Source organism: Carnobacterium maltaromaticum DSM 20342 (genome assembly GCF_000744945.1).
Lineage (GTDB): Bacteria > Bacillota > Bacilli > Lactobacillales > Carnobacteriaceae > Carnobacterium > Carnobacterium maltaromaticum.
The window spans coordinates 576,715-807,400 of the sequence record NZ_JQMX01000001.1 but is presented as its reverse complement, the minus strand read 5'-3'; the positions used below and the strand labels follow the sequence as shown (position 1 = coordinate 807,400).

At 34.3% G+C, this 230,686-nt stretch carries 227 protein-coding genes, 1 other RNA gene, 3 pseudogenes, 1 riboswitch and 4 other annotated features (2 of these 236 running past the window's edge); of the genes and pseudogenes, 137 read left to right on the top strand and 94 right to left on the bottom strand.

Features of this window, described 5'->3' with window-relative positions:
- The 13 genes from plsX to rplS form a co-directional block, all read left to right on the top strand.
- On the top strand, positions 1–522 hold the 3' portion of the coding sequence (gene plsX / locus BR77_RS03830; protein WP_015076206.1) for a phosphate acyltransferase PlsX. The gene continues 519 nt to the left of window position 1, outside the view; only the last 522 of its 1,041 coding nucleotides appear in the window; its start codon lies off the left edge, out of view; its stop codon occupies positions 520–522.
- A 128-nt stretch (positions 523–650) separates the two neighbouring features.
- Entirely contained in the window at positions 651–893 is a 243-nt protein-coding gene (gene acpP, locus BR77_RS03825) for an acyl carrier protein (protein ID WP_010049602.1), read from the top strand.
- 267 nt (positions 894–1,160) lie between these two features.
- Positions 1,161–1,856 carry a ribonuclease III gene (rnc, locus tag BR77_RS03820; RefSeq protein ID WP_010049604.1) on the top strand — a complete coding sequence of 232 codons (696 nt, stop codon included), beginning with the start codon at positions 1,161–1,163 and terminating at the stop codon, positions 1,854–1,856.
- A gap of 24 nt (positions 1,857–1,880) precedes the next feature.
- The gene (smc, locus tag BR77_RS03815) at positions 1,881–5,453 is read left to right on the top strand and encodes a chromosome segregation protein SMC (RefSeq protein ID WP_035063979.1); all 3,573 of its coding nucleotides are present in this window, start codon (positions 1,881–1,883) and stop codon (positions 5,451–5,453) included.
- A gap of 205 nt (positions 5,454–5,658) precedes the next feature.
- Positions 5,659–6,498 (top strand): sugar-phosphatase, encoded by an 840-nt coding sequence (gene yidA / locus BR77_RS03810; RefSeq protein WP_015076209.1) that lies wholly within the window; start codon positions 5,659–5,661, stop codon positions 6,496–6,498.
- Positions 6,499–6,543: 45 nt separating this feature from the next.
- Complete coding sequence (ftsY, locus tag BR77_RS03805) at positions 6,544–7,539, top strand: signal recognition particle-docking protein FtsY (RefSeq protein WP_010049612.1); 996 nt, start codon at positions 6,544–6,546, stop codon at positions 7,537–7,539.
- A gap of 161 nt (positions 7,540–7,700) precedes the next feature.
- Positions 7,701–8,045 (top strand): putative DNA-binding protein, encoded by a 345-nt coding sequence (locus tag BR77_RS03800; protein ID WP_015076210.1) that lies wholly within the window; start codon positions 7,701–7,703, stop codon positions 8,043–8,045.
- A 16-nt stretch (positions 8,046–8,061) separates the two neighbouring features.
- The gene (gene ffh, locus BR77_RS03795; protein WP_010049615.1) at positions 8,062–9,486 is read left to right on the top strand and encodes a signal recognition particle protein; all 1,425 of its coding nucleotides are present in this window, start codon (positions 8,062–8,064) and stop codon (positions 9,484–9,486) included.
- 191 nt (positions 9,487–9,677) lie between these two features.
- Entirely contained in the window at positions 9,678–9,950 is a 273-nt protein-coding gene (gene rpsP / locus BR77_RS03790; RefSeq protein ID WP_010049618.1) for a 30S ribosomal protein S16, read from the top strand.
- Between the two features lie 14 nt (positions 9,951–9,964).
- Positions 9,965–10,207 (top strand): KH domain-containing protein, encoded by a 243-nt coding sequence (locus tag BR77_RS03785; protein ID WP_010049626.1) that lies wholly within the window; start codon positions 9,965–9,967, stop codon positions 10,205–10,207.
- 159 nt (positions 10,208–10,366) lie between these two features.
- The gene (gene rimM, locus BR77_RS03780) at positions 10,367–10,882 is read left to right on the top strand and encodes a ribosome maturation factor RimM (RefSeq protein ID WP_010049628.1); all 516 of its coding nucleotides are present in this window, start codon (positions 10,367–10,369) and stop codon (positions 10,880–10,882) included.
- Positions 10,882–11,631: a tRNA (guanosine(37)-N1)-methyltransferase TrmD gene (trmD, locus tag BR77_RS03775; RefSeq protein WP_015076212.1), complete on the top strand. Its 750-nt coding sequence runs from the start codon at positions 10,882–10,884 to the stop codon at positions 11,629–11,631. The genes rimM and trmD overlap by 1 nt, the downstream gene beginning before the upstream one ends.
- Positions 11,632–11,776: 145 nt before the next feature.
- Positions 11,777–12,124: a 50S ribosomal protein L19 gene (gene rplS, locus BR77_RS03770; RefSeq protein ID WP_010049632.1), complete on the top strand. Its 348-nt coding sequence runs from the start codon at positions 11,777–11,779 to the stop codon at positions 12,122–12,124.
- 110 nt (positions 12,125–12,234) lie between these two features.
- On the opposite strand, the gene BR77_RS03765 is transcribed toward rplS, so the two are convergent.
- On the bottom strand, positions 12,235–12,675 hold the full coding sequence (locus BR77_RS03765; protein ID WP_257613354.1) for a tyrosine-type recombinase/integrase: 441 nt from the start codon (positions 12,673–12,675) through the stop codon (positions 12,235–12,237).
- 37 nt (positions 12,676–12,712) lie between these two features.
- Here BR77_RS03765 and BR77_RS03760 point away from each other — a divergent pair, with 37 nt between their 5' ends.
- From BR77_RS03760 to BR77_RS03750, 3 genes are all read left to right on the top strand, one after another.
- Positions 12,713–13,177 (top strand): hypothetical protein, encoded by a 465-nt coding sequence (locus BR77_RS03760; RefSeq protein ID WP_016356419.1) that lies wholly within the window; start codon positions 12,713–12,715, stop codon positions 13,175–13,177.
- Between the two features lie 539 nt (positions 13,178–13,716).
- Positions 13,717–14,655, top strand: a complete 939-nt coding sequence (locus BR77_RS03755) for a lysozyme (RefSeq protein WP_015076214.1) — start codon at positions 13,717–13,719, stop codon at positions 14,653–14,655.
- Between the two features lie 285 nt (positions 14,656–14,940).
- Positions 14,941–15,645, top strand: a complete 705-nt coding sequence (locus tag BR77_RS03750) for a lysozyme (protein WP_015076215.1) — start codon at positions 14,941–14,943, stop codon at positions 15,643–15,645.
- 43 nt (positions 15,646–15,688) lie between these two features.
- On the opposite strand, the gene BR77_RS03745 is transcribed toward BR77_RS03750, so the two are convergent.
- The 4 genes from BR77_RS03745 to BR77_RS03730 form a co-directional block, all read right to left on the bottom strand.
- Positions 15,689–15,886, bottom strand: coding sequence for a CsbD family protein (locus BR77_RS03745; protein ID WP_010049639.1), 198 nt, complete (start codon positions 15,884–15,886; stop codon positions 15,689–15,691).
- A gap of 252 nt (positions 15,887–16,138) precedes the next feature.
- Entirely contained in the window at positions 16,139–16,453 is a 315-nt protein-coding gene (locus BR77_RS03740; protein ID WP_010049640.1) for a single stranded DNA-binding domain-containing protein, read from the bottom strand.
- A gap of 135 nt (positions 16,454–16,588) precedes the next feature.
- Positions 16,589–16,891 (bottom strand): hypothetical protein, encoded by a 303-nt coding sequence (locus BR77_RS03735; RefSeq protein WP_035063973.1) that lies wholly within the window; start codon positions 16,889–16,891, stop codon positions 16,589–16,591.
- Positions 16,888–17,253, bottom strand: a complete 366-nt coding sequence (locus BR77_RS03730) for a hypothetical protein (protein WP_010049645.1) — start codon at positions 17,251–17,253, stop codon at positions 16,888–16,890. Before BR77_RS03730 ends, BR77_RS03735 begins: the two co-directional genes overlap by 4 nt.
- Before the next feature lie 514 nt (positions 17,254–17,767).
- On the opposite strand from BR77_RS03730, the gene BR77_RS03725 reads away from it, so the two are divergent.
- The 11 genes and pseudogenes from BR77_RS03725 to BR77_RS03675 all read left to right on the top strand — a co-directional run bounded on the left by BR77_RS03725 (position 17,768) and on the right by BR77_RS03675 (position 26,106).
- Positions 17,768–18,160, top strand: coding sequence for a MerR family transcriptional regulator (locus BR77_RS03725; RefSeq protein ID WP_010049648.1), 393 nt, complete (start codon positions 17,768–17,770; stop codon positions 18,158–18,160).
- 154 nt (positions 18,161–18,314) lie between these two features.
- Positions 18,315–19,100 (top strand): carboxymuconolactone decarboxylase family protein, encoded by a 786-nt coding sequence (locus tag BR77_RS03720; RefSeq protein WP_016356421.1) that lies wholly within the window; start codon positions 18,315–18,317, stop codon positions 19,098–19,100.
- On the top strand, positions 19,097–20,077 hold the full coding sequence (locus tag BR77_RS03715; protein WP_035063969.1) for an aldo/keto reductase: 981 nt from the start codon (positions 19,097–19,099) through the stop codon (positions 20,075–20,077). Before BR77_RS03720 ends, BR77_RS03715 begins: the two co-directional genes overlap by 4 nt.
- 47 nt (positions 20,078–20,124) lie before the next feature.
- Positions 20,125–20,493 carry a MerR family transcriptional regulator gene (locus BR77_RS03710; RefSeq protein ID WP_015076218.1) on the top strand — a complete coding sequence of 123 codons (369 nt, stop codon included), beginning with the start codon at positions 20,125–20,127 and terminating at the stop codon, positions 20,491–20,493.
- A gap of 12 nt (positions 20,494–20,505) precedes the next feature.
- Positions 20,506–21,558 carry an NAD(P)-dependent alcohol dehydrogenase gene (locus BR77_RS03705; RefSeq protein WP_015076219.1) on the top strand — a complete coding sequence of 351 codons (1,053 nt, stop codon included), beginning with the start codon at positions 20,506–20,508 and terminating at the stop codon, positions 21,556–21,558.
- Positions 21,559–21,643: 85 nt separating this feature from the next.
- Positions 21,644–22,528, top strand: a complete 885-nt coding sequence (locus BR77_RS03700; RefSeq protein ID WP_015076220.1) for a LysR family transcriptional regulator — start codon at positions 21,644–21,646, stop codon at positions 22,526–22,528.
- Positions 22,529–22,641: 113 nt separating this feature from the next.
- A pseudogene (locus BR77_RS03695) lies at positions 22,642–23,054 on the top strand (cupin domain-containing protein).
- A gap of 64 nt (positions 23,055–23,118) precedes the next feature.
- Positions 23,119–24,276, top strand: a complete 1,158-nt coding sequence (locus tag BR77_RS03690; RefSeq protein ID WP_015076222.1) for an MFS transporter — start codon at positions 23,119–23,121, stop codon at positions 24,274–24,276.
- Positions 24,277–24,693: 417 nt separating this feature from the next.
- On the top strand, positions 24,694–25,038 hold the full coding sequence (locus tag BR77_RS03685) for a hypothetical protein (RefSeq protein WP_010049662.1): 345 nt from the start codon (positions 24,694–24,696) through the stop codon (positions 25,036–25,038).
- Between the two features lie 198 nt (positions 25,039–25,236).
- Positions 25,237–25,659, top strand: a complete 423-nt coding sequence (locus tag BR77_RS03680; protein ID WP_016356422.1) for a hypothetical protein — start codon at positions 25,237–25,239, stop codon at positions 25,657–25,659.
- A gap of 33 nt (positions 25,660–25,692) precedes the next feature.
- A complete protein-coding gene (locus BR77_RS03675) occupies positions 25,693–26,106 on the top strand; it encodes an OsmC family protein (RefSeq protein ID WP_010049666.1) in 414 nt (137 codons plus the stop codon).
- A 49-nt stretch (positions 26,107–26,155) separates the two neighbouring features.
- Here the strand turns inward: BR77_RS03675 and BR77_RS03670 are convergent, their stop codons facing one another.
- Complete coding sequence (locus BR77_RS03670; RefSeq protein WP_010049669.1) at positions 26,156–26,647, bottom strand: YajQ family cyclic di-GMP-binding protein; 492 nt, start codon at positions 26,645–26,647, stop codon at positions 26,156–26,158.
- A gap of 261 nt (positions 26,648–26,908) precedes the next feature.
- On the opposite strand from BR77_RS03670, the gene BR77_RS03665 reads away from it, so the two are divergent.
- On the top strand, positions 26,909–27,826 hold the full coding sequence (locus tag BR77_RS03665; protein ID WP_010049671.1) for a YitT family protein: 918 nt from the start codon (positions 26,909–26,911) through the stop codon (positions 27,824–27,826).
- A 37-nt stretch (positions 27,827–27,863) separates the two neighbouring features.
- On the opposite strand, the gene BR77_RS03660 is transcribed toward BR77_RS03665, so the two are convergent.
- A complete protein-coding gene (locus BR77_RS03660; RefSeq protein ID WP_015076227.1) occupies positions 27,864–28,676 on the bottom strand; it encodes a Cof-type HAD-IIB family hydrolase in 813 nt (270 codons plus the stop codon).
- A 125-nt stretch (positions 28,677–28,801) separates the two neighbouring features.
- Here BR77_RS03660 and BR77_RS03655 point away from each other — a divergent pair, with 125 nt between their 5' ends.
- From BR77_RS03655 to clpB, 5 genes are all read left to right on the top strand, one after another.
- Positions 28,802–29,554 (top strand): prolyl oligopeptidase family serine peptidase, encoded by a 753-nt coding sequence (locus BR77_RS03655; RefSeq protein ID WP_035063963.1) that lies wholly within the window; start codon positions 28,802–28,804, stop codon positions 29,552–29,554.
- Between the two features lie 79 nt (positions 29,555–29,633).
- Positions 29,634–29,975 carry a metal-sulfur cluster assembly factor gene (locus BR77_RS03650; protein ID WP_010049757.1) on the top strand — a complete coding sequence of 114 codons (342 nt, stop codon included), beginning with the start codon at positions 29,634–29,636 and terminating at the stop codon, positions 29,973–29,975.
- A gap of 186 nt (positions 29,976–30,161) precedes the next feature.
- Positions 30,162–31,319 (top strand): AI-2E family transporter, encoded by a 1,158-nt coding sequence (locus tag BR77_RS03645; protein WP_015076229.1) that lies wholly within the window; start codon positions 30,162–30,164, stop codon positions 31,317–31,319.
- Between the two features lie 224 nt (positions 31,320–31,543).
- On the top strand, positions 31,544–32,005 hold the full coding sequence (locus BR77_RS03640; RefSeq protein WP_015076230.1) for a universal stress protein: 462 nt from the start codon (positions 31,544–31,546) through the stop codon (positions 32,003–32,005).
- 591 nt (positions 32,006–32,596) lie between these two features.
- Positions 32,597–35,215 carry an ATP-dependent chaperone ClpB gene (gene clpB / locus BR77_RS03630; RefSeq protein WP_015076233.1) on the top strand — a complete coding sequence of 873 codons (2,619 nt, stop codon included), beginning with the start codon at positions 32,597–32,599 and terminating at the stop codon, positions 35,213–35,215.
- Positions 35,216–35,436: 221 nt separating this feature from the next.
- Here clpB and BR77_RS03625 read toward each other — a convergent pair whose 3' ends face one another.
- On the bottom strand, positions 35,437–35,637 hold the full coding sequence (locus tag BR77_RS03625) for a YjzD family protein (RefSeq protein WP_010050092.1): 201 nt from the start codon (positions 35,635–35,637) through the stop codon (positions 35,437–35,439).
- 236 nt (positions 35,638–35,873) lie between these two features.
- On the opposite strand from BR77_RS03625, the gene dnaE reads away from it, so the two are divergent.
- The 19 genes from dnaE (at position 35,874) to BR77_RS03530 (ending at position 56,153) form a co-directional block, all read left to right on the top strand.
- On the top strand, positions 35,874–39,218 hold the full coding sequence (gene dnaE / locus BR77_RS03620) for a DNA polymerase III subunit alpha (protein WP_035063957.1): 3,345 nt from the start codon (positions 35,874–35,876) through the stop codon (positions 39,216–39,218).
- Positions 39,219–39,450: 232 nt separating this feature from the next.
- Positions 39,451–40,413: a 6-phosphofructokinase gene (gene pfkA / locus BR77_RS03615; RefSeq protein ID WP_010050095.1), complete on the top strand. Its 963-nt coding sequence runs from the start codon at positions 39,451–39,453 to the stop codon at positions 40,411–40,413.
- Between the two features lie 61 nt (positions 40,414–40,474).
- Positions 40,475–42,232: a pyruvate kinase gene (pyk, locus tag BR77_RS03610; RefSeq protein WP_015076237.1), complete on the top strand. Its 1,758-nt coding sequence runs from the start codon at positions 40,475–40,477 to the stop codon at positions 42,230–42,232.
- A 179-nt stretch (positions 42,233–42,411) separates the two neighbouring features.
- On the top strand, positions 42,412–42,801 hold the full coding sequence (locus tag BR77_RS03605; protein WP_015076238.1) for a response regulator: 390 nt from the start codon (positions 42,412–42,414) through the stop codon (positions 42,799–42,801).
- A gap of 45 nt (positions 42,802–42,846) precedes the next feature.
- Complete coding sequence (locus BR77_RS03600) at positions 42,847–43,107, top strand: winged helix-turn-helix domain-containing protein (protein ID WP_015076239.1); 261 nt, start codon at positions 42,847–42,849, stop codon at positions 43,105–43,107.
- Positions 43,108–43,203: 96 nt separating this feature from the next.
- Entirely contained in the window at positions 43,204–43,659 is a 456-nt protein-coding gene (locus BR77_RS03595) for a DUF441 domain-containing protein (protein ID WP_029450926.1), read from the top strand.
- A gap of 109 nt (positions 43,660–43,768) precedes the next feature.
- Positions 43,769–44,650: a CvfB family protein gene (locus BR77_RS03590; protein WP_015076241.1), complete on the top strand. Its 882-nt coding sequence runs from the start codon at positions 43,769–43,771 to the stop codon at positions 44,648–44,650.
- A 126-nt stretch (positions 44,651–44,776) separates the two neighbouring features.
- Positions 44,777–45,244, top strand: a complete 468-nt coding sequence (fur, locus tag BR77_RS03585; protein ID WP_010050103.1) for a ferric iron uptake transcriptional regulator — start codon at positions 44,777–44,779, stop codon at positions 45,242–45,244.
- An 87-nt stretch (positions 45,245–45,331) separates the two neighbouring features.
- A complete protein-coding gene (xerD, locus tag BR77_RS03580; protein ID WP_015076243.1) occupies positions 45,332–46,222 on the top strand; it encodes a site-specific tyrosine recombinase XerD in 891 nt (296 codons plus the stop codon).
- Positions 46,223–46,313: 91 nt separating this feature from the next.
- Positions 46,314–47,483 (top strand): phosphopentomutase, encoded by a 1,170-nt coding sequence (gene deoB, locus BR77_RS03575; RefSeq protein WP_015076244.1) that lies wholly within the window; start codon positions 46,314–46,316, stop codon positions 47,481–47,483.
- Positions 47,484–47,508: 25 nt separating this feature from the next.
- Positions 47,509–48,330, top strand: coding sequence for a purine-nucleoside phosphorylase (locus BR77_RS03570; protein WP_015076245.1), 822 nt, complete (start codon positions 47,509–47,511; stop codon positions 48,328–48,330).
- A 262-nt stretch (positions 48,331–48,592) separates the two neighbouring features.
- Positions 48,593–49,912, top strand: coding sequence for a diaminopimelate decarboxylase (gene lysA / locus BR77_RS03565; protein WP_015076246.1), 1,320 nt, complete (start codon positions 48,593–48,595; stop codon positions 49,910–49,912).
- Between the two features lie 22 nt (positions 49,913–49,934).
- Complete coding sequence (locus BR77_RS03560; RefSeq protein ID WP_010050114.1) at positions 49,935–50,321, top strand: GNAT family N-acetyltransferase; 387 nt, start codon at positions 49,935–49,937, stop codon at positions 50,319–50,321.
- A gap of 20 nt (positions 50,322–50,341) precedes the next feature.
- The gene (locus tag BR77_RS03555) at positions 50,342–51,121 is read left to right on the top strand and encodes a segregation/condensation protein A (RefSeq protein WP_010050115.1); all 780 of its coding nucleotides are present in this window, start codon (positions 50,342–50,344) and stop codon (positions 51,119–51,121) included.
- A 2-nt stretch (positions 51,122–51,123) separates the two neighbouring features.
- Entirely contained in the window at positions 51,124–51,708 is a 585-nt protein-coding gene (gene scpB / locus BR77_RS03550) for an SMC-Scp complex subunit ScpB (RefSeq protein ID WP_016356425.1), read from the top strand.
- A gap of 26 nt (positions 51,709–51,734) precedes the next feature.
- Positions 51,735–52,478 carry a pseudouridine synthase gene (locus tag BR77_RS03545; RefSeq protein ID WP_010050117.1) on the top strand — a complete coding sequence of 248 codons (744 nt, stop codon included), beginning with the start codon at positions 51,735–51,737 and terminating at the stop codon, positions 52,476–52,478.
- Positions 52,479–52,562: 84 nt separating this feature from the next.
- Entirely contained in the window at positions 52,563–53,285 is a 723-nt protein-coding gene (locus BR77_RS03540; protein WP_015076248.1) for a response regulator transcription factor, read from the top strand.
- Positions 53,286–53,291: 6 nt separating this feature from the next.
- Positions 53,292–55,094 carry a HAMP domain-containing sensor histidine kinase gene (locus tag BR77_RS03535; RefSeq protein WP_010050119.1) on the top strand — a complete coding sequence of 601 codons (1,803 nt, stop codon included), beginning with the start codon at positions 53,292–53,294 and terminating at the stop codon, positions 55,092–55,094.
- Positions 55,095–55,276: 182 nt separating this feature from the next.
- Positions 55,277–55,402, top strand: a riboswitch (FMN riboswitch).
- A gap of 160 nt (positions 55,403–55,562) precedes the next feature.
- Positions 55,563–56,153 (top strand): ECF transporter S component, encoded by a 591-nt coding sequence (locus BR77_RS03530; protein ID WP_015076251.1) that lies wholly within the window; start codon positions 55,563–55,565, stop codon positions 56,151–56,153.
- A gap of 79 nt (positions 56,154–56,232) precedes the next feature.
- Here the strand turns inward: BR77_RS03530 and BR77_RS03525 are convergent, their stop codons facing one another.
- Entirely contained in the window at positions 56,233–56,490 is a 258-nt protein-coding gene (locus tag BR77_RS03525) for a ferredoxin (RefSeq protein WP_015076252.1), read from the bottom strand.
- A 46-nt stretch (positions 56,491–56,536) separates the two neighbouring features.
- Between BR77_RS03525 and BR77_RS03520 the strand changes: the two genes are divergently transcribed.
- The 16 genes from BR77_RS03520 (at position 56,537) to BR77_RS03445 (ending at position 71,419) form a co-directional block, all read left to right on the top strand.
- The gene (locus tag BR77_RS03520; RefSeq protein WP_015076253.1) at positions 56,537–57,607 is read left to right on the top strand and encodes a YpbB family protein; all 1,071 of its coding nucleotides are present in this window, start codon (positions 56,537–56,539) and stop codon (positions 57,605–57,607) included.
- Positions 57,597–59,060 (top strand): RecQ family ATP-dependent DNA helicase, encoded by a 1,464-nt coding sequence (locus tag BR77_RS03515; RefSeq protein ID WP_015076254.1) that lies wholly within the window; start codon positions 57,597–57,599, stop codon positions 59,058–59,060. The genes BR77_RS03520 and BR77_RS03515 overlap by 11 nt, the downstream gene beginning before the upstream one ends.
- A gap of 128 nt (positions 59,061–59,188) precedes the next feature.
- Positions 59,189–59,770: a LysM peptidoglycan-binding domain-containing protein gene (locus tag BR77_RS03510; RefSeq protein WP_010050132.1), complete on the top strand. Its 582-nt coding sequence runs from the start codon at positions 59,189–59,191 to the stop codon at positions 59,768–59,770.
- 84 nt (positions 59,771–59,854) lie between these two features.
- Positions 59,855–60,535: a (d)CMP kinase gene (gene cmk, locus BR77_RS03505; protein WP_015076255.1), complete on the top strand. Its 681-nt coding sequence runs from the start codon at positions 59,855–59,857 to the stop codon at positions 60,533–60,535.
- Positions 60,536–60,634: 99 nt separating this feature from the next.
- Positions 60,635–61,843, top strand: coding sequence for a 30S ribosomal protein S1 (gene rpsA / locus BR77_RS03500; RefSeq protein WP_015076256.1), 1,209 nt, complete (start codon positions 60,635–60,637; stop codon positions 61,841–61,843).
- A gap of 367 nt (positions 61,844–62,210) precedes the next feature.
- A complete protein-coding gene (der, locus tag BR77_RS03495) occupies positions 62,211–63,524 on the top strand; it encodes a ribosome biogenesis GTPase Der (protein WP_010050135.1) in 1,314 nt (437 codons plus the stop codon).
- Between the two features lie 261 nt (positions 63,525–63,785).
- Positions 63,786–64,061 (top strand): HU family DNA-binding protein, encoded by a 276-nt coding sequence (locus tag BR77_RS03490; RefSeq protein WP_010050136.1) that lies wholly within the window; start codon positions 63,786–63,788, stop codon positions 64,059–64,061.
- A gap of 135 nt (positions 64,062–64,196) precedes the next feature.
- Complete coding sequence (locus tag BR77_RS03485) at positions 64,197–65,261, top strand: dehydroquinate synthase/iron-containing alcohol dehydrogenase family protein (protein ID WP_015076257.1); 1,065 nt, start codon at positions 64,197–64,199, stop codon at positions 65,259–65,261.
- 26 nt (positions 65,262–65,287) lie between these two features.
- Positions 65,288–66,553: a tetratricopeptide repeat protein gene (locus tag BR77_RS03480; RefSeq protein ID WP_015076258.1), complete on the top strand. Its 1,266-nt coding sequence runs from the start codon at positions 65,288–65,290 to the stop codon at positions 66,551–66,553.
- A 78-nt stretch (positions 66,554–66,631) separates the two neighbouring features.
- Entirely contained in the window at positions 66,632–67,189 is a 558-nt protein-coding gene (locus BR77_RS03475) for a ReoY family proteolytic degradation factor (protein ID WP_016356426.1), read from the top strand.
- 358 nt (positions 67,190–67,547) lie between these two features.
- Positions 67,548–67,883 (top strand): nucleotide pyrophosphohydrolase, encoded by a 336-nt coding sequence (locus BR77_RS03470; protein WP_010050146.1) that lies wholly within the window; start codon positions 67,548–67,550, stop codon positions 67,881–67,883.
- Positions 67,876–68,667, top strand: coding sequence for a 4-hydroxy-tetrahydrodipicolinate reductase (dapB, locus tag BR77_RS03465; RefSeq protein ID WP_015076262.1), 792 nt, complete (start codon positions 67,876–67,878; stop codon positions 68,665–68,667). Before BR77_RS03470 ends, dapB begins: the two co-directional genes overlap by 8 nt.
- On the top strand, positions 68,667–69,860 hold the full coding sequence (locus BR77_RS03460; protein WP_015076263.1) for a CCA tRNA nucleotidyltransferase: 1,194 nt from the start codon (positions 68,667–68,669) through the stop codon (positions 69,858–69,860). The genes dapB and BR77_RS03460 overlap by 1 nt, the downstream gene beginning before the upstream one ends.
- A gap of 26 nt (positions 69,861–69,886) precedes the next feature.
- Positions 69,887–70,255: a thioesterase family protein gene (locus tag BR77_RS03455; protein ID WP_015076264.1), complete on the top strand. Its 369-nt coding sequence runs from the start codon at positions 69,887–69,889 to the stop codon at positions 70,253–70,255.
- Positions 70,256–70,407: 152 nt separating this feature from the next.
- A complete protein-coding gene (locus BR77_RS03450) occupies positions 70,408–70,683 on the top strand; it encodes an ArsR/SmtB family transcription factor (protein ID WP_010050153.1) in 276 nt (91 codons plus the stop codon).
- Between the two features lie 283 nt (positions 70,684–70,966).
- Complete coding sequence (locus BR77_RS03445) at positions 70,967–71,419, top strand: GNAT family N-acetyltransferase (RefSeq protein WP_015076265.1); 453 nt, start codon at positions 70,967–70,969, stop codon at positions 71,417–71,419.
- Positions 71,420–71,511: 92 nt separating this feature from the next.
- On the opposite strand, the gene BR77_RS03440 is transcribed toward BR77_RS03445, so the two are convergent.
- Both BR77_RS03440 and BR77_RS03435 read right to left on the bottom strand, forming a co-directional pair.
- Positions 71,512–72,282: an ABC transporter permease gene (locus BR77_RS03440; protein WP_010050155.1), complete on the bottom strand. Its 771-nt coding sequence runs from the start codon at positions 72,280–72,282 to the stop codon at positions 71,512–71,514.
- Positions 72,275–73,192 (bottom strand): ABC transporter ATP-binding protein, encoded by a 918-nt coding sequence (locus BR77_RS03435; protein WP_015076266.1) that lies wholly within the window; start codon positions 73,190–73,192, stop codon positions 72,275–72,277. Before BR77_RS03435 ends, BR77_RS03440 begins: the two co-directional genes overlap by 8 nt.
- A gap of 376 nt (positions 73,193–73,568) precedes the next feature.
- On the opposite strand from BR77_RS03435, the gene BR77_RS03430 reads away from it, so the two are divergent.
- From BR77_RS03430 to nth, 13 genes are all read left to right on the top strand, one after another.
- On the top strand, positions 73,569–74,168 hold the full coding sequence (locus BR77_RS03430) for a nitroreductase family protein (protein ID WP_015076267.1): 600 nt from the start codon (positions 73,569–73,571) through the stop codon (positions 74,166–74,168).
- 413 nt (positions 74,169–74,581) lie between these two features.
- Entirely contained in the window at positions 74,582–75,613 is a 1,032-nt protein-coding gene (argC, locus tag BR77_RS03425; RefSeq protein WP_015076268.1) for an N-acetyl-gamma-glutamyl-phosphate reductase, read from the top strand.
- Between the two features lie 28 nt (positions 75,614–75,641).
- Positions 75,642–76,838: a bifunctional glutamate N-acetyltransferase/amino-acid acetyltransferase ArgJ gene (argJ, locus tag BR77_RS03420; RefSeq protein WP_015076269.1), complete on the top strand. Its 1,197-nt coding sequence runs from the start codon at positions 75,642–75,644 to the stop codon at positions 76,836–76,838.
- 136 nt (positions 76,839–76,974) lie between these two features.
- The gene (gene argB, locus BR77_RS03415) at positions 76,975–77,727 is read left to right on the top strand and encodes an acetylglutamate kinase (protein WP_015076270.1); all 753 of its coding nucleotides are present in this window, start codon (positions 76,975–76,977) and stop codon (positions 77,725–77,727) included.
- A gap of 2 nt (positions 77,728–77,729) precedes the next feature.
- On the top strand, positions 77,730–78,860 hold the full coding sequence (locus tag BR77_RS03410) for an acetylornithine transaminase (protein WP_269446466.1): 1,131 nt from the start codon (positions 77,730–77,732) through the stop codon (positions 78,858–78,860).
- A gap of 51 nt (positions 78,861–78,911) precedes the next feature.
- On the top strand, positions 78,912–79,853 hold the full coding sequence (gene argF, locus BR77_RS03405; protein ID WP_015076272.1) for an ornithine carbamoyltransferase: 942 nt from the start codon (positions 78,912–78,914) through the stop codon (positions 79,851–79,853).
- Positions 79,854–80,010: 157 nt separating this feature from the next.
- Positions 80,011–80,484, top strand: a complete 474-nt coding sequence (locus BR77_RS03400; RefSeq protein WP_010051217.1) for a hypothetical protein — start codon at positions 80,011–80,013, stop codon at positions 80,482–80,484.
- A gap of 126 nt (positions 80,485–80,610) precedes the next feature.
- Positions 80,611–83,409, top strand: a complete 2,799-nt coding sequence (gene dinG / locus BR77_RS03395) for an ATP-dependent DNA helicase DinG (protein WP_015076273.1) — start codon at positions 80,611–80,613, stop codon at positions 83,407–83,409.
- A 109-nt stretch (positions 83,410–83,518) separates the two neighbouring features.
- Complete coding sequence (locus tag BR77_RS03390) at positions 83,519–83,995, top strand: cell wall elongation regulator TseB-like domain-containing protein (protein ID WP_010051220.1); 477 nt, start codon at positions 83,519–83,521, stop codon at positions 83,993–83,995.
- 26 nt (positions 83,996–84,021) lie between these two features.
- Positions 84,022–85,215 (top strand): pyridoxal phosphate-dependent aminotransferase, encoded by a 1,194-nt coding sequence (locus BR77_RS03385; protein WP_015076274.1) that lies wholly within the window; start codon positions 84,022–84,024, stop codon positions 85,213–85,215.
- A gap of 32 nt (positions 85,216–85,247) precedes the next feature.
- Entirely contained in the window at positions 85,248–86,546 is a 1,299-nt protein-coding gene (gene asnS, locus BR77_RS03380) for an asparagine--tRNA ligase (RefSeq protein ID WP_010051222.1), read from the top strand.
- Positions 86,547–86,655: 109 nt separating this feature from the next.
- Complete coding sequence (locus BR77_RS03375) at positions 86,656–87,369, top strand: DnaD domain-containing protein (protein ID WP_015076275.1); 714 nt, start codon at positions 86,656–86,658, stop codon at positions 87,367–87,369.
- 20 nt (positions 87,370–87,389) lie between these two features.
- Complete coding sequence (gene nth / locus BR77_RS03370) at positions 87,390–88,034, top strand: endonuclease III (RefSeq protein ID WP_015076276.1); 645 nt, start codon at positions 87,390–87,392, stop codon at positions 88,032–88,034.
- A gap of 66 nt (positions 88,035–88,100) precedes the next feature.
- Here nth and BR77_RS03365 read toward each other — a convergent pair whose 3' ends face one another.
- Together BR77_RS03365 and recU are read right to left on the bottom strand one after the other, a co-directional pair.
- Positions 88,101–90,737, bottom strand: a complete 2,637-nt coding sequence (locus BR77_RS03365; protein ID WP_016356427.1) for a PBP1A family penicillin-binding protein — start codon at positions 90,735–90,737, stop codon at positions 88,101–88,103.
- Positions 90,738–90,760: 23 nt separating this feature from the next.
- On the bottom strand, positions 90,761–91,381 hold the full coding sequence (recU, locus tag BR77_RS03360; protein WP_010051228.1) for a Holliday junction resolvase RecU: 621 nt from the start codon (positions 91,379–91,381) through the stop codon (positions 90,761–90,763).
- A gap of 70 nt (positions 91,382–91,451) precedes the next feature.
- Between recU and BR77_RS03355 the strand changes: the two genes are divergently transcribed.
- From BR77_RS03355 to BR77_RS03340, 5 genes are all read left to right on the top strand, one after another.
- Positions 91,452–91,988, top strand: coding sequence for an SLOG family protein (locus BR77_RS03355; RefSeq protein ID WP_015076278.1), 537 nt, complete (start codon positions 91,452–91,454; stop codon positions 91,986–91,988).
- 99 nt (positions 91,989–92,087) lie between these two features.
- Positions 92,088–92,417 carry a cell division regulator GpsB gene (gene gpsB, locus BR77_RS03350; RefSeq protein WP_010051232.1) on the top strand — a complete coding sequence of 110 codons (330 nt, stop codon included), beginning with the start codon at positions 92,088–92,090 and terminating at the stop codon, positions 92,415–92,417.
- A gap of 44 nt (positions 92,418–92,461) precedes the next feature.
- Positions 92,462–92,843: RNase P RNA component class B (rnpB, locus tag BR77_RS18585), an RNA gene on the top strand.
- Between the two features lie 208 nt (positions 92,844–93,051).
- Positions 93,052–94,206, top strand: a complete 1,155-nt coding sequence (locus BR77_RS03345; RefSeq protein ID WP_015076279.1) for a THUMP domain-containing class I SAM-dependent RNA methyltransferase — start codon at positions 93,052–93,054, stop codon at positions 94,204–94,206.
- Positions 94,207–94,208: 2 nt separating this feature from the next.
- The gene (locus BR77_RS03340; RefSeq protein WP_015076280.1) at positions 94,209–95,717 is read left to right on the top strand and encodes a gluzincin family metallopeptidase; all 1,509 of its coding nucleotides are present in this window, start codon (positions 94,209–94,211) and stop codon (positions 95,715–95,717) included.
- A gap of 70 nt (positions 95,718–95,787) precedes the next feature.
- Here BR77_RS03340 and BR77_RS03335 read toward each other — a convergent pair whose 3' ends face one another.
- Together BR77_RS03335 and BR77_RS03330 are read right to left on the bottom strand one after the other, a co-directional pair.
- On the bottom strand, positions 95,788–96,141 hold the full coding sequence (locus tag BR77_RS03335; RefSeq protein ID WP_015076281.1) for a hypothetical protein: 354 nt from the start codon (positions 96,139–96,141) through the stop codon (positions 95,788–95,790).
- Between the two features lie 95 nt (positions 96,142–96,236).
- Positions 96,237–96,665: a ribonuclease HI family protein gene (locus BR77_RS03330; RefSeq protein ID WP_010051240.1), complete on the bottom strand. Its 429-nt coding sequence runs from the start codon at positions 96,663–96,665 to the stop codon at positions 96,237–96,239.
- A gap of 253 nt (positions 96,666–96,918) precedes the next feature.
- Between BR77_RS03330 and BR77_RS03325 the strand changes: the two genes are divergently transcribed.
- Positions 96,919–97,413, top strand: a complete 495-nt coding sequence (locus tag BR77_RS03325; RefSeq protein ID WP_010052955.1) for an EbsA family protein — start codon at positions 96,919–96,921, stop codon at positions 97,411–97,413.
- A 149-nt stretch (positions 97,414–97,562) separates the two neighbouring features.
- Positions 97,563–98,132 carry a YdeI/OmpD-associated family protein gene (locus tag BR77_RS03320; protein ID WP_015076282.1) on the top strand — a complete coding sequence of 190 codons (570 nt, stop codon included), beginning with the start codon at positions 97,563–97,565 and terminating at the stop codon, positions 98,130–98,132.
- 91 nt (positions 98,133–98,223) lie between these two features.
- On the opposite strand, the gene BR77_RS03315 is transcribed toward BR77_RS03320, so the two are convergent.
- Entirely contained in the window at positions 98,224–98,433 is a 210-nt protein-coding gene (locus BR77_RS03315) for a cold-shock protein (RefSeq protein ID WP_015076283.1), read from the bottom strand.
- Between the two features lie 231 nt (positions 98,434–98,664).
- Here BR77_RS03315 and BR77_RS03310 point away from each other — a divergent pair, with 231 nt between their 5' ends.
- From BR77_RS03310 to BR77_RS03275, 8 genes are all read left to right on the top strand, one after another.
- Positions 98,665–100,338 (top strand): formate--tetrahydrofolate ligase, encoded by a 1,674-nt coding sequence (locus BR77_RS03310; RefSeq protein WP_015076284.1) that lies wholly within the window; start codon positions 98,665–98,667, stop codon positions 100,336–100,338.
- 174 nt (positions 100,339–100,512) lie between these two features.
- The gene (locus tag BR77_RS03305) at positions 100,513–101,265 is read left to right on the top strand and encodes a helix-turn-helix domain-containing protein (RefSeq protein ID WP_015076285.1); all 753 of its coding nucleotides are present in this window, start codon (positions 100,513–100,515) and stop codon (positions 101,263–101,265) included.
- Positions 101,262–101,867 carry a GNAT family N-acetyltransferase gene (locus BR77_RS03300; protein WP_015076286.1) on the top strand — a complete coding sequence of 202 codons (606 nt, stop codon included), beginning with the start codon at positions 101,262–101,264 and terminating at the stop codon, positions 101,865–101,867. The genes BR77_RS03305 and BR77_RS03300 overlap by 4 nt, the downstream gene beginning before the upstream one ends.
- On the top strand, positions 101,860–102,864 hold the full coding sequence (locus BR77_RS03295) for an alpha/beta hydrolase family protein (RefSeq protein ID WP_015076287.1): 1,005 nt from the start codon (positions 101,860–101,862) through the stop codon (positions 102,862–102,864). Before BR77_RS03300 ends, BR77_RS03295 begins: the two co-directional genes overlap by 8 nt.
- 48 nt (positions 102,865–102,912) lie before the next feature.
- Positions 102,913–103,551: a uracil-DNA glycosylase gene (locus BR77_RS03290; protein WP_035065956.1), complete on the top strand. Its 639-nt coding sequence runs from the start codon at positions 102,913–102,915 to the stop codon at positions 103,549–103,551.
- Between the two features lie 103 nt (positions 103,552–103,654).
- Entirely contained in the window at positions 103,655–105,556 is a 1,902-nt protein-coding gene (locus BR77_RS03285; protein WP_015076290.1) for an ABC-F family ATP-binding cassette domain-containing protein, read from the top strand.
- 14 nt (positions 105,557–105,570) lie between these two features.
- Complete coding sequence (locus BR77_RS03280; protein WP_015076291.1) at positions 105,571–106,518, top strand: thymidylate synthase; 948 nt, start codon at positions 105,571–105,573, stop codon at positions 106,516–106,518.
- Positions 106,519–106,544: 26 nt separating this feature from the next.
- Positions 106,545–107,033: a dihydrofolate reductase gene (locus BR77_RS03275; protein WP_015076292.1), complete on the top strand. Its 489-nt coding sequence runs from the start codon at positions 106,545–106,547 to the stop codon at positions 107,031–107,033.
- An 88-nt stretch (positions 107,034–107,121) separates the two neighbouring features.
- Here the strand turns inward: BR77_RS03275 and trhA are convergent, their stop codons facing one another.
- Complete coding sequence (gene trhA / locus BR77_RS03270; RefSeq protein WP_015076293.1) at positions 107,122–107,781, bottom strand: PAQR family membrane homeostasis protein TrhA; 660 nt, start codon at positions 107,779–107,781, stop codon at positions 107,122–107,124.
- 270 nt (positions 107,782–108,051) lie between these two features.
- Here trhA and BR77_RS03265 point away from each other — a divergent pair, with 270 nt between their 5' ends.
- The 19 genes from BR77_RS03265 (at position 108,052) to BR77_RS03170 (ending at position 126,699) form a co-directional block, all read left to right on the top strand.
- On the top strand, positions 108,052–108,894 hold the full coding sequence (locus BR77_RS03265) for a DegV family protein (RefSeq protein ID WP_010052936.1): 843 nt from the start codon (positions 108,052–108,054) through the stop codon (positions 108,892–108,894).
- Positions 108,895–108,975: 81 nt separating this feature from the next.
- Positions 108,976–109,863 (top strand): SGNH/GDSL hydrolase family protein, encoded by an 888-nt coding sequence (locus BR77_RS03260; RefSeq protein ID WP_015076294.1) that lies wholly within the window; start codon positions 108,976–108,978, stop codon positions 109,861–109,863.
- Between the two features lie 32 nt (positions 109,864–109,895).
- The gene (locus BR77_RS03255; protein WP_015076295.1) at positions 109,896–110,537 is read left to right on the top strand and encodes a YpmS family protein; all 642 of its coding nucleotides are present in this window, start codon (positions 109,896–109,898) and stop codon (positions 110,535–110,537) included.
- Positions 110,538–110,545: 8 nt separating this feature from the next.
- On the top strand, positions 110,546–111,067 hold the full coding sequence (msrA, locus tag BR77_RS03250; protein ID WP_010052932.1) for a peptide-methionine (S)-S-oxide reductase MsrA: 522 nt from the start codon (positions 110,546–110,548) through the stop codon (positions 111,065–111,067).
- The gene (locus tag BR77_RS03245; protein ID WP_015076296.1) at positions 111,067–111,288 is read left to right on the top strand and encodes a YozE family protein; all 222 of its coding nucleotides are present in this window, start codon (positions 111,067–111,069) and stop codon (positions 111,286–111,288) included. Before msrA ends, BR77_RS03245 begins: the two co-directional genes overlap by 1 nt.
- 36 nt (positions 111,289–111,324) lie before the next feature.
- Positions 111,325–112,035 (top strand): purine-nucleoside phosphorylase, encoded by a 711-nt coding sequence (gene deoD, locus BR77_RS03240; RefSeq protein ID WP_015076297.1) that lies wholly within the window; start codon positions 111,325–111,327, stop codon positions 112,033–112,035.
- Positions 112,036–112,050: 15 nt separating this feature from the next.
- Positions 112,051–113,535: a S41 family peptidase gene (locus tag BR77_RS03235; RefSeq protein WP_015076298.1), complete on the top strand. Its 1,485-nt coding sequence runs from the start codon at positions 112,051–112,053 to the stop codon at positions 113,533–113,535.
- Between the two features lie 219 nt (positions 113,536–113,754).
- Positions 113,755–114,300, top strand: coding sequence for a signal peptidase I (gene lepB, locus BR77_RS03230; RefSeq protein ID WP_010052926.1), 546 nt, complete (start codon positions 113,755–113,757; stop codon positions 114,298–114,300).
- A 58-nt stretch (positions 114,301–114,358) separates the two neighbouring features.
- Positions 114,359–115,024 carry a signal peptidase I gene (lepB, locus tag BR77_RS03225; RefSeq protein ID WP_010052923.1) on the top strand — a complete coding sequence of 222 codons (666 nt, stop codon included), beginning with the start codon at positions 114,359–114,361 and terminating at the stop codon, positions 115,022–115,024.
- A 69-nt stretch (positions 115,025–115,093) separates the two neighbouring features.
- On the top strand, positions 115,094–115,963 hold the full coding sequence (gene ylqF / locus BR77_RS03220; protein WP_010052921.1) for a ribosome biogenesis GTPase YlqF: 870 nt from the start codon (positions 115,094–115,096) through the stop codon (positions 115,961–115,963).
- Positions 115,963–116,748: a ribonuclease HII gene (locus BR77_RS03215; protein ID WP_015076299.1), complete on the top strand. Its 786-nt coding sequence runs from the start codon at positions 115,963–115,965 to the stop codon at positions 116,746–116,748. The genes ylqF and BR77_RS03215 overlap by 1 nt, the downstream gene beginning before the upstream one ends.
- A 125-nt stretch (positions 116,749–116,873) precedes the next feature.
- Positions 116,874–117,743: a DNA-processing protein DprA gene (gene dprA, locus BR77_RS03210; protein WP_035063938.1), complete on the top strand. Its 870-nt coding sequence runs from the start codon at positions 116,874–116,876 to the stop codon at positions 117,741–117,743.
- A 180-nt stretch (positions 117,744–117,923) separates the two neighbouring features.
- The gene (gene topA / locus BR77_RS03205) at positions 117,924–120,002 is read left to right on the top strand and encodes a type I DNA topoisomerase (RefSeq protein WP_010052918.1); all 2,079 of its coding nucleotides are present in this window, start codon (positions 117,924–117,926) and stop codon (positions 120,000–120,002) included.
- A 249-nt stretch (positions 120,003–120,251) separates the two neighbouring features.
- Positions 120,252–121,571, top strand: coding sequence for an FADH(2)-oxidizing methylenetetrahydrofolate--tRNA-(uracil(54)-C(5))-methyltransferase TrmFO (trmFO, locus tag BR77_RS03200; protein ID WP_015076302.1), 1,320 nt, complete (start codon positions 120,252–120,254; stop codon positions 121,569–121,571).
- A gap of 65 nt (positions 121,572–121,636) precedes the next feature.
- Positions 121,637–122,536, top strand: coding sequence for a tyrosine recombinase XerC (xerC, locus tag BR77_RS03195; protein WP_010052916.1), 900 nt, complete (start codon positions 121,637–121,639; stop codon positions 122,534–122,536).
- Between the two features lie 292 nt (positions 122,537–122,828).
- Entirely contained in the window at positions 122,829–123,368 is a 540-nt protein-coding gene (gene hslV, locus BR77_RS03185; protein ID WP_010052913.1) for an ATP-dependent protease subunit HslV, read from the top strand.
- A gap of 18 nt (positions 123,369–123,386) precedes the next feature.
- Entirely contained in the window at positions 123,387–124,805 is a 1,419-nt protein-coding gene (hslU, locus tag BR77_RS03180) for an ATP-dependent protease ATPase subunit HslU (RefSeq protein ID WP_015076303.1), read from the top strand.
- A 22-nt stretch (positions 124,806–124,827) separates the two neighbouring features.
- Complete coding sequence (codY, locus tag BR77_RS03175; RefSeq protein ID WP_010052909.1) at positions 124,828–125,637, top strand: GTP-sensing pleiotropic transcriptional regulator CodY; 810 nt, start codon at positions 124,828–124,830, stop codon at positions 125,635–125,637.
- A 183-nt stretch (positions 125,638–125,820) separates the two neighbouring features.
- A complete protein-coding gene (locus tag BR77_RS03170) occupies positions 125,821–126,699 on the top strand; it encodes an aldose 1-epimerase family protein (RefSeq protein ID WP_010052908.1) in 879 nt (292 codons plus the stop codon).
- 70 nt (positions 126,700–126,769) lie between these two features.
- Here the strand turns inward: BR77_RS03170 and plsY are convergent, their stop codons facing one another.
- Positions 126,770–127,423: a glycerol-3-phosphate 1-O-acyltransferase PlsY gene (gene plsY / locus BR77_RS03165; RefSeq protein ID WP_180948793.1), complete on the bottom strand. Its 654-nt coding sequence runs from the start codon at positions 127,421–127,423 to the stop codon at positions 126,770–126,772.
- A gap of 290 nt (positions 127,424–127,713) precedes the next feature.
- Between plsY and parE the strand changes: the two genes are divergently transcribed.
- The 10 genes from parE (at position 127,714) to lrgB (ending at position 141,661) form a co-directional block, all read left to right on the top strand.
- On the top strand, positions 127,714–129,729 hold the full coding sequence (gene parE / locus BR77_RS03160; protein ID WP_010052906.1) for a DNA topoisomerase IV subunit B: 2,016 nt from the start codon (positions 127,714–127,716) through the stop codon (positions 129,727–129,729).
- Positions 129,719–132,190 (top strand): DNA topoisomerase IV subunit A, encoded by a 2,472-nt coding sequence (gene parC, locus BR77_RS03155; RefSeq protein ID WP_015076305.1) that lies wholly within the window; start codon positions 129,719–129,721, stop codon positions 132,188–132,190. The genes parE and parC overlap by 11 nt, the downstream gene beginning before the upstream one ends.
- Positions 132,191–132,632: 442 nt before the next feature.
- Positions 132,633–134,879: a formate C-acetyltransferase gene (gene pflB, locus BR77_RS03150; protein ID WP_010052904.1), complete on the top strand. Its 2,247-nt coding sequence runs from the start codon at positions 132,633–132,635 to the stop codon at positions 134,877–134,879.
- 66 nt (positions 134,880–134,945) lie between these two features.
- Positions 134,946–135,704, top strand: coding sequence for a pyruvate formate-lyase-activating protein (gene pflA, locus BR77_RS03145; RefSeq protein ID WP_010052902.1), 759 nt, complete (start codon positions 134,946–134,948; stop codon positions 135,702–135,704).
- A gap of 105 nt (positions 135,705–135,809) precedes the next feature.
- Positions 135,810–136,757 carry a LysR family transcriptional regulator gene (locus tag BR77_RS03140; protein WP_010052900.1) on the top strand — a complete coding sequence of 316 codons (948 nt, stop codon included), beginning with the start codon at positions 135,810–135,812 and terminating at the stop codon, positions 136,755–136,757.
- Between the two features lie 27 nt (positions 136,758–136,784).
- Positions 136,785–137,711 carry a manganese-dependent inorganic pyrophosphatase gene (locus BR77_RS03135; RefSeq protein WP_015076310.1) on the top strand — a complete coding sequence of 309 codons (927 nt, stop codon included), beginning with the start codon at positions 136,785–136,787 and terminating at the stop codon, positions 137,709–137,711.
- A gap of 156 nt (positions 137,712–137,867) precedes the next feature.
- The gene (locus BR77_RS03130) at positions 137,868–139,619 is read left to right on the top strand and encodes a sensor histidine kinase (RefSeq protein ID WP_015076311.1); all 1,752 of its coding nucleotides are present in this window, start codon (positions 137,868–137,870) and stop codon (positions 139,617–139,619) included.
- Position 139,620: 1 nt separating this feature from the next.
- Positions 139,621–140,355 (top strand): LytR/AlgR family response regulator transcription factor, encoded by a 735-nt coding sequence (locus BR77_RS03125; protein WP_015076312.1) that lies wholly within the window; start codon positions 139,621–139,623, stop codon positions 140,353–140,355.
- Positions 140,356–140,532: 177 nt separating this feature from the next.
- Complete coding sequence (lrgA, locus tag BR77_RS03120; protein ID WP_015076313.1) at positions 140,533–140,976, top strand: antiholin-like murein hydrolase modulator LrgA; 444 nt, start codon at positions 140,533–140,535, stop codon at positions 140,974–140,976.
- 1 nt (position 140,977) lies between these two features.
- The gene (lrgB, locus tag BR77_RS03115; RefSeq protein ID WP_015076314.1) at positions 140,978–141,661 is read left to right on the top strand and encodes an antiholin-like protein LrgB; all 684 of its coding nucleotides are present in this window, start codon (positions 140,978–140,980) and stop codon (positions 141,659–141,661) included.
- A 124-nt stretch (positions 141,662–141,785) separates the two neighbouring features.
- On the opposite strand, the gene BR77_RS03110 is transcribed toward lrgB, so the two are convergent.
- The 24 genes and pseudogenes from BR77_RS03110 to BR77_RS03005 form a co-directional block, all read right to left on the bottom strand.
- Entirely contained in the window at positions 141,786–142,778 is a 993-nt protein-coding gene (locus tag BR77_RS03110) for a linear amide C-N hydrolase (RefSeq protein ID WP_035063932.1), read from the bottom strand.
- 877 nt (positions 142,779–143,655) lie between these two features.
- Positions 143,656–143,820 carry a tyrosine-type recombinase/integrase gene (locus BR77_RS18580; RefSeq protein WP_080639143.1) on the bottom strand — a complete coding sequence of 55 codons (165 nt, stop codon included), beginning with the start codon at positions 143,818–143,820 and terminating at the stop codon, positions 143,656–143,658.
- A complete protein-coding gene (locus tag BR77_RS03105; RefSeq protein ID WP_080732532.1) occupies positions 143,805–144,155 on the bottom strand; it encodes a tyrosine-type recombinase/integrase in 351 nt (116 codons plus the stop codon). Before BR77_RS03105 ends, BR77_RS18580 begins: the two co-directional genes overlap by 16 nt.
- Before the next feature lie 535 nt (positions 144,156–144,690).
- Positions 144,691–146,745, bottom strand: a complete 2,055-nt coding sequence (locus BR77_RS03100) for a hypothetical protein (RefSeq protein ID WP_035063926.1) — start codon at positions 146,743–146,745, stop codon at positions 144,691–144,693.
- Positions 146,717–147,808: a WxLIP family cell surface protein gene (locus BR77_RS03095; protein ID WP_035063923.1), complete on the bottom strand. Its 1,092-nt coding sequence runs from the start codon at positions 147,806–147,808 to the stop codon at positions 146,717–146,719. The genes BR77_RS03100 and BR77_RS03095 overlap by 29 nt, the downstream gene beginning before the upstream one ends.
- A gap of 63 nt (positions 147,809–147,871) precedes the next feature.
- The gene (locus BR77_RS03090; protein ID WP_015076320.1) at positions 147,872–148,573 is read right to left on the bottom strand and encodes a WxL domain-containing protein; all 702 of its coding nucleotides are present in this window, start codon (positions 148,571–148,573) and stop codon (positions 147,872–147,874) included.
- A 27-nt stretch (positions 148,574–148,600) separates the two neighbouring features.
- A complete protein-coding gene (locus tag BR77_RS03085; protein WP_015076321.1) occupies positions 148,601–149,239 on the bottom strand; it encodes a WxL domain-containing protein in 639 nt (212 codons plus the stop codon).
- 25 nt (positions 149,240–149,264) lie between these two features.
- Entirely contained in the window at positions 149,265–149,915 is a 651-nt protein-coding gene (locus BR77_RS03080; protein ID WP_035063920.1) for a WxL domain-containing protein, read from the bottom strand.
- Positions 149,833–150,264, bottom strand: a complete 432-nt coding sequence (locus BR77_RS03075; protein WP_015076323.1) for an LPXTG cell wall anchor domain-containing protein — start codon at positions 150,262–150,264, stop codon at positions 149,833–149,835. The genes BR77_RS03080 and BR77_RS03075 overlap by 83 nt, the downstream gene beginning before the upstream one ends.
- Before the next feature lie 529 nt (positions 150,265–150,793).
- On the bottom strand, positions 150,794–152,284 hold the full coding sequence (locus BR77_RS03070; RefSeq protein ID WP_016356432.1) for a helix-turn-helix domain-containing protein: 1,491 nt from the start codon (positions 152,282–152,284) through the stop codon (positions 150,794–150,796).
- A gap of 970 nt (positions 152,285–153,254) precedes the next feature.
- The gene (locus BR77_RS03065) at positions 153,255–154,253 is read right to left on the bottom strand and encodes a hypothetical protein (protein ID WP_233463416.1); all 999 of its coding nucleotides are present in this window, start codon (positions 154,251–154,253) and stop codon (positions 153,255–153,257) included.
- Positions 154,254–154,495: 242 nt separating this feature from the next.
- Positions 154,496–155,122: a V-type ATP synthase subunit D gene (locus BR77_RS03060; RefSeq protein WP_016356433.1), complete on the bottom strand. Its 627-nt coding sequence runs from the start codon at positions 155,120–155,122 to the stop codon at positions 154,496–154,498.
- Between the two features lie 7 nt (positions 155,123–155,129).
- Positions 155,130–156,506 carry a V-type ATP synthase subunit B gene (locus tag BR77_RS03055; protein ID WP_015076327.1) on the bottom strand — a complete coding sequence of 459 codons (1,377 nt, stop codon included), beginning with the start codon at positions 156,504–156,506 and terminating at the stop codon, positions 155,130–155,132.
- Positions 156,499–158,283 (bottom strand): V-type ATP synthase subunit A, encoded by a 1,785-nt coding sequence (locus BR77_RS03050; RefSeq protein ID WP_035063915.1) that lies wholly within the window; start codon positions 158,281–158,283, stop codon positions 156,499–156,501. The genes BR77_RS03055 and BR77_RS03050 overlap by 8 nt, the downstream gene beginning before the upstream one ends.
- A gap of 15 nt (positions 158,284–158,298) precedes the next feature.
- Entirely contained in the window at positions 158,299–158,610 is a 312-nt protein-coding gene (locus tag BR77_RS03045; protein WP_015076329.1) for a V-type ATP synthase subunit F, read from the bottom strand.
- A complete protein-coding gene (locus tag BR77_RS03040; protein ID WP_015076330.1) occupies positions 158,600–159,604 on the bottom strand; it encodes a V-type ATPase subunit in 1,005 nt (334 codons plus the stop codon). Before BR77_RS03040 ends, BR77_RS03045 begins: the two co-directional genes overlap by 11 nt.
- Positions 159,605–159,621: 17 nt before the next feature.
- On the bottom strand, positions 159,622–160,206 hold the full coding sequence (locus BR77_RS03035; RefSeq protein WP_015076331.1) for a V-type ATP synthase subunit E: 585 nt from the start codon (positions 160,204–160,206) through the stop codon (positions 159,622–159,624).
- A gap of 31 nt (positions 160,207–160,237) precedes the next feature.
- Positions 160,238–160,714 (bottom strand): V-type ATP synthase subunit K, encoded by a 477-nt coding sequence (locus tag BR77_RS03030; RefSeq protein WP_015076332.1) that lies wholly within the window; start codon positions 160,712–160,714, stop codon positions 160,238–160,240.
- Between the two features lie 57 nt (positions 160,715–160,771).
- Positions 160,772–162,742, bottom strand: a complete 1,971-nt coding sequence (locus BR77_RS03025) for a V-type ATP synthase subunit I (protein WP_016356434.1) — start codon at positions 162,740–162,742, stop codon at positions 160,772–160,774.
- Positions 162,729–163,055 carry a hypothetical protein gene (locus BR77_RS03020; RefSeq protein WP_016356435.1) on the bottom strand — a complete coding sequence of 109 codons (327 nt, stop codon included), beginning with the start codon at positions 163,053–163,055 and terminating at the stop codon, positions 162,729–162,731. The genes BR77_RS03025 and BR77_RS03020 overlap by 14 nt, the downstream gene beginning before the upstream one ends.
- 55 nt (positions 163,056–163,110) lie before the next feature.
- Positions 163,111–163,156: a sequence feature (sodium ion sensor (DUF1646 type); this cis-regulatory element may regulate processes involved in with the transportation of sodium ions), on the bottom strand.
- A 220-nt stretch (positions 163,157–163,376) separates the two neighbouring features.
- Positions 163,377–163,988 carry a TetR/AcrR family transcriptional regulator gene (locus BR77_RS03015; protein WP_257613353.1) on the bottom strand — a complete coding sequence of 204 codons (612 nt, stop codon included), beginning with the start codon at positions 163,986–163,988 and terminating at the stop codon, positions 163,377–163,379.
- Between the two features lie 118 nt (positions 163,989–164,106).
- Positions 164,107–164,152, bottom strand: a sequence feature (sodium ion sensor (DUF1646 type); this cis-regulatory element may regulate processes involved in with the transportation of sodium ions).
- Positions 164,153–164,478: 326 nt separating this feature from the next.
- A complete protein-coding gene (locus tag BR77_RS19755; RefSeq protein WP_307781482.1) occupies positions 164,479–164,796 on the bottom strand; it encodes an STAS domain-containing protein in 318 nt (105 codons plus the stop codon).
- Positions 164,785–165,912: pseudogene (locus BR77_RS03010) on the bottom strand (SulP family inorganic anion transporter); the annotation flags it as partial. The pseudogene BR77_RS03010 and the gene BR77_RS19755, both read right to left, overlap by 12 nt.
- A 23-nt stretch (positions 165,913–165,935) precedes the next feature.
- On the bottom strand, positions 165,936–166,346 hold the full coding sequence (locus BR77_RS03005; protein ID WP_016356436.1) for a universal stress protein: 411 nt from the start codon (positions 166,344–166,346) through the stop codon (positions 165,936–165,938).
- A gap of 223 nt (positions 166,347–166,569) precedes the next feature.
- Between BR77_RS03005 and BR77_RS03000 the strand changes: the two genes are divergently transcribed.
- Together BR77_RS03000 and BR77_RS19375 are read left to right on the top strand one after the other, a co-directional pair.
- A complete protein-coding gene (locus BR77_RS03000) occupies positions 166,570–166,866 on the top strand; it encodes a helix-turn-helix domain-containing protein (protein WP_015076339.1) in 297 nt (98 codons plus the stop codon).
- Positions 166,867–166,964: 98 nt separating this feature from the next.
- Positions 166,965–167,641: pseudogene (locus BR77_RS19375) on the top strand (IS3 family transposase); the annotation flags it as partial.
- Positions 167,642–167,785: 144 nt separating this feature from the next.
- On the opposite strand, the gene BR77_RS02990 reads toward BR77_RS19375, so the two are convergent.
- The 6 genes from BR77_RS02990 to BR77_RS02965 form a co-directional block, all read right to left on the bottom strand.
- Positions 167,786–169,462 (bottom strand): FAD-dependent oxidoreductase, encoded by a 1,677-nt coding sequence (locus tag BR77_RS02990; protein WP_015076341.1) that lies wholly within the window; start codon positions 169,460–169,462, stop codon positions 167,786–167,788.
- Complete coding sequence (gene arsB, locus BR77_RS02985; protein WP_231857803.1) at positions 169,459–170,541, bottom strand: ACR3 family arsenite efflux transporter; 1,083 nt, start codon at positions 170,539–170,541, stop codon at positions 169,459–169,461. The genes BR77_RS02990 and arsB overlap by 4 nt, the downstream gene beginning before the upstream one ends.
- Before the next feature lie 69 nt (positions 170,542–170,610).
- Entirely contained in the window at positions 170,611–170,976 is a 366-nt protein-coding gene (locus BR77_RS02980; protein WP_015076343.1) for an ArsR/SmtB family transcription factor, read from the bottom strand.
- Between the two features lie 589 nt (positions 170,977–171,565).
- A complete protein-coding gene (locus BR77_RS02975; protein ID WP_015076344.1) occupies positions 171,566–171,919 on the bottom strand; it encodes a hypothetical protein in 354 nt (117 codons plus the stop codon).
- A gap of 1 nt (position 171,920) precedes the next feature.
- Positions 171,921–172,436: a GNAT family N-acetyltransferase gene (locus BR77_RS02970; protein ID WP_010052820.1), complete on the bottom strand. Its 516-nt coding sequence runs from the start codon at positions 172,434–172,436 to the stop codon at positions 171,921–171,923.
- Positions 172,426–172,905, bottom strand: a complete 480-nt coding sequence (locus BR77_RS02965; RefSeq protein ID WP_015076345.1) for a MarR family winged helix-turn-helix transcriptional regulator — start codon at positions 172,903–172,905, stop codon at positions 172,426–172,428. Before BR77_RS02965 ends, BR77_RS02970 begins: the two co-directional genes overlap by 11 nt.
- A gap of 302 nt (positions 172,906–173,207) precedes the next feature.
- Here BR77_RS02965 and BR77_RS02960 point away from each other — a divergent pair, with 302 nt between their 5' ends.
- Together BR77_RS02960 and BR77_RS02955 are read left to right on the top strand one after the other, a co-directional pair.
- On the top strand, positions 173,208–174,512 hold the full coding sequence (locus BR77_RS02960; protein ID WP_035063903.1) for a Y-family DNA polymerase: 1,305 nt from the start codon (positions 173,208–173,210) through the stop codon (positions 174,510–174,512).
- Positions 174,502–174,882: a hypothetical protein gene (locus BR77_RS02955; RefSeq protein WP_015076348.1), complete on the top strand. Its 381-nt coding sequence runs from the start codon at positions 174,502–174,504 to the stop codon at positions 174,880–174,882. Before BR77_RS02960 ends, BR77_RS02955 begins: the two co-directional genes overlap by 11 nt.
- 57 nt (positions 174,883–174,939) lie before the next feature.
- Here the strand turns inward: BR77_RS02955 and BR77_RS02950 are convergent, their stop codons facing one another.
- From BR77_RS02950 to BR77_RS02940, 3 genes are all read right to left on the bottom strand, one after another.
- Positions 174,940–175,137, bottom strand: a complete 198-nt coding sequence (locus tag BR77_RS02950; protein ID WP_015076349.1) for a hypothetical protein — start codon at positions 175,135–175,137, stop codon at positions 174,940–174,942.
- Between the two features lie 133 nt (positions 175,138–175,270).
- Positions 175,271–175,981 (bottom strand): DNA alkylation repair protein, encoded by a 711-nt coding sequence (locus tag BR77_RS02945; RefSeq protein WP_035063900.1) that lies wholly within the window; start codon positions 175,979–175,981, stop codon positions 175,271–175,273.
- Positions 175,982–175,997: 16 nt separating this feature from the next.
- Positions 175,998–176,891: a helix-turn-helix domain-containing protein gene (locus BR77_RS02940; RefSeq protein WP_015076352.1), complete on the bottom strand. Its 894-nt coding sequence runs from the start codon at positions 176,889–176,891 to the stop codon at positions 175,998–176,000.
- 377 nt (positions 176,892–177,268) lie between these two features.
- On the opposite strand from BR77_RS02940, the gene BR77_RS02935 reads away from it, so the two are divergent.
- Positions 177,269–178,633, top strand: a complete 1,365-nt coding sequence (locus BR77_RS02935) for an Nramp family divalent metal transporter (RefSeq protein ID WP_015076353.1) — start codon at positions 177,269–177,271, stop codon at positions 178,631–178,633.
- Between the two features lie 42 nt (positions 178,634–178,675).
- Here the strand turns inward: BR77_RS02935 and BR77_RS02930 are convergent, their stop codons facing one another.
- The 4 genes from BR77_RS02930 to BR77_RS02915 form a co-directional block, all read right to left on the bottom strand.
- On the bottom strand, positions 178,676–179,527 hold the full coding sequence (locus BR77_RS02930; protein ID WP_015076354.1) for an aminoglycoside 6-adenylyltransferase: 852 nt from the start codon (positions 179,525–179,527) through the stop codon (positions 178,676–178,678).
- A 217-nt stretch (positions 179,528–179,744) separates the two neighbouring features.
- Complete coding sequence (locus BR77_RS02925; protein WP_010053859.1) at positions 179,745–180,326, bottom strand: ECF transporter S component; 582 nt, start codon at positions 180,324–180,326, stop codon at positions 179,745–179,747.
- Positions 180,327–180,436: 110 nt separating this feature from the next.
- Positions 180,437–181,027: an ECF transporter S component gene (locus BR77_RS02920; RefSeq protein ID WP_015076356.1), complete on the bottom strand. Its 591-nt coding sequence runs from the start codon at positions 181,025–181,027 to the stop codon at positions 180,437–180,439.
- A gap of 118 nt (positions 181,028–181,145) precedes the next feature.
- Positions 181,146–182,060 (bottom strand): S66 family peptidase, encoded by a 915-nt coding sequence (locus tag BR77_RS02915; RefSeq protein ID WP_015076357.1) that lies wholly within the window; start codon positions 182,058–182,060, stop codon positions 181,146–181,148.
- 282 nt (positions 182,061–182,342) lie between these two features.
- Between BR77_RS02915 and BR77_RS02910 the strand changes: the two genes are divergently transcribed.
- Positions 182,343–182,735, top strand: coding sequence for a RidA family protein (locus tag BR77_RS02910; RefSeq protein WP_010053856.1), 393 nt, complete (start codon positions 182,343–182,345; stop codon positions 182,733–182,735).
- Between the two features lie 67 nt (positions 182,736–182,802).
- Here the strand turns inward: BR77_RS02910 and BR77_RS02905 are convergent, their stop codons facing one another.
- From BR77_RS02905 to BR77_RS02810, 20 genes are all read right to left on the bottom strand, one after another.
- Positions 182,803–183,363 (bottom strand): cysteine hydrolase family protein, encoded by a 561-nt coding sequence (locus BR77_RS02905; protein ID WP_015076358.1) that lies wholly within the window; start codon positions 183,361–183,363, stop codon positions 182,803–182,805.
- A 40-nt stretch (positions 183,364–183,403) separates the two neighbouring features.
- Complete coding sequence (locus tag BR77_RS02900) at positions 183,404–184,087, bottom strand: TVP38/TMEM64 family protein (RefSeq protein WP_016356438.1); 684 nt, start codon at positions 184,085–184,087, stop codon at positions 183,404–183,406.
- A gap of 200 nt (positions 184,088–184,287) precedes the next feature.
- Positions 184,288–184,809, bottom strand: coding sequence for a type 1 glutamine amidotransferase domain-containing protein (locus BR77_RS02895; RefSeq protein ID WP_010053850.1), 522 nt, complete (start codon positions 184,807–184,809; stop codon positions 184,288–184,290).
- 82 nt (positions 184,810–184,891) lie between these two features.
- The gene (locus BR77_RS02890; protein ID WP_015076360.1) at positions 184,892–185,821 is read right to left on the bottom strand and encodes an LCP family protein; all 930 of its coding nucleotides are present in this window, start codon (positions 185,819–185,821) and stop codon (positions 184,892–184,894) included.
- 370 nt (positions 185,822–186,191) lie between these two features.
- Positions 186,192–186,626, bottom strand: coding sequence for a MarR family winged helix-turn-helix transcriptional regulator (locus tag BR77_RS02885; RefSeq protein ID WP_015076363.1), 435 nt, complete (start codon positions 186,624–186,626; stop codon positions 186,192–186,194).
- 125 nt (positions 186,627–186,751) lie between these two features.
- A complete protein-coding gene (locus tag BR77_RS02880; protein WP_015076364.1) occupies positions 186,752–187,570 on the bottom strand; it encodes an ABC transporter ATP-binding protein in 819 nt (272 codons plus the stop codon).
- Complete coding sequence (locus tag BR77_RS02875; protein ID WP_015076365.1) at positions 187,570–188,463, bottom strand: ABC transporter permease; 894 nt, start codon at positions 188,461–188,463, stop codon at positions 187,570–187,572. Before BR77_RS02875 ends, BR77_RS02880 begins: the two co-directional genes overlap by 1 nt.
- A 24-nt stretch (positions 188,464–188,487) precedes the next feature.
- Positions 188,488–189,474 carry a tryptophan ABC transporter substrate-binding protein gene (gene trpX, locus BR77_RS02870; RefSeq protein ID WP_015076366.1) on the bottom strand — a complete coding sequence of 329 codons (987 nt, stop codon included), beginning with the start codon at positions 189,472–189,474 and terminating at the stop codon, positions 188,488–188,490.
- 463 nt (positions 189,475–189,937) lie between these two features.
- A complete protein-coding gene (locus BR77_RS02865; protein WP_035063887.1) occupies positions 189,938–192,202 on the bottom strand; it encodes an ATP-binding protein in 2,265 nt (754 codons plus the stop codon).
- Positions 192,183–192,899 (bottom strand): ABC-three component system middle component 1, encoded by a 717-nt coding sequence (locus tag BR77_RS02860; protein WP_015076370.1) that lies wholly within the window; start codon positions 192,897–192,899, stop codon positions 192,183–192,185. Before BR77_RS02860 ends, BR77_RS02865 begins: the two co-directional genes overlap by 20 nt.
- An 8-nt stretch (positions 192,900–192,907) precedes the next feature.
- A complete protein-coding gene (locus tag BR77_RS02855; RefSeq protein ID WP_035063885.1) occupies positions 192,908–194,623 on the bottom strand; it encodes an ABC-three component system protein in 1,716 nt (571 codons plus the stop codon).
- 159 nt (positions 194,624–194,782) lie between these two features.
- Complete coding sequence (gene trpA / locus BR77_RS02850) at positions 194,783–195,550, bottom strand: tryptophan synthase subunit alpha (RefSeq protein ID WP_016356442.1); 768 nt, start codon at positions 195,548–195,550, stop codon at positions 194,783–194,785.
- Complete coding sequence (gene trpB / locus BR77_RS02845; protein WP_015076375.1) at positions 195,543–196,748, bottom strand: tryptophan synthase subunit beta; 1,206 nt, start codon at positions 196,746–196,748, stop codon at positions 195,543–195,545. The genes trpA and trpB overlap by 8 nt, the downstream gene beginning before the upstream one ends.
- Before the next feature lies 1 nt (position 196,749).
- Complete coding sequence (locus tag BR77_RS02840) at positions 196,750–197,346, bottom strand: phosphoribosylanthranilate isomerase (RefSeq protein ID WP_035063882.1); 597 nt, start codon at positions 197,344–197,346, stop codon at positions 196,750–196,752.
- Positions 197,343–198,107 carry an indole-3-glycerol phosphate synthase TrpC gene (gene trpC / locus BR77_RS02835; RefSeq protein ID WP_015076377.1) on the bottom strand — a complete coding sequence of 255 codons (765 nt, stop codon included), beginning with the start codon at positions 198,105–198,107 and terminating at the stop codon, positions 197,343–197,345. The genes BR77_RS02840 and trpC overlap by 4 nt, the downstream gene beginning before the upstream one ends.
- A complete protein-coding gene (gene trpD / locus BR77_RS02830) occupies positions 198,104–199,126 on the bottom strand; it encodes an anthranilate phosphoribosyltransferase (protein ID WP_015076378.1) in 1,023 nt (340 codons plus the stop codon). The genes trpC and trpD overlap by 4 nt, the downstream gene beginning before the upstream one ends.
- On the bottom strand, positions 199,119–199,709 hold the full coding sequence (locus BR77_RS02825) for an anthranilate synthase component II (protein WP_015076379.1): 591 nt from the start codon (positions 199,707–199,709) through the stop codon (positions 199,119–199,121). Before BR77_RS02825 ends, trpD begins: the two co-directional genes overlap by 8 nt.
- Positions 199,706–201,079 carry an anthranilate synthase component I gene (gene trpE, locus BR77_RS02820; RefSeq protein WP_035063879.1) on the bottom strand — a complete coding sequence of 458 codons (1,374 nt, stop codon included), beginning with the start codon at positions 201,077–201,079 and terminating at the stop codon, positions 199,706–199,708. The genes BR77_RS02825 and trpE overlap by 4 nt, the downstream gene beginning before the upstream one ends.
- A 67-nt stretch (positions 201,080–201,146) precedes the next feature.
- Positions 201,147–201,396, bottom strand: a binding site (T-box leader).
- Positions 201,397–201,448: 52 nt separating this feature from the next.
- Positions 201,449–201,702, bottom strand: a binding site (T-box leader).
- A gap of 56 nt (positions 201,703–201,758) precedes the next feature.
- Positions 201,759–202,490, bottom strand: coding sequence for a carbonic anhydrase (locus BR77_RS02815; RefSeq protein ID WP_257613189.1), 732 nt, complete (start codon positions 202,488–202,490; stop codon positions 201,759–201,761).
- Between the two features lie 70 nt (positions 202,491–202,560).
- The gene (locus BR77_RS02810) at positions 202,561–204,633 is read right to left on the bottom strand and encodes an amidase family protein (RefSeq protein WP_015076383.1); all 2,073 of its coding nucleotides are present in this window, start codon (positions 204,631–204,633) and stop codon (positions 202,561–202,563) included.
- A gap of 322 nt (positions 204,634–204,955) precedes the next feature.
- On the opposite strand from BR77_RS02810, the gene BR77_RS02805 reads away from it, so the two are divergent.
- Complete coding sequence (locus BR77_RS02805; RefSeq protein WP_016356444.1) at positions 204,956–206,665, top strand: NFACT RNA binding domain-containing protein; 1,710 nt, start codon at positions 204,956–204,958, stop codon at positions 206,663–206,665.
- A 127-nt stretch (positions 206,666–206,792) separates the two neighbouring features.
- Here BR77_RS02805 and BR77_RS02800 read toward each other — a convergent pair whose 3' ends face one another.
- The 6 genes from BR77_RS02800 to BR77_RS02775 form a co-directional block, all read right to left on the bottom strand.
- Complete coding sequence (locus tag BR77_RS02800; protein WP_015076386.1) at positions 206,793–207,149, bottom strand: hypothetical protein; 357 nt, start codon at positions 207,147–207,149, stop codon at positions 206,793–206,795.
- Positions 207,150–207,170: 21 nt separating this feature from the next.
- On the bottom strand, positions 207,171–207,629 hold the full coding sequence (locus BR77_RS02795) for a VOC family protein (RefSeq protein WP_015076387.1): 459 nt from the start codon (positions 207,627–207,629) through the stop codon (positions 207,171–207,173).
- Positions 207,630–207,763: 134 nt separating this feature from the next.
- Positions 207,764–208,474 (bottom strand): DNA alkylation repair protein, encoded by a 711-nt coding sequence (locus BR77_RS02790; protein ID WP_015076388.1) that lies wholly within the window; start codon positions 208,472–208,474, stop codon positions 207,764–207,766.
- An 81-nt stretch (positions 208,475–208,555) separates the two neighbouring features.
- Positions 208,556–209,452, bottom strand: a complete 897-nt coding sequence (locus BR77_RS02785) for a helix-turn-helix transcriptional regulator (RefSeq protein ID WP_015076389.1) — start codon at positions 209,450–209,452, stop codon at positions 208,556–208,558.
- Between the two features lie 50 nt (positions 209,453–209,502).
- Positions 209,503–210,474 (bottom strand): hypothetical protein, encoded by a 972-nt coding sequence (locus BR77_RS02780; protein WP_015076390.1) that lies wholly within the window; start codon positions 210,472–210,474, stop codon positions 209,503–209,505.
- 31 nt (positions 210,475–210,505) lie between these two features.
- Complete coding sequence (locus BR77_RS02775) at positions 210,506–212,323, bottom strand: HSP90 family protein (RefSeq protein WP_035063871.1); 1,818 nt, start codon at positions 212,321–212,323, stop codon at positions 210,506–210,508.
- A gap of 318 nt (positions 212,324–212,641) precedes the next feature.
- Here BR77_RS02775 and BR77_RS02770 point away from each other — a divergent pair, with 318 nt between their 5' ends.
- Both BR77_RS02770 and BR77_RS02765 read left to right on the top strand, forming a co-directional pair.
- A complete protein-coding gene (locus tag BR77_RS02770; RefSeq protein ID WP_035063868.1) occupies positions 212,642–213,604 on the top strand; it encodes a glycerophosphodiester phosphodiesterase family protein in 963 nt (320 codons plus the stop codon).
- Positions 213,605–213,714: 110 nt separating this feature from the next.
- Positions 213,715–214,539: a ZIP family metal transporter gene (locus tag BR77_RS02765; protein WP_010053806.1), complete on the top strand. Its 825-nt coding sequence runs from the start codon at positions 213,715–213,717 to the stop codon at positions 214,537–214,539.
- Positions 214,540–214,621: 82 nt separating this feature from the next.
- Here the strand turns inward: BR77_RS02765 and BR77_RS02760 are convergent, their stop codons facing one another.
- From BR77_RS02760 to BR77_RS02740, 5 genes are read right to left on the bottom strand one after another with little or no spacing between them, the layout of a single operon-like run.
- Positions 214,622–215,407, bottom strand: a complete 786-nt coding sequence (locus tag BR77_RS02760; RefSeq protein WP_035063865.1) for an ABC transporter ATP-binding protein — start codon at positions 215,405–215,407, stop codon at positions 214,622–214,624.
- A gap of 12 nt (positions 215,408–215,419) precedes the next feature.
- Entirely contained in the window at positions 215,420–216,415 is a 996-nt protein-coding gene (locus BR77_RS02755) for a FecCD family ABC transporter permease (RefSeq protein ID WP_016356445.1), read from the bottom strand.
- A complete protein-coding gene (locus BR77_RS02750; protein WP_015076398.1) occupies positions 216,412–217,431 on the bottom strand; it encodes a FecCD family ABC transporter permease in 1,020 nt (339 codons plus the stop codon). The genes BR77_RS02755 and BR77_RS02750 overlap by 4 nt, the downstream gene beginning before the upstream one ends.
- Positions 217,432–217,445: 14 nt before the next feature.
- Entirely contained in the window at positions 217,446–218,501 is a 1,056-nt protein-coding gene (locus tag BR77_RS02745) for an NAD(P)/FAD-dependent oxidoreductase (RefSeq protein WP_015076399.1), read from the bottom strand.
- A 16-nt stretch (positions 218,502–218,517) separates the two neighbouring features.
- Positions 218,518–219,453, bottom strand: a complete 936-nt coding sequence (locus BR77_RS02740) for an ABC transporter substrate-binding protein (protein WP_051926657.1) — start codon at positions 219,451–219,453, stop codon at positions 218,518–218,520.
- Positions 219,454–219,842: 389 nt separating this feature from the next.
- Between BR77_RS02740 and BR77_RS02735 the strand changes: the two genes are divergently transcribed.
- The 3 genes from BR77_RS02735 to BR77_RS02725 all read left to right on the top strand — a co-directional run bounded on the left by BR77_RS02735 (position 219,843) and on the right by BR77_RS02725 (position 221,014).
- Positions 219,843–220,286, top strand: a complete 444-nt coding sequence (locus BR77_RS02735) for a YaiI/YqxD family protein (RefSeq protein WP_015076402.1) — start codon at positions 219,843–219,845, stop codon at positions 220,284–220,286.
- Positions 220,287–220,466: 180 nt separating this feature from the next.
- A complete protein-coding gene (locus tag BR77_RS02730; RefSeq protein WP_010053797.1) occupies positions 220,467–220,679 on the top strand; it encodes a hypothetical protein in 213 nt (70 codons plus the stop codon).
- Between the two features lie 26 nt (positions 220,680–220,705).
- The gene (locus BR77_RS02725; RefSeq protein WP_015076403.1) at positions 220,706–221,014 is read left to right on the top strand and encodes a hypothetical protein; all 309 of its coding nucleotides are present in this window, start codon (positions 220,706–220,708) and stop codon (positions 221,012–221,014) included.
- 46 nt (positions 221,015–221,060) lie between these two features.
- Here BR77_RS02725 and BR77_RS02720 read toward each other — a convergent pair whose 3' ends face one another.
- The 8 genes from BR77_RS02720 to BR77_RS02685 all read right to left on the bottom strand — a co-directional run.
- The gene (locus BR77_RS02720) at positions 221,061–222,422 is read right to left on the bottom strand and encodes a citrate/2-methylcitrate synthase (protein WP_015076404.1); all 1,362 of its coding nucleotides are present in this window, start codon (positions 222,420–222,422) and stop codon (positions 221,061–221,063) included.
- Positions 222,423–222,563: 141 nt separating this feature from the next.
- Positions 222,564–223,193 carry an orotate phosphoribosyltransferase gene (gene pyrE / locus BR77_RS02715; RefSeq protein ID WP_015076405.1) on the bottom strand — a complete coding sequence of 210 codons (630 nt, stop codon included), beginning with the start codon at positions 223,191–223,193 and terminating at the stop codon, positions 222,564–222,566.
- Positions 223,194–223,910, bottom strand: a complete 717-nt coding sequence (pyrF, locus tag BR77_RS02710; protein ID WP_010053791.1) for an orotidine-5'-phosphate decarboxylase — start codon at positions 223,908–223,910, stop codon at positions 223,194–223,196.
- Between the two features lies 1 nt (position 223,911).
- On the bottom strand, positions 223,912–224,829 hold the full coding sequence (locus tag BR77_RS02705; RefSeq protein ID WP_010053789.1) for a dihydroorotate dehydrogenase: 918 nt from the start codon (positions 224,827–224,829) through the stop codon (positions 223,912–223,914).
- Positions 224,829–225,608, bottom strand: a complete 780-nt coding sequence (locus tag BR77_RS02700; RefSeq protein WP_015076407.1) for a dihydroorotate dehydrogenase electron transfer subunit — start codon at positions 225,606–225,608, stop codon at positions 224,829–224,831. The genes BR77_RS02705 and BR77_RS02700 overlap by 1 nt, the downstream gene beginning before the upstream one ends.
- 128 nt (positions 225,609–225,736) lie before the next feature.
- Positions 225,737–228,916, bottom strand: coding sequence for a carbamoyl-phosphate synthase large subunit (carB, locus tag BR77_RS02695; protein WP_010053785.1), 3,180 nt, complete (start codon positions 228,914–228,916; stop codon positions 225,737–225,739).
- Entirely contained in the window at positions 228,909–229,997 is a 1,089-nt protein-coding gene (locus BR77_RS02690; protein WP_010053784.1) for a carbamoyl phosphate synthase small subunit, read from the bottom strand. Before BR77_RS02690 ends, carB begins: the two co-directional genes overlap by 8 nt.
- A 13-nt stretch (positions 229,998–230,010) precedes the next feature.
- On the bottom strand, positions 230,011–230,686 hold the 3' portion of the coding sequence (locus BR77_RS02685; RefSeq protein WP_015076408.1) for a dihydroorotase. 602 nt of this gene lie beyond the right edge of the window; only the last 676 of its 1,278 coding nucleotides appear in the window; the start codon falls outside the window, past its right edge; it ends in the stop codon at positions 230,011–230,013.

Sequence of the window (230,686 nt, the reverse complement as noted above, 5' to 3'; positions counted from 1 at the left end):
GTCGGTTTATTGAATAATGGAACTGAAGAGAACAAAGGGAACGATGTAACTAAACGTGCTTATGCACTATTAGCAGCAGAAAAAGAAATTAATTTTATTGGCAATGTTGAAGCTCGTGAACTATTAAATGGTGTGGCTGATGTCGTTGTAACAGATGGTTTTACTGGAAATGCAGTCTTGAAAACAATTGAAGGAACGGCTATGTCTATGATGAAACTATTGAAAAATGCTGTTTATGATAGTGGGATTAAGGGGAAATTAGGCGGAGCTTTATTGAAAGGCAGTCTTTCTGAAATGAAAGATAAATTAGACTATTCAAGATATGGTGGAGCTGTATTATTTGGCGTGAAAGCACCTGTTGTTAAAACCCACGGGTCAACTGAAAAAGAATCTGTCTATTTTACAATCCGTCAAATCCATGAAATGCTAAATTCTCATGTTATTGATGATTTAGTCACTTATTTTGAATCAAAGGCAGAAGCAGAAGCTATTTTAGTTGAATCTAAAAAAGAAACAGAGTAAAAGCTGGCTTTTTTTAACTAAAAAGAAAAAAAGGTGGACAAATGCTCTGCTTATCAGTAAAATAATTGTGATACTGACTATCAATTTTAATAACTGTATTTTAAAATGAACTCGCGGAGGTGTAGAAGTTGTCTCAAAATGAAACTTTTGATAAAGTAGCTAAAATTATTGTTGAACGTTTTGGTGTGGATGAAGATAAAGTTACAACTGAATTAACTTTTAAAGATGATTTAGGAGCTGATTCTTTAGACATCGTTGAACTTGTAATGGAGTTAGAAGATGTTTTTGGTACTGAAATCTCTGATGAAGATGCAGAACAAATTACAACAGTTGGCGATGCAGTCAAATATATTGATGCTCATCTTAATTAATTAATAAAAAAGAAACGATCAGATAGCAGAGTCTTAGTTGATTCTAGCTATCTGTTTTTTGTTCTAAATAGGATAGAGGAAAGAATAGGAACGTGATATAATAGACAAGATTAAGGTTTTAATAAATACATAATAACTACACTTAGGATTTGTTTTAGTAGTAGTGTTTGTTAAGTATGGAGTCTTTTTTAGTGAAAAATTTTATTTTTTAGCTAAAAGCGAGTATAATAGGAGAAGTCTGAATGACTGATCGAAAGGAGCGACATAATGAACGAACTATTTTTAAAAGAATTAAAAGATAAATTTGGAATTACATTTCGAAATTTATCTTATTTAGAAGAAGCATTTACCCATTCATCATATGTGAATGAGCACAGGGATTGTCACATTCAAGATAATGAGCGAATTGAATTTTTAGGAGATGCAGTATTAGAATTGACGGTTTCTCGTTATTTATTCGATCATTACCCAGATCTACCAGAAGGCAAATTAACTAGATTACGTGCAACAATTGTTTGTGAAGCTAGTTTAAGCCAATTTGCTAAGGAATATGGTTTTGATACGTATATTCGCTTAGGTCGTGGAGAAGAACGAATGAATGGACGGAATCGTCCAGCATTGTTATGTGATTTATTTGAATCTTTTATTGGTGCATTATATTTGGATCAAGGAATAGAGGCAGTTTTAGATTTTCTACGCCAAACCATCTTTCCTAAAATTGCAACCGGTGCTTTCTCACATGTGATGGATCACAAAACAAATTTACAAGAATGGCTCCAACAAAATGGCGAAATAGTCATTGAATATAATTTACTTGATGAAGTTGGCCCTGCCCATGAGAAAGAATTTATTGTTGAGGTTAGTGCTGAGGGGAAAGTCTTAGGTAAAGGTCAAGGTAAGACTAAGAAAGCAGCAGAGCAAGCAGCGGCTGAAAATGCATTATTTATTATTAAAACAAAGTAAGAGTAGAAAGGAGCCACGTCCACAGTGTATTTAAAGAAAATTGAAATTGCTGGATTTAAATCTTTTGCAGATAAGACAACAATTGAATTTGTTAATGGAGTCACTGCTGTTGTGGGACCTAATGGTAGTGGAAAAAGTAATATTACTGAAGCTATTCGTTGGGTTTTAGGCGAGCAGTCTGCAAAAAGTTTGCGTGGTGGTCGAATGAACGATGTGATTTTTGCAGGATCAGAATCTAGAAAACAATTAAATCTTGCTGAAGTTACATTAGTTTTAGAAAATGAAGATCATTTTTTACCATTAGATTTTAGCGAAATTAGTATCACAAGACGATTGCACCGTAACGGGGATAGTGAGTTTTATCTGAATAAGCAGTCTTGTCGTTTAAAAGATATTGTCGATTTGTTTATGGATTCAGGTTTAGGTAAAGAATCTTTTTCAATTATTTCACAAGGGAAAGTTGAAGCTATTTTTAACAGCAAACCAGAGGATCGTCGTTCTATTTTTGAAGAAGCAGCAGGCGTCTTAAAATATAAAACCCGTAAAAAGAAAGCGGAGCAGAAGTTATTTGAAACAGAGGATAATTTAAATCGTGTTCAAGATATCGTGTATGAATTGGAAGATCAAATTGAACCATTAAGGGAACAAAGTAGTATTGCCAAAGATTACGTGATGCAAAAAGAACAGTTAAGTGAAGTGGAAATTGCTTTAACCGTTGTTGAAGTTGAGATGTTAAAAGAAAAATGGTTAGCAAATAAAAATCAAGCAGAAACTTTAGCGACAGAAATTAGCGAAGCACGCCAAGAGCTACAAACGGCTGAAACTACTGTAGCAGACTTGCGGGAAAAACGTCAAAAAATGGATGCTCAACTGGATGAAAGTCAGGCTCGCTTAGTTGAATTAGTTAAAACATACGAACAAACGGAAGCCCAGAAAAAAGTCTTATCTGAGCGGAGTAAAAATACCAAAGAAAATCGTGAACAGTTTGAACAATCTAAAGCTAAGTTAGAAGTTAAAATCCAAGAACTGGACCAGCAATTAGCTGATTTAACAAAAGATTTAACGGAAAAACAAGCTCATGAAAGAGAACTGCGTGGAACTTTAGCAGCAGCTGAAAAAGAGCAAAAAATGTTTAATCAAAATAGTTCTGTTACAGTTGAAAGTTTACGCGATGACTATGTTGATTTGATGCAAAAACAGACAACTTTACGAAATGAACAAGGATATTTAGAAAAAACATTTTTACAAGCATCACAAAAAAATATGAAGTCAGATGCGACTGTTCGGGCGTTGGAAAGCGATAGTGCATTGGCTAAAGCCAAAGTTCAAGAAAAACAACTAGAGTTAAGTACCGTTCAAAAAAACCTAGCAACAAAACTGTTAGGTCATCAAGAGATTCAAGCTGATTTGCAAAAAAATCGTTATGATTTAGAAACCAATGAACAAAAAATGTACGAAGCCTTACGTTTGATGCAGCAAGCTAAAGCTAAAAGAGATAGTTTAGCAGATTTAAATGAAGATTACGCTGGGTTTTATCAAGGGGTAAAAGAAATTTTAAAACGCAAACGTGAAATAGGTGGCGTTGTTGGTGCAGTAGCTGAATTAATTGATGTACCAAAAGAAACAGAAGTTGCTATTGATATTGCCTTAGGAGCAGCAAGTCAAAATGTGGTTGTAGAAGATGAGGAAAGTGGCCGTAAAGGAATTACTTATTTAAAACAGAAACGTTTAGGACGAGCAACTTTTTTACCTTTAACAACAATTAAACCACGTTATTTACCAAGTAATGTTGTCCAAACAGTCAAAGGGAATGAAGGTTATCTAGGGATTGCGAGTCAATTGGTGCGTTATCCAGAAAAAGTAGCGACAGTGATTGAAAATCTATTAGGGACGACAATAGTCGCTCGTGATTTAACTTCAGCCAATCAAATTGCTCGAAGTATTCAATTTAAATATCGAGTGGTCACTCTTGAAGGCGATATTATGAATGCAGGTGGCTCAATGACTGGTGGTGCCAGTAAAAAAGGCAACCAAGGGAGTATTTTTGCTAGAAAGAATGAATTAAGTAATTTAAATCAACAAATTAGTTCGATGGAAGCAACTCTAGAAGCGAAGAAAATTGATGTTCGTGCTTTGAAACAACAAGTAAAAAAACAAGAACTCGAATTAGAAGAATTACGTGTTCTTGGTGAAAAAGAACGGCTGAAAGAGCAACAATTAAAGAATGATGTTGAACTTTACGAGGAAAAAGAAAAACGTTTGACTCGTGAATTGAAAGCTTATACTTTTGAGTTTCAAGAAGCAAAGGAAGAGACAGAGCATTACCATCAACGAACGGCTGAGATTACGGCTGAAATGTCTGAAATTTCAACTGAAATGGAAAATATTAATCGCCAAATCGACTTGATTTCTTCTGAAAATGATAAACGAACTCAATTACAAGCCTCGGCGAATCAGCGTGTTCATGAAGTCACGGCTCAACTGGCTGTTGCCAAAGAACAAGTGACAAGTTTAGTGAAGGAACAAAAACGTTTAGAGGATTCTTTACAAGTTGAAAAAGAAAGTCTTGCGAGTTTGGTTGAGCAATTAGAACTAATGATTAATAGTGATGGAAGCCACCAATTGACTAAAGGTGATTTAGAAGAGAAACAGGCTGAAATCGAAGTCGAAAAGACTGCCTTTGAAGAAACTATTTTAGCGATGAAAGAAGAGCGCTACACATTGGAAGAACGTATTGATGAATTTGATCGAACGGTTGCAGCTAAAAATAATCAACAGCATATCTTGTTGGAACAGCGGTCTAAAGCGGAAGTTGCGATGAATCGTCACGATGTTGAAATTGAAAATCGACTGGGACATTTAAGTGAGGAATACGGTTTAAGCTTTGATTTTGCCAAAGTGAATCATGTGTTAGAGCTTTCTTTAGAAGATGCGCGTCAAAAAGTAAAATTACTAAAACGTGGTATTGAAGAGTTAGGTTCTGTTAACTTAGGGGCGATCGATGAGTTTGAACGTGTGAATGAGCGTTACAGTTTCTTAACAGAACAACGAGATGATTTATTGACAGCGAAGGCTAGTCTGTTTGAAACGATGGATGAAATGGATGAAGAAGTTAAAAAACGCTTTTCAGAGGTTTTCTTTGCTATTCGGGATAAATTTTCAATTGTCTTTCCACAAATGTTTGGTGGAGGGTACGCTGAGTTACGTTTAACAGATCCTGAGGATTTATTGAATACAGGAATTGATATTATCGCTCAACCACCAGGGAAAAAATTGCAAAATTTAAGTTTATTATCTGGTGGAGAGCGTGCGTTTACAGCGATTGCTTTATTATTCTCCATCATTCAAGTCCGACCGGTACCTTTCTGTATTTTAGATGAGGTTGAAGCTGCTTTAGATGAAGCCAACGTTGCTCGTTTTGGGCGTTATTTAAGCCGATTTGAAGGGGATACACAGTTTATTGTGATTACTCATAGAAAAGGGACCATGGAAGAAGCAGACGTTCTCTATGGCGTTACTATGCAAGAATCAGGCATTTCGAAAATTGTATCTGTACGTTTAGAAGAAGTGGAAGAAAAAGGATTAGTTAAAGGATAAGAATGAAATAAAAGGTTGTCTATCATTGTGATGCAGCCTTTTATTTGGCGTTGAGTGGATTGATTACACTAGGTAAAGCCTTTTCTTCAAATAGGTATTCACAATTTAAGAATTAAACCGTATCCTTAAGAAGGAAATACGAGAAGAATAGTTGAGCTTATAGTTACCAGATCCGACCCAACTAGACTAGGAGGAACGAGACAAAATGATTAAATTAATTGCGATTGATTTAGATGGAACATTACTTAATGAGAATAAAGAAATTACACCAGAAACAAAAGAGGCCTTAACAAAAGCAAAAGCGAAGGGTGTCAAAGTGGTACTTTGTACTGGACGTCCATTATTAGGCATGGCTCATTTTTTAGAAGAGTTAAACTTAAAAGAAGAAGGCGATTATGGCATTACTTATAATGGTGGCCTTGTTCAAAAGACTCAGACGGGCGAAGTTCTTTCACAAAAAACATTAACTAAGGCTCAAATAGAAGAATTGTATCAATTAACCAATGAATTACAAGTGCCACTTAACTTTATTGATTTAGTTCAAGTTTATGCACCGCCGTATCCTGAAAATCGTGAATCTTTATACGGAGGCATTATGAAAGCTTTGCCAATGGTCCCAACGACAATGGCCGACTTACCTGAGGATGCTGAATTTAATAAAGCTGTAATTGCAGTGGATGTTGCTATTTTAGATGAGGCAATTGCAAAAATACCGGTTGAATTTACAGAGAAATATACAATGATGAAATCACGTCCAGTGTTATTAGAAGTACTAAACAAAGAAGTGGATAAAGGTCGAGGTTTGGCAGTTTTATGTGATTTATTAGACATCAAACCAGAAGAAGTCATGGCTCTTGGCGATGAAGAGAATGATTTAGCGATGATTCAATTTGCCGGATTAGGCGTAGCAATGGGTAATGCAACTGAAGAAGTCAAAAATGGTGCTCAATTTGTGACGAAAAGTAATCATGAAAATGGTGTTGCCTACGCAGTTGAAAAATTTGTTTTGAATGAGGAAACTTTTAACAGTCATTCAAATGCATAATTATGTGGTATAATAGAATATATTGTCTGAGAAAGAAGGTAGACTATGGGATTTTTTGATAAGATAAAAAAAGCATTTACAGGTGAGGAAGTTGAAAAAACAGAAGTCACTGAAAAATATGAAAAAGGGTTAGAAAAAACGCGTAAATCATTTTCTGAACGCATGAATGAGCTTTTTGCTAATTTTAGAACAGTAGATGAGGATTTCTTTGATGAATTAGAAGAAGTTTTAATTGGATCAGATGTTGGATTTGAAACAACAATGGAGATTACCGACGCTTTACGACAAGAAGTAAAATTGCGTAATGCTAAGAATCAAAATGAAGTCCAAGAAGCGATTATTGAAAAATTAGTTGAACTATATGAACGTGGCGATACAGAAATTCCTGAAATTAAATTAAATCCAACTGGGTTAACGGTTATTTTGTTTGTTGGAGTGAATGGTGTTGGGAAAACTACAACGATTGGTAAAATGGCTCATCAATATCAAGTTGCTGGTAAAAAAGTGTTACTAGCAGCAGGAGATACTTTTAGAGCGGGTGCGATTGATCAGCTAAAAGTTTGGGGTGAGCGCGTCAATGTCGAGGTTGTTAGTGGGCCGGCAGGTGGAGATCCAGCAGCAGTTGTATTTGATGCAGTTAAGCAAGCCAAAAATCAACAAGCCGATATTTTAATGGTTGATACAGCTGGGCGTTTACAAAATAAAGTTAATTTAATGAATGAATTAGAAAAAATGAAACGTGTCATTGATCGTGAATTGCCAGATACTCCGCTTGAAGTATTATTAGTACTAGATGCAACGACTGGGCAAAATGCTATGTTGCAAGCGAAGCAATTTAAAGAAACAACAGATGTAACCGGGCTAGTGTTAACCAAACTTGACGGAACAGCCAAAGGTGGAATTGTGTTGGCCATCCGGAACGAGTTAAATATCCCTGTTAAATATGTAGGATTAGGCGAAGGAATGGATGATTTACAAGTCTTTGATCCTAACGAATACGTCTTTGGATTATTTAGTCAATTGATTAACAAAGAAAATTAATGAATTGGAGTCTATCTTTTAATAAGATAGGCTTCTTTAATTCATATTTTTTTGCTTTTATAGGAATTATCTATTGACTATAGGGTGAAAAATAGGTACGCTAAACAAGTGTGTAAACAGAAATCACTTGACAGATGTCAAAGATGAAAGAAGGGGTTTAAATGGAATTAGAAAAAACAAATCAAATGAATGCTTTGTTTGAATTTTATGAATCCTTACTGACCGAAAAGCAACAAAATTATATGCAACTGTATTACGCAGATGATTTTTCACTAGGCGAGATTGCGGAAGAGTTTGGTGTCAGTCGACAAGCTGTTTATGACAACATTAAACGGACTGAGCATATCCTTAAAGAATATGAGCGTAAACTGCATAATGTTGCAAACTTTGTCGAAAGTGAAGCAGTTATTGAAGAATTGACGAACTATGTCAAGAAAAACTATCCATTGGATCAAACCTTAATTAAGTTGATTGAAGCCTTACAAACAGAAAAAGATAATGAATAAGGAACGGTGAAAATAAATGGCATTTGAAGGATTATCAGAACGTCTCCAAGCAGCAATGAATAAGATGCGCCGTAAAGGTAAAATCTCTGAAGCTGATGTTAAAGAAATGATGCGCGAGGTTCGCCTTGCATTACTAGAAGCCGATGTAAACTTTAAAGTTGTTAAAGAATTTGTTAAAACAGTAAGTGATCGAGCAATCGGTTCAGAAGTTTTAGAAAGTTTATCGCCAGCACAACAAATTGTCAAAATTGTCGATGAAGAATTGACAGCCTTAATGGGTGGGGAACAATCCACCATTCAATCTGCACCGAAATCACCAACTGTTATTATGATGGTAGGTTTACAAGGGGCAGGTAAAACGACAACTGCAGGTAAGTTAGCGAACTTCTTACGTAAGAAGCAAAACCGCCGTCCCTTGCTTGTAGCAGCCGATATTTACCGTCCAGCAGCGATTCAACAATTGGAAACCTTAGGGGAGCAATTAGATATTCCTGTTTTTTCAATGGGAGATCAAGTTAGTCCAGTTGAAATTGCAAAAATGGGAATTGAAAAAGCGAAAGAAGAGCATTTAGATTTTGTGATCATCGATACGGCAGGTCGTTTGCATATTGATGAAACCCTAATGACCGAGTTAACAGATATTAAAGCTGTGACCAACCCAACAGAAATCTTCTTAGTTGTCGATGCAATGACTGGACAAGATGCAGTTAACGTTGCTGAATCCTTTAATGAACAACTAGATATTACTGGGGTCATTTTAACGAAATTAGATGGAGATACCCGTGGTGGAGCTGCACTTTCAATTCGTTCTGTAACTGGTAAACCAATCAAATTTACAGGTCAAGGTGAAAAATTAGAAGACTTAGAACCTTTCTATCCAGATCGTATGGCTAGCCGTATTTTAGGTATGGGAGACATGCTAACGCTGATTGAAAAAGCACAACAAGATTTTGATGAGAAAAAAGCTGAAGAAATGACCCAAAAAATGCAAGATAATAGCTTTGATTTCAATGATTTTATTGAGCAAATGGATCAGCTAAATAACATGGGACCAATTGAAGATATTTTAAAAATGATTCCAGGCATGAACAATGTACCTGGTCTTGACAAAATGCAAATTGACCCTAAAGATACGGCTCGTATGAAGGCGATTGTGTTATCAATGACACCTCAAGAACGTGAAAATCCAGATTTATTGTCACAAAGTCGCCGTCGTCGAATTGCTCGTGGTTCAGGTCGTCCAATTGCTGAAGTCAACCGCATGATCAAGCAATTTAATGAGTCTAAAAAAATGATGAGTCAGATGTCAAAAGGAAACTTTAACGGCATGGACGGTATGTTTGGTAGTGGCGTAGGTGGAAAATTAGGTAAAATGGCGATGAATTCTATGGTTCGCAAAAATAAAAAGAAATTAAGAAAGAAAAATAAAAAGAAAAAATAGACAATAAGCGTATTTTTTTTAAAATGAACGAAAAAATTCATGAAAAAATAGAGCCATAAATCCATTTAAATCAATGTTTTTGGTTCTGTAAATAAAAAAAAATGCCCTGTAAAGAAAAAACACTTTACAGGGGGGCAATTTACTGGTAATATATGTAATTGTGAGATAAGTAATTGGAGGTGTAAATAAACATGGCAGTAAAAATCCGTTTAAAACGTATGGGCTCTAAAAAGAATCCATTTTACCGTATGGTAGTTGCAGATTCACGTTCTCCTCGTGATGGACGTTATATCGAAGTAGTTGGAACTTACAATCCAGTTGTACAACCAGCTGCAGTAAAAGTGGAAGAAGAAAAAGTACTTGGCTGGTTAGCTAATGGTGCACAACCTTCTGATACAGTTCGTAATATCCTTTCAAAAGAAGGCATTATGAAAAAATTCCATGATTCAAAAAACGTTAAATAAAAAGGATGTTTTCTATGGCTGACGTTAAAGAATTAATTCTTACCATTGTTCGTCCTCTTGTTACTCATCCTGATGAATTGGGAATTGTAATTGAGGAAACTAACGAGTATCTTGACTATCAATTGTCGGTTCATCCTGATGATATTGGACGGGTAATTGGGAAACAAGGTCGCGTAGCAAAAGCAATTCGTACGATTGTGTACAGCGTGAGGGTCAAAGGACCAAAGCGTGTACGTTTATCAATTGTCGATGGTTAATCCCATTTAATAACGAAGAAAACCATTTCTAACTTAGAGATGGTTTTTTTATTTACCTTAGAATTGCTTTATTTAAGATGAATTTCAGTATTTAGGCAGAGTTTATCTTGATTTTATGGTACAATAATGACGACAAAATAATAATAAATGAGGGATATTGTGGCTGAATTATTTAATGTAGGTAAAATTGTAAATACACAAGGATTAAAAGGAGAAGTGCGTGTCATTTCTCGAACTGATTTTCCAGATGAACGTTATAAAAAAGGGAATACGTTACTTTTAGAACAAGAGGGAAAACCTTTAATAGAATTAGTTGTAGCGAGTCATCGTAAGCACAAAAATTTTGATATTCTAAGTTTCAAAGATCATCCGTCAATCAATGATGTTGAAAAATACCGTGATGGAATGTTGCAAATTACTTCAGATCAAATGCATGATTTGCCTGAGAATGAATTTTACTTGCATGAAATCATTGGTTTAAAGGTGATTGATGAAGAAGGCGAAGAGATTGGTAAAATCAAAGAAGTCTTATCACCAGGAGCAAATGATGTCTGGGTGATTCAGCGTGTTCAACAAAAAGATTTATTGATTCCGTACATTGAAGAAGTAGTGAAAAAAGTCGATATCGCTGAAGGGGTAGTCACAATTCATATTATGGAAGGATTGTTAGACTAATGAGAATTGATGTGCTAACCTTATTTCCGCGCATGTTTGATGGGCCAATGAAGGAATCGATTATTGGGAAAGCCATTGAAAAAAAATTGCTAGAGTTTAATGCAATAAATTTCCGAGAATTTTCGACTCATCGTCATCAAAATGTGGATGATTATCCTTATGGTGGTGGTGCAGGAATGTTATTGATGGCTCAACCGATTTTTGGAGCTGTTGAAGCGATTGAAGCTGAGGTGCCTGAGACTAAAAAACGCGTTATTCTTTTAGATCCAGCAGGTGTTCCTTTTACTCAATCCGTTGCAGAAGAGTTAGCAGAAGAAGAGCATTTAATTTTTATTTGTGGGCATTATGAAGGATACGATGAACGTATTCGTGAATTAGTCACAGATGAAATTTCGCTAGGCGATTATGTCCTAACAGGTGGAGAATTAGGTGCGATGGTGATTGTAGATGCAACTGTACGGCTATTACCAGACGTTTTAGGCAATCAGTCCTCTGCTATGACAGATTCACATTCAACAGGGTTACTGGAGCACCCACAGTACACTAGACCAGCTGAATTTAGAGGCATGGAAGTTCCGCATGTCTTAACCAATGGAAACCACAAATTAATTCGTGAGTGGCAAGAAAAAGAATCTTTACGTCGCACGTATCAACGACGTCCAGATATGTTAGAAGAAGTTGAATTATCTAAGGAACAGAAGAATTGGTTGAAAGAAATTCAAGCCGAGGAAGATGATTCTGAAGAATAATGTCAGATATCAAGGAAAAGACCTTTACAGTCATTTTGAGATATGTTAAACTATTTTAGGTGAGTAGAGAAAATCTACTCGATTAACGATATTCCGCTATGCCCGAATGGAGGTATATGAATGTTTGTTGGAAGGAGAAAAAAACATGAGTCAATTAATGGAATCAATCACAAATGAACAATTACGTTCTGATATCCCGGCTTTCCGCCCAGGAGATACAGTTCGTGTTCACGCACGCGTAGTCGAAGGTACTAGAGAGCGTATCCAACTTTTCGAAGGTGTTGTAATCAAACGCCGTGGAGCTGGAATCAGCGAAACTTATACTGTTCGTAAATTATCAGGCGGTGTTGGTGTTGAACGTACGTTCCCAATCCACACTCCACGTGTTGCACAAATTGAAGTTGTTCGCTTTGGTAAAGTTCGTCGTGCTAAATTGTACTACTTACGTGCTCTACATGGTAAAGCAGCTCGTATTAAAGAAGCTCGTCGTTAAGATAAGCTTAGGAACCCTTGATTATTCAAGGGTTTTTTGTTTGTTTAGAGAAAAATAGAGTTTTGGAATTTTACATAATTTACCAAAAGGGGCAGAAAAGGGGCAAGCTTTTAAAGTAGCTCGATATCTCTATTAAGTTTCTCTTTGACTCCTTTGGTTACATGAAGGTAAATTGATTCAGTGATTTTACTATTCTCATGACCAACTCTATCTTGGATAGCGTATAAAGGGGAGCCTATCTCAGCAAGTTTGGAAATATGAGTATGCCTAAAAATATGTGAACTGAGTGGTTTATCAATTTCTAATTGTTTACTTAATTTCCTAAGATAAGTGTTAATTGCATTTAGTTGAAAAGGAGTTCCTTTTGAAGTTGTGAACAGGTAATCTGTATTTAAGTATTTGTTGAGTTCAGTAAAAGAGTCTATTATATTTACAGCTTTTTTTGATAATGAAACTTCTCTCATCCCAGCTTGTGTCTTTGTTTCTTTTGACTTTTTTTGATTGTGGACTGTACGCCCTCTACAACGTTCATTACGATTATTTAAAAAGATGTTATAATGCAGTAGTTTAGATGAGAGGATGATAAAAATGAGAAGATGTAGATTTGTTCGTAATAAATCAACTATAATATTTAGTGTTTTAGTACTAGGTTTCTCATTTTACATGAAACTTTCTCCAGCAAAATTTAATAATTTTACAGATATTATGTCAGCTACACTTTCATTTTCATCATTAGCAACAGCACTGTTTTTCTCTTATTTTTCTTTAATACCAGCTTTTTCAAATTCAAAATTTATAATTGCATTGCAAGAGTTAGGAACAGATAAAAAAATTATGGATAGACTGCTGTTGTCAACTATAATTTTTTTTATAAGTTCAATACTATCATTTGGACAATTGTTTTTTTCTGAATGTACGAATAATATGTTTTCAATTATAACAACTGCGGTATGGTTAAGTTTTACATTATCAGGATTTTTCAATACATTTTTAATTTTAGCAATTGTATTGAAAGCTTTTGAGCACTATGCAAATACCGAAGAAAACGACTGACATAAAAAGCTTCTCACTCCTAATCGGTTTGAGAAGTTTTTTTATGGTGTCATTTTTATCCTAAAAAGGCAAAGTGTTAACATTGTACCTATCTGGTTTATTCCTTTATGTATATTTCCTATTGCTCGCCCTTAATTTTGAATACCCCATCGAATACCCCGAGTTGCGGTTCATAGCGGTTGTAATTAGATTCTTGAGGGGCTGGTAGGGAATCTCCCTGTGTGGGTTCAAATCCCATTGACCGCATTGGTTTTGAGGTTACTTCAAATTTGGGTTGAATATCCAAATTTGAATTTTCATTGGTGCACCATTTGATTGATTATGATTACTTTAAATCCATCGCTTAACATAGACTACTTGCATTTTATTCTTTGATTATTTATAGAATCAAAATATGTAAGCAATTTGTAATTAAGTGAGAAGCTTTTTATTAAGAGTGATTGGTAAAATATATTTATCACTTACTTAGTGAATGTTAATTATCAAAAGACATATGTCTACCATGGACGCATGGAAAAAATAAAAAGGGGAAGAGAAAAATGGCAAATGAAAACATGAAAATATCTCAAAATGGAAGAAATTTGATTAAAGAATTCGAAGGTATGAGACTAACTGCGTATCAAGATTCTGTTGGTGTATGGACAATTGGTTATGGACATACAAAAGGAGTCTATCCTGGAATGCAAATTTCTGAGCAACAAGCAAATGCGTTTCTTGATGAAGACATCAAGACGCATGCTGTAGGAATTTTCAATTTTGTTACGGTTCAATTGAATCAAAATCAATTTGATGCATTGGTTAGCTTTCATTTTAATTTAGGTCCATATATTTTACAAGGCTCAACACTGTTAACTTATCTTAATAATAAAAATTGGCAATTAGCTGCGAATGAGATGATGGCTTATGTGCATGCTGGGGGTCAAGTTTTACCTGGACTCGTTCGTAGACGAAAAGCTGAATCAGAATTATTTTTAACTCCAAGTATTCCTCCGGTTCCAGTGATTAAAATTATTAATTTATGGGATTATACAGGGAAAGCTTGGTTGCCAAAAATCCAAAGAAGCTATGCAAATGTAGTTTCTGCAGATAGAGCATTTAAAGTAAAAACAGGTTCTACTTGGAAAGTACGTCTGACTTACATTAACTATGCTCAAGCTGTAGTTATCTGTGATCAATTACGAAAAGTATATCCAAAATATCCTGTGACTGGTTATAGAATCAATGTGAATGATCCCATTAAAGATTCTACTCCATTTGCTGTAGAAGTAGAGAATATTCTGGAAGCTGATATTGAAAATGTTCTTCGACATGTTCAACAAACTTACGCAGGCATTATCACAGCTGACCGAATTTTCTTAACACCTCAAAATTCACAACAGGTTATGTTGGAAATGCATAATTTCAAAGAAAGCCAACGATCTACTATTATCAGTCAATTAAAAGAGCGTTACGGAATTAATGATAGCCAGTTTAAATAAAATAGCCCACTTTAATTAGTGGGTGGACATAAAATAGGCATATAGTTATATAGTGGAAACTTAAAAAAGCTTCTCATTCCTAATCGGTTTGAGAAGCTTCTTTTTTTATATTTTAACGAATATATAAATGAAACATGTAATAAATTTGGAGGGATTCGATAAGTTTTTTGTCAAACCTAGTTGTTAAAATGGTGTTAACACTTACTTAGTGAGTGTTAATTATCAAAAGGCATATGTCTACCATGGACGCATGGAATGAGTTTTAAAATGAATGGAGGTGTGGATATGGTAAACGAAAATATGAAAATATCTCAAAATGGAAGAAATTTGATTAAAGAATTCGAAGGTATGAGACTAACTGCGTATCAAGATTCTGTTGGTGTATGGACTATCGGATATGGACATACTAAAGGTGTATATCCAGGAATGCAAATTACTGAACAACAAGCTAACGCGTTTCTTGATGAAGACATTAAGACGCATGCTGTAGGTATCTTTAATTTTGTTACTGTTCAACTGAATCAAAACCAATTTGATGCATTAGTAAGCTTCCATTTTAATTTAGGTCCTTATATTCTACAAGGATCAAATTTATTGGTATTTATTAATAATAGAAATTGGCAATCAACTGCGAACGAAATGATGGCTTACGTTAATGCTGGAGGTGAAGTTTTACCTGGGCTTGTTCGGAGACGTAAGGCTGAATCAGAATTGTTTTTAAGTGGTAATTTACCTCCAGTAGACGGAGGAACAACACAACAAAAAGGAGAGATTGAGATGAAATGTTTATATCGAATTGATGGTAAAGGGGCAGTATTTTATTTTGATGGCACATCAGTACGTGCTTTGTCTTTTCCAGATGAAATGACGGTAATAAAATTGATTTATAAAGCGAATAATGGAACAGATATTCCATTTTTTGAATGGACAAATGCTGCACGATGGGATAAACGTCTAAAAGATGTTTTGAGTATTCCGAAAGAATTCTAAAAAAAAGCTTCTCATTCCTAATCGGTTTGAGAAGCTTTTTAAATTATTTTTTATCAAATTTTTCTTTAACGTCATCTACGATGTCTTCAGTTTTTTCTTTCACGTCAGAAGCAACTTCTTTTACTTTTCCGACAGCTTGATCAAATAAACCTTCGGCTTTTTTCCCTTTATCCCCAGTTACGTCTCCAGTAACTTCTTTAGCTTTACCTTTGATTTTATCAGTAGTACCTTTGTCTGTCATAATTGCTACCTCCAGTAAAATAAAATTTTAGATAAGATGACTTAGAGACCACTTCTACAGTATCTTATAAATAAATATTACCATATTATACAAAATTTTAAAAATGTAAAGTAATAAAATAAAGAATAATTTTCAATAACTATTAAATGGTTACATTTATGCAAATAAAAATAGCTCACTATAATTTAGTGGGCATACATAAAAAAGCTCCTTTCTACTATTATATAATAAGCAGAAGGGAGCTTTTTATTTTTAAAAACTATATAATTTTTTATGAGGCAATTGTCTGCCTTGATAATTAAACAGTTTTCCAAAGTTACTCGGCTTAGAATCAACAATATAACTATTAACGACTAGTTGCATCTTATCGTTAATTCTAGCATCAATTGTTAGTTGTGCTTCGCTCTCAACTTCATATAAGAAGTCATAGGCTTTATTGCTAGCAACAAGACAGTTGAACTTACGTCCATCTGACTCTATTGTGAAGCGACAGAAGGGCGTGCCGCTGTTTGTGTTGATGACTTTAACCTCGGATGTTACAGTACCGCTAATAATTATAAAGTTCATTTGAATTTCTCCTCAAAGTATTCTTCTTCCTCAGTTATAGTTGCGCAGAATAGCCATAAATCAAGACCTATGACGTCCTCAATTGTATAATGATTTAATCCCCACAACCTTGACTGTAGCTCGATTAAATCTATTTTATCGTTCTGATAAGCTTCTATATCGTTCACTACGTGCCCACATCTCATTCATATAAGCAAAGTAGTATAAGTGTTGATAAACGTTAGCGACTATCTGACCTTTTGAGTTTAATTTTCCTTGAAAGCAGCACGTATGGCCTTCATACATTCTATTTAGAAAATGCTCAATTTGTTTTCCATAAAACAGTACAGTGAATTGTTGCTGATCCGATTGTATTGTAAACTTAGCAACTTTATCTTTATTACTATGAAGAGTTTCAATTTCTCCATGAATTTCACCAGAAATAAAAATTCGATTCACTTTCTTTCGCTCCACTTAATCTGATCGTACAATTGAATATTGCGAATTGAATCTAACTCTATTCTATTACCTGATACATAAAGATTGTTGCTTTCATAGCCTTCTATCCATCCTAAAATATCTTCGGAGCAATTGCCGTTAGTGTTAATTTCTTCTATTTGAATAAGTACCATTGAATTAGTTTTTACAGCATCGTCTAGTGTGGAATAAATGTCATCCTCACTCATTTGTTCCTTTTTTTCTACTATAGTAGAACGTTTCTTTTTTTCTTCATACATGAATGCTGTATGTTCGCTTAAAAACATTTCCATCCATTTAATAGTGCCGCGGTCTATATACCGCTCATTGAATCTGTTTAACATATAAATTCCTCCATCCGCCAAGATATGGTTGCATTACACGAACTTATGTTCGTGTTGTAAAGCGAACAGTTTGTGACATTTTAAAAAGGGGCAAAACATGAATAATAAGTGACATACGATAGATTTATGACTCTTTGTAAATAACGTTAAAAACCCTTATTTATCAAAGGCTGAACGATGTTCGAAGATTAAGGATACACTATAATTTGTCTACGTGCTCTACATGGTAAAGCAGCTCGTATTAAAGAAGCTCGTCGTTAAGATTAGCTTAGGAACCCTTGATTATTCAAGGGTTTTTTTTGTTTAGAGAAAAATAGAGTTTTGAAATTTTACATAATTTACCAAAAGGGGCAGAAAAGCCTTCAAAAATTTCATATCTGTTAGTTAAAGTGAACGCTAAGTTAATAAAAAATTTGTAAAATAGACGAATTATCCTCTATAATAGAAGAGTGAAGGTGATACAATCATTCCCTTATTCATTCTACAAGCTTTTTATACAAAGGAGGAACAACCAATGAATATTAAAAAAATTAGTGAATTAAGTGGTGTTTCAGCAGATACAATCAGGTATTATGAGCGAATCGGGTTAATCCCTCCAGTTAAAAGAGCTGCAAATGGCATTCGCGAATTTGATGAAGAAGATTTGCGTTGGATTACATTTAGTCGACAAATGAGAAATGCTGGACTTTCGATTGAATCATTAGTTGAGTATCTAACCTTGTTCCAAATAGGAAATGAAACAGTCCCAGCGAGAAAAAAAATTATTGCTAATCAAATTTCAGAATTAAAAGAAAAAGCTGAAGCTCTTAATGGTGCAATTGATCGCTTGGAATTTAAATTAGAAAATTATGATGAGCATATGCTAGTCACAGAAAATTCATTACGCAGTTTTAATGAAAATAAATAAAAATAAAAACTTCTAAATAGTTGGTTTAATCAGAAAAATCTAGATTAAACCAACTATTTTTGAAGATTTTTTTATTTTTTTAAAAGAAAGCGCTTGACTTGGAGTGCACTCCAAGAGATAGACTATATTTGTAGATCAGAAAAGGAGGGCGAATATGGCTATTAGTAAAACCGCACAAAAGAATCACGATGAACTTTTTCCAAATCACCAGTCCGTTCTAGCCGAAACCGATCCAGAATTTATTGAACTGTTTGATAACTTTACTTTCGATGAAGTTCTTCAGTATTCAACAATCGATGTGAAGCTACGAATGAAACTTACTTTGGCTTCATTAATTGCGATGCAGTCGGTCAATGAGTACAAAGCAATGATGGTTGGGGCACTTAATGTGGGTGTTTCTCCAGTAGAAATCAAAGAAATTGTTTATCAAGCTGTACCCTATGCAGGATTAGGTAAAGTTTTTGATTTTTTACATGCTACAAATGAAGTTCTACTAGCGAGAGGAATTAAGCTTCCTCTAGAGAAAAAAGGCACCACAACAGTCGAAAATCGCTATCAAAAAGGCTTGGAAGTTGTCAGGCAAGTTGCAGATGATGCAGTGGATAAAATGTTAGAAACAATGCCGTCAAATCAGAAGCATTTAGCAACATTTTTAGCAGATAATTGTTTTGGTGACTACTTTACACGAGACGGCTTAACCGCTCAAGAACGTGAACTTCTAATATTTACTATGCTGGCTTCAATGGGCGGCGCAGATGTGCAATTAAAAGGGCACATTCGCAATAATGATCTGATAGGCAATAAAAAAGAACGTTTGATTGAAACCATTACGATTTTGTTACCTTTTATTGGTTATCCCAGAACCTTAACTGCATTAACTTGTATCAATGAAATTTTACCAGAAAAAAATAAACTATCAGAAATGGAGAATGTAAAATGAAGTATGTAAAATTTGGCAACACTGGAATGGACGTTTCACAATTATGTCTTGGAGCAATGGGATTTGGAGACCCAAATAGTGGTTTTCATGAATGGGTTTTAGAAGAAGAAGAAAGTAAAGTTGTGATTAAAAAAGCGTTAGATTTAGGGATTAATTTTTTTGATACAGCCAATATTTATTCTTATGGAGCAAGTGAGCGCATCCTCGGTAAAGCTTTAAATGAGTATGCGAATCGTGATGAAATTGTAGTCGCGACAAAACTTTTTTCAACAATGAAAAAAGCACCAAATAGTGGTGGATTATCAAGAAAAGAAATTTTCCATCAACTTGATCAAAGTTTAGAACGCTTAGGAATGGATTATGTTGATTTATATATTATTCATCGTTGGGACTACAACACACCTATTGAAGAAACAATGGAAGCTTTGCACGACGTGGTTAAATCAGGGAAAGTTAGATACATTGGTGCTTCTGCGATGGCTGCTTGGCAATTTGCTAAAGCCCAAGCGGTTGCGGATAAAAATGGTTGGACAAAATTTGTTTCGATGCAAAACCATTTAAATCTTCTTTATCGTGAAGAAGAAAGAGAAATGCTTCCTCTTTGTGCAGATCAAAAGATTGCTGTGACACCTTACAGCCCATTAGCAGCTGGACGTTTGACAAGGGATTGGGGTGCATCAACCAAGCGTTTTGAAACAGATAAAACTGCGATGTCAAAATACGATAAAACTGAGGAACAAGATCGTTTGATTGTTGAACGAGTAGCAAAAATTGCTAAAAAACGCGGAATTGAACGCGTGGAAGTTGCCTTAGCTTGGTTGCTTCAAAAAGAGCAAGTTGTGGCACCGATTATCGGGGCTACAAAAGAAAGTCATTTATTGAAAGCAATGCCAGCGTTGGATTTAGTTTTAACAGAGGAAGAAATTAAATTTTTAGAGGAACCTTATCTTCCACATGCGATTGTTGGGGCTAACTAAACGGCTAAGTTGATAAAACTATCTTTTTATTAAAGTAGGAAGCTAAAATGAATATTAAAGAAGTAAGTAAAAAAACAAATACTTCAGAAAATACGATTCGTTATTATGAAAGAATGGGTTTAATTCCAGTTATAAAAAGAACAAACGCTGGCATTCGTTGGTTTGATGAAGAGGATCTAAAATGGATTCTCTTCGTTAAACAAATGATGGAAGTAAATCTTTCAATTGAAGGCTTAATTGACTACGCAACTTTGTTTGTTCAGGATAATGTAACGCAGCAAGCAAAAACTGAGATTTTAACCGAACAAAAAATGCAACTTCAAGAGCAAATCGCATTATTAGAAAAAGCTAAACTGCGTATTGATTGCGAACTTGAAAAACAGCACAAGGAAACAAATAAATTATCAGATAACTAAAGGAGTTTTTTTATGTGTGAAAGTTGTCAAACAAAAGTATTCCAGGCAGTAGACAAAAATTATTCATCATTTGAACGAGGCTTCATTGAACGCCGTGCCTTAAAGCCAGATGATGTAGCAATAGATATAAAATATTGTGGAATTTGTCATTCTGATATTCATCAAGTTGATAATGATTTTGGGCGTGGAGTTTATCCTATGGTTCCAGGTCACGAAATAACCGGAATCGTATCAGCAGTTGGCGATCAGGTCACAAATTTTAAGGTAGGGGATCGAGTAGGAGTGGGTTGTTTTGTCGATTCTTGCGGTGAGTGTAACTACTGTCTCCAAGGCGAAGAGCAATTTTGTACCAAAGGAGTTGTTGTCGTTTTTAATTCTACTAATTATGATGGAAGCAAAACATACGGTGGTTACAGTCAAAACATTGTTGTAAAAGATAAATTTGTGATTCAAATCCCTGATACACTTGATTTAGCTGAAGCAAGTCCTTTATTATGTGCTGGGATCACTACTTTTTCCCCAATGAAACACTGGAATGTTGGACCGGGTAAGAAGGTCGCCATTATTGGAATGGGTGGTCTAGGTCACATTGCTGTTCAATTTGCTCATGCTTTAGGTGCAGATGTAGCCGTGTTAGGTCATTCTGAAAGTAAAAAGAATGAAGCTCAGCAATTTGGTGCAGATCATTATTATCTAACAAGTGATCCAGAGACATTTGAAAAGTTAGCGGGTCAATTTGATTTTATTTTAAATACAGTAGCTGTTAGCTTAGATGTTGATGCGTATATCAGTTTACTGAAAGTTAACGGTGCTATGGTTTATGTTGGATTAGCTTCAGAGGCGCAAAGTTTCCATGTTGGAAAATTATTTGGGAAACAAGCGATTATTACAGCATCAAATGTTGGTGGAATTCCTATGACGCAAGAAATGATTCAGTTTGCAGCAGAAAATAATATTTTGCCTAAAATTGAGTTGATTACAGCTGACCAAATCCCAGAAGCTTATGAACGAGTCTTAAATAGCGATGTTAAATATCGATTTGTTATTGATATGGAAACACTTTAATAAACTGTAATTTGGAATGAATTCTTTTAGCAGTTTTTTGTATTTTAATGTAAACTATAAAGGAATACAAAAAAGGAGAGTATCTATGGAATTAAGATTACTTCGTTATTTTTGGACAGTTGCTGAGGAAAAAAACATTTCAAAGGCTGCTAAAGTACTGCATATTACTCAGCCAACGCTTAGTCGCCAAATTAAAGAATTGGAAGAAGAGCTTGGTACAGCCCTTTTCAGCCGCGAAAAAAAACAGTTAAGGTTAACTGAAGAAGGCTATTTTTTAAAAGAACGGGCAATTGAAATTTTGTCTCTAGCTGAAAGCACAGAACGCGAATTTCGCAACCAAGCAAATAAGATTAATGGTGGCTATTTTTCGATTGGCTGTGTGGAGGCTGATAATTCAGACACTATGGCAATGATGCTGGAAGAATTACTTCAGGATTATCCTGAAGTAGCGTTTAATATTGTTTCAGGTACAAGTGACGATATTAGCGACAAGCTTGAAAAAGGCATTCTTGATTTGGCAATTTTATTGGAACCTACCACTGTAAACGATTTTGGAAAGATTATTTTGCCTAGAGAAGAGCGATGGGGCTTACTGGTGTCCAAAAATTCTTTTCTCGCTAAAAAGAATCAAATAGAACCTGTTGATTTAGAAGGCATACCGCTTCTTTGTTCAAATCGAGTAGCAATTCAATCGATGTTAGAAGATTGGCTAAACAAACCACTTGATTCTTTACACATTATAGGAACCTATAATTTGATTTTTAATATTTTTTCTTTAGTCGAAAATCGTGTAGGATCAGCTTTAACGATTGAAGGAGCTACCTTAAATCGAAATGCATCTGAATTTACTTTTGTACCACTATTTCCTGAAATAAAAACAAATTGTGTATTGGTTTGGAAGAAAAATCGAATTCAATCTCCAGTTGTGAAAGAATTGATTCAACGATTTCATCATGCTTTTGAAGCATAGTAAAGAATTTTTTAAGCTTTAGACGGTTGTGATTATTAGTTGTATGATTTACTTATTAATAGTAAATCATACAACTTTTTTCTTAGATATACTAAAAATTGGGGGAAGAACAAATGGCAAAATTTGAAGAAGTAAAAAAAGGTATTATTTTTCCAATTGGTGAAAAAATGAGGCCTACGCAAATTATTTTATTGGGCAAAGTTATCTGAAAACTTTGATTGCAGATCCAGCAGTGAATGTCGGTGTAGCCAATGTAACCTTTGAACCTGGATGTAGAAATAATTGGCACATTCATCACGAAGGCTTCCAACTTTTATTAGTTACCGGAGGAGAAGGATGGTATCAAGAAGCAGGAAAAGCTCCTCAATTTTTACAAGCTGGAGATGTGATTGTGACACATGATGGAGTCAAGCATTGGCATGGTGCAACAAAAGATAGTTGGTTTGAACATATTGCGATTACAGCAGGAGTACCAGAATGGTTAGAGCCTGTTTCAGATGAAGAGTGCAGTCAATTAAAAAAGTAAGCTAAAAATGAAAGATATAGAAATAATGGACTAGTGGACTAAATTAATTTTAGGAGAGAATTCAATGCACAAGCTGATAAAAATTTCTTTGTTGTCTGTTTCATTACTTATAGTGTCTGCTGGCGCAATTGCAGCAAATATTCCAGCGATTGCCTTGATATATCCATTGGTTCCTAAAACACTAGTGGAGTTTATTACGACAATGCCGTCCTTATTTATTATTTTAACTGTACCTATCAGCCATAAAATTGCTCGGAAAATTGGTTATAAATTAACAGTACAAATAGGTGTATTTATGGTTTTAACAGCGGGAATAGCTCCGATTTTTGTCCATTCTTTTGGACTCCTTTTTATGAGTAGGGTGCTATTTGGAGTGGGGATTGGTTTAATAAATCCTTTATTATTTTCTTTTGCAACTCAATTATATAAAGGTCAGGAATTATCTTCAGTAATTGGTTTACAAAGTGCTTGTGAAGGAATTGGTGGAATGCTGATAACCTTTTCTGTAGGTCAATTATTAATTACGAACTGGCGGTTATCATTTTTAGCATATCTAATCGCCTTGCCTATTCTTTTACTTTTCACTAGCTTTGTTCCGAAGGTTACTCCTATTATTGAAAAAGAAAAAAATAAGCTAAAAAAAGTAAAATCAACGAATACAATTTATGGTTACTTTATATTATTGATTTTAGTTGTCACAATTTATATGTCATTTTCGATAAAAAGTACCGCGCTATTACTAGAAAAAGGAATTGGTACAGCAACAGATGGAAGTAACTTGTTAGCCTTAGTTGGTTTAGGTTCAATGTTAGCTGGCTTTTTATTTGGTCGAACGCTCACATTTACCAAAAACTGGACAGTAGCTATTTCTTTTTTAGGCTTAGGCATTTCTTTATTCATCATCGCCTATTCTCAAACGATAATCTGGATTTCTATTGCATCTATTTTCTGCGGTTTTTCTTTTCGCACATTTGTTCCTTATCTATTTAATGAAGTGAATCAAAATCAAGCGGGAAATTCAGAAAGAGATACAGCTCTTTTATTGATAGGTTTTAATTTAGGGGCAGCCTTTACGCCGATGTCAATTGCACTCCTAGAAAGGATCATTCCATTTAAAGACAGCTCAGGCATTTTTTTCACAGAAGGGTTGATTATGTTTCTTTTAGCGATAGGAGCAGTTAGTATTCAAATTAAGAGTCACTTAAAAATGAAGGACTTATAGAATAAGTATGAGTGTACTAAGAAAAATTAACGAATTCTAATGAACAAAAAAAGCATGTGGCTACGACGAATATATTCAAGGTTTTTGCTATTTCACAACCAGAATCAGTTGGTATTACAGAAATGACCATATTACCAACTAACCAAGCCTAAGTTTTTTGAAATTAGGAGCTGTAAAATTTAAAAATAAAAACATATTCCCTTTTTTAAATGCTATAAAAATTATATTCAAATAAGCTTGCATTTATCGATGTATTATGTTAAATTGATATAGTTTTCAACTGAAGAATAGTGTTGTTGATCTAAGGATAAAGGTCCAATCTAAAAGCTGGTTATTGTATCTTGATGGTGCTATAATAGGTTAAAATATTTCAGTTATTTTTTTATAGTAGTTTTAGTAAAAAGGGAGCTAAATGAGATGAGAAATTATTATTTTTTAGAATATGGCAGTGACAAATGCATCGCAGTTGTTGAGAATGATTTACGTGAGCGTTATGATTTGGAATTTAATAAACACGGAGATTGTATTGTAGGTGACTGTATGAACTATTCTGGAAAATATGCGGATCAAATGCTAATCAAAGAAAATTATTTTGGTAAAGACTGGCAATATCCTGAGCATAAAGAGTACAAAACAGTGATTGCAATTAGCTTTATTGAAGGAAAAAATAAAAATAAAATCCAAAAATGCAATACTATTAAAGATTGGTTTGCTGGGATGGAACATGTTCATCTATTAAAAGAAGAAACGGTTGTTGGATAAGTAAAATCAGTCTAATCAATCGATAATTAGTTAACTAGTAGTAAAAGCTGAATGATTAAGGGATAGTCTGTAAAGTAGAGGGAAAATCTGACTTTACAAGAGCCTTAATCGATTTCAGCTTTTTTTATTATCTATTCTTTACTCAGTAAATAGTTTATAATTAAGAGGAAAAAGATTTATGAGAGGTAGGGAATAATAATGCCAAATATAACAGCAAGTTTCGAGGGGATTTTACGTGAGAAACAAGTTCCATTAGCTAAATCAATTGATGAGCAAAAACAAACTTTTTATAGTGGAAGTTTTCAGTTAACGCCAACTAAAACGTTACCATTTCATGTCGTTTTTCAATCAGCAGATGGAATTAGCGATGTAGAGATTGTCTATTCAAAATTAGCAATGATTTCAAACTATCAAAAAAAAGCAGAGCTGTTGGAGCTATTTAACCAATTAAATGAAGCTGAAACAGCTTATTACCGCATTTGTTTAGCCGGTGATGGAGAAGTGTATTTGCGATTGCTGACTCGTACTACAAATGAAGTAATGCCGATTTATGAAATGTTAATTACAGGATCAGGGATTGCGCAACAAATCATCAATAAGATTGAAGCCCTTTTAAAATAGGCTATTTCGTAGTGGAAGGAGCGAGGCATTCAGATGGAAAAGAGTATTTATCATACTGAAGTTGTGAATCAAGATGGTGGGACAGGTTTTGCTTATGTAAAAAATAATGGTTTATCTGTTCAAGTTTCTAGTCCTTTAAGTTCAGAAGAAGGATCAAATCCAGAAGAATTGTTAGGATTAGCCTATAGTACGTGTTTGAATGCAACGATTCAAGCAGTGTTGAAAGAACAAGGAAAAAGTAATTTAAGTCGCGTTCAAATAAATGTTGATTTAATTCCTGAAGAGATTGGCTATCATTTTAATGTTGAAGCTTTGGTTTGGATTGATGAACTATCGATAGAGGCAAGCCAAAAAGTAGCTGAAGCTGCAGACCTAAGATGTCCAATCTCCAAGTTACTTGCCGGTAGTGAGACAGTTGCCATGCGCGCAGTAGCGGATTTAGATTGAAAAAAACGTATGAACTCCAATTAATTTGGAAGAGTTCATACGTTTTTATTTATCTGTAATTTGAGAATTGTAAATCAACAGGTAAATTAGCTCCTCTTAATAAAGAGATCACTTGTTGCAAGTCATCACGGCTTTTACCAGTCACGCGGATTTGATCATCTTGAATCGTACTTTTTACTTTAATACCAGATTGTTTAATCAAAGTATTAATTTTCTTAGCATTTTCTTTGTCAATCCCGCTGATTAACTCCGCATGTTGTCGAACATTTCCGCCAAAGGCTTTTTCACTTTCACCGTAATGGATATTTTTAGTCGGAACACCACGCTTAATTAATTTACTGGTTAGAACATCTTTTACTTGTCCAATTTTATAGTCATCTTCAGAAATAAGCACAAGTTGATTGTTTTCTATTTTAATATCACTAATAGAACCTTTAAAATCAAAACGATTTTTTATTTCTTTTAATGCAATTGCAACGGCATTTTTGACTTCTTCATGATTAATCTCTGAAACAATGTCAAAACTTGCTTCTTTAGCCATAATATAAACACTCCTTCATTTAATTTAGTTAATAATTTCAGTTTACCACATTTTATCAAAATTCTGAACTCTCTTTAAATTTAATAGGATCAGCTACTTTAGAAATAGTTTGTTTTATGAGACTATTCTGCCAATTACAATTGCATTAAACTTAGTCTAGGAATGTTGTAATAGAGCTTGTTATAACGTATAATCCAAGAGGGTTATTTTTAAAATAAATGACGATGCATTACCGATATAAAATAAATAGGAGGAACTTAAATGGCACAATTAAAAACGCCTAGTTTTTATTCAGAATTGGCAAAAAAAATATTTTTTGTATTTTTTGCGGCAATTACTAATGCGATTGCATTAAATAATTTTTTAATTCCTGCTCGTGTTTATGGAGCTGGGTTAAATGGAGTTTCACAGCTATTATCTTCCTTTTTATTCGATTTCAGTCATATAGAAATTAGTACAGGACTTTTAATTATGCTTTTCAACATCCCGATTGCCTTATTAGGCTGGTATAAAGTCGGGCGTGATTTTACATTATTTAGTTTTTTGACAGTTGCTTTAATGTCTATATTTTCAATGATTTTACCCATTCAAGAGGTCACAAATGACCCGATTATGAATGCGATTGTTGGTGGAGTTATTAGTGGAGTTGGTGTTGGACTTTCTTTAAAATATGGATTTTCAACAGGTGGAATGGATATTGTTTCAATGGTTTTAGCTAAAACGACAGGTCGTTCTATTGGTACCTTAATGTTTGGTATCAATTTCATCGTCATTTCATTGGCAGGTTTTGCTTATGGCTGGGAATATGCTTTATATACGCTATTGTCTATCTATGTCTTAACAAAAGTAGTCGATACGATTCACACCAGTCATCAAAAGGTTACAGCGATGATTGTGACTCAACACTCTGCTGAAATGACAACAGCGATTAAAGAAAAGTTAATTCGTGGGATTACACTTTTACCAGCAAAAGGCGGATTTTCAGGCGCAGATAGCTCGGTTTTAATGGTCGTGGTAACACGCTATGAACTATATGATTTAGAACAAGCTGTTAAAGAGACGGATCCGTTTGCTTTTGTAAATATTTTGCAAACAAACCGCGTGATTGGTGAATTTTGGGATAGTGATAGACAAAAATCTCATCGTGAAGAAACAAAAAGAAGTCAAGAAAATAGATAAATAAAAAACGAGACAGAATTTTCTGTCTCGTTTTTTATTAAGCTAAATTCAAGTAATTCTCTAAATAAAGTGCCAACCCATCTTCATCATTTGTATGACGCGTAATGTCATTTGAAATGTTTTTTAACGCTTCAATCCCATTTTGCATCACAACTCCATGACCAGCATACTGAATCATTTCATAATCATTATCTTCATCACCAAAAGCAATAATATCTTTTTGTTTAAAGCCGTAGACATCGGCAATTCGCTCAACACCAAGTGCTTTTTGAACACCAGCAGAAACAACTTCTAAACAAGGTGTGTTGCCACCCCAAGTTCGAACTTCAATGGAATCACCATAGCGAGCAATTAACTCATTTGTAATCGGTTTTTGGTTTTCAGCAGTTGTAAATAAACAAACTGAAGTTGGATTATCTTTTAAATTTTGTGGAGTTAACGCTGTAAAACTATTTTTTCCTTCTGGGAAAAAATGTTGATTTGGTTCATAAAAAGTATCTGCGTAAAATGAATCTTTGACTTCAGCACAAATCATATGAATATCTATATGTTGCTTTAAGCTTAGAATATCTAAAGCGACATCACGTTCTAAAGTCATATGATATTGAGATTCCCAATTTCTATTTGCAGGCATGTGACATAGAGCACCATTGAAATTGACAATTGGTGAATCTAATCCTAGTTCTTGGTAAAACTGTTTACTAATTCGGTAGGGGCGTCCTGTAACGATGGAAACTGTGTGGCCAGCATCACGTACCTTTTTAAAAACATCCTTCGTTTTTAACGAAATTTTTGACTCATTATTTAAAGTTGTGCCATCTAAATCGATTGCAATAAGTTTCTTTTCCATAAATACCTCCAAGTGGTTCTTTTCTTACAAATTCAACCTTTTATGGTACACTATTTTTAAGGCTATACAAATAGTGTACCATAAAAAAAAGGGGATTTGTACCCACTAGGAAAGAAGGAAAAAGAATGATTACAATTAAACGAGTGGTCATTGATGGCAATCCATTATTAGAAGTAGTGTCACAAGACAAGGCGACGGAGCAATTACCGACAGTAGTATTTTATCATGGCTGGACCAACTATAAAGAAAGTGTCTTAGTAAATGGCTATGAATTAGCAAAGAGGGGAATGAGAGCATTACTTCCAGATGCATACTTACATGGCGAGCGAATGGAAATGCCATTAGTTGAGGAAGCTTATAGTGAATTTTGGAACATTGTGACCCATAATTTAAAAGAGTTGCCTGGAATTAGAGACTATTATGTAGAAGCAGGCCTATCGGACCCTAATCGGTTTGGCGTAACGGGTCTATCAATGGGAGGTATTACAACTTGTGGAGCATTGACGTGCTATCCATGGATTAAAGCCGCTGTTTGTTTAATGGGAAGTCCTGAACCCATTCAGTTTTCACATTGGTTACTAAGTTCATCTTGGGCAGAAGGACTGAGTGTGCCTGAAAAATATTTAACCAAATTACAAGAATTAGAACCCATTGATTTAAGTTGTCAACCGGAAAAGATTGCAGGCCGACCCGTTCATTTTTGGCATGGTACAAGTGATACAATGGTACCTTATCAACCAACTTTTGATTTTTATCAAAAAATAAAAGAAGAAAATTTTGCTAAGAATGTTAGTTTTACGACAACAGAAGGAGTCGGGCATAAAGTTCCCTATTTAACTTCAGTCGAAATGGCCGATTTTTTTGCTGAGCATATCTAAATAGAAGCTAAGAAAGATTTACTTTTCATCTAAAAAAAGGTATGATTATGTCAGAACTTAACTGGAGGTAGTATGATACATGACTGATAAAGAAACAGTTTGGACCGAAGATGAAATTAATGCAATTAAAGAACATATCGTAGCTGCTTTGGAACAAGTTATTGATCCAGAATTAGGGATTGATATTGTGAACCTAGGACTAGTCTATGAAGTGGAATTATATAATGGTGGACAATGTGTCATTAAAATGACTCTAACAACTATGGGATGCCCGTTGGCAGATGTGATTACAGAGCACATTATCCAAGCACTAAAAGAAGTACCAGAAGTTTCAGAAACAAAAGTGGAACTTGTTTGGTATCCTGCGTGGACAACCGATAGAATGTCAAGATATGCACGAATTGCTTTGGGGATTCGTTAAAAATGAGTGAATTTTTAAAAGCTAGCTTACTTTGTCTAAAAAGTGAGCTAGCTTTTTTATAAGTTTTATTTGCTTAATGTGGTGGGATTTATGATTCTCTCATATAGCAACGTATAGCTAAAAATGGTATAATGAGCTATTATTATTTAAATAACTAAGAAAGTGGTGTGGGGAACCCGATAAATTATGAAAAAAATAGAAATTGATTGGAATTATTGGATTGTACGATTTTTATTCGTAGTTGTAGTTATACTTGGTTTTATATTCATAACAAATTTTCAAGTTGTAATGGATGGAATAGGTCGATTTTTAGGTGTCTTATCACCTTTTATATTTGGCTTTATAGTAGCTTATTTATTAAATGGTGCTCAGAAAAAAATAGAAATTCTTGTTAAAAAAATTAATGTCCCTCTTATACAAAAGCGCAGTCGAGCAATAAGTGTGTTGATTTTATATACTCTTAGTATCTTTTTAATCTTTTTAATTTTGAATTATCTTGTGCCTTTAATTATTCAAAATATTATCGATGTCATCCATTTGTTGCCAGCTTTTTATAGCTCTTTATTAGAGTTTGCGACTGGGTTAGAAGATAAAGGCATTATTGAGTTAATTAAGTTAGAAGACTTCTTTAAATCATTTACATCTAGTTACACGCCTGAAAAAATATTAATGCAAAGTACGGCGTCTTTAGCTTCATTAGGAATTTTTGCCAAAAATATTTCTGTGGGTGTACTAAATACGTTCTTAGCTTTCGTTATTTCAATTTATGCGTTGATTTTCAAAGATTCTTTACTTGGTTTTTTTGCACAAGTTTCTAAGAAAATTTTATCAGAAAAAACATTTAAGCGCAGTAAAACATTGGTGCAAAGAACGAATGAAATATTTTATAAATTTATCATTTGTCAGTTTATTGATGCGTGTATTTTAGGAGTGCTATCAACAATTATTTTATCCCTATTAGGTGTGAAATTTGCAGTAACACTAGGAATATTATTAGGTATTTGTAATATGATTCCTTATTTCGGCTCCATTTTCGCTTCGATTGTGACGATGATTATTACCTTTTTCACTGGCGGACTAAGCTTAGCAATAGCTACGATCATTTCGTTACTAATCCTGCAACAAATTGACGGTAATATCATCGGACCTCGTATTATGGGAGGGGCACTGAATTTAAACCCAATTTTAATTATTTTATCGATTACAGTTGGTGGGGCTTATTTCGGAGTATTGGGAATGTTTTTATCGGTTCCAGTAGCCGCAATTCTCAAAATATTAGTCATGAATTGGTTAGAAGCAACCAGTAAAGGCGATGAAAAAGGTCAAGAAATTTCTCCACTGTGAAAATGAAGAAGAAAGGTATTTTGTCTTTCTTCTTCATTTTTTTACATAAAATCTAGCATTCTCTTTTGTGTTAGTAAGAAAAGCTATAAAGAATACATAATAAAATTATGGTAAACTTGATGATTTTATTTCAAAATTTAGTATTTTTCTACCTAAATTAAAAGGGGTATCAGTTCAAGTTTTGCTTCAGTTGTATTATACTAAAGAAAAGGAGATGATGAACTATGCCTCAAGAATATCAACGAGTATTGGTAGCCATTGACGGATCAAAAGAATCTGATTTAGCCTTTAAAAAAGCCGTTCAAGTGGCGAAAAGAAACAAAGCTGCACTAATTAGTTTGCATGTGATTAATGATAGTGATTCAGTTTTCAGTTATGGATATGCAGGGATTGATTTGAATCAATTAATTGCAAATGAAACCAAAGAATCAAAAGAAAAGCTTGATACTCTACTGCTTTATGCAAAAGAACAAGGTGTTGATTCGGTGCAATCTATTATCGAATTTGGCAATCCTAAAAAATTAATTGCTAAAACAATTCCTGAAAAAGAAAAAATTGATTTAATTATTGTCGGTGCAACTGGCTTAAATGCAATTGAGCGTGTGTTAGTAGGTTCGGTAGCAAGTTATGTTATTACACATGCTGCTTGTGATGTGTTAGTAGTAAGAGATGAAATTTCTGAATAGAAAAAACAAAGATTGGTCAAAATACCTATTGAAAACACAGCGATGCTTTGATGTGAATTTAATGGGTATTTTTTGCGAAAAAATAAATAGATTTTGTTTGACCTTTTTTGACCAATTAGATATAATACTAATAGAAAGTAATTAAATAAATAAAAATCATGTTGGAAATTGCTCTTAAATGAGCCTAAAAGAATTCAAAAAACTTTTTGTCTTGACCAGTTTTTATGAGCCAGTCCTTCGAGAAAAAGATGAAATTTCGAGATGGCAAAGAACGCCACATCGAATTTCCCTATTTTCTTACCAGGCCTAATCGGCTCAACAAACTTTTTATCAAGGCTAGTTCTTATGAGCCAGTCCTTCGAGAAAAAGATGAAATTTCGAGATGGCAAAGAACGCCACATCGAATTTCCCTATTTTCTTACCAGGCCTAATCGGCTCAACAAACTTTTTATCAAGGCTAGTTCTTATGAGCCAACTCTTCGAAAAGAAGATAAAATCCCCTCAAAGTAAAAAGATACTTTGTGTGTATTTTCCTATCTTTTTGCCAGAGCTAAACGGCTCAACAAACTTTTTATTATAGGAGGAATTTTTATGGAATTAGAAAAATTAACTTCAACGATGCAACAAGCATTAGGTGATGCGCAACAAATCGCCGTGACACGCCATAATCAGGATATCGATATTGTCCATCTTTGGAAAATATTTTTATCTCCTGATCATTTTGCTCGAGGTTTGTATCAAGAAAGCGGAATTGATACCGCCGCATTTGAACAAGAAGTTGATCGTGAATTAGATCGCTATCCATCTGTTGAAGGTGGCAATGTTCAATACGGGCAAGGTATGAGCCAAAATTTGTACAATTTATTATTAGAAGCAGATAAAATTAGAGAATCTTTTAAAGATGAATATATGGCAACAGAAACAGTTGTGCTTGCTTTAATGAAATTAAAGAATTATAGCTTAACTAGATATCTAAAAGAGCAAGGTTTAAATGAAAAAACCTTGCGTGAATTAATTGAAAAAATGCGAGGAGGAGATCGTGTGACATCACAAAATCAAGAAGAACAATACCAAGCATTAGAAAAATATGGTACTGATTTGATTCAGGCAGTTAAAAGTGGAAAGCAAGATCCGGTCATCGGTCGTGATGAAGAAATTCGCGATGTAATCCGAATTTTGTCTCGGAAAACAAAAAATAATCCTGTTTTAATTGGGGAACCAGGTGTTGGTAAAACCGCAATTATTGAAGGATTGGCTCAACGGATTGTGCGGAAAGATGTTCCTGAAAATCTAAAAGATAAAACTATCTTTTCTTTAGATATGGGTGCTTTGATTGCTGGAGCAAAATTCCGGGGTGAATTTGAAGAACGATTAAAAGCAGTCTTGAAGGAAGTTAAGAAAAGTGACGGTCGAATTATTCTCTTTATTGATGAAATTCACACAATTGTCGGTGCTGGAAAAACAGAAGGTAGCATGGATGCAGGGAATCTTTTAAAACCAATGCTAGCTCGTGGTGAATTGCATTGTATTGGGGCAACAACTTTGGACGAATATCGTCAATATATGGAAAAAGATAAAGCCTTAGAAAGACGTTTCCAACGAGTTTTAGTCAATGAACCAACTGTTGAGGATACAATTAGTATTTTACGTGGACTGAAAGAGCGCTTTGAAATTCACCATAGTGTCAATATTCATGACAATGCATTAGTAGCAGCAGCAACATTATCGAACCGTTATATTACAGACCGCTATTTACCAGATAAAGCGATTGATTTGATCGATGAAGCCTGTGCAACTATTCGTGTTGAAATGAATTCAATGCCAACAGAGCTAGACCAAGTCACAAGACGTTTAATGCAGTTAGAAATTGAAGAAGCTGCTTTGAAAAAAGAAAGCGACGATGCAAGTAAGAAACGCTTGAATTTATTACAAGAAGAGCTTTCTGAATTAAGAGAACAAGCGAATCAATTGAAAATGAAGTGGGAAACTGAAAAAGAAGAGGTTTCTAAAATTCGGGATAAACGGGCTGAAATTGAACAAGCACGTCGTGAACTAGAAGAAGCAGAATCAAATTATGACTTGGAACGTGCAGCAGTGCTACGCCATGGTCAAATTCCAGAATTAGAAAAAGAAATTGAAGCTTTAGAAGCTGAGAATGAAGAAAAAATTAAAGGCGATAATCGTCTTGTTCAAGAAGCGGTAACTGAAAATGAAATTGCGACGGTTATCGGTCGAATGACAGGTATTCCTGTTAGCAAATTGGTTGAAGGCGACCGCGAAAAATTATTGAAACTAGGCGAAACCTTGCATAAACGTGTAATCGGTCAAGAAGAAGCAGTTGATAGTGTAACGGATGCTGTTATTCGTGCTCGTGCAGGACTACAAGATCCATCAAAACCATTGGGATCATTCTTGTTCCTAGGACCAACTGGAGTAGGGAAGACAGAATTAGCCAAAGCGTTAGCTGAAAACTTATTTGACTCCGAAGAGCATATGGTTCGAATTGATATGAGTGAGTATATGGAAAAACACAGTGTTTCTCGTCTAGTTGGTGCGCCTCCAGGATATGTTGGTTACGAAGAGGGCGGTCAATTGACAGAAGCAGTTCGTCGCAGTCCATATACAATTGTACTTTTGGATGAAATTGAAAAAGCTCATCCAGATGTCTTCAATATTTTATTGCAAGTCTTAGATGATGGTCGTTTAACAGATTCTAAAGGCCGAATTGTTGATTTTAAAAACACTGTTTTAATTATGACAAGTAATATTGGTTCTAGTTTATTACTAGATGGAACAGATGCCGATGGTCAAGTTGATCCAGCTGTTGAGGATCAAGTTATGAGTTTACTAAAAGGTTCATTTAAACCAGAATTTTTAAATCGAATCGATGACACTGTTTTGTTCACACCATTGAGTTTAGAAGATGTTAAAGGGATTATTGTTAAAATGACAGCTTCACTAAGTGAAAGATTAGTGGATCAAGAAATTGTCTTAGAGATTTCTGATGAAGCTAAAACGTGGATTGCTGAAAATGCTTATGATCCAATTTATGGAGCTCGTCCATTAAAACGCTTCTTAACAAAAGAAGTTGAAACGCCGCTAGCAAAAGAAATGATTGCTGGTCGCGTCCTACCAAAAACAAAAGTCATTGTGACATTACTCGGTGACCGTTTGGTTTTTGAGAATATTGATTTAAGTGAAGATGTATAAAAAAATTAGTGAGAAACCTTGAATTGACGCGGAGTTGATTCAAGGTTTTTTTATGTATTTAACTAAATATACATTTGTGAATAAAAGCGCATGCATAAAATGTGCGTTTGTTCAATTGTGAGCAAAAGGTTTTCGGTAACAGATTTAAAAAATAAAATAGAATGAAAATAAAAAAAGTACCAGCTAAAAAGCGATACTTTTCTTTTTGAACATTCAATTAATTAATCTGTTGTTGTTTCAATTTTAGCTTTTTTTGAATCACTAGCTAGTAATTCTCCGATAGCGATACAAAGTACGCCGCCAGCTAAACCAAGTAGTGTTGCTAATTTAAAATCATACGTACTATTTCCAAGGGCACTTCCAATATAATAAGTTGCTTGTCCAACACAAAATGCCCAAAATATAGTTGCTACATATTTCATTATTTGCACCTCTTCTCATTCGCTTATATTTTATCATATTTTAGTGTTTTGTAAAGCCTAAACCTGATTTATTTATAAGAATCATCTAAAAAAATTAGGTTTAAAAAAAATGATTAAAATCTTTAAAAAATAAAGGGGAATGTTCGTTTGCTAAGTAGGCAGAAAACAGGTTATAATAGGAAAGATGATTGGTTTTAACTAGTAGTAGATAAATAACGATGGGGGTGACCAACAGTATGACTTTTGTACACTTACAAGTAATCAGTGCCTTTAGTCTTTTAAAAAGTACAACTTCAATTGAAAAGTTGGTTATTTCTGCTAAAAATAAAGGGTATAGTGCAATAGCTTTAACGGATCACAACGTACTATACGGGGTCGTGGATTTTTATAAATGTTGTTTAAAGCATAACATTAAACCTATTTTAGGTTTAACACTAGATATTGCAGGGGTAATGGATAGTGGGAATAATTATCCGATAGTTTTATTAGCTGAAAATTTAGAAGGATATCAAAATTTGATGGCTTTGTCTACTGAAAAACAGCTTTTACCTGATGGGGAACGGCTTGATTTTCAACATATAAAACCATACTCTGCACATGTCATTGCAGTTACACCCGGTGAAACTGGGGAAATCGAACAGGCTTTGCTTAATAAAAATCCCCAACTAGCTGATGATATTACGACGAAATGGTTGGACTTATTTAAAAAAGAAAATTTTTATTTAGGTGTTCAAATCCATCAAAAGTTACAACCAATTCAGTCAAATTTGAAGGCATTAGCTGAAACAAAGCATTTGAAAACTGTCGCATTACATGATATACGCTATTTAGATCCAAATGATGATTTCAGTACAAAGGTGCTGCGTGCTATTGATGCAGGTGAAAAAATTGATTTAGCTATCGAGTCTACCAGTGGCCCTTTCTATTTACCTGAAATGTCTGGAATACGAGAACGATTCGCAACAGCTGGTTTAGAAAAAGAAGTTGAGGAAACTGTAAAATTAGCTAATCGAATTCAACCAGAAATCTTATTGCACCAACATTTGCTTCCGAGATACCCTGTTCCAACAGATGCTAAAACAGAAGATTATTTAGCAGAACAATGTTTTAAAGGGTTACAAAAACGTGTTCCTAATGCAGATGAGCGTTATCAAAAACGTTTAAATTATGAATTAAGTGTCATTCAGAAGATGGGTTTTTCAGATTATTTCTTAATTGTTTGGGACTTAATGGCCTATGCTCATAAAACGAAGATTTTAACAGGAGCGGGTAGGGGTTCAGCTGCAGGTTCATTGGTTTCTTACGTGCTTGAAATTACGGATGTAGATCCAATTGAGTATGATTTGCTTTTTGAACGTTTCTTAAACGAAGAACGTTTTACGATGCCGGATATTGATTTAGATTTTCCGGATAACAGACGAGAAGAAATGTTAATCTATGTTAAAAATAAATATGGACAGGGCCATGTGGCACAAATTGCGACATTTGGGACTCTCGCAGCCAAAATGGCTTTACGAGATGTAGCTCGTGTCTTTGGCTTGAGCCAAAATGAAGCGAATGTTTGGTCGAAAGCTATTCCTACGGTACTAGGGATTACCCTTGAAGAAGCTTTTAAAACATCAAGTAGTTTAAAAAAATTAGTGAATGAAAATGAAAAAAATAAACTTTTATTTGATACAGCTAAACGCATAGAAGGTTTGCCACGTCATGTTTCTACTCATGCGGCTGGGGTTGTAATCAGTGATCAACCACTAGTTTCGTTAATTCCGTTGCAACACGGCAGTAATGGAATTCATTTGACGCAATATGCCATGGGTAATGTGGAAGAGATTGGTTTATTGAAAATGGACTTTCTTGGACTTCGTAATTTACAGATATTAGATAACGCCTTACAACTAGTAAAACGTGAAAATGGAACAGATGTAGATATTCATAAAATTCCAATGGATGATCAAGCGGCTTTAGAAATATTTAGAAAAGCGGACACTTCTGGTGTTTTTCAGTTCGAGTCATCTGGTATTAAGAATGTTTTACGGAAGCTTGGTCCAACATCAATTGAAGATGTGGCTGCGGTTAATGCTTTATATAGACCAGGTCCGATGGAGCAAATTGATTTGTTTATCGATCGGAAAAAAGGGCAAGTTCCAATTGAATACCCTCATGATAGCTTGAAAGAAATTTTAGGTGTTACTTACGGGGTTATGGTTTATCAAGAACAAGTTATGCAAGTGGCTTCTAAAATGGGTGGTTTTAGTCTAGGGCAAGCGGATATCTTACGTCGTGCTATGAGTAAGAAGCAGAAAAATATTATTGACGAAGAGCGTAAACATTTTGTTGAAGGTGCACTAGAAAAAGGGTATACATCTGAAGTTGCTACAACTGTCTATTCTTACATTGAACGTTTTGCTAACTATGGATTTAATCGAGCGCATGCCTTTGGTTATGCCTTTATTGCGTATCAACTGGCCTTTTTAAAAGCTCATTATCCCCATGCTTTTTTTGCTGCCTTGTTGAATTCAGCTATCAACAATCCAACAAGAATCAAAGAATATTTATTGGAAGCTAAAAAACGAAAAATAACGGTTTTACCACCAGATATTAATCAAAGTTTGTATATGTTTTCTTTGAAGGAAGGTAAAATCCAATTTGGACTAATTAGTATCAAAGGCTTACGTCGTGATTTAGTCAAAGAGATTATTGCTTCGAGAAAAGAGCATGGACCATTTAAGGATTTAGTTGATTTTTTACGGAGAATAGATCAAAAATGGCTGAAAGATGAGATTATTCGTCCATTTATCTATGCTGGAGCATTTGATTGTTTTGGATACAGCCGTGGAGTGCTAGTTGCTTCTTTAGATGGGATTTTAACAAGTGTCAAATTTAGTGGAAATAATGTTGGTTTATTTGATATTTTAGCGCCAAAATATGAAACTCATACAGCTGATCTAAGTATGGAAGAACGATTAGAGATGGAAGAGCAAACATTAGGCGCTTATTTATCTGGTCATCCAGTTGAAAGTTTTGAGAATATTCGGTTTTTAAAACAAGCAGGCTATATCAAAGATTTACAAGCTGGGACCAATGCTCGGATTATTGGTCTGGTAAAAAGTGTTCGTAAAATTAGAACAAAAAAAGGTGAACAAATGGCTTTTGTCCAAGTTAATGATCAATCGGCTGAGTGTTCCATTACTTTATTTCCGCAAAAATTACGTCAATTTGGACGTTTAATTGAGAAAAATAAAATTATCTATATAGAAGGTAAAGTTGAAGAAGGTCAGCAAGAGGAAAAACAAATTTTAGTCAATCAAATTCTAGATGCGGTTGTTCTTGGAAGTGAGAGTAGTAAAGATAAGTGCTTTATTCGGATTCAATCTGAATTGGACTCACCTGAAATTTTAAAAAAAATGAATCAGCTACTGCAAGAAGAGCATGGGAATATTCCGGTTATTCTATATTATGTTGCCACCAATAAAAAAATGGTGCTCAATGAATCTGAATGGGTAAATGGTTCAGAAGAACTCATTCTCAAATTAGAAGAATTAGTCGGAAAAGGCAATGTTGTGCTTCAAAAAGGGAGTTAAAAGTTGAATCTCTGGTTCATATTGCACAAATAACGTTCTTTTTTTGCAAAATCGCTATTTTGAAAAGACAATTGCTCTGAAAAGTGTTAGAATAGCCATGTGAGCTTTTTACGATGCTATTGTTTGATTTGTTTCAACGACGGCTTAGAAAAAGGTTTAGGAAGACGTAAAAATTCTTTTTTGAAAGAAAAAAGTTATTTTTACGATAATAATTCTATGAGGTGAGAGGTATATGAAACGTATCGCTGTTTTAACAAGTGGCGGGGACGCTCCTGGTATGAATGCTGCCGTTCGCGCAGTTGTTCGTAAAGGAATTTACGAAGGTATGGAAGTTTACGGAATCAACTACGGTTTTGCCGGTTTAGTTGCTGGGGATATCCGTAAATTATCAATTAGTGATGTAGGAGATATGATCCAACGAGGAGGAACATTCTTATACTCAGCTCGTTATCCTGAATTTGCCACTGAGGAAGGCCAATTAAAAGGGATTGAGCAATTGAAAAAATTTGGTATTGAAGGATTAGTTGTTATTGGCGGAGACGGTTCGTACCACGGTGCAATGGCTCTAACAAAACATGGCTATCCAGCTGTAGGTCTACCTGGAACAATCGACAATGATATTCCTGGAACAGATTTTTGTATTGGATTTGATACAGCAATCAATACGGTTTTAGAATCAATTGATAGAATTCGTGATACGGCTACTAGTCATGTTCGGACTTTTATTATTGAAGTAATGGGTAGAGATGCTGGGGATATCGCTCTTTGGGCTGGTATTGCTGGTGGAGCAGAACAAATTATTATTCCTGAAAAAGAATTTGATATGGCAGAAGTTGCAAAAACAATCCAAAAAGGCCGTGACCGCGGTAAAAAACATAGTTTAATTGTGGTTGCAGAAGGCGTTATGGGCGGAAATGAGTTTGCTGAGAAGCTAGCTGAACACGGCGATTACCATGCTCGTGTAACAGTTTTAGGTCACGTACAACGTGGTGGTTCTCCATCAGCTCGCGATCGTGTTTTAGCAAGTAACTTCGGTGCTCATGCTGTTGATTTGTTAAAAGTAGGTCGTGGCGGTTTATGCGTTGGGATTCGCGATAACAAGATTGTTGAAAATGATATTGTTGAAACACTTGAAAAAGGTAAGCATAAAGCTGATTTATCCCTATATCAATTGAATAAAGAGATTTCTTATTAAAAAGAATCAAATAATTGAGATTTATGGCTTAAAAATATATTTTTGGGAGAGATTATAAAACATGAAAAAAACGAAAATTGTATGTACAATCGGTCCAGCAAGTGAATCAGTAGAAACTTTGGTGAAATTGATCGAAGCTGGAATGAACGTTTGTCGTTTAAACTTTTCACATGGTGATTTTGAAGAGCACGGTGCACGCATTAAAAACATCCGTGAAGCATCAAAAATTACTGGTAAAATGGTAGCTATTCTTTTAGATACTAAAGGTCCTGAAATTAGAACACACAACATGAAAGACGGTAAAGTTGAATTTACTACTGGAGATGTTGAACGTATTTCAATGACTGAAGTTGAAGGCGATAATACAAGATTCTCTGTATCTTATCCAGAATTAATTAATGATGTTAATCCAGGTTCACACATCCTTTTAGATGATGGCCTAATTGACTTAGAAGTAACTGATATTGATCGTGCTGCGAATGAAATCGTAACAGTAGTTAAAAACTCAGGTACATTAAAAAATAAAAAAGGCGTTAACGTGCCAAATGTTTCAATTAACTTGCCAGGAATTACTGAGAAAGATGCAGCTGATATTATTTTCGGAATTGAAAATGATGTGGATTATATTGCAGCTAGTTTCGTTCGTCGTCCTAGTGATGTTTTAGAAATTACTGAAATCTTAGAAAAACACAATGCAACACACATCCAAATCATTCCTAAGATTGAAAACCAAGAAGGTGTCGATAATATCGATGAAATCTTGAAAATTTCTGATGGTTTAATGGTTGCTCGTGGCGATCTTGGAGTTGAAATTCCAACTGAAGATGTTCCTATCGTTCAAAAATCTTTAATCAGAAAATGTAATGAATTAGGTAAACCAGTTATTACGGCAACTCAAATGTTGGATTCTATGCAAAAAAATCCACGTCCAACTCGCGCAGAAGCAAGTGATGTTGCAAACGCAATTTTTGATGGAACAGATGCAATTATGCTTTCTGGTGAAACAGCTGCTGGGGATTATCCTGTTGAAGCCGTTCAAACAATGAATAGCATTGCTATCCGTACTGAAGAAGCTCTAGTTAATCAAGATGCTTTTGCTTTGAAAGCATACAGCAAAACAGACATGACTGAAGCTATTGGTCAATCAGTGGGACACACAGCTCGTAACTTAGGTATTCAAACAATCGTTGCAGCGACTGAATCTGGTCACACTGCACGTATGATTTCTAAGTACCGTCCTAAATCACATATCCTTGCGATTACATTCTCTGAACGTCAAATGCGTGGTTTAGCACTTTCATGGGGTGTTTATCCTCAAGTTGCTGAAAAACCAGTTTCAACTGATGATATGTTCAATTTAGCAACTCGTGTTTCTCAAGAAACAGGTTTTGCTAAAGAAGGCGATTTAATTATTATTACTGCTGGTGTTCCAGTTGGTGAACGTGGTACAACAAACTTAATGAAGATTCAATTAATCGGATCACAATTAACAAGTGGTCACGGTATTGGTAGAACTTCTGTCATTGGTAAAGCAGTCGTTGCTAAAAATGCAGAAGAAGCAAATGCAAATGCTATTGAAGGCGGAATTTTAGTTGTTCCAACAACAGACAAAGAGTACTTGCCAGCAATCGAAAAATCAGCAGCAATCGTTGTTGAAGAAGGCGGCTTAACAAGTCATGCTGCTGTCGTGGGAATTGCTATGAGCATTCCAGTAATTGTTGGAGCTGCAAATTCAACTTCATTAATTAAAGACGATGAATTAATTACTGTTGATTCTCGTCGTGGTATTATTTACCGCGGTGCTACAACAGCAATTTAATTAAAAAATAAGACGAGTCTTGACCTTAAACATTTGTTTAGGTCAAGACTTTTTTGTACCCAAAGGACCTTAATGGTTTGTAAAGTTTTTCTTAATAATGAAGAATTAACTTAAGTCAGTCTAGTGTTTTAGGTATAATAAAAAGGTGCTGTTTATGTAAAGTTAAAGGTAGGGATAATATGAACTATACAGTGTTAATTGTTGAAAACAAGCAAGAAGCAAATCAAAAAATTGCAGAAGAATTATTTGCATCAGGCTATCATATTCGACTTGCAAACAGTAGTGAGACAGTAGATGAAGAGCTTAAGAAACAAACTCCAGATTTGCTGTTGATTGACAGTTGTTCAATTACTCAACAAGAACTAGGTGCTCTACTAAAAAAAGGTCAAAAAAATGTAGTACCTGTTCTAGTTATAACGAATAAAGAATCTCAAGAAAAAGTTTTAAGGCTATTAGGTGTGAAAAAAGAAGCGTACATAACTAGTCCTTTTGAAATAAATGATTTAATTAAACAAATTTGTAATCTTGTAGGTCACCAATCTAGCAACACTCTTAATAATCAAAATTAATTTAGTGACACTAGAATAGGTGATTTAGTTGTAAATATAGAAAAAATGCTCGTTAAAAAAGAAACAGTCGAAATTGAATTAACGACGACTGAATTTAAGATTCTCAAGTACTTGATGCAACATCCTAATCAAGTCGTAACAAAAGAACGAATTTATCGTTCTATCTGGCAAGAAGACTATCATGAAGGTGAAAATAGTATTAATGTCCATATCTGTAATTTGAAGAAAAAAATTGAAACTTTTCCCTCGAAACCCCAATATATCAAAACAGTTTGGGGAAAAGGTTACATGCTTGAATGGTCTTGAAAAGTTGATGTAGTCGATTAAATACTAGATTGCCCTTTTATTTCAGGTCGTTTTTCGTTAAAATAAAGAGGATGGAAAAGGAGCGAATAAATGATGATAGAAAGTTGGCTGTTTTTAGGTGTTATATTAGGAATTGCTTTAATTGCTAAAAATCAATCTTTAATTATTGCAACTGTGGTTGTTTTAATCTTAAAATTAATTCCTCAAACCGATAAATGGATGACACTGATCCAATCAAAAGGGATTAACTGGGGAGTAACGGTGATTACAGTGTCTATTCTAATTCCGATTGCAACAGGTCAAATCGGGTTTAAAGACTTGGTAAATGCTTTTAAGACACCTGTTGGATGGATTGCAGTTCTTTGTGGGATTGGTGTTTCCTTATTATCAAGTAAAGGCGTTGGTTTGTTAGCTGGAAGCCCAGAAGTAACGGTTGCGTTAGTATTTGGAACGATTATGGGCGTTGTTTTACTTGAAGGATTGGCAGCAGGACCTGTGATAGCGGCAGGTTTAACTTATTGTATTTTACAATTATTTCAATTGGGTAAGTAATTCCACTAGACTACTATAGAAGAGTTTTTCTAACTTAAATGAAAATTTATAGGCAAAGCTCGTATTCTAAGCTATAATAAGATGAACGAAAAAGACGGAGGAACAAAAAATGAATGAATCCTTAGGGAAAATCGTCACAGGTATTGTGACAGATGAGAATGAGAAAGCTTATTTTATCCAAAAAGAGGGCGTTACTTACCGCCTAAATAAAACTGAAACAATGAACTATCAATTAGGTGACCCCGTTGAAGGATTTGCCTATATTGCTATGAATAAAGACTTTGTGATGACACAAGAAATACCTAAAGTCCGTGTGGGACATTATGCTTGGGGAACAGTTGTGGATACAAGAAAAGATTTAGGTGTTTTTGTAGACATCGGTTTACCTGATAAAGAAATGGTTGTTTCGCTAGACGAATTGCCAACAGAAAAGCGTCTATGGCCAAAAAAAGGTGATCAATTGATGATTGCTATTAAAGTTGACCAAAAAGATCGTATGTGGGGAACTTTAGCAGAAGAATCTGTATTTCAATCAATTGCTCGTAAAGGGAAAATTGAAGAATTAAAAAATAAAAATATAACTGGGACAGCATTCCGTTTGAAATTAGTTGGAACGTACTTGATTACGGAAGACTTTTATTTAGGTTTTATTCATCCTTCAGAAAGAAAAGATGAACCTCGTTTAGGTGAAGTGATTCAAGGACGCGTTATAGGTGTTCGTCCAGATGGCTTATTAAATATTTCTTTAATGCCTCGAGCTTTTGAAGCTATTAATGATGATGCTGGTATGTTATTAGCTATTTTAGAAAGAACACAAACAGGTAGTTTCCCTTATACAGATAAAAGTGATCCTGAAGCTATTCAAGAGCGTTTTGGTATTAGTAAAGGTCAATTTAAACGTGCATTAGGAAACTTAATGAAACAGCGTAAAATAGTTCAAAAAGATGGAGAAACTATTTTAGTTGAAGCTCTAAATGAGAATGAAAAATAAGATTTTACTAATAAAACTTAATATAACAAGGGAAACTCATTGCAATTACATTGTAATATCTATAAACTAAAGAAGAGAATAAGGTACCACTGTTTATAATAATTATCAATAAGCGAGGCTAGTACATTGAAAACAACTGAATCTCCATTACTAAAAATTAAAAATCAATTACATTCAGCTGGATTTAAATTAACCCCTCAGCGTGAGGCCACAGTTGGAGTGTTATTGGAAAAAGAAAAAGATCATTTAAGTGCTGAAGAAGTTTATATGCTAGTGAAAGAAAAAAGTCCAGACATCGGTCTAGCAACAGTCTATCGAACGCTAGAGATTTTGACAGAATTAAATATTGTGAATAAAATAAGTTTTAATGATGGTTTGGCCCGTTATGATGTTCGTAAAGAAGGCGCTAAACATTTTCATCATCACCTACTGTGTATTGAATGTGGGAGTATTGAAGAAGTTCATGATGATTTATTGGAAGATATCGAGCGTGTGGTAGAAAGCCGTTTTCATTTTATTGTTAAAGATCATCGGTTAACATTTCACGGCATTTGTAAAGAGTGTCAGGAAAAAGGAAAAAAAGACTCGGAATAGTCTAATAAAAAAGGAGCAATGATCATTTTAGTTAGTGTTCACTGCTCCTTTTCTTTGTAAATTTTGTAGAAAAGAGGGAAGAGTAAAATGGAAGATGATTTAAAAGAGTATCTTCATTTTTTAACCATCGAGCGTGGTCTTTCAAAAAATACAATTGAAAGTTATCGCCGAGACTTAGTTCATTACTTAGATTATTTAAACGAGCATCAAATAGCTAGTTGGAATGAATTAGATCGTTATTTTGTGCTGAGTTTTTTGCAACAGCTTAAAGATGAAGAGAAAGCTGCAGGTACGATTATTCGGATGGTTTCTAGTTTGCGAAAATTCCATCAATTTTTAAAACAAGAGCGCTTAAGTGAAATCGACCCAATGTTACACATTGATACTCCTAAAAAAGCGCAAACACTCCCTAAAATTTTATCAATGAAGGAAGTTGAAAAGTTAATTGAAACTCCAGACACAAATACTACCTTAGGACTGAGAGATCGGGCCATGCTAGAAGTGATGTATGCGACGGGGTTGCGTGTAACTGAATTAACGGAATTAAGGTTAACCGATTTGCATTTATCTTTAGGATTGATTCAAACAATTGGAAAAGGAGATAAGGAGCGAATTATTCCGTTAGGTGATTTAGCCATTGAATGGATTGAAAAATATTTACGTTATAGTCGGGTAAAATTAGAAAAATCAGGTAAGCGAACGCCTTATTTGTTTTTAAATCATCATGGTGGCGGTTTAACTAGACAAGGTGTTTGGAAAAATTTGAAAAAATTAGTTCTCTTAGCAGGAATTGAAAAAGAGGTCACACCACATACTTTAAGGCATTCATTTGCAACTCATTTATTAGAAAATGGAGCTGATTTGCGAGTGGTACAAGAGCTTTTGGGGCATGTTGATATTTCGACGACTCAAATTTACACACATATCACTAAAAAACGGATGACAGAAGTGTATAAAACCTATCATCCGCGTGCTTAAAATAGATGAAAATTTAGGTGTTTTTCTAGTATTTCATGTTTTTTTTTACTATAATTAACTAGATGAATAAATAAGTAGGAGGATGAATAAAATGGTATTTAAAAGAATTCATTTAATCGTAATGGACTCAGTTGGAATCGGGGAAGCCCCTGATGCTGAAGCTTTCGGAGATATAGGTAGTGATACTCTGGGTCATATTGCTGAAGAGGCTGGCTTGACGATTCCAAATTTAGAAAAATTAGGTTTAGGAAATATTCGTCCTCTAAAAGGTATTGCAGAACGTATCGATAATCAGGGTTATTATACAAAGTTAGAAGAAATCTCGGTAGGGAAAGATACAATGACCGGACATTGGGAAATTACTGGTTTAAACATTCAAACCCCATTTAGAGTTTTTCCAAACGGATTTCCACAAGAACTTTTAGAAAAAATCGAGGCATTTTCAGGACGTAAAATAGTTTGTAATTTGCCTTACAGCGGAACTGAAGTTTTAGAAGACTTTGGTGAACATCAAATGAAAACTGGTGATTTAATCATTTATACTTCTGCAGATCCTGTCTTACAGATTGCGGCGCATGAAGAGATTATTCCACTAGAAGAATTATACAAAATTTGTCAATATGTCCGTGATATTACGTTAGATGATCCTTATATGATTGGTCGGATTATTGCTCGTCCCTATTTAGGAACACCAGGTGCATTTAAAAGAACGAGTAATCGACATGATTATGCGCTTAATCCTTTTGGTAAAACAGTTTTAAATGATTTATCTGAAGCAGGAAATGACGTTATTGCAATTGGGAAAATCAATGATATTTTTAATGGATCAGGGATTACAGAATCTGTCCGTACGACAAGCAACATGGATGGAGTCGATCAACTATTAAAAGTGATGACTCAAGATTTCAATGGTTTGAGCTTTCTAAATCTTGTTGATTTTGATGCTTTGTTTGGCCATCGTCGTGATGTTAAAGGATACGCAGAAGCAATTGAAGAATTTGACCAACGATTACCTGAAGTTTTAGCAGAATTACGATCAGACGATTTGCTCTTAATTACTGCAGATCATGGCAATGACCCTACTGCTCCTGGTACAGACCATACAAGAGAATATGTTCCTTTGTTGGCCTATTCACCGAAACTAAGTGGACATGGTAAAATTCCTCAAGGCCATTTTGCTGATATTGGAGCAACAATTGCAGAAAATTTCAAGGTGGATGGAACAGGATTTGGAACAAGCTTTTTAAAAGAATTAATCTAAGTTATTGAACTAAAGGAGAATAATAATGACTACAAAATTACAAGAAAAAATAACAGAGGCAGCAGAATTTATCAAAAAACAAGGTATTGAAGATGTAGAAATTGGCTTGATTTTAGGTTCAGGACTCGGTGAACTTGGTGATGAGGTTGGAGAAGCTAAAAAGATTAAATATGATCAAATTCCTCATTTTCCAGTTTCAACAGTTGAAGGTCATGCAGGCCAGCTTGTTTATGGACAACTAGGTGGGAAAAAAGTTTTAGCTATGCAAGGTCGTTTTCATTTTTATGAAGGCTATACTTTAGAAGAAGTTACATTTCCAATTCGCGTGATGAAAGAGCTTGGCATTCATTCAGTAATCGTAACAAATGCCGCTGGTGGTATCAATACAAGCTTTGCACAAGGTGAATTAATGCTGATTACTGACCATATTAATTATACGGGCGTAAATCCTTTGATGGGACCCAATGATCCTGCTATGGGACCACGATTTACTGATATGAGTCAAGCTTACGATGTTGCTTACCAACAAATAGTTCGAGAAGTTGCCAAGGAAATGAGTTTAGATTTAAAAGAGGGTGTTTATATTGGCTATACAGGTCCTACGTATGAAACACCAGCTGAAATCAAAATGTCAAGAATAATGGGAGCTGACGCAGTAGGGATGTCTACGGTTCCGGAAGTGATTGTAGCTGCACATGCAGGGCTGAGAGTTATTGGTATCTCATGTATCACGAACTTAGCTGCCGGAATGCAAGAAAGCTTGAACCATGATGAGGTTGTTGAGACGACTCAACGTGTAAAAGGTACCTTTAAAGCTTTGGTTAAAAACACCTTAGCAGCTATTTAATCTGTGAATTCCATGAATTACGCTTTTTTTCATTTTAATTAAGCGGAAATAGTGGTATCATAGCGTTACTGGATAAAAAGACAAAAAGAGGCACTTCACTTTAAAGTGGCTCGTTTTTGTTCCGCGTCAAAACAATTGGCCTGACGCCAGTCTGTTTTAAAATATTGATTTATCTATTAAATTAGAACAATATTTGAGTATATAAAAAGAGTGTGTTAAAGTAAATAGAATAAATTAGTAAGGATTGAAACGGGGAGAAAATATGGAGAATTCTTTATTAACGGGGACTATGAAAATTAATCAAGAAAACCATTTAGAAATTGGTGGGGTAGACACAGTTAAACTAGTGGAGAAATATGGAACGCCTGTTTATGTATATGATGTTTTTCAAATAAAAAAGCAAGCAAGAGCTTTTAAACAAGCTTTTTCGGCACAAAATATAACAGCTCAAGTAGCCTATGCAAGCAAAGCCTTTGCATGTCTAGCTATGTATCAATTAATGGCGCAAGAGGGTCTTTCTGTCGATGTCGTTTCTGGTGGTGAATTATATACAGCCATTCAAGCTGATTATCCACCTGAAAAAATACATTTTCATGGAAATAATAAAACAGAAAGTGAATTGATCGAAGCCTTAAACTATAAAATCGGTTGTTTTGTCGTTGATAATTTTAGTGAGTTGCATTTGTTGCATAAGTTGACCACTGAACGGAAACAAGAAGTCAACATCTTACTACGTGTTACACCTGGCGTAGAAGCTCATACTCATGAGTATATTTCAACGGGACAAGAAGATTCTAAATTTGGGTTTGATCTCTTAAATGGTCAAGCTAAATCGGCAGTTGATTTAGCGTTAACAATGCCTTACATGAAACTGATTGGGTTACACAGCCATATCGGCTCGCAAATTTTCGAGACAGAAGGATTTATAATGGCGATTGACAAGTTGCTCGCTTCTGTTAAGGAATGGCAAAAAGCAACAGCTTTTGATTTGGAAGTTCTTAATCTTGGCGGTGGATTTGGCATTCGTTATATCGAAAGTGACAAACCTTTAGCCATTTCAGAATATGTTGATAGAATTATCGCTGAAGTAATTGCTAAAACCACAGAGTATGGAATTACGATGCCTGAAATTTGGATTGAGCCAGGACGCAGTATCGTTGGAGACGCAGGTATTACGTTGTATCAAACAGGATCCGAAAAAGAAGTACCAAATGTGCGCAACTATTTAGCTGTGGATGGTGGAATGTCTGATAACATTCGTCCGGCACTCTATGATGCTGAGTATACTGGGATTTTAGCCAATCGTGGAAATGATCCAGTTACAGAAACTTATTCGATAGCAGGAAAATGTTGTGAATCTGGGGATATGTTAATTTGGGATTTACCGTTACCAAAAGCAGAGCGTAATGATATTTTAGCTGTTTTTAGTACAGGTGCCTACGGATATTCGATGGCTAATAACTATAATCGTATTCCAAGACCTCCAGTTGTATTTGTGGAAAACGGAACGGACTATCTAGTCGTTGAAAGAGAAAGCTATGCTGATCTAATGAGATTAGACCGCTCCTTACCGAAGGGTTAAGAGTAAAGTAGGAGGATATTTGATGTTAATTAACTACAAGAATGATTATGAAAAAATTATGATGGGGTTACTCTCTTTTGTGCCTGATTTAAAAGAGGTTTCACGTTTAAAAGCAGAGATTAATTGGTATCAAGCAGAAGAAAATCGACGCTTATATTTGTGGAGCAACGAGGAAACTACCGATTTTATTGGAATGTTAGGCATTGAAATTGAGCCGGAAATGGTTTTACTACGTCATATTTCGATTAATCCATCTTTTCGTAAAGAAGGCATCAGTTTTCGAATGCTGCAGGAACTAGATGAGAAGTTACCAGAAAGAAAAATAATTGGAACATTAGAAACAGCGCCTATCATTGCTAAATGGGAGCATTATAAAGAAAATTCTGAGAAACCGAACGAGCTAACTTAAAGAAAGAGGTTGAAAAAATAATGGCAGATATCACTGTTAAAATTGATGTTTTCGAAGGACCTCTAGATTTATTGTTACACTTAATTCAACAGTTGGAATTAGATATTTATGATATTCCGATGGCTGAAATCACTGCCCAGTATCTAGCCTATCTCCATACTATGAAGGAGCTAGAGTTAGATATAGCAGGTGATTATTTAGTAATGGCAGCAACTTTGATGGCGATAAAAAGTAAAATGCTTTTACCAAAGCAAGAATTGGAAGTAGACGAGGACGAAGAAGGCTTTTATGAAGAGGGAGAAGATCCTCGAGATGCCTTAGTTGATCAGTTACTAGAGTATCGTAAATACAAATATGCGGCAGACCTACTCAAAGATAAAGAAGAAGAGCGGAGCCAATATTACACAAAAACACCAATGAATTTGCAAGATTTACAGATTGATGTTCCTTTGCAGCCATTGCAGGTAACGACAATTGATTTATTTACTGCTTTTCATCAAATGATTACAAAAAAACAACAAAAAATACCCATGCAAACGAAGATTTCGTCAGAGGAAATTACAATTGATGAAAAGATGAAGACAATTGTCAAACGATTAAAACGCTTAAAAAAAGATGAAGCTATTTTATTTGATGATTTCTTTCAAGATCCAACTAAATCAGAAATGGTCACAACTTTTATGGCTCTTTTAGAGTTAATTAAAGAAGGAGCGATTTGGATCAATCAAGAAGAAATTTGTGGAGATATTTTAGTTTACGGATCTCAAGATGAAAATGAAACAACTCAAGGAGTAGAATGATGATGAATGAAATTGGTGCTGTAGAAACGTTACTTTTTGTGGCAGGAGATGAGGGGCTTTCTTTAGAAGAAATTGCGACTGTTTTAGAATGTACAACGCAATTTGCTTTTCAATTATTAACACAGCTACAAAAAAATTATGAGTCTTCTAAGGCGAGTGGTTTAATGCTGCTTGAAGTAGGGAATCACTATCAGTTAGCAACAAAAAAAGAATATGCTGGAATTATAAAAAAATATGCTGTCTCACCCTTATCAACAAATTTATCTCAGGCAGCCTTAGAAACGTTGGCAATTATTGCGTATAAGCAACCTTTAACGAGAATGGAAATCGATGAAATTCGTGGTGTCCAAACAAGTGGAGCCTTACAAAAACTATTACTTAGAGGATTAATTGAAGATAAAGGTCGTGTAAATGGCCCAGGACGGGCGATTTTATATGGGACTACGAATTATTTTATGGATTATTTTGGTTTAAAGAATATTAAAGAACTGCCAGCAATTGATGAATTAGAACAAGATCAAGAAGAAGTTGAATCTGATTTGTTTTTTGAAAAATTCAATCAACAATTTCAATCGCAAGAAGAATAAATGTTGAAAAAAGGGGAATTATTATAATGGAACGATTACAAAAAGTTATTGCACACGCAGGTGTTGCGTCAAGACGTAAAGCTGAAGAATTAATTGCTACAGGTCATGTTAAGGTGAACGGGCTAACTGTTAAAGAAATGGGTATTCAAATTGGAAATTCTGATGTTGTTGAAGTTGATGGTGTTCCCATTGATCGTGAGCAACCTGTTTATTTCTTACTATACAAACCACGAAATACTATTTCTGCAGTATCAGATGACAAAGAGCGTCGTGTTGTGACTGATTTCTTTGGTGGAGTTTCACAACGTATTTATCCAGTTGGAAGATTAGATTATGATACAACTGGTGTTTTAATCATGACAAATGATGGTGAATTATCGCAACAACTGATGCATCCTAAGTACCACATTCCAAAAACTTATGTAGCGAAGGTAAAAGGAATGGTAGATCCAATGTCAATCAAAAAATTAGAACGTGGAATCAAAATAGATGGCAAAAAAACAGCTCCTGCTAAAGCTAATTTAATTTCAGCAGATCGTGTAAAACAAACGTCTATTGTTGAGTTGACTATCTATGAAGGTCGTAATCGCCAAGTTAAAAATATGTTTATGGCATTAGGTTTTCCAGTTCAAAAATTAAAGCGCGAAACCTATGGTTCTTTAAATTTAGAAGGCTTAAAACCGGGTGAATGGCGTGAGTTGAAATCATTTGAAGTGAATAGCTTACGCAATTTAGCAAAAGAATCTCAAAACCAAAAAGATAAACGCTAAAAAGGTTATTGGTTGAAAAAATCAAGGTTTCTTGTGTATAATTGAGAAGATAGTGGATTTACTTGGAGAAAGAAGGTAGCTTAGATGAAAACTGATGCAATAAATATATTGATTGTAGATGACGAAGAGCGGATTCGTCGCTTATTAAAAATGTATCTAGAGCGAGAAAATTTTATTATAACTGAAACGGATAATGGAGAAGACGCTCTCTCTTTAGCTTTAGAGAATGATTACGATTTGATTCTGTTAGATTTAATGTTACCTAAAATGGATGGAATTGATGTAGCTAAAAATTTAAGAGAAACAAAAGATACACCAATCATGATGTTGACGGCTAAAGGCGAAGAAACAAATCGGGTTCAAGGTTTTGAAGTTGGAGCAGATGATTACATTGTAAAACCCTTTAGTCCAAGAGAAGTTGTCCTACGTGTAGCCGCTATTTTGAAAAGAACTCAAAGTGCGAAACCTATTACTCCAGAAAATCCTGATTTAATCGTATTCCCGCATATTGAAGTTGATAATCAAGCCCATCGTGTTCTAGCGGATGGTAAGCCGGTTAATTTAACTCCAAAAGAATATGATTTATTATTGTATTTAGCTCAAGCACCAGACCAAATATTTGGCCGCGAACAATTATTACGTGAAGTATGGAAGTATGAATTTTTTGGTGATTTACGCACTGTTGATACGCACGTAAAACGATTACGTGAAAAATTAGCTCAACAGTCAGATAAAGCAGCTAAAATGATTGTGACTGTATGGGGTTTAGGCTACAAATTCAATTCTCACTATGACTCTAAGGAGTAGTGGAGTATGACAAAATTAAATAGTATCGTTTTTCGAACATGGCTGGTGACAATGGTAATTGTCGCCTTTTGTTTGATTAGTAGTACACTAATCTATTCAACAATTTATCAACGAACAGTTGAAGAAATATATGTAACTGATTTTAATAAATCAATTTCGAGTGTCGAAAAGCTGGTTGTTAAAAATCCAGTTTTTTTATTGAATAATCCTGAAAAATTTGATCCTTTTGATGCGCATCTCTTTTTTTTAATTGAGTATGATGGAAAAAAAGAATCTTTTTTTAATGAGCACTATGAAACGTTGTCTACTACTTATGCGGATAAAATCATGACTCGAAAAGATGTTCAAGAGGCTGCTAAAGCAACTGAAGATAGAGAAATCCGTGGCAATATGGGTGGGAAAAACAATTCGGAATTTATATTAAATATTAAACACTTTAGTTATGATGGAAAAAAAGGAACGCTGTATTCTTATGCCGATTTATCTTTTTTAACGTCGATTGCTAAGAAAATGAATCAATGGACAGCTTTCATTTTTATTATGTTGCTAATTCTATCTGTTTTATTTTACTATTATTTAAAATTACGAATTGGGAATCCTTTATCAAGAATGCGCGACATTGCTTTTGAATATGCAAAAAATGATTTTACAAGACAGACCCCAATTAGATCGAGAGATGAACTCTCGCAACTTGCATTAGCAATGAATAAAATGGGTAAGTCGCTAGAGTCAATCGGGATGGCTACAAGGCAAGAAAAGGAGTTACTCGCACATATTTTGTCTTCAATGACAACTGGAGTTCTATTTTATAACCGAGATAAGGATTTATTAATGTCAAATCCTAATGGCGAAGAATTTCTACAGCAGTGGCGTCGGAGTGCTCAATATTCTGATGTTGAGCGCATGCCTTATATCTTAGACCAAAAAATTAATGATGTCATTGAAAATACGGTTGATCTTATATTCGAGCTACAGTTAGATGATTACTATTATAAAATTAATCTGGTTCCATTATACAGTGAAGATATGGTAACAGTTCGGGGCGTATTAGCTTCTGTCCAAGATATGACTAAGGAGCGACGTTTAGATACAATGAGGGTCGACTTCATTAATAATGTTTCACACGAGCTCAGAACGCCTCTTGTTATGATTCGTGGCTATAGTGAAGCAATTCTAGATGATGTGGCCGAAACGCGTGAGGATAAACATGAGATGGCGAAAATAATCTGGGAAGAATCAGAAAGAATGAGCCGAATGGTTAATGAAATGTTAGATTTATCACGAATGGAAGCTGGCTATATTGAATTGCAGCGTACTGAAGTTGATTTATATAGTTTTGTGCGAGATTTAACTTCACGTTTCAATCAAATTGCCCAATCGAGTGAAGTGAAACTGTCATTTGAGATTCAACCAGATATGGAAACATATTACATGGATGAAGATAAAATGAGCCAAGTCTTGTTTAACTTGATTAATAATGCGATTAGACATACAACAATGGCTCATAAAAAAAATGGGCAAGTAGAGATATTGGTTCATTTAGATGAAGTAATGGATGAGTTACTGATTGAAGTTAAGGATAATGGAACTGGAATTCCTAAGAAGGACCTACCATTTATTTTTGAACGTTTTTATAAAGCTGATAAATCTAGAGTAATGAATAAAGAAAATAAGAGTGGTACTGGAATTGGCTTATCGATTGTCAAAAGCATTGTCGAAGAGCATGAAGGCTATATGGAAGTCCAAAGTATCGAAGATGTCTCAACAAGTTTTATTATTCATTTGCCATACAGAGATAAGGTCAATTAACTAATTTTAGTATCGAAAGGCAAGCAGGGTGAAATTTCCTGTTTGCTTTTTTTGGCATCTAAAGCCATTAGTTAGAGAGGGAAAAGTATAATTCACTAACAAATAGTAAGTTTTTGTTGCAAAATTAAGTAAAAAAGGTATAATAGAATAGTACACAGCGCTGTGTCAAAAATAATTTAATGATTCGTCTTCAGGGGCAGGGTGAAATTCCCGACCGGTGGTATAGTCCACGACCTATTTGGTTCGCCATTTAGCTGAACTGGTGTAATTCCAGTACCGACAGTAAAGTCTGGATAAAGAAGATGGGGCTTATTTGAATCTATTCAAATGCTCTGTTTGATTTTTTTCTGAAGAGAAAGAAGTTAGGCGGAGCATTTTTTTGAGAACGTTCGATAAAGGGACGCGCTTTTGTTTAGATTTAAATAATTCCATAATCGCTCTAGATGAATCCTTTTAGGAGGATTTTTTATGAAAACCAGTAACACAAAAAGATTAGTTGGGATTGCAATGTTTGGTGCAATCGCCTATGTATTGATGTTCTTTGCTTTTCCTATTTTACCCAGTGCTTCATTTATGAAGGTCGATTTCAGTGATATTCCAATTTTGTTAGGAATGTTTTTGTATGGACCTGTTGGTGGAGTTTTAATTGCACTTGTTCGTACGGTATTACATTACCTTCAAACATCAGGTGATATGGGCTACCCAATCGGAGATATTGCTAGTTTTATCGCAAGTATTGTTTATAGTTACCCAATTTATTTTATTATGAGCAAACACATGAAAAAAGGAACATTAACAATGTCAAATACGCTTGTAGCTAATGTGACGGGAGTCATTTCTTTAGCAACTATCATGTCACTTGCCAACTGGCTAATCATCACACCTTTGTATTTAGCTGTCATGGGGTTCAGCGTTGGACCTATCAAAGAGTTCGTACTTTTAGGTGTTTTACCTTTTAACATTATTAAAGGACTATTAGTAAGTAGTGTATTTATCTTTATGTTTACTAAATTGCAACCTTGGATTATTAAAAACCAAGCTACACATATAAATGAATAAAAACAAGGCTTAAAAGGATGTCCTTTTAAGCCTTGTTTTTTTAGTTTTAGAATTGACTTAGATAACTCGTGCCAGATAGCTAGTTATTTGTTATGATAGAAGGACTAGCATTAAATGGTTCTGATTTCCGTAAAATAGCGTTAGTTGGACAAGCTGTATAAGCTAGTTTAAATTCAGAAATAAGTGCATCAGGTAATGGCATTTGACCAGTATTTTGATCAATGAGATTATAGGCCAAGCCATCTTCTGTATACTCATAAATTTGTGGCGCTTTTATTTGGCATAAGCCACAAGCAATACATTTTTCTTGATCGACTTTTGTGTAGAATTTAGGCATGATTTAACCTCTTTTTAGTTTATTTATAGATAAGGAGCGCGCGTAAATGGATGAACTTTCATACTTAGATTACCTTTTATTTAGTTTTTTTTCAACTAGTGAACCTCGAAAAGCCATGACTGTTTTCCATATTATATCAGGCAAACGGACAGCTTCGATTTTATATCAGGCAGAAATTTATCGATTATCTGCTTATTTTAGCCTCTTTAATAAGTTGAAAAAAGAGCATTATCAACATAGCTTGAAAAAAGGAATAGCTTTAAAAATTCTAAAAAAAGAAGAAAATGACTATTATTGTTTGACGGAAATGGGGCAAAAAGAAATTACTGCTTACTTTGAAAAACAGTATTATCCGACGGAATTAAACTTTTTGCAGAATGGTCGTTGGATCCATGTTTATTGGCGTAGATTAGTTTTTGTAAGCCAAGTTTTATCGGAAATTCGTTATAAAAATCAATCCTATATTCCAATAGAAAAAGAATGGAGTCTCCAAGTATGGGTAAAAAAATGGTTAAAAAGCAAGTCTGAGAGTCGTGAGGAATTAGCCGAAGCCTTTGGAATAGAGTGGCTTCAACTAGCTAGAAACCAATCAAAAATAAGTGCTGAGATTATGATTGGTTTTCTAACTGGTCATGATTATTACGGACAAACAACCATGCAATTAGCAACGGCATTTTTAAAAGAAGCTGTTGAGGTTAGAATAATTTTGTTAGATGGACTAAGTAAGTTAATTCATGAAGTTACCGAACAACCAGAGACATTCCCAATTTTTTTCAGCATTTTTACTGATTTACTGGAAACGCATGGAGCGGTGAGCCAAAGTGTGAGACAAACGCAGAAAAATTTAATGGAAGGCTTGGATTTAATTGAAATTGCTAAAATTAGGCAATTAAAATTAAGTACAGTTTCTGAACATGTGATTGAATTAAGTTTGATAGATAAAAAATTTAATGTTCACAGTTTAATTAAGAAACAACCTTTTTTGGAAGTTAAACAACAATTAGAAAATCAGCCTATGAGTTCATTTCCTGATATAAAAGAAATTTTCCCAGAAGTACCTTTTTACGTGTATCGTCTCATGCAAATTGAAAGGTGGCGTGAAAAAAATGCGAACTAAACAACAAATTATAGAAGAGGCATTATTCGAACATTTTGGCTATCGACAATTACGCTCAGGACAATACGAAGCCATATCAGCAGCTTTAAGTGGTGAAAATACATTAGTTTTACTACCAACGGGAACTGGAAAATCGATTTGTTATCAACTGACTGGCTATTTGAGTGAGGGATTGGTTGTGATTGTATCACCGTTATTATCACTAATGCAAGATCAAGTTGAGCAGCTCCGACAAAAGGGTGAAAAAAAAGTTGCGGCATTAACTAGCCTACTAGATTATAGTGAAAAAGCTTATATTTTCCAGCAGTTCAATGAATTGAAATTTTTATTTTTATCACCAGAAATGCTGCAACAAGAGCGTGTTTTAAATGCACTGAAAAAAAGTACGATTGCTTTATTTGCCATAGACGAAGCTCACTGTATCTCACAATGGGGAATGGATTTTCGCCCAGATTATTTAACGTTAGGTTCTGTTTTGAAGGAACTAAATTCGCCTTTAACAATGGCATTAACAGCAACAGCCAATCAACGTGTCAAAGAAGATATTTTTGCGGCTCTCCAGTTGATTCCAGAAGAAACTACTCAAATTATTCATTCTGTAGATCGACCAAACATCGCACTGGAAGTGGCTGAGTGTTATAAAAATAAAAATGAGCAACTAATGGACTATGTGACTAAACTAGAAAAGCCTGGTATTATTTATTTTTCAAGTCGAAAACTAGCAGATGAAATTGCTGAAATGATCCGAAAGATGACACCTTATTCTGCAGAAAGCTACCATTCAGAAGTTGAATCGGCGGATAGAATCCGTCTGCAACAACAGTTTATTCATAATAAAATAGACATTATTTGTGCAACCAATGCATTTGGAATGGGCATTAATAAACCGAATATTCGCTTTGTAATTCATTATCATATCCCAAGCAGTATGGAAAGTTATTTACAAGAAATAGGTCGTTGTGGACGTGATGGCTTACCTAGCCTAGCTGTTTTGTTATATGAAAAAAGTGACGTCTATATTCAGATGCGTCTTCAAGAAAATGATTTGCCAACAGAATCAATGCTCGAATATGTGTATCGCAAAGGAAGCATTGTACCGGGAAGTTGTAGTGAGAGTCAGTACCGTTTACTCGAAAGTTATTTAAATTTAAACATCCCATTACATGAAGCCAAAGCTCAATTAAAAAATAGAAGTTACCAAAAAAATGCTCAATTAAAGTATATGACTGATTATGCGGAAACGACTAGTTGTAAAAGAGCGGTGATGCTTCACTACTTTGAAGAAAGTCAGGCAACAAAGATTAGTAATTGTTGTAGCAACTGTGGAATAGCGTACGAACCTTATTTAGCTAAAGAAAAGGGACCTGGGATTGCAGAAGAAAATAAAGAACTAAAATGGTTGGAAAAAATAACCTATTTATTTAAGCTAGATAAAGATTCTAAAAATGGCTAGATAAGCAAAAAAATGGTACATTAAAGGTATCAATTAATCTAGTAGTCTATTCATAAGAAATTTTTAAAAGACAAACATCTGAGGAGTATGGTACAATTAAGTCGAAATATTTTTAGGAGGAATACCAGATGAGTAAAAAAAGAATTGATGATCAGCAAAAAGAAGAAGCATGGTCACGTAAATTTGACGATGAAGGTGGTTTCTCTGAAGGGAACTATTCAAGAACAGCTCGCAAGAAAGCTAAGGGAGGAATCTCTCCTATTCTAACAACATTATGTGTGTTTTTGGCATTATTAATTATTTTACCGATTTCAGTCGTTTGGTGGTATTCAAACAATAAAGATGTAGAAGATACTGGGTCTGCTAATGACCAAGTAACAATGAATAGTAGCAGTAGTAGCAAAGAAAGTAGTAGTTCTAGTAGTAAAGAAAGTAGCAGTGAGTCAAAACCGGCAGAAAGTTCATCAGCTGTTTCATCTTCTAGTGCGCCAGTTGAAGAAACGCCAGCTCCTGTTGAACCAACACCACCAGTTGAGGAAACCCCTCCACCAGTTGAAGAGCCGCCAGTAACAAATACGTATACAGTAAAATCCGGGGATAACTTATATAGAATCGCTGTAAATAACGGTATGACATTAGATCAAATTAAACAGTTAAATGGTTTAAGTTCTGATACGGTATCTGTTGGGCAAGTTTTAAAAATAAATTAAGTTAGAAAAAAGGATAAAAAGCCGTCAGCTCTTGACGGTTTTTTATCTGCGTGAGAAGTTAAAGTTCAGAAAGAAGGCGTAATAATGACAGAAAAACGATTAAGAATAGCAATTGATGGTCCAGCATCAGCAGGTAAAAGCACAGTAGCTAAAATTTTAGCAAAAGATTTGGGCTATATCTACTGTGATACAGGAGCGATGTACCGTGCTTTGACCTATATGGCAATGAAAAATAATATTTCAATTGATGACGAAGCAGGGTTAGTTCAGTTGTTACAGGATATGACGATAACTTTTGATCCAAGTGCGGAAATTCAAAAAGTTTTTGTCAATGGAAAAGAAGTGACGGATGAAATTCGTCAAAGTGATGTGACCAATGGTGTATCAGCGGTCTCGGCTCATCAGGCTGTGCGAGTAGAATTAGTCAAGCGTCAGCAAGAAATCGCTAAGGCTGGCGGTATTGTCATGGATGGTCGCGATATTGGAACAGCAGTGTTACCTGATGCTGAAATTAAAATATTTTTAGTGGCTAGTGTCACAGAGCGAGCAGAAAGACGTTTTAAAGAGAATCAGACGAAGGGGATTACGACTGCGTTAGAAGTCTTACAACAAGAAATTGCAGATCGTGATTATAAAGATTCAACACGTAAAGTCTCACCATTGCTACAAGCGGAGGATGCTATTTTAGTTGATACCACGAGCTTATCCATTGAAGGTGTTGTCGCGAAAATTAAAAGTATTATTGAAGAAACTGTAAAAAAATAGCGTTTTTTTCAATTTCATGAATCTTTTTGTAGCAATATTTCCGAATATTCGCTAAAATAGAGAATGTAGACTTAAAAGGCTGTTAAGGAGGACTAAAAAATGACTGAAAACGTAGAAAATCAAGAAACAATGATGGATGCCATGAACAGTGTCCAAGATGTAAATATTGGCGATATCGTTCAAGGTGAAATTTTAACCATTCAAGATAACAAACAAGCAATTGTTGGGATTGTTGGCGGTGGTGTAGAAGGTGTGATTCCTTTTAATGAATTATCATCTACTCCCTTTGAAAACGTAACCGATGTGGTAAATGTTGGAGATGTAGTCGATTTAGTTGTAATTAAACCTATTAAAGATAAAGAAAATGGAAGTTTCTTACTTTCAAAACGTCGTATTGACGCTAAAAAAGTTTGGGAAGGAATCCAAAAAGACTTTGAAGCAGGTACGATTATCCAAGCGCCTGTCACAGATGTTGTTAAGGGTGGCTTAGTTGTTGATGTTGGGATTCGTGGATTTGTACCAGCTTCAATGGTAGATGCACACTTCGTTGATGATTTTTCTGTTTATAAAGGTCAAACATTAGGCTTTAAAATTGTTGAAATTGAACCAAGTGAAAACCGTTTGATTTTATCACATAAAGCTGTTGTTGAAGCTGAAAAAGAAGTAGCTAAAAAAGAAATTATGACAAAACTTGTTGAGGGTGATACAGTCACAGGTACTGTTGCTCGTTTAACTAATTTTGGTGCATTTATTGATCTTGGTGGAGTAGACGGACTTGTTCATATTTCTCAAATTTCATACAATCATGTGAAAGCACCAGGTGATGTTTTAACAGTTGGCGAAGAAGTTCAAGTTAAAATTTTGTCAATCAATGAAGAAACTGGTAGAATTTCTTTATCAATCAAAGATACTCAACCAGGACCTTGGGAAAATATTGAAGAACGTGCTGCTGTAGGTTCGACTTTATCAGGAATCGTTAAACGTTTAACTAGCTTTGGTGCATTTGTGGAAGTTTATCCTGGCGTAGAAGGATTAGTTCATATTTCTCAAATTTCTCACAACCATATTGCAACGCCTCATGAAGTTTTACATGAAGGTGACGAAATTAAGGTTAAAGTTCTTGAAGTGAATCCAACTGATCAACGTTTATCTTTAAGTATTAAAGCGTTGGAAGAAAAACCAGCTTCAGAAAAATCTGAAAAAGAAGATGTTGTTGATTATACATTACCAGAAGAAGATTCAGGTTTTACTTTAGGTGATATTTTAGGTGAACAACTTTCAGATATGACTTCAGAGGACGATGAATAAAAAATAAAACGAATTTTACTTAGATTTAAGTAAGATTGTTTATGCGATGATGAGGCTAAGGACATCTGTCCCAGCCTCATTTTCTGTTTTTTTGGACATTCGTTCTAAAGCATCTTAATTTCTTCTAATAAATTGGACGGAAAGCTTGCAACTTGAACGTTTATTCTATAAACTACTAAGAGGAACAAGAAATCTAAAAAGATGTTTCGTCTAAAAGGAAAATTGAAACCAGTTAGTAGTCTGAATAATGAAAATGAAATACTAATAAAATGATTTTTTATTTGGCAATTGTGGGAAACATGTTTTTGACAATTTAGAAACTTAATGAATAAAGTTTCAGATAAACTAAAAGAAGGAGGCTAAAACCATGGCAAAACCAGTTATCGCCATTGTAGGTCGTCCAAATGTTGGAAAATCAACTATTTTTAACCGAATTGTTGGGGAAAGAATTTCAATTGTAGAAGACGTATCAGGAGTCACCAGAGATCGTATTTATGCAGATGGTGAGTGGTTAGGAAAAGAATTTAATATTATTGATACAGGTGGTATTGATATTGGAGACGAGCCGTTTTTAGAGCAAATTAAGCAACAAGCTGAAATTGCAATGGATGAGGCTGACGTGATCATTTTTATTACTAGTGGCCGTGAAAGTGTTACGGATGCAGATGAAAATGTTGCTAAAATGTTATACAGAACTAAAAAACCGGTTTTATTAGCCGTTAATAAGATCGACAATCCAGAAATGCGTAATGATGTTTTTGATTTTTACTCATTAGGATTAGGAGAGCCTTATCCAATTTCAGGAAGTCACGGTTTAGGTTTAGGTGATTTATTAGATGCAGCTATTGGGCATTTCCCAGAAGAAACTGAAGAAGAATATGATGATTCTGTCATTAAATTTAGTTTAATTGGTCGTCCAAATGTTGGGAAATCTTCATTAGTAAATGCTATTCTAGGCGAGGAACGTGTTATTGTTTCAGATATTGCTGGAACGACTAGGGACGCAATTGATACTGAGTTTGTATCAGCTGATGGAACTGAATTTGTTATGATTGATACTGCTGGAATGCGAAAACGTGGAAAAGTTTATGAAACAACTGAAAAATATAGTGTTTTAAGAGCTTTACGAGCGATTGAACGTTCTGACGTTGTCTTAGTTGTACTAGATGCTGAAACAGGGATTAGAGAGCAAGATAAGAAGGTTGCGGGTTATGCTCATGAAGCAGGACGCGGTATTATTATCGTTGTAAACAAATGGGATACGTTAGAAAAAGACAATAGCACAATGAAGAAATTCGAAGAAGATATTCGTGAATCCTTTGCTTATTTAAGTTATGCACCAATTGTCTATGTTTCAGCGAAAACGAAACAACGTTTAAATACGTTACCAGATGTGATTCAACGTGTTAGCATGAGTCAAAATCTAAGAATTCAATCTGCAGTCTTAAATGATGTAATTATGGATGCTGTAGCAATGAATCCAACTCCGACTGATAAAGGCAAACGTTTGAAGATTTATTATGCAACTCAAGTGGCAATTAAACCACCAACTTTCGTTATTTTTGTTAACGAACCAGAGATGCTTCATTTCTCTTACTCGCGCTTTTTAGAAAATCGTATTCGAGACGCTTTCACCTTTGAAGGTACGCCGATTCGAATTATTGCTAGACAAAGAAAATAGGCATTTTAACACATTTGTTTGCGCTTTTCAAATAATATGAAAAAAAATGCGAAAAAGATTAAATTTTTACTGAAAAAGAGTAAAAAGCATTGCAGTATAAGCATTTCTATGATATCTTTTAGATGAAATGTTGTTTGTGGTTACTACAGGCTACAATTTCATTCAAACCATTTTTGGACCACTCAAAAATGGTATTATCGATGTATATTTGCTTATTCAAACAAAGCATATATTCTTCTTTTCGAGGGAGGTGAGATACACATGGCTAACAAAGCAGAATTAATCGAAAGCGTTGCAACTTCAACAGGTTTAACTAAAAAAGATGCAACTGCAGCAGTTGATGCAGTATTTGAAACAATCCAAACTACTTTAAGTTCTGGAGAAAAAGTTCAATTAATCGGTTTTGGTAACTTTGAAGTGCGCGAACGTGCTGCACGTAAAGGTCGTAACCCTCAAACAGGGGAAGAAATCCAAATCGCTGCAAGCAAAGTACCTGCATTCAAACCAGGTAAAGCTCTTAAAGACGCAGTTAAATAAGACGTTTAAAAAAGGTTGTTGCACTTTTGTGCAGCAACCTTTTCTTAGTAATAACGTAAAGTTGATTATCGTACATATTGAGTTAAGAATTATGGTAAAATAAGTTGAATTAGAAAGAGGATTGGAGGTCTAAAGATGAAAATAAGTCTAACTAGGAATCAACAAGTTGTCCCTTTTTATTTTGCAGCCCCCATTTCTAAATTAGTAGCTGAAAATAATTTTTTATTGCAGGAAACCAATAAGTATTTAATTATTACAAATCAAACTAGCTATGATCGTTATTATGAAAAATTACGGTTAGCGATTGGAAATGAATTCAATCAATTTTGGTATGTGTGTCCAAATGGTCAACAAAGTGCCAATCTAGCTGAATTTTCTAGTGTGCTTGCCTATTGTGAGGAAATGGAACTAAGAAGTTACATTAGTGTCATAGCTTTTGGAGATGAAGGTGTCAGTCGATTAGCTGGTTTTTTTGCTAGTTTATACCTAGGTGGTGTGTCGCTGATTGATATTCCGACAACTTTAATGGGCTTAGAAATAAGTTTGCTACATCAAGTAGCCTTAAATCATCAGAGAAATCTAGATATTCTTGCTACTCAGCAAGCTGTCTCAGCAATTTTTTTTGAAGCAAGGTTTCTCCAAGATAATCAATTGAGTGAGTTGCAAGAGGGGTTCAGTTGCTGGCTACAGTTAGCTGTAACTTTAGATTCGGTTTTTTATGATTTATTGAAGGAGCAATTTCCAACTAGAAAAGAGCTAGAAATAAAAAGTGTCGTTCCTTATGTCACTTCTTACTTAAATTTGATTGAAACGAGCAATAAAGTGAAATCAGATGGGCTAGCGCGCTACTTTGGTTCGGAATTTCAACTAGCGATTACCCTAAATTCAACAGAAGAATCTATGTCAAGTAACAGTTTAGCTATTGGACTCAGTTTTTCTTTACTTATTTCGGCGAAGTATATGGGAGCATCACTTGATTTGGATGGTTGGTTTAAATGGTTAGCAGATTTAAATTATGATTTGAATTTACCTGAAAGTTGGTTCATAACAGATCTTTTAGCAAAATTAACGCAAAATGATTTAGGTAAAAAAACGATTTTAATGGTATTATTAGATAGCTTTGGTAAATTGAAGCAAGTAGCTGTGCCGGTTTTAACTGTGGCAGAAGCGATCGAAGAGTATCAACTTATAAAAAAATGAGACTATATACGTTAGGAGATAGAACTATGAATTATGGAGAACAAATGATTGAGGCTTTACAAAATAATGCTTTAGAAGAAGCGCAAGAATTATTTATCGAGGCTTTAGAAAAAGATCAACCCGAAGAATTATATGTCCTAGCAGATACACTCTATCAACTTGGTTTTTTAGCAGAAACAAAAGCCATCTATGAGCATTTACTTATTGATTTTAGCCATGATGATGAATTGAAGATTGGTTTGGCAGAAATTGCAATTGAAGAAGATGATATTGATGGGGCGATGGATTGGTTAATGGCAATTGAAGAAGAGAGTCCGGCTTACCCGCAAGCCTTATTAGTTTCTGCTGATTTATATCAAGTTCAAGGATTGTATGAAGTTAGTGAACAAAAATTATTATTAGCTAAAGAACTTTTACCAGATGAGCCTATTTTAACTTTTGCACTAGCTGAATTGTATTTTGTAATGGGGAAATATGCCCAAGCTATTTATGGCTACGAGGAGCTCTCTGAAGCAGGTTTAGGTGAGATTAGTGGAATTAACCTGGCACAACGAATAGGGAGCGCATATAGCGCTATTGGAGACTTTGAGCAAGCAATTCCATATTTAGAGTTAGCAGAAAAAGAAAATGAAACGACTGATTTATTATTTGAACTTGGTTTTACTTATTTGCAAAATAAAGAGTATCGACGAGCAAGCGAAACGTTATTTAAATTAAAAGAGTTAGATCCTAGTTATACGTCTCTTTACCCTTATTTAGCTAAAAGCTTAGAAGAAGAGAATCAATTAGACCGTGCTACCGAGGTTATTCGTGAGGGACTAAGAGCAGATCAATACAATCCAGAATTATTCTATTATGCTGCTGATTTATTCTTGAAATTAGGCGATGAAGAACAAGGAGAATATTACTATCAAGAATCTTTGGAGTTGAATCCTGATAACGAAACAGTGCAACTCGCGCTGATTAATTTATATTTAAAACAAGAGCGGTTTAATGAAGCAGTTGTCAAGATTGAGACAGCGCTGGAAAATGAAGAAGCAGATGCACAGTTTTACTGGAGCTTAGCTTTGGCGCAAGAAGGATTGGAAAATTATGCTAAAGCTGCTGAAGCATACCAGACAGCGTACCCAAGTTTTACGCGTAATAAAGACTTCTTAAAAGCATATGCCTTATTCTTAAGAGAAGAAGGAGCGTTAAAATTAACCAAGGAAGTTATCGAGAAGTATCTTGAAATAGAATCCTCAGATGAAGAGATGATTGCCATCTTAGATGAAATTAATAGCGATATTTAATAAAATAGGCTATAATTAATTTAGATTAGTGGATTAGATAGATCATGATATGTGTAAGCCGAGATTGGGGGGGTTGAGATGAGCACTAAAATATCTTTAGAAACAAAAAAAGAGTTTTTAAGTTGGTTTTTAGATTACCACCAACTAAAAAGAAGAGAAGCTATGTGGATTTTAAACTATTTAATGACTCATGAAACAGTTCTAAATAAAGTTCATTTTGTTGAAGCTGTTCGAACAACTCCTAGAGGTATGGCTTTATCGGCTATTGGTACTGAGGAAGAGCCGTTTCGTTTCTTTAAGGAAGGCGCAGTTTTTGAAGATCCTGAACAAGGTTTTCATGAGATTCGGTTAAATTGGGCAGATCAACTGTATGTTGAATTGTTTTTCAATGATCAATGGAAATCACCAGAATATGTAGCTGTTTTAGAAGACAACCCGTATCATCGTTGGAACGACAGTGTTAGTGATGAAGTGAAACAAGAAGTTGATGAAGCATTAGTTAAATTTGACTTAGAACGAAAAAAAGCAGAATTAACGCCAAAAATTAATGAAGCATTAGAAGAGGGAAACCGAGCATTGTTTGACGAATTATCCAAAGAATGGAACCAGTTAATGGTTGAATTTGAAAAATTATAGCCAAAAAGTGTTAGAGAGTTTCCTCTCTAGCACTTTTTTTGTCATGGTTCTTGTTGCTTTAGCAACTTAGAACCATGATACACATCCATCGAAGATGGACTGTGATCCTAAACTATTGGTTTACTGAGGTTCTTGTTAGTTTGATCCGATTTCTATGAAATTTCGTGATGACAAAAAGCGTCACATCAAATTTTTCCGGCCTTTATTCGATCCTTAGCAAACTCAATAAGCTTTTGAAAGTGTTAATCGTCTCAACGAGCTTTTATTATTTATTAAAGGAATATCCTTTTTCTGACTAGCATCAAATGAGAAGAAATTGTATACTAAGTAAGAGAAACATAGCAAGGAGGACAGTCATTTGAAAAAAAGTTTACAAGATATGCAAGTAGAGGTCGATGATTATATCAATCAATTTAAGACTGGGTACTTTTCGCCGTTGGGTCAAATGGCTCGTTTAACTGAAGAAGTAGGGGAACTGGCACGGGAAATTAATCACCATCATGGTGAAAAATTAAAAAAAACCAGTGAACCAGCCAAAGAAGTAGCGGAAGAACTAGGCGATGTGCTTTTTGTTGTTTTATCAATGGCAAATTCTTTAGATATAGACATGACTGAAGCTTTTGATTTAGTTATGAAAAAATTTAATCAACGGGATAAATTCCGTTTTGAAAGGAACGATGGAAAAAATGATTAAAATAGTTGTAGCCGGATTTAAGGGTAAGATGGGTTTAACAGCCACTAAGATGGTTTTAGATAAAAAAGAATTTGAATTAGTTGGGGTTTTAGATCCATTTGCAAAAGAAGAAAATATCAATCAGTTAGCGCTTTTTAGTGAAGAAAATGTGCCTGTTTTTACGACAAAAGAAGCATTAGATAGCCAAATTTCACCAGATGTTTGGATTGATTTTACAATTCCAAAAGTAGCCTATGAAAATACGAAGTTTGCGATTGAGCACGGGATTCGTCCGGTCGTAGGGACAACTGGATTCACAGATACCCAGGTTCAAGAATTAATTGCTGAATCAAGCGAAAAACAAATTGGTGGCTTAATTGCACCTAACTTTGCAATTGGTGCGATTTTGATGATGCAATTTGCTCAAAAAGCAGCGCACTATTTTCCTGATGTTGAAATTATGGAATTGCATCATGACCAAAAATTAGATGCTCCAAGTGGCACGGCCATTAAAACAGCTGAAATGATTGCTGAAGCCCGTGGCTACCATCAACAAGGAAATCCTGAAGAAAAAGAAATAATCAAAGGGGCACGTGGCGCTGACTTTGAAGGAATGAAGATTCACAGTGTCCGTTTACCAGGTTTGGTTGCTCACCAACAAGTACAATTTGGTAGTGTTGGAGAAGGTTTGACAATACGTCACGATTCTTATGACCGGGCTTCCTTTATGACTGGGGTAGCATTGGGATGCGAAAAAGTTATGGAACTAAATCAATTGGTTTATGGGTTGGAAAATTTGTTATGATGCAATTAGCTCCAGAATTTGAAGAAGCACTTCCTGTTATTCAAAAGATTGAAGAAGCAGGATTTGTTGCTTATTTTGTTGGTGGAAGTGTCCGAGATACGATTCTTAAGAAACCTATCTCAGATGTTGATATTGCAACAAGTGCTTTTCCAGAAGAAATTAAAGCTATTTTTCCTAGAACGGTTGATGTGGGCATTGAGCATGGGACCGTTATGGTTTTATGGCAAAAAGAAGAGTATGAAATTACTACGTTCAGAACGGAATCGACCTATCAAGATTTTAGAAGACCAGATGAAGTCACTTTTGTGCGATCTTTAGAAGAAGATCTAAAACGGCGTGATTTTACGGTAAATGCATTAGCAATGAGTCGTGATGGCGAGATTATTGATTATTTTGATGGCTTAGTAGATTTAAATAAGGGTATCATTAAAGCTGTTGGCTCCGCTACGGAACGTTTTCATGAAGATGCTCTTAGAATGATGCGTGGTGTTCGTTTTGTTAGCCAATTGGACTTTACTTTAGAAGCGAAGACAGAAGCTGCAATTATGGAGCACCATGCTCTTTTAGAAAAGATTGCAGTAGAACGCGTACAAGTAGAATTTATTAAGCTACTGTTAGGTAAAGGGCGTAGTCAAGCAACGATTAAATTAATTGAAACCGAACTGTATCAGTACTGTCCTGGTTTAAGAAAGCATGGAGAAGGTTTATATCGCTATGCAGATTTAAGTGGAGAACTTCCTGATAGTTTGACTGCATGGACCTTGCTTGTTTATTTTATTCAATTAGACAATCAATCTATTGATGCTTTTATGCGCGAGTGGAAATGCTCAAAAAAAGCGATTCAAGAAGTTGAAGTAGCCAAAAGAGCGTTAGATTTCCGTTTGACTACAGGCTGGTCAAAAGAACAGCTCTATCATACCGGTTTAGAAATAGCAGTAGCCGTTGAAAAAATGCACGCCTTGTTAACTGGTGAAAGTGACCTAGCTGCGTTAGAAACGCACTATAAAAACTTGCCTATCCATAATAAGAAACAGTTAAAAGTGACGGGAAACGAGCTGATAGCTACTTTAAATCGCCAACCAGGTATTTGGTTAGGTGAATTATTAGTTGAAATAGAAAGAGAAGTACTTATTGGACGACTCTCTAATCAAACGGAGGCTATTTTAAGTTGGGCTAAAGAACGAGAAATTTAATGAGCTCTGAAAGGAATCCTGATAGTATGATAACTAAACTAAGTAAAACGTTTATTGTTAAAGAAGAACAAACAGCTATAGAAATGAAATCTGGTGATTTAGCTGTTTTAGCAACACCAGCCTTAGTTGCAATGCTAGAAGAAACAGCCAAAGACAGCATCTTAGAGTTGCTTAATGAAGGAGAAACAACTGTAGGAATTGAAGTGAACTTGAAGCATGTGCGCCCGAGTAGGATTAGTGAAGAAATTCAATGTGAGGCTGAGTTGATTGAGCAAACAAAAAATATCTTGCGCTTTACTTTAAAGGCTTTGGCAGGAGAATCAATTATTGCTGAAGGAACGCATCAAAGAGCCATCGTCAATAGCGAAAAATTTATGGCTAAACTAACCAAATAACAAGTAGTGAAACCAACAATAGGTCATTTATTATTGTTGGTTTTTTTATGTTTGTGGGAAGTAGCAATAGCCTTTAGAGAAAGTAGGATTTGACAAAATAGGAATAAACCCCTATATTAAACATAGATAGATATCTATGTGGAGGTGGGATAGTGGACTATTTAAGAGTATCAAAAATGATGAAAGCTATTGCTGAGCCAAATCGATTACAGATAGTAGATAAGATTTCTACGGGTGAAAAATGTGCTTGTGATATTTTAGATGATTTTAACTTTACACAGCCAACGCTTTCACATCATATGAAAGTCTTGATAGATGCTGGGATTGTGTCCGCTCGTAAAGAAGGTAAATGGCATTATTATTCTCTGCTATCAGAGAATATTGCAGAATTTCAAAAACTCACAAATCAGATTTTTAAATTACAATAAAATTGAATGCTACTTAATGGTAAATAAGGTTAAAAAAATTCTTAAAAGTTTATGAGATGAATTCTTGTAAGCTTTTTTTTGTTGTGAACAATAAGAACTATAGACTAGCTTTGCATTGTTTTAAACCGCGTGTTATACTATTTTCATAATTATAAATGAAGGAGTGATTACTATGATAAAAATGAGTAATTTAAATAATAAAAGGAATCTTGGTCAAGTGATTGCTTTTACGTGTTGAATGGATTATATTTACTTGACTAATTTAAGGATTAGGAGAGAAAAAATGAATCAAATTAGCTTGAAAGAGGTCACTAAAGAGAATATTGAAGATATTTTACAACTACAAGTTAAGGAAAGTCAAAAAAGTTTCGTTGCAACTACGAGTAAAAGTCTAGCATATGCTTATGTATCCAGAGATGCAGTAAGTCCTTACGGAATATATGAAGAGGAACAACTAATTGGATATGTTTCACTTATTTTTGATGAAAATGATCAGATGTATAATATCTGGCATTTTTTAATTGATGCGAAATATCAAGGTTATGGTTATGGAAAAAAAGCGATGAGAGCGGTAATGTATAACATTCGGGAAAAAGCATATGGTCTTACAAATACGGTTGCGTTAGGTGTTGATTTGAATAATAAACTAGCTATTCACTTATATGAAGAGTTTGGTTTTATTGATTCTGGAGAAACAGATGATGACGGTGAACTGATTATGTTGTGTAAAATTTAGTTTTTAGTCATTTAAGTATTAAGTACAGATGCTCTTATTATGTAGAGAAAAAAAGCCGAAAAGACAGGTGTCTTTTCGGCCGAAATAAAGGCCTAACTTCTTAAACCTCGACCTTTATTAATTAAATACCAGCAAACACTATACAAAATGATGGTAAAGAGAACAAGGATAGATAAAGAGAATGCGATTGGGACATCCGTTTGTCCAAGGAAGCCATAACGGAATCCAGAAACCATATAAACAATTGGGTTAATTTTAGAAACTGCTTGCCAAAATGGCGGCAACATTGAAATAGCATAAAACACACCACCAAGATAAGTTAGTGGCTGTAAAACAAAAGTAGGGACAATTGAGACATCATCATAAGACTTAGCGAAAACACCATTCAGTAGACCAGCTAATGAAAATAAAATGGCCGTCATAAGGAGTGTAACGATAACAATGAACCATGAGTAAACATGAAGTGGAACAAAAAACAATGAGATGATTGTAACGAGTGTGCCAACTAAGATACTTCTACCGAGTCCGCCAATGACGAATCCCCAAATGATAACATGTGTGGGAACAGGCGCAATTAATAATTCTTCAATATTCTTTTGCAATTTCTGTGAGAAAAAAGAAGAAGCGACATTTGAATACGAACTTGTAATAACAGACATCATAATGAGTCCAGGTACGATAAACTCCATGTAAGAAAATCCTTCTATTTCGCCAATTCTTCCTCCAATTAGATTTCCAAAAATGACAAAATAAAGCGAAGTGGTAATAACAGGCGGAACTAAGGTTTGGATCCAAATTCGTAGGTAGCGGTTGGTTTCTTTTGCTGCTAAGCTTTTCAGTGCTGTAAAATATAATTTATACATGTTTTTCCTCCGTGATTTTTAGAAATAGTTCTTCCAGTCGATTGGATTTGTTGCGCATGGAGAGCACACTTATATTTTGTTTGGTCAGTTGCTCAAATAAGTTATTCAACCCTTGATTGCGCTCAACTTCAACTGCTAGCGTCAAGTCATCTTCAAAAAAGCTTTGATAACCGTTAATTGCTGGCTTTTTGTCGTAAGGAGCTAAATCAAATATAAAGGTTTCAAACTCTAATTTTGCTAACAAAGTTTTCATACTTGTATTTTCAATTAATTCACCAGATTGAATGATACCAATATTACGGCAAAGCATCTCGGCTTCTTCTAGATAATGGGTTGTCAAGATAATAGTGGTGCCATTCTCATTCAATTCTCTTAGGAATGTCCACATTTCTCGTCTTAATTCAATATCAACACCGGCGGTCGGTTCATCTAAAATTAGTAGACGCGGTTCATGCATCAATGCTCGTGCAATCATTAAGCGACGTTTCATTCCTCCAGAGAGCATACGTGCGCGCTCGTGGCGTTTTTCCCACAAATTAGATTGTTTTAGGTATTTTTCGCTACGTTTTAGTGCTTCATTTCGAGGGACACCATAATAGCCTGCTTGATTGACAACTATTTGTTCCACTGTTTCAAATGGATTAAAGTTGAATTCTTGAGGGACGAGACCAATCTGCTGTTTTGCGCGAACTAAGTCTGTATCAATGTCATAACCAAAAACTTTTACTTTTCCAGAAGTTTTGTTAACAAGTGATGTAATAATGCCTATTGTTGTTGATTTTCCAGCACCATTTGGACCCAATAATGCATAAAAATCACCTTCTTCTACGACTAAATTGATGCCTCGCAAAGCTTCCACGCCTGTTGCATAGACTTTTTTTAAATCTGTTAATTCAAGTGCATAGGTCATTTAATAAACGCTCCTTTTATTGATATAAATTATATGGATCAATAGCTATCAGTATGTGAAAGCTATTTTATAGAATCTACTTCTATATATAGATAGATATCTATGTTAAATATAGATTAATGCGAATCTAATGTCAAGCAGAGCTATTTAGCTGAGGGAAGTATGGACTGAGAAATTTTAAAAAACTATTTAGGAAGTGGAATGTTAGAAGAACAATAAGGGGTAAAATCTATTTGTTAGTGGAGTAGAAGTACACAAATAGCCTGTTTTATCCCTGTTTTGTATAAAACTTTAAAAAAGTAAGTAAAAAAGGTTTACTTACTAAAAGAAAGATGGTAATATATTGTTTGTAAGCAAATTAGAGGAGGAAAACAACATGTCAAACAAATATATTGAATTATTAAAAAATCGTCGTTCTATCTATGGAATCGGTAAAGATGTAACTTTAGCAGATGATGCAATCGTATCATTGGTAAAAGAAGCAGTTAAAGAAAGCCCAGCATCATTCAACTCACAAACATCTCGAGTTGTAGTATTATTTAACGAATCTCATAATAAATTATGGAGTATTGTTGAAGATGCGCTAAGAAAAGAAGTTCCTGCAGATGCATTTGAGTCAACTTTAGCTAAATTGAATTCATTCCGCTCTGGATATGGAACAATTTTATTCTTTGAAGATACAGATATCGTGAAAAACTTACAAAACCAATTTGAATTATATGCAGATAATTTCCCAGTTTGGTCAGAGCAATCAAGCGGAATTGCACAACATTCTGTTTGGACAGCTTTAGCAGAAGAAAATATTGGTGCAAGTTTACAACATTACAATCCACTTATTGACGATGCAGTTAAAGCAGAGTGGGATTTACCAGCAGCTTGGAACTTAAGAGCACAAATGCCTTTTGGTTCAATCGTAGCAGAAGCTGGCGAAAAAGAATATATGGATGATGCAGCAAGATTCCGTATTTTCAACTAATTAATTAGATGAATTGTTAAACCCTTATTTCTTTGGAAATAAGGGTTTTTTTGAGAGTGAAAAATGTGTTTAAATTATGAAAAATTGAATTAGAGATGATTTGCTAAAGTATTTTTGTTCCTTCGAAATTTCGAAGAGTTAGTTTAAAAGAGTTGGTCAAAACTAGTTAACTAATGTGATGAATCGAAGAGAATCTATGAGACTTCCTAAAAAAAGAGCTAGAAATGACAATCCCATGATCATTTCTAGCTCTTTTTTTAGTTAGTATAAGTGAATATCTCGGGGTGTTTTTATACATTGTTTATGCATTTATACAAAGATTAGAAAAAGATTAGAAAAAGTGCGTTAAACAAGTTGACTTCTAGAATGTCTTTGACTATAATAAGCTTTATATTCAAATGAGGAGTGGTTTTTTGAAGATTTCTATTATTGGGGCAACGGGATATAGTGGGTTAGAATTAATTCGTTTATTAGAATCACATTCAAAAGTAGAGATTTTTTCTTTGCATAGTTATTCTAATTATTCAGAAAATGTTGCATATTTATATCCGCATTTAAAAGGGATTTGCGAATTACCATTAGAACCAATTGATGTTTCACGTATTTGTCAACATAGCCAAGTTGTTTTTTTTGCAGCTCCTTCAGGAATAGCAAAGGATCAAGTGGCACCGTTTCTTGAGGCAGGTTTGACGGTTATTGATTTATCAGGAGATTTACGTTTGAAAAATCCTGACGATTATCCAACTTGGTATCATTTTCCAGCAGCTGAAAAAGGGCTATTGGATCAAGCTATTTACGGTTTAAGTGAATGGGCTGATGTTAAAAAGCAAAAATTAATTTCAAATCCAGGATGTTACGCAACAGCAACCTTACTTGCTTTAGCCCCTTTGATAATAGAAGACCTTATTGAGCTAGATTCGATTGTTGTCGATGCCAAATCAGGTTTATCTGGCGCCGGAAAATCAATGCAAACAACAAGCATGTACACGGAAGTCAATGATAATTTAACAATCTATAAAATGAATCAACATCAACATATCCCTGAGATCATTCAACAATTAAAAAAATGGCAGTCAGGAGTTGAGAATATTCAATTTTCAACTTCCTTAATCCCAATTACGCGAGGGATAAGTACCACGATATATGCTAAGTTAAAGAGCAGATTAACAACAGAGGAGTTAAACGCTTTTTATACGAGTCATTATAACGATAAGCCTTTTGTTCGAATACAAGCACCAAACAAATTGCCAACCATTAAACAAGTTGTGGGATCAAATTTTTGCGATATAGGAATGACAGTAAATCCTACTACAAATCAAGTCATTATCGTTTCGACGATTGATAATTTAGTCAAGGGAGCCGCTGGTCAAGCAGTCCAAAATTTAAATCAGAGTTTTGGTTTCGCACCTAATGATGGTTTGAAATTTAGCCCGATTTTTCCATAAGTAATTTTAGAAAAGGAGCAATGAATAAATGAAAAATATCGAAGGAACGATTGCTTCACCAATTGGTTTTTTTGCAGCTGGTGTACACGGTAAATTAAAATATAAAAAGAAAGATATTGGGTTGATTTATTCAACTTTCCCAGCCCAAGCTGCAGCTGTTTATACAACGAATCAGTTTCAAGCTGCACCAATTAATATAACGAAAGATAGCTTGAAGAATGGCCAAACATTACAAGCAGTTATAGTGAATAGTGGAAATGCAAATGCTTGTAATGGGCAGCAAGGGATAGAGGATGCTTACCAAATGCGGCAATTAACAGCGAATAAATTAGGTATTCCAGCAACCGAAATTGCGGTAGCTTCAACAGGGATTATCGGCGAACCATTGCCTATGGACAAAATTACAGCTGGGATAACGGCGCTTGATTATTCAAAAGGAGAGCCAAGTGATTTTCACGAAAGTATTTTGACAACGGACACCTGTGAAAAGTTGATTGTGGTGGAAGTTCTCTTGAATAAAAAAAAGGTGACTATTTCAGGTGTGGCAAAAGGTTCAGGAATGATTCACCCCAATATGGCGACTATGTTAGCATTCATCACAACTGATGTAGCTATTGACGCAAAGTTATTAGACCAAACATTGCGTCAAAGTGTGAATCAAACATTCAATCAAATTACAGTTGATGGGGACACCTCTACGAATGATATGGTTTTAGTTATGGCAAACGGAGCAGCTAAAAATGAAGAACTAACAAGTGATACGTCAGATTATGTTATTTTTAAAAATGCTTTTGATGCTGTTTGTCAGCACTTAGCCAAAAAAATTGCTCAGGACGGTGAGGGAGCAACAAAATTAATTGAAGTAACGGTTGCATCAGCTAAATCTGTTTTAGAAGCACGAATGATTGCTAAAACAATTGTTTCCTCTAGTTTGGTAAAAACAGCGATGTTTGGCGAAGACCCTAATTGGGGGCGAATTATATGTGCTTTAGGCTATAGCGAAGGTACATTAAATCCAGAGAATATCAACATTGAAATTGGACCGATTGAAGTATTAAATCGAACAAAAGCGGTCTTATATGATGCAAATGCACTACGAGAGTATCTTCAAAATGAGGTCATTCGAATCACTGTAGATGTTGGTGTTGGCAATGAGAATGGTGTAGCTTGGGGATGTGATTTAAGCTATGAATACGTCAAAATAAATGCTTGTTACCATACTTAATAAAGTTAGCTTTTATGAGTCAGTACTTCAACAAAAGATAAAAATTCGAAATGGCAAAAAGTGCCATTTCAATTTTTCTTATTTTCTTGCCGGAGCTAATCGACTCAACAAACTTTTTATATAAGGGGGAAATTAAATGAGTGGAACAAATCGGATTGTGATTAAAATTGGCGGCGTTTCTTGTGAAGAGCTAGATGATACATTTTTTTTAGATCTAAAAAAATTACAGCAGCAAGGCAAAGAAATTATCATTGTTCATGGTGGTGGTAAAGCTATTACACATTGGATGGAAAATTTGGCTATCCCTGTTGAAATAAAAAATGGTTTACGTGTCACAAATGAAAAAGCTTTGGCAGTGACAAAAATGGTTTTATTAGGGGAAGTTCAGCCAAGCCTACTTCAGCAATTTGCTCGGCAAAAAATAAAGTGTTTAGGGTTGAATGCTGCTAATAACAAGTTACTATCTGCTAGTCAAGTTCAACAAGGTAGTTTGGGGTTTGTTGGAGAAATAAAAACAGTAAATACTGAGTTGCTTAAAGATGTCCTAGATCAAGGCTATATTGCCATTGTGGCACCATTAGGGGTTGATGATAAGGGTCAATGGTTGAATATTAATGCAGATGATACAGCTAGTAAAATTGCAGAAGCCATGAAAGCTGAGGAATTGATTTTAATGACCGAGGTTTTAGGCGTTAAAAAAGAAGGGAAAATTCTAAAAAGCTTATCTTATCAGGAACTGGATTTGTTTATTGAAAACGGGACGGTTTCTGGTGGGATGATTCCTAAATTAAAGTGTGCTCATTACGCTTTGCGAAATGGAGTGAAACAAGTTCGGGTTACATTAGGACTAACGATGCAAGGAACTAAAATGATTGGGGAGGGAAGTTAATGGTGAGCTCTTTGTTTCAAAATTATACAAAAGTACCGATTGAATTGGTTCGTGGACTTGGAACTACCGTTTTTGATCAAGAAGGGAAAAGTTATTTAGATTTCACCTCTGGAATAGCGGTTTGTAACTTAGGTCACTGTCATCCGCAACTGGTGAGTGTCCTAGAAGAACAAAGTCATAAAATTTGGCACACATCAAATTTGTTTGAAAATAGTTTGCAAGAAGAGGTGGCTGAAGCTTTATGTGGAGTTAATTATGTAGCATTTTTTGCGAATAGTGGTGCAGAAGCCAATGAAGCCGCACTGAAATTAGCCCGTAGACATACTGGGAAAGAAAAAATTATAACGTGCAAAAATTCATTTCATGGTCGGACTTTTGCCACTATGAGCGCAACAGGACAAGCTAAAATTCATGAAGGATTTGGCTCATTATTGCCAACCTTTGATTATGTAGCCTATAACGATTTTTCTGCATTAGAGGCAGCTATTGATGAAGAGACAGCAGCGGTTATGTTGGAATTAGTTCAAGGTGAAGGTGGCGTGATTCCTGCTGAAAAGGAGTATATTACGGATTTAGTTGCTTTGTGTCATAAAATGGGTGTTTTAGTGATTGTTGATGAAGTCCAGACAGGAATTGGTCGGACAGGGAACTTTTTTTGTTATCAGCATTATGATTTTGAACCAGATATTATCACACTTGCAAAAGGTTTAGGTAGTGGTTTTCCAGTTGGAGCAATGTTAGGAAAAAAAGAATTAGCTAAGAGTTTTGGCGCTGGAGTTCACGGTTCAACTTTTGGAGGCAATAAATTAGCGATGGCTGTTGCTAGTAAAACAATTGAAATTATTAATGAAGAATCATTTTTAGCAGATGTAACCAATAAAAGTTTGTTTTTTAAACAAATACTAAATGAACAGTTAGCAGCTAAGAAGCAAGTTGTAGCTATCAGAGGTATAGGGTTGATGATTGGCATTGAACTGACAATCCCAGTTGTAGAAATTGTTGAAAAATTAAGAACTAACGGTTTACTTGTACTTGGTGCTGGTGAAAAAGTACTGCGCATTTTACCACCTTTAACAGTGGCAAAAACAGAATTGGAACAGGCGAGTCAAATGATTCAAGAAGTAATTGTTTAAAGTGTTAGCTAAATTGTAAGGGAACTAGTTCTTATAAATAGGAGGATTTTAATGCAGACAACTAAAAAAGATACATTAACATTATTGGAATGGAGCTCAGAGGAATTACAATCCATGATTGAATTAGCCATTGATATCAAAGGCAAGCCTGAAAAATATCAAGAAGCTTTAAAAGGCAAAATATTAGGCATGATTTTTGACAAAGCTTCTACTCGTACAAGAGTATCATTTGAAGCTGGAATGTTGCAGTTAGGTGGTTCTGCTATTGTGCTGTTTTCTCGTGATTTGCAAATTGGTCGTGGCGAACCAATCATCGATACCGCAAAGGTTCTATCCGAATACCTAGATGGGTTAATGATTCGGACATTTGCCCATAAAACTGTGGAGCAACTTGCTGAATACGGGACGATGCCAATTATTAATGGTTTGACAGATGAGCATCATCCTTGTCAAGCAATCGCTGATTTGCTGACTATTTATGAAGTCAAGGGGACTTTTGAGGGCGTTAAATTGGCGTATTTAGGCGATGGAAATAATGTCTGTCATTCATTGTTACTAGCAAGTGCTTTGGTCGGGTTAACGATTCATTGTGGAATTCCTCAAGGATACGCAGTTGATCCGGTTATTTTAAAAATAGCCCAAGATATTGCCGAATCAACAGGTGCCGTTATATCCATATCTGAAAGTCCAATTGAGGCTGTAACAGATGCTGATTTTATTTATACAGATGTATGGACAAGTATGGGACAAGAAGCAGAAAATGATAGTCGATTAAAAGATTTTGCCGAAGAGTATCAAGTAAATGCGAAATTAGTAGCGTATGCAAAACCAGACTATCATTTTTTACATTGCTTACCTGCCCATCGTGAGGAAGAAGTCACTAGCGAAATCATCGATGGACCACACTCCTTAATTTATCAACAAGCGGGAAATAGACTTCACGGGCAAAAAGCTTTACTTGTCATGACCCTTGGCGAAAATAATAGCATCTAACGTCTAATTACTTGAGAGGGTTTCCAAAATGGATTAAAAATCTGATTAAATTTAAGCATTTTATTTTAGAGTATGGTAAACTGTATGTGTGGGTTAGGTTAATTCGTTAGCGCTAACACCAAATTCTAAAGAATACACTGCGAAGGAGATCATACACATGAAAAGAGAAGTAGTAGGACTAAAATTCTTTTTCAGAAATGGTGAAACATGGACAATTGGAAAAGAGCATATCGGTGATTTATGGATTAAACAAATTACGAAAAGTTTTGGTAGAATTGGAACAAGTGATTTTCAAGAAATTTATCCTTGTGAGTCTTTAAGAATTGAAATTGCTCAAGAAGCAGATCATGTTCATACAGATGATATTAACTTAGGTGGATTAGAATTAGGTATGTTTGAACGTGCAACACAATATCCAGATATCGAAATGATGGATATTTTATACAAAGATGCAAATCATCCTAAATCTGACGTAATTGTGGATAAAGACCGCGTGTATTTCCCATATAAAGCGACAGATTCAGATGGCAATGACAATGAGTACCAAAGCTCTCATGTTAAAGACAATCATTTATATATTGTGATTGATCCAACTAAAACAGTGAAAGATTTATATCCAGAAAAATTCTAATAGTATAACCTTACGAAATTTCCAGATTTTTTGGTTGTTTCGTAAGGTTTTTTTGTATTTTTAGCCACTTCATAGTATGATGTATAGTGATGAAAAACATGACGAAACAAGAATTAGGTGACGATTTTGAAAAAGACAGAAACATACGCAGTTGTTGACATTGAGACGACTGGTGGAAATGTTGAAAATGGCGATAAAATGATCCAATTTGGCTGTGTATTAATTGAAGATGGCGAAATTGTTCAAAAATTTGCGACAGACATTAACCCATTAATGCGTATTCCAAAGCAAATTGAATATTTAACGGGTATTACAACGAAACAAGTTGCAAATGCGCCCTATTTTGAAGATGTTGCTACTACAATATATAATCTTTTAGCAGATTGTATATTTGTCGCTCATAACATTCAATTTGATTATCAATTTTTAAATGGAGAATTAAAACAAAGTGGCTTGCCGCCGCTTAAACTAAAAGGGATGGATACTGTTGAGTTAGCTCAAATTCTACTACCCACAGCACCAAGTTTTCGATTAACGGATTTAGCTACGCAATTTAATTTTAAACATGAGAATCCGCATCAAGCAGATAGTGATGCGTATGTTACTGGGCAACTTTTTTTACTTCTAAAAGAAAAAGCCAAAGAATTGCCCCTAGTAACGTTAGAAAAATTGGTTCCTTTGGCTCAACATTGTTCAATGGATACCGCTGAATTTTTTAGTGATCGTTTAGAGGAACTTAAAAGTAGTTTGCCACCGTTACCAGAAAATCTACTTATAAAAAATGGCATTGCGCTTCAAAAGAAAGAAGTTGTAATTGAAAGCCGTTCTTATCGGGAGCAATCTGATTATCCACTCGGTACAGATGAGAAAACGACTTTATTTAAAGATAAATTGACAGTACGTGAAGCTCAAATAACCATGATGGATACCTTAAATACTTATTTTTCTGGGGATTCTAAAAAACATATGGCGATAGAAGCTGCGACGGGTGTTGGGAAAACTTTAGGTTATTTAATTCCATTGGCTTATCATGGAACACCAGAAAAACCGGTAATGGTAAGTACCTATACGACATTATTGCAAAAGCAACTGATGGAAAAAGACATTGCGCAGTTGAATCAACTACTGCCTTTTAAACTTTCTGCAGCTATTATTAAAAGCAAAAGTCATTATTTACATCTAGCCAAGTATGAAGCGGAATTAAAAAAAGAAACGACACATAAAAACGAAGCTTTAATTAAAATGCGAATTTTAACTTGGTTAACCATAACTAAAACAGGAGATATTGATGAGTTGAATTTAGCCAATTTAAATCAACCTTTTTGGCAAAAAGTGCGCCATCGAGGTTGGTTGGTAGACGCCAAGGAAGATGCATGGAAAGACGAAGATTTTTACTTATTTGCTAAAAAACAAGCAGAAAAAGCCAGTTTAATTGTGACGAACCATGCTTTTTTATGCCACGATTTGCAAAGAGAAGAACGAGAATTACCAAGTGTTGAAACCTTAGTCGTTGATGAAGCTCACCATCTTTCTGATGTTGCTATTAGTGCTTCTAGCGAGCTATTTAATTACTACAGCTTAATTCAAGCTTTCCGAACATTGGGTAAAGTTGAAGTGGACTCAAGTTTTTTACAACAATTTTGTCAATTAGGAAAACGAGTAAAAGCGATTAAAATGTATCAACTGACGAGTTTAGAAATGAGTATTTTATCTTTGGATGAGCAATTATCTGATTTTATTGATTATTTATTAGCTTGGAGCTACTCCTTAAAAGAAGGTTCACAAAAACATCAAGAATATACAGAAATTTTAGTGGATCCTGAAACGATTTGGCCTTTAGAAATAAAAAAAGCGATTAAAGATATTCATGCTTTATTTGTTGAAATTAATTTTATTGGAGAACAAATCGTAGCTAATTGTTTAAATGAAAAAGAACAACTAGGATTATCCAAAATTTATTTTGTAGAAGAGTTTAACCAATTGCTTAAGGGCATAGCTAAGAACCATGTGGTGTTTACGGAAGTTTTCCAATTGTCTGAAAAAAATGATGTGACTTGGTTTACTTACAATGAAAAAAGTCCAAAAAATAGTTTTAAAATAAAACGTTCAAAATTAGATAGTGGTAGTTTCTTACAAACAAATTTGGTTGAAAAGATTCCTAAAATAGTTTATACAGGTGCAACATTAGAAATTAAAGAAAGTTTTTCTTATTTCACAGAGCAAATTGGTGAAGCTGAATTAACTACTTTAGTACTACCTTCACCGTATAACTATGCCAAGCAAGCACGACTTTATTTTTCAACAGATATGAAACCAATTAAGAGCTTATCGAAGAAACAATATGTTACAGACATTATCAGCCATTTAGAACAATTAGCGACAGAAAATGTAGAAAATATGCTCGTGCTATTTAATTCATTAGAGACCTTGCAAGATGTTTATCGAGGCATTCAACAAAAAGCTTTATTTACAGAAAGAGAAATTTTAGCTCAAGGGATTTCTGGCAGTAGAGAGCGGATGTTAAAACGTTTTTTTCATGCCAATGGTGGGATTTTGTTAGGTGCAGATAGTTTTTGGGAAGGTGTCGATTTACCAGGCAAAGCCTTGCGGATGATTGTGATTACGCGTTTGCCTTTTGATTCACCAGAGCAGCCCTATACAAAAGCGAAATACCAATTACTTGCCCAGCAACAGTTAAATCCTTTTTCAGTAGATGCTTTACCAAAAGCAACTTTACGTTTAAGACAGGGATTAGGGCGCTTAATTCGGTCAGAGCAGGACAAAGGGATTCTATTAATTTTAGACGATCGTTTATTTAAAACTAATTACGGTAAGCATATGCTGCAAGCATTACCTAAAGAATTGCCTAAAGAGTCATTAACGATTAAAGAAATTTCGGCTGAAACCAAAAAATTCTTACGTTAAATATAAGAATTTCGTGTAAAAAAAGCGCTGGAAATTTGATATACTAGAAGAGTTAGAATAAAACTAATCGTGTGAAATTAATTATAAACTCATTAAAGTAGGTGAACGAATGAAAAAAGGAATTATTTTAACCTTAACGATTGTGATGTCCATTATTGTCATTGGAGCGGGGTATGTGTATTATGTTGGGCATCAACCGATGGCGAAAGCACGAAAAGAAGCTGTAGAAATCGCTGAAGAACATGCAGGATTAAAAGAAATGGATCAATTTTTCTGGTATAATGGAACTGAAACTTATTTTACAGTAACTGGAAAAAATGATAAAAAAGAAAATATTATCGTGATTATTGCAAAAAAAGGAGCAAAAACGCAAATTATTCAACAAAGCGATACAATTTCTGAAAGCGAAGCTCGTAAGTTAACTCGTGAAGCCAAAAATCCTAAGAAAATTTTAGAAACAAGAATTGGGATGGAAAAAGGCGTCCCAATTTGGGAAGTTGCTTATAAAGAAGAAAATGGACGACTAGGTTATCATATTATTACGCTAAAAGACGGAGAGTATGTTCGTGATATTGGCAATATTTAAGTAGTAAATAATGGGGGCGTGGAAGAATGGATTTAATTTCTGAGAGAATGAAAAATGTATCACCATCGATTACTTTAGCAACAAGTGCAAAAGCTAAAAAATTACTTGCTGAAGGCATTGATATTATTGGCTTAGGGGTTGGGGAACCTGATTTTCAGACTGCGGATTCAATCAAAAAAGCAGCGATTCGATCTATTGAAAACGGAAGTGCTAGTTACTACACTGCAACGGCTGGTTTACCAGAGTTGCGTAAAGCGGTGTTACAGCGCGTTTTAGAAGATGAAGGACTTGTTTATGAAGACAATGAAGTTATCGTCGCAGACGGTGCTAAAAATGTGTTATATAATTTGTTTCAAGCTATTTTAAATGAAGGTGATGAAGTTTTAATTTTAGCACCTTACTGGGTTAGCTATACAGAACAAGTGAAATTAGCGGCAGGACAACCTGTTGTGATTGAAACACAACCTGAAAATGATTATAAGGTAACTGTGGCGCAACTTGAAGCACAGCTATCTTCCAAAACAAAAGCCCTTTTACTGAATTCTCCTTCGAACCCAACTGGGATGATTTATACAAAAGAAGAGTTGGCGGCAATTGGAAATTGGGCAGTTAAAAATAATATTTTAATTGTTTCAGATGAAATTTATGGCAAACTGATTTATAATGGACATGAGTTCATTTCGATTGCGACGATATCTGATGAAATTAAAGCTCAAACTATTTTAGTGAATGGTGTTTCAAAGACTTATGCAATGACAGGGTGGCGGATTGGATACGCTTTGGGGAATGCGAAGATTATTAAAGCCATGATTGATGTGGCAAGTCATTCAACTAGTAATCCAACAGCAGCGAGTCAATATGCAGCGATTGAAGCATTAAGTGGCGATCAAGAGATTGTTGAAACGATGCGTCAAGCTTTTGAAGAACGATTAAATGTAGCTTATTCACTATTGTCAGCTATTCCTGGATTTGATGTCAAAAAGCCACAAGGAGCTTTTTATTTATTTCCTAATGTCAAAAAAGCAGCGATGGCTTGTGGGTTCTCATCTGTTGATGAATTTGTCGATGGACTTTTAATGGAAGCTCATGTAGCGGTCGTCCAAGGTTCTGGGTTTGGTGCACCAGATAATTTTAGAATTAGTTATGCAACAGATTTAGTAACATTAACTAAAGGGATTGAGCGAATAAATCAGTATGTACTAGAAAAAATGAATGACTAAAAAATTCAGTTGAACTAAAGGAGCAAGCAGACGTGAAGAGAATTACGATTAATGAAGCAAAAAATTATGTTGGTGAAGAAGTAGAGATTGGAGCATGGGTGGCAAATAAACGCTCAAGTGGTAAAATTGCCTTTTTACAATTACGAGATGGAACAGCTTTTTTCCAAGGAATCGTAGTAAAAAGTGAAGTTGGCGATGATGTTTTTCAATTAGCAAAAGGTTTAAATCAAGAAACATCAATTATGGTTAAAGGAACGATTCAAGAAGATAGCCGCTCAAAATTCGGTTACGAAATTGTTGTCAGTGGTGTTGAAGTTATTGGTGAAAGTCATGACTATCCAATTACTCCTAAAGAACATGGAACTGAATTTTTAATGGACCATCGTCATCTTTGGCTACGTTCTTCAAAACAACATGCAATTATGCAAATTAGAAATGAATTGATTCGTGCAACTTACGAATTCTTTAATAAAGAAGGATTTATGAAAATTGATCCACCTATTTTAACAGCAAGTGCTGCTGAAGATACAACAGAATTATTCCATACTGAGTATTTTGATGAAGAAGCTTATCTTTCTCAAAGTGGTCAATTGTATATGGAAGCAGCTGCAATGGCTTTTGGTAAAGTCTTTTCATTTGGTCCAACATTTAGAGCTGAAAAATCTAAAACTCGTCGTCATTTGATTGAATTTTGGATGATTGAACCAGAAATGGCCTTTATGGATCAAGATCAAAGCTTAGAAGTCCAAGAACAATACGTTGCTTATTTAGTCCAAAGTGTTTTAGATAATTGTGATTATGCATTGAACGTCTTAGAACGCGATAAAGAATTATTGAAAAAATATACAGAGTTGCCATTCCCAAGAATTTCATATGATGATGCTGTTAAGTTATTAAATGAAAATGGCTTTGATGATGTTAAATGGGGAGATGACTTTGGTTCACCTCACGAAACCTTTATTGCTAGTTCATTTGATAAACCAGTCTTTATTTTGAACTATCCTAAAGCGATTAAACCATTCTATATGAAGCCACATCCTGATCGTGATGATGTTGTTTTATGTGCAGATATGATTGCTCCAGAAGGTTATGGAGAAATCATTGGTGGTAGTGAACGTGAAGTTGATTTTGATAATCTATCAGCTGCAATTAAAAAATTCGGTTTAACAGAAGAAGATTACGCTTGGTATTTAGATTTACGTAAATATGGAACAGTTCCGCATTCTGGTTTTGGCTTAGGTCTTGAAAGAGCGGTAACTTGGATTAGTGGTACAGAACATATTCGTGAGTCAATTCCATTCCCACGTCTATTAAATCGTATCTATCCTTAATATGAAAGCAGATGTTACCTATTTATTAGGTAACATCTTTTCTTTTCATTGATCAGTTGTTTTACCACAAAAAATAGCGTAAGATAATGAAGTAAGGAGTTTGATGAAGATGAATAATCAAGTGTTACAAAAATGGTTAAAAGCGGGAGACACAACGGTTTCTAATGTTCTATTAACCTATTACCGTCAAATAGGTCTAAGCAATGAAGAGCTTGTTTTAATTATCCAATTAAAAGCGATGATCGATCAAGGGAGTTTATTTCCCGATACCAAACAAATTGCAGATCGAATGGGCAGCTCAACAGACGAAGTTTTTCAAGGTATCCATGAGTTGATAAAGAAACAAGTCTTAACTATCGAAACGGAAACAAGCCCTGATGGGAAAAGTCAGGATTATTATAGTTTAACCTTACTTTGGGATAAATTAGTCATTTATATCCATCAAGAAGAGCAAATAAAAAAACAATCTGATTCGATTGATCAAGAAAAGAATTTATATGAACAATTTGAAGCAGAATTTGGCAGACCGTTATCGCCGATTGAAATTGAAACGATTGGAATGTGGCTAGATGAAGATCATTATGCGTTGGAATTAATCGAGTTGGCTTTACGAGAAGCTGTTTTGAGCCAAGTTTATAGCTTGAAATATGTTGATCGAATTTTGTTAAGCTGGGAACGCAAAAATATACGGACAAAAGATCAAGTATTAAAAGAGTCTGAAAAATTCAGACAAAATTCAGCACCAGCGAATCAAGTAAAAAAAGCAGCAAAAAATGAATCTACCATGCAAGTACCTTTGCATAATTGGTTGAAAAATGAGTAGTCAGTAGAGGAGGTAGAAGTTTGTTCTCAAAAGCTAAAACAATTCATGCTATTGAAGTGATGGGGGAGATGTTCCCTAATGCTAAATGTGAATTGACACATAAAAATCCCTTTGAATTATTAATTGCGGTGATGCTAAGTGCGCAAGCAACAGATATTTCAGTTAATAAAGTCACACCACATCTATTTGAAAAATATCCAACTCCAGAAGCCTTTTTGGCTGTTCCAGTGGAAGCAATCATGGATGATATTAAGACGATTGGTCTATTTCGTAATAAAGCTAGACATATACAGGGATGCTGTCGTAAGTTGATTGATGAGTTTAACGGTGAGGTGCCAAAAACGAGAAAAGAGCTTACTTCTTTACCAGGTGTAGGTATCAAGACGGCCAATGTTGTACTAGGAGATGCTTTTGGTGTACCTGCTATAGCCGTTGATACCCATGTTGAACGAGTAACAAAACGCTTAGGGATATGCCGCTTAAAAGATTCGGTGGGTGAAGTGGAAGCAACATTAATGAAAAAATTACCCGAATCAATGTGGGTTGAAGCCCATCACCGTCTTATTTTTTTTGGTCGTTATCATTGTACAGCTAGGAGTCCTAAATGTGATATTTGCCCGTTGTTAGAAGAATGTCGTGAAGGCAAACAACGGATGGGTATTTAAAAATAAATAAAAAAGTTCTCTCTCAAAATAAAACTATTTTGAGAGAGAACTTTTTTTATTCAACGATTAAAACCAATTTTTAACAAAACTAGTCAGTCCAGCTAAAAATGGAATGGTTTCTTTACTGCCACTTTTAGCGTTGGTATTTCTTGCGGTCCCTCCAGGAGGCGGTGTGCCCTCTGGATCAGGAACTTCCTCACTGCTACTGCTAGAACTGCTACTTTCTGGTTCTGATGAAGAAGATGTAGCAGATGAACTGCTACTGCTTGAACTAGACGAACTGCTTTGACTAGAACTATCACTAGAAGAATCTTTTGCTGGCGGTTCTTCAGTTGTTTTTGGTACTTGAACTGAAGTAGATGCCGCAGGTCCAGTTTTTCCATTTGCGCTAACAGAAAGGCTAATACTTACTTCACCTTCAGGAGGTGATAAGACCGTATAATTTAAATCACTGGTTGTATAACTTTGTCCACCGACTGTTAGAACATAACTTGGTGTACCTGAAGCTTGTAACTTGTATGCATCCCAAGAAATTGAAATGCTGTTCTTCGCTTTATCGTAGCTAGCCGTTAATCCTGTTGGAGCAGTTAATGCTTCCCCGTAAGAAATTGATGTTTCTGTAGGAGCAAAACCTTTGACAAATAGTTCATTAACAATGCTACTTTGTGGTGTGTTTGGTCCTGGCTTTTTAGCAGGATTAGAACCGTTTTCTACAGCGGAAGAGACAACTGTACTTGGCTTTTTCCAATCTTTTGTTTCGATATTTGCTGAAACGTGGGACATTAATTCTTTATAAATTAAGCCTGGTAATTTTTGTGAAGTCGGATTTAGATCATGATTATCTGCATTTGGATCATCATATCCTACCCAAACAGAAATTGAGTAATTTGTTGTATATCCACTGAACCAAGCATCTGGAGCAGAAGAATCAGGGAACTTAGCCGCAACTGTATCATCGTAATTGGTTGTTCCGGTTTTACCAGCTTGTGGTAAGTTTGGAATTTGTGCGTTTGTTCCCGTTCCGCTTTTAATGACATCTTTCAGCATATCAGTCATCATGTAAGCAGTTGAATCTTTCATTGCTTCTGTACCTTTGGTTTTTAAATCAATTTCAGAGTCATTTTGTAAGACAACTTTGCTAACTGCATAAGGTTCATAATACGTCCCACCATTGGCAAAGGCCGCATATGCCGCAGATAATTGAAGAGGGGTAACCTCACCACCAATAGCATTAGATTCGACTAAGCCGTTGGTAACTCCATCAGGTTGCTTAATATCGATTCCTAATCCTTGTAAGAATGTATTCGATTTATCTAAACCGACTTCTTGCAAGGTTTTTAATGCTGGAATATTTCTCGAATCTTCTAACGCTGTTCGAATGGACATTTGACCTCGATAGCGTTTGTCATAATTGGCAATTGGCGTTCCATCAGAATAAGTGTAAGGTCCGTCAATTACTTGTTGATAGGTTGAATAATTTAAATAGTCAATTGCTGGCCCGTAGGCAGATAAAGGTTTCATTGTTGAACCAACACTACGTTTTAAATCAGTAGCGCGATTTAAGCCACGTTGAGCAGTTTGTTTGCGACTTCCACCTAACGCTTTAATTTGTCCAGTATTTACGTCTACCATAGAGACACCAGCTTGCAATTGATCATCTGGATAAGCAATATAGTCTTCTGTATTTAAGGTATCATAAAGATGTTTTTGCGCATCCATATCTAAGTTTGTATAAACAGTTAATCCATCAGTGAAGACATCTAAATCTGTTTTTTTCGTAACCTCTTCAATAACCTGTTCTAAATAAGCATCAATCACTAAATCATCTGAACTATCGGCTTGATGTTCCACAAGACCTGTCGTTACATCTTCTGCTTTAGCCGCATCACGCTCACTTGCTGTAATTTTTTTATTGTCATACATAGCGTCTAAGACCAAGTTGCGACGTTTAGTTGCTTCCTCAGGATTCGTGTAAGGATCATAGGTGTTAGGAGCTTGTGGCATACCAGCTAATAAAGCCACCTGAGCTAAACTTAATTCAGTTAAAGGTTTTCCAAAATAATAGGTACTAGCTTTGGCCATACCGTAATTATTATTAGCAAGATAGATTTTATTAATATAAAATTCAAGGATTTGTTCCTTTGAAAATTTGCGCTCTAATTGAATAGCAAGCCAAGCTTCTTGAGCTTTTCTTTTTAAGGTTTGATCTGAGGCTTTTGTGGAAAAGACTGAAAGTTTAACTAATTGTTGGGTTAATGTACTTCCACCTTCGGAAGCAAATCCACCAGTTAAATTGGCAACGACAGCCCCGCCAATTCGAATGGGATCAATACCGAAATGTTTATAAAAACGGCGATCCTCAATGGAAGTAATGGCGTCTTTAAGTTGTTGAGGAATCTCATCCCCTTCAGCGACTTCACGATTTTCACTTCCAATTTCTTTAATAACCTGACCCTTACTATCTAAGATTTTAGATGAAATCACGCCACGTAAATCTTTTTCAGTTAACGTTGGGGCAGAAGAAGCATAATAAGCAAATAATGCTACTCCAGATGCTAGTCCGATAACGCCGATACCAACAATACTTAAAATGATTTTTTTCCAAAGTTTCATTTTAGGTTTTCCATTTTTTTTAACTTTAGTTGTTGTTTTCTTTTGTTTCTGTGCAACTCGTGACATCTCGTCATTATTATTGTCCATCATTTATCTACTCCTTCAAAAGACGATTATTCGTCCGCTTTTTCAATAATTAAATCAACTGCATCTAAATACGGGATGCGAGGGGATAACCCATAATACAATTCATAGCCAGATTTTTCAAGTTCTTCTAATGGAATTGACTTGCGACCTTCATTATTTTGTAAGTCCCAGAATGAAATTAGTTTGGTTGCCTCAAGCAAAAAGAGCCGATTAGATAATGAAAAACGCAAGAGAACAAAACAAATGGCTTGTTGCTCGATACATTGTTTCATATGAGTTATTTGGTGCTCATGGAAATTTTTCAAAGGAAAAGATTGTTTGTTTTTCGTTTCCTTCGCTTCGAAATCTAAATAAAAACCTTTATATACCCCATTATAATCTGTTGTAGAAGCTTGTCTAAAATAAGCTTCTTTAATTACCGCAGCGCTTCTTTTTGGATAATCCACTTGCACGATTTGAACAGGTGTTGGTTTTTTATGGATAACCGCTTTTCCAAAAGCTAGATAGCTTTCATTGCTAGCATTTATATCCTCTTCCAAGGTCATTCCACGTTTGGCGAAAGAATGATCTTTTTTCGGGGCTTGCTTTTTTTTGCTAAATTCGGCACTATTAGTATAGCTCTTACCGTTTGGATATTTAATAGCCACAAATAATCACACTCCTTTTTCTATTATATCAAATTATAGGCGGTAAAGAAAAGTAGAAGGCTGGTAGCTTATGTCAAATTTAATAATCAGTGGATATCGTTCTTTTGAATTAGGTGTATTTAAAGAGGATGATCCTAAAATAATAGTCATAAAAAAATGTTTAAAAGAAAATTTAATAAACTTGATTGAAAATGGGGTTGAATGGATTTTAGTTGGTGGACAATCTGGCGTAGAACAATGGAGTGCAGAAGTAGTCAATGAATTGAAAAGTGATTATCCAGAAATCAAACTAGGGGTTATTTTTCCGTTTTATGAGTTTGGCTCTAACTGGAATGAACAAAATCGAATGAAATTAGAAAAAATTAAAGGATACGCAGATTATACAGATAGCACTTCGCATAAACCATATGAAAATCCGCTCCAATTAAGAGCGCATCAACAATTTTTATTAGACCATAGTGATGAAGCTTTATTAGTTTATGATCCCGAATTTGAAGGGAAAACAAAATACTTATATGAAGCAATTCAACGTAAAGCAGATCAAGTTAACTATCCTTGTTCCTTGATTGACTTTGATCAATTGCAAAATAGTAGTAGTGATTTGTAAAATTAGTTTTTTTTTACTGTTATTTTTGGTACAATAGCATTAAGTTACAAAATTGTGTTATAATCAATTTGTGAGAGTATGAAAAAATGAGGTGTAACCATGGCAAATAGAAATTTAACCACAAAAGATATTTTACAAAAAGAATTTAAAACAGCAATGCGCGGCTATAGTCCAGCGGAAGTTGATGAGTTTTTGGATAATGTAATCCGCGATTATGAATCGTACAACAAAGAATTAACGCAACTGAAAGCTGAAAATGAGCGTTTACTTAGTAAAGTGGACGAATTAACTAAACAAGCGACTGTTGCAAAACCAGCGTATTCAGCACAACCGAATACAACAGTAACTAATTTTGATATTTTAAAACGCCTTTCTAACTTAGAAAGACACGTATTTGGTTCAAAATTAGACGATACAGATGAATTATAAGTTTAAATTTAGTTAAATGAATAAAAAATTCAATAAAATTTGTAAATTTTGGGTAATTGCGGTCTAGCTAGACTAGGCTGAGGAAAGTCCATGCTCGCACAAGCTGAGATGCTTGTAGTGTTCGTGCTTAGCGAAAAAATAAGCTAAGGCCTTTATAGAAATATAAAGTAACGGCAGAAAAAAAGTGCTAAGGTTACTTGTAACTATGCCTGAGTATTCTTGAAAAGTGCCACAGTGACGAAGCATTAGTGGAAACGCTAATGGTGGAACGCGGTAAACCCCTCGAGCGAGCAACCCAAACTTTGGTAGGGGCACTCTTTCTAAGGAATTCAACGAGAGAAAGAGGCAAGTAATTGCAGACAGATAATTACCTCCGGATAAAAGAGACCCTGACTTTTTATCTGAGACAGAACATGGCTTACAGAAATTTACAAATTCAGGAAGGCTCCATCTTCTTTTGAAGGTGGCGCTTTTTTATTTAGTTTAGTTTGTATCAACCGATCAAATTTTTGTGAAATCGCATCTAAAAAGTGCTACAATAGGAAAGAACTGTTTATAAATAAGTTTTTTGTAGATAGAGGAATGAAATAAACTTATTTTGATCAAGTAATCAAAATAGAAGTGAGGAATTTAAATGAAAAATTTTCAACTTGTTGCAACGGCAGCTAGTGGGATTGAAGCTCTTGTCGGGAAAGAAATTAAAGATTTAGGGTATGAGTGTCAAGTAGAGAACGGTAAGGTCTTTTTTAAAGGAACAGAACGTGACATTGCTAAAACCAATTTATGGTTACGCACAGCAGATCGAGTTAAAATTATTGTTGGAGAATTTGATGCGTACGAATTTGATGAATTATTTGAAAAAACGAAAGCTCTACCATGGGAAGATTTATTGCCGATGGATGCGCATTTTCCTGTAGCTGGAAAATCGATTAAATCAAAACTATATAGTGTTTCAGATTGCCAAGCGATTGTAAAAAAAGCGATTGTTGACCGGTTAAGTGATGTCTACCATCGGAATACTCGTTTGCCTGAAACAGGTGCCTTGTATCAATTAGAAGTGGCTTTGTTAAAAGATAAAGTTACCTTGACTTTAGATACTACTGGACCAAGTTTGTTTAAACGTGGCTACCGTACCTCTAAAGGTGGCGCTCCGCTAAAAGAAAATATGGCAGCGGCGTTAGTTATGTTAACAAGTTGGAGAAAAGACCGCCCTCTATATGATCCTGTATGTGGTTCTGGAACGATTCCAATTGAAGCAGCCTTGATTGGGCACAATATTGCACCAGGCTTTAACCGTAGTTTTGCGGCAGAAGAGTGGGAATGGTTTGATAAAGAGATTTGGTCTGAAGTACGTACGGAAGCTGAAGGTTTAGCGGATTATGACGTTGAATTAGATATTGTAGGGACAGATATCGATGGCTATATGATTGAAATCGCACAAGAAAATGCTATTGAAGCTGGTTTAGGAGATAGCATCACCTTTAAACAAATGCAGTTAAGTGATTTTACTACCGATAAAAAATATGGAGTAATTATTGCAAATCCACCATATGGTGAACGTTTAGGTGAAGAGGAAGCTGTTCATACTCTTTATCGTCAAATGGGTACGACTTATCGTCCACTAAAAACGTGGAGTAAGTATATTTTAACAAGTGATTTAACTTTTGAAAGTTTTTATGGCGAACGTGCAACTAAAAAACGTAAATTATACAACGGTGCTTTAAGAACCGATTTCTTCCAATATTGGGGAGAACGTCCACCTCGTGCACCGCGTAAACAGGAGGACTAAATATGACAGAATTAGAACAACAAATACAGGGATTTTTAGGTTTATTAAAAGAAATTTCATTGCTAGAAGAAACAGATGCTTTATTAGGTTGGGATGCATTAACAGGTATGCCAGAAGATTCTAGTGAGCACCGCTCAGAAGTAACTAGCTATATTGCTGGTTTAGCTTTTGAAAAATCAGTTTCTAAAAGTATGGCTGATTACTTGGCTTATTTAAGCCAACATCAAGAAGAGCTGAACTCTGAATTGAAAAAAATGGTTGAAATTGTCCAAAAGAACTATGATTTAAATCATAAGATTCCACAAGCTGAGTACCAAGAATTTATTAAAGTTATTTCTCAAGCAGATAGCTCTTGGCGCAAAGCTCGTGATGCACAAGATTTCACTATTTTTGAACCTTCATTAGCTAAAATTATTGCTTTTAAAAAGAAATTCATTGAGTATTGGCATAAGGATGAAAAGACTCCCTATGATGTTTTATTAAACCAATATGAGCCAGGGATGACTGTCGAGATTTTAGATGCTGTTTTTACTGAACTTCGTGAGGGGATTCAAGAAATAGTAAAAAAAATTAACGAAAATGGAACAACTCCAACAACTGATTTTTTAAGTCGGTATATCAGTATTGAAAATCAGCGAGCTTTTAGTATAAAAGTGATTGAAAAAATGGGTTATCGTTTTACCGCGGGTCGTTTAGATGATACGACACATCCTTTTATGGAAAGTATGAACCGAAATGATGCACGAATCACAACAAGATGGGATGAACATAATTTTAAAATGGCTGTATTTGGCATTATTCATGAAGCTGGTCATGGTATATATGAACAAAATATTGCTGAACGTTTTGATTACACTCCTTTGCGAGGAGGAGTATCAATGGGGATTCACGAATCGCAGTCATTATTTTACGAAATTGTGATGGGTAGTGATAAGAATTTTTGGCAGGACAACTATGAATTGCTTCAATCATATAGTGAAGGAAAATTAGATGACATTGATTTTGAGACATTCTATAAAGGTCTTCATAAAACAGCGCCATCTTTGATTCGAATTGAAGCAGATACGTTAACATATCCATTGCATATTATTATCCGTTATGAGATTGAAAAGCTGATTTTTAATGAAGGGGTGTCTGTTTCTGACTTGCCTCAAATTTGGAATGAAAAATATCAAGAGTATCTAGGGATTACACCTGAAAATGATACAGTTGGTATTCTACAAGATGTGCATTGGAGTGGTGGCAGTTTTGGCTATTTCCCATCGTATGCTTTAGGCTTTATGTATGCAGCTCAATTACAACATTCTATGGCTCAAGAACTAGACTTGGCAGCTATCTATAAAACGGGTAACTATGAACCAATCCGTCAATGGTTAACGGATAATATTCATCAATATGGTTCTCTTAAAGAACCAAATGAATTAATTAAAAATGCAACAGGCGAACCTTTAAATCCTCGTTATTTATTGGCACTGCAAGATAAGATTTACCAAGAAGTTTATCACTATTAATCAAATTAAAAGGCTAAGAATTCTCAGTTAAGAGAATTCTTAGCCTTTTTTACAAGCTTTTATAGCCAAATTATGACCTATTTGTTTTTTGTGTTAAATAAATAGTTGGACCAACTATTGAAAAGATAAAGGCAGAAAAGAAAAGAGTGTGAAGGCTATCCGAAGAAACTCTAATTGAACTTAAACCACCAAATAAAGTGACTACTGCGGCCCAAATTGCACTAGAACCAACTCGTCTAGCTAATCTAAATTGTTGTTGAATTTTTAATTTGCTAGGATTCCCTTTTGGTTCTTTGGCTAAAATCCAAAGCATTTTGCCTTTATAAATCAAACGACCTAAAATAAAAAGAATCAGTGAAGTTAGTAGCAACATAGCAATACCTGCATTATCAGAGGCTGATCTAGCTGTTAATAGGACTATCATAATTAGAACAACTCCTTTATTGTTTTAAACTGGAAGAGCCAACATAAGCAAATGAACTATTCCTTAGTTTTAGTATACTGTTTATTCATAAAAATTCAATCAATTGAGCTTTTTTGTTCAATTGATTTTAACCTTTCTTGTAAAGCTTGACGAGCCATATGATCTGCACCTTTATTTTGATTTTCAGCTACCCAATTAATAAAAGTTAATTCAAAAGGAGCTAAAAGAGAACGGATTTGACTTAAGTATAGTTGATAATTTGCTTTTTTTGCGTAATTGCGCTCAACGGCTCTAGCTACAATTTGGCTATCTGTATAGATCATTAATGTGCCAGCTTGCATATTTTGTTCTTTTAAATAGGTTAAACCACAAATTAAGGCTTCAAATTCAGCTTCATGATTGTCTAATAAGTTTGTTAATGGAAAAGCAAGTTGATCATAAATATTTTCCCCAATCACGACAACTCCAGCGCCGCTTGGGCCAGGGTTCCCTTTAGTGGAAGCATCAGTATATAGTTTTAACATAGTTAGCTCCTTTTAAATAAGTTTAATAAGACAAGTGTAAAAGTTTCATGAAAGAAAAGCTAGTGTTTTATCTTTTATTTATATAAATAAAATATTTTGTTTACGTATTTATCCAAAATAATACTTACTTCCTTTGTTTTTTTACATAATTTATTCTTAAGATTATTGGTTTATGATTTTCTTAATGGCATCCTCTTTTAATCTGTGATACTATGTAAACAGTGGAGTAACGCAAAAAGGAGTGAGCACAGTTTTGAAAAATGAAGATAAAAAAAATTATCGACTTTCCTTAGAGCCTGCGTATCAAGTTATTTATTGGTCTGTAAGTTCAATCCTATTTTCTATTAGCTTAATTGGAATTTTAGAAATACAGCGTGCAAATGCGATTAGTATTATTTTTGCTCTTTTATTTGTCACTAGTGTTTATTTAGGGATGGGCTCACATTTGATTATCCAACAAAATAAAATTTATTTGAATTATTTAAGAGGAATTAAAAAGACAGATATTTCGATTGATGAGATTGGACATGCGACAGTTTATCGTTGGGGACAAGACTTAGAGATGAAAAACGATGAACACTCAGTTGTGCTTTATTTTTTCAATAAAAAGAATAAGCAATTATTTTGGAAAAAATTTCTTGAAATGTACCCGGAAGTTTCTGTGACTAAAGATGAAGACACAGTTTCTTATATTCATGGAGCAACCGTGGAAAATAGAATGGATACTGTAAAAAAAGCTACAAATTAATAAAACTCAAACCTGATAAATGGTTTGAGTTTTATTTTTTAATTTTCATCATTTTTCTTGTGTTATAATAGGTTTATTGTTAAAAATGAGTAGAAAATTCTTATGATAAACCCGAAAAAAATAATAGGTGGAATAAGGAGCATAGGAATATGGAGTCAAAAGTGAATCCAATTTATTTTGAAAATCGAGAAGAATGGAGGCATTGGCTGCTAACGAATGCGGATAAATGTCCTGAAATTTGGTTTTTATTTCCTCTAAAAGCATCACATAAAAGTGGGGTTTCCTACAACGATGCCGTAGAAGAAGCTTTATGTTTTGGCTGGATAGATAGTACGGTAAGATCATTCAATGAAGAGTTTAAAGTTCAAAGGTTTTCTCGAAGAAATCCTAAGAGCACCTATTCCCAAGCAAATAAAGAAAGACTACATTGGTTAATGGCTAACCAACTCATTCATCCAACTATTCTAGATGAGGTGTCAAAAGTTCTTTCAGAATTATTCGTTTTTCCAGAAGATATTCTGTGCCTCTTAAAAGAAGATCAAGAAGTTTGGGAAAATTATCAAACATTTTCAGATCCCTATAAACGTATTCGAATTGCTTATATTGATGCTGCGCGGAAACGACCAGATGAATTTCATAAAAGATTGAATAATTTCATTCGAAAGACGAAACAAGGGAGCCAAATTAAAGGCTACGGAGGTATTGATAAATATTATTAAAGAAGAACTTTTTGAAAGCGGAAAAAGATAAAATCCCCACAAAGTATTTTTTACTTTGCGGGGATTTTTCTATGAGCTTTTTATTCAATAATTATTCTTTTTCTAAAACATTCACTTGGGTAGCTTGTAAACCACGGGTGCCTTCAAGTACAACAAAACTGACATGCTGTCCTTCTGAAAGAGTCTTAAAACCTTCTCCTTCGATTCCGGTAAAATGGACAAACAAATCTTCACCATCATTATATTCAATAAATCCGTACCCTTTTTCAGTACTGAACCACTTGACTGTTCCATTTTCCATATGTACATGTCCCCCTATACTCGTAATGGTAGTGACCATTCAAAAGAGTTATTGTCTGGCTACCTTCATTATAGAAAGATTCCGCTCCCACGTCAATTATAATCGCTGATAATTATAAAATAAATACTGATTTTAACAATCGGGTTCCTTTTTACCAAGGTTGTATTGTATAATTGACCCAGATAGATTGAAACTAATCACGATTAGTTTGGAAAACGGGGGAGATTTTGAATGAGTTTATCAGATATTGAAATTGCACAACAAACAGAAATGGAACCAATTGAAAAAATTGCGCAGAAAATAAATTTAGAGAGTGATCACTTAGAGCTTTATGGGAAGTATAAAGCAAAAATAGATTTTGAAACACTTGAAAAGAGTCAAGAAGGCTCAACGGGTAAATTAATTTTGGTGACAGCAATCAATCCAACTCCTGCTGGCGAAGGGAAATCAACGGTTACAATTGGTTTAGCAGATGCTCTAAGTCGTCTTGGTAAATCCACTATGATTGCATTAAGAGAGCCTTCTTTAGGTCCTACAATGGGAATCAAAGGTGGTGCTGCTGGTGGCGGATATGCTCAAGTTGTTCCGATGGAAGATATTAATTTGCATTTTACTGGCGATATGCATGCGATTACCGCAGCAAATAACGCGTTATCTGCTTTAATTGATAACCATATTTTTCAAGGAAATGAATTATTGATTGATTCTCGTCGCGTTATTTGGAAACGGGTTGTTGATTTAAACGATCGTGCCTTACGACATGTGACAATCGGTCTTGGTGGTCCTTTACAAGGGGTACCTCGCGAAGATGGTTTTGATATTACGGTAGCTAGTGAGATTATGGCAATATTATGTTTAGCTACAAGTTTAAAGGATTTGAAAAAAAGATTATCAAAAATTGTAGTTGGCTATACCTATCAACGTCAGCCAGTTACTGTCAAGGATCTAAAAGTTGAAGGTGCTTTAACATTGCTTCTAAAAGATGCGATCAAACCTAATTTAGTTCAAACATTAGAACATACACCTGCTTTAGTTCATGGTGGCCCATTTGCTAACATCGCGCATGGATGTAATAGTGTCTTAGCAACCCGAACAGCGTTACATTTAGCAGATTATACTGTGACTGAAGCTGGATTTGGTGCAGATTTAGGCGCTGAAAAATTCCTTGATATAAAAGTCCCACAGTTGAAAAAAGCTCCTGATGTAGTCGTTGTTGTGGCGACTATTCGCGCGTTAAAAATGCATGGTGGCGTTCCTAAATCTAATTTAGCTAGTGAAAATGTGGAAGCCGTTAAAATTGGATTTTCAAATTTACAAAAACATATTGAAAATATGCAAAGCTATGGATTGCCAGTAGTTGTGGCAATTAATGAATTTGTCAGTGATACTGTTGCTGAGGTCCAAATGGTAAAAGAAAAATGTCTAGCATTAGGTGTTGAAGCTGCATTAACTTCAGTTTGGGAGAAAGGTTCTGAAGGTGGTGTAGCTTTAGCAGAAGCTGTTTTAGCAGAGATAGACCATACACAGGTTTTTTCTCCTTTGTATGATACTGACAATGAAACTATTGAAACCAAAGTTACGAAAATTGTTCAAAAAATATATGGTGGAAAGGGTGTTGCCTTTTCTAAAAAAGCCTTAACACAAATGAAAAATTTCGAAGAAAATGGTTGGGGTAATTTACCTATTTGTATGGCTAAAACCCAATATTCTCTTTCGGATGATCCCAGTTTATTGGGACGTCCATCCGACTTTATCGTGACAATTAGAGAATTTGTTCCAAAATTAGGAGCTGGATTTATTGTTGCTTTAACGGGTGATGTAATGACGATGCCTGGTTTGCCTAAACAACCTGCAGCTTTGAATATGGATGTTGCAGAAGACGGAACAGTATCAGGCTTATTTTAAATAGATAAATGCAGAGAAACATAGATGAAAATCTTTTGTTTCTCTATTTTTAATGAAATGGTCAAATAAAAGGTGTTTTAGACGGGAATTATTTTTGAGGTGAACGAAATAAAAAATAAATTGTTGACTGTGTGGTTACCACATAGTTTATGCTAAAGCAAGGAGGTGGGAAACATGATTAAATTAACAAGTGGACAAGTAGCACAATTAACTAACATTTCTAAATCTACATTAAGGCATTATGTAGACAAAGAATTGGTAACACCGTCTGTTTCAAATGAGAATGGGTATCATTTTTTTACGGAGAAAGATCTTTATATGGTTTTTCAAATAAAAATGTTGCGGACGATTGGTTTTTCAATTGAGGAAATTCGAACTAGTTTTAGGGTTGATTATTTTGGAGATCATTTTGATGAAATTTATAATCGAACAAAAGATCAAATTGATGAACTAGAAGCTATAAAGGACAAATTATTAAAATTAAAAGAAATAAAAAAATCTATTACAATAGGAAAAATTGAAGTTGTTTTTTGTTCAGATAGGTATTTAAAAAAACTACCAGAATCCTATCAAGTAGGTATGTTTCAACTTGACTATCAAACGTTAAGTAAGTTAAAACAGACCGATTTTGATCTAAGTGCTGAACTTTATTATATGTATCATAAAACTACTGGCGAAACTCTTTCGTACTATGAAGGGTCCTCTAGTTCTTATGATAAAAAGTTAGAAGCTGGAAACTATGCAGTTAAACATTTTTTAGCGAATAGTGAACAAAAGTTTGAAGAAGAAGTAGCTGCTTTTATGAAAGATTCTCTATTTTTATTAGGCTTTGTAGCTACTAATGATCTTTATATACATGAGAATAGTTATTTATCTTTGGGGTATTCAGATGAAATGGTTTATTCTATAGAGGTGAGAGTGAAATGACATTTAAATTGCATGATTTAAAAGAAGGGGATATTGATGACTCCGTCTTTTCAAACCTAATTTTAGAAGGATTTAACGAAAAATTCACCCATAAGTTGTATGCTAAGCACTCAGTAGAACATTTTAGTCGTGCTCTATCAAATTATTATTACGCTAACGCGCAAATTATTTTCATTTTAGAGGGTGAAGAGGTTTGCGGATGTATTGTTTTATCGAATCAGAATGTTAAAATAACTCACTTATTACGGCATTTTTTTGAGTATTCATTGGGAATAGCTGATTGTTTTCGTGCGCTTTTTTTAGTGATGCTGTTAAGCCATCGGGTGGCAAAGTCAGAATGCTATGTTGAAATGCTCGTTGTTCGTTCAATTGATCAAGGTAGAGGATTTGGGAATAGATTAATTGAAGAGGCACAAAATAGATTAGCTACAGATAAAACGTTGACTCTTTATGTAGCGAATAAAAACAAAGCCGCATACTATTTATACAAAAAGAAAGAATTTCATTTAGAAAAGATTATTTATAGCAGAGTAAGTGAGTATATTATGGGAGTTTCTAAATGGTCGTTTATGCGCTATAGAAAGGACAGTTCTGATGATTAAAAAAATTGTTTTAAGCCTTAGTTTAGTTTTAATCGCAATACTTGCTGTTTTTCTTGTAGGGAATGATTACCAAATGAAAGAACAAAGAGTTAGCATTCCAACAACTGGTGGCACATTATCAGCTGTGATTACAGCACCAAAAAAGCAAAAAATTAATGGTGTTGTCGTATTTGTTCATGGTGATGGACCTCAAGAAGCCACGCAAGAAGGTGGGTATAAACCCTTGATGGAACGTTTTGCAAAACAAGGATATGCATCTATTTCTTGGGATAAGTTAGGCGTAGGTCAATCAAGTGGAAATTGGTTAAGTCAATCGATGGATGATCGTGCAAAAGAAGTGGAACAAGTCATTAAATGGTTGAAAGAGAACAAGCCGGAAATGGTAGCTAAGATTGGGTTATGGGGAGCTAGCCAAGCAGGATGGGTTATTCCCAAAGTATTGAATAGTCAAGAAGATATAACTTTCTCTATCCTTGTAGCGCCAGCAATTAATTGGCAGAGCCAAGGGAAATACAACACTATGGAGGAACTAAGAGCAGCTGGAAAATCAGAGCAAGAACTTCAAAAAGCAGGTGTTGATTTTGATGCAGAGTCTGAATTGATAAAAAAGAATAACAGCTATCAAGACTATTTAAAAAGTGGCGGAGAGTATGATTTGTCAGAGGACCGTTATGGGTTTATTCAAAGAAATATAAATTCTGATGCGTCGAAAGATTTAGAGGGAGTCCGTTCAAAGATTTCTCTGGTTCTTGCAGAAAAGGATCAAAATGTTGATTCTGATGAAACAAAACGTATTTATTCACAGAAAATTGCCAATGGTTCCTTACAAGTTAAGGTGATTAAAAATGCAGAGCATATGATGTTAAATCCTAAAATAGCACACTCTTCATTTCTAATTCAGACGATTGGTTTATTTTTGCCAAAATATTTTTTAATTAATGAGGACTATTTAAATTATTGTGAAAATAGTTTGAAAGAGCAACAAGAAGAGTTTTAAGCGATTTTGAAAGGTAGTGAGTTAGTGGATACAATTTTGACTAAAAAGATGATTGAAGAAGCTAAAAGAAAAACGGAGAAATACGCAGTTGAAGGATTTTTAGCTGGGCAAGGTCCTAAAAATCCTAAGTTTATGCTGATTGGGGAAGCTCCAGGAGAAGTTGAAGCGATGGAAACAGGTGTGCCTTTTTCTGGACGAGCGGGCAAGGAATTAATGCGTTTTTTTGATTTATTAGAAGTAACTAGAGAGGATGTTTATATCACAAGTCCTTTTCGAAGTAGACCTTATAAAATAAAAGAAAAACTGGATCGAAAAACTGGTGAAATAACATCTCGGAAATACAATCGGGCCCCAAATAAAAAAGAATTGTTGGCCCACGCTCCATTGATAGACTACGAAATTGATCAGATTCAACCACCTTTCATTTTAACGATGGGAAATATAGGCTTGCAACGTTTGCTTGGAAAGGATAAAAAAGTTGGACAGGTCCATGGCGAATTAATTATCAGCCCTATTCTTAAATTAAAAAATAATGGTTTAGATGGATATGAATGGACTGAAAAAGAATATGCAATTTTTCCAACTTTTCACCCAGCGTCTATTTTTTATAATCGTCAATTAAATGAAAAAATTCAAGCTGACTTACTGCTATTTAAAAAACTTATTCAATCAAAAAATGAGAGATAGTTCGGAGTTTCAAACTAATTTTCAAAAAGCATACTCGTCTGAGGGAATCCATGTTAAAATAGGGAGGATATAGTTTTAGATAAAAGGAAGTGGTGTATTCAAGATGAAAGATATAAAAGTACTGAATCTGACGAAAACATATGGCGAAAAAACATTGTTTGACGACATTTCTTTTACAATAAATGAAGGCGAACGAGTTGGTTTAATCGGAACTAATGGGACTGGTAAGACAAGCTTGTTGAATGTATTAACCGGAATTGATGGGGCTGAAAAAGGCGATATTCAAACAGCAAAAGATTATCGAATTGGTTATTTAAAACAGCATCCAGATTTAAATCCTGAACAAACGGTTTTCGACGCGGTGTTTGATGGAGATACGCCAATTTTAGTAGCCGTTCGTGGCTATGAAAAAGCCTTAGAGCGCTTAACTTTAGACCCTATGAATGAGAATTATCAAAATCAATATAGCCAAGCTGAACAAGAAATGAATCGTCACGATGCTTGGATTGCCGATACAAATGCTAAAATGATCTTAAATCAACTGGGTGTAAAAGATTTAGAACAATCTGTTGCAACTTTATCTGGTGGACAACGTAAGCGGGTTGGGCTAGCTCAAGTCTTAATTCAAGCTCCGGATTTATTGATTTTAGATGAACCGACCAACCATTTAGACTTTGCTACAATTAGTTGGTTGGAAAAATACCTAAGTAGTTATCGTGGTGCGTTATTATTAGTAACACATGATCGTTATTTCTTAGATCGTGTTGTCAATCGCATGTTAGAGCTATCTTATGGAAAACTAACAAGTTATACAGGAAATTATGAAAGCTATGTTAGAGAGCGTGCAGAACGCCAATTAGAAGCTGAAAAACAGGATCAAAAACGTAAACAACTCTATTTAAAAGAGTTAGATTGGATGCGAGCTGGTGCAAAAGCTCGGACTACCAAACAACAAGCACGAATTGATCGTTTTCATGATTTAGAAGGCAATCTTAACCAAGCGAAAAGCGATGGGAAAGTTGAAATAAATATGGACGGTAGTCGTTTAGGAAAACGTGTTTTTGAATTAAAAGATGCTAGTTTAACTTTAGATGATCATGTTATTTTAAACGAATTCAATTTACTTGTTCAAACGCGAGATCGTATTGGAATTAGTGGGTTAAATGGTGCTGGTAAATCGACGCTATTAAATACTTTAGCCGGTCGTTTTATTTTAGATAGTGGTGAAATGATTGTTGGAGAAACTGTTAAGATTGCGTATTATACCCAAATGACTGAAGATATGGATCCAACCAAACGTGTTATTCAATATTTGCAAGAGGTTGGTGAAGAAATTGAGACAACCAATGGAACTCGTGTAAGTGTAACGGAATTATTAGAACAGTTTCTATTTGACCGTCATATGCATGGTGCACTTATCAGTAAACTTTCTGGTGGCGAGAAAAGACGGTTATTTTTACTAAAACTGCTTATGGAACGTCCAAATGTTTTGTTATTAGATGAGCCAACTAATGATTTAGATATTGCGACATTAACTGTGTTGGAGGACTACATTGAGACCTTCCCAGGAGCTGTTATTTCTGTTTCACATGATCGTTACTTTTTAGATAAAACAGTGGAACGTTTACTGATTTTTGAAGGAAATGGTATTATCACACCTTATTTAGGAAGTATTACAGAATATATTGCTTTAAATAAAGATACACCTGAAACTCATGAAAATAAAAAAGCGATTGATCCAGTGGCAGCAGCAAATACAAAGGATTCGGAAATAAAAAAAGAAAAAGTAAAACTAACTTTTACAGAATTAAAAGAATGGGAAACCATTGAGGAAGAACTTGAAGCTTTAGAATCAGAGATTGAAGATGTGAAAGTTGCTATGGCTGAATCAGGAAGTGATTTTACAACTCTGCAAGAACTACAGGTGAAAATGCAAAAATTAGAAGAAGATTTAGAGAATAAAATGAATCGTTGGGACTATTTAGGTCAATTTGTAACGGATTAACGGAGGGAAATAATGTGGAAAAAGAATATTTAGCATTAGGAAAAAAAGTAATGGAAACTGGGGCTGTTAAGACTGATCGAACAGGAACAGGAACTAAAAGTCTCTTTGGTTACCAAATGCGTTTTGATTTAGCCAAAGGTTTTCCTTTGTTAACAACAAAGCGCGTACCAATGGGTTTAATTAAAAGTGAGTTGCTTTGGTTCATTAAAGGCGATACAAATATCCGTTATTTACTCCAACACAATAACCATATCTGGGACGAATGGGCTTTTGAGCGATACATTAAAAGTTCAGATTATGTAGGTCCAGATATGACTAATTTTGGACGTCGTGCAGTAACTGATCCTGATTTTAATGCAATTTATCAAGTTGAGTTGGAAAAGTTTTGTACTCGAATTTTAGAAGATGAAGCTTTTGCTGCCATTTATGGTGAATTAGGAAATATCTATGGGTCCCAATGGCGTAATTGGAAAACAACCCAAGGGGAAACGATTGATCAGCTGAAAGATGTCATTGAAATGATTAAAAAAACACCAGATTCAAGACGTTTAATTGTTTCAGCTTGGAATCCAGAAGATGTTCCTTCAATGGCTTTGCCTCCATGTCATACACTATTCCAGTTTTACGTAGCAGATGGAAAATTAAGTTGTCAATTGTATCAACGTAGTGCAGATATTTTTCTAGGTGTTCCTTTTAATATTGCTAGCTATGCTTTATTAACACATTTAATTGCTCATGAAACTGGCTTAGAGGTTGGAGAATTTGTTCATACGCTAGGTGATGCACATTTATATTCTAATCATATGGAACAGATGACTGAACAATTGTCACGAGATATTAGAGAGTTTCCAACGTTGAAATTAAATCCTGACAAAGAAAGTATTTTCGATTTTGATGTCGCAGATATTAAAATTGAAGGATATGATCCTCATCCAGCAATTAAAGCACCAATTGCTGTATAGAAAGAAGCATGAAAGGATGAATAGTGATGATTGCATATTTATGGGCGCAAGATGAGCAAGGCGTGATTGGCAACAAAGGAACCTTGCCTTGGAGTTTACCAAATGATTTGAAATATTTTAAAGAGATGACAACTGGAAATGCGATTGTAATGGGACGAAAAACCTTTGAAGGTATGGGGAAAAGACCATTACCAAATAGAATTAATATCGTACTAACTACGGATCTTGGGTACGAAGCAGAGGGCGTAACTGTGATGCACACTCGAGAAGAAATTCTTGATTTTGCTAAAAATTATGAGAAGGATACATTTATTACTGGTGGCACAGGTGTCTTTAATGCTTTTATTGATGATGCAGATATTCTCTACCGTACAATGATTAAGGGGACGTTTGAAGGAGATACAATTTTTCCAGAACTCGATTGGTCTGAATGGGAAATAATTTCAGCTGATCCTGGAATTTTAGATGAAAGAAATCGCTATCCACATGTTTTTGAAGCTTATAAACGCAAGTAAAAAATTGTATAGAACATATGAAAAGAAGAGAACCATCTTCATTACTTTTGAGATGGTTCTCTTCTTTTTATTTAGCTATTTTTTAGTTTTAAACATATAATAAAATTGAAAAATACATAAATCCAGTTCCTAACATAACGAACAAGTGCCATAAAACATGCATAAATTTAACGCTGCGCATACTATAGATTAGTGCACCTACTGTAAAGGATACCCCACCGGCAACTAATAACCAGAAGCCAACAGGTCCTAATCCATCGTACAAAGGCTTCATTGCAAGAATACATAACCAACCCATAATGATATAAATAACGGTTGATGCGTTTTGGTATTTATCTAACCAAATACATTTGTAGATAACACCTAAAATAGCCATAAACCAAATGATGCCAAATAGTGTCCAACCTAATGCTCCACCAATTGTGACTAGACAATAAGGAGTGTACGTTCCAGCAATAAGTAGATAAATGCTACTATGGTCAAAAATCTGAAAAACACGCTTAGCTCTTGTGAAAATTAAACTGTGAAACAAGGTTGAAGCTAGGTAAAGTAAAATTAATGTTGAGCCATAAATTGCGTAAGAAACTGTTTCGAGAACGGAACCTGATTGAGCGCCTTTAATTAATAAGATGACGAGACCTGCGATACTTAATCCAGTAGCAATACCATGTGTTACAGCATTAAAAACTTCATTGACAATTAAGTAACTTTTTGAAAAATGAGTTTGATTATTAAGTGTTTCTTTCATAGTTGACGACCCTCCAGAGTTGATAATTTACTTAGATATGTTGAAAAATAGTCTATTTTTCTCACTTAAACAAATTTATTGGATTTTTATTCAGATTTCAACAGAAGTTTTCGTATCTCTAGTGTACGAAAATTCAAGAATCTGTTATACTACATTACAGAAGTTAAAAATTTAAACGTGTTTAATGAAGAAGCCTTTTTTATCTGCTTTTTATTATTATAGCACGAACAAGTCAATTTTTGCATAAAGAAAGTGTGGGGTTAATAAAAAATGAAGAAAATTAAAATTGTGACGGACTCTTCCGCCGAGTTAGGCTCAGATGAAATTGAAAGCTTAGGAATCCATGTCTTGCCATTAACGGTGATGATTGATGATGTGTTATATACAGATGGTGTAACCATTAAAAAAGAAGACTTTATGGGCATGATGGCTGAAGCTAAGGATTTACCAAAGACAAGTCAACCACCAATCGGTTATTTTGTTGAGCTTTATGATGAACTAGGGGCCGATGGTAGTGAGGTTATCTCCATTCATATGACTGAAAAGTTAAGTGGAACAGTTAATGCTGCGCACCAAGCAGCTCAATTATCTAAAACTGATGTGACCGTTATTGATAGTGATTTTACGGATCGTGGACTGTCATTCCAAGTTCTTGAAGCTGCGAAATTAGCTCAGGAAGGGGCAGATAAAGAAACGATTCTTAAGCGAATTGAACATGTTAAGGAACATACAAAACTTTATATTTGTGTCGTGACTTTAGAAAACTTAGTCAAAGGTGGGCGAATCGGGAAATTAGCCGGTGCGCTATCAAGTTTCTTAAATATTAAAGTGATGATGGAATTAGTCAATGGTCAACTTGAAGTTTGTGTTCGAGGACGCGGTATGAAGCCAATCAATAAATGGATTGCTGAATTACAAGAAACACTGAAAAATACGCCTAATTTAAATGCGATGTCTTTTTCATTTGCGGATGACGAAGTGTATTTAGAAAATTTAAAAAATGAATTTCAAGCAATTTTGCCAGATACACCAATGCGTGTGAAATTAACGAGTCCAATTATTTCTACTCATGCTGGAAAAGGTGCATTTGCGATTATGTATTATACAGACTAAAGCAAAGTGATTTTGATGAACAGATCAATTAAACTTGATCTGTTCTTTTTAAACTCACTAAAAATAAAGTGGGGGATCAGAATGAAGAGAATACGTTCCTTTTTAGGAATCATCCTTTTTTTAGGAGTGGTAGCTCTGATTGTCTTTCAAGTAATGATGTTTATTTCAAAAGATAACAGTAAGACTACTATAATAGAAAATAAGGGCAAAGAAAGCAGTTCCGAGCAAATCAAAACAAAAGAGTTGAACTTAGTCGCAATTGGCGATTCTTTAACAGAAGGTATCGGCGATAGCACTGGGCGAGGTGGTTATGTCCCGCTAGTTGCAGAATTACTTGAAAGCAAAGACGAAATTGAAACCGTATCAACAAGTAATTATGGGATATCAGGGAATCGTAGCGATCAAATTTTGAAGCGGATAAAAAAAGATGAGAAATTGCAAAATGATGTTAAAAAGGCTGATGTGATTGTTTTGACAGTTGGTGGCAATGATTTAATGAAAGTTGTTCGTTCAACGTTATTAAAAGTCAAAGAAGATAGTTTCATCAAACCTCAAAAGCAATATAAAGAACGAATTGAAGAAACCTTTAAAGAGCTACGTTCGTTAAATTCAGATGCTCCAATTTATGTTTTTGGTATCTATAATCCATTTTATTTATACTTTTCAGAAATAACTGAAATGCAAGATATTGTTGACTCTTGGAATGAAACGACCCAAAGTGTTGTTGAAGAGGAGCAAAAGGCTCACTTTATTCCAATTAATGATATTTTATATAAAGGTGGAAACCAACCAGAACTGTCTGAAGATCAAAAAGATACAATTGATTCTAGTGTAAACGATAAGAAAGAAAGCAAAGTATTTAATGATTTACTTTTTGAGGAAGATAACTTCCATCCAAATGATAGCGGGTACGAACTGATGGCTCAATCACTTTTTGATGAAATGATGGCTAGTCGTAAAGAGTGGTAAAAAATAAAATGTAAAGGAAGTCGATTGACTTTATGAAAACAAAATTAACAAATTGGTTAAAGTCGCTTAAGAAAATTAGAATTGATAATCCTTGGAAATGGGCATTTTTAGGCTTAATTGCGATTATTTTAGGTTTAGGCATATGGGGATTTACTAAGATAACTGTACCAGTTAATACGATTACCGATACAACTGCATCCAAAAATAAAAAAGATGTCTCTTTTGAAGTAGCTGCTGAAAAAGCAGAAATTAATCGACTGGTTGCTCATTCTTTAAATGAATTTATTGAAGATGATGGCATTAAATATGAATTAGTTTTAAATGATGAAGCGGAACTGATTGGTACGTTTAAATTATTTGGGCATGATGTTCAATTTTATTTATATCTATTACCATATGTGATGGAAAATGGAAATGTTCAGCTGAAAGCTACTAATCTCTCAGTTGGGGAGCTGAATTTACCAATAACTTCTGTCATGAACTTGCTTGCTAAGCAACTTAAAATACCGGAATGGGTACAAATTGATAGCAAAAAACAATTAATTGTTTTAAACTTAAACGAGTACAAAACGGATACTGGAATGACAATCAAGGCGAAAAAATTTGATTTGAAAAATGATGATATTCGTTTCACAATTTCAGTTCCTTTAAAAGAAATTAAAAATAAAAAGTAGGTGGAAAAATGAAGGAAATAGCAATTTTTGCTGGTGGCTGTTTTTGGTGTATGGTGGCGCCATTTGATGAACAACCAGGTATTCAGCAAGTTCTTTCTGGTTATACTGGTGGGCAAACAGTAAATCCTACTTATGAAGACGTTATGAGTCATAAGACGGGACATACAGAAGCTGTTGAGATAACTTTTGATCCAACTATTATTTCTTATCAAGAGCTTGTTGATATTTACTGGCAACAAACGGATCCAACAGATGCTATGGGGCAATTTCAAGATCGTGGGGATAATTATCGTCCAGTTATTTTTGTTACAGGTGAGAAACAACGAGAAATTGCTGAACACTCTAAAAGCCAGCTTGAAGCAAGTGGAAAATATAAAAAGCCAATTGTTACAATGATTGAAGAAGCGAGTGTTTTTTATCCAGCCGAAGAGTATCATCAAAATTTTTATAAGAAAAATCCTGCTCGCTACGAAGCTGAACAGCAAGAACGACAAGCGTATGAAAAAGAAAATAGAAGGGATGGTGTGTGATGAGACAATCTTTCTATCACTTTTTAATGACTGAACGAAATCCACATAAACGAGATGAAGTCAGTCAATTTGCTAATGATGCCTTTTTAGACATCGCTTTTCCAAAGCAATCAGAGAGTTATCATGATATTAGTCATTACCTAGAAATGAATGGAGAGTATTTACCCTCTATGCGCATTTTTGATGAGGCGTGGGAACGATACATTGAGAAAATGAATTAACAAATAAAAATGAACTTAATTTGGAGGAAATCAAACATGAGTATTCATATTGAAGCACAAAAAGGTCAAATTGCAGAAACAGTTTTATTGCCAGGTGATCCATTGCGAGCAAAGTATATTGCAGAAACATTCTTAACAGAAGTGGAACAATACAATCGAGTTCGGAATATGTTTGGCTATACAGGGCTTTATAAAGGTGAGCGTATCTCTGTACAAGGAACAGGTATGGGCTTACCTTCAATGATGATTTATGCAGAAGAATTAATAACGGAATACAATGTTCAAAATTTAATTCGCGTAGGGACTGCTGGCGGAATGCAAAAAGATGTAAAAGTTCGCGATGTTGTATTAGCGCAAGCAGCAACAACTGATTCAAGTATTAATCGAAATACTTTTGGTGGTCAAGTTGATTTTGCACCAATCGCTGATTTTGATTTATTGAAAACAGCCTACGATATAGGTACAGAAAAAGGTCTTTCTTTAAAAGTCGGCAATGTTTTATCGGCTGATCGCTTTTATAATGCTGAATTAGATAAAGTTAAATTGGCTAATTATGGAATTTTAGCAGTTGAAATGGAAGCAGCTGGATTATACAGTTTAGCCGCGAAACACAACCGTAAAGCATTAGCTATTTTAACCATTAGTGACCATATTTTTACTGGAGAAGACACCTCTTCTGATGAACGAGAGCGCACATTTACAGATATGATGATTGTTGCACTAGAAACAGGGTTAAAACAAAAATAATTTTGGGGGCGCCATATGAATAATGAATCAGAGGAAAAAGAAACTCAGCTAAATAGCTCCAAAAGAAAAACTAAAATTGGTTTACCAGCTTATATTGTTTCATTGTTACTGGTTGCGCTAATTGCTGCTGGTGGGACGTATTTTGTTACAAAGCAACTTAATGAAAATGCTACTAGCCAATCAGCTACTAATAGTGGAGCAAAAACTGAACAGGAATTTGCTAAATTACAAGAGGTTTATCAACAGTTAACGACTCGTTTTTTCCAAAAAACGGATAGCAATAAGTTGATTGAAGGAGCAATTACCGGGATGGTAAATTCTTTAGATGATCCTTATTCACAATATTTAAATGCGGAAGAAGCAACGGCCTTAAATGATAGTATTTCTTCTTCTTTTGAGGGCATTGGCGCAGAAGTTATGAATCAAGACGACGCAATTACAATTTCTGCACCGATTGTCGGATCTCCTGCTGAAAAAGCAGGGTTGAAAACAAATGATATTATTTTAAAAGCCGATGATAAAGAATTAACAGGGCTTAGTTTGACAAAGGCTGTTTCCTTTATTCGTGGCGAAAAAGGCACAAAAGTAGTGTTAACAATTAAACGTGGAGATCAAGTTTTCGATGTGACTGTGACTAGGGATACGATTCCAGTTGAAACTGTTAAGAGTCGTTTAGATGAAAATGATCCAACGATTGGTTATATTCAAATCACCAGTTTTGCTACTCCAACGTATAAAGAAGTTACAGAAGCCGTTGAACAATTACGAAAAGATGGCGCGAAATCTTTCATTTTTGATGTCAGACAAAATCCAGGTGGTTTACTGGACCAAGCCTTACAATTATCTAATATGTTTGTTGATGAAGGTAAAATTCTAATGCAAACACAAGAAAGAGGACAAGAGCCACAAGTTATTAAAGCTGATGCTTCATTAGGTGACTTTAAAGTGACTGAACCTGTGACATTGTTAGTGGACGAAGGTAGTGCTAGTGCTTCTGAAATCTTAGCAGGTGCTATGAAAGAATCTGGAAATGTGACAGTTATTGGAACGAAAACTTTTGGTAAAGGAACTGTTCAAACAGTAGCGAACTTATCAGATAAGAGTGAGTTGAAATTTACAATTGCTAAATGGTTAACACCAGAAGGGCAATGGATTCATAAAAAAGGCTTGGAACCAACCATCGCTGTAGATTTGCCAGATTATGTGCATTTATTACGCGTGGATCCTTCCAAAAAATACCAAGCAGGTGATTTATCTGATCAAGTTAAAAATCTGCAAGCTATTTTGAAAGCTTTAGGTTACACACTTGATAATACAGATGGTTATTTTGATGCCTCAACTACCGAAGCTGTGAATGAATTCCAAACAGCACATGAACTCCCAGTTGATGGGATTGTTACAGGAAAAACAGCAGATGCATTAGTTGCTGATTTAGTTAAATTAATTAAAGAAAATGATACACAATATGAAAAAGCCGTTTCTTATTTACAAGAAAAGTAACGAGTTGGAAAAGTCATCAAGGGAAGTTATTTCTTTGATGGCTTTTTTATTTAATTAGTGCTTTTTTAATAATGATTATCCAGGAAAGCGCTTTATTCAAGTGGAAGGGAGAAAAAATTGAAAAAACAGCATTAATTTGTTGTAAATTAATAGTTATTTTAGGAATAATCTTGTATGATAGAAGAGGATTAATAAGTTTAGTAGTTTGGAGTGAAGTGCATGGAAAATAAAATTTGGCGAGACCATCTGTGGGATTGGTTTAAAGCATTCCTTTTAGCTGTTTGTGTGGCCGTTGCGTTGCGCTATTTCATTCTATTGCCAATCACGGTACAAGGTTCATCAATGATTCCAACATTGCACCAAGGTGATCAAATGATTGTTGAATCAATATCTAAAATGAGACGTTTTGATGTCATTGTTTTTCAAGATTCTTCTAATCGCACATTAGTTAAACGAATTATTGGTTTACCAGGAGACACAATTGTCTATAAAGAGGATCAGCTATATGTCAATGACAAAAAAGTAAGTGAACCTTTCTTGAAAAATAGCTTAGTTGAAAAAGCTGGTGAAACGTGGACATCCGATTTTGATTTAGAACAATTAACAGGCACAAATAAAATACCTAAGAATAGCTATTTTGTTTTAGGTGATAATCGTAGATCAAGTAATGATAGTCGAGCATTTGGCTTTGTAGATGAAAAGGATATTATTGGTAAAACAAATTTTATTTACTATCCTATGAAACGAGCCGGTTTTATTAATTGATTCTAGTTATAGCAAATGAACTCTAAAATGTGAAAGTTTAAGGAAAGTAGGAACTTATATGGCAAAAACAAATTATTCAGACACTAGTTTTGATGAAATCGAAAATTTTGAACCAAGAAGTAGAAAGTATCCTTCTAAACAAAGTGGAAAAAATAAAAAAGGGAAGAAAAATAAACGCAATGAAATTGTTAGTACCTTTGGTTACATTATTGTAGCTTTAGTCATTGCTTTATTAGTTAGACAATTTTTATTTGCTCCAGTCAGTGTAGATGGAGAATCAATGATGCCAACTTTAAAAGATGGTGATCGAATTGTTTTAAATAAATTCGAAAAAATTGACCGCTTTGATATCGTTGTATTTCCAGGACCGGATGATCCTTCAAGATTGTATATTAAACGTGTTATTGGTTTGCCTGGGGATGAAATCACTATTCAAGATGACATTTTGTACATTAATGGTAAAAAAGTAGATGAACCTTATTTAGATGTATTTAAAGCTAAATTAAAAGAGAACCAATTGTTAACAGGCGATTTCACTTTAATGGGTAAAACAGGGGAATCTAAGGTTCCTGAAGGTGAATATTTTGTGATGGGGGATAATCGCTCCAATTCAAAAGATAGTCGGATTTTTGGTTTTGTCCATGCTGATAAAATAGATGGAACAGCCGAATTTAGAATATGGCCATTGACTGATTTTGGCTTTATTAAGGCTCGTGAAAAATAAGAATAAAAATTGAAAAGGGTGGCAGTTATTATTGCCATTCTTTTTTAGTGAGAATAGGAGAAAAAGTAAATGACAATTCAATGGTTTCCAGGACATATGGCAAAAGCACGACGTGAGGTTTCAGAAAAATTAAAATTAGTTGATATTGTTTTTGAATTGGTGGATGCACGCATTCCTTTATCAAGTCGTAATCCAATTTTAGATGAATTAATCGGAGAGAAGCCTCGTGTCATTATTTTGAATAAAAGTGATTTAGCTGATGAGCGTCAAACAAAAGCCTGGGTAAATTATTTTAAGGAACAAGGAATCTCAGCTGTACCAATCGTAGCCCAAGAAGGTAAAGGTATGCAAAATGTGATGTCTGAGGCCAAGTTACTATTAAAAGAAAAATTTGACCGTATGCGTAGTAAAGGCATTAACCCTCGAGCAATACGAGCGATGAGTATAGGCATTCCAAACGTTGGGAAATCAACATTAATTAATCGTTTTATCAAAAGAAATATTGCGAAGACAGGAAATAAACCTGGCGTAACTAAAGGGCAACAATGGTTGAAATTAGGCAAAGAGCTTGAGCTATTAGATACTCCTGGAATTTTATGGCCTAAATTTGAAGACCCAGAAATCGGAAAAAAATTAGCTTTGACAGGTGCAATAAAAGATACCCTTTTACAAATGGATGATATTGCCTTATTTGGATTAGATGTAATGCGAACGTATTACCCAAACCAACTTGCTAAACGTTATAGTTTGACAAAGGAAGAATTGGTTTTAGAGTTGCCAGAGTTATTGATTTTAATTAGTGAGAAGCGTGGCTTTAGAGAAGATTATTCTAGAGCAAGTGAAATGATTGTTTTTGAAATTAGAAGTGGTCGATTGGGGCGCTACACATTAGATCAAGCGCCAGTTACATTGCCAACAGAAGGATTGGAAAATGAGTAATGGAAAAAAAGCAAACAATTAAAGAAATTAAAACCATTTTAGCTAGCATTACGGATGCAAATGATCCTCGTTTAATCGAGTTGAAAAATGATGAACGCAAAGGAACTATTAATGCGATTAAAAGTTGGGAAAAAGCACAAAATAAACTAGTTGCTCTTGAAGTTAAACATCAAGAGATGCTGGCTTATGAGCTAGCTGTTTGGCAAGATGGCCGGAATTATATTGCTGGAATTGATGAGGTTGGACGTGGTCCATTAGCAGGTCCAGTTGTGGCGGCAGCTGTTATTTTGCCTCATGATTTTCATGTATTAGAAATCAATGATTCAAAACAGCTTTCAGAAAGTAAACGTGATGAGTTATTTGATAAAATTAAAGACTCAGCTTTAGCCATTGGTATAGGCATAAAAGACGAAGGTATTATTGATCAAGTCAACATTTATGAAGCAACGAAATTAGCAATGATTGAAGCTGTTGAAAATCTAACAATTGATCCAGAACATTTGCTTATTGATGCGATGGCCCTTGATTTACCAATCCCGCAAAGTAAAATTATTAAAGGGGATACAAAAAGTTTATCCATTGCTGCAGCAAGTATTATTGCGAAAGTTACACGTGATCGGATGATGAAAGAATACGCTAAAATGTATCCTGGTTATGGTTTTGAAAAGAATGCGGGATATGGAACAAAAGTTCATTTAGCTGGTTTAGATGCACAAGGTATTACACCTATTCATCGTAAATCTTTTTCACCGGTGAAAGAGCTGGTGTTAGAAACAACTGAATAGCCTGACTAGAAACTGCAAATTGTATTTCTTGCAGTTTTTTTAGTTAGTCCGCCTCACTTTAAAAGTTTTTAGTTCTTTTAGTGGATATTATGACGAGAAGACTAAAATTTGAGGGGTTGGAATAAATGAAAAAAGAAACATTACGAGACCAATTAGTTCACTTTACACTCTGTCAAGGCATCGGTGCTACGGCAAGCATTCAAATGATAGCGGCTTTAATTGATCAACCAACTAGTTCACTGTATGAGTTGAGTCAACTAGTTGGATTATCAGCATCTAAAAGAACCGCTTTTATTACAAGCTATCATAAAATTAATTTTGAAGAAATAAAAAAACTCTATCAAAAAATGCATATCGGTTGGGTAACTATTTTAGATGACGATTATCCAGATTATTTAAAGCATATTTACAATCCGCCAGCAGTTTTATTCTATCAGGGAAATAAAGAGTTATTACGAAAAAAAATGTTGGCTGTTGTTGGAGCACGAAAAAACACTTTATATGGAGTACGAGCTTTAAAACAAATTTTACCTGGTTTGATCGCCTCAGATTTTTTAATTGTCAGTGGTTTAGCTACGGGTATTGACTACGAAGCTCATCAATTAACACTAGAACTTTCTGGTGAAACAATCGGAGTCGTTGGCACAGGGCTTGATTTGTGTTATCCTAAGGAAAATCAGGATTTACAAAAGAAACTCGCTAAAGAACACCTGGTTATATCAGAATATCCACTTGGTACAAAGCCTTTAAAACAACATTTTCCAATGCGAAATCGAATTATTTCGGGTTTAGCAATTGGGACACTAGTGATAGAAGCTGCTGCAAGAAGTGGAAGTTTGATTACGGCAAATTTAGCTTTAGCAGAAGGGCGAGAAGTTTTTGCTCTACCAGGTAATATTACAAGTAGTTTGTCTACTGGAACGAATGAATTGATTTCCAAAGGAGCAAAATGTGTGACAAAAACGGAAGATATTTTAGAAGAATTTTATCAGTAAATCGAATTTTTAGTAAGACAAATTCAAATGAATATCGATTGTTTTTTATTTTTTCTTCTATTATATATAATAAACTAATACGTTACTTAGTTGACAAAGTACCTAAAAATAGCATAAGATGAATTACGATTTCAATTTAAAAAAGAAAACTATTAAAAGCTCAATGAAAGGAGCATTTCTTTGGCCTATAAATATTTAGTCATAGTAGAATCACCAGCTAAAGCAAAGACAATTGAAAAATATCTAGGAAAAAATTATAAGGTTCTAGCAAGTTTAGGACATATTCGTGACTTGCCAAAAAGTAAAATGGGGGTTGATGTAGAAAATAATTATGAACCTCATTACATCTCTATTCGTGGTAAAGGCGATATTATTAAAGACTTGAAAAAGCACGCTAAAAAAGCTGAAAAAGTTTTTCTCGCAGCCGATCCAGATAGGGAGGGGGAAGCCATTGCTTGGCATCTTTCTTTCTTACTCGGTTTAGATATCGAGGATAAAAATCGTGTTGTATTTAATGAAATCACTAAAGAAGCAGTAAAAGGTGCTTTTAAAGAACCACGGTCAATTAACATGGATTTAGTTGATTCACAACAAGCACGCCGAATTTTAGATCGTTTGGTAGGTTATACAATTAGTCCAATTTTATGGAAGAAAGTCAAAAAAGGCTTAAGTGCAGGTCGAGTTCAATCTGTTGCGCTGAAGTTAATCATTGATCGAGAAAATGAAATTACTGCTTTTAAGCCAGAAGAATATTGGACGATTGGTGGTAATTTTAAAAAAGCGGCTAAAAAATTTAAAGCCAATTTTTATGGTATTGATGGTAAGAAAAAAGAATTAAAAAATACGGATGATGTACAAGCAGTTATAAAAAAATTAACGTCCAAAGATTTTGAAGTAACAAATGTGACAAAAAAAGAACGTAAACGTAATCCAGCCGTTCCATTTACAACGAGTAGCTTGCAACAAGAAGCTGCACGTAAATTGAATTTCAGAACGCGGAAGACAATGATGGTTGCTCAACAATTATACGAAGGAATTTCACTAGGCCGTGGTGGTGCAGTTGGTTTAATTACTTATATGAGAACTGATTCAACTAGGATTGCTGACAGTGCGAAGGCTGAAGCGGCAGAATTTATTGTTAAAGAGTACGGAAAAGAGTATTCTGCGACAACCTTTAAGAAAACCAAAAATGCACAGGGCTCTCAAGATGCCCATGAAGCGATTCGTCCTTCAAGTGTTTTACGAACACCCGCTGAAATTGAAAAGTATTTAACGAAAGATCAATTAAAATTATATAAACTCATTTGGTCGAGATTAGTTGCTAGCCAAATGACACCCGCTGTCTTTGATACGATGCGCGTTGATTTGTTACAAAACGGGGTTATGTTTAGAGCCAATGGTCAAAAAATAAAATTCCCAGGATTTACAAAAGTTTATATTGAGGGCAATGATGAAGGTACTGAGGAAAAAGATAATATTTTACCTGATATGGAAAAAGGCGATTTAGTTAAATCAGTAGATATTGAGCCAAAACAACATTTTACTCAACCCCCTGCTCGATTTACAGAAGCTACCTTAATTCGTTCCCTAGAAGAAAATGGTGTTGGACGCCCATCAACATATGCTCCAACATTAGAAACAATTCAAAGACGTTACTATGTGAAGTTACAAAGTAAACGATTTGAACCAACAGAACTTGGCGGGATCGTGAATACAATTATTGTTGAATTCTTCCCTCAAATTGTTGATATTCATTTTACAGCAGATATGGAACAACAACTCGATTTTGTTGAAGAAGGAAAAGAAAACTGGGTTGGAGTTATCGACCGATTCTATAAACCTTTTGAAATAGAAGTTGCTAAAGCTGAAGAAGGTATTGAAAAAATTCAAATCAAAGATGAACCCGCTGGATTTGATTGTGATTTATGTGGCCATCCAATGGTGATTAAGTTAGGACGTTATGGGAAATTTTATGCATGTAGTAACTTCCCTGAGTGTCGTAATACTAAAGCTATTGTGAAAGAAATCGGTGTTACTTGTCCAGTCTGTAAAGAAGGACAAGTTATTGAACGTAAATCTAAAAAGAATCGAATCTTTTATGGCTGTGATAAATACCCTGAATGTGAGTTTGTTTCATGGGATAAACCAGTTGGAAGAGATTGTCCTAAGTGTCAACATTATTTAGTTGAGAAGAAACTTAAGGGCGGTAAACAAGTCGTATGTAGTGACTGTGATTATAAAGAAGCAGTTCAGAAATAATTCTCAAGACATCCTTAGAAGCTAGAGGAAACTCTGCTCCTAAGGGTGTTTTTATAGTTTTATTCATTTTTTAGTTGAAAAGAGTTAAAATTTTTATTAAGCTGTCAACTTTACAGAATTTCCGATTTAACTTTTATGCAAAAAAGTGTATAATTGTATAAGTAGAAAACGCTATCTAAATGAATAGTTAGGGTTAACTTTTAAAAAAAGATAAATGGTATCTAGTTGTGGAAAGAAGGGATAGTATAAATGAATAATGAACAATTTGTTAATGTGATTGGAGCAGGATTAGCAGGAAGTGAAGCTGCTTTTCAAATTGCAGAAAGAGGCGTGAAGGTCCACTTATATGAAATGCGGCCAGTAAAAAATACTGAAGCACATCACAGCCCTAATTTTGCAGAGCTAGTCTGTACCAATTCGTTAAGAGCCAATCAACTAACCAATGCAGCAGGCTTATTGAAAGAAGAAATGCGCCAATTCAATTCATTAATTATCGCAGCAGCTGATGCTACTGCGATTCCAGCAGGCGGGGCTTTAGCTGTGGATCGAGATACATTTTCAAAAAAAGTAACGGATTGCTTGAAAAATCACCCTAATATTACGGTTTATTCGGAAGAAGTCACGACCTTACCGGAAGGTCCCACTATCATTGCAACAGGTCCTTTAACTTCAGAGGCGTTAGCCAAGGAAATCTCTGCATTTACTGAATCTGAAGGGCTTTATTTTTATGATGCAGCAGCTCCAATTGTAGATAAAAACACCATCGATATGGATAAAGTCTATTTAAAATCACGCTATGATAAAGGTGAGGCAGCATACCTTAACTGCCCAATGACAGAAACAGAATTTAATCGGTTTTATGATGCTTTGGTGGAAGCTGAAGTTGCTCCTTTGAAATCTTTTGAAAAAGAAAAGTTTTTTGAAGGATGCATGCCTGTAGAAGTAATGGCTCAAAGAGGTCGGAAAACATTATTATTTGGTCCAATGAAACCTGTCGGGTTGGAAGATCCTAAAACAGGACGCAGGCCTTATGCCGTGGTCCAACTGCGCCAAGATGATGCTGCAGGGTCGTTATATAATTTAGTTGGTTTCCAAACTCATTTAAAATGGGGGGAACAAAAACGGATTTTACAAATGATTCCAGGTTTAGAACAAGCTGAAATCGTACGCTACGGTGTGATGCATCGCAATACTTTTATGAAATCGCCTGATTTATTAAAACAGACTTATCAATCTAAAAAACGTTCAGATTTATTCTTTGCAGGTCAAATGACAGGTGTAGAAGGCTATGTTGAGAGTGCCGCAAGTGGATTATTGGCTGGTATCAATGCAGCTAAGTTAATCAAAGGTGAGGAATTACTTGTTTTACCAACTGAAACAACGATGGGAAGTATGGCTCATTACATTACGCATGCCGATGCACGTTATTTTCAACCAATGAATGCCAATTTTGGTTTATTTCCACCTTTACCCGAAAGAATTCGCGATAAAAACCTACGAAATACAGCGTATGCAGAGCGTTCATTAGAAATAGTTGCAAATTTAAAGAAAATTCGCTCAATTCAGTAATCTATTGATTGTATTCTCTTTGTTGATATGATAAAGTAATTTTGTCTATGAATAGGGGGGATTTTTTGAAAGAAGATCAGTGGAAAAAAACTTTTTTACAGTATTTAATCATTGAGCGCCACTATTCTGAATTAACTAGAAAAGCCTATGATGAAGATATCTCTGATTTTCATGATTTTTTGGCTGAAACCGGAGAGGCTTCTTTTTTGGCTGTTGAGTTAGCTGATGTTCGCATCTATTTAGGTGTTTTAAACGAAAAACAATACAGCCGTAATACCGTTTCCCGAAAAATATCGAGTTTACGTGCTTTTTATCAATTTCTTTTAAAAAATGAAGTCGTTGAAGAAAATCCTTTTTCGTATATTCACTTAAAGAAAAAATCCTTACGTTTGCCACGTTTTTTTTACGAAAAAGAAATGGAAAGTTTGTTTGAGGCTGTTAAAGGAGACGAACCACTGGATTTTCGGAACGAAGCACTTCTTGAAGTATTGTACGGAACAGGAATTCGAGTCAGTGAATGCTGTGGCATTTGCTTAAAGGATATTGATTTTGAATTAGGAATATTGTTAGTACACGGGAAAGGGAATAAAGAACGTTACGTTCCTTTTGGTCATTATGCAGAAGAGGCGATTCGAACTTATCTAAAGCTTGGCCGAGAGGTTTTAATGACAAAATATGGAAAACAGCATGACTATTTATTTATTAATCATCATGGAGATGGTATTACAGCAACAGGTGTGGAATATGTTCTCAATCAAGTTATTAAAAAAAGTAGTCTGACTTCTGAAATCCACCCACATATGCTGCGGCATACATTTGCAACACATTTGTTGAATAATGGAGCAGATATGCGGACAGTCCAAGAGTTGTTAGGTCATGCAAGTTTATCTTCAACTCAAATATATGCACATGTTACAAAAGAACATTTACAAAAAGATTACCGAGCTTTTCATCCACGAGCATAAGGTGAAAACTTGAAGTTCGAGTTAAAAGGGTTTAGCACGGTTTTTATGAGCCAGACCTTCGGAAAAAAGATAAATTCCTAAAAAAGTAAAGAATGACTTTTCTTGAAATTTCCCTATTTTTCTGCCAGGTCTAATCGACTCAACAAGCTTTTTATCCAGGCTAGCTCTTATGAGCCAGACCTTCGGAAAAAAGATGAAATTTCGAGGTGGCAAAAAACGCCACATCAAATTTCCCTATTTTTCTGCCAGGTCTAATCGGCTCAACAAGCTTTTTATATAAGGAGGAAATACAATGACAACTTTTCATGCAACAACGATATTTGCAATTAAGCACAACGGTAAATCAGCAATGGCTGGTGATGGCCAAGTGACAATGGGTGAATCTGTTATTATGAAAGGCACTGCTAGAAAGGTTCGCCGTATTTATAATGGCGAAGTTTTAGTTGGATTTGCTGGAAGTGTAGCGGATGCTTTTACCTTGGAAGAGAAATTTGAAGGTAAGTTAAATGAATATAAAGGAAATTTAAAACGTGCTGCAGTTGAATTGGCTCAAGAGTGGCGCACGGATCGGGCTATGCAAAAGTTAGAAGCTCTATTAATTGTTATGAATAAAGATGAAATGTTAATGGTCAGTGGTGGCGGTGAGGTCATTGAACCGGATGATGGTATTTTAGCTATCGGTTCTGGCGGAAATTACGCTTTATCTGCTGGTAGAGCATTGAAAAAACACGGCAAACATCTTTCTGCTCAAGAAATTGCGCAGGAAAGTTTAACGGTTGCTGCGGATATCTGTGTCTTTACAAATCATAATATTGTTGTTGAAGAATTATAAGAAGGGTGTGCTGAATTTATGATGAATACAAATATGCAAATGACTCCAAAAGAAATAGTTGCTGAATTGGATAAATACATTATTGGGCAACATCAAGCTAAAAAATCAGTCGCAGTTGCGCTACGTAATCGTTACCGTCGAATGCAATTGGATGAAGAAATGCAACGAGAAGTAACACCTAAAAATATGTTGATGATTGGGCCAACTGGTGTTGGTAAAACTGAAATTGCTCGTCGTTTGGCGCAATTAGTTCAAGCCCCTTTTGTAAAAGTTGAGGCTACTAAATTCACTGAAGTTGGGTATGTTGGTCGCGATGTAGAGTCAATGGTACGAGATTTAGTTGAAAATGCAATTAAAATTGTTGAAAAACAACAATATTCAAATGTATATACTAAAGCTGAGAACAAAGCTGTCGAACGATTGGCTAAACTGTTAGTTCCTGGTATTAAAAAGGAGAAGAAAAAAGCTGAATCAACCAATCCTTTTGAAAGCATGATGAATAATATGGGAATGAATATGAACCAAATGGCAGAGGAGCCTGAAGAGGAAATCACTGAACAGATTTCAACCAATCGTAAGGTTATTGCGCAACAAATTCGTGATGGATTGCTAGACCAACGTGAATTGACTGTAGAGGTTGAGGAACGTAAGAAAACAGTTAACTCACCAATGAATGCTGGTTTAGAGCAGATGGGTATTGATTTAAACGATACTTTAGGTGCTTTAACGCCAAAACGTAAAGTAAAGCGGACAGTAACGGTGAAAGAAGCTTTGGAATTGTTTATTCAAGAAGAATCATCTAAGTTAGTCAATCCAGAAGATATTCATTCAGAAGCGATTCGATTAGCTCAAAATACTGGGATTATTTTTATTGATGAGATTGATAAGATTACATCTAAAGCTGGGCAAAGTGGTGAAGTTTCTCGTGAAGGTGTACAACGTGATATTTTACCTATTGTTGAAGGCTCACAAGTTAGTACAAAATATGGCACGATTCAAACAGATCATATCTTATTCGTAGCTTCTGGTGCGTTCCATGTTTCGAAACCAAGCGATTTAATTCCAGAATTACAAGGACGTTTTCCAATCCGAGTGGAACTTGATGATTTAGATGCTAGTGATTTTGTTAAAATTTTAACTGAACCAAATAATGCGTTGGTTAAACAATATGTGGCGATGCTGGGTACTGAGAATATCAACGTGACCTTTACTTTTGAAGCAATCGAACGTTTAGCTGAAATTGCCTATCAAGTGAACCATGAAACAGATAATATCGGCGCTAGACGCTTGCACACGATTCTTGAAAAATTATTAGAAGATTTATTATTTGAAGCACCAGATATGCACATGGGGGATATTACCATTACAGAAAGCTATGTAAATGATAAAATAGAACATATTGTTGCAGATAAAGATTTAAGTCGTTACATTTTATAAGTTGATTGATGGAGGAATGAAAATGAACGAATTACTTTTGAAAATGCGTCAAATTAACAGCATGCTACAACAAGAAGGTGGCATTGATTCAGCTAAAGTCGCTAAATCTGGCTCCTTACCTTTTAACAGCATGGTCGAGATTTTAGGCAATTCATTAGATGCTAATACCTACTTGATTAGTGAAAAAGGTCGGTTATTAGGTTTTAATGAAAAGCATGAGATTAATAATGAACGTGTGAAACAAATGTTGCAAGATAAGAAATTTCCACAAGACTATACAACAAGTATGTTAAGCATTACTGAAACCAAGGCGAATATTGGGATTGAAAGTGATTATACGGCTTTTCCAATTGAGAATCGTGATTTAGTTGCGGATGGTTTAACAACTTTAGTGCCAATTTATGCTGCTGGAGAGCGATTAGGTACGATTATATTAGCTCGAATATCACGTGAATTTACAGATAGTGATTTAATTTTAGCTGAATATAGTGCGACTATTGTGGGAATGGAAATCCTTAATCAAAAATCGAATCAAATTGAGGAAGAAACAAGAAGCTTAGCAATTGTTCAGATGGCAATCAAAACATTGTCTTATAGCGAATTAAAAGCTGTTAAAGCTATTTTTGAAGAGTTAGATGGAACGGAAGGGCGTTTAGTTGCTTCCACAATTGCTGATAAGATTGGTATTACTCGTTCAGTTATTGTTAATGCATTAAGAAAGTTAGAATCAGGTGGGATTATCGATTCTCGTTCATTGGGTATGAAGGGAACTTACATCCGAGTCAACAACTCTAAATTTATTCAAGAATTAGCTAAAGAACAAATTTATTAAGAGGTTACCCGTAAAAAGTTATCTTGTCTTTAAACCAAGATAACTTTTTATTCTATCAAGATAATTCCAAAACCTGTCATGTTTAATTACTCATTTTGTGCTATAATCAATTTTAATTGTATGAACTTAATGACTATTTTGCGACTAGAAAGTACATGTACCTATGAAAAAGGAGGCAAAAAAATGACGATTCAACTAGAAAATGAACGAATTAGTGTCACTATTTTAACTAAAGGTGCTGAATTAGCTAGCATTAAAAATAAAGAGACAGGAATTGAATATTTATGGCAAGCGGATCCAACCTATTGGGGACGACATGCACCGGTTTTATTCCCTGTTGTCGGTCGTTTAAAGGAAGATAGCTATCAAGTTGATGGGAAAAGCTATCCAATGAATCAGCATGGTTTTGCACGTGATGGGGACTTCGAAATAGTTGAACAAGATGATTCATCTGTAACATTAGAGTTAGGTGCAACAACTGAAACAAAACGTGTTTATCCTTTTGACTTTAAGTTAAAGATTCAGTATCGCCTAGTGGGAGAAACAGTTACAACTCACTATACGGTTGAAAATCCAAGCTCGACTGAAAAACTTTATTTTTCAATTGGTGCTCATCCAGGCTTTAATATCCCTTTGACAAAAGAGACGGTGTTTGAAGATTATTTCTTGAGTTTTTCACCTAGAAAAACAAGAACAACCATTCCTTTGACAGGGGCTTATCTAAATACGCCAGCTAAAACATTAGCTCAAACAAATACGGATATTGCACTTAGTCGTCATTTATTTGATAATGATGCCTTGATATATGAAGTAAAAGGCGAAAATATTTTTACAATTAAGTCTGAAAAAACACCTCATAGTGTGTCTGTTAAATTTACTGACTTCCCGTATGTTGGTGTGTGGTCACCACCCAAAACGGATGCGCCTTTTGTATGTATTGAACCCTGGTTTGGAATTGCAGATACATTTGATGCCAACGGAAATCTAAAAGAAAAACTAGGTATTCAAAGCTTAGAACCGACTCAACAGTTTGATGCCGAATTTGATATTACCGTTAGTTAGACAAACGATTCGACTAAAAAAGCCTTCTATCAACGTAAAAAATTGTTGATAAAAGGTTTTTTATTCATTATTATTCAGTTTTTTTACTTTTTTTGTAGCCCAGTCCAAAGGGAACTTTGTTTTCAGTTCCATCTAAGATTCTAGTAATATTGCCACGATGCCTTAAAATGATAAAGACCATCAAGATTGAAGCGATGGTGGTTAAGATTGGATCATGATAATACCAACTAGCAGGTGCAATAATCAAAACCGCAATAATGCTAGCTAAGCTAACCATTCTAGTCACGTAGATTAGTGTGATAAAGAGTAAGGCACAAAAAACGAAAAATTGAGGATTATAGGCTAATAATGCCCCAGCACTTGTAGCAACAGCTTTTCCACCTTTGAATTGAGCAAAGATAGGATATGTGTGTCCAACAATGGCTCCTAAGCCAATGATTAAAGGATTGACATCACTGTGGAAAAAGAAAGGTAAACTTGCTGCTAAGGTTCCTTTTAAAATATCCATTAGTAACACAGCTGTTCCTGCTTTTTTTCCTAAAACTCGGTACGTATTTGTTGTTCCAGAGTTCCCACTACCAAAGTTGCGAATATCTTTGTGATAGAAAATTTTTCCAATCCAAACACCTGAAGGAATCGAGCCTAATAAGTAGGCGATGACTAACATAATACAGATTTCAAGCAAATTAACTCGCTCCTTAAATAAAAAATTGCGTTCCGCCATATTTTAGCATTTTACATGGGTATTGGCTAGCTATTTATACGATTTAAATAGAAAAAAGGAATGAATTTAGAATGGCGAAGAGTATGTTAATGATTCATAAATAAAAAAATAAATAAGAATCTAAGTACAAAACAGTCATTTTTACTTAAATTTAGCTGAAAATGTGAAAGAATGTTAGTTTTTTCAATTAAAATAAAGGATTTGACTTTTCATTATCAAAAAGATAGAGTATCATTGTATAGATGCGCTAACTATTAGCGCTAGTTTCTATCGTCTAAGGAGTTTTGAAGATGCCGAAAAAAATAAATATGGAATATAACGATGAAGCCATCCAAGTTCTTGAAGGACTTGAGGCCGTTAGAAAACGTCCAGGAATGTACATTGGATCAACTGATAGCCGTGGGTTACATCACTTAGTTTATGAAATTGTTGATAATTCAGTTGATGAGGCTTTATCAGGTTATGGTACAGAAATTACTGTTACGCTACACAAAGATACTAGCGTCAGTGTGAAAGATAATGGTCGTGGTATGCCCGTTGGTATGCATGCGTCTGGAATTCCCACTGCTCAAGTTATTTTTACTGTCCTGCATGCTGGGGGTAAATTTGGTCAAGGTGGCTATAAAACCTCAGGAGGCTTACACGGGGTTGGAGCAAGTGTTGTAAATGCTCTTTCTGAATGGCTAGTTGTTACAATTGTGAGAGATGGTGTCGTTTATGAACAACGCTTTAAAAATGGCGGAATTCCAGTTGACACACTGAAAAAAATTCGAAATACAAAAGAAAAAAATGGAACGACTGTGCATTTCAAGCCAGATACAACTATTTTTTCGACCGTCAACTATTCGTATGATATTTTATCTGAACGTTTAAGAGAATCTGCTTTTCTCTTAAAAGGACTAAAGATTGAATTAATTGATGAACGTACAGAAAAAAGTGAGATTTTTCATTATGAAGAAGGAATTAAAGAATTTGTTGAGTATTTAAATGAAGAAAAAGATCATTTAAATCCTGTTGCCTATTTTTCTGGTGAAAACAATCAAATTGAAATTGAATTTGCTTTTCAATACAACGATGGATATTCAGAGAATATTTTATCATTTGTTAATAATGTCCGGACTAAAGATGGTGGAACACACGAATCTGGGATGAAAACATCATTAACAAAAGCGTTCAATGAATATGCGCGTAAAGTCAATTTGTTAAAAGAAAAAGATAAGAATCTTGAAGGTAGTGATTTCCGTGAAGGACTTGCGGCAATTATTTCAGTACGTATCCCCGAAGATTTACTTCAATTCGAAGGACAAACCAAAGGGAAATTAGGTACACCACAAGCACGTGCTGCAGTTGATGCTGTTGTAGGTGAGCAACTTGGTTTCTATTTAATTGAAAATGGAGAAACTAGCCAAATGTTGGTTCGTAAAGCTTTAAAAGCGCGTGAAGCTAGAGACGCTGCTCGTAAAGCACGTGAAGAAAGCCGAAATGGCAAGAAGCGCAAGAAAAACGAATCTTTACTATCTGGCAAATTAACTCCGGCTCAAAGCCGTAATCCTAAACGGAATGAGATTTATTTAGTCGAAGGAGATTCCGCTGGTGGTTCTGCTAAACAAGGACGCGATCGGAAATTCCAAGCTATTTTGCCATTACGTGGGAAAGTAATTAATACTGAAAAAGCTAAACTACAAGATATTTTAAAAAATGAAGAGATCAATACAATGATTTATACTATCGGGGCAGGTGTTGGTGCTGAATTCGATTTAGCTGACTGTAATTACGATAAAGTTATTATCATGACCGATGCCGATACAGATGGAGCACATATTCAAGTTCTGTTGCTGACTTTCTTTTACCGTTATATGAAACCTCTTATTGAAGCAGGGAAAGTTTATATTGCTTTGCCGCCTTTATATAAAATTTCAAAAGGCATTGGCAAAAAAGAAGTAATTGAATATGCTTGGACAGATGACGAGCTAGAAGCGAAAACAAAAAAAGTTGGAAAAGGCTACATTTTACAGCGTTATAAAGGTCTTGGGGAAATGAATGCCGATCAACTATGGGAAACGACAATGGATCCTGAAACAAGAACGTTGATTCGAGTGCGAATTGATGATGCTGCACAAGCAGAACGTCGTGTTTCTACCTTGATGGGGGATAAAGTTGAACCTCGTCGTAAATGGATTGAATCCCATGTTGAGTTCTCGTTAGAAGACGGTGGTAGTATTTTAGAAAATAGCCAAATGATGGAAGCGAGCAATGAACAAGTAGCGTTATTTGAAACAGAAGGAAGTGTTGAAGATGGAAATTAGATCTGATATTCAGGAACTGACCCTTGAAGAAGTAATGGGTGATCGTTTTGGACGATACTCTAAATATATTATTCAAGAGCGGGCACTTCCAGATATTCGTGACGGTTTAAAACCTGTTCAACGCCGTATTTTATATGCGATGAATGTTGAGGGAAACACATCAGAAAAAGGCTTTAGAAAATCAGCCAAAACAGTCGGAAACGTAATTGGTAACTATCATCCTCATGGAGACTCAAGTGTCTATGAAGCTATGGTACGGATTAGTCAAGATTGGAAATTACGTGAAGTTCTAGTGGAAATGCATGGAAACAATGGGAGTATGGATGGAGATCCACCTGCTGCAATGCGTTATACAGAAGCACGTTTATCAAAAATTTCAGCTGAATTACTACGTGATATTGAAAAAGAAACGGTTGATTTCGTATTAAACTTTGATGATACAGACAAAGAGCCAACTGTATTACCTGCAAAATTCCCTAATTTACTTGTAAATGGAGCAACAGGGATCTCAGCTGGTTATGCAACAGATATCCCACCACATAATCTGAGTGAGGTGGTTGATGCGACAATTCATTTAATTGATAATCCTGAAGCTACGGTTGAAGAATTGATGCACCACTTGAAAGGACCGGATTTCCCAACTGGTGGTATTTTGCAAGGAATTGATGGCATTCGCCAAGCCTATAAAACAGGTAAAGGCAAAGTTATCGTTCGTTCTAAAACGCACATTGAAGATTTACGTGGTGGAAAACAACAAATAGTGATTACTGAAATTCCTTTTGAAGTGAACAAATCAGTGATGGTTAAGCGTATGGATGAAATTCGTCTAAACAAAAAAATTGATGGAATCGCTGAAGTTCGTGATGAATCCGATCGAACAGGTTTACAAATTGTTGTTGAATTGAAGAAAGATGCAAATGCTGAAGGTATCTTAACGTATTTGTTAAAAAATACAGACTTACAAGTTTCATATAACTTTAATATGGTTGCGATTGATAAAAAACGCCCTGAACAAGTCGGTATTGTGCGAATGTTATCTGCATATATTGAACATCAGCGTGAGGTTATTACTCGTCGGACTAACTTTAATTTATTTAAAGCAGAGTCGAGACAACATATTGTTGAAGGTTTAATTAAAGCTTTGTCGATTTTAGATAAAGTGATTGCGGCTATCAGAAGTAGTAAAGATAAGAAAAATGCGAAAGAAAATTTAATTAAAGAGTTTACTTTTACAGAACCTCAAGCAGAAGCCATTGTTTCTTTACAACTATACCGTTTAACTAATACGGATATTACTGCGTTGGAAAAAGAAGCTAAAGAATTGGCAGCTAGTATTTCTTCTTATCGTAAAATTTTAGATAGTCCAAAAGAAATGGCGCGTGTCTTGAAAAATGAATTGAAGGAGATTCAAGAAAAATTCAGAACTCCTCGTAGAACCATTATTCAAGATGCAATAGAAGAGCTTAAAATCGACACTGAGGTTCTTGTTTCACAAGAAGAAGTAATTGTGTCAGTGACGCGTGAAGGCTACTTAAAACGCAGTAGTTTGCGTTCTTACAGTGCTTCTAAACCAGAAGAGATTGGATTGAAAGACGGAGACTTACCAATTTTTGTTAAACAGATGAACACATTAAATCATCTATTAATGTTTACAAGCAATGGTAACTTAATTTATCGTCCTGTTCATGAAATTGCAGACTTACGATGGAAAGATATTGGCGAGCATATTTCCCAAACTATCGGATTAGCAATGGATGAAACAATTGTTAAAACAATTGGCTTAGTTGATTATTTACCAGAGGCGACCTTTACCTTTATTACGAAAGCCGGCATGATTAAGCAAACGGCAGTTGCCGATTTTGTTGCTGGTCGTGGATATAAGACGAGAGCAACCGTTGCGATGAAGTTGAAGCAAGAAGACGATCATCTCATTGAAGTTGTTTATTCTGAAAATCCTGCTAATAAAGATGTCTTTTTAGTAACGAATCGTGGATTTGGTTTACGTTATCCGTTATCGGAAGTCCCAGTAGTAGGCTCTAAAGCTGCCGGTGTCAAAGCGATTAATCTGAAAGAGCATGATTATGTTGTCAATGGCATTTTAATGGCTACAGACTCGACAAGAACAAACGTTGTGATGTTAACCCAACGTGGTGCTGTTAAGAAGATGAACGTAAGTGAGTTCGATATTTTAGGACGTGCTAAACGTGGATTACTTGTCTTGAGAGAATTGAAAAAAAATCCACACCGTATGATTTTCATGCAGGCAGTTGAGAAAGATACAACCATTAACGTTGTCACCACTAAAGGCAAAGAATTTATTGTGAATACAGATAGCTATCAAGTTAGTGATCGTTATTCAAATGGTTCCTTTATTTTAGACGAAACAACAGATGGCGAGCCACAAGATTGTCAAATCATTTTACCTTATCCTGTAATTGTAAAGGATAATGGGAAAAATTAATTTTTTAAGTTTAGAAACAGGAATGACTGTTTCTAAACTTTTTTTATTTGCAATTAACACCGATAGGCGACAGTTTTCTAACAAATCAAGTTCAATATTGAACTTGATTCGTGATTCTGTATTACTTTTTGTGCAATTTTTCATGCTTAAACTAATCTATTATAGTACAGCTTAAGCGTTTTTAATATAACAGAAAAGCTGTTATTAGAAAAAAATATCCGTTCTACTTCTAAGTTGGATAATAATTTCACATACTTATTATGCTTAATTATCAACGTTTGTACCGTTTTTTCGTTATTAAAACAAAAGATTGTACGAAAAATTCGTAAAAAATCCTTGTTTTATTTTTATGACGTGTTATACTATGTTTGTAAGAGCTGTTACATTAAATTAAAAGTTCAATTAAAAACAAAAAAACAGTTATCGGGAGGCTCATTTTATTATGAAACAATGGAATGGATTCAAAGGCGAAAAATGGAGAACATCGGTTAACACAAGAGATTTTATCCAAGCAAACTACACAGAATACACAGGTGACGATTCATTTTTAGAACCTATTGCACCAAGTACAGATAAATTATGGACTAAACTACAAGAATTATTTGACGTTCAACATGAAAAAAATGGCGTTTATGATATGGATAACAATATTCCTGCAACAATTACTTCTCATAAACCAGGCTATTTAATTAAAGAAGAAGAAACTATTGTTGGTTTGCAAACAGACGTTCCATTGAAACAAGCTTTCATGCCATTTGGCGGAATTAATATGGCAAACAATGCATTGACAGCAAATGGTTTTGAAGTAGATGACGAAATGACAAGCATCTTTACGGACTGGCGTAAAACACATAACCAAGGTGTTTTTGATGCTTATACTCCTGAAATGCGTGCAGCTCGTAAAAATAAAATCATTACAGGTTTACCAGATGCTTATGGTCGTGGCCGTATCATTGGTGATTATCGTCGTATTGCTTTATACGGTGTTGATTTCTTAATGAAACAAAAAGCGAAAGACCATGCAAACACTGGGAATAAAGTCATGACTGATGACGTTATTCGTTTACGTGAAGAAATTTCTGAACAATATAGAGCTTTAGGTCAAATTAAAGAAATGGCTGCTTCATACGGTTTTGATATTTCTCAACCAGCAGAAACAGCTAAAGAAGCAATCCAATGGTTATACTTTGGTTATCTAGCAGCAATCAAATCACAAAATGGAGCAGCTATGTCAATTGGTCGTATCTCTGCTTTCTTAGATATCTATATCCAACGTGATTTAGAAGCTGGCTTGATTACTGAATTTGATGCTCAAGAAATGATTGATCATTTAATTATGAAATTACGTATGGTTAAATTTGCACGTACGCCAGACTATAATCAATTATTCTCTGGTTACCCAATTTGGGCAACTTTATCAATTGCTGGTATGGGATTAGATGGTCGTTCATTAGTAACTAAAAACGATTTCCGTATTCTGCATACACTAACAAATATGGGACCTTCTCCAGAGCCAAACTTAACTGTTTTATATTCTTCTAAAGAACCAACTGGTTTCAGAACATTTGCTGCTAAAATTGCGAAAGAAAGTTCTTCTATCCAGTTTGAAAATGATGATTTATTACGCGCTAATTGGGGATCTGATGACTGTGCAATTGCTTGTTGTGTATCTGCAACTGTAGTTGGTAAAGACATGCAATTCTTTGGTGCTCGTGCGAACTTAGCTAAAGCCGTTCTTTATGCAATCAACGGTGGTGTTGATGAAATGACTAAAGCACAAGTTGGTCCTAAATTCAGACCAATGACTGGTGATACACTAGATTACAATGAATTTATTTCACGCTACAAAGATATCATGGATTGGTTAGCAGAATTGTATGTAAATACATTAAATGTAATCCACTACATGCATGATAAATATGCTTATGAAGCACCACAATTAGCTTTGATGGACAGTGACTTGAAACGTACTTTTGCAACTGGTATTGCAGGTATTTCTCATGCTGCTGATAGCTTGATGGCAATTAAACACGGGAATGTAGAAGTTATTCGTGACGAAAATGGTTTAGCAATTGATTACAAACCAACTAATGAGTTCCCAACTTACGGAAACGATCAAGAAGAAGCAGATGAAACAGCAAACTGGATTCTTGATTACTTTATGACACAAATTAAACGTCAACACACATACCGTAATTCAACACCAACAACATCTCTATTGACAATTACGTCAAACGTTGTTTATGGTAAAGCTACTGGTAATACACCAGATGGTCGTCGTGCAGGTAAACCTTTAGCACCAGGAGCAAACCCAAGTTATCAAGATGGCGCGTTCTTAGGTGAAAAGAATGGATTATTAGCTTCACTTAATTCAACTGCTCGCTTAAACTACGGTTGCGCATTAGATGGAATTTCAAATACCCAAACAATCAATCCTACTGGTTTAGGTAAAGATGAAGAAACAAGAATTGATAACTTAAGAAACGTGATGGACGGTTACTTTGATAATAGTGGGTACCACTTAAACGTCAACGTCTTTACAAATGAGTTATTGCTTGATGCTCAAGCACATCCAGAAAAATATCCTAACTTAACAATTCGTGTATCTGGTTACGCAGTTAAATTCCGTGACTTGACACCTGAACAACAAGCGGATGTTATTGCTAGAACTTCACATGATCGTTTATAATTAAAAAATTAGATAAGAGAGGTGGCTCCGGTCATCTCTTTTTATTCAAAGAAATGAGGAGCAATTATGTCACAACCTGTAATCGGTACAATTCACTCAACTGAAAATTTTGGCACGGTAGATGGACCAGGAGTTCGTTTTATCGTCTTTACACAAGGATGCCGGATGCGTTGTCAATTTTGTCACAATCCAGATACTTGGAAAATCGGTGGCGGAAAAGAACGTTCAACAGATGATATACTAGCAGAAGCCTTACGTTATAAAACGTATTGGGGTAAAGATGGTGGTATAACAGTCAGTGGTGGAGAACCTTTATTGCAAATGGAGTTTTTAATTGATTTATTTAAAAAGGCCAAAGCAGCAGGTGTGCATACAACCCTTGATTCTTGTGGCAAACCATTTACACGTGAAGAACCTTTCTTTAGTCAATTTGAAGAATTGATGAAATATACAGATTTGATTCTATTTGATATTAAGCATATTGATGATGAACAACATAAAGTTTTAACTAGTTTAGGTAATTCTAATATTCTAGAAATGGCTAAGTATTTATCTGAAATCAATCAACCTGTTTGGATTAGACACGTTCTAGTCCCACAGAGAACCGATTATGATGAGTATTTAATTCGCCTATCTGATTTCATTAAAACACTGAATAATGTTAAGAAAGTTGAAGTATTGCCTTACCATACAATGGGATTATATAAGTATCAAGAAATGGGTATTCCTTATCCTTTAGAGGGAATTGAAACGCCATCGACTGAACGTGTAAATAATGCGAAAAAAATCCTACAAACAGCTGACTATACAGGATATTTAAATTAGTATATAAGAAAAAATTAATGAAGAGAGCAACTTTTTGTTGCTCTTTTTCTGTTTATTGATTATCATAGTATTAGTGGAATTTTATTATAAAAAGGAGTCAATTGTATGAAAACAAAGTCAGACAATATTTTTTCATCTAAAACGTTAAATTATTTTTTACAGTTAGCTGATACAATGAATTATACACAAGCGGCTCAATTGTTAGGGATTACGCAACCAGCATTAACTCAACAAATAAAAAAATTAGAACGAATTGCAGGTGCGCCTTTATTTTATTCTGTTGGAAAAAAATTACATTTATCTGATGCAGGTAAAACAATGTTACGTACGACTCATGAAGTCTATGACATTTTAAATGCTGCCACAGATGAAATTCAACAAACAACCAGTGCAACTATTGGAAAAATCAGAATTGGCTTATTATCTTCAATTGAAGATAAAGTATTTACTGATTTTATTATTAATTATTTTAACAAGTTTCCTGACGTTGAAATTGCATTAATGATGTTGCCACGCAATGAAATTTGGGAAAAATTAGAGAATAACAAAATTGATTTAGCGATTATGTACTTACCAGATGAAAGTATCAAAAATTGGAAACCTTATAAATCTAAAAAAATTATGGATGAAGAAATTTTATTTTTACACCATGATGAAAATTTAGATAAAAAGAAAAAAATTAAAATGAAAGATACAACTGGTAAACGTTGGGTGACCTATCCAGATAGTTATTATATCAATGAAGTATTGAAAGAAAGTTTTAAAAATCAAATGGCAGACTTACCGGTTGTAGCTGGAAACTATACGACTCCAGCACAATTATATAAATTTAGTAACGCAACTGAGTGTTATACGGCGTTACCAAATTCATTTATCAAGGCCCATGAAAAAGAAGCTGAGCTAAAAGCCATTCCTTTTGAGCCAGCAATTAAATTTACAATGTCATTTGTTTTCCGAAGCGACAAAGATCAAATTCCACGCATCGCTAACTTCTTACAGTCATTTGATGCTTATATGAGTGAGTCTGATTATATTTCCCGCTTAAAATCATAAAATTTAAATTTTGAAGGAGTTTTTTTAATGAGTAAAGTATTAATTTTTGGACATTTAAACCCGGATACAGATGCGATCACTTCAGCTATTTCTTTTGCGTATTTACAAAAACAATTAGGAGTAGATGCAGAAGCTGTTTCATTAGGTGAAATCAGTGAAGAAACAGCATTTGCCCTGGATTATTTTAATGTACCTGCACCAAGAATTGTCGAAACAGTTGCGAATGAAACGAAGCAAGTTATGTTAGTTGATCATAATGAGTTCCAGCAAAGTGTGGCAGATATTCGTGAAGTTGAAGTTTTAGCTGTTGTAGATCACCACAGAATCGCTAATTTTGAAACAGCAAATCCTTTATATTACCGTGCTGAACCTGTTGGTTGTACAAATACAATTATTTTGAAATTGTACAAAGAACATGGCATCGAGATTCCTAAAGAAATTGCTGGATTAATGGCATCCGCTATCGTTTCAGACAGTTTATTATTTAAATCACCTACGTGTACGGAAGAGGATGTAAAAGCCGCTAAAGAGCTTGCTATCATGAGTGAAATTGATTTAGCCGTATATGGTTTAGATTTATTGAAAGCTGGTACAAATTTAGCAGATAAAACGCCTGAACAGTTATTAAATATGGATGCTAAAAGTTTCCCAATGGGACCTAAAAATGTCCGTGTTGCTCAAGTCAATACAGTAGCTATTGAGGATGTCTTTAACAAACAAGCTGCAATTGAAGCAACTATGCTTAAAGAGATGGTTGAAAATAACTTTGATTTATTTATTTTAGTTGTAACAAATATTTTAGATAGTGATTCCGTTATTTTAGCTTTAGGGAATCCAATCACTGCTGTTGAAGAAGCTTTCAACGTAACATTGACAGATAATAAAGCACTACTAAAAGGGGTTGTTTCACGTAAGAAACAAGTCGTTCCTCAATTAACAGAAGCTTTAAGCTAAACAACTTTAAAGATAAAATCATCTGGGATTCATTTGAAAATAATGATTTCAGGTGATTTTTATTTTAAATAAGAAGATAAAATTAATCATACAATTGTTTATTTCTTATAAACCATGGTAAACTAAATAGAGTACTTTTTGGAAAGGACGTAACGAATGTTTAGTTTATTTATTATGATGATGGAACGAGTTGGCTTAATTATTTTATTAGCTTACTTGTTAGTTAATGTGACTTATTTCAAAACTATTTTATTAAATCGCGAACGTTTGAGTTCTAAATTACAATTAATGGCTGTTTTTGGTTTGTTTGCAATTATTTCTAATTTTACTGGGGTTGAACTTACAGCAAATAAAATTATTTCAACAGATTTTTTGACAGTCTTATCAGACAATGCTTCAATTGCTAATACTCGAACGTTAACTATAGGTGTTTCAGGACTAATTGGTGGCCCTTTTGTTGGTTTAGGAGTGGGTTTACTTGCGGGTATGCATCGTGTCATTCAAGGTGGAGGAACCTCTTTATTTTATTTGTTTTCATCTAGTTTTGTCGGGATTCTTTCTGGCTTAGCTGGCGCTAGATTTGCTAGGAAAAAGCAGTTTCCATCACCTATTCAGGCAGCAGGCATCGGAGCTTTAATGGAGTTAGTGCAGATGTTATTTGTATTTTTGTTTAGTGGGACACTTTTAGAAGGTTGGCTATTGGTCAAATTTATTGCTTTTCCAATGATATTATTAAACAGTATCGGAACGTTTATCTTCTTATCAATTATTACATCGACGCTTAAACAAGAAGAACAAATGCGCGCTGTCCAAACCCATGACGTGCTAGACTTAGCAGCAAAAACCCTACCTTATTTTAGGGAAGGTCTAACAGAAAGTTCTTGTCGCCAAGTTGCAAAAATCATTCAACAATATACTAAAGTTGCAGCTATTAGTATGACGGATACCCACCAAATATTAGCCCATGTTGGAGCTGGAAGTGACCATCATATTCCTGAATTAGAAGTGATTACTGAACTTTCCAAAGATGTGTTGCAAAATGGCCAATTGGCTATTGCAAAGTCTAAAAATCAAATTGGATGTAGCAATCCTACTTGTCAATTAAGTGCAGCAATTGTGATTCCATTGATATCAAAGAACCAAGTCGTTGGGACATTAAAAATGTATTTTACAGATCCAACAAAATTGACCCACGTAGAAGAACAATTAGCAGAAGGACTAGGTACTATTTTTTCAAGTCAATTAGAGTTAGGTGAAGCGGAAATTCAATCAAAGTTATTAAAGGATGCCGAGATTAAATCCTTGCAAGCTCAAGTGAATCCACATTTCTTCTTTAATGCAATGAATACTATATCGGCTTTAATGCGACAAAATGCTGAACAAGCGCGTACGTTATTGCTTCAGTTAAGTACTTATTTTAGAGCTAACTTACAAGGTGCACGTCAGGTGTTAATTCCTTTAACTGCTGAGTTAAAACATGTAGAAGCCTATTTATCATTAGAACAAGCACGCTTTCCACAACGTTTTCAAGTAACCTTCAATATTTATCCAAATTTAGAAACTTTATTATTGCCACCATTTTTACTTCAGGTTTTAGTAGAAAATGCCATTCGCCATGCTTTTGGAAATCGTAAAACAGATAATCAGATTGTTGTCCAATTGGAACAGAAAGAAAATTTTGTGCTTGTTCAAGTTTCAGATAACGGAATTGGAATCCCACTAGATCGTGTAGAAAAGGTTGGGAAAGAAGTCATTGAGTCTGAAAAAGGGACAGGGACTGCATTAGAAAATTTAAATAAACGTTTAGTTGGTTTATTTGGTTTAGAAGCTAGTTTACAGTTTAGTCAAAATAAAACGGGTGGAACAACTGTGTTATTAAAAATACCACTAGATAGGGAGGAGGGGTGATATGCATATTTTAATTGTTGACGATGAACCCTTAGCTCGTGATGAGTTGGCTTATCTAGTTGAAACGCATCCCAATGTAATCTCTGTTGATAAAGCAGAGTCAATTGAAGAAGCATTAGAAAAAATGGTCAATCAAAAACCTGATTTAGTCTTTCTTGATATTCATTTAACAGATGAAAGTGGGTTTGATTTAGCAGATAAATTCAAGAAAATGAACCATCCCCCCAAAATTGTTTTTGCTACAGCTTATGATGAATACGCATTAAAAGCTTTTGAAGTTGATGCAATTGATTATATTTTAAAACCATTTGAGGAAGAGCGGGTGAGACAAGCAGTTGAAAAAAGCCATTCTGCTATTTCCCATCTAAGCACAGGTGAAGAAACAACAAACCTGGCTAGAGAAATAAATGGGAAGATTGCTATTCAAGCTGATGAACGAATTTTTGTGATTGCACTAAGCGATATTTTATATATAAGTGTCGATAACGGTGCAAGCCATATCATTACGAAGCAGCAACAAATTGATACGAATGAAACATTGACTCATCTAGAAAGCAGATTAAATTCAACGCTTTTCTTTAAAACTCATCGTAGTTTTATTGTAAATCGCGAAGCCATCCAAGAAGTTCAACCTTGGTTTAATCATACCTATCAAGTTACTGTTAAAAATGGGGATAAAATTCCCGTTAGCCGTTCTTATGTCAAACAGCTTAAAGAAGAAATAGGACTAAATTAATCCACTAGAGAAGTCAAAATTGATTTCTCTAGTGGATTTTTATATTGAATAAGGTCACTCACCAGATGATTTTGGCAACTCAGCTGAATATTCTGTCATTCCAACGTTGAAAGCGTATAAAAAAAGGGGAGGATAGTATAATAAGAGTATCAAAAGATATTAAGGGAGCGATATTCTATGGAAACAAAGAAAATTTATACGTTTTTACAACAAGCATTTGTTTTTGCCTTTATTATGTTACTAGCTAATCTGATTGTAGGTATTTTACCATTTCCAATGCCAGCTTCAGTCATGGGTTTAATTTTATTATTCATCGCATTATGCTTAAAAATAGTTAAGTTAGAACAAGTAGAATCCTTGGGAAATAGTTTAACAGGACTAATTAGTTTTCTATTTGTTCCGTCAGGTATTTCGGTTATGAATTCATTAGGAATTATGGGACAATATGGTGTGCGAATTGTTTTGATTATTATTATTGCCACAATTATATTACTTGCTATTACTGGTTGGACAGCAACAGCACTCTTAAACTTAAAAAAGAATCAATCTTTCTCTTGGGATGGATTGAAATCGCTTTTTTCTATTAAGAGAACACATAAAAAATTAGACGAGGTGAAGTGATATGACTCCATATTTTGGGATTATTGTTTCAATGGTAGCATTTGGAATTGGTACGTTTCTTTTTAAGAAATCAAACGGTTTCTTCCTATTTACACCCTTATTTGTGGCAATGGTTTTAGGGATTATCTTTTTAAAAGTAGGCCATTTTAGTTATACTGAATACAGTAGTGGCGGCAAAATGATTAGTTTTTTTCTAGAACCTGCCACAATAGCATTTGCAATTCCATTATATAAACAGGTAGATGTCTTGAAAAAATATTGGGTACAAATTGTTTCAGCTATTATTGTCGGATCAATTGGATCAGTCGCAGTTGTTTATATTTTATCAGGAATAATCCATGTAGATCAATCGATTATGGCATCCTTATTACCTGAAGCATCAACAACCGCTATAGCAGTTCCGCTGTCTGAATCCATTGGTGGTATTGCTGCAATCACTTCATTTGCTGTGATTTTCAATGCTGTGATAATTTATGCTTTAGGACGATTTTTATTAGAAAAATTCAAGATTAAAAATCCAATTGCTAGAGGACTAGCGTTAGGAGCAAGCGGTCATGCCTTAGGAGTTGCTGTCGGAATTGAATTAGGCGAAGTCGAAGCAGCAATGGCAAGTATCGCCGTGGTGGTAGTTGGTGTAGTTACGGTAATCGTTGTTCCAGCATTTGCTGTATTTATCGGATTATAACTTATAAGTTAAGATGGTTTGATTTTCAGTTAGCAAAACAAATACAGCCAACAACGTATATGTTGTTGGCTGTATTTGTTTCTAGTCATTTAAATAAGATTTTTAATGGGAATTTTCTATAGTATTAGGGTGTTAGTACATTAAATTGTTGAACTTTACTTGACTCAAACACAATTGGTTCGGTCTGACTTATTAAGTTAGAATTTAAAGAAATTTTTAATGGATAAGTATCTTCGTAAGATGACATATAGTAATCTAAATTTGTCACGTCCATTATTGCTGTATATTGTGTGTAATCAAGTGTACCATCTTCTTTTACTTTAACCCCTTTCGGAATAGACACTGATGAGAGAATGTGAAATAAACTATTGATAGCTGAAATTTTATCTTTGCCAGGTTCTGTAAATTCAGCATTGAAAACAGTTCTTATAAAACGGGATTCAGATGTATAGTCACCTGGCATACCAAAAGCACCATTACCAAGCTCACCTGAATTAGGTTTAAATTTATAAAAATGACTAGCTGGTTTTAATTGATTACTTAAAAAAGAATAATGATTTAAATTGGCCAAATGCCATGGATAGTCTGGGGAATTAGTCATAACTCTAACTTTATTATCATAGATTGACATTCCAGACTTAGTAATTTCTATAATGATTGAACTGCCTGTTTGATCTGCGACAATCCAATGCAGTGGTACAACAACATCTAATAAATTATTTTTAGCAGAAACAACATTTATATTAGATGCTTCTTTTTTTAACTCATCTATTGATGCAATGTTTCCTAAAAGCCAAGATACTAGCTCGTGAGGGGCTATGTTTACTTTTCCTGGTTCTTGTGAAGGATTGTATTCAGCATAGTCACTGAAATAGAGAGCGCAAACTGAAAGTCCTTTTTCATTTAAACCATCAGCAAAAAAATAGTCTTCTAACTTACGGCCAGCACCTAAAAAAGCATACTTACTTTTATATGTGACGTTAGACACAACATTACTTTTAAACACATAACCTCTTGGTAAATATACAGGAGAGGCATCTAGTTCGAATGCAAAATCCATTGTTCTTGATAAAAAATTTGATTGATCCTTAGATTGGTAAATTAACGACGTACACATCATAATCACTCCTTAAATTTTAGTATAACTACAATAGAAACTGTTACAAAGACAAAAACTATTAAAAAAATTTATGTCGCAATGAAGTTGGAAATTCGTTAGGTGAGGGTGGTTTAGAAACAGTAATCGATTGTTACTTTAATTATAATTATAACAGAACCTGTTTGTATAGACTAGGATAACAGGTTGTATTGTAAAGTTATAAATTAGAATAAAGCTGATAGTAAGCCAGGAAGTATTCAAAATTAAAATAAGCTCCTATGAACTTGTTTTAATTTTTTATTGGATTAACAAGTTATTTTACATAAAACGGTTAAATTAAGCCTCAAATAAAGATTACGTACTAAAAAAAGGATGTGATTCATAGTTAAAGGGCAAGTTAAATGCTATAAATTAATATTTTTAATGGACAGTCTACTTTGTATAATATATATTATGTAAACTAGAATATAAAATCTTTTACAAGGCAGCGAATGTTGCGGCTACCCTGTTTCGATTTAAATAAACTTGTTCCACTCATATCGTACCTTTACTATACGCACCTTGGGACGGAATTTTAAATATTTTTTTGTATTTATCAACATCAGATTGAAAAATAAATTCAAATTCATTTTACCATTTTCTAAAATATGAAATGCTTCAAGTTTTTTTGTTTAATTAATTTGCTCAAATAACTAGAATCCATTTAGATAGTCACAAACTTGTTGCTGAGTTAATACATATTCATTCAATTGCGCTACAATTTGTTGTTTAATAATTTCGTTTGATGGGTATAACATTCAATTGTTTGCACCGCACCTCACAAAACGCTTAATTTTCTCTAAATATAGTATATAAACGATCTGTTTAAATCAATAACTACCTAAATAAATATTTTTTATAGCTTTTTGCTTTTCTTTATACTGGACATGAGTTTAATCTTTGTTGATGATATGCTAGAATGACCTAGTAGTTCATGTATAGTCCTAATATCAGCGCCATTTTGGAGTAAATGTGTAGCAAAAGAATGCCTTAATTTATGTGGATTTATGCTGATACGCAACTTTTTCCCAAAAGAACCAACCTCTCTTTACCTCCCTTCCCTCTTACTCTTATCACCCTATCTTTTAAATCAATGTCATTAATCCTAATATCAGAACACTCAGTAACTCTAATACCAGTGTCGTATGATAATTCAAAAATAAATCGTTGGAACATTGTTACATTTTTTGATTGCTCCATATCCAATACTATTTTTTCTATTTCTTCTTTATAAAAGAATTCTACGTTTCTAAAACCAGTTTTCATATTAATTTCTTTGAAGTGGTTTTCTAATTTAAAATCGTAAAAAGTAATTAAAACATCGTAAAAATTTCTTAAATCGCTAACATATGACATTACAGTGTTTTTTTACATGTTAGCAATAGATACTATAAATACTCTCTTTTTTGATTCTTGTTAATATCAACACGTTTCACAAAAAATAAGTATAACTACTCAAATCCCTACAATTTCGCCTATGATAATGCTAATTGGACGTAAAAAATAAACTAACCAAATTTTATTTTAATTTGGTTAGTTTATTTCTATAATATAAGCTAACTATATATATAATTTTGATACTACTTTTTTTCAATTTTTATTGATTCAGTTTCATAAATGTTTTAAGTAGTTTTTAAACAAATACAATCTTCCAATTGATCTATATGGACTATTTCTACAATATTATACAATTTTTTGTGTATAATATCTTTTATCTGTTTTCTATCTAAGTTTGGATCTAATATTAGAGTTTTAGAAAATTTTTCTATTTTTTCAATACCTCCTATTTTTATCTTAGCTTTAAAAACTACATAATAAATAATTTTATCATCCCAATGTTCTTCTACTTTACTAATAACTATTCCTCCCTAAAGTTTAGAATTTATATAATTTATGGAGCATTTTTTAATGACCATTGAATAACGCCACTATAATTTCCAACTTTACCTTGACCTGGCAACATTTTTAAATATAAACCTGAACTATTATCATTTTTCAGCTCTAGATTGGTTATTTTATACTTGTCAACGGCACTTTGCTCTATTATTGTGCTCTCCTCATTATTAAAAATAAATGTATTATTTGAATTATCTACATAGTATAAGGTTTCTTTCAGCTCACTATTTTCATATGTCAACGGAGTTACTATTTTCGCCGTCAACTTCCAATTATCAGAATCTATTCCTCTTGAATCTTCAATAGTTATATTAGAATCTGTATATAAATTATAATTTTTTTCAGTACTTGATATGCTAATTTTACCAAAGTCTAAGTTAGTATCTACTGAACTAAATTCAAGATAGCCATCTGTTACTGTTATTTTTATAGTCTTTTCTACTATTTTATTATTGGAATCTTGCGCTCTTATTAGAGCACTATAGCTTCCTTTAGAAAAATCTAAATCATTTTGTGCAACACTAATCGTTTCAATTTCTTTGCCCGTTACAATATCCCAAGCCTTAGAATCAGATTTCTCTAAAATTAAATTGGTTAAATTTGAATTACTTACACCTTTTTTTAAATCCTCTATAGTTATGTCAAAATCATTACCAGTTAAAATACTATTTCCTACTATCGGTGTAGTCTCATCATAAACTGTTACAGGAATTTCAATTACACTTTGATTATTTGATTGATCATTTAACGTAACTTCAGCGGTAAAGTATCCAACTTTATCAGTTGATGGAATTTTTGTTATTGAATAGGTAATACTATCTGCTCCACCATTATCAGATACATTCGTAATTAAAGATGAAGCATTAGAGGTGAAAGTTGAATTTTTTTGGATTTTTTGTGGAACCGCAGTTGCTGTTGGATTTACTGTATCAACCACTTCAAATTCAACTGTTATTGTATTTGTACTTATGCCATTAGTAACCTCAATACCAATATTTTTTTTACCGACCTTTTTATTATCTGGAATATTTACGAATTTATTTATTTTAACAGTATTTCCTGCACTGTCTTTTAAATCTGTTATAAAATCTTCAGGATTTAATTTACTAAAATCAGTTCCGGCTTCAACCTTTTTATTGGTGCTACTACCTGTCATCACTGAATAGTCAACGGTAAAACTCTGACTATTGTCATAAGAATCTAAAAAACCTGTATTGGCAGAAACTTCAATAGAATAACTTTTTCCTTCTTGAAATTTGTCATAAGTCAAAGGAACTGGAACATCAAATGTTGCTTTTCCATTTATATAAGTAACATCCATATCTTTAATTGAATAAACATTATTACCTATGTTTAATGTGAGTTTTGATGTATCTACTCCAGATACATTTAATGATCCAGTTATATGGATATCTGAATTTATATATTTTTTTCCTACAACACTATCTACTTTAAGATTCAGCATATTTGTAGTAGTATATAGTTGTCCAAATGACATTAACCATCTTCCATCAACTGTTGTATTCGAGTTTGTGGGTTTGTACGAAAAATAATAATTATTATAAAAGTCAAAACCTATCCCATAATCAAAGTTATTGCTTGTTGATACTGTAAAACTATATCGATTTGATGAAATCCCTACATACTTGGCATAGAATCTAGAATTAGTAGGAATTTTACTTTCATCTGTATAAATATCTTGCGTATACTGAACAACCGATATACTGTTATCAGAGTTTATTGTTAATAACTTATTAGGGGCCTTCATTGAGGTGAAAATAAATTGTCCATTTGATAATTTTTTTGAGTACCAATATCTATCAGTTATTAAACTAGTATCTCTGTATCCGTATACTAAACCATTGCTATCAATATCTGGAAATATCCCCGTACCAACTATATATAATGATATGGTTCCAGTAGGTACTTCAAATGGAGAATATGCACTAGATGACTGTGGCTTAATGAATAGTAACAAACCTAATAGAATAAATTCAAATACCAAAAGGAAAAAATTTCTTTTATGTGATTTTTTTCTTATTTCTTTCACTATTTTTTGCCTTCCTTCTTTTTTTAATTCTGGCAGCTTTTAATTTTTTTTCTCTTTCAATTTTCTTTTTACGTCTAATCAATAAACCAATAATCACAATGCAACAGCTCGCTATAAGTAGAAAAATTAATAATGCTACTATGTTCCGATTTATTTCTTTTTTATTAATGTCTACTGCTTCATCATTTAATTTTTTTGTATCTTCTTTACCAATTGAAAAATTTTTATCAAAGCTCCATTCTTTTTCACCTGTATTAATTTTTAAATGGAGGGTATAATCGCCTGCTTCTAACGGCTCATTATCCCAACTAATAGGAAAATCAAAATTTGAATTAGGAGCCATTGACATACTTTGTTTTACCGTTTCATGTAGAACTTCAGTTTTATTTTTTTCGGTTACTTTAGCATTTATTACTAAATTATTTATAATAGTTGGTTTACTATTTTGAATATTTGCAGTAATCGCAGTACGATAATTTTGAAGAGCAGGTTTTATTTTATTAAGATTGACAACTGGTTCAACAATTGTGTCATTTTCAGATAATTGAATTCCAATTACATAAGAATAAGAATTTCTTATTTGAACATTCTCGCTTGTATTTTTTGAATCCGTGTCCTCCTTATAGATATAAAAACCTCCTAACACTATCCCGTCAATTTCTTCGCTAGGCATTTTTAACTGAAAACTTACTTCTTTCGTTTCTCCTGGATTTAATGCTATTTTTTGCTTACCAGAAATGATATCGGTTAATGAATATACTTGAGAATTATCTTTCTTGAGGTTTTCTTCACTATAATCGATAACTCCATTTTGGTTAGTTTTTGCATTGTTTGGGACAATATTTAACTCTATCTTTTCTTCAGAACTATTGCTTACTGTTAAAGTAATTGCTTGTTCTTCATTCGGTTTCATTTTTAAATCAAAATATGACTTGTCTTTATCAATTTGATTTTCTGGGATATTTGCTTTAACTGAGTACCCCATTGATGCAGCATCTACCTTAGTACTAATGAATAGAGTGCTACATATAAATATACAGATTATTAAAAATTTTTTTTTCAAATCGTTGCCTCCTATTTCAAAAGAGGCAACAAGAAATGAGCTTCTTGTTGCCCTATTTTAATTCTATTTTGGAGCGTCAGAGAGCGCCCACTTTAGATCTGCAGTATACGTTGTGTTGGCTTTTGCAGATCCAGCGTATACTTTTAATTGTACATTGTCATTTGAATCTGTACCTGTTGTCCAAGTAGTCAGCCATGTACCACTACCTTGATTTACATTCGCATTCATTACTGTTTGCGTCTCTGTATTTAATAATGTTACATCATTACTCGTAGGAGGAGTTGAAACATTTCCTTTACTTGCAGCTTTCACAGTTGGATTTTTAAAAGAAAGTTCAGCACCTTTTAAAACTTCTGTGGAATCATTCGTTGCTACAAATTCACTAGCTGTAACAGAGAGGCTCCACCCAACATTCGTACCTCTAACATCTGTAACCTGTACATAAGGAGCTTTATTAAGCGCGCTATATACTTGATCTTTACCACTTACTTTCTTTTCACCAAACTGTATATTTGATACAAAATCCAGAGATAAGGGACCTGGATTATCTGTACCAGGATTGTTGGGATCAGCTGGATCGATTACAATTGGTAAATCCGGATCTTCTGGATTTACTGGTCCTGTAATATCTCCCCCACCTCCAACGAAAGTGATAATATTTTCACTCGTTTCTTGGCTAGTGGTACTTGCTTCCACCTCAGTTAGATTTACTAACAAAGCAGAACTAGTTAAAGCAACGTACGAAATTAATAATTTGTTTTTCATATTTTCTCCTAAATATAATTTATTTTTTTATGCTGGTGCATCTTGCAATGACCAGTTGATTATTGCACTATACGAATCAATATAACTATCTGTTGGAATAAGTAAATTAACTTTTCCAGAATTCCCCTCAAAAGCATTTGACCACGTACCCATTCCAGAATTTTGCTCTGCATAAAGTATCTTTGATGGAGATTCATTCAAAGTTGCACCTGAAGCAATTGCAGGAGTCAAACTATTAGCATCAGTTCCTTTTACTTTACCTGATGGAATTGTTAATTGCGCTTTCAGTTTTTTTGTTTCATCTGAATTTGAGAATTCAGTAATGCTTGCCATTAAGCTCCAGCCTGCACCGGTACCTCTAACATCTGTTACTTGGGCACCTAAAGTTTCTCCTTCTACCGGAATAGCATTTTGCGTTGTCACACCTAATTTGACTTTTCCAAAATTAAAATTTGATACAGCATCTATTACTAAAGAACCTGTATGACCTGTTCCTGGTTGTACTCCATCAATAATAGGATTTTGTTCATTTCCACCCGCTTCAATTTCTACCGCAGTAGTACTCTGTTGTGTATCAATTTCTGCAGCAAGTACTTGAGTATTTGTAAATCCTGCCCCTACAGTAAGTAAGCCCACACAAACTAGATATAATTCAATCTTCTTCATTTTATCTCCTCCTAAATTAATTTTTTTATTTTGGTGCATCTTGTAAAGACCACACAATTTCGGCAGAATAACTATCTGCATAGTTCCCATCAGGTACCACTATAGAGACATGGTTTCCCTTCCCCTCAAAATCTGTTGACCATGTACCCATACCAGAGTCTTGACTCGCAGAGAAAATAGATTGCTCCGTTGCATTCAATGTTACAGATTTTGAAATAGCTGGATTATCTTTAGACACACTTGTAGTTGAGACATTTCCTTCTGGGATTAATAGCTGTGCCCCTTTTAAGACTTTTGTCTTATCTGCATTCTCAAAATCTGAAATTTTAGCTGTTAAGTCCCAACCTGCACCAGTTCCTCGCATGTCTGTAACCTGTGTTCCTAACGTTTTATCTGTTGGTATTACAGCATTATAAGTAACTGTCTTACTTTCAATTTTTCCGTTTTCAAAGGTGAAATCTGATACTGCATCAATTACTAAATTACCCGTATGATTCGTAGGAGGATCAATTGGAATAATGGGATTAGTTGGCTTATTGTCTTCAGTTCCTCCTTCTAATGTAAAGTCAGCTGTCGTTTTAAACCCGTCTGCTTCAGCAGCGAAAGCTGTATTTCCAATACCAGTAGTCATTATCAAACCTAATCCAACAATACTCATTTTCGTTAATTTTTTCATAATTTTCTCCATTCATGTTAAATTTGTTGCGATATTCTTTTTTATTCAATAAAAAAAGACCTAAAGCACTTACCAAAAAAGCAAAACTTATTAAACCATACTTTTTTTGAAATTGACCTGTAGAAGGTAAGTAGATATTTTCTTTCTTTGTGCCATACTCCAAACTTGAAACTTTTTTGTTTTCAGTCTGACCACCCTTTATGGAATCGTTATTATCTGTATTTTCATTTTCTGAAAAACTAATACCTGCTTGACTTGTATTATCATCCATTGCAAAAACTTCTTCATACAAAATAAAACTGCCCATAAAAACTACAAAAATAATACTCAAAAATATTTTCACCTTCATTTCCACCTCCACTAAAAATTATTTTTATGGTTTTCTTATTGTAAAAGGATCACCAAAAACCTAAGAAGTGTTAATACAAAGTAGTTATATCTTTCATAACAACCTTTCTCGATAAAAATCATCACTATAAGGAGCATTTTTTAAATAGTGTATAGTTTTATATTTCACATGGATGTCCTTACCACGATAATTCTATTGTTTTTAAACAATATTTAAAAAATATATTCTTATTAACCTATATGTATCATCCTTAGTTGTTAAGACAGTTTTTATTATAACAAGTCACTTCTTGTAATACTTTTTTTTAAATGTAGTTCTTATTACAGAAAAAAAAAGGAAGAAATGCCTTTAATAAAGCATTTCATCCTTTTTTCTTTTTTCTCGGCTTAATTTTCATCCTTTTTTACTTACTATTTTTTTATTTTTTATTTTTTTTTGACAAAAAAATAAAAATAAGTGCTAAATCAATTTTACTTATATTTTAAACTAGATATTATTCCTTTACAGTAAGTTTTATTTAGCTTGTATACTATCTAATTCTTTTATCAACGATTTCCTTAATACGATGTATAATTCTATTTTTTGACCTATCAGATGGATTTACTTCCCATAATAACATTTCTATTTCAGTGTCTTTTAACTCATCATAAACTCTATCTGTAATAATTAAATCAACATCATTACTTAGAGATATTGTTACATCAACAATTTGATCTAGATCATTCATTCTTAGTAAATCATTAAAATCTTTACTAGTTTCACCCCCGTAAATTGATAACAGGCAAATTTTTATGTGATTAATTAAATATTTTTTCCCTGCATATTTTTCTATCAAAACTGAATACTTATTGATTAAAAATACTCTGTTTTCAAAAAGAGGATTTTCAAATGTTGATTTCTCAACTAATATTTCATAAAATTTATTTACTATATGTGTAAGTGGCCCCTTGGATTTTGAAATGCCTGGGATATCTTCAGAGATACTGTCAATACCCTCAAATAATGAAGCTCTAGAATGAATATGAATTAAATTAGAATATAAAATACTATATTCTCTAGCATTTAATTTAATATCAAAATAAAGAAAGAACTCTTTCATCCAAAAATTTGTGTATTCTACTACATTGATGTCATGTGTTTGCACGTAAACTAACATTTCTGATACAATCGCATTATCTTCTAAATGGAATTCAAGTCCAAAAATAGTAAGATAAAGAAATGCTATTTCAGATTCAATATCTTTTTTCATCAACTTTGGAAATATACTTTTATAGATTGGGAACAAGCTTTCTTTAAGTATAGTGTAGTGTTTACTATCATCTAGCAATTGATTTTTCAAAATAGACTCGTCACAAGTCTCACCTATTTCTATTCTATGAAAGATTATTGCAAAATAATAACGTAAAATTTCTTTTTCTGAAAGTCCAATATTTCGAACCCTAATTTTTTCTATATACTTAAAAAAGATATCGAACTTTTTTTTTTCAACATTATAAAAAGGCCATTTCAAACCACTATATGAATACCAAAAAAAATCAAAAAAGAATAGTCTCTTTTGCTTTTCATCGCCTAAAATTGTTGCATTAACATTAGTATTAAATTGTAACTTGTATCGAGAAAGAATATTTCTATCAATTACCTTCATATTTTTATACATCGTAGAATACGAAACATAGTGATCTAAGGCATATTCATTTATTTCCACAGTATTTTCAAAAAAATATTGCTTCATCCAATTAAAATTAATATTGTCCTCTAAGTAGTATAAATAGATACCATGAATTGAAAGGTCTGAAGGAATATAAACATATAAATAACCATCAGACTTTTGTTGTAAATATACTTCGCTATCCCATTGTTTTACATCATTTTCTAATTCATCCAGTACATCTTTGGTCGTTCTTACTGTACATTTTAAATACTCACTAACGTTATTCAAATCGACATTTCCATTATTTTCTACGATAAAGTAGAATGCTAGTATTTTTCTCAATGTTCTTCTATTAAAAAAAAAATTCACTCAAATCACTCCTTATTTTTCTTAATATATAATTTTAAAAACTTAACATACTACCTTTTTTTTGTCAATAGTTTTCAAAGTATTATTTTGCTATTGTCCTCTTATGTAGAAAAACATTAGTAGATTTTAAAAAGTATGAAATTGAAAAATTAAAATCACATGCAACCTGTATTTATAAATGATTTCATATGATTAATTCCTAATCTAGTATTTAATAAGATTATTTTTGTAAACATAATATTTACATTTATTTCTATAAAAAATTAGTTAGTTCAACAAACAGATACATTGCAATGCTCAAAAAGATTAATTCTATTATTGGGATAATCTTTTATAAGCATTAACTATTATTCATCAATACCTAATACTTGTTACAAAAATTGATACTTCTAATAGAACAACTATCATAAACCATCATTTATATATAACTGCTATAAATTCTCTAAGTAAACGACTGGATAAAAATAATAACTGGTTCAGCTGTTTCATTCTCTGTACCCACTCTTCTAAATTTTTTTAAACTCATATTTTCAAGAGTAGTAGTTGCAGTATCTTACTTAATTAATTGCTTAGAAGGAATCTACTTTGAAACTAAATATTTATCTATCGCATATACTTCTGATACAGGTTAATCTTTCCCTTACCAACCCCTAACTACAAACTTAGGTTTCTTTAATTTTTATAAAATGATAAAAGTCTAATACATTATCTATTAGACTTTTAAGCAGAGTTAATCCATCCTCGGAACGATTTAAAATAACTCCCAAAAAAGTTGTGACAATCTTTTTTGGGAGTTTTAAATATTTTGTGTACGTTACAAAATGGTATAAAAAAACAATCCAGACGAAACACACAGGTACAATATTCTAGCTCCTTAAATTCATGACACATAATAAATACTATAGACCAATGCCATCAGTGCTCTCTGCTACAATGTCATCATAAAGACAGCATTCAACTGATGATTCGATTAATCATTTCTTTTTTTTAAAAGTAAGAATATCAATGTCGATACAAAAAAAACATTAAAAACAACAGCTACTTTAATTGTCTTTCTATGAATTTCTGAGGAATAATCAGGTATACTATCTAAAACCAAGTTTTCATAAGCTTCAACCATCTGCTCTTGACTGCGAATATCACTATAATACCCTGGACTATCTGATAGATAGTGTTGTGCATATGGAAAATAAACAACTTCATCTGGCTCATTCTGACACAACCCTCCAAACCAATTATTTTTTATAATATTCACTTGCTTTAGCGGAACACGGTACCCTTTTTCAACTTCTTTTTGGTTAAATTTTAATGAAAAGGCTTCATTGGTATTTTGAGAAATATCACGCCCGTATGCAACAGACAAGTTTCCTTCCAACCATAAGCGACTATCTAATAATTTTTCTGTTGAATTTTGTGTACTTAAATCAAATATCAAAGAACGCTCTTTTTCTTTATTTTCAATATCCGCAATAATAGTACCTTCATAATCTGTTGTAAAAACAACTTTTTCAGTCGTTGATTCAACAACACCGTTTAATTTATCATGACTCAACGTGTTCGTATCATAATCAATAATAACCCAACTTAATAAATTAGTCTTATTATTTTTCGCAATAATATTCACCTCTAAACGTGTGCCCCAAAAAGCACTTGTATGAACATTAAACGTTCCAAAAATCATATAATACTTTGGTTCACCATCGGAAAAAATTTTTGTTTTTATCAATTCAAAATCATCTGGTATAAGACTTTCTGCCCATTTCAAATCTAAAATTTCATAGCACAAAAATGTACTGTATGGCTCCACAACAAAACCCATATAAGGATTTTTCTGTGCAGAATAGTTCATGACTGCATTTTGAAATCTTTTTGGTATTAACTTACTTAAAGGTGCCATGACCTGTAGAGTTGCAGTATCTTTTGGCGTAATCATTTGTTCTACTTTTTTTATGAATTGAAATTTACCCATGTTACCTCCTTGAATAATTAATTGGACTATCCTGAAAAATTAAAATTTAAAATTTAATTAAATCACTTTTCATGTTATTTCTATAACCTTTATTACTTCTCTGATCCTCTATAATATTTTGTTTGTCACTAATTAAAGGTTTAGCTGTGTTCTAAATTCCCATCATGCTTTGCTACGTTTTTATGCTCATTATCATAACAAATCAATCGCATAATGTAGCTGGAATTTATTTTTGAATACTCCTATTTTATTCCCATATCTTTTACTTTCATTAACCGTGTAATATTTGCGCGTTCATTTTCTTCAAGTTTCATTTGTATATAACGAATTGTTTCTTTTAGTTTAGGAATCGTCATATACTCTAACGCATTTACTCGTCGTCTAGTTTTTTCTATTTCGTCAGCAAGTAATTGACATGTTTTCTCTATCTCTGCTAACTCCAGTAATTTCGGTAAAATTTGCGATAGCTCATCAATTGATTGATCTAATTCACTATTCGAGTTTAGATAACCATAGGGTAACTCTTTTTCAGCCTCTGGATAAGAAAAATTCATCACAGGTACTTCTACATTCATTATGTTTTTTTCATAAATATCTACGATTACTTTTCTTGCAGGAACTACTACTAATCCTTCAATAAACTTTTCATTCAAAAGAGCCTTTGCCATAACAAACGATTGCATACTTGTAATTAAGGAATTTTCAACATCGCTTCTTAACAGGTTATTTTGTCTGACTAAAATAATAAAACGACGCATTAATTCATCTTGCTTATCTTTAAGCAGCTTATGCCCTCTCGTTGCCGTTGTTAATCTTTTTTTTAATTTTGAAAGCTCCATACGTGTAGGATTTACATTTAAACGTACCACAGTAGTTTCACTCTCCCTTTAATAAAAATTGATCTAGCAACTCATCTTTAATTCTCTTCAATTCTGTTCTTGGTAAAATTGACAGCAGTTCCCATCCTAAGTCCAACGTCTCTTCAATTGTTCTATTTGTAGTAAAACCTTGATTAATGTATTCTTTTTCAAAGCGTTCAGCAAAAAGTGCATATAATTTATCAACTTTGGAAAGTGCCGATTCACCAAGTACAACAGCTAATTCTTTGGCTTGCTTTCCTTCTGCATATGCAGCAAATAATTGATTCATTGTGGCGGCATGATCGTGACGTGTTTTCCCTTCTCCTGTTCCTTTATCCTTCAAACGTGATAAAGAAGGCAATACATCAATAGGAGGTTGTATACCACTTTTATATAACTCACGAGATAAAATAATTTGACCTTCGGTTATATATCCTGTTAAATCAGGAATGGGATGTGTCTTATCATCCTCTGGCATAGTTAAAATTGGTATTTGGGTAACAGAACCTTTTTTCCCCTTCAACCGCCCAGCACGTTCATATAATGTTGCTAAATTTGTATATAAATACCCTGGATACCCTCGACGCCCTGGTACTTCACGACGTGCAGCAGAAATTTCTCTCAAGGCTTCACAATAATTCGTCATATCTGTCATAATAACCAAAACTTGCATCCCTTTTTCATAGGCTAAATACTCTGCCGCTGTCAAAGCCATTTTGGGTGTTGCGATACGTTCAATAGCAGGATCATTGGCCAAATTAATAAACATAACTGATCGATCAATTGCCCCAGTTTTACGAAAATCTTCCATAAAATATTCTGCTTCCTCAAAAGTGATTCCAATTGCTGCAAATACAACTGCAAATGTATCTTCACTATTTGGTACTGTTGCCTGCCTAGCTATTTGAGCTGCTAATTCTTTATGAGGCAACCCCGAACCTGAAAAAACTGGCAATTTTTGACCGCGGACTAATGTATTTAAATGATCAATAGCAGAAATTCCAGTTTGAATAAACTCATTCGGATAATCTCGTGCCATAGGGTTGATTGCCTCACCATTTACATCTAAACGTTTTTCTGGAATCAAATCTGGACCTTCATCCTTCACACGCCCCATACCATCAAAAACACGGCCAACCATGTCTTCAGAAACAGCTAACGAAAGAGGACGCCCCAAAAATCGGACCTTTGAATTTTTTAAGTTAATTCCATCAGAGCCTTCAAATATTTGAACCATAGCTGTATCTCCATCAACCTCTAACACTTGTCCGTGTCTAACCTCACCATTTTGCATCTGAATTTCAACTAATTCATCATATTTTACTCCGTTAACTTTTTCAACCGCCATCAAAGGACCGACTATTTCATTTATTGTTCTGTACTCTTTAAGCATGATTATCCATCCCTCCATTAGCTACAATTTCTTTAAGCACTTGTTTTATTTCAGTTTTGATTAAATCAAACTTTGTTAATTCAGATTCTGATATATATTTGCTACGAGAAATCTTATCTCTCAATTGAAGCGTCCCTTCCAATATTTCTGACAGGTAAGCCCCTAGATTCATTGCATTTCGTGCTTCTTCTCCAAAATATAAAATAAGTTCCAACATATAGGCTTGTTTTTGACGCGAGGTATAAGTATCTACGTCATCAAATGCATTTTGTTGGAGATAATCTTCACGTATAGATTTTGCAATGCTTAAAGTAAGACGATCTTTTTCTGACAATGAATCTAGTCCAACTAAACGAACAATCTCTTCTAACTGAGATTCCTCTTGTAAAATACTCATAGCATTTGTAACCATCTCACTCCAACCCATATTTAATGCTTGATTATTAAACTTACCAACTTCTGGCAAATACAGCGAATAAGAACTTAACCAGTTAATGGAGGGAAAATGACGTTTTTGAGCTAAAATTGAATCTAATCCCCAAAAGACTTTAACAATCCGTAACGTATTTTGAGTAACTGGCTCTGAAATATCTCCTCCTGGTGGAGATACAGCTCCGATAGCGGTAATACTCCCTTGACGTTTCTCTGAACCCAAAGCAATAGCTAAACCTGCTCGCTCATAGTATTCTGCTATTCGACTACCTAAGTATGCAGGATACCCTTCATCTCCAGGCATTTCTTCTAAACGACCAGACATTTCACGTAATGCCTCTGCCCAACGCGAAGTAGAATCTGCCATAATTGCCACACTATAGCCCATGTCTCGAAAATATTCAGCAATTGTAATACCAGTATAAATAGAAGCTTCTCTGGCAGCTACTGGCATATTGGAGGTATTGGCTATGAGAATCGTCCGTTCCATCAAAGACTCTCCAGTATTAGGATCAATCAACTCTGGGAATTCATTTATTACATCAGTCATTTCATTCCCACGTTCTCCACACCCAACATACACAACAATTTCTACATCGCTCCACTTAGCTATTTGATGCTGTACAACTGTTTTCCCAGCACCAAATGGTCCCGGAACCGCTGCAGCTCCACCCTTAACTACTGGAAAAAAAGTATCAATAACTCTTTGCCCTGTTGTCATCGGTTCTGTTGGGTTTAATTTCTTAGCAATCGGTCGGGCACGTCGAACGGGCCATTTTTGCATCATTGTAAATTCTTTTAATCCACTGGGAGTTTCAAGGGCATAGACTGTTTCCTTTAAATTGAAATGTCCAGCTTCTAATGCAACTATTTTTCCACTTATTCCATTAGGAACCATTATTTTATGCACAATCACTTTAGTTTCTTGAACGATTCCAATAACATCTCCGCTAGAAACATCCATTCCTAGTTCTAAAACTGGTTCAAACAACCATTTTTTTTCATGGTCTAATGCTTCGATTGAAATACCACGAACTAAAAAATCACTTTTTGTCACTTCCATAAATTCTTTTAAAGGACGTTGGATTCCATCAAACATTTGAGCAATTAAACCAGGGCCCAATTCAACAGATAACGCATTACCAGTTGTCGTGACGGGTTCGCCTGGACCTACCCCTGACGTTTCTTCATAGACTTGAATAGAGGCGACATCTCCTCGCATTTCAATAATTTCACCAATTAATCCAATTTTACCGACTTGACAAATATCTTGAATATTCGCTTCTTCCATACCTTTAGCCATAATTAAAGGACCTGAGACTTTAATGATTTCACCTTTTTTCAAACCAATATCCCCCTACTATAAAATATTTTTTCCAACTGCTTTTTCTACATTTTCTTGAATTCGATTTTTTCCAATATTTAAAACACCTAAATGATTGGGGATTAAAATAATAGCTGGAGTAATTTTTTCATCATAACGTTTAATTGTTTCTGGTATTAACGCTCCAAGTTGCTCAGTTAAATAGATAATTCCATAATTATCTTCTGCCAGCTTAGGAATAATTATTCTAACGGAAGCTGCATCTTCTGCATAAAAAACATCAAAACCAAGAATTTTAAACGGTAAGATTGAATCTTTGTCTCCAATTACTCCAATTTTATGCACCATAGTTCAACCGCATCCTTTCTCTCAAAGAATCTTGCGGGATTTGATTTTTTTTCCCAACTAAAATAAGTCTTAGGTTTCTTACCTCGGTTTGTTTTGCATAAAGATAGGCTAATATAGGCATAGGGCCAAAAACTTCAAATTTCGCCATTTGAAAAAACTTCATTAGCGAATTATCAGTCTCTAAGTCAATTTTAATTGGCGATATTTGTCTGGTTTCCGAATTAGTAGCTGCTTGAATAATAGTCTTATAAGGCAATTTCATTAATTTTTTTGACAAACTCCCTAAATCCTCAGAAGCTAGCTCAATCAAAGTTGCTTTAGAAACCTCACCAGAACTTGATAAGACAGCATGAAGAAAATTTCGTGTTTGTTTTTGATCAATCGCTCTACATAGAATTGAAAGGTTGTTAAAATCGATAAATAGATTTGCTAATTCAATAATTTTTGGTTCGTTTAATTCTAGAGATAACGCTTTAATATGTCTAAAATAAAAACGATCTAAAATGATATCTATCGCCTGTATATTATGATACTCTTCATAATAATCAAGCGCATCTTCCAAAGCTTCTATAATAATTGGGTGAAGTACTTCAGATTTTCCCGCCTCAACAACGTGACGTAAAGCTGAAAGCGGCTCTTTGCCAATATCTAGTAATAAATAATCAAAATTCTCCCCTACTAACTTAGCCTTCAATAAAATTTTCAAATTATGATAAGAGTATCGTAAAGAAAAAAACTCAATTAAACGTGGTTCTGGACTGATCTCAAATAATTCTTTAAATGTTCGTTGCATTTCATTGTCTATTAACAGTTCATAGTCTTTATTTTCTTTTATTTTTTCTACATCCTGTCGATATGAGCTATCTTTCAAAACATTGACGGCCTCTTCAAAACTGCTTGCATGAAGCATCGTTTCGAACTGTTCATTTCTTAAAAGGCGTGTTTCATACACACGAATTAACGCATTCGTTCCAGCATAATCCGTAGCTTTCATAACTGACCTCCGTCCTTCTAATTAAATAGTTTAGTTGAAACCATAGGCATTAAATCTTCTTTTTTTGTCTTTATAATATCTTCAAAGCAAAAATTATAATCAATTCCAGCCATTCTTAAAATAAAACCTGATTTATTAGCAATTTTTTCCTGCGAAAGTACTATTAAAAAACTAGATTTTATTTCTAACTCGTGAAGAAATTCTTGTGAAATATAGCCACTGGATTTGTTGCCTAATATAACTTCAATTTTCTTTTCTGTACTAAACTGCTTAATTGCATGTTCTAGAAAGTCTTGAAACTCAGTAGAATTCCAATCCTTCATTTTTTTCAATGCCTGTTCAAATGTTTCTTCAATAATTTGTTGTTTTTCAGCTAGCAATCTATTTCGTAATTTTATTTTATATGAATTTAAATTCAAGTTATAATCCTTCAAAATAGTTGCATCAATTTTTGCTTTTTCACTATGAGACTGATCCATTAATTGCCGTTCTCCTGAAGATAACAACTCTTTAGCTTGAATTTTTGCTTTTGCAGTTTTTTCTTCAGATTCATTCTCTATTCGCTTTAACATTTTTTCTGTAAGTTTTGTTAAATCTGACATTTTTTTCACTCCTTTTATTCAAAACAGTTAATTAATTAAAAACTAGAATAAACGAAATAACAAAACCTAAAATTGCATATGTCTCTACCATTGCTGCGTATATAACACCCTTCATCACGTGTTCTGGTCTTTTGGCTAAAATTTGGATCGCTGCTGTTGCAACACGACCTTGATAAATCCCTGAAAATAATCCTGTAAACGCGACTGGTAATGCAGCGACAAAGAAATAAATCCCCTTAGTCAGACTTAAATCCGCATCAGCTTGAATAAAAATCATAAATGCAATAACGAAACCATACAGTCCCTGCGTTCCTGGTAGTAATTGAAGAATTAAAGACTTACCAAATTTTTCAGGTTGTTCCGTTAATAATGCTGCCGCTGCCTCCCCGGTCATACCAACTCCTTTAGCTGAGCCAATTCCTGCAAAAATCATTGCTACCGCCATCCCTAACCCTGCAAATCCAATTCCACCATTATTTTCCATAAAAAAAGTTAACCAATTATTCATATGATCCAATTCCTCCATATCTTTTTTTTAATCTATTCAATTAAGACAATAGATACTTTATTTTGATTTCATTTCACGTTTCTTTAAATAAATATATTTTTCATAGGTCTTTAAAGGCTGTAAAGCTCTTCCTCCACCTTGATAAAATTTACCAAAAAATTCAACATATTGTAACCGCGCACCATGCACATAGGCGCTTAAGAAACTTAAGAAAATATTAATAGAGTGTAGTAATGCAAATAGTAATATTCCAACGGTAAATTTGGCAATTGGTGGCAATAAGTCAATGATTAAATTGAAAGCCTGAGCAATACTTCCACCCGCTATTCCTAGTGCCATTAATCTTGTGTAGCTCACTAAATCACCTACATAGCCCGTAATTCCGTATAAGGAATATAAGCCGCTCCCGAATCCTACTAATTTATTTTTAGATCCTAAAGTGGAAAATAGTAGCAATCCAAAAACATTAATCCCAATTAAACTAGCCCCAATTAAGAATACTGCATAACTTGGAAACACTAATAGCTCTAGCGTAATCAAAGCAATCCCACATAAAATTCCAACCCATGAAAACGACTCTACATATCCATTTCTGATTTGCTTTTTTCTCCACAAAACTGTGCCGTTTACACATAGCCCAAAGATTAGTTGAATGAAGCCAAAAACGACAGAAGTAATTAAGATTGTATTCACATCTTTTTGCGGGTTTAACAGCTGAAACGGCAGTGTATAACCAAAAAATGAACCGTATACTGCTCCCCATAAAATTGTAGGAAAGGAAAGCAAATAGAAAAAGCGGATGTTCTTCGCGATCCCTCTATCTAAATTTAAAAAATGTTGTATTAGAAAGGTAACAATTAGTAATAATAAACCGTATCCTACATCCGCAACCATCATCCCGAAAAAGACCATATAAAAAGGCATCAAAAGAGGAGTCGGGTCTACATCATCATACTTAGGCATACTATACATCTCCGTCAAGGTTTCAAAAGGTTCTACAATTGCGTTATTAGTGAGTACAATTGGTACCTTGCTTACTTCAGCTGGGCTAATTTCTTCCGCAATTAAAGCATACGACTCTTCACCTATATCAAGAGATAATAATGTTTTAAATTCTTCTATTTTTGTTGACTCTAGCCACCCGCTCAAAATAAAAAGATGTTGCCCATTCATTACTAGTGATTTTCCTTTTTCTCTTTCTAAAAAGTTTACATAGTACTCTATTCCTAACTCTAAAAGCTCTGCTTGATTAACGTATTCACTAACTTTATTTTTTAATTTATTTTGTTTTTCTATAATCGCAGCAATATTAAGCTGACATTTTTCCAACTCAACTACTGGTTCATTAGGATAATCATAGATTAGGGATGAAAAGTGATGGCTTTGAGTAATTTTTTCCACTTTAGCGGAATCTAATTTATCAAAATAAAGAACAAGGCCCATGTCATCTCTAGTTTGATAAATTTCTTCTAAATATACATCCTTTTCTTCAGCAAGGTTCGTTTTTAATTTCATTCCATTATCCACTGAAACGGTACCAATTAAAATAATAAAATAATTCAATTCTTCGCGTATCTTTGGATTAAACGTTAGTTTCTTCCAACGAGTAAAGAAATCTAATTCATTGTTTTTATTTTTACGCAATTGATCTAGATGATGCAATTCTTTTTCAACTATTTTAAGTCCTTCACAGAGTTCTAGTAGTTCACTACTCTCAACCATTTGCTCTATTTCATTGAATTCATATTGTTTGCGACCTATTCTGTAATTAGAGAATCCTTTTGCTTTTAGCTTGAATTTCTGAATAAAAGCGTAGGATTCCTCTATCAACCGCAACGTACTTTCTATTTCCTTTTGACTGTTTACTGCCATATCCATATTATAATAGTGTAAAAAACTCTCTTTTTCTTGTAACTTTGTTATGTTAACTAACTCTAGATTCTGTAATTCTTGCGTAGATTTTATTAGTTGTTCTTTTTCAGAATGTTGTCCAATTAGGGTGATTTTTTTCATTTCAGCTATGGCCATACTGACTCACAACCTCCCTCACGATATCTTCAATGACCTCTTCTTGATTCAAGCTGACTTTATTTTTAATCATCTGGCTATTTGACTCGAGTTTTTCTAACATAATTTGTTGATTTTCCTCGAATTTTAATTGATAGTTTCGTTCTTTTTCTTTTTTATAATCCTCTATATCTTTAGCTAATATTCTTTTTTTTTCCTCAAGTATTTTATTGGTTTTGGACAGCAACTCTTCATTGAATTTTTTTGACTCTCTTTCTATCTTCTCCGCCTTTTTTTCTTGACTTATCACAAACTCAATAGAACTTTTACTCATTTTTTTCACCTCTACTCTATTTTTTAACTACAAAAAGTCGCAAGATTCCAATATATTCTTCTCACCCCTGAAGAAATTACCTTGAAAGCTTGCGCCCAACCGATTTTATCTATGTTAAATTTAAGTTATCTTAAATTTAACATACCACTTTTTTTTTGTCAATTTTGGCATAGAAATCTTAAAATATTGTTGAAAAAATTACATTATATTTCCATTTAAACTAGTATATATATAAAGTGATACTTTATGTCTCATGTATTTTTTTAATTGTGATACTAAATTACGTTCTTATGAATCTGATTAATATAGAATCCATAGTAGTCATATATCTTCCATCCTAATTATATTTTTGATGGAACTTTTTTCATCTAGCATAAATTTATTATCTACAGTATTTAAAAACAATAAAGCAATACCAATAACATCCTCCACCGTGATTTTTTTATGATCTTCCTCACTACTATAGCCAATGTCTTTTAATAGCAAAGCTATGAGTGCATTGTTAAAAATAAAACTAATTGTTTTATAATATTGGTCTTCACTTTGCTCTTTATCATGAAATTCTCTTAGCTTGTTTGATAAAATCAAATCAACATATTCTTGTCTACATCTAAAAAAATTATCTAGTTCCTTATTACCAATTTCTTTAATAGAAGCAACAATTAAATAACGATTTTTTTGAAATAATCTTTGAATAAAATATCCAGTTTGTCTTAGTAAGTCTTGTTGATTTTCAAAATCAGATAAAAAGAACAACGTTGCTTCTTCCTTAATTCGATTGGTATGTTGCTCAAATGCTATAGCTAACAAGGCATTCTTTGACTTGAAATTTTTAAATATTGTTGTCTCGTTCACTAATGCTTCTTCAGCAATTAATTTTGTTGTTGCACTTTTGTACCCTCCTTGAGAAACAAGATATATTGCAGCATTAATTATACGTTCCTGCGTTTTAGAAACTTCCTTGTTTATAACAAAATCCCTCCTAATTAAATTTTATAGCCTCTTTACTCTTTATTTGAAATAAATAAAAAAAGCGCACACTTCTAAGTTATTCTTCTCACCCCTGAAGAAACCACCTTGAAAGCTTGCGCCCAACCGATTTAAATTATAATATATTGTGATAAATTTATCACAATATATTTTTTTTGTCAAATTTAAACATAACACTCTTTTAAAACGGATTTGACTTGTAAAGTCAACGGATAAATTGCGCGTTTTTAAAGCATAATTTATCTATTTTTATTATTATAAAAGAAAAAATGGATAACTTCTAAACAAGTATGAATTAAAAAAAAATTAAAAACACACGGAACATACATTTAAAAAGACTAAATTTTTATAACCTTAAAATTCACTTTTTATCATAGAAAATTATTTATTTCAAATAAGTTAAAAATGTCTTAGAAGGAATAAAAATTATTTCTTAGAGCAAATTTATTGAACCTATCCTTGCATTTAATTTCGCATTTGTTGTTTGAAGTCCGACTATTTTATAGGAATAAAATCTTTTCTCTAAAATATCCAAAGTAGCTGTTAGAGCTTCTATGCCAGATTCATCCCATATATGAACGTTTGATAAGTCTATTATAATCTTTTCTTGCGGATCTTGTTTTTCAAAATACTCTGTTAGAGAATTGGCTGACGCAAAAAATAATTGACCACTAATATAAATCGTTTCATTTGCTTTGTTAAATTTCAATTTTGATATTTTCGCGATGAAAACAAAAATACTTAACAACACACCTACTAAAATACCAATTGCTAAATTATGAGTATAGACAACTATTGCAATGGTAATTAACATGATTAAGGTTTCTGTTAATGGAGCTTTTTTTAAGTTTCTTGCGCTTTCCCAATCAAATGTTTCAAATGCTACTGTAATCATAATTCCAATTAGAGCAGCTGTTGGTATTTGAATCATTACTTCTTTTAGCGCAACAATTAAGAAAAGTAAAGCTAATCCTGCCGTAAGAGTGGAGAGTCTTTTTCTACCGCCAGATTTGACATTGATGACCGCTTGACCAATCATAGCACAGCCAGCTGGTCCTCCAAAAAAACCAGTAACAACATTGGCTAAACCTTGAGCTTTAACTTCTCGTTTATTATCACCCTTTGACTCAGTCATATCGTTAATTAATGGTAAAGTTAACAAAGATTCAATCAATCCGACCATCGATAACGCCAAAGCTGTTGGGAAAATAATGACTACTGTTTCGAATGTGAAGGGAACCATTGGCAAACTTGGGAAAGGTAACTTTCCTGACATATCTCCTAAATCACCTACAGTTTGAAGTCCAAATTGTGGAAATAAGGAAAGCAGGGTCATCACAATAATCACTATTAAGGCTGGGGGAATTGCTTTAGATAATTTAGGGATGATATACATCAGCACAATGGTCACTCCAACCATTGCGTAAGTAAAGATATTCTTACTTCCTAATTGTTGAACTTGAGCAAGAAAAATTAAAATGGCTAATGCATTCACAAAGCCTAGCATAACTGGTTTTGAAATAAACTTCATTAATTTATGAATTCCTAAGTAACCAAGAGATAACTGAAGGATTCCTGTTAAAATAGTTGCAGCAACCATATATTCAATCCCGTGAGTTTTTATTAAGGTAACCATAACTAGAGCCATTGACCCCGCTGCGGCCGAAACCATAGCAGGACGTCCACCAGTAATCGAAGTGACAATGGCTGTAGTAACTGACGCAAATAAGGCAGTAATAGGATTAACTCCTGCGATAATTGCAAATCCGATAACTTCTGGAATAAGTGCAATTGAGGTAACTAAACCTCCTAAAACATCATTTTTTATATTTCCAAACCATTCCTCTTTTTTTAAACTAATTAACATAAATAAATAAAACTCCTTTCTGTTTATTTAACAATCAACACAGGAATAGGCACATATTTCATTACTTTGTGGCTTACGCTTCCCATAACAAATTCTTGAAGAATATTTAATCCTCTGCTTCCCATAATAAGCAAATCATAGTTATTTTTTTTAACATGTTTAATAATCTCTGAAGCTGGGTCTCCAATGAGAATTGAAACTTCAAAAGTATCTACTAACCCGGCTAATTGTTGTTTCACTTCATCTATTCGTACATTTTTTCTTTCCTCATAGTTTTTTGATAGATCAAGTGCTTGGTCCTTAGCTTTAGCGATGTCAAGAACTTCTAAAATTGTTAAACTGACACCTGGAAAACCTTGCATCAATTTTTTAGCTTCATTGACAGCATTTACTGCATGGGTGGACCCATCAAACGCAAGTACGATTTTTTTCATTCTTCTTTCCCCATTTCCTTTTAGTAATGAATAACTCAGTTAATAGTAGCATAGTGTAGTCAATTTTCCAACAAAAATTCACCACTGAGTTAAAAATACGACGAATATATACATACATGAGTAAATAAAATAGTTATTACCTTATATTTCAACCTACATATTGCATTCCTACAAATTAATAGATACTATTAAAGAGTAGAGAAAAGAAAGGTAGGTAATAAGTATGGTAACTAATGTTGGTGAAAAAATACAAGAACTTAGAAAAATAAATAATATGACTGCAAAAGAATTAGCACAAAGAACTGAGGTATCCCCTTCTTTTATTTCAGCAATTGAAAATAATTCAACTAAATTGTCATTAGCAACTTTAAAACACATATGCGATATTCTAGGAGTTTCTTTATCTGAATTTTTTTCAACAGATCTTACTCCTGTTGAAAAAAAACTAATTACAACTGTGAAGAAAATGCCTACTCAAAAAAAAACTGAGCTGTTAACATTTTTAGAAGATATTTTCTAAATTAAAAAAAAAGAGTGTACAGAAATTAATTAATTTGAAGTGAGCTCCCTAAGTTAGACCAAAAAATCTAACTTAGGGGGCTTTTTATAGTGGCTAAAAACGAACTTGGAATAAAGGTGAATCAGAAGAAAATTCGCCGAATCATGCGTAAGCTTGGACTGAAGGGCTAAAAATTTACGCGTAAATCACGTAAGTACAACTCCTATAAAGGAACTGTTGGACGAGCGGCAAAGAATCGAATTCACCGACGTTTCACCACTTCGGTTCCACACCATAAGATTACGACGGATACTTCGGAGTTTAAGTATTACGAACAAGGTACAGACGGAAAACCTGTCATCAAGAAGCTTTTTTTAGACCCGTTCCTGGATTTGTTTAACGGAGAGATTCTGTCCTATCGAATATCAGAAAACCAAACGTAAAGGCCGTTCTTGACGCTCAGAAAGAAGCCATAGTATACACAGTGGACTGCCCTTATCGTCGGACTTTCCATTCTGATCAAGGTTGGACTTACCAGATGAAGAGCTATCGAAAGCCATTAGCAGATAAAAAGATATTCCAGAGCATGTCACGAAAAAGAAATTGTCTCGACAACTCTCCGATGGAGAACTTCTTTGGACTATTAAAGCAAGAAATGTATCATGGTGTGATTTATACAAGCTTTGAAGGGTTGAAGCGGGCAATTAATGAGTAGATTAATTACTATAATCACCATCGAATCAAAACGAAACTTGGCTGCAGTCCTGTTCAATATCGCGAACGGATGACCGCATAAAAACCCGACCAAATTTCTTCGGTCGGGTTATGGTCTAACTATTGGGTCTCACTTCAATTTCTGTACACTCTTTTTTTGAGTTCATTTAGAGATTCCTTTGCAATTAATCCTGCATTTGCGGTAAATTTCTTGAAATACTGAATCTTAATCATTGTGATTTTCCATTTCCACTATGACTTGATAGTTTTTATTACCTCCGGATAAATTATAAACCTCTTTAAAACCTTTATTTATCAGAATATTTTGAGCTGCATTCCCACTTACTCCTTTGTTACAATACGTGATGGTTACTAAATCTTTATCTAATTCTGACTGCCTTTTACGTAATTCTGTTAATGGAATATGAATGGCTCCCTCTACACTAGATTTTTCATATTGCTTCTTAGAGCGTGTATCTATAATTTGAAGTTTTTCCCCATTTACTTGTCTTTTCATTAATTCATTTGGAGTCATTAATGGTGTTCCTTTTTTTACAGCATTATCCAGTGCCATTCCTGTATATAGAATTGGGTCTTTTGTTGTCGCAAATGGTGGTGCATAAGCAAGGTCTAGATGGAATAAATCTTCAGCTACTGCTCCAAAAGAAATAGCTGTCGCTAGAACGTCAATACGTTTGTCAACGCCCTGTCTCCCTATGATTTGCGCACCTAGAATTTTTCCGGTACTTTTATCTGCTAACGCTTTTATTGTTAATTCTTTCCCACCAAGATAATCTGCATGATCCGGCTTAATGTTATAAAGAATTGCTACATCAATACCTTCAGCTAGAGCTTCTTTTTCACTTAATCCAGTATAACCAATGGTTAAATCAAAAGCTCGAACAATACCAGTACCTAATATACCCCGATGTTCTAAGGTTCCGCCTGTAATCACATCGCCAGCAATTCTTCCCATCTTATTCGCGGTTGATCCTAGTGGGCGATAGATAGGTTTCTTGGTGATTACTGAAAAACTTTCAGCAACATCACCTACAGCGTAAATATGTGGTACGGAAGTTTCCATTTTTTTAGTTACAGCAATCGCTCCAGATGTACCTAACTTAATTTTTGTAGCTTGCGTTAAGGACGTATTTGGTTCAACTCCAGCTGCCAGTATAACTAAATCAGATTTAATTGTTTTTCCTTGATTCGTCACCAATTCAGTAATAAACTCTTCCTTACCAATAACTTTGGTAATAGTTGTATTTAAGAGAACATCCACATTATTTGTTTCGAGTTCTTTTTGTGCTCGAAATGCCATATCTGAGTCCATCTGTTTCATAATTTGTTGACCACGTTGGATAAGTGTAACTTCAATTCCTTTATGAGCTAATTGTTCAGCCATCTCTAACCCAATAAATCCAGCTCCAATAATTGTTGCCGTATTAATTTTTCCATTTTGTATAAACTCATGAATCGAGCGTGCATCCTGAATATTTCGTACATGAAAAATATTTTGTTTGGATTGTTGGTTTAAAAACACCTCTGGAACAATCGGTTTTGCTCCTGTAGCTAACACCAATTCATCGTAACTATCAATAAAGATCTCGCCAGTTTGAAGATTTTGTATTTCAAGTGTTTGTTTTTCAGTATTTATTGCCGTCACTCGATGTTCTGTAAAAATGTCTACATTATAACGCTTTTTAAACCATGCAGCATTGCGTGGTGTTAATTTATCTAAATCCTCAACTTCTTCTCCGATATAATAAGGAATACCGCAAATAGAGTACGAAATATCCTTATCTTGATCATAAACACAAATTTCTGCATCCTCTGTATTTCTTCTTGCTTTTGCTGCCACACTTGTTCCTGCCGCTACCGAACCAATAATCACTATTTTCATTCTTTTGCCTCATTTCTATTATTTTTGTTAGTTTTATAATATTTCTGTTTGAATTTCAAGGCTACATTTACGAGCGCAATCAAGACAGGTACTTCAACTAACGGTCCAATAACTGCAGCAAATGCTTCTCCAGAATTGATACCAAATACTCCAACTGCTACAGCAATAGCTAACTCAAAATTATTACTTGCTGCTGTAAAGGATAGTGAAGCAGCGATTGGATACGTTGTTCCCATCTTTTTAGAAATAAAGAACGAAACAAAAAACATTAGAACAAAGTAAATTAACAAAGGAATCGCTATTCGAATAACATCCAATGGTAATTCAATCACTTTTTCGCCTTTAACAGAAAACATCACAATAATTGTAAATAGCAAAGCAATCAGTGTAATTGGGCTGATTTTAGGAATGAATTTTTCTTCATACCATGTAATGCCTTTTCTTTTAACTAAAATTTTCCTAGTTAGAAAACCTGCAATAAAGGGAATGCCTAGATAAATGAAGACACTTGTAGCAATTTCTCCCATACCAATCGAAATAGAATGAGTTTCTAATCCTAACCAACCTGGAATAACAGTTACAAATATATAAGCAAAAACAGAATAAAAGACAATCTGGAAAATAGAGTTGAATGCAACTAAACCAGCTGTGTATTCATTATCGGCTTGAGCTAAATTACTCCATACAATAACCATTGCAATACACCTAGCTAAGCCAATCATAATCAATCCTACCATGTATTCAGGGTAATCATGTAAAAACAAAACAGCTAAAACAAACATTAAAATTGGTCCAATAATCCAATTTTGAAATAATGATAGCAAAAGTACTTTCCAATCTTTAAATACGCGCCACATTTCTTCATATTTAACTTTAGCTAATGGTGGATACATCATTAGTATCAACCCGATTGCAATTGGAATAGATGTTGTTCCAATTTCTAATTTGTTTATTCCAGTTGCAATATCAGGTACAAAATAACCTAGCCCTACACCAATTCCCATTGCAAGGAAAATCCAAAGAGTTAAATACCGATCTAATAATGACAATTTTTTCGTTACACTTTCCATAATTAACATCTCCATAATTAAGATTTATTATTAATATGAAAACTTCTTACTGTTCGGCTCTAAGTAGGAAGTTCAACATTATTTTAAATAAGTAGAGTTACTACTATTTACTAGTTGATCATTGTTACAAGAACATTCTCCGTTCTCAATTGAATGACAGATACAATTCTCATTATTTTTGACAAGACTTTGAATGACATCAGAAATAAATGTCATTTTCTCCTCATTTAGGGAGTAGTTATGCCAAATCCCCGATTTTCTCGTTTGTACAATCTCTGCACTTATTAATACTTTCATATGATGCGATAGTGTTGGCTGTGTAAAATTAAAATATTCTAACAAATCACAGGCGCACAATTCACCGCAAGACAACAAATCAACAATTTGAACTCTATTGGAATCACCTAAGGCTTTGAATATTTTTGCTATTAATTTATAATCCATTATTATTCCACCTTTCATACATAGACAAACATCTATTTATAATATAGACATTTGTCTATGTATTGTCAACTAAAAAATTAAATTCTAAAATATAATTAACAAACTCCCTTTTACGATTCTTTTGTCTGAGTTTGATAATGGATTGCTTCATTTTCTTGCGAGTCAATTTGATAGGCTTCAGCGGAATTTTTGTTAATAGACTAACTTACTAACATTTCATACTTATTCGGTGTTACATCTAAAACTCCATAAGAGTAAGTCAGTTTTACAATAGTTTTACTTCTATCTTCCGAAATCTCATAGATTTTTCTATCAATGAATATTGACTGAGTCGGTGTATCTGAGTTATATTGATTAGCATTTACCAGAGGCAAACGGTCTCATTGCTGCCATAACTGAACGTGACTTCTAAATAATCAGTGATAAATTGATTTAATTCTTCCTTATAATGAGTTTCACTGCATAAAAAAACAGAGTAGAAAAAATCTACTCTGAAGAAAGTCTAACTTTTTTGGGTCACTACATAGTCAAATTTGATTCGTTTATCTTTATTACGTCTTTTCTGTGTATCAGTATAAACACAGCATCACTACTCTTTCGGAATTTTAACTTCGTTTGCAATCTTTTTCATTTTTTCTAGCAGATCATTGGTTGTTATCTTGAATATAGTTAGTTTCCCTTTTTCTTTAAATTCAGCATTTCCACTAATCTTTGTAGTTCCTGATTCATTATTATTATCAGTATAATTAATGGTAGCAGTAAAGGTATACCTAAGTTCATCCTCCTTATTTTGGGTAACGTTAACATCTTTAACTTTTGTTATAAATCCAGCATCTTGTGTTGTTGTAACATAATACATAGCCGTTTCATTTATAAATTTCCCATATCCTTCATCTGTAAATTGAGAATGAAACATATTTTCTAAATTAGTACTATTTTCCACTTTATATTTGTTTAGTCATTAGATAATCTGTTTGTTTATCTTGTCCTAACATGAATGAGTGTTCGCCTGTAATGCAAAAACCTAAATTTTTATAAAAATGTAAAGCAGGCTCATTCTTTTCCCATACTCCTAACCAAATTGTCTCTACACCAGTATCTTTCCCATATTGACTAGCAAAATGTATTAATTTTTTGCCTAAACCTTTTCTTTTATGTGCTGGAAGAATATATATTCTTTCAATTTCTAATGAGTTAGAAAATGTATTTTCAGTTTGTGCTTCTTTACTATTGAGTTTCATATAACCAGCTAAATCATCATCTGAAAATATAAAATAGAATATTGAATTAGGGTTTAATAACTCTATGCGTAATTTATTTTTGTTATAGGCAGTATCTATATAATTTATTAAATCTTGTTCTGTATTGTACTTTTCAAAAGTGTCTTTAAATGTACGAATACTAATTTTGCGAATACAATCCAAATCTTTTAATTCACATTTTTTGATTTCAACCTTCATTACTATCATTTCCTTTCAAATAGTTTCTTTTGTGCCCTTTTTTTACAATTTTCCAATCACTATCAATATTAGTACTAATTTTTTTTAACATGCTTGAAAACTGCAGGGCTTCTTCTTCTGTAAATCCTTGTAATGCTACAGTGTTAGAGTAGTCGTTTTCTTTTTGAATGATAGGCACTACCTCTATTCCTTTTGAGGTGACGTATAGTCTGCGAATTTTTTTATTAGCAGGATCAGTCATTTTTTTAATCAAGCCATTCTCTACAAGCTTATTAATAGACCTTGCAGCTGTAGTTCTATCAACTTTGACTAACTCTGCTAACTTATCTGGAATGATGCCAGGATTTTCATAAATACGAACAATGTATAGATATTGTCCTTTTGATAGTTTATAATTTTTAAATTCAACATTAGCAATAGAATCAAGAGCTCTTGCTATTGTTCCAATATCTCTCAGTATCTCGACCATAGTAACACCTCCTAAGGGTACATTAACATTTTATTGTCGCATTTGCAACAATTTGAATTAACGTTTATAACATAATAAGGAACAAGTTTGCTTATCAAGGCAACTATCTGTTTTGTTAAAGATGGAATAGATAGTTTAGCGATTTTTCTGAGCATTTAGGAAATTGATTCTCCAGCTAATTTTATATCCTCAATTACCCTTTCTAAAAAATAATTAAAGATTAAATGTTATTCATTTTTATAGCTTTACTTTTCGAACGTTTGTTCGTATAATGTGTTTATCAACTACTGGAGTGAATAGTTATGGAATTAGAACTTGATTATACGAATGAACCTCGCTCAGATATTTTATGTATTGATGTAAAAAGTTTTTATGCTTCTGTTGAATGCGTGGAGCGGAACTTAAATCCTCTAACGACGATGTTAGTAGTAATGTCTAATGCTGAAAATGCTGGAGGTTTAATTTTAGCTAGCTCCCCCGCTGCTAAACAAAGGCTTGGAATTTCTAACGTGATGCGAAAATTTGATTTGCCTACACATAAAGATTTATTAATCGTACCACCTAGAATGGCCTTGTACATTGATAAAAATAAAGAAATTATTGAGATATTTCGTAAGTATGCTATTGAAGATGATATTCTTATTTATTCAATCGATGAAGCGTTTATCAAAGTGACTCCTATTAAAAAACTATTGAAAGCAACGGCATACGAAATAGCACGTTTAATTCAGCAAGATATTTATCATACATTAGGCTTGTATTCGACGGTTGGAATTGGAGACAATCCCCTGCTAGCTAAATTAGCTTTGGATAATGAGGCAAAAAACGCGAAAGACTTTAAGGCTGAATGGCGCTATGAAGATGTTCAGGAGAAGGTTTGGCGGATTTCTCCTTTGACGGATATGTGGGGAATTGGTAGGCGAACGGCTAAAAAATTTGAATTAATGAATATCAAATCAGTGTACGATTTAGCCCACTATGACTACCATTTGCTAAAAGAAAAAATGGGTGTCATTGGCGAACAGTTATATGCACATGCCTGGGGAATCGATCGCAGTGATATTGCTAAAAAGTATACTCCTCTTGAAAAATCGTATAGCAATGCACAAATACTGCCACGTGATTACACACTAGCCTCGGAGATTGAGTTGGTGATTAAAGAGATGGCTGATCAAGTTGCTACTAGGCTAAGACAAAAGCAATGTCAGACACAATGTATCAGTCTTTTTATTGGACATTCGATGTACGAATCAACGAAAGGTTTCAATCATCAAATGAAAATTTCTGCAACAAATAATACGAAAAAATTAACGGATTTTTGTCTACAATTATTTCGTCAACATTATCGTGGTGAAACAATACGGCAAATTGGCGTCGGTTGCTCTAAGATAGTTTATAGCACGGATATCCAATTGGATTTATTTAGAGAATCTGAGGAAGTCGAAGCAGATGCTGGTCTTGATTTTATTGTTGATTCTATTCGGGATAAATACGGCTTCACCTCTCTCGTTCATGCTAGCAGTTTAATGACAGGCGCAACAGCGATTAAACGCAGTCATTTAGTCGGTGGACATGCCTCCGGAAAGGATGAAAAAGATGTTAAATAAATTTAATGAACGTTACCAAGATCGTGGAACAATTAAATGGCTTGGCATGTATCTATCTGAACATACGGCTTCTATGGATGCGGATAAAAGTAGTCGAAGTTTAAAAATTTTGCAAAAAAAGCAGATGAATTTTCTTGAAATAGCGACAATACTAGATAGTGCCCTAATTAAAAATCAAGCTGTATCTATTCAGCTTGAAGAAATAGATACAGATGGGAATTATTTACCGGATATTACTGGAAAAATTGAAGGTTATGAGGATAGTGGGATTTGGATCGATAACACTCATATAGCCTATGAAGAAATCAGAAACATTAGTTTATACACTGAAATCAAATGGAGTGTATTTGAAAAAAGAAATCAAAGCTAAGTTACTAGAGTATATGTAACTTAGCTTTGATTTTTCTTCTTTTAAGAGACTTAAAATTTACTCGCCCATTTTAATTGCAGCCCCCTCTTCAGTTGTTTTTACATCATACTCTTTTCCATCAATTTTTACTTTTGATTCTTTTCCAGGGGTGATCTCTTCTTTTTTTGAGTTCCCACCACACGCAGTTAAAGCAACTGATACAAGAATTAGTGCGATTATTGTTGTTAGCTGTTTTAGTCTATTTTTTGGAATCATTTCATTCACCTCCTACCGTTAAATCAAGATTAGCATCGCTAACTGTAGTTTAAATGAATTTTTTCTGTAGTTTATGTAGAGTTTAGATAAAAAAGCCACTTGATTTTTTATCAAGTGACGTTCTATATTAACATTAACAGATAACTTTTTTACGTTTCTTTCCAATTCGTTCAAGGCGAATCGCTTTTTCAATCGCTTCGCTAGCAAGAGGAACTTTGCAGTCTTTACTTCCTAAGGTAACTTGAACTGGGCCAATTGTTTCGGCAACTTGTTGGGCTTCCTTTAACAAGGGTGTGTAGTAGCATCCGGTGTTAATCACAAACTGGTTCATGGTATATCGAACACTGTTTTTAGCTTGATGGATTGTATTTTCAACAATTTTCAAAAGTGCAAGTACTTCTTCTTGATCAATGCTTGTATCTGGAGCAAAGCTTAAAAATTTCCCATAGCAGCTCCAACCTGTATCTTCAATCAATTCTTGATCAGATGTCATCCACTCTTTAGCTAATTCAACAGCATAAGGACTCTCTGAGGCAACGCCAGCAACAACGAATTCACTGATTGCAGACCAATTTGAATAGTTGGCCCAATGTGTTAATTGTTTTTTTTCAATCAGCTTAGGATTAATAGCTAGTCCGGCTAAATATTGAGCATCTGAATTCCCAGTTTCAAATAAGTCCAAGGCTAATTGTTGATCTTTTTTAACGTCTTTTAATAACTCTTTTTTTAAATCACCAATTTTCACACCAAATAATGGACCTGGTGCGCCATGACGTAAAAATGTTTTTTTTGTTTGTTCGGTCCCTAATCGCTCAAGAGTCTTCATGACTTGATTTAACTCCATTACAGTTCCCCCACTTCTATTCCCAATAATTATACCCTTTTAGATTGTAGTCTTTCATATTTCTTTTTATGCCGTCCACAGCGTGCTGGTTATCATTTAAGTTAGCCATTGCTGCAGCATAAAAATAATACCTCTCGGCTTCTTCAACTTGACCTAATTTCATTAAATTAAAGCCTTTTTCGTAAAGTAAAAAGTCTAAATAATAAGAAATATGTTGTTCCTGAATAAGGTTTATTCCTAATGTACTTAAATGAACAGCTAATTTATAATCTTTAATTTTAGAATAAAACTTAGCCATGTTGTAATAAATTTTTGCAACTTCAATACCATCTTCGATTCTTGGTGTAGAACAGGTTAGTTGATCCAGTTGATTCATCACTTTTTCAAAGTAAGTTAAGGCTTTATTATCTTCATTTCTAATGTCATAAATAGTTGCCATACCGCTAGTAGCAAGTATATCTAGAAATTCTACATTTTTACCAGATTCAGTCGTTAAAGCCAAATTGAAATAATAAATGCCATCGGAGCTATTTTTATTGCCAATTAAACTTGTAATACCCAGATAATAATAGTACTGCTTTAATTCATAAGGTGTTTCTAAACGGTTAAAATCAATTTTTTCCTTGATTAAATCATAGGCGTCTTTATGCTTAATTTGCGCACATAAAACGCGAACTTGTTGAAAAATATCTGCATAGCTATCTTTCTTTTTAGTGGTATATTGATAAATTTCATCGAAATCTATGTTTAAACGCTCTGAAATAATCATTAAAGTTAAAAGCGAAGGAATTGAAATTCCTTTTTCTAAGTTACTAATGGTGGACTGGTTACAAATCCCTGCGGCTAATTCTTTTTGGCTTAAACCAGCCGTTAAACGGGCGTTTTTTATTTTATTTCCTAATATTTTCATTAGAATTCTCTCCTAATTCTACTTGTTATATTGATTAATCATACATTAAGTAATATCATTAAGATAGTACTTTAGGTAAATTCTACAAATATTATTATCATTATTTAATCTTTTTTTGAAGGGAGGTTAATTCAATGAGTACAGAAGAAGCTATTTTAATTTCTATCACTTCACCGTTATCTCCATTTGGCGATCTTAGCCACGGATAAACGTGAAAATAAGACAGATTTGCAAATTAAAAATCTGTCTTATTTTTATTTACCACTCCATATTTTTAGGTGTCCCGAAAAAATAAATTGACATTCCTTAAAAAAGTTCTATAATAAGGTTATAAAATAATTATAACAAGATAAATGTTACTATAGGAGTGGATTTGAATGAGTCGTAAAGAAGAGTTAAAAGAAAAACACCAGTCCACCGGTTGGTTAAGAAAATCCCATAATATTAGTTTAGAAGAAGTCAATAATACCGTTAAAATTCCCCAAAATGCGGGCTTTTGGCGTAAGCTTTTTGCTTTTATGGGGCCAGGAGCGTTAGTTGCTGTAGGTTATGTCGATCCTGGTAACTGGGCAACCTCAATTGCTGGGGGTTCAAAGTTTGGTTATACATTATTAAGTGTCATCCTAATTTCTAATTTAATTGCGATGCTTTTACAAGAGATGTCGGCACGTTTAGGAATAGCTACAGACATGGATTTGGCCCAGGCGACTCGGAATTCAGTTGGGAAAAAACCAGCTATTGTTTTATGGATTTTAACTGAATTAGCTATTGTTGCTACAGATATTGCTGAAGTAATCGGTTCGGCTATTGCCTTGAATTTATTATTTAATATTCCCTTACTAGTTGGTGTCGCGATTACGACATTAGATGTACTCGTGTTGTTGCTACTTCAGAAGAAAGGGTTCAGAATTATTGAATCAATCGTTATTGTTTTAATGTTTACAATTTTTATTGTCTTCCTTTTTGAAGTTATTTTGACTAGACCTGATATGGCAGCCTTATTATCGGGCTATATTCCAAGTTCACAAATCGTGACGGATCCTAGTATGCTATTTATCGCATTAGGTATTTTGGGCGCGACAGTCATGCCTCATAATTTGTATCTACACTCTTCTATTATCCAGACTAGACAATATGAGCGGACACTAGAAGGACGTAAAGAAGCCGTTAAATTTGCAAAAATAGACTCTGTATTCTCTTTAACTGGAGCATTTGTGATTAACTCATTGATTTTGATTTTAGGAGCTTCTGCTTTTCACGGGACAGGCAGTGTCGTGGCTGAAATTCAAGATGCTTATAAATTATTAAGCCCAACTGTTGGAGTTGCGGCTGCTAGTACCTTGTTTGCTGTTGCTTTACTGGCTTCAGGGCAAAATTCAACGATAACAGGAACCTTAAGTGGACAAATTGTCATGGAAGGGTTTATCCATCTACGTGTCGCTCCCTGGTTACGTCGTGTGATTACCCGATTAATTGCTGTAGTTCCCGTATTTATCTGCACTTGGTTACTAGGCGAAGGCGGAACTGCGCAGCTATTACTTTGGAGTCAAGTTATCTTAAGTTTGCAATTGCCATTCGCCGTTGTTCCATTGGTCCTTTATACAAGTGATAAGAAAAAAATGGGTGAATTTGTGAATCCAACTTGGATCAAAATATTAGCTTGGATAGCAACTGTAGTGATTATTGCATTAAATATCTTTTTAGTCGGCTATATTTTGATTACAGGACAAGATTTAGGTTAACTAAAAACCAGATGCTCACTTCTCAGTGAATATCTGGTTTTTCTATTGGTTATTCTTCAATTTCTCCAAGTAAGTAAGAATTTTTTCCTGCTTAGTTTTATTTTTATACTCTAATTTCAGTTCAATATAATCAGATATAGCCATGAAAAAGGCACACATATTAAATAATGCTTCCCAAGTCGATTGAATTTCGCCATTTGAATAGGTTGTTAATAGTGCTCTCCACTCTTCTGTAGTTAAATAGCTTTGTAAAAATTTACCATTTTTGCCTAAATTTAAGGGCTGGTTTGACTGAGCTACAAGCTTCCAGTTTAATGCTAATAAAAACATATCACGAACTGGACCATCAAGCATTGCTTTAGCATAAGTTATTTCTTTTCGAGCAAGCCCTTTAGCAACATAGGTAGATACCCACCAAAATTCATTTATACAGTCATTAAATTCAGCTTCACTAGGAAGAGAGACGAGATAATCAGTCTCATCTGATTCAGGTAAGTTAGTAAATAATTGATCTTTATCTAGTAAGACTTTTGTTAAACTATCTAATTTGGTTTGTTTTTTCACTGTTTCACTAGATATCAAAGTCAGATCAATTCGATTTCCATCTTCAAACTGCATTAAGTAAGCAAAAGTTTCTTTGCTGGTATCGTTTGGGAAAAGTGCAGATTCATCTGGTAATTGCATAATTAGCCGCGGTCCAAAATAATCAACCCATCGACTATCCTCTATAAAACTAGTTAATTCTGTGACAACATACATAATATCAAAGTCCTGTAGCCTGTCTGGTTTCACGTGTTTATTCGCACGGGACCCGTTTAATAAGACCCCTCTAATACGTTCATCTAGTTGTGCTTTTTGCAAGATCAGATGATACATCTCTTCTTCACTACGCATATTTTAATATACCTCCCTTGAATAAAAAGCTCGTTGAGCCGTTCAGCTCTGTCAGAAAAATAGGGAAATTTGATGTGACGCTTTGTGTCACCTCGAAAGTTCATCTTTTTTCCGAAGAGTTGGCCCAAAAGAGCTAGCCTAAATAAAAAGCTCGTTAACTTAGAACGAAAAAACCAACAATTAAAGAAGTTGTTGGTTTTTTCCAGATAGATAAAAATTAGTGAACAATTTTTTTTAAGGTTCGAGCCACAATAGGTGCAATAATACCTGCTGCGAGAGCTTCTGCGAGGCCATTTGTTAAAACGACTGTCCCTAATACTTTCAGTAACCCACTAACATCAACTTTCATAGCTGCCGCATAATCTGCACCATTAAAGATATAAATAAAGAATAAAACTAAAATAGTGTTGGTTAAAGAAGCTAATACAGAGGCTATGACCATCGCTGAACTTTCTTTTAATTTTCTTCTTAGTAAATAAAAAGCATATCCTGCAATAAAACCTACTAAAATTCTTGGTAAAATTGTAATAATAGGATTAATAAAGATAATCGGATCTAACGGACCAGGCATTAAAAAGACCTTTGCCCAACGAGTTAAGCCCCACACACCACCAAGAATGACTCCTTCTTTCGTTCCCAATGACAAAGCCGCAATAATAACAGTAATATGAATAATCGTTGGATTTAATGGTGGAATAGGAATATACCCTAACATTGGAACAAAGCTTTGAATGAAAATAATAGCGGTTAAAATACCTAAAATTGCAATTCTATATGTTTTATTTTTTGTATTGTTCAATTGACCCACACTCCGTTTTACAAATAAGTTCTAAGGCTTAAGCTAAGCTTCTCAAGAATAGCATTTTTTGTGAACTTTGACAATTTAATTTTTGAAATTACGTGCCCTTTTCATTTCAAAACAAAATGCTTTAAAGGCTTAGCTACAAGAGGCACAATCACAGCTGCTGCAATTGCTTCAGCCAATCCGCTAGTGATGACTACTGTTCCTAAAACAACTAATAAACTGCCCACATCAACTTGAACAAATGCCGCATATTCTTGGCGATAAAAGATATAAATGAAGGTTAAAACTAAAATAGTATTCGTTAAAGAGCCTAGTATTGCTGAAATTATCATAGCAAATGTATCTTTTACTGCTGTTCTTTGTAGTATTTGATACACATATCCTGCTACCAAACCTACTAGAATTCTCGGAACAATTGCGATCACTGGATTCGTAAATAACAATAAATCTAGTGGTGTAGTTGGAAACGTAAACGCTCTGATAATACAGGCAACACCCCAAATGCCACCTAGAATCATACCGTCTTTATAGCCTAATGTGATAGCAGCGATAATTACTGTAATATGAATGATGGTTGGGTTTAGTGGAGGAATTGGAATATATCCCATCACTGGTACAAAATTTTGAATCAATATAATTGCTGTTAGCATGCCTAAAATGGCAATTCGATAGGTATTATTTTTGTCTCTACCCATAAAAGGTCCTACTTTCTTTAACTTAGTAAGTTTCTTATTTTTAAAAGAATAGCACTTTTTCAAAGAATAAACAATATTAAAGAGTTACTTCTATTAAAATGACCAATAATTGGTTGCTTTATTTATCATCAGCTAGAGTCATTCTTAATTTACCATGGTCTTCATCAAAATAAACAATTTCCCCAATCGATAAGGCTTTTGAAGATGCACTATGCCCAATTTCATGTGTCATTAGAATAGGTTTTTGATAATTCATTAAATAAGAAGACACAAGTTTATAAAAAGCTGTAGTTTGTTTTTGTGCTTCAATCTCTGTAAACTGACCTAGTATCACAGCTTGGCATTGTTGCAAATAACCAATTTGATCCAATTGAGCCAGGTAAGTTGCCATAGCTGGGATATCCCCACTGTTTGCTTCTAAAAAAAGTAATTTATTTTGACAATTAGGTAAATAGTCGGTTCCAGCAAGTTTAAGTAAGCAACGAATATTCCCTCCTATTAGGGTTCCTTTTATTATATTTGTGATTGGACTCGAAGAACTAAGCCATTGGGCCGTTATTGATGTTTGTCTTTTATTATGAAAAAAATAATCATTGAAATACGCTAATTGAGAAGTCTGTTCTTCTCCAACTAAGTTAAGGAGTTGATAATTAATTCCGCTACATGTTGTTTTAGTATATAATGCATTTAAAATCACAGTTAAGTCACTATATCCAACAAATAATTTCCGCTGCTTTTCAATCTGTTTAAAATCCAAATAAGGCAAAATTTCATTGGCTACATTCCCTCCTGAAATATCAAAAATCATGACAACAGAGGGATTTAGATAAAGCTGCATTAATGCCTGAGCTCTTTCCGAGGGTGTTCCACTAAAAGGGAACTCATTTTTTTCATAAATTGTAGCAGCCTCAATAACAGTCAAAGAAAACTGCGTTGCTAATAAGTTAATTAGTTCGTCAATCTTCTTTTTTTGACTTAGTTTTTTTCCGTTAGAGCAAGCAATAATGCCGATTGTATCTCCTTTTTTTAACATGTTTCCACCTCATTTGTTTATTTTACTAATTTAAAAGGATGTCATGAGCCTTAATTTACAAAATCCCCCTATTTATGTATAATAAATGAGAAAGTGAGGGATTAATCAATGAAAAAGAAAATTTTATGTTTTTTATCACTGGGAATTGGTTATTCTACAGCTGTTTTCTTCTAAAAAAGTCTAATTTAGGGTGGAGTCTGTTGGAATTAAATCATAAAACAGGTTAGCACTCTATTGATATAGCCCAAAGTTAGACTAAACTAAAAGAATAGAGGAAATCAAATGAACACAATTATTCGAAAAAACCCAAGGACTATGCCTGCTCCAGTAGGCGAATACAGCCATGTAACTATTGTACCAAAAAATAGTACATTGTATACTTTTTCTGGTCAAATTGGAACTGATCTGTCTGGATTTATTTCTGAAGATCATGAAAAACAAGTTGAGGATACGTTCAAAAATATTGAACGAGCATTACTATCTGAAGAGCTAACATCAGATAATATTATTAAAGTAAATGTCTGGTCTGTTGATGAAATCAATTGGGACCATTTTTACGATATGTGGGGCAAATTATTTTCCGTCAACCCTTCAATGACAATCGCATATGTAACTGCTCTAGGACTTCCAGAAATTAAAATAGAAATTGAGATTCTAGCAGCTAAACCAGAATAAAAATAAACAGAAAGAGCATCTTTAGAGACTGTTCTTTCTGTTTATTTGATTGTTGAATACTTGTCTCTTACTCAAACTGTTCTTTTACTTGACTTGTTGACAAGATTTCAGCAAACTCTTCATTCAGTGTAACTACAGTTAGTTCTTGAACTTCATTAGCAGAATATTTTATTCCAGTATGGCCAATCAGTTCAAACGACGCTGTCGCATCCTCAACCAAATAGCATTTGAATCCTAGATTTGCTGCCATTCTTGTTGTTGTAGAGATACAATGAGGTGTAGTTAATCCGACAATATATAGCTTTGTTATGCCTTTTTCATGGAGTATTTCTTCTAAATTTGTCCCTATAAAAGCACTATTAACCGTCTTAGTCAAAATAAGTTCATTTTTTAATGGAGTTGCTTCAGATTTAAATTCCGAGGTTATGTGCTCCGGATAAAATAATGATTCTGGATTATTTGATTGATGTTTAATATGGATAACGTCTATTTCATTCTGACGAAATAGTGTGATGAGTTCGGCTATATGACTCTCAGCAGTTTGATTACTTCTTTCACCCCAACTTACATCATTAAATGCCTTTTGCACATCCACAACAAGCAATACCGAATGAGATTTATCAGCCATATTATTCTACTCCTTTTATGCGACGAGTCGCAATGATTCTTTATTTTTTTATTTTGGAATGATCCGATTTCGCATCTTTTTCGATTAGGAAAACTAATAAAATTAAAATAAGCACACTGGCGACTAATAAAATCGCTTTTTCATGGTTTCCTTTGAAAAAAGCATCTCCACCAAAAGCGTATAGGACTGAAGACGGCAATGCACCGAAAAGTACCATCCAAATTAAGCGTTTGGCTTTCACGTTCATAATTGTAGTCGTATAATTAACTAAAAAAGAAGGTATTACCGGAATCATATAGGCAAAAGTAATCCCAATATCAGGATGTTTTGCTCTAGAAATAGTTTTAACCCAATGATTTGAAGTTTTAGATTTGTCTATAAACTTAAATTTTCTAATTAAAAAAATAGAAAGAATATTCCCTAATGTGTTACCAATAATATTTAACATACTTCCAACTAATGGGCCGTAACAGATTCCAATCAAGACACCTATAATTGAAGTTGGCAGTCCCGGAATGGCACACATAATGCTTGTTAGTAAAACTAAAAGGACGCCTGTACTTATTCCATGGGAGCGTACTTTATTCATTAAAATTTCTTTACTTACATCTGGGTTAAAAAACATTTCGATATCGGGTGCAAATTTGTGCCAGAGTAAATAACCTAGTAAACCAATTAGAATTATACCTATAACAATAAAAAGGGTCTTTATTTTGACTTTCATACAATTCCTCCATGTTCATTCTAGTGCTAAATATACAGGTTGTGCTCACTTTGGGATCAGAATTTTCGTTATGTATACGAATCTTCTCTTTATTATGAATAGCTTTTTCATCCAGTTAGATAATCTCAGTTTAACATAGATTCCCTAACTTTTGAAATTTAAAAGAACGAAAAAAAAGAGCCGCAAGCGACTCTTTCCCATTATTTTTCTAATGCTGCTAAATAATGTTGCATATATTCAGGTAAATCAGGTGGGCGACGGCTTGAAATAATATGACCATCTGTGATAGCCGGTGTATCATGCCAAATAGCTCCAGCATTGGTCATATCATCTTTAATACCAGGTGTACTTGTTACATTAACACCATCTAAAATTCCCGCAGAAATTAAAACCCAGCCCGCATGGCAAATTTGACCAATCGGTAATTTTTGTGTATCAAAGTAGCGCACCATTTCTAAGACTTCTGGAAAACGTCTTAATTTGTCAGGTGACCAGCCGCCAGGAACTAAAATACCTGCATAGTCAGCAACCTTAATGTCCGTAAAGCTGTAATCAGAAGTTACAGGAACTCCGTATTTTCCGTGATAAACAGTTTGAGCTTTTTCAGCAACTAAATCTACCGTGAATCCTGCTTCTCGTAATCGCAATACTGGATACCATAATTCTAAATCTTCAAAATCATCACTAACTAAAGCGATTATTTTTCTATTTGTATGTGTCATTTGAATGCCCCCATCTTTTAAACTCTCTTTAGTGTAACAAGAGTTGATAGGAACTGTAAATGTATATGCTTAAAATAGTACTCTAATCTTCTAAAAACTTCGCAAGTGCTTCACGATTTTGTTCGACATTGATATCTAAGACACTCCCACTACCCTCATAAGTAGCATTTTCCCAAGAACCTTCAACAGGTAGAGTTAATGTTTCCATAGGTTTTGTATCACCTAAGATAAAATCTTTAGCAACAGATAACAGTAAACTATTAGGCAAATTGGTTACGGTATAGCCTTCAACTTTTCCTAAAATGCTTGGTAATTTTGTAATCTTATTAAATTGTGCTCCTTGTTCAGCTAAAGCATTTAAAGCTTGTTGTTGGCGTCTAACACGTCCAAAATCACTTTCTTCATCATGACGGAAGCGAGCGTATTGAAGTAATGTTTGGCCATCCATTTTTTGTGGTCCAGCTGAGATAGCTACGTCAATGTATTCGGACATATCTTTTTCTGCATCAATCTCAACACCTTCTGGTAAAAGCGTATCGACAATTTTAGGGAAGCTTTCAAAGTCAACAATTGCATAATATTGAATATTAATACCAAAATCTTCGGAGATTGTTTGACGAACTAATTCAGCACCGCCGTAAGAATACGCTGCGTTAATTTTATCTTTTCCATTACCAGGAATATCGACATACATATCCCGCATAACAGAGACTAGTTTAGGTTGTTTCGCTTTTGAATCGTAGTGAGCAATCATTAGAGAATCAGAACGCCCACGATCCTCGCCGCGCGAGTCACTCCCAATAAATAAAATGTTTACATCATTAGCGTCTTTGGCTTTTTCCCCATTAAACGTAATATCTGATTCAGAAGGTAAATTTTGATCCTTTAACGCTTCTTTTAGGCTGCCACGATAACTAGCAAAAGCCCACCCACCAATTCCAATTAAAATGACACAAATGATTAAAATAAAATTTCTAAAAAAATGTTTCTTTTTTCGATGTTGATTTCTCATGTACAAGTCCTTCTTTCTAAAACTCAATTTAATTTAGTCCTTTTTTATGCAACGCATAATAAACTCACCTTAATTTAACCACAAAATAATTAAGTATTTAATAAGGAAAAGTAAATCATTCTTAAGATAGATAAAAAGCTTGTTGGACCGTTTAACTCTGGCAAGAAAATAGGGAAAATTGATGTGGCGTTTTTTGCCACTTCGAATTTTTATCTTTTTCTCGAAGAGTTGGTCCAAAAGAGCTGGCCTAATAAAAAGCTTGTTGGACTGGTTAACTCTGGCAAGAAAATAGGAATTGTTCCAAAGTAGTTGGTTTATTATTTCCCTTCATCATAACTAAAGAATAGAAAAAAATTATCAATTCCTCTTTCTACTCCTCCACCTTTTTCTGTTGATGCAAGCTTCTTGCCACTCTTCCAAGTAAAATTGAAAGCAATTGTTTTTCTTCTTCAGACCACGTATGAAAAAGGCTGGTCCATGGTTGTTCCAACTGCTCTTCTATTTTTGTTAAAGATTCTTTACCAAAAACCGTTAAAGAAATGAATTGCATTCGTTTATCGGCGGATTGATCTTTAATGAGCCAACCAGATTTGACCAGAGAAGCAACTTGCCGGCTAAGTGTTGATTTGTCGGTAGTTAAACTAAGAGCTAATTTCTTCAAAGATAAAGCTTCTATTTTTAATTCTGTTAAAATTTTTAGTTGTGCTTCGTTGATTCGATGTTGTTTTAAAACTTGTTTTTTTAGTTCAGAAAGTTCTTGATAAAAAGTATTTATTTGTTCTAATAATCCAGATTCAATCCCCATCGTAAGTTCTCCTAGTTCTATGATTATTCTGTTAAAATCAATAAAAAAAGCATATATTTGCACTACGCAACTAATTCGTTGTATAGTGCAACTATATGCTAAAAAACTGATTTAATCAAGTTTTATTAATTTGACGAAAGAATCATTTCATCTTTAATCTGGCCATCCTTCGTAGCAGATTGGAATAAGTTCATGACTTTTGGCACAGTTAAATTTGCTTTTTCTGAAGCGTTTAAATCGACAACAACTTTACCATAATCTAACATTATTAAGCGATTGCCATAGGTTAAAGCATCTTGCATATTATGAGTAATCATTAAGGCTGTTAAGTTATCCGCTTTAATGCGTTCATCTGTTAAGGCTAACACGACTTTAGCCGTTTTAGGATCTAAGGCTGCCGTATGTTCATCTAATAGGAGTAACTCTGGTCGTTTCATTGTAGCCATTAATAAGGTAATTGCTTGCCGTTGACCACCAGATAATAGCCCCATTTCTGTAGCTAAACGATCTTCTAAGCCTAAATCTAGACGGCTAAGTTGTTCTTTAAAGAAGTCTTGTTCTTTAGCTGAGGTACCTTTTCTCAGCCCTCTTTTAGCCCCACGTCGATAAGCCATTGCCATATTTTCTCCAACGGTCATTCTAGGTGCTGTTCCTAAGCGAGGATCTTGAAAAACTCTGCCAATCAAGCCCGCACGCTGATCTTCTTTAAGTTTAGTGATGTCTTTATCATTAATTTTGATTGAACCAGAATCAATGATAAAATTTCCCGCAATACTATTTAATAAGGTTGATTTACCTGCACCATTTCCACCAATAATTGTGACAAAATCACCAGCTTTGACTTCTAGGTCTAGCCCTTTTAGAACTTCATTTTGATTAGCTGTTCCAGGATAAAATGTTTTCTTAATACCTTTAATGGATAAAACAGATGGTAGTGTCATCATTATCTGGCCTCCTTATTTGTAGTAAAGAAATTTAAATTGAGTTTTGTTCTTAAACTTGGCATTGCTAAACAAATAGCTAAAATAAAGGCTGAAATAAGTTTTAAATCATTTGATTCTAAGCCAATAAATAAGACGAACATAATAATTAAACGATAAATAATGGAACCTAAAATAACACATATTAAGCGATTTTTAAAGGATAGATTACCAAAAACAACCTCTCCGATAATCACAGAAGCTAAACCAATGACGATAGTTCCAACCCCTTTACTAATGTCTGCATAACCGTCATCTTGCGCGATTAAAGCACCCGCAAAGGCAATTAGTCCATTAGAAAGCATTAAACCAAGAATTTTAGTCTTGTTTGTTGAAATCCCTAATGAACGGGCCATGATTTCATTGTCACCAGTTGCAATTAAGGCTTGACCCAGTTCAGTTCGAAAGAATAAAACTAATGCGCTAATGACAAAAACTGCGATAAATAATCCGATAAAAATGGTATCAAATTGACTTGGTAGATTAAATTTTTGTAAGAGATTATCAATTGTTGGTTTACCAAGTAAACTTAGATTCGCACGCCCCATCACTCTTAAATTAATCGAGTACAAACCAGTCATAGTTAAAATTCCAGCTAGTAAACCAGGTATATTAAATTTTGTAATTAAAATCCCTGTGACTGCCCCTGCCAACATCCCAGTTACAAAAGCAATTAAGGTTGCTACAATGGGATGAATCCCCATAATAATCAATTTCACACAGACAGCTGCCCCTAACGGAAATGATCCCTCTGCCGTCATATCTGGTAAGTCTAAAATTCGAAAAGTAATAAAAATTCCTAATGCCATAATTCCCCACAACAATCCTTGGGATGTTGCCGTTACAATTAAGTTCATACTGATTTCCTCCTACGTCATTCTTTATTTGATAATAATGGCTGAATCTAAAATATCTTGTGGAATTGTAATGCCCAATTCTTGAGCTTTTTTAGGATTAACGATTTTATCCCCGGTTTTTAAATATTCAATTGGTGTTGTTGCCGGCTTACTTTCACCTTTTAAAATACGAGCAGTCATTTTCCCCGTCATTTTGCCTAATTCATATTGATTGAGACCAACTGTGGCTAAACCACCTTCTTCTACCATCGTATCTACTGCTGGAAAAACAGGTATTTTCGCAGCATCCGTGATATTAACTAAGGTACTCATAGCACTAGCAACTGTATTATCAGCTGGGACATAGATGGCATCAACTTGGGTGGCTAAATTAGTCGCAATTTGAGACACATCGTTTGTTGAGGCAACTGTAGCAGTAATCGTTTCTAATCCTAGTTTTTTAGCGGCTTTAGCAGCTTGCTTCCCTTGAATAATTGAGTTATCTTCACTTGAGGAATAGATAATTCCAATTTTCTTTGCCTCAGGGACTAAGGTTTTAATCAAATTAAATTGATCCTCAACAGGTGTTTGATCGCTAACGCCAGTAATATTTCCACCTGGGTGTTGGTTGTCTTTAACTAAGCCTGCACCTTTAGGATCCGTAACAGCTCCTAAAACAATTGGAACTTCGCTGGAAACATTGGCTAGTGCTTGAGCAGAAGGAGTCGCGATTCCGACCATAATATCTGCTTTTTTAGTCATAAAGCGCTCGCTCATGGTTTTTAAATTACTTTGGTCGCCTTGAGCATTTTGAAAATCTAAAACCATAGTTTTGCCATCGATAAACCCATCTTCTTTAAGAGCATCAACAATTCCCTCATAAATTTTATCTAGGGCTGGATGACTTGTTAATTGTAAAACACCAACCACAGGAATAGCTGATTTTTTCTGATCCTCTTTTTTTGATTCTGTGACAAAAGCGTAGCTTAAAATAAGGGCTAATACAGTGATAAATCCAATCATTTTTTTCATTTTAGTTCCTCCCATTTCTCAGTTCATTTCGTTATAATTTAAAAGCAAAAAAACAGTAACCAACGACTAAACATGCTTCGTGGTTACTGTTTTTAGGTAAACAAAAACCACATAGAATAAGACTATCTCTTTCTATGTGGTGTACTTTTAATTTGAATTCTCAAATAAACCAACATAGATACACGTTCAGATTTCTGAAGGCTGTATCCATGAGAATCTCATTTCAATCAACCTATCTATTTTGGCTTTGCCAGCTACTATTCAGTTGTGTTTGAATACGAATAGAATAAGTATACATAAAAATGATCTCCTTTGTTTTTAATTCTGTAAATCCATCTTACTATGGGTTTCTTAAACTGTCAAGGGAATATTATGTTTATGTTTTCCTAGTTTCAATAAAAAATCATAAATTCAAAACTTAAAATACACAATCAAAATTTTTTCATATTTAGTATATATTTGTTTATCTTTCAAGATAAATTTTTTGCATATTAAAGTTTTTACTTGCCTTACCCACCTGATTAAATTTATATTTGATTAAATTACTTTTTTCATCTTCGTGTGTTGAAAGTAATATCTGAGTATCACCCAATTCTTCCGAAAGTAAATCAATAAAAGAATGCGTACTTATATCATCAATTGATTGCAGTGGATCATCAATTAATAATAAATTTAATCCATCAGAATCTATATAAGTTTTTCGTAACGCAATTAATATTGATAATATTACTCCATTAAGCTGTCCTAGACTTAAGACATTAAAAATATCGCCTTTAACATTTCCTGCTTCAAAAAAGACTTGATTTTCTTTTACATTTACTTTTATACCTAATCCTAATTGATAGGTTTGAAGTATCCGGCCACTAATAATATACAGTGGTATTTTTATTTTTTTAACAATATCAGTTTGATACATTGTATAACTGTCTTCGTAAATCTTAGATAATCCATCTAAGTATTTTGATTTTTCCAAAGTAACACTAGTTGAAATAGCTAACTGTTCGTTAACTTTTTTTAACTTAATGTTATTTTCCGTTAAATCTATATTGTTTTTATCATGGTAATAACCAAAAATATACCCAATTTTTTGGTCAATATTCTCTATAGTTATTGATGGTGATTTTTCATTAAAAAAGGATTTAAATATATAATTATAGAGCCCAAACTCATTTGAGTTGAAATGAGTTTTTGAATCATCTAATAAACCATTAAAGTAATTCTTTAAATAGTCATAAAACTCTATAAAACTATTTTGGCTAGATTTACTGCTATTATATTTAAAATTTTTCAAACTCTTATAGGGTATAATTTTTTTCACTTCATCAGTATTGGTATTTAAAAGCGATGAAACTTCTACAAATATTTTTAATAAAGAAGCATCATTCTCTATTTTTTTTTCAATTTCTATCCAAATAGCATCAGAATATTTTATTTTTTTCGCCTTAAGTTCAGCGATTTGTTGCTGTTCATAACTCAATTTTTCTTTAAGCGATGTTGTTAAGACATTATAAGATTCCTCTAAATCAGGAACTAATTTTCCGCAAAAAGGACATTCTTGGTCTTTTAAGATATCACTATGTTCATGGCTGATTTTTAAAGCAACTCTCTTTTCTAGAATTTCATCAATTTTTCTTGAGGTTTTATTTTTAGTTATCTCTATTTTTTTTAAACTTTCATCCACTGCATTCAAATCATCATATTCTAATGGAAATTGGTTCATTATAATCCAATTATTTTTAGGTATTTTTTTCTTCTCTTTTTTTTCAGCTAATTCTTTTAATGCTTCAAGATAATTTGATTTTTCTATTAGTAACGGAAATTCATCTCTATAAAAATATGCTTTTAATAATGCTTCTTTCTTAACTATACTGACGACTGACTTTAATTCATCATATTTTTTTTGTTCTAAGAAAAGTGGGTATTTTTGTAAAAAATCTCTTATCTTTGGTAAATCACCAATAACCAGTGAATAAGGAGTAGTTAAATCAAATTCTTTTTTATCAAAATCATAATTGTTATCTGGAAAGAGTTTACTATATAAATTGTTTGCTTTTTGATCTTCATTATTAAATTTTTCTAATTCTGTAATCACTTTAACTAATTTTTCTTTTCTTTTTTGTAATTCTTTTGTATAATTTTTATTCAATTCCCTAAATGAGTTACCTATAGATTTAATGTACTCTTTTTTTTCGATTAAATCTTCTTTTCCTAGAATACTAGTAAGGATTTTTTTTCTGTTACCATATTTATTTTGTAAAAATTTTAAAGAATCACTTTGAGAAACATACATTCCCACTTCGAAAATTTCTTTTGAAATACCTAACAATTCAAATAAATTACCTGTAAATTGTACATATTCATTTTGTTGATTATCATCTATTTTAATAGTTTGACGTTTAGTTTCAGGTTTTGTCCAATCTATTTCTCGAATAATGTTAAAACAAGTACCATCTTTACGTTTAAATTCTCCTGTGATACATGTGAGTTTGTTTTTATTATTTGCAATTTGATCTAAATCAACAGAACCTCTATTTTGTATATCTTTCTTAAAATGTTCAATTTTACCTGAAATTAACAGTTCAATTGCATCAAAAATAGTTGATTTTCCATAACCATTAGGCCCATCTAAAACAGTAGTATTGATGTTAGAAAAATCTAGCTTAAGCGGTATATTGGAGTGTATGCTTCTTAGGTTTTCTATAGTAAGCTTATTCAGATAGATACTCATCAAAATCGCCTCCATATATTTCTCTTAATAAATTAGTTGCTATTATTTTACTAGGCTCCAACGACGATGTTAGATTTATATCAGCCATATCTTTCTCGATATTAGAATTTAATTCGATTATCATATCATCATTTAACGATCTTAATCCTTTAACTTTTTTATTAAATATATCCTCAAACTCTTGTAAATTTCTTGCTTCAAAATTTAAAGAAATAATAGGTACTTTTATAGCTAATCGTAAGAAAAAGTTTTCCGTTAAATTATCTTCTGAAGAGTCACTTAGAAACTCCCAAAAATCATCTAGTAACGAAAATTTTGATGAGCGAGCTTCAGCCTCAGTTAATTCATCTTTTGTATAGTAAAAAACATATTTTTTAAATAAAAATTCATTCTCTTCAATATCAATGACCTCTTTTAAGAATTGATTTGTTATTTTTTCTGTTTCATAAAATAAAATAAGATATGAATCTTGTGGAATAAAATCTTTTCCAAATTTTTTTAAAATGCAATTTTCCACTTTTTTTAGATGGTATTTCAATGTCTGTTCTTTAATAAAATGGAAAAAATAATGTTTTCCTGAGTCATAACGTTCATAAATAAATAAATCTGAATCACTAAATCTACTTATCTCTGTTATCTTTCCTGGTATCAATTCGAAGTTATTCATTAATTTTATAATTTTTTCATATTTTTCCATAATATTTGCTACTCCATTCTATGTTTAAATTCAGTTTGATTTATAAGTTCAAGATTTAATTGTTGCTTGATACTACTCTTTGATTTAGAAGTATATTCATTTCCAGGTGATTTTGTTATATTACTATTATCAAAAAATATAGACTTATTCTCCATCTTCGATGTTAAGGCGCTATTTTTAATAATCAAGTTAAGATTTGGATTAGTTGAGAATAATTTAAAAAATTCTTGTATGCTAAGAGATTCATCGCTATCATCTTCAAAATTTAATGCGGTAGGTATTATATTTCTTTCCGAATTATCTTTTTTTATAAATATATGATTGCTATCATACTCAAACCAATCAGCTTGAGACATTCTAAATTGTTTAAATACTGTGTTTAAATTATTTACACTAAATGCAGCTGCTACTCGATAATCGTCTTCTGTATGTTCTTCCATTGGTGACAAAATAATGCCATATTTTAAAACGTCAATAGTATTGAGAGCTGAAACAAAATTTGGTATTGAACATACCTGACAAATTTTATTTGTGCATCTATTGCAGTAGTTTTCGAATTTTTTTTCTATTGATGAAAATATTTCCTTTTGAACTCTTTCTTGATTTCTAGCAATCAAGCTTACAATCATTTTTTTATTTGACGTCATTAATATTTCATTAAATGTTGACATGTTAATTTTATAGTCCAACTCTTTTTTTTTCGAACGGTTGTAATGGTTTTGATAAATTAATTTATCTATTTCTTGGCAAAGGAAACTATATGAATTTTCAATTAAAACCTTGTCATATTTTATTTCTTTGTTACTATAAAAAATTTGTATTTCATCTTTAATATATTTGACTATTTTTTTTAAGGGTTGGTGATATTTTGACTGATGTTGATATAGTTCAATTTCAGAATGACACCAATCATCTATTTCCACTGCAGATACTAAGAAACATTTTATTTTAGTATCACTCAAATTATGTTTTGAGGTTAATTGTTTCTTGTGTAATAACAATTTTGTTATCGCGTCACTATATGCATTCTGCTTTATATCGTTAAGTCTTGCTTTTACTTGATACAATTCAATAGGTGTATTATTTCTATAAATAACGTAATCTTCATATTTTTCTAGTTCAACAGCAAAAAGTTTATATTCTATCTCACAAATACTATTCATTCTTTTTAATACATTAAGGAGCATTGAAGCTCCTTGAAAGTTATATCCACTCCAAGAAGCAATTGCGTCATTGTCAACAAATTTATGATTAGCAATAGGTATGCCATTGTATTTATTTTTGAACCAATTGATTAATTGAGTTTTAATCTTTTTTGGATCTTCAATCGTTATATACCCGATGCTTAAATTTAAATAATTTTGCATTTGCCAAATTATTTTTCCTTTACTTTCATACTTTAAATTTTCTGAATCAGAAACAGCTAATCCACCTGTCATCAAAAAACTTTTTATACCTTTTTTTAAATTAATGTTAAAATCTACCATTAAAATAGTAGCTTTATCATCTTTATAAATTTGGTCAAAGTAGTCTTTTAAAATAATTGCATCATAATTTTTTTTACTATTATTTATACTATTATTTACAGATTGATTGTTAAACTCATGCTTTTCACCAGGTTCTCGATATACTAAAAATATTCCGGGTTCCTCAGGTAGTCTGTCTAAGTCGACTTCATCAATTTTTATCATGTTTTTTTTTATTGATTCCATTACTTTTTCCAAAACATACATCCTCCAAATTTAATTTAAGTTAACACTTAAATTCCGTATTAAGGTTCCAGTTATATTATACCATTTATTATTTGTTTTTTCATCGTTTTATTACACATTGTTATTTAGAGTTATTCATTTGATGTATAAAAAGAACTGGTATGGAATACTTTATTTAAATGTCTCGGTTGCTTGTTTTAAAAAGTCTTCCAATTCCATTCTTTTTTTCCTGTGTAGCATATCAACAATTTTGCTTCCGATAATAACGCCATCACATACTTGGTTAAAATGTTTGACTTGATCTAAGTTAGAAATTCCAAAGCCAGCTAAAACTGGAACAGGACTCAATGCTTTAATAGTCTCCAAATGTCGATCCAAATCCGCATTGAATAATTGGCGCTCACCAGTTGTGCCATTAACAGTTACAGCGTAGACGAACCCCTCAGCTTCGCTGACAAGAGTTTTAATTCGTTCTAAGGGGCTTGTTAAAGAAACTAATGGAACTAAGGCAATATCTGTTCCTGATAGGTAAGGTTGAATCAATTCTTGATGTTCATAGGGCAAATCAGGAATAATTAGCCCTTTGATGAACGTTTTTTGAGCTAAATGAACAAAATGCTCAATTCCTATTTGCATGATTGGATTAAAATAACTCATAATCACTAAGGGAACCTTGACTTTACTTGTTGATAATTTTGTTAAAATCCCTTCCAACGACACCCCATCATTTAGGGCTCTTAATCCAGCAGCTTGAATAACTGGTCCATCAGCAACAGGATCAGAGAAAGGAATCCCTAATTCGATTGCTGCAACACCGGATTCTTCCAGTAACTGTAAATCTTTTTCTAATTGATCCAGACCTCCGTCGCCGGCCATAATATAGGTAACTACCGGTACTTTAGCTTGTCTAATAGCTTTCTCTAAGGTCTTTTTATTCATGAGAGCTTCCTCCTTTTAAGTACGTTCTAATTTGATCTACGTCTTTATCGCCACGGCCTGATAAACACACAATCATACTTTCTTCAGGCTGCATTTCTTTTGCTAACTTAATAGCATAAGCAATCGCATGTGAGCTTTCCAAAGCTGGAATAATCCCTTCAACTTGGCAGAGTAGTTGAAAAGCAGCTATCGCTTCTTTATCTGTTACACCGTGATACGTTGTTCGTCCTAAGTCACGGAAAAAACTGTGCTCTGGTCCGACACCTGGATAATCTAAGCCTGCAGAAATCGAATAAGGTTCCGTGATTTGACCAAATTTATCTTGTAAAACGTGCATCATAGAACCATGAAGCACACCGACTTCCCCTTTTGCCATCGAAGCTGCATGTAAAGTAGTCTCAATTCCCATCCCAGTAGCCTCAACGCCGTACATTTTGACAGATTCATCATTAATAAATGGATAAAATAAACCCATAGCATTACTACCTCCACCAACACAAGCCACAATAGCTTCAGGTAAACGATTTTCTTTTTCTAAATGTTGTTCTTTAGCTTCCAACCCAATTACACTTTGGTAATCACGAACAATTTGTGGAAATGGATGTGGACCCAAAACGGATCCCATTACATAGTGAGTGTCTTCGACATGTGCAACCCAATAGCGTAGAGCTTCATTAACGGCATCTTTTAAGGTTTTTCCGCCAGAGGTTACGGTTACCACTGTTGCGCCTAGTAACTCCATCCGGAAGACATTTAAAGCTTGACGTTTCACATCTTCTTCCCCCATGAAAATAATACAGTCCATATTGAACAAGGCTGCAACAGTCGCTGTCGCAACACCATGTTGTCCAGCCCCTGTTTCGGCTACAATTTTCCGCTTGCCCATCTTTTTGGTTAACAAAGCTTGCCCAATGGTATTATTGATTTTGTGTGCTCCTGTATGATTTAAGTCTTCCCTTTTTAAATAAATTTTGGCACCACCAGCATAATGTGTTAGTTGTTCAGCGAAATACAACGGACTTTTACGTCCAACATATTCCGTCAAATAGTAAGCCAATTCTTTTTGAAAAGCTTCATCTGTTTTTGATGCTTCATAGGCTAGTTCTAATTCTTTAACGGCTTCCATTAAGGTTTCAGGAACAAAACGTCCGCCATAATTTCCATAAAATCCATTTTTGTCTGGGGCTTGATAAGTCATATTACGCCACTTCCTTTGCTTTTTTTATAAATTCTTTAATTTTTTGAGGGTCTTTTTGCTGGTTTGTTTCAACACCTGAGGAAACATCAACTACTAAAGGGTGAAAATAGCGAATCGCCGATTGAACATTGCTAGCGGTTAATCCACCTGCTAAAAATAGCTGCTTTCGATAATCAACAGGTATGGCTAAATTTTTCCATTCAAAGGTTTCACCATTGCCAGCAATTGGTGCATCTAACAACAAATAATGGTCTGCATATGGTTTTAATTTTTCCAAAGCAAAGTCAGATTGAACCCCAAAGGCTTTAATTGCTGGAACTGGTAGCTGATTTAGATACACTACAGATTCATTGCCATGACATTGAACCAAATCCAATGGGACACTTTTAATAAAATCTAGGACTTCCTCTAAGGGCACATCTACAAATACACCCACAATTTTTACTCGTTTTGGAATTTTTTTCGCAAGTTCATGAGCATGTTTTTTTGTGATTTGTCTTTTACTGGGCGCAAAAACAAATCCAATAAAATCAGCGCCAGCTTCAATAGCTGTCTCTACATCCTTGGCTTCTTTTAAGCCACATATTTTTACTTTCATCGCTTAATCCTCAAATTTCTAGCAGCTTGTTCTGGTGATTGTTCACGCATCAATGCTTCTCCAACTAAAACAGCTTGATAGTCTTTGGCAACACGCTGAACATCTGCTTTTTCTTTAAAACCACTTTCGCTAATGTAGCAAGTTGAGCCTTTTAAAGACAGCTCTTTCGCTAAGATTTCACTAACTGCGATGCTGACGTCAAACGTTTTTAAATTACGGTTATTGACTCCAATTAATTTGGCTCCTAAATTTTCAGCAATTTTTAATTCTGCTAAATCATGAACTTCAACTAATACCTCTAGCCCTAATTCTTCAGCAGCTTGATACAACTCAGTTAATTGTTTAACAGACAAAGCGGCAACAATTAACAAGACAATCGATGCTCCAGCATTTGAAGCTCGAATCAATTGTTTTTTTGAAATAATGAAGTCTTTGCATAATAACGGCACATTTACTACTTCTGCTACTCGTTGTAAATCAGTAATGGAGCCTTTAAAAAATTGTTCATCCGTTAAAACAGAAATTGCTCCTGCACCAGCTTTTTCATACAACATAGCTTGGCTTAATGGATCTATATCTGTAGCAATGGCTCCTTTAGATGGAGAAGCTCGTTTAATTTCAGCAATAAGTTGCATGTGCTGAGGGTGCTCTTTTAAAAATTGATAAAAAGAAGGACGTTTCTTAATTTTTTTGATTTCTTCTATTTGCATACTAGCGACTTCTTTATTTTTTACTGCAATAATTTCTTCTAAAAAACTCATAATTGTTTCACTCCTTGGGTAAATAGTTTGATTTCCTCTAATTTTTGTAAGGCTAAGCCTGACTGGATTACTTTATTTGCCATTTCGACTCCGGCTTTAATTGAGCTGACTTTTCCATTGGCATAAAGCCCCAATCCACTATTTAATAAAACCGTATCATAATAGGCACTTGATTCTCCTCGTAGTACACTTAGTAAGATTGCCGCATTTTCTTTGGCATCGCCACCTTTAATATCTGCTAGTTGATAGGTTTTCAAGCCGACTTCTTCCGGTGTAATAGTATGGAGACTGACTATTCCATCTTCTAGCAATGCATAATGATTGGTGCCACTTAGAGAAGCTTCATCCATAAAATCAGCTCCATTAACCACAATTCCTCGTTTTCTCCCTAATTGTTGTAAGGTTAATGCCACATTTTCAATTAAATCCCGCCGATAAATACCCACTAACTGAGTTTCAAGAGGAACAGGATTTGTTAGCGGACCAATTAAATTAAAAATAGTTGGAGTTTTTAATTCTTTACGAATACTACTAACATATCTCATATTCGGGTGTACATATGGCGCAAATATAAAGGTAATTCCAACTGTTTTTAAAGCTTGCGTTGCTTCTTCAATAGATAAATTTAATTCAATCCCTAGTTCTTGGCAAACATCTGAACTTCCAGAACGGCTAGAAATACTGCGATTGCCGTGTTTGGCAATGGGAATCCCAGCTGCGGCTAAAACAAAAGCTGAGGTTGTACTAATATTAAAACTTTCAGAAGCATCCCCCCCTGTGCCGCAATTATCCATGGCTGTTGCTGATTCTTCTTGAACAGATGCTCCTAAACTTTTAATTGCCTCAACCATTCCTACCATCTCATCAATTGTTTCACCTTTCATTTTTAAAGCGGTTAAGAAAGCTGTAATTTCAATAGATGAAGCTGTCCCGCTAAGCATATAGCTTCCAATCAAACGCGTTTCGGAAATCGATAAATTCTCTTTTCGATAAATTTTTTGCAATAATGTTTCAATCATTTACTTTCGTCTCCTTTCTAGTTTCTTTAATAAAATTCTCAATCATTTTTTTACCGTTGGGTGTTCCAATTGATTCTGGATGAAATTGCAGACCATAAACTGGATAATCCTTGACTTTTAAAGCCATAATTTCATGATCATCCATTGAAGTGGCTAGAATAGTTAGCGTTTCAGGGAAATGTTCTTTTAATAAAACGAGTGAATGATATCTCATAACGGTTAATTCATCCGGCAACTGTTGAAAAATAGCTCCGCCATTTTGAGAAATTTTTGAGACCTTTCCATGCATAACAGACTCAGCAATAACTAACTTTGCGCCAAAAAATTGACCAATGCCTTCGTGTCCTAAACAAATACCTAGAATAGGCTTTGTTTGATGGAAAATTCGAATTAATTCCTGCATGTTACCAGCAGTGCTTGGTGTGCCTGGACCAGGCGAAAGAATAATTCCATCAGCTTGTGTCGCACTATCAAAAAGATCAGATGCATCATTTCGTTTGATGACGACTTCATGAGCAAATTCACCAATATATTGGGCTAGATTATACGTAAATGAATCGTAATTATCGACTAATAAAATCATTTTCCTACCTCCAGTAAAGCTTTGGCTTTTTGTAATGTTTCTAGATACTCCGATTCTGGAACGGAATCAAAAACAATTCCTGCACCAGCTTGCACATAGGCTTGCTCTTTATGCAAAATCATTGTTCGAATTGCTAAAGCAAAATCGCAATCGCCATTGTTACTCAGATAGCCAACTGCACCCCCGTAGATACCTCGGCGCACATTTTCCCATTGATAAATGCGTTCCATTGCTCTTAATTTAGGTGCACCACTGACTGTTCCTGCTGGTAAAACAGATTTTAAAGCGTCTAATGCTGTAAGGTTGGTTTTTAATTTTCCAGAAACCACTGAAACAATATGCATCACATAGCGAAATCGTTCAATGGTTAAATAAACGGGAACACTAACCGAGCCGATTTCAGCTACTTTGCCAATATCATTCCGACCTAAGTCAACGAGCATGAGATGTTCAGCCAATTCTTTTTCATCACGCAACAGTTCGTTCGCTAAATACTCATCCTCTCCGCTTGTTTTGCCACGTTTTCTAGTTCCAGCAATTGGATTAGTTGTGACTAATTGTCCTTCAACTTTAACTAAACTTTCAGGAGATGAGCCGATAATTTTTGTTTCACCAAAATCTAAATAATAGAGATAAGGGGTTTTATTCAAAAGTCGGAGCTCTTCATAGTAGCTAAACGAATCCCCAGTAAAAGGTGCTGTAAGGCGTTGGGATAAAACGATTTGGAAACAATCACCTTCATGAATTTTCCTTTTTGCTTGATTGACTAAGTTGATAAAGGTTTCTTTATCTAAATTACTTTGATAGTCTAAATTAAATTTTTGAGTTGCTTTTTTGGGATTATCTTGTCTTAAAAAAAGGCTGATTTCTTTTTTTATTTTTGCTAAATCATTTGTTAGCTGCTCTGCACTTCTACCAGAATACGTATTATCTTCTACTAGTGTTAACTGTTTTTTTTGATGATCAAAAATCATAAACGACTCATAAATGTAAAAGCAGCAATCAGGAATGTCTCGTGTCTCAGGTGGCAGTGGACCGAGATTTTCATAGATAGCTAAAGTGTCATAACCTACATAACCAATTCCTCCGCCCTGAAAGGGTAAGACTAGCTGATTCTCTCCATGATTACGCGAGATAAAGTGTTGAATTTTAGCCAAAGGATCTGCTTCTACACTTTTTACCCCATCAAAATAAAAATTTTTTTGATAGACTTTTAATTCGTGTAGCGGATTACGGGCAATAATCGAAAATCGTCCTTTAGAAGTATTGTTGTCATACGATTCTAGTAATACCTTCTTTTCACCCGTTAGTGCCCGATAAAGTTGATTGATAGAGTGACTATCTTTTTTTAATACTGTCATTTTTTTCATAAAATAAATCCTCCTCTAAGTTGAAAAATAGAAAAAGCCCTCTAAATTCCAGTTGTATCACTAGAATTTAGAGGGCGAAAATTCGCGGTACCACCTCTATTAAAAAGACGAATAAACAAGTCTTTTTATCTCATTTCGAGTACGTTAAATACTCTATCTCAGTAACGTGAGAAGACGTTTGCTCCTACTTTCAAATTAGGGTTCAAAGCAACACTATAAGGGCCATTCACTTACTCATTTAACATCAGTTTTCACCAACCACTGACTCTCTACAGAAAAATTAAGCTAAGCTACTCATCCTTACGTAACGATTTCATTTATGCAATTTTTTTGATAAAAAAAGAGCCTATCTCCATGTCTAAATAAATAGACAAGGACGATAAACTCGTGGTGCCACCTTGATTAATCAGCTTACTGATTCACTTAGTCCAACTCATTCATTGTTACAAATGAAGTGGATGCCTTGTATAACGATAAGGCCTAATCGATCCCCCTACTGCATAAAATGGTTCGGGTTCAACGCTCAAAAGTCCATTCACACTACCCACGTAATTGTCTCCCACCAACCGACAACTCTCTTGTTACGTTTTCTAATGCTACTTACTCTTTTTCGTTGCGCTTTAATCTTTCTCTAATTAAATACTAATTTAACCTAGTCCATACCAGATGTCAAGCCTTTTTATTTTGATAAATAAATCGGTCGATTTTTTCTTGGCTGAACGGGTCGGTTTGTTTTTCCTATTTGTTCTTTAAAAGCCTCCAATAAACCTTGACGCATATAAACTGGTGACTTAAATACAACCCAATTGACCGGGCCTGATGTTGGTGGAGTCGTTAATGAGCCTGAATAATGAAAAAAGCCTAATTCATCTGGTAATAATTGCATTAAATCAATTGGAACCAATAATCCACGAGCTGAATTTCTAGGATTCAAAGCTTTACGATCTAGATTCGCCATTTTTTCATTTAAAGGAACCATTGTTGGCTCTGCCATAATTCCAATTACCAATAATTCATTTTTAGGTGAGCGATGCACCATATGAAACTCTAACGGAAAACTTTTTTCATCTATCAAATGTTCACTTGGTAAGTGAAAGTGAATATCTTCTAAAACATAGCGCTTATGATTGAAGACTACATGATTAATGCTTTCATTGGCTATCGGCGCTAAATGCAGCGTATGGTTATAGTAAGATGTTTCAAAAGTCGTTGGATGATAATCAAATTGGAGTAAGCCAGAAGCAATCCAGTTCGTTACATCCTTTTGATTTAAGCAAATTGGCGATTGTAAGCTGCCTTCTTCTGCCTCTTTAAAAATAGCACAAATATCTTTCCATTTTTCCGGGCCGCGATCACCCTGATAATACCAATCCATCCCCATCACCCTTGCTGTAAAATTCTTGTCTAGCAACTAACACTTTTTCCCTATTTTTTAGTGTACCTTTTCTACAAAAAAAATGTCAATCAAAACAACTTCAACTTTAACAATAAGTTTTGCTTCTCTTACCTGTTCTAGAGGTTTCAGCTTTCTTTTGCATGATAAACTTTAAACAGATTCCTCCACTCGTCGTCATAAGAATAAAACTTCCGATTAATAAGAATGTCGGAGAGACTTTTTCGCTGGTTTTAGGAAAGTTTTTTTGTAAGTCAATTTTTGTTTCTTCGATTACTAGATTGTTAGCACTTAATTGCTGTTTAAGAGTTAAATTAGGCTTAGATAATTCTTGATTTCCACTATCAGGAATAGGTTCAACTTTTGTTTCTTCACCGTTGTTAGTTATTTCAGCATCTTCAGTCACCGCTGATTCATTTGGAATTGGAGTTTCTTTATCAATTGGTATTTCCGGTATTTCAGCAGCGATACGATTAAAGCCATAATGATTTTCAAAATAATCTCCCACATCTAATAATAAATAATCATTATCGGCTGAGGTTGTAAATTGAATGCCTAATGGTAGGCCTTCTTGGGAAACATAAGTCGGTAAACTTATGGCTGGCGCGCCTGTTAAATTTGAAATTTGAGTAAAAGGTGTATGGGTCAACCCTGCTAACCATTGTTCATAAACAAGGTTTAATTTTTCTTCTTTTGGTCTATTTTCCATATTTTTAATTTGTTCAATATGTTCTGGGAGCATAGCCGTATCGTTTAGTAGTGGTGCGGTTGTAGCAGTTGTCGGTGTTAAAAATAAAGGATAGTCATTTTGAAAAGTGACTAACTCATCTGTAATTTTACGCACATTTTCCCAAGCTTGGTCAAGATCTAGTTTAGTTAAGTCTTTGCTTGCTTGAAATAAAGCCCAGGTAGTCCAGTCTACATCCGCTATTTCTACTGGTCGTTTTGCTTGTTGCTTCGCTAAATAGTCAATAATCCCCATAGAACTAGCTCCAATAGTATAATAATTTTTCATTAATTCTACTCCATCGTAGGGAGAGTCAACTTCTTCAACTTGAAACCCTTCCTCACGTAAAAAATCCACCGCACTCTCTACTGCTTGGATAGCTTCGGGATCAACTTGCGTATTGACTGGTGATTTTACCGAATATCCAATTTTTACATTTTTTGTGAAGGTATTTTGGGGTAACTCTTTGTTTTTTAAGGCATCAAACAAAGCGCGTGTATCTGCCATACTCTTTGTTTCTGCAAAATGACTTGTCTGTCCTCTTTCGCTAGCTGAATTTCCAATTAAAACGCCACGAGAAGGTTTGAATCCGATAATTCCATTCCAAGAAGCAGGGATTCGAATAGAGCCTCCAGCATCGCTTCCAGTTCCAATGGGAGTATATCCAGCAGCTACTGCCGTTGCCGAACCCCCAGATGAGCCACCTGCTTGATAAGCTGAATTCCATGCACTACCAGTTGGCCCGTATAGCTTCGAATTCGTGATATTTTTAAGCCCCATCTCTGGAAAGTTTGTTTGTCCAATCACGATAAAACCAGCATTTTGAAAAGCTTTGACAAAAGTACTCGTTGATTTTGAAATACTATCTTTTCCAAATAATAATCCGTTCGAATTATAGCCACCACTAATAGTATGTCCCAAGCCTTTTACCACAAGAGGAACTCCTAAAAAAGGTTGTCCGGTATCTTGCAAGTTACTAGCTTCTTTTAAGGCCTCTTCTTTGCGTAGTGAAATCATTGCATTGTATATTTTGTCGTTTTCTTCAATAACCTGAAAAGCAAACTGAACTAATTGGACACTGCTCACCTGTTTATTCCTGACAGCAACTGCTAATTCAGAGGCATCACTGTTTTTATAGTCTTCCACGGTAAACGTACTTTCTATTTCTGTTGCTGATTCTGGTGGTAATTCACTCAAAGAAGTTGATTGATCTTGAGGTTTTTCACTGTTTTCAGTTGGTGGCGCTATCTCTGAATCTTCAGGACTTGCAATGGCTTCTTGAGGCACAGAGCTATCTTTTATCACCAGTGTTTGAGATTGTGGTTCATTTGATTCTGAGGCAATGGTTATTCCCTCGGGAGTGAAAGAATTCACCATGATTCCTGTTAAAATTAACAGACTTATCTGTTGCCACTTACGTAATCTATTTTTCATAAATTCTCCTTCATTTGTTTTTTATTTAAAACTATATCAGCTGAAACTAGGATTGGAAATGAGATTTGTTGCTTTTAGCACTTCTTCTTTTCAAAGTAGTGTAAACAGCTCTAAAAAGGGAGGTCAAAGATACAATATTGTTTTTATTCTTTGTCTAAAAGCAGCTCTCTTTATCAGCTGACTTGTCCAATACCTTTAACATACAAGGATGAATTGCCACTTTCTTATTTGCCTATTAAACGTTATAATTAAGCTATTGGTTTTTAAGAAGACTAAACTAAAATAAAAGAAATTAGTTAATAAAAGAAAGCGAGGGGATTCCATGTCATTTGATGGTATTTTTACCCATACAATGGTTGATGAGTTAAAAGAATTGCTAAGCAATGGACGTATTTCAAAAGTTCATCAACCCTACCAAAGCGAAATTATCTTAGTGATGCGTGCCAACGGGAAAAATCATAAAGTATTACTTTCTGCTCATCCAAGCTATGCTCGTATCCAAATTACCGAAATCCCATATGAAAACCCAAATACTCCGCCAAATTTCTGCATGATGATGCGCAAGCAACTTGAAGGCGCGATACTAGAAAATATTGAACAAATTGGCAATGACCGAGTGATTCATTTTACTTTTAAAAGTCGTGATGAAATTGGTGATGTGCGTAATGTTGTTTTAATTGTTGAATTAATGGGACGTCACAGTAATATCTTTTTAATTGAACAAGATACAAAAAGAATCGTAGACTGTATTAAGCATGTGCCAACGAGTATGAATACGTATCGTTCTGTGATGCCTGGGGCAACCTATATTTCACCACCCCATCAAGATAAATTAAATCCATTTGCTACAACTGAAGCTGAGATTGCCCAAGTCGTTACACCAGATCCTGAAACAACGATGCAAAAACAACTCCAAACGGCTTACCAAGGTTTAGGTGGCGATACGGCAGCAGAGTTAGTTTATCGTAGTGAAAGCAATCCTGCCGAACTTCCTGCTGTATTTCAGGCTTTTATTAGTGAAGTTTCGGACGGGAAATACACTCCAACATTAACGGAAAATAATAAAAAAGAACATTTCACACCGACTCCATTCTTAAGTTTAACGGGAGAAAAGAAACTATTTCCTAGTTTAAGCCAATTGTTAGATGCTTATTATAGTGGAAAAGCTGAAAAAGATCGGGTGAATCAACAAGGGTCAGAGTTGATTCGTCTAGTTAACGTTGAATTGCAACGAAATGTTAAAAAACTAAAAAAATTAGAAAAAACGTTAGTTGAAACTGAATATGCAGATGATTATCGTGTTAAAGGTGAAATTTTAACTGCCTATTTACATGAATTTGAAAAAGGTCAAAAAGAAGTTACATTACCTAACTTTTATGATGAAGAAAAACCACTTTTAATTACACTAGATGTGCGTAAAAATCCTTCTCAAAATGCTCAAAAATATTTTGCTAAGTACCAAAAATTACGCAATGCTGTGGCTTTCGTTGGTGAACAAATTGAATTAACGTTAAGTGAAATTGACTATCTAGAGTCTGTTGCTACTCAACTTTCATTAGCTACACCAAAAGATGTTGCTGAAATCAAAGATGAATTAATGCAAGAAGGCTATTTAAAAAAGAAAAAAACGAAAAAGAAACAAATGAAAGCTCAACAAAGTAAACCTGATACCTATTTATCTAGTGATGGAACCACCATTTTAGTTGGTAAAAATAATTTGCAAAATGACCAATTGACGTTAAAAACGGCTAGAAAATCAGATATTTGGTTGCATACTAAAAATATTCCCGGATCCCATGTCATTATTCAAGATGCTGATCCATCTGAGGAAACGATTTTAGAAGCTGCCAATATTGCTGCTTATTTTTCAAAATCCCAATTATCTGCCTCTGTTCCAGTTGATTTAGTCCCAGTAAAATTGATTCGTAAACCGAATGGCGCTAAACCCGGTTATGTTATTTATGAAGGACAACGAACGGTTTATGTAACACCAGATAAAGAGTTAGTCGCACGTTTAAAAGTATCAAAATAAGACAAAAAATCACAGTTTGAGACTACTCTCAAACTGTGATTTTTATAATCTTTATTCTTTTGAATTTAGTTATTATTTGGTGTAAAATCTAAAACAACACTGCCCTTTTTTCTCGTTAGACGCGGCGTTACTTTTGATTTAATCTTGCTTCCATATCGACTTTAAATTGATTCAAGACATCAAAGGATATTACAAAATCGAAGTCACTCATCGTATAATTTGCAACAAACTTCCCATCTTTTTCGCGCACCATAAAGGCAGCTCTAACAGTATCTCCTATCGCATCTCCACTTGTTTTGTCATGATAAAATATCCAATGAGTAACTGTGTTTACATGTTTCTTTTCCTTCGTTAAATCTTCTTTTATAATGGTTAGTAGTTTGTTTTGTAATTCGGTATCAGGAGTTTCTGATATATAACCATACCAAATTGTTCTAAAGTCACCAGTCTCATGCTCATGTGTTTCATCAAATAATTTTTTCAATACGATCCCTCTTTCTGTTACTTATTTAGTGTTCAAGTTTATTTTTGAATAAGGTTGAGAGTGTAGCATCCATGTTATGCCATATTTATCAACAAGTTGCCCCATCTTTCCGCCCCAAAATTGTTCTTCAAACGGCATTGTGATTTTGGCTTGACCTGATGCAGCTATTTTTTGATAAAAAGCATCAGCTTCATGTGCTGCCTGAGCATCTTCGCTATTGATATCTAACATAATGGAAACTTGATTTGATGATTGTACGGGTCCCATAAAATTGTCAGCGCAAAATAAAGGTGCTCCTAAAACAGTAAAGCTAGCGTGCATAGTTGTGTCAGCTAACTTTTCAGGTGAAATCCCAAATTGAGTTGCTTGTTCAGGACTAACTGGTAAACGTATAATGTCCGTTGCTCCAAAAACTTCAGTATAATAGTCCAAGGCTTCTTTTGCAGAATTAAATGCTAGATATGGATAAATTTTGGCCAAATGAATCACTCCTACTAATCTTTTAGTTATTACTTTAAAAGTATACAAACATTCGTTCTTTATAGCAAATAATATCCCTTGAGTTATTTAAATAAAAAAGCTTCGCACAAGTAACTGTACAAAGCTCCATTTTATTAACAAACAGCGTTCTTTCTTTTTTTACCCACGCGATTTAATTTAATGATCTTTTCAATAGTTTCAGTTGCAATAGGAACTTTACACGCTGTATTTCCAACATTAACAGAAACTTTTCCAATAATACTAGCAACTTGTGCAGCTTCTTCAACTAAGGGAGCATAATAACTTCCCACACAAATAACGAACTGATTCATAGAATAGCGAACCCTGTTTTTAGCAGAATGAATGGTGGTTTCAACAATTTTTAATAACTCTAAAATCTCATCCTTGTTAAGTAAACTATCTGGAGTAATTGAAATGAAATTGGCATAGGCTGCCCAGCCAGCATCTTGAATTAGTTCTTTTTCTGATTTCATCCATTCAGTGGCTAATTCTACTGCATAAGGACTTTCAGCTGCTACACTAGCTACGATGGATTCAGAAATCATTGACCAGTTAGATTGTGTAGCCCAGGTTTGAAGTTGTTCTTTAGTGACTTTTTTAGGATTAATAATTAAACCAGCTAAATATTGAGCATCTGAATTTCCTGTATTAAATAAAGCCAAGGCTAATTCATTATTATTTTTAAGTTCTTTGACTAGGTATTTTTTTAAGTCACCAATTTTCACACCAAAAAGTGGCTCTGTAGCACCATGTCTCATAAATGTTTTTTTTGTCTGCTCATCGCCTAGTTCTGCTAAACGGTTCATTATAGTTGTTAAATCCATATTTCCTCCTAAGGAACATTATTTATATATCGAGTATACTAAATAACAGCTACTTATGCGAAATAATTGCTTGTCTAAATACTAGTTATTTAAATAGTCATACTGCTTAAGCCCATGTTTGATAATTTGTTCTCTAAGCAACTGAATTTGCTTGTCATTTTTATTTAATTTTGCTAAAGCCATCGCATAAAAATAATATTCTTCTGCTAACTCGACATCTCCCAAATAAAATAAACTTTGTGCTTTGATGTCCAATAAATCTTCTAAGCCTTGATTGATATTCTCAGTGGCATAAAAATTAATACCGGCTGCACTTAAACTTAATGCTAATGAATACTGAGCAATTTTCAAATAAAATGTTGCAGCTTTTTTATAGGCTTCAAGAATATCGAGTCGATCATTAGGTGATTTTTTCCATGAGCTAACCTGCTCTAACTGATTAATGGCTTTGATAAAATAGGTATCAGCTTTATCAAACTGATGACACATATCATAGGCTTCTGCAATTCCCATAGTTGCTAATAAATCAAGCGTTTTTAAGTCATCAACTTCCGACAATGCGAGACATTGATTAAAATGATAGTGAGCATCTGAAAAATCATGTAGCCCTCTTAAACTACTCACTCCAAAATAATAAAAATATTCCTTTTTTTCATAGATAGATGCTAGATCTGAGTAATCAATCGCGTTTTTTAATAGTTGATTTGCTTCAATATAGTTGTTTTCTCTTTGCAAACTTTTAACTTTATTAAAGGTATCTATATACCCACTACTATTTACAAGAATAGCTTCATATAAGTCAGTATGTTTAATCGATAGACGTTCGGCTATCAAAAGTAAATTAGCGATTGAAGGTAATGAACTATTGTTTTCTAGGTTGCTAATTGTCGCCTGTGTACAAATGCCATCAGCTAGTTGGCTTTGTGTCATATTTTTCTCTAACCGGTATTTTCTAATTTTATTTCCAATTTTTTCCATCAAATAATCCCCTTTTATCTATTTTTCGGCGGATTTTGATTTGTTTATTTTTACTGCATTTTTGCTAGTATGTCTTGGTAATACGTGTTTTGATTCCGTTTATCAAATTTTTGTGCCAAAGTTGTAGCTTGCGCCAAACAATCTTCTTGTTTCTCGTGCTTTAGCCCTGCTGATGCTAGATAAAAATGCAAGGTACTCAAATCACCTTCCAACTCAGAGGCAATTTTTTGATTCTCTTGATAAACTTGTACCGCTTCCTCTTGGTTATCTATCAACAATAGATAAGTTATAAATTGACTGACTGTTGTCAATAAAGATACGCGTTTTTTCACCATCGGGTAACCCAATTCAAAAGAATTTTGCGCTTCTTCTCTCTTATCTAAGTGGTAATAAGACAGCGCAGTATGTCCATAGGTTAAATGTGGTACTTCTGCACAAGCTTGTCTACCAGATAGGATTGGTGCAGCGGCTTTAATGGCGGCTTGATAATCCCCAATAAAATGGTAATAAGCAACAATCTCAGTTGTTTCACAGGCAAGACAATCATTCATAAAATCGCTTTTTGTCCCCTGCCATAACGGGAAAAATTCATTTGCCATAGCTCTATTTCCCATTGAAATAGCTTGAAGTGTTTTCACTTTGTAATAGGGACGTAAGGAGTAATTATATTCTTTAAATTTCTTCTGCATATCTTCAGTTAATGCATTTATTTTGGATAAAGAAACTTCTGGAAAGCGCACAATATGTTCTGCAATCCATTTATAGTGCCACAATAAATCGAAGACGTCGACTTTTCCTTCACTTGACTCGTACAAATTAATTAACCACGAAAACGCGATTAATTGTTTTTTAGGAAAGCCGACGTACAGACAAGTATCAATTAACAGCCAACGAGCTTCAACAGCAGTTTCAATATCCCTAGCTAGGTCTGCTTCTCTAATCACTTCTTCCAGCAAGGGTAGACGAGCTTCTGACATCTCATCTAATTCGTATGCTTCTTCCAATAGATTTAAATAATTCATATAATTTCCTCTTTCTATGCATCATTCCAGTTTAAATAAATTGATCTAACAATCCTAATAAACTGCTATTTAGTAAGTTTAATTCTTTCTTCTTTAACGGATAATGTCCTAATAGTAAGGCCTGAATATATAATACCTCAATGATATTTTTAATTCCTGCAGGTTGTTTTTTCTCGAAAATACGTTTAACTAAGGGATTGTCATAATTTAAATAAAGCTTCGCTGGTGGCAACTGGTCCGCTTCTAACATTAAATCTTCCAAGATACCACCAAATAATTGATTGCTTTCTTCGGCTGTTCGTTCTAGCTCGCGTTGATTCTGAGTTAGATGATTGGACAATAGCACCATTGGCATTGAGCTAGGATCAAAATGTTTAACAATGACCAGTAAATTTAATTCTTCAAATTGCTGATTAATCTCTTTTAGTTTTTCTTGTAAATGAGTACTTTCAAAAAATGACAACGGTTGAAATGTATGTTGGAAATCTTCTGGCTGGATAATTTTCAATTTATTAAAAGGAAAATCTTCTAAAATTTGACTAATTTCAGTTAAAAGCTGACTGTCATAGGAATAGCCACCATTGATGACAATTAACCCTTGATTTCTAGCTAAATCGGCAATTTGTCTGAAATCATCCACAGACAATGCATAATAAATCGTTTCATTTTGACTTAAAATATCGGCAAATTTTTCTTCTCCATTTAATGTTCTAAAAGGTAAGAATGTGTAGACCATTTTTAGAAAATCAGGGTCTTCACTTGCCAAAGATTTGAAGGATAAATAATGTGCCGCAATTAACTTTTCTAACGCACTGCTTTCTAGCATTTCTATTTCTTGTTTTAAAGAGCTACCTAATTCTTTAGCAACAGTCTTTAGCCGTTTATTTTTATAAAAATCTTCTCTTGAAGCAACTGGTTGCAACTCATCTGTCCAGAGAATACAACGAGTAAAAAAGGCCCATGAAGGTAAGAGTGAATCAATTTCATCAGACACAAACATTTGATTTAAGTAAATAGTATTTCGCTTTTTAGCATTCATCCTCACCGTATGAGGAATAATATAAGCAATACCTTTCGTTCTTCCATTAGCTGTTTCAATCAACAAATAATCTTGGAAATCTTCTTGTAATATTTTTTGTCCTAATTTGAGAATTTGATCACGAGAAAGGGATTCAAGCGTATCGAATTTTCCTAATCCCATCGTTTCTTGATTCACAATTTTTTCCCCTTTATCGCAAGTTAAAAAAATTGGAACTTCCAAACAGCGACCGTATTTAACTAATGCATCAGCCAAATCTTCTAGAATAAAGTTAGTATGCTCTTCGTGATTTTTCAAAGCTTTACTCGTTAGATAAATTTTAGTTCCAGGCTCTTCTAACGACTGGCTTAATTTCTTTATCTCATAAGTCCCATCAGCATTTCCTTGCCATTGAAAACTTTCACGTGTTTTAGCACTAGTTGTCACCATTACGATTTCATCTGCAACAATAAAACAAGAAAGTAGACCAATTCCAAATCGTCCAATAAAATCTTGTTTCTCTTCAAAGTTTTTTTCGCCTTTTGATGAACTAGCTATGGTTGCTAAAAATTGATGAATCTCCTCTTCTGTTAGTCCAATTCCATTATCTTCAAAAAACAATGTACTGGATCCTGACCTATGTATTGTTAGATCAACATGGATTTCACCAACAAAATTATCTTCGCTGATTAACTTTCGACCGCGAATAGCATCTGTTGCATTTTGCAATAACTCTCGTATGTAGACATCTTTTTGACTATATAAATGATTGGATAGAATCTCAATCATTCCACCTAAATTAACTTTAAATCGATTCTCTTCAGGGTTCATATTTTCTCAACTTTCTTCGTAAATTTTAAGTATTTTATTGTAATAAGTAGCAACTTTACTTATTAGTATATCAATAGTCACTTAAGATTAAAACAAGCAAAAACGAACCTGTTTGTTGGGTTTACTTTTCACAAGCCCTATTTTTCCATTTTAGCATAGATTTAAACTAATCTTTAAAAAAGGAAATTTTTCTATAATTATGGCTTTAAGGCTCCCGTTTAATAAAAACTTTCCTTTTAAATAAAAAGAAAGATATTTTTTTGAGGAGTAATTTGTTACACTAAGAACAGAAATGAATTAGAGTTAGGAGCATGTCCATTGAAAAGAAAACAATCAAAAAGAATTAGTTATAAAATAATTGGACTTGTTTTTTTATTAATTTTACTTATTATTTGCTCCATTGGTTGGATGTTCTATCAACAAAGTAAGCCTGTTAAGGACATCTTTATCCCTGAATGGCAGTACCCAATCAAACAGCTGAATTTCCCAAAATCTTCATCTAAGGTAATTTCTCATCGAGGGTACAAACAAGGTGGTGTCGAAAATACGTTAGAAGCAATTGAAGCTGCCGCGCATTTTGAGCCAGCTTATGTTGAAATTGATATCCAACAAACTAAAGATGATGAGATGGTTGTGATTCATAACCGTAGTTTAAAAAGACTAGCAAATAAAAAAAGAAAGATTCGAAATTCGACTTTAAAAGAGTTGAAAAAAGTGAAATTGAAACAAAATGGATTTGTTGGCCAAATTCCGACTCTTGAAGAAGCTATTCAATTAGCTCAACAGGAGCAACAACCTTTACTTCTAGATATTAAAACAAACCCAACTGACAGTCTAGATTTCCCGCAACAACTCGTCGATTTATTAACGAAATATAAAGTTCAAAACTATTATTTAATCCAATCACAAGACGAAAATTTTTTAAAGCGCGTAAAACAAATAAATCCTCAAATTCAAGTTGGACTTATTATTACGGCATTGCCATCAAAAGATTTTTCAGATTTTCAATTTCTGTCCTTAAAATATAAACTAGCAAACCAAAATTTATTAGACTCTCAAGTTAAAGAAAAGCGTCCCATTTTTTTATGGACCTTAGATCAACCTGCTGAAATAGAATTATTTATGCATAAAAATATTGAGGCTGTAATTACCGATGACTCAAGTACAGCTACTGTTCTGCAACAAACAATCAAACCTGCCACACTTTCCAGCTCCTATTTAGAACGGATAAAAAATGCTGAACAGAAAGCCGATTTAAAAAGAAGTCTTTCTGTTCCTTGAAATCATTCTTTAGTCTAGGTAAATAGTTGAAAAACATCCATTCTATGGTATGATTTAGTTAGGTATCCCGAAAAATAGAGCTCGTTCTATTTATAGAAAGGAATGTAGACATGATTCAATTTTTAATGCAGTTTGAACCGTGGCAACAAGCACTAATTGGTACGTTATTTACTTGGGGACTAACTGCTTTAGGATCCGCATTAGTTTTCTTCTTTAAAGATATTAACCGCGATGTTTTTAACCTAATGCTAGGTTTCGCTTCTGGGGTTATGATTGCCGCAAGTTTTTGGTCATTGTTAGACCCAGCATTAGATATGGCGGAAGCAAATGGCTCAATTCCGTGGTTAGTCGTGGGAATTGGTTTTGCTGTGGGAGGACTTTTTCTTTATCTAGCGGATAAATTATTGCCTCATATGCATTTCGGTGAAAACCATGAAGTGGAAGGTTTGCCTAGTAACTTACGCCGGACAATTTTACTAGTTTTCTCAATTACCCTGCACAATATTCCCGAGGGTCTAGCTGTAGGAGTTGCTTTTGGAGCAGCAAACCAGGTGTCTGGTAGTCCAGAAGCTGGGATTGCGGCAGCCTTAGCAGTAGCAATTGGAATTGGGATTCAAAATTTTCCTGAAGGTGCGGCTGTTTCCATACCACTTAGACAAGAAGGGTTAAGTCGGACAAAAGCGTTCTTATATGGACAAGCTTCTGGAATTGTTGAACCGATAGCTGGCGTAATTGGGGCTATTTTAGTGACCTATGTCAGTTCAGTCTTACCTTATGCACTAGCATTTGCAGCTGGAGCAATGATTTATGTTGTTGTCGAAGAATTAATTCCTGAGGCTCAACAAAAACAAACAGCCAAAGGCGCTCATTATGCTACTTTTGGGGTGATGGTTGGTTTTTTGATTATGATGATTTTAGATGTAGCACTAGGTTAAGCAATTGATTCAAAAAAGTTGACCCCTAATTACTTTGAGCGTTTTTCAAAGCAATCAGGAGTCAACTTTTTCTTTTTGGCCATTAGCTAAGTAAATTGTAAGTTAGACATAATGGTTTTTTAGTTCGTGGATCTTCTGTAATCAAGGCATCAATTTGAAACGTCTTTTTTAATATTTCAGTTGTCATGACTTCTTTCGGGCTACCTTTTTCAATAATAGTCCCGCCATTAATCGCCACCATAAAATCAGAAAAACGTGCAGCTAAATTAATATCATGAAGCACCATTACAATAGTTCGTTGTTCTTTTTGATTTAATTGTTCAAGTAACTCTAAAATTTCTAATTGATGAGCTAAGTCCAAGTATGTTGTTGGTTCATCTAGTAAAATTAACTCTGTTTCTTGCGCCAAAGCCATCGCAATCCAAACTTTTTGGCGTTGTCCACCAGATAAACTATCTACTTCACGGTTTTTATACTGTGTGAGTTTTGTTTGCTGAATGGCTTTAGCAATAATCTCTTTATCATAGGTAGTTAATTTTCCAAAGCCTTTTTGATGAGGAAAGCGTCCATAAATGACCAATTCTTCAACGGTCATTCCACTTGGGGCTTGCTGTTCTTGAGGCAAAACAGCCATTTGTTGAGCAATCTCTTTAGTTGGAAGTTTCTGAATATCCTCACCATTTAAATATACACTCCCCATTTTCTGTTTCAATACGCGTCCAATCGTCTTAATGACAGTTGATTTTCCGCAGCCATTTGCTCCAATTATACTTGTAATCTTCCCCGTTGGAATCGTTAAATTTAATTTTTCAACAATTAAATTTTTCTCATAGGCAATGGATAATTCCTTAGTCTCAATTGTTGCCATTTTCTCACTCTCCTAACGACTTCTTGCTAATAAATATAAAAAATAAGGGGTACTGATAATTGTAATTAATAACCCCACTGGAATAGTTCCACTTAAATGACTGGCACGTAGGAGTGTATCTGAAAGTAAAATAATAATTCCACCGACTAAACCTGAGGCTGGAATAGAATATTTATGATTCACTCCGACCATTTTTTTGGCAATATGGGGACTAATCATTCCTACAAAGAAGAAATTACCTCCAATTGCGACACTTACCGAAGACAATAAAATACTAACAAATGCCATCAATAAAAATTCTTTTTTTACTGAAACACCTAAACCAATCGCTGATTCGTTCCCTAGATGTAACGCATTTAGATGAATTGAATGAAAATAGGCCCATAGGGAAAGTATTAAAATACACGGAATTAAAAAAAGTAAATAAGACCATTGATCCCCCCATAAACTACCTGCCATCCATCTTTGAGCAAACTCAAATTTATCCGTATCCATCCTTAAAGAAAATAATAAGGTTAATGCATCGTAGCCTGTAGCTAAGGCAACTCCAGTTAAGATCAACGTTAATGGTGACAGTTGTTTTCCTCGTTGATAGGAAAAAATAAAAATCAGCCCAGCAGCTAATAACCCACCAATAAAAGCCATAATCGGCAGCATTAAAGGCGATACTTCACGCATCCCCATCATTAAAGCAAAAATAACGAATACCCCTGATCCAGAGCTAATCCCTAGCGTTCCCGGGCTAGCCATATCATTTTTAAGCAAACTTTGCATTAGGCACCCAGAAATACCCATTCCAATACCAACAAAAATACCTAGCAGAATTTTGGGCAATCGAAATTCAAAAATAATTAAATGTGCTTTAGCAGTTCCATTTCCTAGTATGATTTGCATGATTTCATTTGGTGTTAATGCCATTTTCCCGGTATTTAAACTCCAAATAATGAGACCTATTAAAAATAGACTAAGTAAAAGCAAAATAAAAAGCGGATTTTTTCGTTTTTTCAATTAAAATCCCTCCCCTGTTGTCGTGAAAGAAACAGGAAGAAAGGAACTCCAATAATAGCAAAAATAATTCCCAAAGGTGTTTCTTTAGGCTGATTGATTAGGCGTCCCAGTAGGTCTGCTGCAATCAAAAATACAGCTCCATAAATCAAACTTGCTGGAATAATGCGACGGTAGTCAATACCCACAAAAAATCGGACAATATGAGGAACAATTAAACCAACAAAACTAATTGGTCCAACAAGAATAACGGATAATCCAGTTAAAATTAGAACGATTAAAACTGAATTCACTTTAATCCAACTTGCTTTAAGACCCAATCCGACAGCTATATCTTCACCTAATTGAAGAATAGTTATTTTAGGCGAAAGAAAAATAGAACCAATTACTCCGATTATAAATACTGGGGTCAAGACTTTTAAATCAGTCCAATTGGCACTCGCGGTTCCACCAGCAGACCAATAAACCATTGCTTTGCCTAATTTAAATTGAATGGCAATTAATGTACTTAGTGCTCCAAATAACATTGAAACGGCAATTCCAGATAAAAGTAACCGTTGGGGCGTAAGACCTTTTTTCCCAAAGGCTGCCATACCATAAGTAATCGTTGTTGTGAAAGCAGCACCTAAACATGAATATAAAAGCATTTGCCAGTAGGTGTATTCAGGAACAAAGGCTAAACATAAAGCGACAGCGAAAGCTGCCCCAGAACTAATGCCTAATAATCCTGAATCGGCCATTGGATTACGGGTTGTCCCTTGCATAATAGCTCCCGTAACAGCCAAGCTTGCTCCAACAATTAAATCAGCAATTGTTCTAGGTAAACGTAATGTGCGAATAATTTTATGGTCCATTTCATTCTCATGATAAGAAAAAACAGCTTGCCAGGCTGTGTTGACTTCTATTTTTGCTGCACCAAAAGAAATCGATAAGATAAATAGAATCAGCAATAAAACAAGACCAATTAAGATAAAGGTTGAGTAAGAAAACGGGTATTTATTTTTGGTTGAACTGTTCATTTAAAACACCCTTCTCATTCATTGTAAAAAAATTCTTCAACTAGAACTTTATTTTGATCAGTAAATTTATCATTGTGTGAAGAAACTGCTGCATGAGAATGAGCCGTTGGATCTAAATAAAGCTTGGCTTGGTTAACTGCATTCGCAGCATCTTGGAATGCTCCAGCAATTAGGTGCAACTTCCCTTCATGATGAACCACATCCCCTGCCGCAAAAATACCTGGAACATTAGAAATACCAGCTGGGCTGATTTCAATATAGTAATTATCTTTTTGTTTGAGCCCAACCGTATTTTGTTTAAAAATGGTACTTTCTTCCTCATACCCATGATTGATGACTACTTCATCAATTTCAATAAATTGAGTAGCTCCAGATTGTGAATCTGTTAATTGAACTTTTGCAATTTTCGTGTCTGACTCATCTGGAATAAAAGCCTCAATCGTTTGATTAAAATGGCATTTCACTTTGCTAGCTAGTAGTTTACTGACTTCTGCTTCGTGTCCTTTTAACTCGTCTTTACGATAAACTAAGTGAACATAATCCGCAATCGGCTCTAATAAATTGGCCCAATCCACAGCTGAGTTACCGCCACCAGACAATAAGACTTGTTTGCCTTTTAAGCTTTGGGGATTTTGAATGGTGTAATTTAAATTAGTTTTTTCAAATTTTTCAACATCAGTGAGTTCGATTTTTTTAGGCTTTAGAATTCCCCAACCGATGGCTAATACCACTGTTTTTGAGTAGTGTATTGCACCGTTTTCAGCCGTTAAAATAAAATGACCGGCCTCATTTTTATCAATAGACACAATTTTTTCATTGGTTTTTATCATGGGATGAAAGGTTTTTGCTTGCTGAACAAGATGTTCTACTAATTTTCCACCAGGTAAAGGCGGTAATCCACCCACATCCCAAATCATTTTTTCCGTATATAAATTGAGTTTGCCACCTAATATAGGATGACATTCAAGCACTTTAGTTTTCATTTCCCGCAATCCACTATAAAAAGCACTGAATAAACCAGCTGGGCCAGCTCCAATAATTGTTATATCGTATAATTCATCATTCTCCATGTCTATTCCTCCATCTTTAATTAGTCGTTGCTTTTTCAATTAGTTGATCGCGGATAAAGTCGATTTGCGCATTGGCAGATAAAATATCCGTATAATAGCTTAAACCAAACGGTATTTCGATTAAGTGTTTATTTTCGATAGCTGGCAAAGCTTTCCAGATTGCGCTATCATTCATATTATCCATTCCATCATAGGTATTGCGAATAATGTAATCTCCTGCATATTCTGGTAAGACTTCCAGTGATAACGAAACCGTAAATTCATCCTTATCTAGGACTTCTTTTTGGATTTTTTCTGGTGCAATTAATTTCAGATTATCATAGGCAACTAATCCTGTTCCGAATTTTTGGCCAATAACCATCATTTCTTTTAATCCACCTTCAAAGATAGAAACTGTTGATTGATCAAAACCTACATCTTTTAATTTTTTTTGTGAATCAATGATGTTATCATTATACTCTTTTAATACTTTTTCAGCTTGACTTGATTTATTTAAAACATCCCCAATAAAGGTCACACGTTCAGTAGTTGTCATTTCACCATAAGGGACATAAACTGTCGGCGCAATTTTACTGAAGCGTTCATAGGTGGCTTTATCGATAGTCAAAATCAAATCCGGATCTAAGTCCATCATTTCTTCCTCATCCCATTCAGCCCACTGACCTAAATCTTTTACGTCTTTAACTTTGTCTTCATAAGCAGCAGAATCATACACTTCTGACATACCTACCGGCTCAATTCCTAAAGCCAAAACATCTCCAGTGATATATTGGACAATCACACGTTTTGGTGACTTGGGAACTTTTACCTCGCCCAATTCTGTTTTAATTTGACGTGTATCTTCTTCTGTATTTTCCCCTTTGTTACTGGCATTACCACAGCCAAGCACAAATAGGAAAGAACTGATGATGGTAATAAATACTACCTTTTTACCTGTAAATAAATGTTTCATTTTTTCCTCCTCCTAAATAAAAAGTTTGTTGAGCTGGTTAGCTCCGGCAAGAAAATAGGGAAAATTGATATGGCGTTTTTTTGCCATCTCGAATTTTCATCTTTTTCTCGAGGAGTTGGCTCATAAGAACTCGTCTAGTATGCTAAACTCGGAATAATCATTACCCGAGTGAAACTGACTGAATAAAATCGTTAAACCCAACCCTTAATTGAGAATTGTTCTCAATTACATATTATAGCCAAATTCAGAGAAGATTACAATCACTATTTGTGATTTATTTAACTATTTAATTTAAATAAAGCCTGAGTTAAATTAATTCGATTCAATCTAGTTTTTATTTCGGATGTTATCTGTTAAACTAGAATTAGTATAAGAAAGTAGGTAAAGATGTGCATATTTATATTGACGCTGATGCTTGTCCAGTTAAAGACATTATTATTTCTGAAGCAACTCAACGCTTATTAGCTGTTACGATTGTCACAAGTTTTTCTCATTTTTCAACTGTTCTCCAACCTGCTGGTGTGGATACTATTTATGTTGACAATGGTGCCGAAGCAGCCGATTATCGCATTATGCGTTTAATAAAAAAATACGATGTTCTCGTAACTCAAGACTACGGTTTAGCCTCTCTTGCTCTTGCAAAAGGAGCTATTGTTCTTCATCAAACTGGATTCCGTTATTCAACTGAAAATATCGATCAATTGTTGCAATCCCGCTATTTAAGCGCTATGCAAAGAAAAAGTGGCAAACGAACCAAAGGACCTAAAGCTTTTACAAATGAAGATCGTGAAAAATTTAGAGCTCTATTTATTGAAACAATCTCTAGTAAATGAACTACACTCCTTCAATAAGCTAAAGTATGCTTATTGAAGGAGCTTTTTTTTTATTAAAAAACAATTTTAACTTTTTTAATCTGTTCGCCTTTACTTTTCGAACGTTTGTTCGTATAATGAGAATGTATTCAAAACTTACCGATCTAATTACTATTTCAAAAAGTTAAAGGAGGAATAAATATGACCCAAACTGATACGAATGTAGTTGCCATTTTAACGGATTTAATTGAAAAAAAGAAAAGTCTAGATAGTAGCGTCTATGCCTTTTATTTTGAAGGAGTAAAGCAAAGTGTTCGTTTATTAGATACGACCTATGAACTGTATCCTAAATTTTTAGAATATACGACAAATGAAGGTATTTTACCGGAATTAGCACTTCCTGAAGGTGCCTAAATAAAAAGAGAAAGGAAGCGTTTATTATGAATTTTGTAGCATTAACTGGGGCCGTTATTTCAGAAGTTAAAATCATTAATTTAAGCAGTGGTGCCCCCCTTTGTAGATTCACATTCGAAGCTGATGGTCGCTCGTTTAACTGCCTTATTTCAGGCATGTTAGCGTACGATTTCGTTTATGAAGTCGAAGAAGGCACATTTCTAACTTTTGAAGCACGAATTAATGATAGAATGCAATTAGTCTTAGTCAACTATACTCTTGATAAAAAAGGCTTATCTTTTCATTCAGCCACAGCTTATCAAGATACTGGTTACCCACATAAAAAAATTTCGTAACAAAAAAATCGAAAATTCTTGTTTTCAAGAACTTTCGATTTTTGTTTTAACGTGCATCAAGTGGTACATACGAAGTCGAAGCTAGAATGCTATCGTAGGCAGGTCGGATAATTTTGTTGGTGTTGATTAGCTCTTCCAAACGATGCGCACTCCAACCAACAATCCGAGCAATTGCAAACACAGGCGTATAAAGTTCCGTCGGCAACCCTAGCATGCTGTAAACAAACCCACTAAAGAAATCAACATTGGCACTAACTCCTTTGTAAATATGTCGTTCTTCGCCAATAATTTTAGGAGCTAGCTGCTCAACTAATGAATAGAGCTCAAATTCATCTATGCGCCCTTTTTCTTCAGCTAATTGCTGGACAAAACCTTTAAATATCTCAGCTCTGGGATCTGAAATCGAATAAACTGCATGTCCCATTCCATAAATTAGGCCTTTTTTATCAAAAGCTTCCTTATTTAATAACTTCCGCAAATAACTAGCGACTTGTTCTTCATCCTGATAATCTGCTACATTTTGTTTTAAATCTTCAAACATTTCCACTACTTTAATATTTGCTCCACCATGTTTAGGACCTTTTAAAGACCCTAGAGCTGCTGCAATTGTTGAATAGGTATCTGTGCCAGAAGACGTAACAACATGCGTTGTGAAGCTAGAATTATTCCCTCCGCCATGTTCCATATGCAAGACTAGCGCTAAGTCTAAAATTAAGGCTTCCGACTCTGTATATTCTTTATTTGGACGAAGCATCCGTAATAAATTTTCTGCAGTAGACAGGGTCTCATCAGGATAATGAATATATAAACTTTCACCACGTTCATAATGATTAAAAGCATGGTAGGCGTAGACTGATAATAATGGAAAAACACTAATTAACATCAAGCTTTGATTCAATACGTTAGCCAAAGAAATGTCATCAGCTTGTTTATCATAAGAAGCCAGAGTTAAAACACTTCTAGATAAAGCGTTCATGATATCCCGACTAGAGGCTTTCATGACAACATCCCTCACAAAATTGGTTGGCAGTGTTCTTTTTTGTGCTAGAATTTTTTGGAAATCTGCTAATTCTGCCTTTGTTGGTAAAATGCCAAACAATAATAAATAAGTGACTTCTTCAAAACCAAAACGATTGTCATGCATATAACCAGTTGTTAACTCTTTGATATTGATTCCTCGATATTCTAAAAGTCCATCTGGCGAAACAACTTCACCATTTTTTACAGTTTGTGGTTGGACAGTTGAAATATTGGTTAGTCCAGCCAAGACACCTTTTCCGTTAATATCTCGCAATCCTTTTTTTACATCTAGTTTTTGATATAAATCAGAATCGATTTGACTATTATGCACACATAATGCGGTTAATTGTAAAATTTCTGGCGTCACGTTCAAATGTACCTCAACCATACTCAATTCACTCCTTTTTTTAATCCCATTCTAATGATTATCTTATTTTACACTATTTAGGGAAAAATACAAAGAAGTATGCCATTTTATATCGGTTAAAAAAAACAAGGTTAAGAAATTTTCATTCTCAACCTTGTTTCTTTATTTCCCCCAACTAGCAGGATCTTTTTTCCATTCTTTTAATAATGTGATATCTTCCGCTTTAATTGAACCCATTTCTAAAGCAACATCAATTAAAGTTGAATAATTGGTTAATGTATGGAAAGATAATTTATTTTCTTTAAAGTTGGCTAAACCTTTAGGTAATTCATACGTAAAGATAGCAGCTGTTCCAATCACGTCTGCACCTTCATTTTTAGCAGCAACCGCAGCTTCAATCACACTGCCACCTGTTGAAATTAAATCTTCAATAATAACCATTTTTTGATTGGGATTGATTCGTCCCTCTATTTGATTGCCTTTGCCATGTTCTTTCGCTTTGCCACGAATATAAACCATCGGTAAATCCAATAAGTCAGCGACCCAAGCTGCATGAGGAATCCCTGCTGTTGCTGTTCCGGCAATCACTTCTGCATCTGGATAATTGGTTTTAATTAAATCTGCTAGTCCTTGAGCAATTTCACGTCGGACCTTTGGGTAACTCATCGTAATCCGATTATCACAATAAATAGGACTTTTAATTCCACTAGCCCATGTGAAAGGTGCATTCGGGCTTAGGCTAACTGCCTCAATCGTTAATAAATCTTTTGCAATCGTTTTTTCTAATGTCATTTAATCTTCGACTCCATTCCATTGATTTTTAATTGTATGATACGCTTTTACAGGATCTGCTGCTAATGTAATTGGACGACCTACAACAATAAAACTTGAACCCGCCGCTCGAGCTCGAGCTGGTGTAGCTACTCGTTTTTGGTCGCCTTTTTCATCTCCGGCTGGACGAATTCCAGGTGTCACACATAAGAAATCAGAAGCTGTATTTTCTTTAATTAACTGCGCTTCTAAAGCCGAGCAAACGACACCATCTAAACCAGCACTTTGTGTTAGTTTTGCATAGTGGATCACACTTTGTAACAATGGAACCTGAATTAATTGTTCCGTTCTCATAGCTTCTTGTGTTGTAGAAGTTAATTGCGTTACTGCAATCAATTCTGGACGTTGACTTCCAGCAGGAGTACCAGAAATAATGCCGTTCATTGCAGCTTCCATCATCTGTTTACCGCCTGCAGCATGAACATTAATCATATCTACATCCAAAGCTGCCAGACCTTTCATTGACCGTTCAACTGTATTGGGGATATCATGTAGCTTTAAGTCAAGAAAAATTTGATGACCTAAACTTTTCATTAATTTTACAACTTCAGGTCCATTTTGATAATATAATTCCATTCCGACTTTAACAAATAATTGTTCCTCTTTAAAATGAGCTAAAAATTGCTTTATTTCTTCGCTAGTTGAAAAATCCAATGCGATAATTGGTTTCGATTGCATGTTATCTTCCTTCCCGTACTTCTTTAATCAGTTCACTAAGTGTTGAAATTCCCAGTTCATCCATTCTTTTTGGTAATTCTTGAATTAATTTAGGACAAATGGTTGGATCTGTAAAATTAGCTGTTCCAATAGCCACAGCACTAGCACCTGCCATAAACATCTCTAAAACATCATCAACTGTGTAGACTCCGCCCATACCGATAATTGGTATGTCAACTGCATGACTCACTTGATGAATCATTCGAATGGCTACAGGTTTAATTGCTGGTCCCGATAATCCACCTGTTTGATTGGCTAAAATAGGCTTCTTTGTTTTCAAATCAATCCGCATCCCAAGCAAAGTATTGATCATCGTAATGCCATCTGCTCCTGCAGCCTCAACAGCTTTAGCAATTGGGACAATGTCTGTGACATTTGGTGATAATTTAACATAGATAGGAACACTTGAAACTTCCTTAACAGCTTTTGTTAAATCATAAATCACTTCTGGGTCTGTTCCAAAGGCGATTCCGCCATGTTTTACATTCGGACAAGAAACATTTAACTCAATTGCATGGACATTAGGGGCCAAACTGATTTTTTCGCAAACTGTGACATAATCTTCTTTTGTTGAACCGGCTACATTTGCAATAATCGGAACATTATATTTTTCTAATTTAGGCAGTTTGTCTCGCATAATAACATCTAAACCAGGGTTTTGTAATCCAATGGCATTTAACATTCCACTTGGTGTTTCAGCTACTCTGGGAGTTGCATTTCCAAATCTAGGTTCTAAAGTAGCGGCTTTAACCATCATAGAGCCTAAGACGTTTAAATCAAAGTATTTAGCATACTCTTCTCCAAAACCAAAACAACCACTTGCTGGCATAATTGGATTTTTTAAATCAAGACCTGGTAATTTTACTGCTAAACGATTCATTATAGCACAACCTCCCCGACTTTAAAGACTGGTCCTTCGTCACAAACCTTCATACTCGTTGCTCCAGTAGGATCATCCTTTTTGTGACAGACGCAGGCATAACAGGCCCCCATCCCGCAAGCCATTCGAGCTTCCAAAGAGAAATACGCATTGCTATTTTCATATCGATTTTCAACAGCCATTAATAAACCTCTAGAACCACAAGCATAAACAACGTCAGGTACATAATCTGAATCAAGTGTATCTAAGGCCATTCCAACATGACCATGTAGACCATAAGAACCATCATCAGTCGAGTAGAGAACATCTCCTAATTTTTTGAATTTTTCTTCATAAAAAATAACCTCTTGGGTAGCAAATCCAAAAACATGTTGAACTTTAACGCCCATTGCAACTAACTGCTTAGATAGTTCATAGAGTGGTGGAACACCAATTCCGCCACCAATAATAAGCGCTTTTTCTCCAGGCTTAACTTTGTCTAAAGGATAACCGTTTCCTAAAGGTCCCATTACATCAATTTTATCTCCAGCCATTAGTTCGCTCATTGCTGCCGTTCCATCACCATCAACTCGATAAATAATGACACATTCTTGACGTTCTGGAATAATTTCAGCAATACTGATAGGACGACGTAAGATTAAATCCTTACGAGGAACTAATAAATGTAAAAACTGATCCGGAGTCTGCATTTCTTTCACAAGTTCACCTGTTAAACGCATTTCAAAAATTTTAGGTGCTAATTGTTCTTGACTGACGACTGTCATGATTTCTTGTAACATAGTTTCCTCCAGTATGATGAGATTTTTAATCGATATTTTCAGATTAAGTATACTCTTTTTTTATTTAAGAGACTTCCAAAGTAGGTAAATCTCTTAAATAAAAATCAAGCTTAATTCTATTTTAGCATTTATAAAGCAAGTGTATCAAATGAACGTGATTCTAACACTTTTAAGATAGCACTAGTCGTATCTAGTGAAGTAAATAACGGGACTCCTTGTTCAACAGCTTCGCGACGGATTTGGAAGCCATCACTTTGTACTTCTTTATCTCGTCCCATCGTATTCACTACAACTTGAACTTTACCTTCACGAATAACATCTAGCACAGTCAGTTCTTCATCCTCAGTAATCTTATTAATTTCTTTAACAAGAATACCTTCCTGCTTCAAGTACTTAGCTGTTCCACTCGTCGCAACTAATTGGTACCCAATAGCCAAGAAGCGTTTAGCAAGTTCGCCAGACTCAACTTTATCTTCATCTGCAATCGTAAATAATGCTGTACCATGATCGGCTAAATGCATATTGCTTCCTTCAAAAGCTTTGTATAAAGCTTTTTCTAGAGTTGAATCAGTTCCCATAACTTCGCCAGTTGATTTCATCTCTGGTCCTAAATTAGTATCAACACTCAACAATTTAGCAAAAGAAAAGACCGGCGCTTTAACATGAACTTTTGTTGACTCTGGATATAATCCATCTTTGTACCCTTGTTCTTTTAAAGACTTCCCTAAGATGACATTTGTTGCTACTTGAGCCATTGGAATACCCGTTACTTTACTTAAGAACGGCGCCGTACGGCTAGCTCGTGGATTGACTTCAATCACATAAACTTGCTCTTCGAAAATAACGAACTGGACGTTCATCATACCGATACAATTTAACCCAAGCGCTAAGCGTTTTGTGTAATCTGCAATTGTATCTTGGATTTTTTGAGATAAATTTTGCGGTGGATAAACGGCCATAGAGTCACCAGAATGCACTCCAGCTCGTTCAATATGCTCCATAATCCCTGGAATTAAGACATCTGTTCCGTCACTGATTGCATCAACTTCACATTCTTTGCCTAACAAGTAACGATCAACTAGGACCGGATGTTCTGGTGAAGCTTTAACAGCATTGCGCATGTAATTTTCTAAATCTTTTTGATTCTCGACAATTTCCATTGCTCGACCGCCTAAAACATAACTAGGTCTAACTAAAACTGGATAACCAATGCGATTGGCTATTGTTACTGCTTCAGCTTCACTTCTAGCTGTGTCTCCTAAAGGCTGCGGAATATCAATTGATTTCAATGCTTGCTCAAATAAATCACGATTTTCTGCACGATCCAAATCTTCGACGGTTGTTCCCAAAATCGGAACACCTAATTTAGTTAACGGTTCGGCTAAATTGATTGCAGTTTGTCCTCCAAACTGAACAATTACGCCTTTTGGCTGTTCTAAATCAATCACATGCATGACATCTTCTAATGTTAAAGGTTCAAAGTAAAGTTTATCAGAAATCGAAAAGTCAGTTGAGACTGTTTCTGGATTGCTATTCATAATAATCGCTTCATACCCACATTTTTGTATGGCTTTAACAGAATGAACCGTTGCGTAATCAAATTCGACTCCTTGGCCAATTCTAATTGGACCTGAACCTAAGACTAATACGGATTCTTTTTTACTGACAATACTCTCGTTTTCTTGCTCATACGTACTATAAAAATAAGGTGTTTTTGATTCGAATTCACCAGCGCAAGTATCCACCATCTTGTAGACTGGAACCAATCCATTTTCTTTTCTAATTTCGCGAATGCGTAAGGCATCTGTTTCCCAAAACTTAGCAACTGCAACATCTGAAAAACCATTTTTCTTGGCATTTTCTAAGCTAGTAAGGTCATAAGGATGATCTTTTAAATCTTGTTCAATTTCAACAATATGCAAAAGCTTATCTAAGAAAAATAAATCAATTTTAGTCAGTTCAGCCAAATCTTGAATACTATACCCTCGTCTGATACCTTCAATTAAATAAAATAAACGGTCATCCTGAGCATTAATAATTTTCCCAACAAGATCTTCATCACTTACTGCATTAGCTTCTGGTGTTTCAATGTGAATTGTCCCGATTTCTAAAGAGCGGACGGCTTTTAAAAGTGCCTCTTCAATATTTCGACCAATTGACATGACTTCTCCAGTCGCTTTCATTTGCGTCCCTAATTTGCGTTCCCCATGTTCAAATTTATCAAAAGGCCAGCGTGGAATTTTAGCAACTACATAATCCAGTGCCGGTTCAAATTGCGCATAAGTTGTTCCAGTTACCGGATTTTTCATTTCATCTAAAGTCAATCCAACTGCAATCTTGGCTGCTAATTTAGCAATTGGATAACCCGTTGCTTTACTGGCTAACGCTGAAGAGCGACTAACACGAGGATTTACTTCAATAATATAATAATTAAAGCTATTTGGATCAAGAGCTAGTTGAACGTTACAGCCCCCTTCAATTCCTAACGCGCGAATAATTTTCAACGAAGAATCACGTAAAAGTTGATACTCATAATCAGAGAGTGTTTGACTTGGTGCAACAACAATCGAGTCACCTGTATGAATCCCAACCGGATCAATATTTTCCATATTACAAACAACCATGGCATTATCAGCACTGTCTCGCATAACTTCATACTCGATTTCTTTGTAGCCGGCGATACTCATTTCTACTAAACATTGTGTCGCTGGTGAAAGTTTTAAGCCATTCGTGACAATTTCTTTTAATTCTTTTAAGTTGTTACAAATTCCGCCACCAGTCCCACCTAAAGTAAAGGCAGGTCGAACAATTAATGGAAAACCAATTTTTTCAGAAAAGGCAACTGCTTCTTCAACAGTATGAACAATATCTGATTCTGGAACAGGCTCATTTAAATCATGCATCAACTGTCTAAATAAATCACGATCTTCTGCTTGGTCAATAGCACTTAATTTAGTTCCAAGTAATTCGATTTCAAGTTCGTCTAAAATGCCAGAAGCTGCTAATTCCATTGCCATATTTAAACCAGTTTGCCCACCTAAAGTTGGCACAATTGCATCGGGTAATTCTTTTCTTAAAATTCTTGAAACAAACTCTAGTGTAATTGGTTCGATATAAACTTTATCCGCAATCTCTTTATCTGTCATAATTGTTGCTGGATTTGAGTTGACTAAGACAACCTCGTACCCTTCTTCTCGCAATGCTAAGCATGCTTGCGTCCCTGCATAATCAAATTCCGCGGCCTGTCCAATAATAATAGGACCAGAACCAATCACCATAATCTTTTTTATATCTGTTCTTTTAGGCATTGGCTTTGCGCTCCTTTCCAGCATCCATTAATTCCATAAATTGATCAAATAAATGTCCTGCATCGTGTGGACCAGGAGCTGCATCTGGATGAAATTGAACACTGAAAACTGGATGATGACGATGTTTAATTCCTTCAACTGTTCCATCATTTAGTTCAATATGAGTGACAATTAATTCATTCTTATCAATACTTTTTTCATCTACTGCATAACCATGATTTTGTGACGTGAAATCAATCCGTCCTGTTGCAATTTCTCTTACAGGGTGATTAAAACCTCGATGTCCAAATTTAAGTTTGAAAGTATCAGCTCCATTTGCCAAAGAAATCAATTGATGTCCCAAACAAATGCCGAAAATAGGTAGTTTCCCTTGGATTCCACGAATCATTTCCAAAGCCTCTGGTACATCCTTTGGATCACCAGGCCCGTTGGTCAACATAACACCATCTGGATCTAACTCTAAAATCGTTTGAGCTGTTGTGTTATAAGGTAAAATAGTTAAATTACAATTTCGATTACTTAATTCTCTTAAAATACTGTGTTTTAAACCAAAATCAATGACAACAACATTTCTGCCGCTCCCAGGACTTGGATACGGTCTAGAAGTAGACACTTGAGCAACTTGGTTTGTTGGTAAAACAGTCGCTCTTAATTGATCGAAAGCATGTTCCAGATTTTCATTTGCACCTGTAATCATCCCTTTAATTGTTCCTTTTTCGCGCAATAGTTTAGTTAATTGCCTTGTATCAATACCAGAAATTCCTGGAATATTCTTACGCTTTAAAAACTCATCCAAAGTAATTTGGCTTCGCCAGTTTGAAGCCACTCTTGCATGTTCTTTTACAATAACACCTTTACACGTTGGCTCAATTGACTCAAAATCATCACGGTTGATGCCATAATTTCCAACTAATGGGTAAGTGAAAACAATCATCTGACCATTATAGGATTGATCTGTTATGGTTTCTTGGTAACCAGTCATTCCAGTGGTAAAAACAACTTCTCCAGTTACTTCAATTGGAGCGCCGAAACCTTTACCTTTAAATATTGTCCCATCTTCTAATAGTAATAAACGATCCATCCTATCAAGCCTCCTATGAATAAACTACTTTTCCATCAACTAGCGTCATAACTGTATTTCCAACTACCTTCCAACCAATAAATGGCGTATTACTTGATAGTGATTTAAAATCTTTTGCATCTATTTCTTCTTCTTCAGTTAAATTGAATAATGCCAGATCTGCTGGTGCGCCTACTTCTAAACTACCTGCATTTAAATTGAAAACTTCAGCCGGTTTTGTACTCATCCAATCAATTAGTTGTAGCAAAGTGAACTTCCCAGTTTTTACAAAGTGGGTATACAACAGTTGAAAGGCCGTTTCACTTCCAACAATGCCAAATGGTGCGCCAACCATGCTTCCTGATTTTTCTTCTGCGCTGTGGGGAGCGTGGTCTGTTGCAATAAAATCAATTGTGCCGTCTAATAGTCCTTCAATCAATGCTTCGCGATCATCAGTCCCTCTTAATGGGGGATTCATTTTATAAATGGCTGTATCACTTGGAATATCTTCTTCGGAAAGCAACAAATGATGAGGTGTTACTTCAGCAGTGACATGAATACCAGCTTTTTTCGCATCGCGGATAACTCGCACACTTTCTTTTGTTGAGACATGGCACACATGGTAATGAGCACCAGTTGCTTCACTTAACAAAACATCTCGCGCAATTTGAGAGGCTTCAGTAATGCTTAAAATACCTGGTAAGTTTAAC

What these genes read in the sequence shown, in the direction of transcription:
- rnc (WP_010049604.1), top strand. Translation starts at nt 1,161, where the DNA reads ATGAACGAACTATTTTTAAAAGAATTAAAAGATAAATTTGGAATTACA.
- yidA (WP_015076209.1), top strand. Translation starts at nt 5,659, where the DNA reads ATGATTAAATTAATTGCGATTGATTTAGATGGAACATTACTTAATGAG.
- ftsY (WP_010049612.1), top strand. Translation starts at nt 6,544, where the DNA reads ATGGGATTTTTTGATAAGATAAAAAAAGCATTTACAGGTGAGGAAGTT.
- BR77_RS03800 (WP_015076210.1), top strand. Translation starts at nt 7,701, where the DNA reads ATGGAATTAGAAAAAACAAATCAAATGAATGCTTTGTTTGAATTTTAT.
- ffh (WP_010049615.1), top strand. Translation starts at nt 8,062, where the DNA reads ATGGCATTTGAAGGATTATCAGAACGTCTCCAAGCAGCAATGAATAAG.
- rpsP (WP_010049618.1), top strand. Translation starts at nt 9,678, where the DNA reads ATGGCAGTAAAAATCCGTTTAAAACGTATGGGCTCTAAAAAGAATCCA.
- BR77_RS03785 (WP_010049626.1), top strand. Translation starts at nt 9,965, where the DNA reads ATGGCTGACGTTAAAGAATTAATTCTTACCATTGTTCGTCCTCTTGTT.
- trmD (WP_015076212.1), top strand. Translation starts at nt 10,882, where the DNA reads ATGAGAATTGATGTGCTAACCTTATTTCCGCGCATGTTTGATGGGCCA.
- rplS (WP_010049632.1), top strand. Translation starts at nt 11,777, where the DNA reads ATGAGTCAATTAATGGAATCAATCACAAATGAACAATTACGTTCTGAT.
- BR77_RS03760 (WP_016356419.1), top strand. Translation starts at nt 12,713, where the DNA reads ATGAGAAGATGTAGATTTGTTCGTAATAAATCAACTATAATATTTAGT.
- BR77_RS03755 (WP_015076214.1), top strand. Translation starts at nt 13,717, where the DNA reads ATGGCAAATGAAAACATGAAAATATCTCAAAATGGAAGAAATTTGATT.
- BR77_RS03750 (WP_015076215.1), top strand. Translation starts at nt 14,941, where the DNA reads ATGGTAAACGAAAATATGAAAATATCTCAAAATGGAAGAAATTTGATT.
- BR77_RS03745 (WP_010049639.1), bottom strand. Translation starts at nt 15,886, where the DNA reads ATGACAGACAAAGGTACTACTGATAAAATCAAAGGTAAAGCTAAAGAA.
- BR77_RS03740 (WP_010049640.1), bottom strand. Translation starts at nt 16,453, where the DNA reads ATGAACTTTATAATTATTAGCGGTACTGTAACATCCGAGGTTAAAGTC.
- BR77_RS03730 (WP_010049645.1), bottom strand. Translation starts at nt 17,253, where the DNA reads ATGTTAAACAGATTCAATGAGCGGTATATAGACCGCGGCACTATTAAA.
- BR77_RS03725 (WP_010049648.1), top strand. Translation starts at nt 17,768, where the DNA reads ATGAATATTAAAAAAATTAGTGAATTAAGTGGTGTTTCAGCAGATACA.
- BR77_RS03720 (WP_016356421.1), top strand. Translation starts at nt 18,315, where the DNA reads ATGGCTATTAGTAAAACCGCACAAAAGAATCACGATGAACTTTTTCCA.
- BR77_RS03715 (WP_035063969.1), top strand. Translation starts at nt 19,097, where the DNA reads ATGAAGTATGTAAAATTTGGCAACACTGGAATGGACGTTTCACAATTA.
- BR77_RS03710 (WP_015076218.1), top strand. Translation starts at nt 20,125, where the DNA reads ATGAATATTAAAGAAGTAAGTAAAAAAACAAATACTTCAGAAAATACG.
- BR77_RS03705 (WP_015076219.1), top strand. Translation starts at nt 20,506, where the DNA reads ATGTGTGAAAGTTGTCAAACAAAAGTATTCCAGGCAGTAGACAAAAAT.
- BR77_RS03700 (WP_015076220.1), top strand. Translation starts at nt 21,644, where the DNA reads ATGGAATTAAGATTACTTCGTTATTTTTGGACAGTTGCTGAGGAAAAA.
- BR77_RS03690 (WP_015076222.1), top strand. Translation starts at nt 23,119, where the DNA reads ATGCACAAGCTGATAAAAATTTCTTTGTTGTCTGTTTCATTACTTATA.
- BR77_RS03685 (WP_010049662.1), top strand. Translation starts at nt 24,694, where the DNA reads ATGAGAAATTATTATTTTTTAGAATATGGCAGTGACAAATGCATCGCA.
- BR77_RS03680 (WP_016356422.1), top strand. Translation starts at nt 25,237, where the DNA reads ATGCCAAATATAACAGCAAGTTTCGAGGGGATTTTACGTGAGAAACAA.
- BR77_RS03675 (WP_010049666.1), top strand. Translation starts at nt 25,693, where the DNA reads ATGGAAAAGAGTATTTATCATACTGAAGTTGTGAATCAAGATGGTGGG.
- BR77_RS03670 (WP_010049669.1), bottom strand. Translation starts at nt 26,647, where the DNA reads ATGGCTAAAGAAGCAAGTTTTGACATTGTTTCAGAGATTAATCATGAA.
- BR77_RS03665 (WP_010049671.1), top strand. Translation starts at nt 26,909, where the DNA reads ATGGCACAATTAAAAACGCCTAGTTTTTATTCAGAATTGGCAAAAAAA.
- BR77_RS03660 (WP_015076227.1), bottom strand. Translation starts at nt 28,676, where the DNA reads ATGGAAAAGAAACTTATTGCAATCGATTTAGATGGCACAACTTTAAAT.
- BR77_RS03655 (WP_035063963.1), top strand. Translation starts at nt 28,802, where the DNA reads ATGATTACAATTAAACGAGTGGTCATTGATGGCAATCCATTATTAGAA.
- BR77_RS03650 (WP_010049757.1), top strand. Translation starts at nt 29,634, where the DNA reads ATGACTGATAAAGAAACAGTTTGGACCGAAGATGAAATTAATGCAATT.
- BR77_RS03645 (WP_015076229.1), top strand. Translation starts at nt 30,162, where the DNA reads ATGAAAAAAATAGAAATTGATTGGAATTATTGGATTGTACGATTTTTA.
- BR77_RS03640 (WP_015076230.1), top strand. Translation starts at nt 31,544, where the DNA reads ATGCCTCAAGAATATCAACGAGTATTGGTAGCCATTGACGGATCAAAA.
- clpB (WP_015076233.1), top strand. Translation starts at nt 32,597, where the DNA reads ATGGAATTAGAAAAATTAACTTCAACGATGCAACAAGCATTAGGTGAT.
- BR77_RS03625 (WP_010050092.1), bottom strand. Translation starts at nt 35,637, where the DNA reads ATGAAATATGTAGCAACTATATTTTGGGCATTTTGTGTTGGACAAGCA.
- dnaE (WP_035063957.1), top strand. Translation starts at nt 35,874, where the DNA reads ATGACTTTTGTACACTTACAAGTAATCAGTGCCTTTAGTCTTTTAAAA.
- pfkA (WP_010050095.1), top strand. Translation starts at nt 39,451, where the DNA reads ATGAAACGTATCGCTGTTTTAACAAGTGGCGGGGACGCTCCTGGTATG.
- pyk (WP_015076237.1), top strand. Translation starts at nt 40,475, where the DNA reads ATGAAAAAAACGAAAATTGTATGTACAATCGGTCCAGCAAGTGAATCA.
- BR77_RS03605 (WP_015076238.1), top strand. Translation starts at nt 42,412, where the DNA reads ATGAACTATACAGTGTTAATTGTTGAAAACAAGCAAGAAGCAAATCAA.
- BR77_RS03600 (WP_015076239.1), top strand. Translation starts at nt 42,847, where the DNA reads ATGCTCGTTAAAAAAGAAACAGTCGAAATTGAATTAACGACGACTGAA.
- BR77_RS03590 (WP_015076241.1), top strand. Translation starts at nt 43,769, where the DNA reads ATGAATGAATCCTTAGGGAAAATCGTCACAGGTATTGTGACAGATGAG.
- xerD (WP_015076243.1), top strand. Translation starts at nt 45,332, where the DNA reads ATGGAAGATGATTTAAAAGAGTATCTTCATTTTTTAACCATCGAGCGT.
- deoB (WP_015076244.1), top strand. Translation starts at nt 46,314, where the DNA reads ATGGTATTTAAAAGAATTCATTTAATCGTAATGGACTCAGTTGGAATC.
- BR77_RS03570 (WP_015076245.1), top strand. Translation starts at nt 47,509, where the DNA reads ATGACTACAAAATTACAAGAAAAAATAACAGAGGCAGCAGAATTTATC.
- lysA (WP_015076246.1), top strand. Translation starts at nt 48,593, where the DNA reads ATGGAGAATTCTTTATTAACGGGGACTATGAAAATTAATCAAGAAAAC.
- BR77_RS03560 (WP_010050114.1), top strand. Translation starts at nt 49,935, where the DNA reads ATGTTAATTAACTACAAGAATGATTATGAAAAAATTATGATGGGGTTA.
- BR77_RS03555 (WP_010050115.1), top strand. Translation starts at nt 50,342, where the DNA reads ATGGCAGATATCACTGTTAAAATTGATGTTTTCGAAGGACCTCTAGAT.
- scpB (WP_016356425.1), top strand. Translation starts at nt 51,124, where the DNA reads ATGAATGAAATTGGTGCTGTAGAAACGTTACTTTTTGTGGCAGGAGAT.
- BR77_RS03545 (WP_010050117.1), top strand. Translation starts at nt 51,735, where the DNA reads ATGGAACGATTACAAAAAGTTATTGCACACGCAGGTGTTGCGTCAAGA.
- BR77_RS03540 (WP_015076248.1), top strand. Translation starts at nt 52,563, where the DNA reads ATGAAAACTGATGCAATAAATATATTGATTGTAGATGACGAAGAGCGG.
- BR77_RS03535 (WP_010050119.1), top strand. Translation starts at nt 53,292, where the DNA reads ATGACAAAATTAAATAGTATCGTTTTTCGAACATGGCTGGTGACAATG.
- BR77_RS03530 (WP_015076251.1), top strand. Translation starts at nt 55,563, where the DNA reads ATGAAAACCAGTAACACAAAAAGATTAGTTGGGATTGCAATGTTTGGT.
- BR77_RS03525 (WP_015076252.1), bottom strand. Translation starts at nt 56,490, where the DNA reads ATGCCTAAATTCTACACAAAAGTCGATCAAGAAAAATGTATTGCTTGT.
- BR77_RS03520 (WP_015076253.1), top strand. Translation starts at nt 56,537, where the DNA reads ATGGATGAACTTTCATACTTAGATTACCTTTTATTTAGTTTTTTTTCA.
- BR77_RS03515 (WP_015076254.1), top strand. Translation starts at nt 57,597, where the DNA reads ATGCGAACTAAACAACAAATTATAGAAGAGGCATTATTCGAACATTTT.
- BR77_RS03510 (WP_010050132.1), top strand. Translation starts at nt 59,189, where the DNA reads ATGAGTAAAAAAAGAATTGATGATCAGCAAAAAGAAGAAGCATGGTCA.
- cmk (WP_015076255.1), top strand. Translation starts at nt 59,855, where the DNA reads ATGACAGAAAAACGATTAAGAATAGCAATTGATGGTCCAGCATCAGCA.
- rpsA (WP_015076256.1), top strand. Translation starts at nt 60,635, where the DNA reads ATGACTGAAAACGTAGAAAATCAAGAAACAATGATGGATGCCATGAAC.
- der (WP_010050135.1), top strand. Translation starts at nt 62,211, where the DNA reads ATGGCAAAACCAGTTATCGCCATTGTAGGTCGTCCAAATGTTGGAAAA.
- BR77_RS03490 (WP_010050136.1), top strand. Translation starts at nt 63,786, where the DNA reads ATGGCTAACAAAGCAGAATTAATCGAAAGCGTTGCAACTTCAACAGGT.
- BR77_RS03485 (WP_015076257.1), top strand. Translation starts at nt 64,197, where the DNA reads ATGAAAATAAGTCTAACTAGGAATCAACAAGTTGTCCCTTTTTATTTT.
- BR77_RS03480 (WP_015076258.1), top strand. Translation starts at nt 65,288, where the DNA reads ATGAATTATGGAGAACAAATGATTGAGGCTTTACAAAATAATGCTTTA.
- BR77_RS03475 (WP_016356426.1), top strand. Translation starts at nt 66,632, where the DNA reads ATGAGCACTAAAATATCTTTAGAAACAAAAAAAGAGTTTTTAAGTTGG.
- dapB (WP_015076262.1), top strand. Translation starts at nt 67,876, where the DNA reads ATGATTAAAATAGTTGTAGCCGGATTTAAGGGTAAGATGGGTTTAACA.
- BR77_RS03460 (WP_015076263.1), top strand. Translation starts at nt 68,667, where the DNA reads ATGCAATTAGCTCCAGAATTTGAAGAAGCACTTCCTGTTATTCAAAAG.
- BR77_RS03455 (WP_015076264.1), top strand. Translation starts at nt 69,887, where the DNA reads ATGATAACTAAACTAAGTAAAACGTTTATTGTTAAAGAAGAACAAACA.
- BR77_RS03445 (WP_015076265.1), top strand. Translation starts at nt 70,967, where the DNA reads ATGAATCAAATTAGCTTGAAAGAGGTCACTAAAGAGAATATTGAAGAT.
- BR77_RS03440 (WP_010050155.1), bottom strand. Translation starts at nt 72,282, where the DNA reads ATGTATAAATTATATTTTACAGCACTGAAAAGCTTAGCAGCAAAAGAA.
- BR77_RS03435 (WP_015076266.1), bottom strand. Translation starts at nt 73,192, where the DNA reads ATGACCTATGCACTTGAATTAACAGATTTAAAAAAAGTCTATGCAACA.
- BR77_RS03430 (WP_015076267.1), top strand. Translation starts at nt 73,569, where the DNA reads ATGTCAAACAAATATATTGAATTATTAAAAAATCGTCGTTCTATCTAT.
- argJ (WP_015076269.1), top strand. Translation starts at nt 75,642, where the DNA reads ATGAAAAATATCGAAGGAACGATTGCTTCACCAATTGGTTTTTTTGCA.
- argB (WP_015076270.1), top strand. Translation starts at nt 76,975, where the DNA reads ATGAGTGGAACAAATCGGATTGTGATTAAAATTGGCGGCGTTTCTTGT.
- argF (WP_015076272.1), top strand. Translation starts at nt 78,912, where the DNA reads ATGCAGACAACTAAAAAAGATACATTAACATTATTGGAATGGAGCTCA.
- BR77_RS03400 (WP_010051217.1), top strand. Translation starts at nt 80,011, where the DNA reads ATGAAAAGAGAAGTAGTAGGACTAAAATTCTTTTTCAGAAATGGTGAA.
- BR77_RS03390 (WP_010051220.1), top strand. Translation starts at nt 83,519, where the DNA reads ATGAAAAAAGGAATTATTTTAACCTTAACGATTGTGATGTCCATTATT.
- BR77_RS03385 (WP_015076274.1), top strand. Translation starts at nt 84,022, where the DNA reads ATGGATTTAATTTCTGAGAGAATGAAAAATGTATCACCATCGATTACT.
- BR77_RS03375 (WP_015076275.1), top strand. Translation starts at nt 86,656, where the DNA reads ATGAATAATCAAGTGTTACAAAAATGGTTAAAAGCGGGAGACACAACG.
- BR77_RS03365 (WP_016356427.1), bottom strand. Translation starts at nt 90,737, where the DNA reads ATGATGGACAATAATAATGACGAGATGTCACGAGTTGCACAGAAACAA.
- BR77_RS03355 (WP_015076278.1), top strand. Translation starts at nt 91,452, where the DNA reads ATGTCAAATTTAATAATCAGTGGATATCGTTCTTTTGAATTAGGTGTA.
- gpsB (WP_010051232.1), top strand. Translation starts at nt 92,088, where the DNA reads ATGGCAAATAGAAATTTAACCACAAAAGATATTTTACAAAAAGAATTT.
- BR77_RS03345 (WP_015076279.1), top strand. Translation starts at nt 93,052, where the DNA reads ATGAAAAATTTTCAACTTGTTGCAACGGCAGCTAGTGGGATTGAAGCT.
- BR77_RS03340 (WP_015076280.1), top strand. Translation starts at nt 94,209, where the DNA reads ATGACAGAATTAGAACAACAAATACAGGGATTTTTAGGTTTATTAAAA.
- BR77_RS03335 (WP_015076281.1), bottom strand. Translation starts at nt 96,141, where the DNA reads ATGATAGTCCTATTAACAGCTAGATCAGCCTCTGATAATGCAGGTATT.
- BR77_RS03330 (WP_010051240.1), bottom strand. Translation starts at nt 96,665, where the DNA reads ATGTTAAAACTATATACTGATGCTTCCACTAAAGGGAACCCTGGCCCA.
- BR77_RS03320 (WP_015076282.1), top strand. Translation starts at nt 97,563, where the DNA reads ATGGAGTCAAAAGTGAATCCAATTTATTTTGAAAATCGAGAAGAATGG.
- BR77_RS03315 (WP_015076283.1), bottom strand. Translation starts at nt 98,433, where the DNA reads ATGGAAAATGGAACAGTCAAGTGGTTCAGTACTGAAAAAGGGTACGGA.
- BR77_RS03310 (WP_015076284.1), top strand. Translation starts at nt 98,665, where the DNA reads ATGAGTTTATCAGATATTGAAATTGCACAACAAACAGAAATGGAACCA.
- BR77_RS03305 (WP_015076285.1), top strand. Translation starts at nt 100,513, where the DNA reads ATGATTAAATTAACAAGTGGACAAGTAGCACAATTAACTAACATTTCT.
- BR77_RS03300 (WP_015076286.1), top strand. Translation starts at nt 101,262, where the DNA reads ATGACATTTAAATTGCATGATTTAAAAGAAGGGGATATTGATGACTCC.
- BR77_RS03295 (WP_015076287.1), top strand. Translation starts at nt 101,860, where the DNA reads ATGATTAAAAAAATTGTTTTAAGCCTTAGTTTAGTTTTAATCGCAATA.
- BR77_RS03290 (WP_035065956.1), top strand. Translation starts at nt 102,913, where the DNA reads ATGATTGAAGAAGCTAAAAGAAAAACGGAGAAATACGCAGTTGAAGGA.
- BR77_RS03285 (WP_015076290.1), top strand. Translation starts at nt 103,655, where the DNA reads ATGAAAGATATAAAAGTACTGAATCTGACGAAAACATATGGCGAAAAA.
- BR77_RS03275 (WP_015076292.1), top strand. Translation starts at nt 106,545, where the DNA reads ATGATTGCATATTTATGGGCGCAAGATGAGCAAGGCGTGATTGGCAAC.
- trhA (WP_015076293.1), bottom strand. Translation starts at nt 107,781, where the DNA reads ATGAAAGAAACACTTAATAATCAAACTCATTTTTCAAAAAGTTACTTA.
- BR77_RS03265 (WP_010052936.1), top strand. Translation starts at nt 108,052, where the DNA reads ATGAAGAAAATTAAAATTGTGACGGACTCTTCCGCCGAGTTAGGCTCA.
- BR77_RS03260 (WP_015076294.1), top strand. Translation starts at nt 108,976, where the DNA reads ATGAAGAGAATACGTTCCTTTTTAGGAATCATCCTTTTTTTAGGAGTG.
- BR77_RS03255 (WP_015076295.1), top strand. Translation starts at nt 109,896, where the DNA reads ATGAAAACAAAATTAACAAATTGGTTAAAGTCGCTTAAGAAAATTAGA.
- msrA (WP_010052932.1), top strand. Translation starts at nt 110,546, where the DNA reads ATGAAGGAAATAGCAATTTTTGCTGGTGGCTGTTTTTGGTGTATGGTG.
- BR77_RS03245 (WP_015076296.1), top strand. Translation starts at nt 111,067, where the DNA reads ATGAGACAATCTTTCTATCACTTTTTAATGACTGAACGAAATCCACAT.
- deoD (WP_015076297.1), top strand. Translation starts at nt 111,325, where the DNA reads ATGAGTATTCATATTGAAGCACAAAAAGGTCAAATTGCAGAAACAGTT.
- BR77_RS03235 (WP_015076298.1), top strand. Translation starts at nt 112,051, where the DNA reads ATGAATAATGAATCAGAGGAAAAAGAAACTCAGCTAAATAGCTCCAAA.
- lepB (WP_010052926.1), top strand. Translation starts at nt 113,755, where the DNA reads ATGGAAAATAAAATTTGGCGAGACCATCTGTGGGATTGGTTTAAAGCA.
- lepB (WP_010052923.1), top strand. Translation starts at nt 114,359, where the DNA reads ATGGCAAAAACAAATTATTCAGACACTAGTTTTGATGAAATCGAAAAT.
- ylqF (WP_010052921.1), top strand. Translation starts at nt 115,094, where the DNA reads ATGACAATTCAATGGTTTCCAGGACATATGGCAAAAGCACGACGTGAG.
- BR77_RS03215 (WP_015076299.1), top strand. Translation starts at nt 115,963, where the DNA reads ATGGAAAAAAAGCAAACAATTAAAGAAATTAAAACCATTTTAGCTAGC.
- dprA (WP_035063938.1), top strand. Translation starts at nt 116,874, where the DNA reads ATGAAAAAAGAAACATTACGAGACCAATTAGTTCACTTTACACTCTGT.
- trmFO (WP_015076302.1), top strand. Translation starts at nt 120,252, where the DNA reads ATGAATAATGAACAATTTGTTAATGTGATTGGAGCAGGATTAGCAGGA.
- hslV (WP_010052913.1), top strand. Translation starts at nt 122,829, where the DNA reads ATGACAACTTTTCATGCAACAACGATATTTGCAATTAAGCACAACGGT.
- hslU (WP_015076303.1), top strand. Translation starts at nt 123,387, where the DNA reads ATGATGAATACAAATATGCAAATGACTCCAAAAGAAATAGTTGCTGAA.
- codY (WP_010052909.1), top strand. Translation starts at nt 124,828, where the DNA reads ATGAACGAATTACTTTTGAAAATGCGTCAAATTAACAGCATGCTACAA.
- BR77_RS03170 (WP_010052908.1), top strand. Translation starts at nt 125,821, where the DNA reads ATGACGATTCAACTAGAAAATGAACGAATTAGTGTCACTATTTTAACT.
- plsY (WP_180948793.1), bottom strand. Translation starts at nt 127,423, where the DNA reads ATGGCGGAACGCAATTTTTTATTTAAGGAGCGAGTTAATTTGCTTGAA.
- parE (WP_010052906.1), top strand. Translation starts at nt 127,714, where the DNA reads ATGCCGAAAAAAATAAATATGGAATATAACGATGAAGCCATCCAAGTT.
- parC (WP_015076305.1), top strand. Translation starts at nt 129,719, where the DNA reads ATGGAAATTAGATCTGATATTCAGGAACTGACCCTTGAAGAAGTAATG.
- pflB (WP_010052904.1), top strand. Translation starts at nt 132,633, where the DNA reads ATGAAACAATGGAATGGATTCAAAGGCGAAAAATGGAGAACATCGGTT.
- pflA (WP_010052902.1), top strand. Translation starts at nt 134,946, where the DNA reads ATGTCACAACCTGTAATCGGTACAATTCACTCAACTGAAAATTTTGGC.
- BR77_RS03140 (WP_010052900.1), top strand. Translation starts at nt 135,810, where the DNA reads ATGAAAACAAAGTCAGACAATATTTTTTCATCTAAAACGTTAAATTAT.
- BR77_RS03135 (WP_015076310.1), top strand. Translation starts at nt 136,785, where the DNA reads ATGAGTAAAGTATTAATTTTTGGACATTTAAACCCGGATACAGATGCG.
- BR77_RS03130 (WP_015076311.1), top strand. Translation starts at nt 137,868, where the DNA reads ATGTTTAGTTTATTTATTATGATGATGGAACGAGTTGGCTTAATTATT.
- BR77_RS03125 (WP_015076312.1), top strand. Translation starts at nt 139,621, where the DNA reads ATGCATATTTTAATTGTTGACGATGAACCCTTAGCTCGTGATGAGTTG.
- lrgA (WP_015076313.1), top strand. Translation starts at nt 140,533, where the DNA reads ATGGAAACAAAGAAAATTTATACGTTTTTACAACAAGCATTTGTTTTT.
- lrgB (WP_015076314.1), top strand. Translation starts at nt 140,978, where the DNA reads ATGACTCCATATTTTGGGATTATTGTTTCAATGGTAGCATTTGGAATT.
- BR77_RS03110 (WP_035063932.1), bottom strand. Translation starts at nt 142,778, where the DNA reads ATGTGTACGTCGTTAATTTACCAATCTAAGGATCAATCAAATTTTTTA.
- BR77_RS03105 (WP_080732532.1), bottom strand. Translation starts at nt 144,155, where the DNA reads ATGTCATATGTTAGCGATTTAAGAAATTTTTACGATGTTTTAATTACT.
- BR77_RS03090 (WP_015076320.1), bottom strand. Translation starts at nt 148,573, where the DNA reads ATGAAAAACAAATTATTAATTTCGTACGTTGCTTTAACTAGTTCTGCT.
- BR77_RS03085 (WP_015076321.1), bottom strand. Translation starts at nt 149,239, where the DNA reads ATGAAGAAGATTGAATTATATCTAGTTTGTGTGGGCTTACTTACTGTA.
- BR77_RS03080 (WP_035063920.1), bottom strand. Translation starts at nt 149,915, where the DNA reads ATGAAAAAATTAACGAAAATGAGTATTGTTGGATTAGGTTTGATAATG.
- BR77_RS03075 (WP_015076323.1), bottom strand. Translation starts at nt 150,264, where the DNA reads ATGAAGGTGAAAATATTTTTGAGTATTATTTTTGTAGTTTTTATGGGC.
- BR77_RS03065 (WP_233463416.1), bottom strand. Translation starts at nt 154,253, where the DNA reads ATGGGTAAATTTCAATTCATAAAAAAAGTAGAACAAATGATTACGCCA.
- BR77_RS03055 (WP_015076327.1), bottom strand. Translation starts at nt 156,506, where the DNA reads ATGCTTAAAGAGTACAGAACAATAAATGAAATAGTCGGTCCTTTGATG.
- BR77_RS03045 (WP_015076329.1), bottom strand. Translation starts at nt 158,610, where the DNA reads ATGGTGCATAAAATTGGAGTAATTGGAGACAAAGATTCAATCTTACCG.
- BR77_RS03040 (WP_015076330.1), bottom strand. Translation starts at nt 159,604, where the DNA reads ATGAAAGCTACGGATTATGCTGGAACGAATGCGTTAATTCGTGTGTAT.
- BR77_RS03035 (WP_015076331.1), bottom strand. Translation starts at nt 160,206, where the DNA reads ATGTCAGATTTAACAAAACTTACAGAAAAAATGTTAAAGCGAATAGAG.
- BR77_RS03030 (WP_015076332.1), bottom strand. Translation starts at nt 160,714, where the DNA reads ATGAATAATTGGTTAACTTTTTTTATGGAAAATAATGGTGGAATTGGA.
- BR77_RS03025 (WP_016356434.1), bottom strand. Translation starts at nt 162,742, where the DNA reads ATGGCCATAGCTGAAATGAAAAAAATCACCCTAATTGGACAACATTCT.
- BR77_RS03020 (WP_016356435.1), bottom strand. Translation starts at nt 163,055, where the DNA reads ATGAGTAAAAGTTCTATTGAGTTTGTGATAAGTCAAGAAAAAAAGGCG.
- BR77_RS03005 (WP_016356436.1), bottom strand. Translation starts at nt 166,346, where the DNA reads ATGAAAAAAATCGTACTTGCGTTTGATGGGTCCACCCATGCAGTAAAT.
- BR77_RS03000 (WP_015076339.1), top strand. Translation starts at nt 166,570, where the DNA reads ATGGTAACTAATGTTGGTGAAAAAATACAAGAACTTAGAAAAATAAAT.
- BR77_RS02990 (WP_015076341.1), bottom strand. Translation starts at nt 169,462, where the DNA reads ATGAAAATAGTGATTATTGGTTCGGTAGCGGCAGGAACAAGTGTGGCA.
- arsB (WP_231857803.1), bottom strand. Translation starts at nt 170,541, where the DNA reads ATGTTAATTATGGAAAGTGTAACGAAAAAATTGTCATTATTAGATCGG.
- BR77_RS02980 (WP_015076343.1), bottom strand. Translation starts at nt 170,976, where the DNA reads ATGGATTATAAATTAATAGCAAAAATATTCAAAGCCTTAGGTGATTCC.
- BR77_RS02970 (WP_010052820.1), bottom strand. Translation starts at nt 172,436, where the DNA reads ATGAAGGTTGAAATCAAAAAATGTGAATTAAAAGATTTGGATTGTATT.
- BR77_RS02965 (WP_015076345.1), bottom strand. Translation starts at nt 172,905, where the DNA reads ATGGTCGAGATACTGAGAGATATTGGAACAATAGCAAGAGCTCTTGAT.
- BR77_RS02960 (WP_035063903.1), top strand. Translation starts at nt 173,208, where the DNA reads ATGGAATTAGAACTTGATTATACGAATGAACCTCGCTCAGATATTTTA.
- BR77_RS02955 (WP_015076348.1), top strand. Translation starts at nt 174,502, where the DNA reads ATGTTAAATAAATTTAATGAACGTTACCAAGATCGTGGAACAATTAAA.
- BR77_RS02950 (WP_015076349.1), bottom strand. Translation starts at nt 175,137, where the DNA reads ATGATTCCAAAAAATAGACTAAAACAGCTAACAACAATAATCGCACTA.
- BR77_RS02945 (WP_035063900.1), bottom strand. Translation starts at nt 175,981, where the DNA reads ATGGAGTTAAATCAAGTCATGAAGACTCTTGAGCGATTAGGGACCGAA.
- BR77_RS02940 (WP_015076352.1), bottom strand. Translation starts at nt 176,891, where the DNA reads ATGAAAATATTAGGAAATAAAATAAAAAACGCCCGTTTAACGGCTGGT.
- BR77_RS02935 (WP_015076353.1), top strand. Translation starts at nt 177,269, where the DNA reads ATGAGTCGTAAAGAAGAGTTAAAAGAAAAACACCAGTCCACCGGTTGG.
- BR77_RS02930 (WP_015076354.1), bottom strand. Translation starts at nt 179,527, where the DNA reads ATGCGTAGTGAAGAAGAGATGTATCATCTGATCTTGCAAAAAGCACAA.
- BR77_RS02920 (WP_015076356.1), bottom strand. Translation starts at nt 181,027, where the DNA reads ATGGGTAGAGACAAAAATAATACCTATCGAATTGCCATTTTAGGCATG.
- BR77_RS02915 (WP_015076357.1), bottom strand. Translation starts at nt 182,060, where the DNA reads ATGTTAAAAAAAGGAGATACAATCGGCATTATTGCTTGCTCTAACGGA.
- BR77_RS02910 (WP_010053856.1), top strand. Translation starts at nt 182,343, where the DNA reads ATGAACACAATTATTCGAAAAAACCCAAGGACTATGCCTGCTCCAGTA.
- BR77_RS02905 (WP_015076358.1), bottom strand. Translation starts at nt 183,363, where the DNA reads ATGGCTGATAAATCTCATTCGGTATTGCTTGTTGTGGATGTGCAAAAG.
- BR77_RS02900 (WP_016356438.1), bottom strand. Translation starts at nt 184,087, where the DNA reads ATGAAAGTCAAAATAAAGACCCTTTTTATTGTTATAGGTATAATTCTA.
- BR77_RS02895 (WP_010053850.1), bottom strand. Translation starts at nt 184,809, where the DNA reads ATGACACATACAAATAGAAAAATAATCGCTTTAGTTAGTGATGATTTT.
- BR77_RS02890 (WP_015076360.1), bottom strand. Translation starts at nt 185,821, where the DNA reads ATGAGAAATCAACATCGAAAAAAGAAACATTTTTTTAGAAATTTTATT.
- BR77_RS02885 (WP_015076363.1), bottom strand. Translation starts at nt 186,626, where the DNA reads ATGGGGATTGAATCTGGATTATTAGAACAAATAAATACTTTTTATCAA.
- BR77_RS02880 (WP_015076364.1), bottom strand. Translation starts at nt 187,570, where the DNA reads ATGATGACACTACCATCTGTTTTATCCATTAAAGGTATTAAGAAAACA.
- BR77_RS02875 (WP_015076365.1), bottom strand. Translation starts at nt 188,463, where the DNA reads ATGAACTTAATTGTAACGGCAACATCCCAAGGATTGTTGTGGGGAATT.
- trpX (WP_015076366.1), bottom strand. Translation starts at nt 189,474, where the DNA reads ATGAAAAAAATGATTGGATTTATCACTGTATTAGCCCTTATTTTAAGC.
- BR77_RS02865 (WP_035063887.1), bottom strand. Translation starts at nt 192,202, where the DNA reads ATGAGTATCTATCTGAATAAGCTTACTATAGAAAACCTAAGAAGCATA.
- BR77_RS02860 (WP_015076370.1), bottom strand. Translation starts at nt 192,899, where the DNA reads ATGGAAAAATATGAAAAAATTATAAAATTAATGAATAACTTCGAATTG.
- trpA (WP_016356442.1), bottom strand. Translation starts at nt 195,550, where the DNA reads ATGAATAAAAAGACCTTAGAGAAAGCTATTAGACAAGCTAAAGTACCG.
- trpB (WP_015076375.1), bottom strand. Translation starts at nt 196,748, where the DNA reads ATGACTTATCAAGCCCCAGACAAAAATGGATTTTATGGAAATTATGGC.
- BR77_RS02840 (WP_035063882.1), bottom strand. Translation starts at nt 197,346, where the DNA reads ATGAAAGTAAAAATATGTGGCTTAAAAGAAGCCAAGGATGTAGAGACA.
- trpC (WP_015076377.1), bottom strand. Translation starts at nt 198,107, where the DNA reads ATGAGTTTTTTAGAAGAAATTATTGCAGTAAAAAATAAAGAAGTCGCT.
- trpD (WP_015076378.1), bottom strand. Translation starts at nt 199,126, where the DNA reads ATGATTGAAACATTATTGCAAAAAATTTATCGAAAAGAGAATTTATCG.
- BR77_RS02825 (WP_015076379.1), bottom strand. Translation starts at nt 199,709, where the DNA reads ATGATTTTATTAGTCGATAATTACGATTCATTTACGTATAATCTAGCC.
- trpE (WP_035063879.1), bottom strand. Translation starts at nt 201,079, where the DNA reads ATGAAAAAAATGACAGTATTAAAAAAAGATAGTCACTCTATCAATCAA.
- BR77_RS02810 (WP_015076383.1), bottom strand. Translation starts at nt 204,633, where the DNA reads ATGAAAAATAGATTACGTAAGTGGCAACAGATAAGTCTGTTAATTTTA.
- BR77_RS02805 (WP_016356444.1), top strand. Translation starts at nt 204,956, where the DNA reads ATGTCATTTGATGGTATTTTTACCCATACAATGGTTGATGAGTTAAAA.
- BR77_RS02790 (WP_015076388.1), bottom strand. Translation starts at nt 208,474, where the DNA reads ATGGATTTAACAACTATAATGAACCGTTTAGCAGAACTAGGCGATGAG.
- BR77_RS02785 (WP_015076389.1), bottom strand. Translation starts at nt 209,452, where the DNA reads ATGGAAAAAATTGGAAATAAAATTAGAAAATACCGGTTAGAGAAAAAT.
- BR77_RS02780 (WP_015076390.1), bottom strand. Translation starts at nt 210,474, where the DNA reads ATGAATTATTTAAATCTATTGGAAGAAGCATACGAATTAGATGAGATG.
- BR77_RS02775 (WP_035063871.1), bottom strand. Translation starts at nt 212,323, where the DNA reads ATGAACCCTGAAGAGAATCGATTTAAAGTTAATTTAGGTGGAATGATT.
- BR77_RS02765 (WP_010053806.1), top strand. Translation starts at nt 213,715, where the DNA reads ATGATTCAATTTTTAATGCAGTTTGAACCGTGGCAACAAGCACTAATT.
- BR77_RS02760 (WP_035063865.1), bottom strand. Translation starts at nt 215,407, where the DNA reads ATGGCAACAATTGAGACTAAGGAATTATCCATTGCCTATGAGAAAAAT.
- BR77_RS02750 (WP_015076398.1), bottom strand. Translation starts at nt 217,431, where the DNA reads ATGAACAGTTCAACCAAAAATAAATACCCGTTTTCTTACTCAACCTTT.
- BR77_RS02745 (WP_015076399.1), bottom strand. Translation starts at nt 218,501, where the DNA reads ATGGAGAATGATGAATTATACGATATAACAATTATTGGAGCTGGCCCA.
- BR77_RS02740 (WP_051926657.1), bottom strand. Translation starts at nt 219,453, where the DNA reads ATGAAACATTTATTTACAGGTAAAAAGGTAGTATTTATTACCATCATC.
- BR77_RS02730 (WP_010053797.1), top strand. Translation starts at nt 220,467, where the DNA reads ATGACCCAAACTGATACGAATGTAGTTGCCATTTTAACGGATTTAATT.
- BR77_RS02725 (WP_015076403.1), top strand. Translation starts at nt 220,706, where the DNA reads ATGAATTTTGTAGCATTAACTGGGGCCGTTATTTCAGAAGTTAAAATC.
- BR77_RS02720 (WP_015076404.1), bottom strand. Translation starts at nt 222,422, where the DNA reads ATGGTTGAGGTACATTTGAACGTGACGCCAGAAATTTTACAATTAACC.
- pyrE (WP_015076405.1), bottom strand. Translation starts at nt 223,193, where the DNA reads ATGACATTAGAAAAAACGATTGCAAAAGATTTATTAACGATTGAGGCA.
- pyrF (WP_010053791.1), bottom strand. Translation starts at nt 223,910, where the DNA reads ATGCAATCGAAACCAATTATCGCATTGGATTTTTCAACTAGCGAAGAA.
- BR77_RS02705 (WP_010053789.1), bottom strand. Translation starts at nt 224,829, where the DNA reads ATGAATCGTTTAGCAGTAAAATTACCAGGTCTTGATTTAAAAAATCCA.
- BR77_RS02700 (WP_015076407.1), bottom strand. Translation starts at nt 225,608, where the DNA reads ATGTTACAAGAAATCATGACAGTCGTCAGTCAAGAACAATTAGCACCT.
- carB (WP_010053785.1), bottom strand. Translation starts at nt 228,916, where the DNA reads ATGCCTAAAAGAACAGATATAAAAAAGATTATGGTGATTGGTTCTGGT.
- BR77_RS02690 (WP_010053784.1), bottom strand. Translation starts at nt 229,997, where the DNA reads ATGGATCGTTTATTACTATTAGAAGATGGGACAATATTTAAAGGTAAA.